Source organism: Idiomarina fontislapidosi (genome assembly GCF_003226255.1).
Taxonomy (GTDB): Bacteria; Pseudomonadota; Gammaproteobacteria; order Enterobacterales; family Alteromonadaceae; genus Idiomarina; species Idiomarina fontislapidosi.
In genome coordinates this window covers 288,358-455,440 of sequence record NZ_QJST01000002.1, presented here as the reverse complement: position 1 = coordinate 455,440, position 167,083 = coordinate 288,358, and the positions used below count along the sequence as shown (strand labels likewise).

160 protein-coding genes and 2 pseudogenes (1 of these 162 cut by a window edge) are annotated in these 167,083 nt (G+C 47.7%); 87 read left to right on the top strand and 75 right to left on the bottom strand.

The genetic code is table 11. The annotated features are described in order from the left end of the window. Window positions 1-366: transposase (locus tag DFP83_RS04710; protein ID WP_126753138.1), on the bottom strand; the 366-nt coding region annotated here is incomplete at its 3' end. Between the two features lie 160 nt (window positions 367-526). Between DFP83_RS04710 and DFP83_RS04705 the strand changes: the two genes are divergently transcribed. The 4 genes from DFP83_RS04705 (at window position 527) to DFP83_RS04690 (ending at window position 3,391) form a co-directional block, all read left to right on the top strand. Next, entirely contained in the window at window positions 527-865 is a 339-nt protein-coding gene (locus DFP83_RS04705) for a tRNA-binding protein (RefSeq protein WP_110573651.1), read from the top strand. Between the two features lie 29 nt (window positions 866-894). Further along, window positions 895-1,260 (top strand): cupin domain-containing protein, encoded by a 366-nt coding sequence (locus DFP83_RS04700; protein WP_110573649.1) that lies wholly within the window; start codon window positions 895-897, stop codon window positions 1,258-1,260. Between the two features lie 50 nt (window positions 1,261-1,310). After that, window positions 1,311-2,450, top strand: coding sequence for a hypothetical protein (locus DFP83_RS04695; protein WP_110573647.1), 1,140 nt, complete (start codon window positions 1,311-1,313; stop codon window positions 2,448-2,450). A gap of 74 nt (window positions 2,451-2,524) precedes the next feature. After that, a complete protein-coding gene (locus tag DFP83_RS04690; RefSeq protein ID WP_110573645.1) occupies window positions 2,525-3,391 on the top strand; it encodes an AraC family transcriptional regulator in 867 nt (288 codons plus the stop codon). Between the two features lie 78 nt (window positions 3,392-3,469). On the opposite strand, the gene DFP83_RS04680 is transcribed toward DFP83_RS04690, so the two are convergent. Further along, window positions 3,470-4,750 carry an NAD(P)/FAD-dependent oxidoreductase gene (locus tag DFP83_RS04680; protein WP_110573642.1) on the bottom strand — a complete coding sequence of 427 codons (1,281 nt, stop codon included), beginning with the start codon at window positions 4,748-4,750 and terminating at the stop codon, window positions 3,470-3,472. A 202-nt stretch (window positions 4,751-4,952) separates the two neighbouring features. Here DFP83_RS04680 and DFP83_RS04675 point away from each other — a divergent pair, with 202 nt between their 5' ends. Then, window positions 4,953-5,972 carry a zinc-dependent alcohol dehydrogenase family protein gene (locus DFP83_RS04675; protein ID WP_110573640.1) on the top strand — a complete coding sequence of 340 codons (1,020 nt, stop codon included), beginning with the start codon at window positions 4,953-4,955 and terminating at the stop codon, window positions 5,970-5,972. A gap of 69 nt (window positions 5,973-6,041) precedes the next feature. On the opposite strand, the gene DFP83_RS04670 is transcribed toward DFP83_RS04675, so the two are convergent. Further along, window positions 6,042-8,171: a TonB-dependent siderophore receptor gene (locus DFP83_RS04670; protein WP_110573638.1), complete on the bottom strand. Its 2,130-nt coding sequence runs from the start codon at window positions 8,169-8,171 to the stop codon at window positions 6,042-6,044. 114 nt (window positions 8,172-8,285) lie between these two features. Continuing rightward, complete coding sequence (locus DFP83_RS04665; RefSeq protein ID WP_110573636.1) at window positions 8,286-8,894, bottom strand: DUF938 domain-containing protein; 609 nt, start codon at window positions 8,892-8,894, stop codon at window positions 8,286-8,288. A gap of 165 nt (window positions 8,895-9,059) precedes the next feature. On the opposite strand from DFP83_RS04665, the gene DFP83_RS04660 reads away from it, so the two are divergent. Beyond that, complete coding sequence (locus tag DFP83_RS04660) at window positions 9,060-11,216, top strand: TonB-dependent siderophore receptor (RefSeq protein ID WP_110573634.1); 2,157 nt, start codon at window positions 9,060-9,062, stop codon at window positions 11,214-11,216. Here DFP83_RS04660 and DFP83_RS04655 read toward each other — a convergent pair whose 3' ends face one another. Further along, window positions 11,217-12,488, bottom strand: a complete 1,272-nt coding sequence (locus DFP83_RS04655) for a DEAD/DEAH box helicase (protein ID WP_110573632.1) — start codon at window positions 12,486-12,488, stop codon at window positions 11,217-11,219. It lies immediately after the preceding gene. A 195-nt stretch (window positions 12,489-12,683) separates the two neighbouring features. Here DFP83_RS04655 and DFP83_RS04650 point away from each other — a divergent pair, with 195 nt between their 5' ends. From DFP83_RS04650 to DFP83_RS04635, 4 genes are all read left to right on the top strand, one after another. Further along, window positions 12,684-14,570: a diguanylate cyclase gene (locus DFP83_RS04650; RefSeq protein WP_241971569.1), complete on the top strand. Its 1,887-nt coding sequence runs from the start codon at window positions 12,684-12,686 to the stop codon at window positions 14,568-14,570. A 60-nt stretch (window positions 14,571-14,630) separates the two neighbouring features. Further along, window positions 14,631-15,041: an alternative ribosome rescue aminoacyl-tRNA hydrolase ArfB gene (arfB, locus tag DFP83_RS04645; protein WP_110573628.1), complete on the top strand. Its 411-nt coding sequence runs from the start codon at window positions 14,631-14,633 to the stop codon at window positions 15,039-15,041. 128 nt (window positions 15,042-15,169) lie between these two features. Then, entirely contained in the window at window positions 15,170-15,973 is an 804-nt protein-coding gene (locus DFP83_RS04640; RefSeq protein ID WP_244912974.1) for an MBL fold metallo-hydrolase, read from the top strand. Window positions 15,974-16,033: 60 nt separating this feature from the next. Continuing rightward, window positions 16,034-16,735, top strand: coding sequence for a GOLPH3/VPS74 family protein (locus tag DFP83_RS04635; RefSeq protein ID WP_110573624.1), 702 nt, complete (start codon window positions 16,034-16,036; stop codon window positions 16,733-16,735). Here DFP83_RS04635 and DFP83_RS04630 read toward each other — a convergent pair. Further along, window positions 16,732-18,051 carry a methyl-accepting chemotaxis protein gene (locus DFP83_RS04630; protein ID WP_110573622.1) on the bottom strand — a complete coding sequence of 440 codons (1,320 nt, stop codon included), beginning with the start codon at window positions 18,049-18,051 and terminating at the stop codon, window positions 16,732-16,734. The genes DFP83_RS04635 and DFP83_RS04630 overlap by 4 nt on opposite strands. Before the next feature lie 355 nt (window positions 18,052-18,406). Between DFP83_RS04630 and DFP83_RS04625 the strand changes: the two genes are divergently transcribed. Further along, a complete protein-coding gene (locus DFP83_RS04625) occupies window positions 18,407-18,616 on the top strand; it encodes a cold-shock protein (protein WP_006955633.1) in 210 nt (69 codons plus the stop codon). A gap of 179 nt (window positions 18,617-18,795) precedes the next feature. On the opposite strand, the gene DFP83_RS04620 is transcribed toward DFP83_RS04625, so the two are convergent. The 6 genes from DFP83_RS04620 to DFP83_RS04595 form a co-directional block, all read right to left on the bottom strand. Beyond that, window positions 18,796-19,713, bottom strand: a complete 918-nt coding sequence (locus DFP83_RS04620; protein WP_110573620.1) for an NAD-dependent epimerase/dehydratase family protein — start codon at window positions 19,711-19,713, stop codon at window positions 18,796-18,798. Between the two features lie 78 nt (window positions 19,714-19,791). Continuing rightward, window positions 19,792-20,781: an EAL domain-containing protein gene (locus tag DFP83_RS04615; RefSeq protein WP_157981516.1), complete on the bottom strand. Its 990-nt coding sequence runs from the start codon at window positions 20,779-20,781 to the stop codon at window positions 19,792-19,794. Between the two features lie 224 nt (window positions 20,782-21,005). Further along, window positions 21,006-21,830 (bottom strand): DUF547 domain-containing protein, encoded by an 825-nt coding sequence (locus DFP83_RS04610; protein WP_241971570.1) that lies wholly within the window; start codon window positions 21,828-21,830, stop codon window positions 21,006-21,008. 101 nt (window positions 21,831-21,931) lie between these two features. Next, window positions 21,932-22,351 (bottom strand): organic hydroperoxide resistance protein, encoded by a 420-nt coding sequence (locus DFP83_RS04605; RefSeq protein WP_110573616.1) that lies wholly within the window; start codon window positions 22,349-22,351, stop codon window positions 21,932-21,934. Between the two features lie 116 nt (window positions 22,352-22,467). Beyond that, window positions 22,468-22,917: a MarR family winged helix-turn-helix transcriptional regulator gene (locus DFP83_RS04600; protein ID WP_110573615.1), complete on the bottom strand. Its 450-nt coding sequence runs from the start codon at window positions 22,915-22,917 to the stop codon at window positions 22,468-22,470. A 60-nt stretch (window positions 22,918-22,977) separates the two neighbouring features. After that, entirely contained in the window at window positions 22,978-23,502 is a 525-nt protein-coding gene (locus DFP83_RS04595) for a helix-turn-helix domain-containing protein (RefSeq protein ID WP_110573613.1), read from the bottom strand. Between the two features lie 107 nt (window positions 23,503-23,609). On the opposite strand from DFP83_RS04595, the gene DFP83_RS04590 reads away from it, so the two are divergent. From DFP83_RS04590 to DFP83_RS04570, 5 genes are all read left to right on the top strand, one after another. Then, window positions 23,610-24,767, top strand: coding sequence for a benzoate/H(+) symporter BenE family transporter (locus DFP83_RS04590; RefSeq protein WP_110573611.1), 1,158 nt, complete (start codon window positions 23,610-23,612; stop codon window positions 24,765-24,767). 73 nt (window positions 24,768-24,840) lie between these two features. Beyond that, window positions 24,841-25,917 (top strand): MBL fold metallo-hydrolase, encoded by a 1,077-nt coding sequence (locus DFP83_RS04585; protein ID WP_110573609.1) that lies wholly within the window; start codon window positions 24,841-24,843, stop codon window positions 25,915-25,917. Window positions 25,918-26,027: 110 nt separating this feature from the next. Continuing rightward, window positions 26,028-26,423 (top strand): hypothetical protein, encoded by a 396-nt coding sequence (locus DFP83_RS04580; RefSeq protein WP_110573607.1) that lies wholly within the window; start codon window positions 26,028-26,030, stop codon window positions 26,421-26,423. Between the two features lie 3 nt (window positions 26,424-26,426). After that, window positions 26,427-26,768, top strand: a complete 342-nt coding sequence (locus DFP83_RS04575; RefSeq protein WP_110573605.1) for a helix-turn-helix transcriptional regulator — start codon at window positions 26,427-26,429, stop codon at window positions 26,766-26,768. A gap of 36 nt (window positions 26,769-26,804) precedes the next feature. Then, complete coding sequence (locus tag DFP83_RS04570) at window positions 26,805-27,656, top strand: TraB/GumN family protein (RefSeq protein WP_110573604.1); 852 nt, start codon at window positions 26,805-26,807, stop codon at window positions 27,654-27,656. A gap of 12 nt (window positions 27,657-27,668) precedes the next feature. On the opposite strand, the gene DFP83_RS04565 is transcribed toward DFP83_RS04570, so the two are convergent. Continuing rightward, window positions 27,669-28,673, bottom strand: a complete 1,005-nt coding sequence (locus DFP83_RS04565) for an AraC family transcriptional regulator ligand-binding domain-containing protein (RefSeq protein WP_110573602.1) — start codon at window positions 28,671-28,673, stop codon at window positions 27,669-27,671. Continuing rightward, the gene (locus DFP83_RS04560) at window positions 28,651-29,562 is read right to left on the bottom strand and encodes a GGDEF domain-containing protein (RefSeq protein WP_181416367.1); all 912 of its coding nucleotides are present in this window, start codon (window positions 29,560-29,562) and stop codon (window positions 28,651-28,653) included. The genes DFP83_RS04565 and DFP83_RS04560 overlap by 23 nt, the downstream gene beginning before the upstream one ends. A gap of 194 nt (window positions 29,563-29,756) precedes the next feature. On the opposite strand from DFP83_RS04560, the gene DFP83_RS04555 reads away from it, so the two are divergent. Both DFP83_RS04555 and DFP83_RS04550 read left to right on the top strand, forming a co-directional pair. Next, on the top strand, window positions 29,757-32,300 hold the full coding sequence (locus DFP83_RS04555) for a TonB-dependent receptor (RefSeq protein WP_110573598.1): 2,544 nt from the start codon (window positions 29,757-29,759) through the stop codon (window positions 32,298-32,300). A gap of 25 nt (window positions 32,301-32,325) precedes the next feature. After that, window positions 32,326-34,119 carry a phytase gene (locus DFP83_RS04550; RefSeq protein ID WP_110573596.1) on the top strand — a complete coding sequence of 598 codons (1,794 nt, stop codon included), beginning with the start codon at window positions 32,326-32,328 and terminating at the stop codon, window positions 34,117-34,119. Here the strand turns inward: DFP83_RS04550 and DFP83_RS04545 are convergent. The 5 genes from DFP83_RS04545 to DFP83_RS04525 all read right to left on the bottom strand — a co-directional run bounded on the left by DFP83_RS04545 (window position 34,116) and on the right by DFP83_RS04525 (window position 37,951). Beyond that, the gene (locus tag DFP83_RS04545; protein WP_181416366.1) at window positions 34,116-35,987 is read right to left on the bottom strand and encodes an EAL domain-containing protein; all 1,872 of its coding nucleotides are present in this window, start codon (window positions 35,985-35,987) and stop codon (window positions 34,116-34,118) included. The two genes, DFP83_RS04550 and DFP83_RS04545, sit on opposite strands and share 4 nt — an antisense overlap. After that, entirely contained in the window at window positions 35,980-36,561 is a 582-nt protein-coding gene (locus DFP83_RS04540; protein WP_110573592.1) for a heme NO-binding domain-containing protein, read from the bottom strand. Before DFP83_RS04540 ends, DFP83_RS04545 begins: the two co-directional genes overlap by 8 nt. An 8-nt stretch (window positions 36,562-36,569) precedes the next feature. Continuing rightward, window positions 36,570-36,926: a YqaA family protein gene (locus tag DFP83_RS04535; protein ID WP_241971571.1), complete on the bottom strand. Its 357-nt coding sequence runs from the start codon at window positions 36,924-36,926 to the stop codon at window positions 36,570-36,572. A gap of 194 nt (window positions 36,927-37,120) precedes the next feature. Further along, a complete protein-coding gene (locus DFP83_RS04530; RefSeq protein WP_110573588.1) occupies window positions 37,121-37,351 on the bottom strand; it encodes a helix-turn-helix domain-containing protein in 231 nt (76 codons plus the stop codon). A gap of 123 nt (window positions 37,352-37,474) precedes the next feature. Further along, the gene (locus DFP83_RS04525) at window positions 37,475-37,951 is read right to left on the bottom strand and encodes a DUF4199 domain-containing protein (protein ID WP_110573586.1); all 477 of its coding nucleotides are present in this window, start codon (window positions 37,949-37,951) and stop codon (window positions 37,475-37,477) included. 119 nt (window positions 37,952-38,070) lie between these two features. Between DFP83_RS04525 and DFP83_RS04520 the strand changes: the two genes are divergently transcribed. Continuing rightward, window positions 38,071-38,613, top strand: coding sequence for a DUF6436 domain-containing protein (locus tag DFP83_RS04520; RefSeq protein WP_126753139.1), 543 nt, complete (start codon window positions 38,071-38,073; stop codon window positions 38,611-38,613). Here DFP83_RS04520 and DFP83_RS04515 read toward each other — a convergent pair. Then, the gene (locus tag DFP83_RS04515) at window positions 38,595-39,536 is read right to left on the bottom strand and encodes a D-2-hydroxyacid dehydrogenase (protein ID WP_110573582.1); all 942 of its coding nucleotides are present in this window, start codon (window positions 39,534-39,536) and stop codon (window positions 38,595-38,597) included. The two genes, DFP83_RS04520 and DFP83_RS04515, sit on opposite strands and share 19 nt — an antisense overlap. Before the next feature lie 172 nt (window positions 39,537-39,708). Here DFP83_RS04515 and DFP83_RS04510 point away from each other — a divergent pair, with 172 nt between their 5' ends. Together DFP83_RS04510 and feoB are read left to right on the top strand one after the other, a co-directional pair. Beyond that, the gene (locus DFP83_RS04510) at window positions 39,709-39,945 is read left to right on the top strand and encodes a FeoA family protein (RefSeq protein ID WP_110573686.1); all 237 of its coding nucleotides are present in this window, start codon (window positions 39,709-39,711) and stop codon (window positions 39,943-39,945) included. 29 nt (window positions 39,946-39,974) lie between these two features. Then, a complete protein-coding gene (gene feoB, locus DFP83_RS04505) occupies window positions 39,975-41,792 on the top strand; it encodes a ferrous iron transporter B (protein WP_110573580.1) in 1,818 nt (605 codons plus the stop codon). Window positions 41,793-41,798: 6 nt separating this feature from the next. Here feoB and DFP83_RS04500 read toward each other — a convergent pair whose 3' ends face one another. Genes DFP83_RS04500 through DFP83_RS04475 form a run of 6 tightly spaced genes read right to left on the bottom strand, consistent with a single transcriptional unit; the run spans window position 41,799 to window position 50,477 of the window. Then, a complete protein-coding gene (locus DFP83_RS04500) occupies window positions 41,799-43,625 on the bottom strand; it encodes a cellulose synthase subunit BcsC-related outer membrane protein (protein WP_110573578.1) in 1,827 nt (608 codons plus the stop codon). Continuing rightward, window positions 43,615-44,775 carry a cellulose synthase complex periplasmic endoglucanase BcsZ gene (gene bcsZ / locus DFP83_RS04495; RefSeq protein WP_110573576.1) on the bottom strand — a complete coding sequence of 387 codons (1,161 nt, stop codon included), beginning with the start codon at window positions 44,773-44,775 and terminating at the stop codon, window positions 43,615-43,617. Before bcsZ ends, DFP83_RS04500 begins: the two co-directional genes overlap by 11 nt. 3 nt (window positions 44,776-44,778) lie before the next feature. Beyond that, complete coding sequence (locus DFP83_RS04490) at window positions 44,779-47,013, bottom strand: cellulose biosynthesis cyclic di-GMP-binding regulatory protein BcsB (protein ID WP_110573574.1); 2,235 nt, start codon at window positions 47,011-47,013, stop codon at window positions 44,779-44,781. Beyond that, on the bottom strand, window positions 47,010-49,526 hold the full coding sequence (gene bcsA / locus DFP83_RS04485; protein WP_110573573.1) for a UDP-forming cellulose synthase catalytic subunit: 2,517 nt from the start codon (window positions 49,524-49,526) through the stop codon (window positions 47,010-47,012). The genes DFP83_RS04490 and bcsA overlap by 4 nt, the downstream gene beginning before the upstream one ends. Next, window positions 49,511-50,260, bottom strand: a complete 750-nt coding sequence (locus tag DFP83_RS04480; RefSeq protein WP_157981518.1) for a cellulose synthase operon protein YhjQ/BcsQ — start codon at window positions 50,258-50,260, stop codon at window positions 49,511-49,513. Before DFP83_RS04480 ends, bcsA begins: the two co-directional genes overlap by 16 nt. 1 nt (window position 50,261) lies before the next feature. Beyond that, entirely contained in the window at window positions 50,262-50,477 is a 216-nt protein-coding gene (locus DFP83_RS04475; protein ID WP_110573569.1) for a hypothetical protein, read from the bottom strand. Between the two features lie 125 nt (window positions 50,478-50,602). Between DFP83_RS04475 and DFP83_RS04470 the strand changes: the two genes are divergently transcribed. Both DFP83_RS04470 and bcsG read left to right on the top strand, forming a co-directional pair. Next, window positions 50,603-52,162: a BcsE family c-di-GMP-binding protein gene (locus DFP83_RS04470; protein WP_110573567.1), complete on the top strand. Its 1,560-nt coding sequence runs from the start codon at window positions 50,603-50,605 to the stop codon at window positions 52,160-52,162. A gap of 179 nt (window positions 52,163-52,341) precedes the next feature. Beyond that, window positions 52,342-53,949, top strand: coding sequence for a cellulose biosynthesis protein BcsG (gene bcsG, locus DFP83_RS04460; RefSeq protein WP_110573563.1), 1,608 nt, complete (start codon window positions 52,342-52,344; stop codon window positions 53,947-53,949). A gap of 106 nt (window positions 53,950-54,055) precedes the next feature. Here bcsG and DFP83_RS13785 read toward each other — a convergent pair. The 5 genes and pseudogenes from DFP83_RS13785 to DFP83_RS04440 all read right to left on the bottom strand — a co-directional run. Further along, window positions 54,056-54,431: pseudogene (locus DFP83_RS13785) on the bottom strand (methyl-accepting chemotaxis protein); the annotation flags it as partial. Between the two features lie 177 nt (window positions 54,432-54,608). Then, a pseudogene (locus DFP83_RS13780) lies at window positions 54,609-55,703 on the bottom strand (PAS domain-containing protein); the annotation flags it as partial. Window positions 55,704-55,808: 105 nt separating this feature from the next. Beyond that, window positions 55,809-56,801: a catalase family peroxidase gene (locus DFP83_RS04450; protein ID WP_110573559.1), complete on the bottom strand. Its 993-nt coding sequence runs from the start codon at window positions 56,799-56,801 to the stop codon at window positions 55,809-55,811. 60 nt (window positions 56,802-56,861) lie between these two features. Next, window positions 56,862-57,845: an LLM class flavin-dependent oxidoreductase gene (locus tag DFP83_RS04445; protein ID WP_110573557.1), complete on the bottom strand. Its 984-nt coding sequence runs from the start codon at window positions 57,843-57,845 to the stop codon at window positions 56,862-56,864. Between the two features lies 1 nt (window position 57,846). After that, a complete protein-coding gene (locus tag DFP83_RS04440) occupies window positions 57,847-58,584 on the bottom strand; it encodes an SDR family oxidoreductase (RefSeq protein WP_110573554.1) in 738 nt (245 codons plus the stop codon). A gap of 167 nt (window positions 58,585-58,751) precedes the next feature. Between DFP83_RS04440 and DFP83_RS04435 the strand changes: the two genes are divergently transcribed. Continuing rightward, the gene (locus tag DFP83_RS04435; protein WP_110573552.1) at window positions 58,752-59,384 is read left to right on the top strand and encodes a YiaD family glycine zipper/OmpA-like lipoprotein; all 633 of its coding nucleotides are present in this window, start codon (window positions 58,752-58,754) and stop codon (window positions 59,382-59,384) included. Window positions 59,385-59,397: 13 nt separating this feature from the next. Here DFP83_RS04435 and DFP83_RS04430 read toward each other — a convergent pair whose 3' ends face one another. Then, window positions 59,398-60,303 (bottom strand): SPFH domain-containing protein, encoded by a 906-nt coding sequence (locus DFP83_RS04430; RefSeq protein ID WP_181416365.1) that lies wholly within the window; start codon window positions 60,301-60,303, stop codon window positions 59,398-59,400. A gap of 207 nt (window positions 60,304-60,510) precedes the next feature. On the opposite strand from DFP83_RS04430, the gene DFP83_RS04425 reads away from it, so the two are divergent. Both DFP83_RS04425 and DFP83_RS04420 read left to right on the top strand, forming a co-directional pair. After that, the gene (locus DFP83_RS04425) at window positions 60,511-62,352 is read left to right on the top strand and encodes a S8 family serine peptidase (protein ID WP_110573550.1); all 1,842 of its coding nucleotides are present in this window, start codon (window positions 60,511-60,513) and stop codon (window positions 62,350-62,352) included. Between the two features lie 371 nt (window positions 62,353-62,723). Continuing rightward, window positions 62,724-63,797, top strand: a complete 1,074-nt coding sequence (locus tag DFP83_RS04420) for a methyl-accepting chemotaxis protein (protein WP_157981519.1) — start codon at window positions 62,724-62,726, stop codon at window positions 63,795-63,797. Here the strand turns inward: DFP83_RS04420 and DFP83_RS04415 are convergent. The 3 genes from DFP83_RS04415 to DFP83_RS04405 all read right to left on the bottom strand — a co-directional run bounded on the left by DFP83_RS04415 (window position 63,794) and on the right by DFP83_RS04405 (window position 66,544). Continuing rightward, window positions 63,794-64,627: an NAD-dependent protein deacetylase gene (locus tag DFP83_RS04415; RefSeq protein ID WP_110573546.1), complete on the bottom strand. Its 834-nt coding sequence runs from the start codon at window positions 64,625-64,627 to the stop codon at window positions 63,794-63,796. The genes DFP83_RS04420 and DFP83_RS04415 overlap by 4 nt on opposite strands. Before the next feature lie 232 nt (window positions 64,628-64,859). Beyond that, on the bottom strand, window positions 64,860-65,456 hold the full coding sequence (locus DFP83_RS04410) for a response regulator transcription factor (protein ID WP_110573544.1): 597 nt from the start codon (window positions 65,454-65,456) through the stop codon (window positions 64,860-64,862). Next, entirely contained in the window at window positions 65,453-66,544 is a 1,092-nt protein-coding gene (locus tag DFP83_RS04405) for a sensor histidine kinase (protein ID WP_110573682.1), read from the bottom strand. Before DFP83_RS04405 ends, DFP83_RS04410 begins: the two co-directional genes overlap by 4 nt. A gap of 122 nt (window positions 66,545-66,666) precedes the next feature. Here DFP83_RS04405 and DFP83_RS04400 point away from each other — a divergent pair, with 122 nt between their 5' ends. The 4 genes from DFP83_RS04400 to DFP83_RS04385 are packed head-to-tail and all read left to right on the top strand — an operon-like array spanning window position 66,667 to window position 70,509. Then, window positions 66,667-67,368, top strand: a complete 702-nt coding sequence (locus DFP83_RS04400) for an ABC transporter ATP-binding protein (protein ID WP_110573542.1) — start codon at window positions 66,667-66,669, stop codon at window positions 67,366-67,368. Continuing rightward, the gene (locus DFP83_RS04395; RefSeq protein WP_110573540.1) at window positions 67,365-68,102 is read left to right on the top strand and encodes an ABC transporter permease; all 738 of its coding nucleotides are present in this window, start codon (window positions 67,365-67,367) and stop codon (window positions 68,100-68,102) included. Before DFP83_RS04400 ends, DFP83_RS04395 begins: the two co-directional genes overlap by 4 nt. After that, window positions 68,099-69,352 carry an amidohydrolase family protein gene (locus DFP83_RS04390; protein WP_110573538.1) on the top strand — a complete coding sequence of 418 codons (1,254 nt, stop codon included), beginning with the start codon at window positions 68,099-68,101 and terminating at the stop codon, window positions 69,350-69,352. Before DFP83_RS04395 ends, DFP83_RS04390 begins: the two co-directional genes overlap by 4 nt. 32 nt (window positions 69,353-69,384) lie before the next feature. After that, complete coding sequence (locus DFP83_RS04385; protein WP_110573536.1) at window positions 69,385-70,509, top strand: methyltransferase; 1,125 nt, start codon at window positions 69,385-69,387, stop codon at window positions 70,507-70,509. Between the two features lie 28 nt (window positions 70,510-70,537). On the opposite strand, the gene DFP83_RS04380 is transcribed toward DFP83_RS04385, so the two are convergent. Continuing rightward, window positions 70,538-70,930 (bottom strand): BON domain-containing protein, encoded by a 393-nt coding sequence (locus DFP83_RS04380; RefSeq protein WP_110573534.1) that lies wholly within the window; start codon window positions 70,928-70,930, stop codon window positions 70,538-70,540. A gap of 133 nt (window positions 70,931-71,063) precedes the next feature. Here DFP83_RS04380 and DFP83_RS04375 point away from each other — a divergent pair, with 133 nt between their 5' ends. Beyond that, window positions 71,064-71,939, top strand: coding sequence for a mechanosensitive ion channel domain-containing protein (locus tag DFP83_RS04375; protein WP_110573532.1), 876 nt, complete (start codon window positions 71,064-71,066; stop codon window positions 71,937-71,939). Here the strand turns inward: DFP83_RS04375 and DFP83_RS04370 are convergent. Together DFP83_RS04370 and DFP83_RS04365 are read right to left on the bottom strand one after the other, a co-directional pair. Further along, window positions 71,936-72,127 carry a DUF3482 domain-containing protein gene (locus tag DFP83_RS04370; protein WP_110573530.1) on the bottom strand — a complete coding sequence of 64 codons (192 nt, stop codon included), beginning with the start codon at window positions 72,125-72,127 and terminating at the stop codon, window positions 71,936-71,938. The genes DFP83_RS04375 and DFP83_RS04370 overlap by 4 nt on opposite strands. Further along, on the bottom strand, window positions 72,111-72,728 hold the full coding sequence (locus DFP83_RS04365) for a DUF2238 domain-containing protein (protein WP_110573528.1): 618 nt from the start codon (window positions 72,726-72,728) through the stop codon (window positions 72,111-72,113). Before DFP83_RS04365 ends, DFP83_RS04370 begins: the two co-directional genes overlap by 17 nt. A 144-nt stretch (window positions 72,729-72,872) precedes the next feature. On the opposite strand from DFP83_RS04365, the gene DFP83_RS04360 reads away from it, so the two are divergent. Next, window positions 72,873-72,998 (top strand): DUF3149 domain-containing protein, encoded by a 126-nt coding sequence (locus tag DFP83_RS04360; protein ID WP_083405003.1) that lies wholly within the window; start codon window positions 72,873-72,875, stop codon window positions 72,996-72,998. Window positions 72,999-73,010: 12 nt separating this feature from the next. On the opposite strand, the gene DFP83_RS04355 is transcribed toward DFP83_RS04360, so the two are convergent. Then, window positions 73,011-73,586, bottom strand: a complete 576-nt coding sequence (locus DFP83_RS04355) for a manganese efflux pump MntP (protein WP_110573527.1) — start codon at window positions 73,584-73,586, stop codon at window positions 73,011-73,013. 5 nt (window positions 73,587-73,591) lie between these two features. Further along, window positions 73,592-74,773 carry an MFS transporter gene (locus tag DFP83_RS04350; protein ID WP_110573525.1) on the bottom strand — a complete coding sequence of 394 codons (1,182 nt, stop codon included), beginning with the start codon at window positions 74,771-74,773 and terminating at the stop codon, window positions 73,592-73,594. A 143-nt stretch (window positions 74,774-74,916) separates the two neighbouring features. Between DFP83_RS04350 and DFP83_RS04345 the strand changes: the two genes are divergently transcribed. The 10 genes from DFP83_RS04345 (at window position 74,917) to DFP83_RS04300 (ending at window position 85,471) form a co-directional block, all read left to right on the top strand. Then, a complete protein-coding gene (locus DFP83_RS04345) occupies window positions 74,917-75,825 on the top strand; it encodes a M14 family metallopeptidase (protein ID WP_110573523.1) in 909 nt (302 codons plus the stop codon). Window positions 75,826-76,069: 244 nt separating this feature from the next. After that, window positions 76,070-76,714 carry a thermostable hemolysin gene (locus DFP83_RS04340; RefSeq protein WP_110573521.1) on the top strand — a complete coding sequence of 215 codons (645 nt, stop codon included), beginning with the start codon at window positions 76,070-76,072 and terminating at the stop codon, window positions 76,712-76,714. After that, window positions 76,707-78,173: an AMP-binding protein gene (locus tag DFP83_RS04335; RefSeq protein ID WP_110573519.1), complete on the top strand. Its 1,467-nt coding sequence runs from the start codon at window positions 76,707-76,709 to the stop codon at window positions 78,171-78,173. Before DFP83_RS04340 ends, DFP83_RS04335 begins: the two co-directional genes overlap by 8 nt. Continuing rightward, window positions 78,170-78,829 (top strand): iron-containing redox enzyme family protein, encoded by a 660-nt coding sequence (locus DFP83_RS04330; RefSeq protein ID WP_110573517.1) that lies wholly within the window; start codon window positions 78,170-78,172, stop codon window positions 78,827-78,829. Before DFP83_RS04335 ends, DFP83_RS04330 begins: the two co-directional genes overlap by 4 nt. A gap of 3 nt (window positions 78,830-78,832) precedes the next feature. Beyond that, a complete protein-coding gene (locus DFP83_RS04325) occupies window positions 78,833-79,621 on the top strand; it encodes an SDR family oxidoreductase (protein WP_110573515.1) in 789 nt (262 codons plus the stop codon). A 5-nt stretch (window positions 79,622-79,626) separates the two neighbouring features. Next, entirely contained in the window at window positions 79,627-80,271 is a 645-nt protein-coding gene (locus DFP83_RS04320; RefSeq protein WP_110573513.1) for a tetratricopeptide repeat protein, read from the top strand. A 9-nt stretch (window positions 80,272-80,280) separates the two neighbouring features. Beyond that, a complete protein-coding gene (locus DFP83_RS04315; RefSeq protein ID WP_110573512.1) occupies window positions 80,281-80,946 on the top strand; it encodes a response regulator transcription factor in 666 nt (221 codons plus the stop codon). Next, a complete protein-coding gene (locus DFP83_RS04310; RefSeq protein ID WP_110573510.1) occupies window positions 80,934-82,298 on the top strand; it encodes an ATP-binding protein in 1,365 nt (454 codons plus the stop codon). The genes DFP83_RS04315 and DFP83_RS04310 overlap by 13 nt, the downstream gene beginning before the upstream one ends. 66 nt (window positions 82,299-82,364) lie before the next feature. After that, complete coding sequence (locus DFP83_RS04305; RefSeq protein WP_110573508.1) at window positions 82,365-83,771, top strand: sensor domain-containing diguanylate cyclase; 1,407 nt, start codon at window positions 82,365-82,367, stop codon at window positions 83,769-83,771. Window positions 83,772-83,881: 110 nt separating this feature from the next. Further along, entirely contained in the window at window positions 83,882-85,471 is a 1,590-nt protein-coding gene (locus DFP83_RS04300; protein WP_110573506.1) for an EAL domain-containing protein, read from the top strand. On the opposite strand, the gene DFP83_RS04295 is transcribed toward DFP83_RS04300, so the two are convergent. Further along, window positions 85,468-86,919 (bottom strand): FAD-binding domain-containing protein, encoded by a 1,452-nt coding sequence (locus DFP83_RS04295; protein ID WP_110573505.1) that lies wholly within the window; start codon window positions 86,917-86,919, stop codon window positions 85,468-85,470. The two genes, DFP83_RS04300 and DFP83_RS04295, sit on opposite strands and share 4 nt — an antisense overlap. Continuing rightward, a complete protein-coding gene (locus DFP83_RS04290; protein WP_110573503.1) occupies window positions 86,919-88,244 on the bottom strand; it encodes a DASH family cryptochrome in 1,326 nt (441 codons plus the stop codon). The genes DFP83_RS04295 and DFP83_RS04290 overlap by 1 nt, the downstream gene beginning before the upstream one ends. Window positions 88,245-88,312: 68 nt before the next feature. Between DFP83_RS04290 and DFP83_RS04285 the strand changes: the two genes are divergently transcribed. Next, complete coding sequence (locus DFP83_RS04285; RefSeq protein ID WP_110573500.1) at window positions 88,313-88,768, top strand: DUF3429 domain-containing protein; 456 nt, start codon at window positions 88,313-88,315, stop codon at window positions 88,766-88,768. 49 nt (window positions 88,769-88,817) lie between these two features. Here the strand turns inward: DFP83_RS04285 and DFP83_RS04280 are convergent, their stop codons facing one another. After that, a complete protein-coding gene (locus DFP83_RS04280; RefSeq protein ID WP_110573499.1) occupies window positions 88,818-91,595 on the bottom strand; it encodes a M16 family metallopeptidase in 2,778 nt (925 codons plus the stop codon). Between the two features lie 189 nt (window positions 91,596-91,784). Here DFP83_RS04280 and udk point away from each other — a divergent pair, with 189 nt between their 5' ends. Together udk and DFP83_RS04270 are read left to right on the top strand one after the other, a co-directional pair. Next, window positions 91,785-92,417 (top strand): uridine kinase, encoded by a 633-nt coding sequence (udk, locus tag DFP83_RS04275; protein ID WP_110573497.1) that lies wholly within the window; start codon window positions 91,785-91,787, stop codon window positions 92,415-92,417. A 13-nt stretch (window positions 92,418-92,430) separates the two neighbouring features. Beyond that, a complete protein-coding gene (locus tag DFP83_RS04270) occupies window positions 92,431-93,639 on the top strand; it encodes a NupC/NupG family nucleoside CNT transporter (protein ID WP_110573495.1) in 1,209 nt (402 codons plus the stop codon). A gap of 71 nt (window positions 93,640-93,710) precedes the next feature. On the opposite strand, the gene tesB is transcribed toward DFP83_RS04270, so the two are convergent. After that, entirely contained in the window at window positions 93,711-94,571 is an 861-nt protein-coding gene (gene tesB, locus DFP83_RS04265) for an acyl-CoA thioesterase II (protein WP_110573493.1), read from the bottom strand. A gap of 261 nt (window positions 94,572-94,832) precedes the next feature. Between tesB and acnA the strand changes: the two genes are divergently transcribed. Continuing rightward, a complete protein-coding gene (acnA, locus tag DFP83_RS04260; RefSeq protein WP_110573492.1) occupies window positions 94,833-97,508 on the top strand; it encodes an aconitate hydratase AcnA in 2,676 nt (891 codons plus the stop codon). A 69-nt stretch (window positions 97,509-97,577) separates the two neighbouring features. On the opposite strand, the gene DFP83_RS04255 is transcribed toward acnA, so the two are convergent. Together DFP83_RS04255 and folK are read right to left on the bottom strand one after the other, a co-directional pair. Then, the gene (locus DFP83_RS04255) at window positions 97,578-98,285 is read right to left on the bottom strand and encodes an SDR family NAD(P)-dependent oxidoreductase (RefSeq protein ID WP_110573490.1); all 708 of its coding nucleotides are present in this window, start codon (window positions 98,283-98,285) and stop codon (window positions 97,578-97,580) included. A gap of 3 nt (window positions 98,286-98,288) precedes the next feature. Further along, on the bottom strand, window positions 98,289-98,654 hold the full coding sequence (gene folK / locus DFP83_RS04250) for a 2-amino-4-hydroxy-6-hydroxymethyldihydropteridine diphosphokinase (protein ID WP_110573488.1): 366 nt from the start codon (window positions 98,652-98,654) through the stop codon (window positions 98,289-98,291). A gap of 203 nt (window positions 98,655-98,857) precedes the next feature. Here folK and DFP83_RS04245 point away from each other — a divergent pair, with 203 nt between their 5' ends. From DFP83_RS04245 to asnB, 5 genes are read left to right on the top strand one after another with little or no spacing between them, the layout of a single operon-like run. Then, on the top strand, window positions 98,858-99,328 hold the full coding sequence (locus DFP83_RS04245) for a hypothetical protein (protein ID WP_110573486.1): 471 nt from the start codon (window positions 98,858-98,860) through the stop codon (window positions 99,326-99,328). Further along, on the top strand, window positions 99,321-100,742 hold the full coding sequence (locus tag DFP83_RS04240) for a sodium:solute symporter family protein (RefSeq protein WP_110573484.1): 1,422 nt from the start codon (window positions 99,321-99,323) through the stop codon (window positions 100,740-100,742). Before DFP83_RS04245 ends, DFP83_RS04240 begins: the two co-directional genes overlap by 8 nt. After that, window positions 100,739-100,861, top strand: a complete 123-nt coding sequence (locus DFP83_RS13720) for a hypothetical protein (RefSeq protein ID WP_275540948.1) — start codon at window positions 100,739-100,741, stop codon at window positions 100,859-100,861. Before DFP83_RS04240 ends, DFP83_RS13720 begins: the two co-directional genes overlap by 4 nt. Before the next feature lie 4 nt (window positions 100,862-100,865). Then, window positions 100,866-101,933, top strand: a complete 1,068-nt coding sequence (locus tag DFP83_RS04235) for an aspartate/ornithine carbamoyltransferase family protein (RefSeq protein WP_110573482.1) — start codon at window positions 100,866-100,868, stop codon at window positions 101,931-101,933. A gap of 17 nt (window positions 101,934-101,950) precedes the next feature. Continuing rightward, complete coding sequence (gene asnB, locus DFP83_RS04230) at window positions 101,951-103,966, top strand: asparagine synthase (glutamine-hydrolyzing) (protein ID WP_110573480.1); 2,016 nt, start codon at window positions 101,951-101,953, stop codon at window positions 103,964-103,966. A gap of 4 nt (window positions 103,967-103,970) precedes the next feature. Here asnB and msrB read toward each other — a convergent pair whose 3' ends face one another. Then, entirely contained in the window at window positions 103,971-105,104 is a 1,134-nt protein-coding gene (msrB, locus tag DFP83_RS04225; RefSeq protein WP_110573478.1) for a peptide-methionine (R)-S-oxide reductase MsrB, read from the bottom strand. A 47-nt stretch (window positions 105,105-105,151) separates the two neighbouring features. On the opposite strand from msrB, the gene DFP83_RS04220 reads away from it, so the two are divergent. Further along, entirely contained in the window at window positions 105,152-106,144 is a 993-nt protein-coding gene (locus DFP83_RS04220; RefSeq protein ID WP_110573476.1) for a hypothetical protein, read from the top strand. Here the strand turns inward: DFP83_RS04220 and DFP83_RS04215 are convergent. From DFP83_RS04215 to DFP83_RS04195, 5 genes are all read right to left on the bottom strand, one after another. Continuing rightward, window positions 106,141-107,874, bottom strand: a complete 1,734-nt coding sequence (locus DFP83_RS04215) for an ExeM/NucH family extracellular endonuclease (protein WP_110573474.1) — start codon at window positions 107,872-107,874, stop codon at window positions 106,141-106,143. The two genes, DFP83_RS04220 and DFP83_RS04215, sit on opposite strands and share 4 nt — an antisense overlap. Further along, window positions 107,871-108,356 (bottom strand): MarR family winged helix-turn-helix transcriptional regulator, encoded by a 486-nt coding sequence (locus DFP83_RS04210; protein WP_110573472.1) that lies wholly within the window; start codon window positions 108,354-108,356, stop codon window positions 107,871-107,873. Before DFP83_RS04210 ends, DFP83_RS04215 begins: the two co-directional genes overlap by 4 nt. A gap of 27 nt (window positions 108,357-108,383) precedes the next feature. Next, window positions 108,384-109,490 (bottom strand): CsiV family protein, encoded by a 1,107-nt coding sequence (locus DFP83_RS04205; RefSeq protein WP_157981520.1) that lies wholly within the window; start codon window positions 109,488-109,490, stop codon window positions 108,384-108,386. Window positions 109,491-109,506: 16 nt separating this feature from the next. Beyond that, window positions 109,507-112,986: a transcription-repair coupling factor gene (gene mfd / locus DFP83_RS04200; RefSeq protein ID WP_110573467.1), complete on the bottom strand. Its 3,480-nt coding sequence runs from the start codon at window positions 112,984-112,986 to the stop codon at window positions 109,507-109,509. Between the two features lie 66 nt (window positions 112,987-113,052). Then, window positions 113,053-113,667 carry a PilZ domain-containing protein gene (locus DFP83_RS04195; protein WP_110573466.1) on the bottom strand — a complete coding sequence of 205 codons (615 nt, stop codon included), beginning with the start codon at window positions 113,665-113,667 and terminating at the stop codon, window positions 113,053-113,055. A gap of 85 nt (window positions 113,668-113,752) precedes the next feature. On the opposite strand from DFP83_RS04195, the gene DFP83_RS04190 reads away from it, so the two are divergent. The 3 genes from DFP83_RS04190 to DFP83_RS04180 are packed head-to-tail and all read left to right on the top strand — an operon-like array spanning window position 113,753 to window position 116,883. Continuing rightward, the gene (locus DFP83_RS04190; protein WP_110573680.1) at window positions 113,753-114,976 is read left to right on the top strand and encodes a lipoprotein-releasing ABC transporter permease subunit; all 1,224 of its coding nucleotides are present in this window, start codon (window positions 113,753-113,755) and stop codon (window positions 114,974-114,976) included. Further along, window positions 114,969-115,670, top strand: coding sequence for a lipoprotein-releasing ABC transporter ATP-binding protein LolD (lolD, locus tag DFP83_RS04185; RefSeq protein ID WP_110573464.1), 702 nt, complete (start codon window positions 114,969-114,971; stop codon window positions 115,668-115,670). Before DFP83_RS04190 ends, lolD begins: the two co-directional genes overlap by 8 nt. After that, window positions 115,657-116,883 (top strand): lipoprotein-releasing ABC transporter permease subunit, encoded by a 1,227-nt coding sequence (locus tag DFP83_RS04180; protein ID WP_110573463.1) that lies wholly within the window; start codon window positions 115,657-115,659, stop codon window positions 116,881-116,883. Before lolD ends, DFP83_RS04180 begins: the two co-directional genes overlap by 14 nt. Here DFP83_RS04180 and DFP83_RS04175 read toward each other — a convergent pair. Then, a complete protein-coding gene (locus DFP83_RS04175; protein ID WP_110573678.1) occupies window positions 116,880-117,404 on the bottom strand; it encodes a DUF2062 domain-containing protein in 525 nt (174 codons plus the stop codon). The genes DFP83_RS04180 and DFP83_RS04175 overlap by 4 nt on opposite strands. 48 nt (window positions 117,405-117,452) lie before the next feature. Here DFP83_RS04175 and DFP83_RS04170 point away from each other — a divergent pair, with 48 nt between their 5' ends. Genes DFP83_RS04170 through kdsB form a run of 5 tightly spaced genes read left to right on the top strand, consistent with a single transcriptional unit; the run spans window position 117,453 to window position 123,506 of the window. Then, window positions 117,453-119,765, top strand: coding sequence for a DNA internalization-related competence protein ComEC/Rec2 (locus tag DFP83_RS04170; RefSeq protein ID WP_157981521.1), 2,313 nt, complete (start codon window positions 117,453-117,455; stop codon window positions 119,763-119,765). Window positions 119,766-119,813: 48 nt separating this feature from the next. After that, entirely contained in the window at window positions 119,814-121,562 is a 1,749-nt protein-coding gene (gene msbA, locus DFP83_RS04165) for a lipid A export permease/ATP-binding protein MsbA (protein ID WP_110573459.1), read from the top strand. 1 nt (window position 121,563) lies between these two features. Next, window positions 121,564-122,544, top strand: coding sequence for a tetraacyldisaccharide 4'-kinase (lpxK, locus tag DFP83_RS04160; RefSeq protein WP_110573457.1), 981 nt, complete (start codon window positions 121,564-121,566; stop codon window positions 122,542-122,544). 9 nt (window positions 122,545-122,553) lie between these two features. Next, window positions 122,554-122,751, top strand: a complete 198-nt coding sequence (locus DFP83_RS04155; protein ID WP_110573455.1) for a Trm112 family protein — start codon at window positions 122,554-122,556, stop codon at window positions 122,749-122,751. Then, window positions 122,748-123,506 carry a 3-deoxy-manno-octulosonate cytidylyltransferase gene (gene kdsB / locus DFP83_RS04150; RefSeq protein WP_110573453.1) on the top strand — a complete coding sequence of 253 codons (759 nt, stop codon included), beginning with the start codon at window positions 122,748-122,750 and terminating at the stop codon, window positions 123,504-123,506. Before DFP83_RS04155 ends, kdsB begins: the two co-directional genes overlap by 4 nt. 18 nt (window positions 123,507-123,524) lie before the next feature. Here the strand turns inward: kdsB and DFP83_RS04145 are convergent, their stop codons facing one another. Beyond that, window positions 123,525-124,871: a KamA family radical SAM protein gene (locus DFP83_RS04145; protein ID WP_110573451.1), complete on the bottom strand. Its 1,347-nt coding sequence runs from the start codon at window positions 124,869-124,871 to the stop codon at window positions 123,525-123,527. 257 nt (window positions 124,872-125,128) lie between these two features. Beyond that, the gene (gene gltA, locus DFP83_RS04140) at window positions 125,129-126,409 is read right to left on the bottom strand and encodes a citrate synthase (RefSeq protein ID WP_110573449.1); all 1,281 of its coding nucleotides are present in this window, start codon (window positions 126,407-126,409) and stop codon (window positions 125,129-125,131) included. Window positions 126,410-126,724: 315 nt separating this feature from the next. On the opposite strand from gltA, the gene sdhC reads away from it, so the two are divergent. The 8 genes from sdhC (at window position 126,725) to sucD (ending at window position 136,584) form a co-directional block, all read left to right on the top strand. Next, window positions 126,725-127,099 carry a succinate dehydrogenase, cytochrome b556 subunit gene (gene sdhC, locus DFP83_RS04135; RefSeq protein WP_110573447.1) on the top strand — a complete coding sequence of 125 codons (375 nt, stop codon included), beginning with the start codon at window positions 126,725-126,727 and terminating at the stop codon, window positions 127,097-127,099. Further along, on the top strand, window positions 127,093-127,440 hold the full coding sequence (sdhD, locus tag DFP83_RS04130) for a succinate dehydrogenase, hydrophobic membrane anchor protein (RefSeq protein WP_006955522.1): 348 nt from the start codon (window positions 127,093-127,095) through the stop codon (window positions 127,438-127,440). Before sdhC ends, sdhD begins: the two co-directional genes overlap by 7 nt. Continuing rightward, entirely contained in the window at window positions 127,441-129,207 is a 1,767-nt protein-coding gene (sdhA, locus tag DFP83_RS04125; protein ID WP_110573445.1) for a succinate dehydrogenase flavoprotein subunit, read from the top strand. A gap of 15 nt (window positions 129,208-129,222) precedes the next feature. After that, window positions 129,223-129,936, top strand: a complete 714-nt coding sequence (locus tag DFP83_RS04120; RefSeq protein WP_110573443.1) for a succinate dehydrogenase iron-sulfur subunit — start codon at window positions 129,223-129,225, stop codon at window positions 129,934-129,936. A 108-nt stretch (window positions 129,937-130,044) separates the two neighbouring features. Then, window positions 130,045-132,849, top strand: coding sequence for a 2-oxoglutarate dehydrogenase E1 component (gene sucA, locus DFP83_RS04115; RefSeq protein ID WP_110573441.1), 2,805 nt, complete (start codon window positions 130,045-130,047; stop codon window positions 132,847-132,849). Window positions 132,850-132,862: 13 nt separating this feature from the next. Continuing rightward, window positions 132,863-134,407, top strand: coding sequence for a 2-oxoglutarate dehydrogenase complex dihydrolipoyllysine-residue succinyltransferase (odhB, locus tag DFP83_RS04110; RefSeq protein ID WP_110573439.1), 1,545 nt, complete (start codon window positions 132,863-132,865; stop codon window positions 134,405-134,407). A 138-nt stretch (window positions 134,408-134,545) separates the two neighbouring features. Continuing rightward, on the top strand, window positions 134,546-135,712 hold the full coding sequence (gene sucC / locus DFP83_RS04105; protein ID WP_110573437.1) for an ADP-forming succinate--CoA ligase subunit beta: 1,167 nt from the start codon (window positions 134,546-134,548) through the stop codon (window positions 135,710-135,712). Next, window positions 135,712-136,584, top strand: coding sequence for a succinate--CoA ligase subunit alpha (gene sucD, locus DFP83_RS04100; protein ID WP_006955516.1), 873 nt, complete (start codon window positions 135,712-135,714; stop codon window positions 136,582-136,584). Before sucC ends, sucD begins: the two co-directional genes overlap by 1 nt. A gap of 60 nt (window positions 136,585-136,644) precedes the next feature. Here sucD and DFP83_RS04095 read toward each other — a convergent pair whose 3' ends face one another. Continuing rightward, window positions 136,645-137,655: an alpha/beta hydrolase gene (locus DFP83_RS04095; RefSeq protein WP_110573435.1), complete on the bottom strand. Its 1,011-nt coding sequence runs from the start codon at window positions 137,653-137,655 to the stop codon at window positions 136,645-136,647. Between the two features lie 139 nt (window positions 137,656-137,794). Here DFP83_RS04095 and DFP83_RS04090 point away from each other — a divergent pair, with 139 nt between their 5' ends. From DFP83_RS04090 to DFP83_RS04080, 3 genes are read left to right on the top strand one after another with little or no spacing between them, the layout of a single operon-like run. Continuing rightward, entirely contained in the window at window positions 137,795-139,033 is a 1,239-nt protein-coding gene (locus DFP83_RS04090) for an acyl-CoA dehydrogenase family protein (protein ID WP_110573434.1), read from the top strand. Then, window positions 139,023-140,105 (top strand): phosphotransferase family protein, encoded by a 1,083-nt coding sequence (locus DFP83_RS04085; protein WP_110573432.1) that lies wholly within the window; start codon window positions 139,023-139,025, stop codon window positions 140,103-140,105. Before DFP83_RS04090 ends, DFP83_RS04085 begins: the two co-directional genes overlap by 11 nt. 13 nt (window positions 140,106-140,118) lie before the next feature. Further along, window positions 140,119-140,886 (top strand): SDR family oxidoreductase, encoded by a 768-nt coding sequence (locus DFP83_RS04080; RefSeq protein ID WP_110573430.1) that lies wholly within the window; start codon window positions 140,119-140,121, stop codon window positions 140,884-140,886. A 4-nt stretch (window positions 140,887-140,890) separates the two neighbouring features. Here the strand turns inward: DFP83_RS04080 and DFP83_RS04075 are convergent, their stop codons facing one another. After that, entirely contained in the window at window positions 140,891-141,343 is a 453-nt protein-coding gene (locus DFP83_RS04075; protein ID WP_110573428.1) for a hypothetical protein, read from the bottom strand. A gap of 115 nt (window positions 141,344-141,458) precedes the next feature. Here DFP83_RS04075 and DFP83_RS04070 point away from each other — a divergent pair, with 115 nt between their 5' ends. The 6 genes from DFP83_RS04070 to glnS are packed head-to-tail and all read left to right on the top strand — an operon-like array spanning window position 141,459 to window position 146,320. Further along, window positions 141,459-141,719: a hypothetical protein gene (locus DFP83_RS04070; RefSeq protein ID WP_110573426.1), complete on the top strand. Its 261-nt coding sequence runs from the start codon at window positions 141,459-141,461 to the stop codon at window positions 141,717-141,719. An 11-nt stretch (window positions 141,720-141,730) separates the two neighbouring features. Next, on the top strand, window positions 141,731-142,135 hold the full coding sequence (locus DFP83_RS04065; protein ID WP_110573424.1) for a hypothetical protein: 405 nt from the start codon (window positions 141,731-141,733) through the stop codon (window positions 142,133-142,135). Window positions 142,136-142,148: 13 nt separating this feature from the next. Then, complete coding sequence (locus DFP83_RS04060) at window positions 142,149-142,925, top strand: 5-oxoprolinase subunit PxpA (protein WP_110573422.1); 777 nt, start codon at window positions 142,149-142,151, stop codon at window positions 142,923-142,925. 20 nt (window positions 142,926-142,945) lie between these two features. Next, window positions 142,946-143,647 (top strand): 5-oxoprolinase subunit PxpB, encoded by a 702-nt coding sequence (gene pxpB / locus DFP83_RS04055; protein ID WP_110573420.1) that lies wholly within the window; start codon window positions 142,946-142,948, stop codon window positions 143,645-143,647. Continuing rightward, window positions 143,644-144,585 (top strand): 5-oxoprolinase subunit C family protein, encoded by a 942-nt coding sequence (locus DFP83_RS04050; protein WP_110573418.1) that lies wholly within the window; start codon window positions 143,644-143,646, stop codon window positions 144,583-144,585. The genes pxpB and DFP83_RS04050 overlap by 4 nt, the downstream gene beginning before the upstream one ends. Window positions 144,586-144,643: 58 nt before the next feature. Further along, window positions 144,644-146,320: a glutamine--tRNA ligase gene (gene glnS, locus DFP83_RS04045; RefSeq protein WP_110573416.1), complete on the top strand. Its 1,677-nt coding sequence runs from the start codon at window positions 144,644-144,646 to the stop codon at window positions 146,318-146,320. A 45-nt stretch (window positions 146,321-146,365) separates the two neighbouring features. On the opposite strand, the gene DFP83_RS04040 is transcribed toward glnS, so the two are convergent. The 6 genes from DFP83_RS04040 to DFP83_RS04015 all read right to left on the bottom strand — a co-directional run bounded on the left by DFP83_RS04040 (window position 146,366) and on the right by DFP83_RS04015 (window position 149,851). After that, window positions 146,366-147,409 (bottom strand): saccharopine dehydrogenase family protein, encoded by a 1,044-nt coding sequence (locus tag DFP83_RS04040; RefSeq protein WP_110573414.1) that lies wholly within the window; start codon window positions 147,407-147,409, stop codon window positions 146,366-146,368. Between the two features lie 2 nt (window positions 147,410-147,411). Further along, window positions 147,412-147,855, bottom strand: a complete 444-nt coding sequence (gene fur, locus DFP83_RS04035) for a ferric iron uptake transcriptional regulator (RefSeq protein ID WP_110573676.1) — start codon at window positions 147,853-147,855, stop codon at window positions 147,412-147,414. Window positions 147,856-147,917: 62 nt separating this feature from the next. Beyond that, window positions 147,918-148,445 carry a flavodoxin FldA gene (gene fldA / locus DFP83_RS04030; protein WP_110573412.1) on the bottom strand — a complete coding sequence of 176 codons (528 nt, stop codon included), beginning with the start codon at window positions 148,443-148,445 and terminating at the stop codon, window positions 147,918-147,920. A 3-nt stretch (window positions 148,446-148,448) separates the two neighbouring features. Then, window positions 148,449-148,772 (bottom strand): LexA regulated protein, encoded by a 324-nt coding sequence (gene ybfE, locus DFP83_RS04025; protein WP_110573410.1) that lies wholly within the window; start codon window positions 148,770-148,772, stop codon window positions 148,449-148,451. A gap of 15 nt (window positions 148,773-148,787) precedes the next feature. Then, the gene (locus DFP83_RS04020; RefSeq protein WP_110573408.1) at window positions 148,788-149,003 is read right to left on the bottom strand and encodes a DUF2788 domain-containing protein; all 216 of its coding nucleotides are present in this window, start codon (window positions 149,001-149,003) and stop codon (window positions 148,788-148,790) included. Between the two features lie 59 nt (window positions 149,004-149,062). Beyond that, complete coding sequence (locus tag DFP83_RS04015; protein WP_110573406.1) at window positions 149,063-149,851, bottom strand: alpha/beta fold hydrolase; 789 nt, start codon at window positions 149,849-149,851, stop codon at window positions 149,063-149,065. A 101-nt stretch (window positions 149,852-149,952) separates the two neighbouring features. Here DFP83_RS04015 and DFP83_RS04010 point away from each other — a divergent pair, with 101 nt between their 5' ends. Next, entirely contained in the window at window positions 149,953-150,441 is a 489-nt protein-coding gene (locus DFP83_RS04010) for a replication initiation regulator SeqA (protein WP_110573404.1), read from the top strand. Continuing rightward, on the top strand, window positions 150,441-152,072 hold the full coding sequence (gene pgm / locus DFP83_RS04005; protein ID WP_110573402.1) for a phosphoglucomutase (alpha-D-glucose-1,6-bisphosphate-dependent): 1,632 nt from the start codon (window positions 150,441-150,443) through the stop codon (window positions 152,070-152,072). Before DFP83_RS04010 ends, pgm begins: the two co-directional genes overlap by 1 nt. Before the next feature lie 21 nt (window positions 152,073-152,093). On the opposite strand, the gene DFP83_RS04000 is transcribed toward pgm, so the two are convergent. Beyond that, window positions 152,094-153,383, bottom strand: coding sequence for an MFS transporter (locus DFP83_RS04000; RefSeq protein ID WP_110573399.1), 1,290 nt, complete (start codon window positions 153,381-153,383; stop codon window positions 152,094-152,096). A 187-nt stretch (window positions 153,384-153,570) separates the two neighbouring features. Here DFP83_RS04000 and DFP83_RS03995 point away from each other — a divergent pair, with 187 nt between their 5' ends. Next, a complete protein-coding gene (locus DFP83_RS03995; protein ID WP_110573397.1) occupies window positions 153,571-154,671 on the top strand; it encodes a DUF2066 domain-containing protein in 1,101 nt (366 codons plus the stop codon). Continuing rightward, complete coding sequence (hda, locus tag DFP83_RS03990; protein ID WP_110573395.1) at window positions 154,671-155,399, top strand: DnaA regulatory inactivator Hda; 729 nt, start codon at window positions 154,671-154,673, stop codon at window positions 155,397-155,399. Before DFP83_RS03995 ends, hda begins: the two co-directional genes overlap by 1 nt. On the opposite strand, the gene DFP83_RS03985 is transcribed toward hda, so the two are convergent. From DFP83_RS03985 to arsC, 3 genes are read right to left on the bottom strand one after another with little or no spacing between them, the layout of a single operon-like run. Then, window positions 155,392-155,796, bottom strand: a complete 405-nt coding sequence (locus DFP83_RS03985; protein ID WP_110573393.1) for a DUF2069 domain-containing protein — start codon at window positions 155,794-155,796, stop codon at window positions 155,392-155,394. The two genes, hda and DFP83_RS03985, sit on opposite strands and share 8 nt — an antisense overlap. A 1-nt stretch (window position 155,797) precedes the next feature. After that, entirely contained in the window at window positions 155,798-156,379 is a 582-nt protein-coding gene (locus DFP83_RS03980) for an NAD(P)H-dependent oxidoreductase (protein WP_110573391.1), read from the bottom strand. After that, window positions 156,376-156,726: an arsenate reductase (glutaredoxin) gene (gene arsC, locus DFP83_RS03975; protein ID WP_110573389.1), complete on the bottom strand. Its 351-nt coding sequence runs from the start codon at window positions 156,724-156,726 to the stop codon at window positions 156,376-156,378. The genes DFP83_RS03980 and arsC overlap by 4 nt, the downstream gene beginning before the upstream one ends. A 57-nt stretch (window positions 156,727-156,783) precedes the next feature. Here arsC and DFP83_RS03970 point away from each other — a divergent pair, with 57 nt between their 5' ends. Then, entirely contained in the window at window positions 156,784-157,251 is a 468-nt protein-coding gene (locus DFP83_RS03970; protein WP_110573387.1) for a TlpA family protein disulfide reductase, read from the top strand. Here the strand turns inward: DFP83_RS03970 and bepA are convergent. Continuing rightward, a complete protein-coding gene (bepA, locus tag DFP83_RS03965; RefSeq protein WP_110573385.1) occupies window positions 157,243-158,715 on the bottom strand; it encodes a beta-barrel assembly-enhancing protease in 1,473 nt (490 codons plus the stop codon). The genes DFP83_RS03970 and bepA overlap by 9 nt on opposite strands. 136 nt (window positions 158,716-158,851) lie before the next feature. On the opposite strand from bepA, the gene DFP83_RS03960 reads away from it, so the two are divergent. Then, window positions 158,852-159,928 carry an AI-2E family transporter gene (locus DFP83_RS03960; protein WP_110573383.1) on the top strand — a complete coding sequence of 359 codons (1,077 nt, stop codon included), beginning with the start codon at window positions 158,852-158,854 and terminating at the stop codon, window positions 159,926-159,928. 50 nt (window positions 159,929-159,978) lie between these two features. Here the strand turns inward: DFP83_RS03960 and bcp are convergent, their stop codons facing one another. Continuing rightward, a complete protein-coding gene (gene bcp / locus DFP83_RS03955; protein WP_110573381.1) occupies window positions 159,979-160,449 on the bottom strand; it encodes a thioredoxin-dependent thiol peroxidase in 471 nt (156 codons plus the stop codon). A 159-nt stretch (window positions 160,450-160,608) separates the two neighbouring features. On the opposite strand from bcp, the gene dapA reads away from it, so the two are divergent. Genes dapA through purC form a run of 3 tightly spaced genes read left to right on the top strand, consistent with a single transcriptional unit; the run spans window position 160,609 to window position 163,324 of the window. Then, window positions 160,609-161,487, top strand: coding sequence for a 4-hydroxy-tetrahydrodipicolinate synthase (gene dapA / locus DFP83_RS03950; protein ID WP_110573380.1), 879 nt, complete (start codon window positions 160,609-160,611; stop codon window positions 161,485-161,487). Window positions 161,488-161,498: 11 nt separating this feature from the next. Continuing rightward, window positions 161,499-162,596, top strand: a complete 1,098-nt coding sequence (bamC, locus tag DFP83_RS03945; protein WP_110573378.1) for an outer membrane protein assembly factor BamC — start codon at window positions 161,499-161,501, stop codon at window positions 162,594-162,596. A 14-nt stretch (window positions 162,597-162,610) separates the two neighbouring features. Beyond that, window positions 162,611-163,324, top strand: a complete 714-nt coding sequence (gene purC, locus DFP83_RS03940; RefSeq protein ID WP_110573376.1) for a phosphoribosylaminoimidazolesuccinocarboxamide synthase — start codon at window positions 162,611-162,613, stop codon at window positions 163,322-163,324. A 20-nt stretch (window positions 163,325-163,344) separates the two neighbouring features. Here purC and DFP83_RS03935 read toward each other — a convergent pair whose 3' ends face one another. The 5 genes from DFP83_RS03935 to DFP83_RS03915 are packed head-to-tail and all read right to left on the bottom strand — an operon-like array spanning window position 163,345 to window position 166,136. Then, window positions 163,345-163,500, bottom strand: coding sequence for a DUF2897 family protein (locus tag DFP83_RS03935; protein ID WP_241971572.1), 156 nt, complete (start codon window positions 163,498-163,500; stop codon window positions 163,345-163,347). After that, a complete protein-coding gene (locus DFP83_RS03930; RefSeq protein WP_110573372.1) occupies window positions 163,497-164,189 on the bottom strand; it encodes a M15 family metallopeptidase in 693 nt (230 codons plus the stop codon). The genes DFP83_RS03935 and DFP83_RS03930 overlap by 4 nt, the downstream gene beginning before the upstream one ends. After that, window positions 164,186-165,325, bottom strand: a complete 1,140-nt coding sequence (dapE, locus tag DFP83_RS03925; RefSeq protein WP_110573371.1) for a succinyl-diaminopimelate desuccinylase — start codon at window positions 165,323-165,325, stop codon at window positions 164,186-164,188. Before dapE ends, DFP83_RS03930 begins: the two co-directional genes overlap by 4 nt. After that, entirely contained in the window at window positions 165,325-165,669 is a 345-nt protein-coding gene (locus DFP83_RS03920) for a Spx/MgsR family RNA polymerase-binding regulatory protein (RefSeq protein WP_110573369.1), read from the bottom strand. The genes dapE and DFP83_RS03920 overlap by 1 nt, the downstream gene beginning before the upstream one ends. Further along, the gene (locus tag DFP83_RS03915; RefSeq protein ID WP_110573367.1) at window positions 165,666-166,136 is read right to left on the bottom strand and encodes a PTS glucose transporter subunit IIA; all 471 of its coding nucleotides are present in this window, start codon (window positions 166,134-166,136) and stop codon (window positions 165,666-165,668) included. Before DFP83_RS03915 ends, DFP83_RS03920 begins: the two co-directional genes overlap by 4 nt. Before the next feature lie 213 nt (window positions 166,137-166,349). Between DFP83_RS03915 and yfbV the strand changes: the two genes are divergently transcribed. Beyond that, a complete protein-coding gene (gene yfbV / locus DFP83_RS03910) occupies window positions 166,350-166,781 on the top strand; it encodes a terminus macrodomain insulation protein YfbV (RefSeq protein ID WP_110573365.1) in 432 nt (143 codons plus the stop codon). Here yfbV and DFP83_RS03905 read toward each other — a convergent pair. Further along, window positions 166,778-167,083 carry the 3' end of an energy-coupling factor ABC transporter permease gene (locus DFP83_RS03905; protein ID WP_110573363.1) on the bottom strand. The gene runs 330 nt beyond the window's last position, so the window shows 306 of its 636 coding nt (coding positions 331-636); its start codon lies off the right edge, out of view — the gene reads right to left on this strand; the stop codon is at window positions 166,778-166,780. The genes yfbV and DFP83_RS03905 overlap by 4 nt on opposite strands.

Here is a 167,083-nt window from a genome sequence, read left to right as displayed (position 1 = left end):
TCTTGTGTGAATGTACGTTTTGCTCGTTTCATCAGAAGTACTCATGCAAATCAGTAGTATAGTAAAACTGTTGCATTGACCACTTGAATCTACAGTAGCCTTTTTTAGAATCGATTTTTCCCGCTCTAACCGATTCACGCGAGCTTCAAGCTCCTGTATTCGTTGCTGCTCCGCAGTCATCGCCCTGGACTTAGGCGTTTGACCGCTTTGTTCACTTTCTAGCTGTTGAACCCAATTTCTAATCGTATTTTCATGTACATCAACAGCCCGGCTTGCTTCCGCATAGCTGTAGCCTTGTTCTGCTACTAAATTAGCGGCCTCATACCTGAACTCAGGACTGAATGATCGACGTTGTCTTCTTGCCATTGAACACCTCTTCGTTAAGGGTAATACTACCACTTAAAAGAGTGTTCGGGTTTAGTCTGCCACTACAGGTGGTTTAAAGCTACATTTGGTAAATGCAGACAATGAGGCGTAATTAGCCATACACATTAATGCGTTTTGGAAAAATCACTGAGGGCGAGTTATGGAATCTATTAATTGGGCTGATTTTGAAAAAGTCGATATTCGTGTCGGCACGATTGTCGATGTTCAAGCTTTTCCGGAGGCGCGTAGACCTGCTTATAAGTTACAGGTCGACCTCGGTGACAAAATTGGTATTAAAAAGTCGAGCGCACAGATCACTGATTTATACACACCGGATGAGCTACTCGGTAAGCAGGTGTTAGTGGTCGTCAACTTTCCACCAAAGCAAATCGGTCCGTTTATGTCGGAGTGCTTAGTGACTGGACTGCATCGAGCTGATGGCTCTGTCGTTCTGTCGACCGTGGATAGGGATGTACCCAATGGGACTCGGCTGGCATAGCCAATGAAGCACACTAATAAGGAAATCAAATGCCACACAACGCTATCAACTTTAAAGAAAAACTAGGTCTGTTTAATGAGCAGTGGTCGCCTAAGGTCATTGCAGAGATGAACGACTATCAATTTAAAGTGGTCAAGCTGCAGGGCGACTTTGTTTGGCATGTTCATAAAGATACTGATGAGACTTTTATTGTACTCGCGGGTAAGCTGCGTATTGACTTTAGAGATGGTCATGTTGAGTTATCCGAGGGTGAAATGTACGTCGTACCCAAAGGCGTCGAGCACAAACCCTATGCTGAGCATGAAGCCCAAGTGTTATTAATTGAACCTCGTGGTGTGGTAAATACTGGCGACGAAGAGGATAGTAAAACGGCGGCGAATGATGTTTGGGTTTAGTTGATACGTGATACGTTTATAGTGATTAGAACAAAAAACTAGGCTTTACCATGAATAAATTAGCGCTACTTCTGGCTCTCATACCTTTTTTATTGACGGCATCAATAAACGCCAAAGATGTGTCGCTCGACCAATTTCCTGAGCAGTTAAGAAAGGGGGAGGTGAACAACATCTTGTCTCAGTTTTCTGAGCAACCGCAAATGTTGGCGCAGGTCTACTCGATTATGGGACGTGCTGATAAAGCCTATGACTTGATACAGCGTTTGTCTAACGCGCCATTTTGTAATGACGTTGGCGGTTATGAAAAAATCTCCGGCGAAGCGAGGGTAAAGTCGATGCTCGCTGACGAATCGATTTTTATGATCAACGAGAACCACTTTAATCCAGCATCACGAACGCTTACGATGACATGGTTACCGTGGCTCAAAGCACAAGGTTTCACTCATATTGGTTTTGAGGCGTTAGAGCCTAACGAGAGGAGTAAAGACGGCTTTTATTCTCAAGAGCCGATGATGTCTAACTTGATTAAAACTGCCGAGGAATTGGGTTTTGAGGTGTTTGGTTATGAGGCAGAGAAGTTAGCGCCTGAAGATGCCGGCTTTGTAGAGCGCTTTGAGTTTAGGGATAAGCAACAAGCCAAGCATGTTGTCGCTGAAATTAAGAAAGCGCCCAAGGATGCTAAGTTTGTGCTGTTTGCTGGCTGGGGGCATGTCGGGGAAGCGCCGCTGCGCGGACCAAACTCGTTAACTTATCGTGTGCTGGGCGATTTTTTGAATAACACCTATGGTTATGAAACCTTTAGCATTGATACCACCGCTTGTGCTTTTGAGCCGGTTGATGAAAGCCCAACCACAACCTACGCGTATTCAAATGATGGTAACGTACTGAATGTTGGTAGCGTGCAACCGGTCGATAGCCAAATCCGCGTGCCCATGGCACCCGCTGATAACCCGAGTTACTTTCGGCGATTGCTAGGCGAGGCATTTCTCCCAAATACGGATAGCTGGCCGCCGAGTACGGCCGTCATTTTACAAGCCTATTATGCGGGTACTGATGTAGTGGCTGATCGAGTCTTATCGGAAGCCAACGAAAAACGGCCACTGTTCCTTGATGAAGGCGAATACCGTGTCACGCTGCACGATTTAGATGGCAACCTGCTATGGCAACAGCGTGTTAACCGAACGTTGTGAATTGAGCAATTTTAATCAAGCCTGACAACCTCAGTTGGGTTTTAATGATGACCTGCTGAGGGGGAATGTGCGGTATGACGAACTATCAACGTCGGTTTTTGGAAGTGATCAACTACATAGAAACACACCTTGATACCGATCTTGACGTTAATGCGTTATGTCAGCACGCTTATTTGTCTAAATACCATTTTCATCGCCAGTGCTCGGCATTCTTTGGGATGTCTGTGATTAAGCTCGTGCGGCTACTGCGACTTAAACGGGCGGCTTATCAGCTCGCTTATAGAGAAAATGGCAGTATTTTGGATATCGCACTGGCGAACGGCTACGAGAGTCACGAGGCATTTTCGCGGGCGTTTAAAAAGTATTTTGACAAAAGCCCATCCGATTTTCGGGACACACCGAACTGGGCTCCTTGGCACGCTCAATACGACCCCATATTAACGCTAAGGAACAACATAATGAGTAACACCGATAACTTTAATGTCGAGGTGGTTGACGTTGATGAAATTGCAATTGCTGTGATGCCACATCGTGGCGCCCCAAATCGGTTGGGGCAAACGATTCAAAAGTTTATTGAGTGGCGTAAGCTGAATCGACTTCCACCGAGTAAAAGTCGAACGTTCAACTTGGTGTATGATGACCCTAATACGACGGCGCCGGAAGACTACCGCTTTGATCTGTGTTGCTCCACAGAGCAGTCCGCTGAACCCAATGACTATGGTGTTGTCGATAGTGCTATTCCTGCAGGCAAATGTGCGCGAGTGAGACATACGGGTAGCGATGACGCGATAGGTATTGTGGTGAATTTTTTGTACACGCAATGGCTAGCGGATTCAGGTTATGACATCAGAGACTTTCCGATTTACTTTGAACGGATAAGCTTTTTCCCTGACGTCCCAGAGAGTGAAATGATCACCGACGTGTATTTGCCCATTAAATGAGGTGCTCGGACGTTCTTCAACTGCTGAGGAGTTGGCATTTCTTCAGCAGCCGGGTTCGAGCTTTTAGCCACGCCTAAACTAACCTTTTGGCTTTAACCGGCTAACGCCGAGCATGCGCATGCCAACGCGTTCGTATACTGGCTCGCTGGTGCCATGTTTCACTTTGTGGAAGAAGTATTTTTCAAAGCCTATTTTTGCCCAGTGCACCCAACGCCCGGAACCTGTCCAGTTTTGGTTGCGTGGTGGGTTCTGTGGTACCGCTAAAAATGCCATACCCGTATTACCCATATCCGCCAGGCATAATGCACTGAGCGTGGGCTCTGTGGTTGCAGGTTGCTCTGCTAAGGTCGATTGGATATTCGCCACGATAGCGGAGGTCATAGATTCGATCATGAGTCCGGTTTTGGGAGCACCGACCGGCACCGGGGTTTCTTCAATAGGCGCGATGGCGACACAAACACCGGCGGCATAAATTTCAGGATAGGCGAGGGCGCGTTGATATTTGTCGATTTTAACGAAGCCTTTGGGATTACACAAATCGGGGACCTCGGCGATGGCTGGTGAACCTTTAAAGGCGGGTAAAAACATCGCTAAGTGATACGGTAGCTGTTGCTGGGACTTGATGCTGCCGTCGTCGTTGATGACCTCAAAGGATGCTTTGTCTTGCGTGAACTCTGTCACTTTCGCGTTACAGATCCATTTTATTCCGTGCTCTCGAAACTGATGTTCCATCAGACCTTTTGAGTCGCCAACACCACCCAGCCCCATGTGACCGATATACGGCTCTGGGGTAACAAAGGTAATGGGCACCCGGTCACGGATTTTACGTTTACGTAGCTCATACTCTAATGAAAGCACGTACTCATAGGCGGGACCAAAGCAGCTCGCGCCGGGTAGTGCCCCGACCAATACGGGACCTGGATCTTCTATGAGTCGTTGAAAGGCTTGATGAGCTTTTACTGCATGGTCAACGGTACAAATCGATTGCGTATAGCCGTGCTCTGGACCGGCACCTGGGACTTGTTCAAAGGCGAGCTTGGGTCCCGAACAAATAACTAAAAAATCATAGTCTTTTTGGCTGCCATCACCGAGGGTGAGTTGCTTGTGAACCGTATCTATTCGTTTCACGCCCGAGCTGTTAAATCCGATGTGATGTTTATCGAATATCGGCGTAATGGGGAGGACGACTTGCTCGCGTGTTCTGGAACCTAACGCGACCCATGGGTTCGACGGCACGAAGTTGAACTCATTGCCCTCATGGATCACTTCGATATCAACGGTTGCTGATAGCTTCTCGCGTAGCTCAAAAGCGACTGAAACGCCGCCCAATCCGGCACCAACGACAATAACTTTGCTCATTAAGCGTCCCTGTTGTATTCAGGAGTATTATTTGAATATGGTGGGCGGTTAAAAATTAGTCAATACATACATCATAAACAATTAATAAATAAGCAGATTAAATTGATTGATATCAGGATTGAGCTAAAGAGCGCACAGGCTGATCCATTCTTCGCTATCAAAACTACAATTCAGTACTCACCTTTATTAAAGGATCACGAACATGACAGACAAGATTAAGGCGCTAAAACTCAAAGACCCTTTTGGTTTAGATAACATCGAGGTTACTGAATTGGACGACCCAGGTCAGCCCGCGGCGGGAGAAATCCGCGTGCGGGTTAAAGCCAGTTCGTTGAATTTTCATGACTATGGTGTTGCCGCTGGTTTTATTCCAACCGAAGATGGGCGCATTCCGATGTCAGACGGTGCGGGCGTTGTCGAGGCCGTGGGCGAGGGTGTTGAAGAGTTTGCTGTGGGCGACCCTGTGGTTTCAACGTTCTTTCCCTACTGGCAAAGTGGTCCAGCGCCCGTGGGTGACTTTAAGCAGACGCCCGGGGATGGCATTGATGGGTATGCCCGTGAAGTGGTCGTGCGCCCTGCGCACTTCTTTACTCACCAACCTAAAGGCTATAGCCATGCTGAATCGGCAACACTGACAACGGCGGGTCTCACGGCTTGGCGCGCATTGGTCGTCGACGGCGGCATCAAACCCGGCAACTCGGTGTTGGTACTGGGTAGTGGCGGTGTTTCGGTATTTGCGTGCCAGCTCGCGAAGAGCCTGGGTGCGACAGTGTTCGCTATGTCATCGTCGAATGATAAGCTCGAGAAGTACAAAGCGCTTGGTGCGGATCATACGATTAACTACAAAGAAGACCCGGAGTGGGGTAAAACCGTTCGCAAGCTGACGGATGGACGCGGTGTTGACCACGTTATTGAGGTGGGCGGCCCCGGTACGTTACCGCAGTCTATCAATGCTGTCGCGATCGCCGGCCATATCGCGTTGATTGGCGTGTTAACCGGCAGTGCGGGTGAAGTACCAACGGCTAAGTTGATGGCAAAGCAAGCGCGTTTACAAGGACTTATCGTGGGCAGTTGCGATGATCAAAAAGACTTTGTGCGCGCGCTCGAAGCCAATGGCGTGAAACCTGTTATCGACAAAACTTTTGGTCTTGAAGAACTGGCTGACGCATTCCGTTACGAAGAGTCGGGCAAGCACTTTGGCAAGATTTGTTTAGCGTTTTAATTGTTTACTCACTCGTTGAAAGCCGTGCAGTGTGAATTCGCACTGCACGGTTTTAACTAAAACGATAACTTACCAAGCGTACTTCACCGACAGCTCAAAATTACGTTCCGCACCGAAGAAGCCTTGATTATAAAAATCGATGCTTGAGTAATATTTTTCGTCAAAGAGGTTATTGACGTTGAGGCTTAAGTCCCACTGAGGTGTCAGTTGGTAGCTTGCCATTGCATTAACCACGGTATAGCTGTCCTGAGTAAATGTCTCCCCATTAGGACCAATGCCGGGGTTTGAGATATCACTTTGCCAATTCGCGTTAACACCCACTTTTAATGCATCAGACGCTTGGAATAGTACGCTCGTTTTGACCATGTTTTCGGGCAAGAACGGTGCATAATCCGAGCCGTCACGATCAGTTGACTCATTGTGCGTATAGCTTACAAAGATGTTTAGCGCGTCGTTGGGTTTACCGTTTAGTTCAAGCTCATAACCTTCACTTTCCGCTCCGGCGACACCTATTGACGGATAAATGTTGGTGCCCGGCAATGGCTCTGCGGCATCAGGGTCAGTAATGGCTAAGTTATCCTCTTTAACTTTGTAAACGGCAAAACTAGCGGTGAGTGCTTCGTTAAAGAAGTCGCCTTTTATACCGATTTCGCTGTTGGAGCCCTCGACGGGACCGACCAACTCAAAGTTTGCATCAATCGCGCTTTGAGGTTTGAAGATCTCTGTGTAACTCGCGTAAGTCGAGATAATATCCGATATATCGTAAACAATGCCGAAGTACGGGGTGTTCACACCCGAGTTCTTGAAGTCGCTTGGTGAGAAGGGGGACTCCACGGTTGTTTCGTAAGTTGTTAAGCGATTACCAATGATGGTGGTGAGTTCGTCAGTCAGGCTGAGCTGTGCAGCCGCGTAGACACCTTGCTGCTTATATGACTCGAAGGTGCTGTAATTCGGTGTTTGGTTAAAATCGACGGATTCAACACCGTTGCCCCAGTCAAAGATGCTCGGAACCACAATAGGATCATTCGTGCCGTACGATACCGAATCGACGGTTTGCTTTGAATGCAGGGCACCTGCGGTCAGTTGGTGCTCACGTCCAAACAGCTCAAATGGCCCCGATGCTAAGAATCGCACGGATGTTTGTTCACGGTCGGCGACATAGTGGTTAGGCGAGGTGCCAAGGCCTGTGCCGGTTTCTTTGTCAGGAAAACCCGAGAAGTAGAGCAGGTAGCCATCCATTTTGCCTTCTCGACGCTCAACATCAAACTGAACATCCCAGCCGTTATCAAAGGCGTGTTCGACTTGTACGAACGCGTTTGTGCTTTCACGATCCCAACGGTTCCAAGGAGATGCTGTGGTGGTGCTTACTGGCAGATCGTCTGCTTGGGTGCCATCCGAATAAAATAAAGGTAGTGCGCCCCACATGCTGCCTTTCGGGTTGCGTTCACTGTAATCTGCACCGGCGGTTAAGCGTGTCTGAGTGGTTAGATCAGCGGTTACTACTGCATAAATTTGTGCGTTTTCTTTTTCTGATAGGTCAACATAGCTGTCGCCTTCCTCGTAAGCCATTGCGACACGTGCTTTGACATTACCCGTCTCTGACAAGGTCTGCGAGTGATCGGCTTCAAAGCGGTAATTGCTCCATGAACCAATACCTAAGCTGGCGTAGCCGCCATCTTCGGCTTTTGGACGCTTACGAATCAGGTTGATGGCCGCGGAGGGTTCGCCTGCACCGGTCAGTAGACCGGTTGCTCCACGAACGATTTCAACGCGTTCGAAAATAACCGAGTCCGCGAGCGCTTCACTAAAGAAACTGTTATAGGCGATAGGTACACCATCAAACTGGAAGTTAGTCACATCACGGCCACGCGAGCGAAAGAAAAAGCGGTCAGTCTCGGCCTGTTGTGCTTGTATGCCCGGTGCAAATTGCATGACATCGGCTACGGTGTCTAACGCAAAACCGTCGATAAAGGTGCGATCGATAATTGAGATTGACTGAGGCGTTTGTCGCAATGTGAGTGGTAAACCGGTTGCAGTGGTTGCGCGATCAAGCGGGCTGCCCGTGATTTCAATGCGCTCAGACACATCGTTTGATGAATCTGATTGTTGGGTTTCAGTGTCTTGTTGCGCGAACGCGGTAGAGGAGAGTGTGATGCTCGCAACGGCTAATGCGATGCTGCTTTTAGTAAACATGTTCATTAGATATTTTGCCCTACTCGTTAAATAAGCAGTAAATAAGAATGATTATGTTTTTCATTTTAGTTGATAATCATTCTTATTTTCAATAGGCAAAGTGAAATATTTAATGGTTAATCAGCTTAGGTTACCTCTGTGAAATTCCAAAAGTTGATTATTAGCAGGCAGGGTGTGGCTTTGCGCATGGGTAAAGCCCGCCTGCCTCGCTAGGTCTTGAATCCATTCTTTGTCACGGATGCCCATCTCGGGGTCGCGCGTCCTTAGCTTTTCATCAAATGCGCGATTGCTCTGTGAAGTAAACTCGCTACCTTCGTTGAATGGGCCGTAAATACAGACGGTTTGAATACTGCTTAACTCAGCTCGAAGCAACGCAAATAAGCGCTCTACGCCCTGGGCAGGCATGATATGGCAGGTGTTGGCAGTAAACAGGGCGTCAAACTCACCGGTTGGCAGATCCTCGAATACGTTAAACACTTGCGCAGGCAAAATATTAGAAGGGGCCTGTTTATCGAGCCGTTGATTCAATCCTTCTAAATAATGCGCCTGATCCGTTGGCTGCCAAGTGCAATGAGGCAGGTGCTCGGCAAAATACACCGCGTGTTGACCCGTGCCGCTGCCGACTTCAAGAACGCGCTGGCTGTTGGCTAAAGCACTGGTTAATATCTCGAGAATAGGCTGTTTGTTGTTTTCACATGCTTGTGAGTAAGGCAAGTCATCGATTGTCATAGAGCAGGCGTCATTCAGGTATGAGTTTGGTTTAACGATAGCATTTTGAGGCGGAATCTGGCTATTCGAAGCGTTACAGCATAAAACGTAAATTAAAACTTTAAACGCGAATCGTTTTCATTTATCATGCGTCACACTTAAACGAGACTGATTTTGAGGAACTCCATGAAAATGCAAAAATCTTTGTTAGCTGTGTGCGTGATGAGTGCATTAACAAGCACCTATGCTTTAGCCGAAGAACCGCAACAGACTGAACAGGTTATTGAACGGCTTAAAATCACCGGTGAAAAGCAGGAGGGCTATAAGTCTTCTTCAGCTGAAGGTGCGACGAAGCTCGGCTTGACGATTAAAGAAACACCTCAGACGATTACGGTTATCAACCAACAGCAAATCAAAGATTTTGGTCTGAATGACATCAACTCCGTATTGAACAGTGCCTCAGCGGTTAACGTTGAGAATGTTGAAACTGATCGTATTTACTACACCTCGCGTGGTTTTGAACTGAATAACTTTCAGATTGATGGCCTCGGCTTGCCGCTTGTCAACAGTAACACTCATGGACGAATTGATACCGCTTTGTACGAGCGCGTTGAAGTGATCCATGGCGCGAACGGGATTATGACCGGTGTCGGTAGCCCCGCAGCCACCGTCAACATGGTGCGCAAGCGCCCAACCTCGGAAACACAAATCAGTGTCGAGGGTAGCCTGGGTTCTTGGAGTAACAAACGTTTAGAAATCGACGCGTCTGGCAAGTTGTCGGATCGTGTGCGTGGTCGTGTGGTTGCGGCGGCGGACAATGGCGAGTCGTATCTTGACCGTTACGAAAATGATACCAAAGTGTTTTACGGTGTTTTTGACTTTGCCTTAACCGACGACACCATGTTGACCGTGGGCCACAGCGAGCATAAGAGCCATACCGATGGCAACATGTGGGGCGCATTGACGCTTTACTATGGTGATGGCACGCCGACGAATTATGATGAATCTACTAACGTTGCGGCGGATTGGTCGCAGTGGGAAGTGAGCGAGAGCCGCAGCTTTATTGATGTTGAAACGGCATTATCCGATAACTGGAACTTGCGTGCGGTTTATAACCGCGTTCGTACCGATGAAGATAGCCTTTTATTTTACACCTATCTCGGCGATGCTGAGCTCGGGTTGGATCCTGAAACGGGGCTTGGTCTCGTCGGTTATGGCAGTGAGTATGACTTAGACGACAAGCAAGATACCTTTGATGTTTACGCTAATGGTACTTTTGAGGCTTGGGGCCAATTGCATGAGGTCGTTGTTGGCGCTAACTACTCGCGCTTAGATTATGTTGATGTTTCTTTGTACGACTTCCACACCGGTAATGGCTTCCCTGCGATGCCTTCGCTCGCCGATTGGGATGGTAATACGCCGTTCCCAGAGTTTACTGATGGACGCGATGGCAGTGTTATCGATAACACACAAAAAGCCGTTTACGCGCAAGCACGATTGGCGTTGACGAGCGACTTTAAACTATTGCTCGGTGGTCGTTACAACGACTTTCAGACCGATGGTGTTGGCTACGGCGTTGATCAGTCACGTGATGACGCGCAGTTTATTCCGTATGTCGGTGTGACGTATGCAGTAAATGACGACATTACAACCTATGCCTCTTACACCGAAACGTTCCTCGCACAGTCTGAAGTGAATCGTAACTTCGAGCGTTTGGAACCACTGACCGGTAAAAACTCAGAAATTGGTATTAAAGCCGACCTGTTTGGTGATAAAGCACTGCTGAGTGCCGCTTACTTCCATATAAAACAGGAAAATCTAGCGGTGGGTGATGGTGATGCTGAAAACCCTTCAACGGGCGTGCTTGAGCCGGTCTATCGTGCAGCTGAGGGGATTACCAGCGAGGGTGTGGAACTTGAGCTCGCCGGCGAACTATTTACGGGTCTGCAAGGTCAAGTGTCGGCAACCGTATTTGATGTTGATGGCGATCAATTGGTTGAGGATTACACGGCTGAAAAGATGTTCAGAACGTCGCTGACCTATCAGTTCCAAAGCTTGCCAGACGTACGTGTTGGCGCGACTTATCAGTGGAAAGATGCGACCTCACGTGTGCAAGGCACTGTCGGTCCTGCCTATGACAATGCAGGTGAGACTATCGTGACGCACCAGCCGTCTTATGGCTTACTTGGGTTGATGGCGAGCTGGCAGGTGACGGATAACCTGTCTGTACGTGTTAACGGTTATAACGTGACCGACGAGAAGTATTTAAACAGCTTGTACTGGGCGCAAGGTTTTTACGGCGCGCCGGCTAACTACTCTGCATCGGTCAGTTATGCGTTCTAATTAACGTTGACCCGACTTACTTGGGCCCTGGCGTCGGTGCTTAGCACGGCCAGGGCTTTTTGGTTTGTCGCTTGGCGCACCGCGTGATTTACGTGGTGGGCGCTGTTCGCGTTTCGGCGGTGGTGTTCTGCCGGTCAGTTCGACTTCATCAAAGCCCTCAAGCGTGCGACGTTCAATGGGCTGACCGATCAGCTTTTCAATGGCTTTGAGTGTTCTAAATTCTTCGTCCATCACCAAGGAAATGGCGTGACCGACTTGTCCCGCGCGGCCTGTTCGACCGATACGATGAACGTAATCCTCTGCAACTTGAGGCAAGTCGTAGTTAATGACATAGGGTAGCTTTTCGATATCTAAACCACGCGCGGCGATATCGGTTGCCACCAATATTTGCACCGCACCTGATTTAAAATCGCTTAATGCCTTGGTACGCGCGCCTTGGCTCTTGTTGCCGTGTATCGCGGCAGCTAAAAAGCCGTCTTTATCGAGTTGTTTAACCAGCCGGTTCGCACCATGTTTAGTGCGCGAGAATACAATCACTTGTGGCAAGTTGAGATTGCGTAAGATCTGCATCAGCATACGCGGTTTATGCGTTTTTTCGGCAGCATATAAGGTTTGTTCAATCCGTTCAGCGGTGGCATTCGGCGCTGCGACCGAAATTTCCACTGGGTTGTTCACTAAGCTTTTGGCGAGTTTGCGAATATCATCCGAAAACGTTGCAGAGAACATCAAGTTTTGGCGCTTCGCGGGTAGCAACTTGATGATTTTCTTGATGTCATGAATAAAACCCATATCGAGCATGCGATCGGCTTCATCAAGCACTAATGTCTCGAGATTAGGAAAGCGGATCGCATTTTGCTGGTAAAGGTCGAGCAAACGCCCAGGCGTTGCGACGAGAATATCCACACCTTTACGTAGCTTCATCATTTGCGGGTTGATTTTTACCCCCCCAAAGACAACGGCGTAACTTAACGGTAAGTCTTTACCGTAGTTGGCAACGCTTTCACCCACTTGCGCGGCTAATTCGCGGGTGGGCGTTAGGATCAACACGCGCGCGGTGTTGGCTTTTGCACGCTCATTGCCTTTGAGCATTTCTAAAATCGGTAAGGTAAACCCTGCAGTTTTGCCGGTGCCCGTTTGAGCCGCTGCCATCACATCATTACCGGCCATGACGGCTGGGATTGCTTGTGCTTGTATAGGAGTGGGTTCAGTATAACCTTGGCGTGTAAGGGCGTTAAGAATTTCAGGGCAAAGTCCGAGATCAGAAAAAGTCATGTATAAATTGGCAACCAAAATAGGTGATAAGAAAGGGCATTCTACATCACTGAGACCAACAACGCATCGTATTTGATGGTTGAATGGTGAACGGATGAACAAATAAGAGGGGGTGCGCTAGAGTGATAAACTGTCTTTTTAAAAAGATGGTCAATTGACTAGGTGCTTGCTAAATTACAATAAAAAATCATGATAATGGAACGCAGAACTCAACACCGCCGCATGCAAAAACGTGAAAAACTAACCACTGCCTTGCTGCTTAAAATCAGTATTTGGGCAATATCCATTGTAGTGCTTGCCTCGACGGCTACTTTTATCGTGACCTATGATGACGCGCGGCAGCGCGTTATTGGTTTGCTAGAACAGGATCTGGCACCCGCGCTTGAACGCAACGAAGCTTTTTTTGAGCGTGTCGAGCAAAACGGCGATATTCTCGCGGAACAGTTTTTGGCGCATTATAAAATCATGCGCAACAACCCACGTTACATTGACCAGTTCGACCGCTGGTACGAGCAAACCTCACCCGGCGTAATGCGACTAAAGCCCGCATTTGATCGCGGCATCACAACAGATGATGAATATTTTAAGCACCTCAGCGCGTTTTTGGGTAAACGCGAAACGCCGCTCACTGATGAGTTCAAATCACGAGTAATGGCGGCTCAATATACGCTGAATGAGTTAGGACCCGCTTGGCAGCACGAGGTATCGAATTCACACTTTTCGATGCCAGAAAATAGCCTGTTAATGTATTCAACAGAATCACCTTGGGGTTTACTGGCCGATAAAGATCTCGTGATGACCGACTATTCGGTGGTGCGATCGACGCTGCAATCTCATAATCCGGAACGCACGCCCAATTGGACAGGGCTTTATTTTGATATTTCGGCGGGCGTATTGACCATCACTTACCAACGGCCTATCGATCTTGATGGTAAACACCTTGCTAACGCCAGCTTTGATGTTGTGCTGAGCCGTTTAGTGAGTGACTTAACGAAGAAGAAGCGCGCTAATGCTGAGCACGTTGTGTTGAATAGTGAGGGGGATTTGATTGCCGCATCGAACGTTGAACAAGAGGCGATTATTAAACGTTCGACGCTCACCTCAGAAACCTATAATGAACCGCTTTATCAGCAGCTCAGCCAACTGGTGTTGGATTATAAATTCGCCGAAACACCGACCATCTTGCAGAATAAGGTGGACGGTCAGCTACTTTTCATTAACCAATTACCCGGACCTGGATGGTGGCACATCACCGCGTATCCCCTTGCGGAAGTACGAAATCAAGCGATTGTATTACCACTGCAGTTGGTCGGAGCGGGTGTCTCGTTGGTCATTTTGATTTTACTTATCGGGTATTGGTTAATTCAGCGCGAGGTGAGTCAGCCGTTACAAGAGGTGGCAAGAGTTGCCTCACTCATGGGGCAACGCAATTATCATGAGGCGAGATCCTACAGTTCGGCCAAGATAAAAGCGCGCGGAGAGGTCAGGCAGGCACTAAAGGCATTTCAGACCATGGCGTCGCGGTTTATTAAGGCGCAAGACGAACTCGAACGTGAGGTGGCGTTGCGTACCTCAGAGCTGGCAGATGCCAATAAGAAGCTAGAAGCGTTGGCGCATATGGATAGCTTAACGGGCTTATTTAATCGCCGTGCTTTTGATCGTGATTTACAAGAGGCGATTGACTCGGGTAAACCTTATCATTTAGTTATTGCAGATATTGATGAGTTCAAGGCGTACAACGACAACTATGGGCACGAAGCCGGGGACAGCGCAATCAACGCCATCTCAGAGTGTTTACGCAGTAAAACGCCTTTTAAAGTCTATCGCTATGGCGGTGAAGAGCTCGCGATGATTATGCCATCCACCTACGATGTGGAGGTAAAGCTGAATGAACTGCGAGGGAAAATTATGGCGCTAAATATACCGCATGATTATACCGAGCTCGAATGGTCGTGCTTAACGATAAGCATGGGGGCCGCCGAGGTTCATCGTGATGATGATATTCCGAGTGCGATCCGTCGCGCTGATAAACAATTATATGCAGCAAAAAATTCAGGTAAAAACTGCGTTGTTATCGGCTAGCTTGCGCTTGGTGCGCAAGACACTTAACCTTGTAACCATGCCAATAGATAGAAGAAGTCAATGATCACGATCTCCCAACGGGTTGAAATCCCTGAGCACGAAATCGAGTGGCAATTTATTCGCTCAAGTGGGGCGGGTGGACAAAACGTCAATAAAGTCGCAACGGCGGCGCAGCTGATTTTTGATATTCAGGCGTCTTCGCTGCCTGAATTTTATAAGCATCGATTACTTAAGTTGTCCGATCATCGGATTACGCAAAGCGGCAAAGTGATTATCAAAGCACAAGAGACGCGTAGCCAAGCGCGTAATCGTGAGCTGGCGCTTGAGCAATTGATCGGACTAATCCGCAGTGTGTCTTATGTGCCGAAAAAGCGTATTGCGACTAAACCGAGTCGCTCAGCAAAAGAAAAACGGCTGAAAAGTAAAAAACAACAAGGGCAAAAAAAGGCGCTGCGCAAGAAAGAGTTTTAGGCAAAATAAGAGGACAAAGTGATCCGCATGAGCGCGAAGGGGCTTACTTAGTTATGAGTCCGTAAAGCGCTGGAGCTAACATGAAACGTCTAATCCCCTTATTTCTTATGCTTTTTAGCGGGGCGAGTATGGCCCAGCAATCCTATTCGATTGAACCAATCAAAGATAACGTGTACCGATTCTCAGTCGGTCACTACCATTCAGTATTTATGGTCACGGACGATGCTATTGTTGTTACTGATCCAATTAACCCTGAGGCCGCTCAGTATTTAAAAGACACATTGACGCAACGTTATGAGCAACCGATTAAATACCTAATTTATAGCCATAACCATATTGATCATACGCGCGGAGGCGATGTGCTTGCCAATGAGCAGGTCGAAGTTATCTCGCATCAGTACGCATATGAAGATTTATCTTGGACCCAAGCTCCCACGGCGCTACCAACGTTAACCTTTAACGACACTCTACGCGTCAATCTCGGTGACAGTCACGTGCAACTGCGTTACTACGGACCTAATAATGGTCGTGGCTCAATAAGTATGCGCTTCATGCCAGCCAATGTCTTATTTGTAGCCGACTGGATTGTGCTAGGGCGGATGCCTTATAAGTCATTACCTGGCTATGATATCCACGGTATGATCCGTTCAACTGAGGCGGTACTCAATGAACCTGCCTTTGACGTATTAGTGGGCGCGCATGCAGAAACGGGTGTTCGCGAGAATGTCGTTAATTACCTAAATTACCTTAAAGCGCTTTATAACGGTGTGCGTGATGGCATGCTCGCAGGCCAGTCGTTAGAAGCTATTCAGGCGAGTTTAACGCTGAATGAGTACGCGCACTTAGCTATGTTTGATGACTGGCGAGTCCAAAATATTGAGGGCGTTTATAACACACTTATCGAACAGTCATATTTTAATCTCCGCGAGTGATATTTGATTATTTTTAATTAGTGTGGCTATTATCAATATTAAAAATCATTAAGGTCACATATGCCAAACACAATTCGTCTGTACCAAGCCGTTATGTTACTCGCGTTAAGTGAAGAGCGCGGCACCATGAACGGTGCTTATGTCGAATATGCAACCGCAGCCGCACTTTTGTCAGAGCTTTTGATGCACGAGCGTATTGCGATTGAAACGGATAATAAAAATAAAGTATTGGTTATGGATGATTCCAGTACCGATGATGCGCTATTAGATGAAGCGCTGGACCAAATTAAAGCAGCTAAGCGACAACGCAAGCTACAGGATTGGGTACAAAAGCTAGGCCAACTTAAAGATTTAAAACACAAAGTTGCCCAGAGTTTGGCGGACGCTCATATCGTTGCAGCAGAAAAGGAAAAGGTTTTATGGCTGTTTGAGCGACGCGTTTATCCCGAGCTTAATCCAGAACCCGAACAGCAAATACGTGAAGGCATGCGCAGTGCTGTGATGAGTGATGATGATGCGATTGAACCGCGTGTGGCGATTTTAGTCGCTTTAGCCAATAGCGCTAAGCTGTTGCCGCAAGTGTTCACTAAGCAAGAACTGAAACAGCGCAAAAAGCGCATTGAGCAGCTAGAAAAGGGTGAAATGGTGTCGACCGCGGCAAAACAAGCGGTGGCCGCTATTGAGGCTGCGGTCATGGTGGCTGCTATTATGCCAGCCATCACCGCCGCGAGCACCGCTTCGTGTTCATCAACCTCGTGCTAAGTGACTTTGCTCTTAAATTGACTGACGGCATCGAGTACGTGTTTGGCACCTGATTGAATATCTTCCATCACTTTACTCGCTTGAGTCGATAGATTCAGCGAGTTTTCAACTTCATCCAGACTGTGTTGTATTTGCTGGACGGCCGTTTCAGTTAGGTTTTTATTTTTACCCACCACATCAATAATTTTTTCACTGGTGGTGCTAGTGCGTGATGCCAATGAACGTACTTCGTCGGCTACTACAGCGAAACCGCGTCCTTGCTCTCCGGCGCGTGCTGCTTCAATCGCTGCGTTGAGTGCTAAGAGGTTGGTTTGGGCGGCAATGCCTTGGATACTGTCGACTAACTCAGTGACTTTCGTTGATTGAGTGTTAAGTTCAGCGATGTGGTGACTGGTTTGCTCAATTTTTTGTGCTAACACGCGCATAGCATCAATGGTTTCTCGAATCACAGCCATGCCTTGTTTGGCATGCTCATCTGTTTGAGTCGAAACGTTATGCGCAATATCGGATGTCTCGACGATGGCTTGTTCTCGTTTAACTTGATCGGTGATCACCGACGCGAACTTAACCACCTTGTAGAGTTGACCTGCTTCATTATGAACAGGGTTGTAGGTTGCCTCTAACCAAACGGGGTTGCCAAAGCTATCAATACGCTGGAAGCGTCCAGAGAAAAACTCACCAGCGGCTAGCTTTTGCCAGAAGCGACTGTAACCCTTAGATTGAACTTCTTCTTTACTGCAAAAGACACGGTGGTGCTGATCAACGATATCGTCTAGCCGATAATTCAAAGCATCGAGAAAGTTTTCATTTGCGGTGATGACGTGACCATCAAGCGTAAACTCGATGACAGCCGATGAGCGGTTGAGGGCTTTGAGTAAATCCTCTGTCTCGCGCGACTTAGTAATAGTATGCGTGAGCTCACAACCGTAAGCCGCAAATGCTATTTGCGAGTCGTTTCCTAGTTTTTCGGGTTCTAGAATCACGCGTATCCAGATCTCGTGGCCTTGATCATGAATAAACTGAATAGCACCGTGCCAATGTGACTGCGTTTTAATGGCACGCGTCATTTGCTGAATGTGGGGCTTATTTTTCGCCGTTGGTGCAATAAAAGCTGATAACGGTTGATTCAATAATTTAGAACTATCGAGCCCTAAACATGCTTTGAATGACTCATCAGTCTCTACAATGCGACCTTGAGCATCGAGCGCAAAATAGACCATGGCATCCTTCATTGTTTGCCGCATCGCTTTATATGCACTGATTTCATTGGCTTGTTGTTGATTCAAGTGCTCTAGCTTGTTGTTGAATCCTAGCATGGTGTTCCCCCTAAAGAACGAAGTGCTTAGAGAGAAAGTAACACATAATTCGAAAAGTTGAATGAAGTTTCAACATCAATTTGTAGTAGGGGGTTTAGATTTTATTAGCGTTTTAGACTCCTTGTTTTAAGTATGCGTGGGTATCTACAATAAATTGAAAATAATCGTTGACTAATATTTAAACTCGCGTATTGTGGGCGGCGTTGGATAAGAAAGTTAGTTAAACCTCCTCTACGTCGCATTACTTGTAGTCAATCTTCGTCCTGTAGTTTTAAATTTCCGTTTTTACCCGCACCATCCGCTCATGGCATTGGTCGTGGCGGCTTAATATATTATTTTTATCAGGATTACGATTATGTCTAATACAGTAAACGGCACAGTTAAATGGTTTAACGAAGCAAAAGGTTTTGGTTTCATCGAGCAGCAAGGCGGCGCTGACGTATTTGCTCATTTCAGTGCAATCACTGGCGATGGCTTCAAAACGCTTAACGAAGGTCAACGTGTATCGTTCGCGATCACTCAAGGCCCTAAAGGTCCTCAAGCAGAAAACATCGTTGCACTGTAACGACTGCTGAGTAGTACCTATTATCCAAAAGGGAGCTTTCGAGCTCCTTTTTTTGTGCCTAAATTAAATTTGCAAATAACAATCATTTGCATTAGTGTATCGACATTAGCCTAAACTCTCTCCCTGGCTGATGTTTTCCCCAGCTTCGCGCTGGGGAACTTTTCAATAAATGACCCGCCCTAGGCTAGGCACGCGTTAAGGCCATCCCGATACGATGTGACTGCAAACTCGGGAAATCGTGTCTTAAATTTGTCTGATACAAATACGTTATCGACTTGATAGCGTGGCAATAACTCGCGTGCATCACGCAGGGTTTTATTAAAAACACCGCCTAGTTTTAATTGCCAAGGCTTAACAATTGAGTAGCGACAGGTTTGTTGCGTTATGGTTTCAATCGTTTCGATCATGTCGCGAAAGGTCAGTCGGTTATCATCACAAGGTAGATGCCACGTTTGGTCAAACGCATCGGGGGTATTACCCAGCAGTGCCAAGGCGCGGCTTGCATCTGGCGTATAGATGAGGGTGCGTAACGTATCATCACGCAAAAATACCCGTGCTTTTTTGCCGCGTTTAATTGGCTCGATAATCGTCGATTGGGTAATACTTTGGGTTTTCTCTGGACCGTAGAATTCGGGTGCGCGGGCGATCAACGCAACAATGTCGCCCTCGGTTTGCGCGCAGATTAAATCCTGTGCAATATCGGCACGGACTTGACCTTTTCTGCCGTGCGGCTCAAACAAGATATCTTCTGTTTGTGGTTCGGCAGTTTGCGGATACATGTAGGTATTATCAAAAAATACCAACTTCGCTTGGTGCACTCTACAGGCATCGATGACGTTGCGCATGATCACCGGCCACTGCTGCTCCCAACGCTCGGTGTCCATTGGCAAACCGGCTGTGAGATAGACAATATCTGAGCCCTCAATGGCACGAGAAGCTTGCTCTGCATCTAACAGGTCGGCGCTAAAAGTGCTATCTGTTGAGTTAATTTTTGCTGGATTACGACTGACTACACGAATGTCGGTCGTGTAATCACGGTGAAGTGCCCGTGCCAATTCGATACCGATTTGACCGCTGGCGCCTAAGATGGTCTGCATAAGTAAATACCGCTAACAACATACAAATAAACAGTAACCTTATCAGATGGTGGCGGTTGGGTCTCGTTGCTTAATGCGTTAAGTGAGCCGAATATCGGTTTCCATCAGTTGTTCAAAGCTCTGTGGTTTATGAAGCAAGAAGCCTTGAACTTGATCGATACCTAACTCACGAATGCAGTCGAGTGTACGTTGATCTTCAACACCTTCAGCAACCGTTTTCATGTGCAAAGTACGGGCTATTTCAGCGGTCGACTTGGCAAATGAATGCTCGCTGATATCGTGAATATTCTGAATGAACGACTTATCGAGTTTTACCTCGTCAAACGGCGCAGTCGTTAGGCGTGCGGCATTCGACAGCCCAGTACCGTAGTCATCAATAGACAGTCGCGCACCTTTTCCCTTGATCAAGAGTAAGTTGCGAGCAACGCTCGAACGCGTTGAATAAAGTTCATTTTCAGTAAGCTCAAACATCAGACGGGGATAGGCGATGGGCGCCTCACTCATGAAGTCTTTGAAGCGTCGTGAAAAGCTGTCTTCGCTGAGTTCCTTAGCCGATAAGTTGATCGCAAGATTGGCTTCAGGGTAGCGCTCAAACAGCTGATGGTGAGTTTTTAGCGCGTTATTGAGCGTCGATTGGGTGAGTTCTGCCCAGAGCCCACGCTCATGGATAACATCAAACACTTCGTTCAGTGGGATGAGCTTTCCGTTATGCATTAATCGCGCTAGTGCTTCAAAGGCGACCAGTTCAAGCGAATCGCTTTGAAACTGGGCTTGATAATAAACGGTCATTTTGCCTGAAGTTACGAGCTCTTCTATCAACTCCTTATCATAACAGGTGTCTGGCTTAGCCGATCGCTGGCGCGAGTCGGTGCTATGCCGGCACACCCAGTTAAGCGCTTGTGCGGTACTTTCGCGTCCGTTAACGATGTAAGCGTCAAGACCGTACGAAGTCAGCACTTTGTGTATTAGCGTATCCTGACGTTTGTCGAACGCCTCTGACAGTACATAGACGAGCCCCTGAAATTTCTGTGCTTTAAGATGCTCGCAGATATCGAGTAACAGAGTCATGCAGCTTTTTAGTTCAAGAACAATACATGCGTTGGGCTGACTCTCTACGGAGTCTAGTTGGAGTGGTTTGACGGCGAGATTTAAGGCTTGGTTGCAAAGACGCTCAAACCGGTCGGAGTCCGAATCTGAAAAAATAAAATACATAGTACCCGCATAAACCATAGTGACCATTCTATAACTGTATGTTTTATCATAGATTAGAATGGTATACCACGTTTGTGACGTCAGTTGACATCGGCAATGTTCAGATCCCAGTTGTAGTCCGTGTATCGAATCGGCAGCTTGGACGTCCGCATCGCTTCAAGGTGCGAGCTTGAGTCTGTCAGTGCGTCCGCGTAATCGCCTAAAAAGCGATGAAGCTCGTTGAAATCGTCACCGTACCATTTAAATATTTTCGATATATAAATGCCTTGTTCATCGACACCATTTCTATCACGATCGCTCAAGAAGGTGTGTGTTTGGTCCTCAAGCTGAGCGGTTAGTCGCTCCGCTTTATAAGCCTCACTGCGCAATTTCGGACAACTCACTGCTGCGCAGACAAGCGCAAAATGAATCCGTGGTTCTTGAAAGTCGACGCGGATCTTTTCATGTTCGAGCCAATCCAAGGTGCGCTGTTCGCCGAGTAATTGAAAAAACGGCTGCTCCCACGGACTCGAAAAAAAGTGACCCAAGTCACGAATCGATTGTGCATCACCCCGATTAAACGCCTGCATATTGTCGATAATTAATTTAATGGTAAAGGCGTTGTAGGCATTAATTAAAAACGCCAATTGTTGGTCGGAACTCCAAGATGCGTACTGCGTTGGCGTGACCGCCGATAACTGGGTTAAATAGTCATTAAGGCGTTTCGGTTGTTTAGCAATGGCTTGGTAATCAACCGCCGATTTACGTTGATTATCGAATACGACAACGTGGCGATTTAACACTTGATTGAGTAGCGCGTGGCTATGGTCAAAGGTTGATGAGATAGCCTTGCTACTCATAGATAGCGTGATTAAGAGTAGTCCGATGATACAGCGCAGATAACCACTAAATAGTTGAGTTTTCATGATGCTCGCACGCAGAAAAGAGTCTTGTACTCTACCTTACGTGTTTTTGGCGGGAAAGTTTAAACAGCTCAGGTCATTGAGTATGACCTGAGCTGTGTATTTTAGACTGTTACATTTAAATCAACGCTGATATTGCCGCGTGTTGCATTAGAGTACGGACAGACTTGATGCGCTTTTTCTACGATGCGCTCAGCTTGCGCGAGCTCAAGTCCCGGTAAGTTGACATTAAGGGTCACCGCGATACCAAACCCCCCCTCGATTTGACCAATACCGACTTCGGCATCCACTTGTGTGTCCTCGGGGAGTTTGACCTTTTCTTGGCCACTCACAAATTTTAATGCACCGATAAAGCAAGCAGAGTAACCTGCTGCAAACAGTTGCTCTGGATTAGTGCCTTCGCCACCTGCGCCGCCTAGCGCTCTAGGTGTAGAAAGCTTAACGGCTAAGCGTCCATCATCTGATTTTGATTGGCCGTCGCGGCCACCTGTCGATGAAGCACGTGCTGTGTAAAGAATATCCATAATGAAACCCTCTTATTGTTGGCTTAACTGTGACTGCATGATTATGTTATCGCAGTAATAGTTATTGCGATAACATAATAATTAGAACGTAGTAATCTAACTTATCGATTGCATGACTAAGTAAGCTTATGAAGTTGCTTGCGCAATGATTCGAGGGTTTGTTTGAGTGTTAGGGCGTCATCAGCATCTAAACGCGATGCGCAAAAAACTTGTTCAGGAATCCCCTGAACTTTATCTTTCAGTTGTTTACCCTCTGTCGTGAGGTAGAGGTGTTTTTGACGTTCATCGGAGTCACTCGCTTGTCGAGTTAATAACCCACGCTGTTCAAGGCGTTTGACGACTGGACTCAGAGCACCTTTTTCTTGAAACAGCTTGTGGCTCACTTGGGTCACGGTGATGCCATCTTGCTCCCACAACAGCAGCATAATGAGATACTGGACGTACGTCAGATCGACTTTATCGAGCAGCGGCTTATACAGCTTATTCATGGCTAGGGACGTGGAGTAAAGCGCAAAGCACAATTGGTTATCTAATTTTAACGATGCATCATCCGGTGCCTTGGGCATAAATCACTCCTTGTTCTTTCTCTGGTTATCATACGGCATGCCAGGGTTGAGGCAAGCCGACTATCTATAATTTATGACCGCTACAAACTCAGTTTTACCTGAATAACGATTGATGTAACTATGTGGTTGGGCGGCGTCAAAGCGATACGCGTCACCTGCTTTGATGGTGACCTGTGTTTCGCCTACCACAATATCGAGTCTGCCTGACTGCACATACAACATTTCGAAGGTACCATGGCGGTGAGCGTCGGAATGGCTCTTTGCCCCCTCAGCCATACACAATTTGTACACCTCTTGTTGGGTCTGAGGATCAAATGCCAGCAGACGCTCGACTTGAATACGCTCATGCGCAAAATCAAATGTCATGGGCTGTTGCTCATCGTTGAGTAACCATGACAGCGATACATTTAAGCCGGTGGCTAACTTCCAAAGTGTCGCGAGTGTGGGAGAGGATTCTTGCCGCTCGATTTGTCCGAGCATGGCTTTGCTGACACCGGTGTGTTCGGCGCAGGCTGTTAAACTCCAACCCTTATCTTTGCGCAGTTGCTTTAATCGGCGCGCCACAGTGTGATGATTATTTTGCATAGTCGATTTACGGTTCAGGCTGAATTAATTTGTGCGTTATAACGCACGGTGTTATCTTGATAAAATCTACGTACGTTATAACGCACTAAGAGGCATTAAGAAACCTAATGATCCGTTTATTGAGCCAAGTATCGGCTGGGGCAACGGCTGTATTTGTCGGCTATAGCAGCGCTGTGGTGCTGATTTTAGAGGCCGCCGCACAGGTGGATTCTTCGCCCGAGCTGCAAAGTGCTTGGTTGCTAGCGGTCGGGTTAGCGATGGGGGTGAGTACGATCGCTCTCTCACTCTACTACAAAGCGCCCATACTCACTGCGTGGTCAACCCCAGGTGTTGCGCTGTTAATTAGTTCGTTGGCGGGACTCACGGCTGCCGAGGCGGTGGGGGTGTTTGTATTTTCGTCAGGCTTGATTGTGCTGTTTGGTGTGAGTGGTCTTGCCGACCGCATGATGAAATGGGTACCGGGTCATGTGGCAGCGGCTATTCTCGCAGGTATTTTACTTAAGTTTGTAAGCGCTATTTTACCCGCACTGAATACTTTCCCTGTTATCGCCGGAGGGCTCATTGCGACTTATTTTATCGCTCGTGCGTTCACGCCTCGTTGGGTATTTATGTGGTTGTTATTAGCGGCGATTGGGTTACCGCTGTTAACCGGACAACTTAATAACCAGACACTGAGCGTTGCAGCACCCCATTGGGTTTGGATTTGGCCTGAGTTTAACTGGACCGCATTGATAGGCGTAGGGATTCCCTTATTTGTGGTGACCATGGTGTCACAAAATGTGCCCGGTATGATGATGTTACGAGCAAATGGTTACGCACCGCCGACATCGCCACTTATCACAACCACCGGTTTAGCGGGGTTGCTACTGGCGCCGCTGGGCGCTTTTGCGATAAACCTCGCGGCAATTACCGCGGCGATTTGCCAAACAGAGGATGCAGACCCCGATCCGGCGCAGCGCTATAAAGCGGCGGTGGCGGCTGGCGGTTTCTATATTTTGATGGGGCTGGCGGGCTCGATGATCGTGAGCCTATTTATGATGATGCCACAAGCCGCTACTGCAACGTTAGCGGGTTTGGCGTTGCTGCCTGTTATTACTCAGAATTTGCAACGGGCGTTCGTGAACAAGGAGGGCGCTTATTCAGCGGCTATCGCGTTTGTAGTGACGGTTGCAGATATCGCATTTTTAGGAGTCAGCAGTGCGTTCTGGGGCTTGTTGATTGGTTGTATTGTGGCATTTTTGTCTGAGCGTAATCATCGTATTTAGTTACATTTTAACAATGACTCAACATTAACAGTTATGCGATGATAGAGGTAAAATAACACAAAGATAGTCAGCCATGATTCGTACCGCGTTTACGTTTTCGTTTTTAATTTTATTGGTTTCGGGTTGTTCCACTAATACGATTCAGGTGATCAATACAGAGCAGCAAACTGAACACACCGATGATCAGCGCTTTGAAAATCGGTACCCTGGGCAAAAACAGTATCCAGCCACCTGTGAAACCGACTGTTACCGTAAGCGCGCGGATATTCAATGCACCGAAGATGCATGCCGTTATACAGGACCATACTTACAATCGCACTACCAACAGGCGTTTAATGTGACATGGTATGGTCACGCCTTGTTTAAAATTAAAACGCCGACCGAAGACGTGATCATCACTGACCCGGTATTCGATGAATTTGATTGGCCCATTAATTGGCTACACGCATGGTTTAATGGCGAATATCGTTCTCATATTCCGGCGCTATCGATTGAGCAGGTGAGCCAAGCCGATGCAATCCTTTATTCACACCTGCATTATGACCACTTTAATAAATCCGACATTGAAGCGCTCGGTGAGCAACCGCACTATCGTGTGCCGCTTCGTATGGGGGAAAAATTTCCCGCAGTAGGCGCTCGGATTACTGAGATGGGCTGGTTCTCCAGTGATACGTTGGCGGATGGGCGTGGTACCACCGAAATTACCGCGTTACCAGCACACCATTTTAGTAGCCGTACCTATGTCCCATTTATTTATGAAGATAATGAACGTGTCTCTTGGAATGGCTGGTTGCTTGAGAGTCAGGGCAAGACTTTGCTTTACGCGGGCGATACCGGCTATTCAAAGCACTTTCGTGATATTCACGAACGCTATGGTGCGATCGATGTGTGTCTCTTACCTATTGCCTCCTATTACTCAGCGAACAGTCCTGACTGGTATCGATATGTACACATGACACCTGAAGATGCGATTACCGCCGCCAATGAACTGGAATGCCGTGTGCTGATCCCATGGGGTTACGGTAATGCAAGCTGGGGAATGGGCGATCATTCATCACACTCGGCTCTAACGCGCTTTTTAAATATGCTGGAAGTAATGCCTCTGAAAGGCAAGCTGGTGGTGCTTGATGAGCATGTGTCAGCAAGGTGACAGTGCGCTGTCGTATGCCTGACATATGACTGCCACGCGCCTGGCGTAGGTGCTTACGCATTCGACTGCTAATGTGCTTCTTGCAATTAGGCGATTGAAGGAAATTTCACATGAAAGGTTCATTACTAAAAAAACTGCACTTAAATTTTGAATTTAAGTTTGAGTACGAAGGGCATGTAATAGAAGCGCGTGCAAGTGGGATTTCAGCGAAGGAAGAAGTATTTGTTGACGGTGAGTGCGTGAGTAGTAAACGCAGTTTCGGTTTATCAAGCACTCACGAGTTCCTCATTGAAGGTGAAGTATTTAAAGTTCACTTTGATGTAGGGGGCTTTTTGTTATCCAACATTCGCTGTGATTTGTTGTTAGGTGATGACGTCGTCCGAAGTGAGTCATTATCCTCACTAAAAGGGCAAAAGGGCTCTTGGAAAATGATTCTGTCATTTTTTGTCATTGGTCTGGTGGCTGGATTTCTTAGTGCAAAATTCGCGCTTTGGTTGCTGGGGTAAGCTATGCGTATCAATCAAGACAAAGTAGTCGCTTGCCGCACCCAGTGGGATTGGACACAACAACAGCTTGCCGATGCCTGCGGCGTGAGTCTACGCACGATTCAGCGAGTGGAACGTGATGGTATTGGCTCTAAAGATACGGTGCAGGCACTTTGCGCGGTATGCCAGTTAGCACGTGAAGAATTAGTCCAAGATGAGAACGACCATAATACAGCGCCACAAGTCACTGTGCAGCGTGAACGCACACAACGGCCAACATGGCTTGATGCGTTACCTTTATTGGTCACACTTATTGTTGGCATGTTTATCGGTGTGGCGCTGACGTTGTTTATCACTCAGCGCTAAAACAAAAGAATCAGATTATAAAGAAGGGTATTTGTTATGAAACTTAAACTCGTCATCGTTACAGTGCTGGCACTGTTGTGGAGCAGTCTGAGTTCAGCAGAGGTGTTTTATAAGGCCGTTCAGGGTGATAAAACACTTTGGATCATGGGTACCGTGCATGCCGCTAAAGGAGATGGCTTTGCATTATCTGAGCATGCGCAAGATGCGCTCGCTCAAAGTGACGTGATCTGGATGGAAGTCGCGCCGGAGAAATTAAAGAATGCGCAAGCGGCGTTTATGGCTCATGCGATGCGCTCAGAGGGTACGTTAGAAGAAAATGTTGATCGTGAGACGTGGCAAGCGTTCACTCAGGTCGCGCAGCAATATGGTATTCCCGAGCAAAACTTAAATCCGCTGAACGCTTGGTTTGCACAAATTGTGTTGGTTGCCACGGCGATTAATCAAGCCGGATATGTGCAGGAAGCGGGCGTCGAAAGCAAAATTGAGCAGTTTGCAGAAGCTAATAACCTACCCATTAAAGGGTTAGAAACGGTTGAACGTCAGATTGATGCATTAGTACAGGCGCAAAGTGATGTGGGTGAGCAGGAAATTATTGAGCAAACATTGACCGAAATCGATAAAGTAAATGAGGTCCTTGATGAGATCATCGCCAGCTGGCAGCAAGGTGACTTAGCCGTATTAGGTAAATACCTTAATGACTCCATGCCTGATCAAATGGCTGAAGAACTGCTCTATAAACGTAACCGCGAATGGATCGCTAAACTCGCCACGGATAACCAAAGCGATATCGCATTTATCGCCGTCGGTGCCGGCCACTTGGTGGGTGATGAGGGCGTACTAACCTTGCTTGAGCAAAAGGGTTATGACGTTAACCCCGTTAACCCCTAAGCGAACTGCCAATTAAAAACTGGCGAGCCAGCGTCGGCGGGCTCGCCTGAGGTTGTTTGGGTGGCTGTAACCGAGTTTAGCAGCCAGTTCGGCTTGAGTGTGTGGTTTAGCTTCTGAATGGTAGAGAAAGTATTTTAGCCGCGCATAGTCTGCCAGTAGTTTAAAATTTATGCCCTGCGAGGCGAGCAATCGCTTGCACGTTGAAGCGCTCATGTTAAGCGCGTTGGACAGTTCTGCCAGCGATGTTTCCTCCCCTTGCTTTGCTTTCTTTAACATCCAGGAGAGTGCTTCAGTGAGGGGGGCTTGTGGGTTTAGGGTTTCATGTTGCAGTTCGGCAAATGATCGCGCCTGTTGAAAGTCATTGGCAGAGGCTGTTGGATTGTTTGTCGGTAGATGATGCATGGGAAACGAAAGACATGGAATGGGGCGCGAGTCGATAGTGCCTATCCACGTTTGCCAACTGACGGGAAGGCTATCGGGGTCGTGCACGCCGATTCGCCAATCGGATAAATTGACTTGGCAAACCCGGGCTGCGTGTACTACCAACGCTAACATCAATTTGTCGCATGCCTCGCGGAACGCCTTATTGTGTTTATCGGGCAAGCCCGAGACGGGCAGCCAGTCAATGTGAAGACGTTGTTGTAAACGCTTGGGGCGTATCAGTATAAACGGGTGTAATAACGCTTGGTAGCGCAGTGACGATAGCAGTGCAGCGTTAAATGTGCTGGCATAGCGAATGCAGTCGAGTGCGGGACACAGTCTTTGCTGGTGTAGCGATTGAATCACTAACGGCCAGAGTTGAGCATCGCCGACTAACTGCTCTGCCGCAGCAATAATACGCGCGAGATCCTGCTCACTACTGCGTCCTGCTGAAGGCTTGAGTTCATCATCAAACACGTGCGTGCCTTTAAGCAGTTGATGAGGACTCACACCGCGCCGCTCGGCGATAGGCAGAAGTGCTTTAAGCAGCGGTCGAGCAATAAGCTCGCGTGATTTAATGATGGACTCGCGACGCATCAGGGATAATCGCTTCTGGTTGCTGCAGTAATTGTCTCATCGCTTGTTTAGGCGAAGCCTCATTGACGCGCCTCACGCGTGTTTTTATTGCCATATAATTGGGTAGCGCAAGTTGTTCGCGTAGCATTTCTGCCAAAAGACGGATGAGACTCAGCGCTTCTGGGAAGTCGGTTGCGGGCAACAGAATGAGAAATTGATCGCTGTGGTAGCGACATAAGCAATCGCCCGGGCGCAAATATAAGGCGGTCAGCTCGCTAACTTTATTTAGCAACAGATCACCCTCGTGCATTCCCTTTTCATCGTTGTAACGAGCAAATGCCTGTAAATTGATGCTCGCCATCACCACGTGTTGGCGATTGTGTTTATGCAGCGCAAGCTCACGCTCGAGCACTTTTTCAAAATATGGGAGCGTGTACAGTGTCGTAAGCGGGTCGACCCATTCATGGGCACGTAAGTGTTTTTCTCGAACACCGAGTTGGCGGCGTATTTGATGCTGTTCCTTTATCCATTCAGCGGCACCGAACCCTAGAATAATTAAACCAAAAGGTTGCGGTAGGGATTCGAGCCAACTCATCAGACGGACAGCCTCTGGATAGCTGAAAAATTCGTCCAGCAGGTCGAGCGCTAATGAAAAGGTGAGCAAACAACTGCTCCAGAAAAAGAGTCGGGTCACCGCGCCATCGAGTCGTTGGGTTACAATCAAAAACAGACCGACCAAGACAATCAATAAGGTTGATAATTCACCGATAATGTCGAGTGGGTCGATAGCGGAGCGCGGTTTAAGGGAGCCGACTTGGCTCGCGAGTAGCAATGACACCGCGAGTATGCACATCATAAACGGCAGGCGCCAGTCGTAAATTATGCGAGATAAAAACGTATTGCGCGACATACCCAGGCTCCATGCAGTGCTCATACAAGCGCTCACGGTACAGGAGCGGCATGACATTTACATGACAGAAACTCAGCCTGATTGAGCTGTTCGGAGTGCAATCCGAACAGCTCATGAGAACCTCTTCGCACTACATAAAATGACATTTTAGCCACATAGAGTATGTGCCTGACATTCACCACCAGGGCACTAACATGATGAAAAAAACTTACCTCGTTTATTGTGTTGCAGCCGCCTTAAGTAGCGCGCATGCGGTTGCTCAAAGCGAACCAACACAGTCAACGGAAACAAAACCCTCGGCAGAACAGGCACCTATCGAAGAGGTCTTGACCATTGGCTACCGCGAGTCTGTTCAAAAGGCCGTTCAGCAACAACGCGACGCCGGCGGCATTATTAACGTTCTTAAAAAAGATGACATGGGTAAGCTTCAAGACGACAGCATCAGTGATGCGTTGCAGCGTATGCCGGGGCTATCGGTTGAGCGTGACCAAGGCGAGGGGCGGTTTATCCGCATTCGTGGTTTGGCGCCCGACTTGAACTCAGTGTCATACAATGGCACTTCGTTAGCGGCGCCAGAAGCGGGTCGCCGCGCAGTCGCGCTTGATGTGATCCCATCGGACTTACTTGAATCGGTGGTTGTGAGCAAAACGCTTACCCCCGATATTCCTGCGGGTAGCTTAGGTGGCAATATCGAGCTAAAGAGTATGACGGCATTTGACCGCGATGGCGCATTCTATTCGCTGTCGTCGGAGCTTGGATATAACGCACAGGCGAGCGAGACCAATCCGAAGTTCTCGGCGGTCGCCAGCAACACGTTTGATATTGGCGATAACAAAGACAGTTTTGGCGTAGCGGTCGCGGGTAGTCATCAGGATCGCTCGTTTACAACCGACAACGTTGAAACCGGTGGCAACTGGGACTTTGATGAGCCGGGTTTAGAGGAATTTGAGCAGCGTGCTTACCAAGTGACCCGTGAGCGTACAGGCCTTGCACTGAACTTGGATTATCGTCCGAGTGAGACCTCTCAATATTACTTACGCTCACTGTACAGTGAGTTTGCGGATACTGAGATTCGTCAAGGCATTATCACTGAATTTGAAGACCCGATTGCCGAAAATACCGCAAGCGCCGGTGAAATTACGCGTGAACTCAAAGATCGTAAAGAGACACAAAAAATTCAAGCGTACATGATAGGTACCGAACAAACTTGGCAAGATTGGCAACTCACACTTGAGTTGGGCACCAGTGAAGCGAGTGAATCGCAACCGTTTGCCATTGGCGGTGCACAGTTTGTGCAATCATTTGATGACGGACTGGGTTATCAAGGCGTTGAGCAATTACAGCTCATCGCGCCTGATAGTGCTTATCAAGGCGAGGGGTATAGCATTGACGAAGTTGAAGTCAGTGATGCTTATACCGAGGAAAACGCAGACAGCCTAAAAGTCGATTTAGCGTACGATTGGTTGCAACCGAGTTACCAAGTGACCTTTAAAGGCGGTATTCGTATCAGTCAGCGCGAGAAGACCGCACGAGAAGATATCTTTATCGTTGAAGACTTTGCTGATTTAGGCGTTTCAGCACTTACGCTTGCTGACTATGCAACCGGCGACGTTGAGTATGGCTTTGATCGATTTGGGCCGGGTATTTCAGCGGATGCATTATGGGGTGTGTTGGACACGCTCACACTGGCAGACTTCCGTGATGATGTTGAATCGAGCATTGCACAGTATCAGATCGATGAAGACATCAATGCTGGATATTTTATGGCTGACCTCAACTCAGGGGCTTGGCAGGTGATCGCCGGCGCACGCTACGAGCATGAACAACGCGATGCGCGCGGAACTCGTTATAATGATGAGTTGAATGAGTTCTCGCCAGAGTATGCCGAATTCAGCGATGCTCAGTGGCTACCGAGTTTAATTGGCCGTTATGAGCTGAGCAACTCGACAATTGTGCGCATGGCTTATAGCACGGGTTTGGTGCGTCCTAGCTTTGAACAAATCCGTCCGAGCTATTTTGTTGAAAATGACGACGGTGATATTAAAGCTGAATTTGGCAACCCAGCATTAGAGCCGTTGACCTCACGCAATCTTGATCTAGGCATTGAGCACTATGATGAAACCTTAGGGGTTATGTCTGCCACGGCGTTTTATAAATCGATTAAAAACTTTGTTTATGAAGCGGATATTGCTGGACGTCCAGGCTATGAGTCATTTGACGAAGCGGTCACTTATATCAATGGCGATGACGCCTATGTTGCTGGTTTAGAGTTTAACTTGGTGCATCAGCTTAGTGGATTTAATAGCTGGTTAGATAACTTTCTGATTAATACCAACCTGACATTCACCGATTCTGAAGCAACGGTTGATTGGCTGGATGACGGTACACGTATGGAGCGTGATATCCCACTTCCGAGTCAGTCTGATACAACGGCGAACATTGCGCTTGGCTACGAAACGCAAGATTTAAGTATGCGCTTGGCCGCTAATTATAAGTCTAAGTACCTTGCTGAATTGGGCGACGTAGAGGACAGCCGCTATGACATCTACGAAGACGACAACCTCACCTTAGATTTCTCCACTAAATGGCTGCTCAGTGAGCAATTGAGCGTTAACTTTGCCGTCAACAATATCACTGATGAAGAGTATTTTGTGTACACCGGTGATAAACGCTACAACGCTCAGTATGAAGCCTATGGGCGCAGCTATAGCTTGGGCATTCAGTGGGTCAATTGGTAAGTAAAGCGAGATTAGAGAGATTACAATGAGTTTATTTAAAGTAACTGTATTGAGCGCGTCATTATTAATGGCATTGCACACTGATAATAGCCATGCAAATGAACGCCACCGGGAAGTACTCCCAGACGCGTCGGTTATCTCGGTATCGAGTGAGGGCATTACTCGCGGTGAGCAACAGTTGGTTGCAGGTGATTTCTATCATCTTAAACAATATGCGCTCGGCGAACGTGAATCGATTCTTGCAGCGATGGAAGGCGATACTCAAGAGTTGTTCGTTTGGCGATATCACCAAGGTCGTTTATTGCCTTTGTATAAAGGTGAGATCGAAACGCGCGTAGTCGAAGATCTGTGCTTTTATGACAGTGCAGAAAACAGCCAGCTGTCGTTATTTTTGATAGGTGGTCGCGGAGGCGCAGAACAACGCTTGCTCAGACAAGATGAAACTTGGTTGCAAGAGCCTATCACGATTCGTGATTTAAATGTGCCATACGACGCGACGGCGTGTGCAGTTGATCAGCATCAAGGTGCGCTTTATGTCGCCGAGTCTGATCAAGCGATTTGGGCTTATAACGCAGAGCCAGAAGCCGAGGAAAAGCGTTTTTTGAAATCGGTGCGTGCACCCTTTGGACACATCAAAGGCGAAATCAAAGCATTATCACTGCTTAATGATGGGCGACTATTAGCTTTGGAAGAAATGCCTGCGCGCTTACTCAAGATATCGACACACGATGATACCGTGGGTGAAACTGAGGCTCAGCTCGTTTCTACGACACACGAGTACCATGATATTTCGGTGTTGTCAGATGACCGAGTGTTGGTCACTCGTGAATCAGGCAGCAACGCGATCGAAGTTGAGGTAACGCAAGGTGAAGCGGAGCGGCATGCCCCGGTTAAACCGATTGCGCAAGTCGCAGCAACGCTTGAAACCGATCCTTCACCTCGTCGTGGCGATGCGATAGATGATCCTGCAATTTGGGTATCACCGACCGCGCCCGAGGATAGCTTGATCTTAGGAACGGACAAGCGCACGGGTCTCTATGTATATTCAATGAACGGTGACATTCAACAGCACCTGAATGTGGGTCGTCTGAATAACGTCGACGTACGTGATAACTTGGCGGTTGCCTCGCTACGTGACAATAATAGTCTCCAGTTTTTTGATATTCGTCAGTCGGGTGAGCTGAGTATTGCTCAGCAGGTCAGTACCGATCTGGACGAAATATATGGGCTTTGTATGGGCTATGAAGCCAACAGTGACCGCTTGTCGGTTTACGTGAATGGTAAATCCGGGCGTATCTTGCACTTCTGGGTGAAGTCTGCGGAGGATGTTGAGTTGGTTCGCGAGATGTCGGTTCCATCACAGCCAGAGGGATGTGTTGTCGATGACAAAACACAACGTTTGTTTGTGGGCGAGGAAGACGCAGGTATCTGGTTATTTGATGCTGCTGTCAATGGATCTGAGCAAGGTGAGCAAATTATCACAGCGGATGACGTCGCGGAAATCGTTCCGGATATTGAAGGTTTAGCTTTAGCGCAATACGATAACGAGACGCTGCTGTTTGTTTCGAGCCAAGGCAGTGATAGTTATGTCGTATTTGATGCTGCCGCCCCTTACGCGCTGCGTAAGCACTTCCGTATTCGTACGAACATCGATAAAGGTATCGACGGTGCTTCTGAAACCGACGGTATTGAAGTAACTACTCGATCGCTCGGAGAAGGCTTTAAGCAGGGCGCATTGGTTGTGCAAGACGGTCGTAACCGTATGCCTGAAGCGGGACAAAATTTGAAGTTAGTCCCACTGCAGACAATTATCGATTAATAAGTACCGCGAGGTAGTTGATCGATGGCTTCATCGGCGGGCAGTGGGCGCGCTAGTAAAAACCCTTGAATCGCCATGTCCCCGATACTATTGAGGAAGTCGAGCTCTTCGGCTTCCTCAACACCTTCCGCAACGACAGACAAGTCCAGCTCGGTAGCCAACTCATAAACAGTTTTAATAATGGCTGATTTTTGTTTATTTTCGTGCAAGTTAGCAACAAAGCTGCGATCTATTTTCAAGGTGTCGATTGCTAAGCTTCGCAAATAGCTGAGCGATGAGTAACCGGTCCCAAAATCGTCTAGCGCAATTCGAACACCTTGCTGGCGCAGCTTATCAATCTGTTCAGCGGCGTGTTTAAAACTCTCGACGAGGGTTGATTCAGTGACCTCGAGTTTGAGTCGCGAAGGCGATACATTGGCTCCCTCGAGTTTAGCTAATACATTATCGGCAAAGTAGGGGTCTTGCAGTTGAATCGCTGAAACATTAACCGCAATATAAAACGGGTGGTCACGTAAAACACCGGACTGCCACTGTTTAATGGTCGCGATCGTGCTGTCGAGTATTGAGTACCCAAGTTCACGCATTAATCCAGCATCTTCGGCGATGGGAATAAATTCTCCTGGGGACACGGTACCAAGTTCCGCATGGCGGAAGCGGGCGAGTGCCTCAAACCCTTCGAGTGTTTTCGTCTTACCCTGATATATCGCTTGATAATCGGGCGCGAGGGCATTCTTCATCAAGCTGCGCCGTAACTCCTTCTCAACGCGCATGCGGCGACTATCTTGGCTGATATGTGCCTCGGTAAATATACATGTTTGACCTAGTTGGCGTGCGCGTCGCAAAGCTGACCACGCGTAGTTTATCAGCTGTTGTGATTGCTCAATGCGCAGCATCGATGACACCACTGCGCCGACCGCCACTTCAAAACGGATTTCATCATCAAATGTACGCTGTGTATTAGCGCAGTTATCCCGAAGTTGCTGACAGACATCTTCGATAGTGAGGTTGGTCGCAGCGAGTTCAGATTCAAACCCCATCACGGCAAAGGTGATAGCACTGAGTTTACTCGCGACAAGATGTAAGTTACTGACTTTACTCAAGCGTTCTTGAATAATCGGATAAAGCATCGCGTTACTCGGGTGTTCAGAGGACGTTAATATCGCGTCTATATTTTCAACCGTGACATAGACCAGAAACAGAGATTGCTCCTCGGTGATGGCATCCTCGACACGTTCTCGTAAGTAGCGCTCATTAGTCATCCCTGACTCTTGGTCAAAGATTCGCATGGCAGAAATATCGGTCTGCGTTCCTGCGACAATTGAGCATTGCTGGTTGTTGTCTTTTTGACATACACCGCGACAAAGCATCCATCGGTAGCCTTGATGAGCGGTTTTTACACGATACTCTACGTTTAAGTGTTCAGATTCGCCCTTACGTAAGCGTTTAATGGCATCGCGAAAACGACCCCGATCAGCTGGGTGAATTTGCTGAAGCCAAAACTCGGGCGATTGGGTATTCGCATCGTGGGGAAGTTCAAGCATCGAATACCAACGTCCTGATAATGTCAGCTCATCATTGGCAATATCCCAGATCCAAACGCCATCATTAGAGCCTGCTAAAATGAGGTCGAGTAACGATGTACGCTCTTTAACTTTGTCCTCGAGCTGCATATTCAGTGACTGCATATCGTCGAGCGAACGGCGCACGTTCTCTAGTAGAAAATTAACCAACAGCGCAAGTTTTTGACCTTCGGTATCTGGTGTATCAACAGCCACATGAATATCAAAATTATTATCGATGGTATCGCACAACTGATCGGCAATTTGGGTAATCACTGAACGTAGTGATAGGTTTTGGTTGTCAGTCACAGGCGACCTCCTGACGTTTATTGGGCCAAGAGATGAGGAACTCACAATGCACCGCACCTTGATGCATGCAACAGGGCTCCTCGAATTCAATTTCATCGTCATACAATGCGGCGACTTCAAACGCGAGTGCTTGATAGAGTCGGCAAAGTCCATTGGCTGAACGATAAATAACGCGCACCTTGCCAGGCTCAATCGATGTTGCTGTGAACTTGTCGTTTACGTGCTGGCGCTCATCCTGCCTTTTTAGTCCTGATGCCATAACAGCGTGAATGCGTGCTTGGCGCAGAAGAAACCCTTCGGAATCATCTGCGATTTCGAAAAATCGGGGGAAAAGTGCCTGCGCCTTTTTTAAAAACGCGGTGGCATAATGTTGGTAAACAGTTGTTTCGGATAAGCCTGTTTCTATTACCGCAGCATTAATTAATCGAAGACACTCGTCATCACTGTAGTTTTTATCAATACGATAGTTGATCGAAGGATCTACATTGGCTGCTTTGAGAACACGCTGTTTAAGTTCATTGCCGCCGTGTTGATCGAGTAACTCCAATAATACTTGCTGAATGATGCCTATCATTATTATCCTTAAACACTGGTGGCTATCACTGCATAACGAGCCACTTTTCCAATCGATACTAAAAGCAAAAATAAACCAAAATTAACCCTAGATAAACCAGCAAACAGTGTTAATGGATCACCAATAATCGGTAGCCATGCAAAAAGTAGCGTCCAACGACCAAATTTATTAAATAGCTCCTCAGCCCTTATTAAATTTGCTTTATAGTGATTTAAGCGACTCTTCATAAAGCCTTTATGAAGTAAGTAACCGATTCCGAAATTAATAACTGAACCAAGCACATTGCCCACCGACGCAACAGCAACTGTTTCAACAATAGGCCAACCATTTTTTATTAAACCAATAAGCACCAATTCGGAACCCATGGGAAATAACGTTGAGGCAATGAGCGAAGAAAAAAACAGCGACAGGTAACCAGTAAGCATTAAGCGAATTTTGGAAATGAAAAATAATATGAATGATTTTACGGGTAAAGCGAACTAAAAGATATTACATAATATCGATTAATCCGGTGCTGTTATTTTTATTATTAGTTGGCTAGAGCCGCTTGCTAGCGTGCTCAATAACCACCTTCAATCAGCCATTTTTCGGAGGTGCGAAGCTCTATCGAAATTTGTGTGAGTAGTTTGCGCGAAGGCGGTCGATCACCCGACTCAATTTGGTTGTATTCTGGCTCACTGACGCCGAGTTTTTTTGCGAGTTGAGTCATCGGAAGCATCAGTGTTTTCCGACGTTGCTTCACACGCCGTGCAAAGTCTTTAGCGACAAATGATGATTTAATAGATGACATCTTAACCTCTACTGCATTACAACTGAGCTATGGTTACGCGCCTGAGCCCTAAAGGATCAACAGACCCGTAACGATGGCAGATTTATTTGTCAGAGATAAGACGCTTTTTTGACGATTTAGTTTCTAGCTTTGAGTCGTTTTTGAGCGTAGAAAGAACGCTACGACCGCACTGGTAATCAGACCTAATCCGATAGCCCCTACAATCGACTGAAAGATGTAAGCGGTCAGCGTAAAATACTCCTCAGCTCTCATATCACTCATCATGCCTGAGGCGACTGCGTGATGACGCATGTTGTCAAAAAACTCGGGTGATATCGTGGTATGAAAGATTAACTGCACTAAGGGTGCCAGTATGGCAATCACAAGGGTGAGTTTAACGCCGCTAATAAAGCCCGTGAGCCAGCTCATTTGTTGATCGGGTAAGTTGCGTTTCTTATCGCGTAGCGCTAACACATAAATTGCAATGGCGATAATGGCAAAAATATTAGTCAGAAAAAAATGATACTCGATATTTTGGTGATGCAGGCCTGCAATACGCTCAACAGTGAGCCATAGCAGCATTGCAATACTAAAAATGATACCCCACTTGAGTGCGTTCATAACTGAGTTCCTTGTTAAATTTTTGTGATAAGCACTACAACTATAATACATGTAAGCGCTTCGCGATAAGTCCAAGTTATGCCAAACTATGCACTCATTTTACGTGTAGGCACATGAGTGTGGATAAACGACTCCGGAAACTTGTTGCTATCGCCCTATGTGCGCTTCTCGTTGTGGTCGCGCTGAGTACGTATTTACTTTACCAGCCACTGACTTGGTTTGATAAATCAGGCGCGTTGCAAGCACAGCTGACAGAAGGGCAGGTAGGCAAACGCTTAGGGCAATGGTTAAATAAGCAAGGCTACCCAACTGAATCGCGCGTTTTTCATGTGATGGATGCAACGTGTGCATGTAACTGGCGTACTCAGGCGCACAAGCAGGTCGTGATGCGCAGAGTAACAGCCAACGAGGGTGCCAATGTAACGCTTTCGCTCGCCGAGTTACCCGGCTTAAAAGATTGGCTGCCGGCAACACCGGCAGTTATTCTATTTGATGCTGATGGTGAGCTCATATATCTGGGGCCCTACGCTGACGGTGCCTTTTGCAATACTGAGAGCAGCTTCATTGAACCGCTCATTGATCACGTCAGTACACGCGTCAGCGACATGGATGCCGGCTGGGTCAATACGGTTGCTCGAGGCTGTTACTGTCCCACGTCGTGAATAAATGTGCGCAGGTTGGTTGCGCTGATATCAATGATGGCTTGTCTTGCCTCGGGTGCTAACCACGCACTATGTGGAGTAACGACTAAATTGAGTGGCTCGTCGATGGCATCCAGTATCGGGTTGCCATTGCGCGGTGGTTCCTCGGATAACACATCGACAGCGAGTCCTCCAATATCGCCACGTCGCAACGCTGCAACAGCGTCACTTTCATTAACGATACCGCCACGCGCCGCGTTCACGATTAACGCACTGGGTTTGCAGTATTTCAGGTTATCAACACTGAGTAAGTCGCGTGTGTCCTCAGTCAATGGACAGTGGAATGAAATAACGTCGGCGCTAGGCAGTAAGGCGTTGAGACTCGGTCGTGGGTCATCCGCTTTACCGGGACGAGCGGCGATGGTCACTCGCATACCGAAAGCCTTAGCGAGCGATTCGACGGCTTGCCCGAGTTCACCGTGACCAACAATCACTAAATGTTTACCTGCGAGTTGCACGACAGGGAAGTCGTCTAAACAAAATCGAGCGGCGGTTTGCCATGCACCACTTGCTACACGCTGCTGGTAACGAACTGCTTGAGTTGCAAGATTTAACATCAGGGAGAGTGTGTGTTGTGCAACGCTGGCTGTGCCATAGGCCTCGACATTGGCGACTTTAATGTTGTGCGACTGCGCTGCAACATGGTCAACGTTATTCGTACCTGTCGCTAAAATGCCTATCCACTTGAGCCGTGTAGCTGATTGTAGCGCTTTGCTATCGAGTACAACTTTATTACTAAAGACAATATCGACATCTTTTATTCGTTCAGCACATTGTTCCGGCGATGTTTCGTTAAACACCTGCCAGTCGCTGAGTTGTTCTGCAATAGGTTGCCAATCCACATCTTGGCCCAGACTGGCTGCATCAAGCACTACACCTTTCATGTGACACTCCAATTAGTTAGCGTGCTAAGTTGTACGTTTGGCTTTACGACTGAGCTTATAAGCCCTACGTAGACTGAGTTTGCCCACATTAGGCAGGAACTTGCTTTGGATCAAGCAATCTATTGAAGATAATCTTAATATTTATGATAATAGTTCTCATTCGGGAGGACGCATGAAAACACTTTGGGATTTAGCAGCGAATCAGTCCGCAGTGGTGGATACCATCGATACACAACTGACGACTTCGGTTATTAGCCGTTTAGAAGAAATGGGATTTAGTGAGGGGCAGTGCGTCCTTTGTATTCGCCGTTCACCCTTTAAAGGTCCGCTTGTCGTGCAGATAGGCGACTGCGTGTACTCATTAGAACAGTCGGTTGCCGATAAAATTAACCTCGCCCTCGCGTCTTAAGCCTTTTCTTTTAACAATTTGGGTTGTATATGGAACGCATTGTCTTAGTGGGGAAACCCAACTGTGGTAAGAGCTTGTTGTTCAATCAATTAACTGGGTTACGACAAAAAGTCGCTAATTTTCCTGGCGTCACCGTTGAACTTAAAACGGGCCAATTTAACCAGTTTGAAGTTGTTGATTTCCCGGGGACGTACTCGCTCCATAGTCTTTCCAAAGATGAAGAAATTGCTGTCGAAAAGCTCAACTTAGCGGTTGATGATCATGAAACTAAACTTGTTGTCTGCGTACTTGATGCGGCACGGTTGGAGCGTAGTTTAGTATTCGCACTCCAGGTTCAGGCGCTGGCGCGGAGAAATAATAAAGCCGTGGTGTTTGTGCTCAATATGATCGACGAGGTTGAGCGCTACGGTTTGCAAATTGATGCCGATGCACTGCAGGCGGAACTTGGCGCGCCTGTGTACGCGCTCTCGGCTAAAACCTTACAGGGCGTATCCGAGTTTAAAAACGCATTGCCTGAGTTAGTGGCGCAAACGACGGTTCCCGATGCATTAACTATCCAACTGGGTGAACAAACAAAATTTATTGAGCGTGCGCGACAACTGAATGCTGCGTACGGAATTCGCTCCGATGTGGTGCTAAAAAATCAGAATCGTATTGACCGCTTTTTGCTCAACAATGTGCTCGGCGGTGTCGCCTTTTTGGGGATCATGTTTTTTCTATTTCAGAGCATATTTACTTGGGCACAGCCACTGATGGATGGCACCGAAGCTGCGATAGGATGGATCGCCAGTACCGTTACTGGTTGGCTAGGCGCCGGTATGGCAGCGGATTTTCTTAATGATGCGATTTTTGGTGGGGTCGGCGCATTTTTGGTGTTCGTGCCTCAGATCATGGTACTCACGTTGATTATTGGTATTTTAGAAGACAGTGGTTACTTGGCAAGAGCCGCTCTGATTTGTCATAAGCCATTGAGCTTATTCGGCTTGTCGGGGCGCAGTTTTATTCCTTATTTATCCGGTCACGCCTGTGCTATACCCGCAATTATGGCAGCCCGCACTATCGAGTCACCGCGCAAACGCTTGATCACCATGTTGACCATTCCATTGATGTCTTGCTCAGCACGATTACCTGTTTACGCGTTATTGGTTGCGGTATTGATTCCCAGCGATGCGACGTTTTTGGGCGTATTCGATCTGCAAGGGGCGGCGTTTTTTGGGCTTTATTTCTTTGGTATTGTGATGGCACTGGTGGTGAGTACGTTAATGAATCTGTTTACGCGAAAGCGCCACGAGCTTAACGATATGCCGTTCATACTTGAACTTCCATCATACCGTTTGCCGCATTGGAAACCGTTGTTGCAACGGGTGTTGAACAGCGGTGTTCAGTTTATTAAACGCGCTGCGCCAGTGATCTTCATCGTGTCATTATGTTTGTGGACGTTAGGTTACTTCCCACAAGGTGCCGGCTTAGAGCACTCGCTTCTGGGCAAGATCGGTCACTTTATTGAGCCGATATTTGAACCCTTGGGGCTCGATTGGCGTTATGGTGTTGCGATTATGATGTCTTTTTTGGCGCGCGAGGTGTTTGTCGGCGCCTTAGGCACCATGTTTGGAATGTCGGGTGCCGAGGAGAACATTGCTGGTCTTGCTGCGCAAATTCAGGCAGATGGTCTTAGCTTGGGGGCAGGTATCGGTTTGCTCCTGTTTTACGTGGTTGCTTTACAATGTGTTGCCACCGTTGCCATGCTGCGAGCGGAAACCGGCAAAAGTCGTATCGCGTGGGGGTTGTATGTGGGCTACGGGGTACTGGCTTATTGTATCGCTGCGCTTGCAGCCCACATCATTTAACTGTGACTAAAAGTCGACATAACGCGAGGGCGGATTCGGTGGGCGGAATGCATTGCCATCCCCGTCGAAGTGATAGCGAAAATACAGTTGATAGTTATTGGGGGTATAGAACTCAGAACGTTCAATCTGGGTGTTTAAACCGATGCTCCAGTGGGGGCTGATACGATACTCAAATGCCGCGCGAAAGCTACGCCCAAATCCACCCCCATCGGGGTTACCTATATGTATTGGGTTGCCTGCCAGCTGCTGTAATTCAGCGGAGGTTGGATAGAACGCTGCATCATCCAAACGACTTGTCGATTCGCCAAATGATGCTCTCAGAATATACGAAAAGCGATCGATGCGACCAAAAAATTCTAAGGGTAGACTCAACGAAGCATAGTGCGCAGGACTGTAATAGCCACCATGACCAAAGGTCGTTTCGCCCCGGTTTTTATCGAACCCCCAGCTTAATGCGGTGAGCCCTGAGGTAAACGCAAAAGCTTCAGTATCAATGATGCGAAAGTAGACGCCGGTATAGGCATACCATTGTTTATTATCATCAACATTCCGACCCGAGTAGTGGTTCACTCCAAAATTAGACCACCAGCCCATCAGCCCGCCTTGGTCCCAGTTGAGACTACCGCCGATGCCTTGTCGCACGACCGGTCCCCAACGGCGTGATGAAAATGGGTCTTTCTGACCGGAGAAAGTTAATATCGAGGTGGTTTCGATGCGCCGCTCGATGCCCAATCCCCAGCCAAACTCACCCAAATCACCACTGTACTCGAGACCGCCGAGTAACTCCTTTTTATCAAAACCGATAGGACTTACGCCCAAATCAACGTGCCAAATATCGTTATCAAAGGCAACGCCCAACGAGGCGCCACCCTCAGTTAAGTTGTCTAAAAGACCTTGGTTACAAGCGTCCGTCTGGCACAGCAACCCGGTGCCAAATCGGTCTTTCTGAAAGGTATTGCTTAAATCAAACTCGCCAGCCTCAGTCGTGAAACCATCGAGTTTAACTGTCCAAATTCCGTATTCCGTTGGGTTTCGGTATTCAAGTAACAAGGTATCGCTAGCGAAGGAGGTATTGCCGGCTACCGAGTCTCTATCATTGCGCAAGAAGCCGATAGTTAAGTAGGGACCTTGGTTTTCCAGCGACGATGGTGTGGCGCTTGTGTCTACGTTGCTCGGCGTCGAAGTAGGCGTCACTGCACTTTTTGCACTCGCGGAGTCACCGTTAATGATGGGGCTGTATGTCACCGTACGCGTAAGGCGCGCTTTGGGAATTGTTGGCGGCTCTTTAGCTGTTACTTCGGGTGAGCGATTTGATGGATAGATACTGTCGGTGGCAGCAGACGCTTGTTGCGAGAGAGACGTTAGTTTTAGCCAGTCAGTTCGATAAGGCTCAAGCAGTGGTTCCGCATCGTATACTTGTTTATAGAGCTCACGTGCGCGCTCGGTCTTTCCCGTCAACATTGCTAATCGAGCTTGTGCGATGAGCGATTGGTAAGGCGGTTGACTGATTTGCATACGTTCTTTATTGCGTGCAGTAATGATACTGTTTGGCACCGAGGTTTGAAGGGCTTCAAACAGCGTTTTTGCCAGTGTCATGTTATTATTCGCTAGTGCTTCTACCAATTCGAACTCAATGGCGCGAGGATGATTGGGAGCAGTGCGTTGTAGCTGCTCGATCAGCCTATCCCTGTGATATATTCGACCTGCTGCTTCGGCTTGCTCTATCCGTTTTATGAGTACGTCAATAGCGTCGGACGGTTGCGCTGATAAGGGCATTGCGAACGACTGACAACTGGTTATTAGCAGAAGGTTAAATAATACATTAGTTCGCATAGCATGCCTTATTATCTTGCCCCGAAACCCAGAAGAGATTCAAAGTGCCATCGGCGTTGACCGCAAAACATTGTTGGTGGGCTAAGCCGAATAAAATGAGTACCTGATCGTAGTAGTTTTCCTGGTAATCTGACGCGGGGGTTTCTTTGATCCGCTGTAATGCTCGACTGTAGGCAACCGGTGCGGTTTTTTTAAAGTAGGGTATCAGCGCCGCGGAAAACCCGATATTGGCTTCTCCCGTTGGCGTGCCCGTAAACCAGTCTAACGTTTCAGGTGGGTACGAGCTTGATTGGCTTTCATGCGCCATCGTTAGATAGTGTTCTAATAAACGCTGGCTAGGATCCAGTGCGAACCAATAATAACTGCGGATGGCATCATAACTCCCTTGAGCTGCTTGCGCGTTAAGCACCTCACCGCTTAAGGACAAGGTCAGCCAATCGGCAACGACACCGCTTGGGTTATGCTTAAGCATCAAGCGCTGCTGCGATTGACCAAGTGCAAGCCATCGTGCATCACCGCTTAGCTGGTACAAACCGTCGAGGACAAATAACGGCGCGTAACTGGGATTAATTGTGACGCGATCTTGCTTAGCAAAGCCAATCGGTGCAGGAAGCAATAGTAGTTCGCCATTTTGATAGGTCACGACCTGTTGCATCAGTTGTTGCGATAAAGCGCTCGCTAGGACCTGGTAATCGGGTTCTTGCCACACCTCGGCGGCGTGATAAAGCGCGTAAATAAGCAGTATATCCACATCACTCGCCGAGTTGCTATCTAATACGGTCCAGCTCTCTGTGGTTGAATTATACCCCCATTGCCAGGCAGGCAATTGTTTAGTGAGATCACCGTCGGCAAGATTGTTCTCTAACCAAGTCAAAAGCTTAGAAAAGTGCTCGGGCTGGTTAGCGAAAAGACTAAACAACATGCCGTAGACTTGACCCTCCGACGTGGTTATCAGGGCATCCGTGCTGCGATCAATTACACGAAACTGATCATCAACTAGATGTTGATTAAAGCGTTGCCAATGATATCCATATTGTAACTGTTGATCTGTCGGCTGCCATTGTTCGGGTGCCGCGCGATCGGGTCTGTCGCACCCTGTCAGGGTTGCAACAATTATCAGGCTTATCGACACTAACCGGCCTACGCGCATTACTTACTCCCCTTGCTTGCGTTTAGCGTTGCTGCGCAACCAACGGTACAAACCAAGTGCAACCACTAAGATAGCGAATAACACGACTAGCACCAATATAATCGGGTGCTGCGCGGTATGATATTTGACTTGGTTCCAGAAGCTTAAATCGCCTATAAAATACTGTTGTGTCGCCGCGTAGTGCGCAATCCCGGCGACCGAGACCAGACTCAAGAAACCATGAAATTGATTGCTATCGCTGGGAGAAAGCAGGCGCTCTCGTAACATTTTAAGGTGTTCATCGGAGGTGGCTGTTTGCATAATTACCGATGCCGAAGAATTCAATGGCGATTGAAATGCAACGAGCGCTGCCAGCGGACCGCTATTATTCAATACCGCGTTAGGGTTGGAAAATAGCTGTGCTTGTCTCGCAAGTTTGTGACCCAGTAATTGCGCGGTTAGATTTTTGTCGCCAAACCGTTTAAGAAACTGTTGCGTAGCACTTTGCCCAAGAACTAAGATGTCTTGGCTGGCAGTGGTTTCGATGTCACTTACGTGGGTAACGTTGAGATTGAAAACAGGGAATCCTGTCGAAGCGCTCATTTTCACCATATTAGCTAAAAAGAGCGAGAGCAGCTCGTGACTGGGCTGTTCATCTAACACGACTAAAGTATTTGATAGGTCATCGTAGCGCGAGAATGGGTAGCCGGCTTTTGCGAACAGTTGCAAATCCGGAAGTTGTGCATAATGGTCAAAACCTACAAGATCGATGCTACTTGAGCCATCGATCGCACCAACAGATGAGTTGGCAGGCTGCAGGTTACAAGCAGAACCCACCTGACTAAACTCAAAGTCGAATTGGATCTGGTTAATAACTCCCAGCTTGAAAGCGGGCAGTTCTAGGTTATTACCCCGCAATAATGGGGTATCAATTATGGGGACACGAAGCTCACCATCACCACTAGCCGCACCTGATTTATCAAGCTTAAATGATTTTACAAACTCATTGTTTATTGAAACAAGCAGTCGACTGTCATCGGTCATTATTGGCGGAGTATAGCGATATTCTAAATCTAAAGGGACCCCCGATTTTTGCCAAATAAATAAATCAGGTGGTAATCTAAGAGCAAGTGAAATCGGTGCTGATTTAAAGCCTTTTCGTTGTAACTCGCTGGCATCATTGACTAGCTCTGAGAATTTCACCTCACGCTGCGTAGAGACCCAGTTGGGGGCAAGGTACGGTTCGCGTGGTTTGGCATCAAACTGATTAAACGTTGCGTAGGATCCGCTCAGTGAACCCGCCGCAGCCGCTAACGCTTGTGCTGCATCAACTAGACCGGCGTCATCGGGCGCCATAATAGCCAGTACTTTAAGCTCTGAGTAAACTGGGTGCTCGAGCATTTCTACTCGTGGCTGTGTGATGGTGGGCAGTTGTGTAAACGCCGCTGGACGTTGGTCATTAGTCATAAAGACTACGGCATGTTGTTTACCCCAAGGCGTGAGCAGCCGCTCGCTGGCCGAACGTTTTTGTTGATAACGCTTTGGTGTGATGTCGAGCACTCGCCACTGTGTTTCACTCGCAAAATAACTGGCTAAGATCCCCGCACTGGTTAGTAACTCTGTGCTCTGTTGTTCGGGCAGAAAAAAGGGGATGTCAATATTAGAAAAATCTGACTGATAGAAAAAGGGTTCTGGGAAATAGGCGAGCTCGCTCGTGACTGGAAGCTGGAGATAACTCACGTTAATTTGGCTACCGGATAAAATTTCGAACCACGTGCTGCCGCTTGGCGCGCGGCATTGTTCACTGGTACTTTGTGCGATGAGTTCAAATGTAATTCTGTTGTAATCGGTAAATAAAGGCGCCGGTAAGTCGATTTCTGCGCTTTGTACCGAGTCTGCGTTGCGATTTTCTAAAGTGATCGTTTTTACCGTTTCGGAGTTCAGTAGTATGTTGACTTGGCTGACGTCTCCCAGAATGGCGGGTGAAAAACGGTAATTGAGGGTCAAGGTGGCACTATCAACTAAGCGATCGGCACGGCTGCCTAAACCAAGCTCAAGAAAGGGGTTAAAACCGTCTAGGCGCAGTTGTTGCAGCGAGGTCAGTGAATTGACAGGATACTGTGAACGGTGGGTCAACCCCGTAGATTCACTGGTTGGTTCTTCGGTTAATAACGCTTCTTGTGCCTTAACAGGCGTCAATAAAAGCGCGCTTACGATGACACCGGCAACCGTGGACAACACTAACTGACGCATATTCATGATTTTTTCGCCTTTCCTGGGTAAATAGGCAAAAACGTTGCTAGTCTTTGCCAGATCCAATTTAAATGTTTGAAAAAAGGGAGTAAGTACGGCGCTATTTGCGCTGCAATTCGTTGATAACCGGTCAGACCGTAACCAATCACTTCACGCAAACTCGCGAGCGGTTGCTCTTCTTGATGTGGTCGCCACCCGAGCCAAGCATCAAGTCTGCCGAACGTTGCCATAACAAAGGCTTGTTCTTCTTCTGCATTGGCAAATTTTAGTTCGACCCCGGCTACTTGTTCGCGGCATGAAATCACTTCGGCACGCAAGGCGCGTCGAGACGTCGCTTGTCGAATATTGATGTGAATCGACTGCCCGGGGTGTAGCAGTTGATTACTCGGCAGAAGAAGGCCGACGCCTTGTGCTGAAAAGTCGACCATTCGTGCACTAAAACTATGTTCACTGTTGGTCACGATATGTATTGGGATATCAACGGCAACACGGTGAGCTGTACGTTGCTGTCTCGCTTCTTCAGCGACGGCTACAGCGCCCCCCAGAATGATGAGATTATAGGTCAGCCAAACCATGTTAATAATCACGGTCAATTGTTGGTCGTCCTCGATGGTGAAGAACTTGTAGACGCCAAAAATAAAACCCAGTAGAGACACCAAAACCAACACGATGTAGGGCGTTGAGATCTGCCAGTTAAAATAATTCTTATCGACACGTTGCCCTTTGGATGTGACATTGAATTTGCCTTTATGCGGTGCAAAAAGAGCGACTGTAGTCGGCTTAAGAATGTACCAAGCAAGAACCGTTTCGTACATTTCCGCCCAAAACGAATGGCGATACTTACCTTGTTTACGTGAGTTAGTTAAATTGGCATGAATGATATGGGGGAGTGCATACACGGCTATCATTACGGCTGGCGCATAAACGATATAGCTTCCGAGTAGCAGGAAAGCCAGTGGCGCGGTTAAAAAGATAAGTCGTGGTCCGCCATTTAAAAAATAGAGCATCGCGTTGCTGTAGCAGAGCCTCTGAGCCCAATTTAAACCCTTTCCTAGTAATGGATTATCGAGTCTAAAAATCTGCGCCATTCCGCGTGCCCAGCGCATCCGCTGCCCGATATGATCGGCTAAACTCTCGGTTGCCAGACCTGCGGCCAATGGAATATTGAGGTATGCGGTTTGATAGCCTTGGCGGTGCAGTTTTAGGGCGGTGTGAGCGTCTTCTGTTACGGTTTCAACCGCGATGCCGCCGACTTCTTCGAGTGGCACGCGTTTTAGTACAGCGCATGATCCACAGAAGAATGAGGCATTCCACATATCATTGCCATCTTGGATGAGTCCGTAAAACAGCTCGCCTTCGTTCGGCCGGTTACGGAAGATGGATAGGTTACGCTCAAAGGGGTCGGGCGAAAAAAAGTGATGCGGTGTTTGTACCAACGCCAATTTATCATCTTTAAAAAACCAACCCATGGTCATTTGTAAAAAGCCCCGAGTGGGCACATGGTCACAGTCAAAAATTGCGATGTATTCGCCGTTGGTTTGGGTTAACGCATGATTCAGGTTGCCCGCCTTAGCATGAACGCTATTAGGACGAACGATGTAACCTATGCCTAACTGTTCACAAAACTGTTTGTAATCATTGCGTTTGCCATCATCAAGCAAATAAACGTTTAGCTTTTCCGCGGGCCATTCTATCGCCTGTGCTGCCATGATGGTTGGTTTTACCACAGCAAGGGGCTCGTTGTAGGTCGGTATATATATATCGACGCTCGGCCATTTATCGAGATCCGAAGGCAGTTGCGCGATCTTCCGTTTGAGCGGCCAAACCGTTTGCATGTAGCCGAACAACAGGATAATCCACGCGTATATTTCAGCGCTCAATAGAATAAATCCGAGTGTACCGTCGAGCGGGTGACTCCAGTTAATCGTTTCGGTGATGCGCCAGTAGATGTAGCGCGTACTGACGAAAAAAGAGAGTAGCATCATCACGATCATTGGAAACTGCCCCGCTTGTTTACGCACCCACAGAGCGATCCCCCAGAATATCAACAAAAGTAGTCCTTGTTGCGCGGCATCCATCGGTAGAGTCAGGACAAAGGCCAGGGTCGCCAGCCCCAGTGCTAACAAGCTTAGATTGGCACGTCGTTCACTACGCACAAAAGGTCTGAGAGGCGTTGTTGCTAGCGTGAGCATGCGGCTAATGAAGCCTGTAATCGAGCGCAGCCAGTCGATACGTTTGGGAGTGGTCGATGTTGAGGAGGTAACCGACGAACGAGGGGGTTGATAAATGAAGGCAAGCCATACTATTTGGATCAGCCAACGAACCGGGTCAAGTGGGCGCATTTGACGTTGTTCGAGTTGTGGTAACCAATAGGCTGCGCCCTGATCGTTTAGATGCAGTGTGTGTGGGCGATTAATAAAGACTAAATCTAAAATTAAGGCGCCGAACAGCCGAATGCTCGCCAATCGACTCCGCGACTGACGGGCTTCGCGCCATTGCTCGACTAAGCGTTTGAACATCGTTTCATAATCCAGCTTGCCAACTCGGTAAAATCGGCATTGGCGCTTGCTGCGATACTGTACTCGTAACAACTTTGCTGGGTCGCAAGGGCCTCAGCAATGTGTTGGTCGCGCATAATGCTGATGTCCGTGGTGACGTCGTCGGCTAATTCGTGATGAATAATGTTGCTAATATCGCGGTTGAGTTCTAACTGTGGTGCTACACCGTTTTCGATAAACAAGAACGCTTCAGGAACGCCGTCATTGAGTTGCTGGCGTTTTATAAACTGCTGTAAGCGTGGGTAGACACGGGGCTCCGCCTGCCAAACACATAAGTGTAAGTCAACGTGCTGTATTAACGCCTTATATAGACGTTCACAATGGCTGGGGAGATTAATAATTAGCATGCCCTCTGGCTCATGCTTTAACCACTCAAGCCAGGCAACAGGGTCGCTTTCAATACGATTGAGCAAGGCTTGATAGCCCTCATTGACCTCACCTAAAGGCAGAAATGTGGCGCCAAAGTCGCTTTGAAAAGCAAAATCTAGACTGTCTTGGGCATTGTCCATGAAGCCTTGCGCCCAGCCTCCTGTTTGTTGCAAAGGCATGCCGTACCACAGACGCAAGTCGTTGTGGCTACAGACATCGATCGATCTCACCTTGGTGCCTTGTCTTAGCATGGCATTGCTCACGTTGGCGACGATGGCCGTTGCCCCCGCTCCTGAAAATAAGCTTTGTACCGTGATGATAGCCAATTTATTCGGTACCCCGTGCAGCGTTGTTATTATCTTCTTGGCAAAGCGCCTTTAAATCGGTTGCAAATAAACGCCAATAGGCTCGCGAGCGTTGGACCCTTACTGGAGTGTTAATTTCTAGAAACTGATCTTGCTGCCACCCTGACACATGTTTCTGAAAATTCTCAGCTTCTTGAGTGACTTGAGACAAGCTGTTACGCCAAAGTTTATTTATCATAATGTTTAGTTAAAAAAATTTTAACGCAATTTATATTGTAATAATTATGATATAAAATTAGTATTCATACAACATCATTATAGGTGCGCATTAACTAAACAATTTTTTTAAGGACGTTATGACTCGTGAGTACTGAACTGGGTCGATTGATTGGCGATAAACATCTTTTGCCAGCCCTACAGCAAGGGGAAGTACACGCCTGTTTGAGTGATAGTCGAAACTGGTTATTGAGTTTGGTTAAAGAATTAAGTAACGATAATGCGACTCAAGTATTGTTATCTCGCGACACCCATCGATTACTTAAACAGGTTGATGTTAATGCACCGTTAACATCTTATGCAGGTGTGGCGGAGTGGAAGTATCGCTCAAAAATGCGTCAGTCCGATTTATTTAACCTCCTCGATAAACTTGGCGAGCATGCAGATTGCATTGTCTTCATTTCACAGTTCTCTGATCCCTTAATCGCTCACCTTTTAAATGACCGCGAAACGCTGCTGCTATTGGCGCGCTGGGCGCTTAACCGAAATAAGCTGGTTTGGGTCGCATACTTGGGCGACGAAGCGACGCCGTTAGGACGTAGTTGGCTGAGAGCGCACCGAATGAGTTTTACATCAATGCATTTAATGGAGGAGGGACGCCCATTCTCCGTCTGGACTATTATGCATTGGTTTGTCGGCGATGATTTGTTGCAAGAGGAAATTACGCTTCAGCGTCTATCCGATCAACAAGGGGGAGGTTACTTAAAAGTAACGCCGTTTGATAAAGAAGGTTCAACGACGTTTAAGCGTTTGGCAGGCTCAATGGTATATACGGTAAAAGAGGCCGTAAAGCCGACTGAAATCGCCCCAAATCATTGGCAGACTGTCCCTCAGAAGGGACGTTTAGAGGTGTTTTTTAAACAGGGTAGTAACGATGTATTAATTATCAATGATTCGTTTACTGCGACGCGTAAACAACTTATTGAGCAAGTCTACCGTATACGAAGTGTTGTAGGTCCTTTTCTTAAAATTATTATCCGTGAAGTTGACTTCAGGATTCGTCACCATGACGAACGCATTTTAATTAATGCGGGTGCCACCTACGTTGCGCCAAAGTCACTGTCGCTTGATGATATCGATAGTATTATCGACTGTTTATCGCAATGGCAATTTGAGGGAAGTCTTCCGGAACTTGCCACCTTACAACAGTTATTTGTACCTTCTGAGGTCGAAGGTTATTTGGCGCCTCCCGTTTTTAACCAGCAAGTGCGACAAATGACGGAGTTGGCAAATTATCAGAAAGTAGATATTCAGCTCATCGTGGGTGTGGTGGCGACCGGCATAAAACCTGAGGCGATATTGTCGCGTTTTGCCGTTAGACGCCAAGGTGACGTTTGCACCGCTGTTGGTAATACGGTTTATATATTTTTGTTTGCCTGCGAAAAGGCGGAAGTGGATCGTACCTTGTTGCAATTACTCGGTTTTTCCTCTCGTAACCTGTTTAGCCGCGAAGCCCGGTTTGAGTCAACTTTTGCCGTAAAAGAGGCGCTCGATGAATTAAGCGTGCTGGCTGATATTCAAGGCTGGATAGAGCCTGAACTTATTACTCCTGTGATTGATAAAAACGTCAGTGATAATCAATTCGAGTACTTCCACCCGTTACCCGCCCGCGTTAATCGTATGAGAGGGGACCCGGACGATGCCTGAGCATGTTGCAGAACTTTATATTATCCTCAGTTTTATACTGGGCGTGCTGGCGGGCTGGTTGACACTCGCAAGTTGGCGCTGGATCGCTAGCCGTCTTGCGAGCTTAACGGTTAGGTTTGGCTTTGTTCGTATCATTAGTAAGCCGCGGCGAAATAAGCCATTAAAGGGATCCGAAAAACATGGATAATCGTCAATATCAGTTATTCCGTGAACAGTGGCTAAGCAGTGCGCTGTTTAGCTTGCGGAGCCCTGGTAAGTGGTCGTTTGTATTTTTATTAAAAGCGGTACTGTGTTGGCTGTCGTTGATGTCTTTTTCGACCGTATATAATTTGGCTGTGTTTGCTTTAATTATTGTTCCAATCAACCGCCAGTGGGTTTCTCGTATTAGAGATATTTTGATTTGGCCACTGATGATTGCCTTGTTTTATTACGATAGCTATTTACCGCCCGTCGACTCATTGCTTAATAACCTGACTCAGCTCGCGCAGTTTAGTTTCGGTTACTGGTTAGAGCTTGCCGAACGCTATATTTCGATGGCGATGATTGCTTGGTTAGTGGTGGCTTGGATCGTATTCCTGTATTTTCAGAATATATTTAGAATGGGTAGCGTAGCATTCTTGGCTATTGTGGTAACGGGCATTTATTTTCAAACTACAGACGATCAAGGTCCGCTGGTTGATATACAACCCGTTGTTACGGAGCAAGTAGGTGATGTGAGTGCAGAAACGCCTGCGAGCTTTATTGATGAGTTTTATCAAGCGCAAAACCAATGGTATAAGGAGCTACCTGCTCTCAGTTTGACTGATACTAACCCGTTTGACATCTTATTGGTTAATATGTGCTCAATCTCGTGGGCAGATATAAAGGCAGTTGGACTCGAGAATCACAGATTGTTTTCTGAGTTTGATATTATTCTGGATAATTATAATTCTGTTTCTTCTTATTCTGGCCCCTCGGCGCTGCGTATCCTTCAGGCGAGTTGTGGTCAAAAGCCACACCAACAAATTTATCAACCGAATCGACAGTGCCTACTCGCTGAAAACCTTGCAGCGCTGGGATTTAGTGCAGAACTATTTATGAATCATGATGGTGAGTTTGATAACTTTAAGTCATCGTTAATGAGTAGCGGTGGGCTAAACACCTTCAGAAATATTCAACAACAGCTTTTACCGACAATGGTTGCTTTTGATGGCGCAGCTGTTTTTGACGATAAACAAGTCATTGAGGGGTGGATGAGCGAGAATGAGGCAGGACAAGCGCGATTTGGCTTCTATAATTCACTCACCTTGCACGATGGCAACCGCCGTTTAAACTCGACACAAAATAGCTTACAGAGCTACAAAGAACGTGCCGTACTGATGTTTGAACAGTTGATAAGTATCATTGACCAAGCGGAACAGCAAAACCGTAAATTGTTGCTTATCGTCGTGCCAGAACACGGTGCAGGGCTGACGGGCGACGGCGTTCAGTTAGCAGGGTTACGCGAGGTCCCCACCTATTCATTGACACATGTGCCCGTGCTATTCAAATTGATTGGTGCGGATAGCGCAAACTCAAAGCCTATCCGTGTGACAAAACAAACGAATCAAAATGCGATTTCCTCGCTGATTATCAATACTTTGGCACAACAGCCTTTTTCGGGCGGCCGTTATCAGCCACAAGCACTAGCGGACGCGATTCCCGCGACCGAGTGGGTCAGTGAGAACAAAGACATCCGCTTCATGTTGTGGCAGGACAAACAGGTATTAAAACTTAAAGGCCAAAATTGGGTTGAAATCCGCGATTAACCCTCACGTCGATTAAGTTTTTCTAATGTGCTAGACAGCTCAACAAGCAGGTGGTGATTGTTTGAGACAACGCTGTCAATCTCGTTTGCGGACTGACTGGCCTTGCCAGCAAGTCCACGAACTTCATCCGCAACGACTGAAAATCCTCGACCCGCTTCGCCAGCACGTGCGGCTTCAATGGCTGCATTCAGTGCAAGTAGGTTGGTTTGATCAGCAATTTGATTGATGCTCGATACCATCGCGTTGATATTTTCGCCAGACTGTTGTAACTGCTTCATGACTTTCTCGCTGGTTCTAACGACAAGCAAGCGCTCAGAAATGTCAGCACCAAACAGCACTATTTTGGTGAGTTTGCCCGTTACGTCGAAAATACCCGCAAATGTCGCAGCGATGCCAATTTCCTTTTGTTTTAGCGGAATAACGACTTCTTTCTGTACACTGGTACCCTGTTTGAGCGTTTCATATTGGGTTGAGCTCAGCATTGTTTTCCAATGGCCTAACGCTTGCCCGAATTGCTTAGCGTCTACTTTATAATGTTTGGTGGCAAATTCGTTCACACTACTGAGTTCACCATTTTCAAGCCACTCGACCATAAGCGTTGATTGACTGATTGCCTTGAACCGAGCCTCGTACTCCATCGCTTTTGATTTAACGGCCGTAATATCGGCAAGAATAATAATGAAATGCGTATGCTGACCTCGGTTATCAAAAACAGGGTTACTTGTGACTGAGACCCAGAGTGATGAACCGTCTTGGCGGTGGACTTCGATTTCGTCATAAAATGCGTTGGGCGCTTCGAACTCTCTGACGATACGTTTGCGAGTTTCTTCATCGGTACGTTCGCCAATAATAAGCTCCCTGAGCGCATGACCTTGTGCCTCCTGGAGTGAGTAGCCTATCATGCGTTCAAAGCCGGCATTAACGTAGGACACTTTGCGCTGTGTGTCGGTAATAATGACCGCATTATCGGTTTCATTCGCCACCATGGAGAGCATTTTGATTTCGTCTTTCTTGCGTATGTCATCGGTAATGTCGGTGGCGAACTTAATGACTTTATAAACCTCGCCCCGCTGGTTTTTAATCGGGTTGTAGGTCGCGTGAATCCAGACGCGGTGGCCATTGCGCGTGACACGTTGATAATCCGCGGTTTGGTAGTTGCCTTGTCGTAGTTTTTTCCAGAAAGCCTGGTAATCCGATGATTGAGCCTCTTCGCTGGGAACAAATATGCGATGATGCTTACCGATGATTTCACTGGCTTTGTAGCCCATCAATGAGAGAAAGTTTTCGTTAGCCGTCAGGATCGTGCCATCGAGTGAAAATTCAATGACTGCCTGAGCTTTGTTTATGGCATCAATTTGCGCTTGGTACTCTGAGCGTTGTCTAACTTTTTCAGTAATATCAGACGCAAACTTAATGATCTTTCTGACTTTGCCCTGCTTTTTAACCGGTGTGTAAGAGGCGTGAATCCAGACTTCTTCACCGGATTTAGTGATACGGCGAAACTCGCGTGTCTGTGCTTGACCGTTGCGTAGCTGTTGCCAAAAACTTTGATACTGTTCACTGTTTGCTTCGCTCTTATCAACGAAGATCCGATGATGTCTGCCTTGCACCTCATTAAGCTCGTAACCCATGAGTACAAGAAAATTTTTGTTGGCGGTTTGAATAGTACCGTCCAAGTCAAATTGAATAACCGCTTGTGATTGGTGAATCGCTTCCACTACATCGCTAGCATCACCGTTAAACAAAGTAAACATAACTCCTCCATGAGGCAAACGTGCCTATGATGTATTATCGATTACTTTGTTAAAAAGTTAAGAGATTAAACACTCAATATTTAGAACGTTTAACCTCTAAAAAGTTTACTGCTTCTGCAAACGTTTGCCGAATGAGATGGCATAAGCGGGCGAACGTATTTGCAGTACGGGGTCCTGACTGGCTGAAATGCCGTCCGTAACCTGGTTAGGATCGAAGTTGATCGGTGTACACGCTTCGCCACCTGCTTCTGCTAGCGTCAGGGTGCCGACATTGACGGTTTCGCGGTCTTTTGGCCATACCTGTGACGGATCATTTAGCGGGTCGCCTGATTCGGCGAGATGCCAGTGCCACTCATAAGTCACTGCACCCTGCGAAATGCGATCCGACAAACGTTTGGCAAGAAACGAATGAGGCAATTTTTGCTGCTCTTGCTCAGTGAGTAACACTTCGCCTGCTTGAGGCACCAATGTCCAGCGAAACGCTTGCAGTTCACCGTTGGTTAATGTGGTATAAAATGTGTGAATACCAAAGTAGTTAGCCGATGTGTATTCAGCGGCTGGTTGATGGTTCTGCAACCATTCACCTTGGTGGGCTGCTTCGGGATTGTTTTTAAAGTAGGTTTCTCTATCAGCGGCTGTGGCCTCACCTTGAGCAATTGCATAGTTGATGCGCAACAAACCTAGAAACTGCTCTGGGTTTTTACCGGCAAACATCGGCGTTGTGAGCCCAGCAATTTTGTGTTGATTGCTATTAGGCAGGTCAAATAGCACTGCCATTCCCCGAGGGGCATTTGCCGCCTCATTGGCATTGGGGTTGCCGCCCCCCATCGAGAAGCGCACTGTAATCGCTGTATCTTCACTAAATAGAGGCGTGTCAAAACGCGCCTGAGCAGTAGCAGATGGTTGGAACGTACCGGCAGCGCAGACTCCTTTGGCATGTCCTTTGCGGATGCCAGGATGCTCACCACTGAGTTGCTGAAACACTTCGATAAAGTCATTGGCTGTTGCCGAAGTAGGGGCTTGCGTTATGGCTTGTTGCGCGACCGCAGTGGGTGCTGCCAGCGACAGTAGAGCGATAAAAATTGTTTTTGTTTGCATGGTTCACTCCTCGTAAAGTTCGAGCTTAATACGCGGAGTGAACACAAATAGATTGAGTATCTAATTAAATAGTATATCGGCGCCAATCTCAAAAGAACGTAAACGGTCATCAGTGTCATACGCGTTGCACGTTAATATCACTTCGTCGACTTGTGTTTGCTCGATAAACTGATTGAGGTGGCGAGCCACGGTGTCTTTAGTACCTACCGCGGTAAAATTAAGTGCGTGATTTGCAGCGGCGAGCTCATAGGGATCGGCGATCGCCTGAATATCGTCGACAGGCGGTTGCATACGCCCAGGCATACCGCGACGTAGACTAATAAATTGCTGTTGCATAGAAGTCATCATACGACGCGCATGTGTATCGCTGTCTGCGGCAAACAGATTGAGTGCTGCGGCGGCGTAAGGCTTATCAAGGTACCTCGACGGTTTAAACTGCTTTCGATAGAGCGTTAATGCATGACTTAAATGATCGGGCGCAAAATGAGAGGCAAACGCGTAGGGCAAGCCTAATCGAGCCGCTAATTGCGCGCCGAAGGTGCTCGAGCCTAACAGCCAAACAGGAATGTTTTGCTGAAAGCCCGGTACGGCTTTTATGGCGTCGGCGTCGTCTGCTTCGGCAAGGTATCCGAGCAACTCTTGCACATCATTAGGAAATTGCTCTGCGTCATTGGGTGAGCGTCTTAAAGCACGTAAGGTTTTTCCATCAGTGCCAGGAGCACGGCCTAAACCTAAATCAATACGGTTGGGATACAACGCATCAAGGGTACCGAACTGCTCGGCGACGATATAGGGTGGGTGATTGGGTAACATAATACCTGCAGACCCAACGCGTATGGTACGTGTTTGGCTCGCAATATGTCCCAACACAACCGCCGTGGCGGCACTGGCGATGCCCGTCATATTGTGGTGTTCGGCCATCCAGTAACGGTGATAGCCCCATTTTTCGGCGTGTTGCGCGATACGAACAGCGCTTTGCAGGGAATCAGCAACCGTGCCATTTTCTGGCACGGGCGCTAAATCCAAGATACTCACTTGCGGCAAACTACAACTCCTGCTTTGTAGGACGGATAATCATTTCATTGACGTCAACGTCGCCCGGTTGCTCGATTGCAAAGGTGATAGCACGTGCAATAGAGTCAGAGCTAATCGCGTCTTGGTATAAACCTTCCGCCATCTCTTTAGAATCCTTGTGACTGATATGGTCAGTCAATTCAGTACTTACGGCGCCCGGTGAAATGTTAGTCGCTCGTATTTCACCGTTTGATTCTTGGCGAATGCCTTCGCTGATTGCTTTAACGGCAAACTTCGTTGCGCAGTACACCGCTGCCCCCGGGAATACCACGTGACCTGCCACTGATGAGAGGTTGATGACGTGACCGGTTTTTTGTTTGCGCATGGTCGGTAACACCGCTGCAACACCGTACATTACACCTTTGATGTTAACGTCTATCATTTGGTCCCACTCGTCGATTTTCAACTCATCAAGTGGAGCCAATGGCATTAAGCCGGCATTATTAACTAACACATCAATGCGACCAAAGCGTTCTAGCGCTGCATCAGAAAGCGCTTGCACTTGCGCTTTATCGGTTACATCGACGGTTTTATAGATGGCTTCGCCGCCTTCGCTATTAATGGTATCCGTGAGCGCTTTTAGTCTATCTTCGCGACGTGCGCCGAGTACCAGTTTTGCGCCTTTGTGGGCGAGCATTTTAGCAGTTTCTTCGCCTAAACCGCTACTTGCACCGGTGATGATAACCACTTTGTTTGCTACTTCTGACATCTTTTACTCCGATTTACTCAATAGGTGTGACATGTTCTACGTGCCACAGCTATTTTGGATTGATCGCTTTGTTTCAAATAACGCGTAAAGATAATGAAAAGCGCTAATGATTTTTTGTAAAGACATGCTAGTTTTAACTGAAAATAATCATTCATCGAGGAATAGGTATGAATAAACGACTCGTCATTTTAGGTGTCGCAGGTGCGTTAGCATTGAGCGGTTGCTCGAATACCATGAACAACACACAAAAGGGGGCTGCGATTGGTGCAGTGGCAGGCGCGGTGATTGGTAAAGGTACCGGCGATCACGATAAGAGCCGTTATTTATGGGGGGCTGCTGTCGGTGCTCTGGCAGGCAGTGCTATTGGCAATTACATGGATAAGCAAGAAGAGGCGTTTCGTGAAGAGCTCTCGGGTTCTGGTGTACAGGTGATTCGAGACGGCGATAATATTCGCTTGCAGCTGCCTGGCAACATTACCTTTGCATCTGACAGTGCGAATATCTCACAGAACTTTTATCCTGTGCTAGAGGATGTAGCCGCGGTGCTTAATAAATACAACAAGACCACGATGATGATAGAAGGCCATACCGACAGCACAGGGTCAGCCGATCACAACCAACAGCTTTCGCTAAATCGTGCTAACGCGGTGCGTAATTACTTAGTCGGTTACGGCGTTGATTCACGCCGCGTCACGACGCAGGGCTTTGGTGAGAGTATGCCCGTTGCCAGTAATGATACTGAACAAGGGCGCCAACAAAACCGCCGCGTCGAATTACGTATTATTCCTAATCAGCAATAAATCCCACAAGAGGCTAGTCTTTAGCGCTAGCCTCATTGCCACGAATGACCGCTTGATTAAACTGTTCAAACTGAGTTGTTGGCATGGGCACCATGATGACCTTACTGTTCGCCGTATCCAATGCCGCTAGTGTGTCGACATAGTTAGTGAACTTGAGGAGATCAATCACATCGTGGGCGCTGATGTCACTATCTTCTTTACGTACGAGCGCAATACTTTCACTGAGACCTTCTGCAATTGCCTTACGTTGCCCTGCAATACCTTCACCTTGTAAGATTTTTGACTCTTTATCCGCTTCAGCTTTTTTGACTGCGAGGATTTTCTCAGCTTCTGCTTGGTGCTCCGCTGCACGGCGTTCACGTTCAGCTGCATTGATCTTGTTCATTGACTGTTTAACTTCTTCATCCGGATCAATATCTGTGACCAACGAAGCAATGATGTTAAAGCCGTAGCCTTCAATAACGCTTTCCAGCTCTGCTTGCACCGCATCACTAATGGCATCTTTGTTGTCAAAGACTTCATCGAGCGGTTGCTTTGGAATCTGCGCACGCACTGAGTTGAAAATGTAACTTTCCATTTGGCGTTCAGGATCTTCGAGTTGGTAGAAGGCATTATAAACCGCATCTTTATTTTCGACTCGGTACTGAACACTGACTCGAATAGTGACAAAGACATTGTCTTGTGTCTTGGTTTCGACGCTGACTTGCAACTCTCGCGTTCGCATCGACTGTTTGTGAGCGACCCTTTCAATAATAGGAATAATAAAATTTAAACCCGGTGTTAGCATGCGGCGATACTTGCCAAACAGCTCTATAACATAGACTTGCTGCTGCGGGACAATACGCACCGAGAGTATCAGCAAAATGATGATCGCTAAGATAATCAGTATGGTGGGCATAGGTGGTTGAAGTAGTGGCATTTTTATTCCTCAAAATAGATTGATGTTAAGCCATTGTGACATCGGCTTTAAGACAAATACAGACCTTGCTTATGCATTTTTGTGATGTCATTATGTGTAAATGTAATGTAAAATTGACGTCAACTTTGTTTACATAAAATATACATGTGTTAATGATATGTGTCTGGCTTTTGCCAGGTATCTTCAAATAACAAGAATAGGTTAACCATGTATAAACAAATAAATTCAAAGAAAAATCAAAGACTTGCCGTGTGGGTGAGTGCTGCATTATCGACCGCAGTGGTCCCCTCAGCTGTCGCGGTTAACCAATCATTTCAACCTCCAAAAGCGTCGGTCGGGCTTCCTAACCAGACGGTTCAACCGCAACAAGCACTGACGACCGGTTTTATTGTTACCTTCAAGGAACGTTCTCAAGTCCTGAATGAAGTCGCTAACCAAGCGGCCCAACGTGGTCTGAGTCGTGCTGCGGCAGTAGCCAATGCGGCGAGCCGAGTCGCACGAGACTTTTCTGCACAAACCGGTGGTTCGATTAAGTTTGAGCGTGAGATGGGTCTTGCAAACCACTTTGTGTTTGATCTGGACAAGAAAATTCCGCCTGGACAAGCCAAGAAAATGATGGCGCAAATTGCTAAACATCCAGAAGTGGCAACTGTCGAAGAAAACAAATTATTGCGCCACTTTGCCACACCAAATGATCCCGATTATAACGATCAGTGGCACTACTATGAGTCGACTGGCGGATTAAATGTAGAAAATGCTTGGAATAGTGTCACAGGTGTAGGCACTGTTGTTGCGGTATTGGATACCGGTTATCGTCCGCATGGTGATCTGGTCGGTAATATCTTACCTGGTTACGATATGATCTCGAACAGTTTCATTGGTAATGACGGTAATGGTCGTGACTCCGATGCCCGCGATCCGGGAGATTGGGTCAGCGCGGGTGCGTGTGGTAATGGCTATCCAGCGCAAGATCAAGACTCAAGCTGGCATGGAACGCACGTTGCTGGCACCATTGCTGCTGTGACAAATAATGGTCAGGGCGTTGCAGGCGTAGCTTACGGTGCGAAAGTCGTGCCTGTGCGTGTGTTAGGTCGTTGCGGTGGTACAACGGCTGATATCGCGGATGGTATTATTTGGGCATCGGGCGGTTCTGTTTCTGGTGTGCCAAGCAACGCCAACCCGGCCGACGTAATTAATATGAGCTTGGGTGGCCAGGGCTCATGCTCGAGCACAACACAGCAGGCGATTAATATTGCCCGCAATAATGGCTCTACCATTGTTGTAGCATCAGGCAATAGTAACGACAACTCGGCCAACTATAACCCTGGTAACTGTAGTGGTGTGGTCAACGTAGCAGCAACTAACCGCAATGGCAGTCGCTCATACTACTCAAACTATGGGTCTAATGTCGACGTAGCTGCACCAGGTGGTGCCATGTCTTACGCTAACGATCCAAATGGTGTGTTGTCGACTTATAACTCGGGAAGCAGCACGCCTGGAAGCGACAGCTATGGCTACAGCCAAGGTACCTCAATGGCGACCCCGCATGTCGCCGGTGTTGCCGCATTGATCAAAGAAGCCAACCCAAGCGCAAGCCCTGATGATGTTGAGAATATCTTAAAGCAAACGGCGCGGAGCTTCCCTGGCAGCTGTAGCGGCTGTGGCACGGGTATTGTTGATGCCAGTGGCGCAGTAACCAGTGCATCAGGCGGTGGCTCTGGTGATCCGGGTGACGGTGGTGCAACAGGTGGCGGCGGCAGCGTCAGCGACTTGTCTGCCTCAACGGGCAACTGGGTACGTTATACGATTGAAGTGCCTGCGGGTATGAGCAGCTTAGATATTGATATCTCAGGTGGCTCAGGTGATGCCGACTTATATGTCCAATACGGTAGCCAACCGGGTACGAATAGCTACGATTGCCGTCCTTACCTTAGCGGTAACACTGAAAGCTGTAGTTTCTCGAATCCGCAGTCGGGCACTTGGCATATTGGTATTCGTGCCTACCAGAGTTTTAGCGGTGTAACACTGGATGCTTACTATAACCCATAAGCTGTTATGGCTTTTATACAAGTTAAAGCAGGCGCATGAAGCCTGCTTTCTTGACTGTTAAACAACCTATGTGATTAATTAACCATCACTTGGCATTCAGAGCTACATTTTGGGTAGTATTCTGGCAACTTTTCAATTATTTTAATGCTTCAAGACCTTTTTTAGTGATTATTCATTTAAAATATAGAATGATGATGCCTTTTATAATAAAAGGCATATAGTAGTCGCTCATTAATGAGTCATGATAGCTGTTAATTAAATTTCAATGAGCCGTATCGATGAAGTTCAGAAAGTTGCCTGTAAAATCCCTCAACGCATTAAACCTTCTTTTAATCGTGTTAGTAACCATTAGTTTTGTTACAAGCCAATTCGTGAGTTCTTCACTATTTTTTGATGTTGCTATTTTTATTTTGCTTTTCATGGCGTTGTTGGTGGTGGTATTAACCCACAAAAGCCTCGGCTACGGACTGACTCAGCTTGATAAAATGGCAGAGGCGATTGGTGATGGTAATTTAGATGCGCGCGTGTCGCTTGATAAAGATAATGAATTTGGCCGCATCGCTCGTAACTTGAGCAGGGCGCTTAAACGCTTTCAACGTATTCTGCGCGAGGTCGATGTCTCGGCGGAGCAACTTAATAAACTCGCCGAAGAAACGTCCAAGAGCTCAGATCGTTCACGCTTGACCTCGGATAAACTTAGTGAACAATCAAGTCAATTAGCCACCAGTACCGAGGAAATGTCGATGAGCATGTCTGAGGTAGCCCAATCTATTGAAAGGGTGAACGACAGTGCAGAGCAGGTCGGTGAACTCAGTCAGAGTTCGAATGACCAGTTTCAGGCTTTGCTCGACCGTTTAAAAGCGCTCACTGCGGCTGTTTCACGATTCGATGTTAGTTTTGATCGAGTCGAAAAAAGTGCGAGCAAGATTCATGATTTTGTGGTCATCATCGAGAACATTGCTGAACAAACTAATTTGCTGGCGTTAAATGCCGCGATTGAGGCGGCGCGAGCGGGTGAGCAAGGACGTGGTTTTGCTGTGGTTGCCGATGAGGTAAGAGCACTAGCGCATAAGACCCAGCAGTCGACGAAAGATATTACTGCGATGACGGAGGAGTTACGCGCGCTGATTGCTGAGTCCGCAAAAACCTCTGATGAAGCGCTGACATCCTCTAAACATGCTGAGAGCATCGCTGATACAAGTATTAGCCAAGCGCAAACCATGTTGCAAATGATCGGTTCGATTAGCAATGAAATCGCCGCTGTACGTGATGCGACTCAGGAACAGAACCGAGCGACTGATTCAATCAGTGCTAACATTCAGACCCTCAGCGAGTTATGTGACGATGCATCCGATCAAGCGGATGGGTTGCACGATAACACCATGTCGTTGTCTGAGTTAAGTGAACGCATTGTTAAGGCGATGGATAAACTGGACGACGATTAGTCGTTCAGTAATTCATTTATTTGCCCCAACGTGTCGGCGATCGTTGCGTCTAACTTCACCGTCGCCAAGTCATCTGCACGGGTAATGCCCTGAGTCAGAATGATAACAGGCTTATTTTGTTGATGAGCGTAGCGCGCAAATCGAAAGCCGGAGAATACCTTTAACGAAGATCCCACTACCAGCAACCCTTGGCTGTCATCGATGGCCTTATAACAGGCTTCGACACGGGCTTTGGGTACGTTGTCACCAAAATAAACGACATCCGGTTTTAGAATGCCACCGCAGTGATCACAATCAATCAGTTTAAAATCATCGGTAGGCGCTGTGAGCACGGCGTCCCCATCGGGCTTAAGCGTGTTTGATGGTTGGTTGAACTGCGGATTGAGTTGCGCATAGCGGTGATGCAAATCAAAACGCGCCGATTTGCCGCCGCATGCCATGCATATGATATCATTAGCATAACCATGCAGGTTGATGACTGCTGTGCTGCCTGCCTTTTGATGCAGTCCGTCAACGTTTTGGGTAATGACAGTATCTACGTAACCGCGCTGTTGAAGTTGTGTGATAATGTGGTGCGCATGGTTGGGTTGCGCATGATACAGATTAAGCCAACCTGCTAGACTGCGCGCCCAATAACGTTTACGTGCTGAGTCATCCGCCATGAAGTCATGATGCTGCATGGGCGGCGCGTGTACCCATTGTCCTTGCGCATTACGATAAGCAGGTATACCTGAGTCGGTACTGATACCCGCACCGGACAGCACAGTAAAAGGGGCATTGTCACGCAAAAGTTGGGTCGCGCTGGCTATTTCAGACACTGGATCATACATAAAAATTGAACTTCTTCTGAATAGTAGGGTCTAGTGGATTGCGTTGTAAATCCTAGCACGACGCGCAAAGCATTGACATGAGAGAAATCTTTTTCTATAACAATACGTTAACAAAAATAACAACACGTTGGGGGCGTTATGAAGAAGCATTCTACCGCATTATTTGTACCGATCATTACACTCACCTTATTGCTGATGGGGAGTTTATGGTTAACGGTACCCAGCTAAACAGTTACAACCACCCCTTTAATTGAGCTATACGCGCCGCCTCGACGCGATTCTTAGCGCCGACTTTCGCAATCGCCTCAGATAGATAATTACGCGCCGTACCTTCTGCAATAAATAACTGCTTGGCTATCGCCGCAGTTGAGAGTCCATCAGCGGCTAGCCGCAGCGCCTTGCGCTCTTTCTCGGAGAGCGGATCTAGCTGATTTAGGCTACTGAGTAGCAATTCAGAATCAATGACACGTTTTCCTGCACGTATGGCTTTAAGTGAATCTATCAGTTGCTCAACAGGTGTATCTTTGAGCAGAAAACCATCGACACCCTGTTGCACGGCTCGACTAACGTAGCCGCACCGATTAAAGGTGGTCACTATGACTGTTTGGGTAGCTGGAGCATTGATTTTCACCCATTCAATCAACTCAATACCCGTCATATGCGGCATTTCAATATCAGTCAGCAGCATGTCGTATGAGGACTGTTGAAGCAACTGCTGCGCCTCATTACCGTCAGCGGCCTCGTCAACCTCGTAGGCTCCGTCTAAACGCAACAGCGTTGCGAGTGCTGTACGCACCATGGTTTGGTCTTCGGCGAGGAGTAATTTCATTGCGACGGCTCCAAATTGGCTGCAGGTATAAAGAGGCGGACACTACAGCCGTGTTGTGTTTCGACTTCGATGCGTCCACCTAGCCGTTCGATGCGCTCATGAACGCCCAGTAAACCGTTACCCCACTCAAGCTTCGTCACCTGACCGTTATCATGAACTTCAACAAATATGTTTTGCGCGTTCTCAGAGAAGGTAATGTCAACATCATCACCTTGACTGTGACGAATGATATTAGTCACTAGTTCTGTGAGTGCTAACACCAGAGGGGTTTCGTAAGCACGGTTAACTTGTGTCAGATGGCCCTGAACATTCACTTTAAAGCCGGCTTCTTTGAGCCGTAATGCAAGTTGTTGCATGACGAAATCGAAACCGCCATGTTTATAACCGGTGACACTCTCACGCACTTGCTTCAAACAGGTGCGCGCGATATCCGTAAGTTCTGTTAGGTGCTGGTGCGCGGCGTCGTTTTGATTTGCATGGATATAACGTTGTGCCAACTCTGCTTTCAACAATACACTGGTCAGTGTATGGCCTAAGGTGTCGTGCAAATCACGCGCGATGCGCTCGCGTTCCAGTGTTGTGGCTAACTGCTCGATTTCTAAATCAGTGCGCTGTTGGCTGAGCAGGTGTTGTTGGCGAGCACGCTCAACACGACCAATGACAAAGATAGCTAAGCTGAGTGCAGCGCCATAGTAAGCGAACCAAGTCCAGGTATTGACGACGAAATAATGCAGTAACGCCAGCGTCGAGAGGATGCCCACTAGACCTAGCAGAGCAATTCTCATTCGGTATGCGAAACCTAGGAAAAAGGCAACAAATCCAAACATGGTAATCGAAGCGGGATTCGTCGTTGTAATTGCACAGGCAATTAAATACATGGTTAGAATGGGGCGTTTCATGTGCGTCGATGCGACGCTAAAAGCCCAGTAATAACTCGCGATAAAGCCCGATAGTGCCAGCAGCATGGCAAGGTGTTCTAATACCGTGAACGGGTATAGAAACATGGGCACAATAAAGAAGCCCAGGTTCATTAAATAAACCCACGCATATTTACGTTCGAGTGACAGTGAAGGGTGCGCTAATTTCATAATTGCATTATGGAACGAACCCGCTACACACGCCAGTGACAATTGTCATCCTTATCATGTGACAAAGGTGACTGATGTTTCGCCCGAAGACTCACTAACCTGATTAAAAAAGGAGGTGAGTAATGACCATACTATCAATAACCAACCTATCAAAATCCTATGCAAACACTGCGGTGTTTAATGACTTTTCTTTACATGTTAAAGCCGGCGAAGTGGTTGCCGTACTGGGCGAAAATGGCGTAGGTAAAACAACGCTTATGCGCTGCATCCTTGGACTCACTGCGGCTGATGGTGGTGCAATTAAGCTGTTTGGTGAGCAACAGACAAACCGATATCGAAGCGCCGCGCTAAAAGAGCGTTGGGGTGTGGTGATGCAAGTGGGGGCTGTGAATGGACAATTGACTGTGCATGAGCAGATTCAGCTTCATCAAAGCTACTATACCCATCCAGTCAGTGTCGACGCATTAACGCAACAAGTGCCTATCGAGCCATTGTTACACAAACGTTTTGCGGTGCTTTCAGGCGGTGAGCAGCAGCGAGTGCTGTTTGCTTTGGCGCTCATCGGGCAACCGCAACTACTGTTTCTGGATGAACCTAGCGTGGGCATGGATCTGAATACGCGGCAACACATGTGGCAATGCATTGAGTCGCTCAAAACTCAGGGTGTAGCGATAATTTTAACCACCCATTATATCGAGGAGGCCTATCAACTAGCTGACTCAGTGGTGCTTTTGCGCAAACAGGCGCCGGCGGAACAGTTACCGATAAAAACCATGTCACTAGAACAATTGATGTCTACGCTAACAGGAGCGCACGTGTCATGAGTCAATGGATAGTCGAAGCTCAAATGGATATGCGAGCCTTGCTTCGCTCGCCTAGTTTTTACTTACCGGCATTTGCATTTCCCGTGGTGTTTTATTTCTTTTTTGGGATTATGTTGGACTTTTCTAATGGCCATAGTGATTACCTACTTATCTCATACGCCTGCTTTGGCATTATGGGGCCGCCGTTTTTTCACCTTGCGGTCAGTCTCGCAAGTGAGCGAACCCAAGGCTGGTTAACCTTAAAGCTACTGTCGCCGATGCAGTTCAATAGTTTTATTGCGGCAAAATTATTCAACAGTGCGCTGTTTTCTGTGGTGATTTTGTTACTGCTTTATATTGAAGCCGCGTGGTTAGCGGACGTTCGGTTATGGTTTTGGCAGTGGGGGTTGTTAACACTCATTTTTACCCTAGGTACGTTGCCTTTTGCCGCATTAGGTATGCTCATTGGGGCTTTGGCACCGGATCGCGCGGCTGCCGGTGTGGTTAATCTGATCTACCTGCCCATGGCGTTACTCTCGGGCTTGTGGTTCCCGTTATTTTTGATGCCTGACTGGGTGCAATGGGTGGCTTATGGGCTGCCAAGTTATCACTTAGTGCAATTGGGCTATGGGGTTATTGGACAAGGCGATGAGGTCAGCTGGTATTGGCACATCACTTATTTGTGCCTATTCAGCGTGGGCATGATGTTAATACTGAGGGGCTTATCTGGACGTTTTAGCGGGAGCAACCCATGAAAAAGCGTATCTGGATTATAGGTAGTGGGGTTGTTGCGTTACTGCTGTGGTTGTTACCAGAGCCCACGACTACTGATGATAATAGTTTTACCCTTGGCCCAGTTAATATATTCAATGGCGAGAACGTGTTGATGGCGCAATATGTCTCGGTCGAGGAGGGGATTATTACGCACATTGATTCGCAGCCACCGAGAGCGCATCAGCGAGTTTATTCCACCAAGCTAGATCAGTGGCTTATTCCCGGGCTGATTGATAGCCATGTTCATGCGTGGGGGAAGGCGCGAGGACATGCGCTTGATTTTGGTGTGACAACGGTGATTGATCTATTTGGGCACCCAAGCCAGTTAGGTAAAGCCCGACATCAGCGCAGGTCAGTTAGTTTTCAACAGGAAGCCGATATGTGGGGCGCTGGTCGATTGGTTACAGCACCCAAAGGACATGGGACGCAGTTTGGGTTTAGTCCCCATCCACTTGCTAGCGATGGTAGTGTCGAAGATGCTGTATCGGAACGAATTGCTGAAGGTTCCGACTTTATTAAGATTGTGTATACCGCCGAGGGCGCTGATTACCCTCATCGACCATCGATAAGTTATCAGCAACTGCAACATGTTATTCACGTCGCGCATGCCCAACAGATGTTAGCAGTCGTTCATGTCGCCGATCACCTTTCCGCAGAGCATGCGGTTGCTGCTGGAGCTGATGGTTTGGTGCATGGCTTTTTTGACAAACCCATGAGCGAAGAACTGATTGATACAATGGAGCAATTAAAGGTATTTATCGTACCAACCAACATTATTTACGAGCACCTAGTGCACGGTGAATTTAATAAACAGGTTGTGTTGCCCGCCTGCGGAGACTGTTTTAATAAGACGAATGCAAATAATTTGAGCGGTGGTGGTGCGAGTATGGTATCAACAACATTTTATAATAATTTGAAAACGAACACTCGCTTACTCGCTGAAAGTGATGTTGATGTATTAGTGGGAAGTGATGCGCCCAATCCAGGTACCGCGCACGGCATTAGTCTGATCGCAGAATTGATGTGGCTCGAAGCGCAAGGTATTAATTGGCAGTCCGCGATTAATTCAGCCACTGCACTTCCAGCTAAACGCTGGCGAATCGAAAATCGCGGACTTTTGTTGGTCGGGCAACGCGCTGATATGGTGCTGATCGACTCATCACCTGAGCGAGGTATGGAGGTCTTATTGAACCCTACGGCTGTATGGAAGAATGGCTATCAAGTAAGGTAAACTAGCCACGAGTTTTTGATTAGGTTGATGCTGTGAATTTAGAAGAACTGCTCGGGCAATACAGTAAGGCGCTCTCAAATAGTCGGGCCTTTTGGGATCTTGTTGCGTTTGAGCATGCGACTTTGCCTTGGACGGACGAACAAAGCCTCTCTCAGGCACTTGCAGAGTTGCGCTCATTATCCGATCCAGTGTCACGATATCAACCGACTCACCCTTTAGAGGGTGACTTGCCTTTTTGGCTAACGCAAGGGATTAAAGGGCGCAAATTAGCGCAAGTGCAGGCATTTATCGAGCACATACCGAAGCAGGCTGGTACAACCGTGGAGTGGTGCGCTGGCAAGGGGCATTTGGGTCGACTCTTGAGCTTTACCCAGAATTGTTCCGTGGTCAGTATCGAGTGGCAATCAGTATTGTGTGAAGCGGGGCAACGACTTGCTCAACAGCACCAGTTACCGCAGGTGTTTATTCAACAAGATGTCTTAGCGACCAGCGGTGATGAAAGAGTTCATCACACGCTACGTACCAGTCAGACTGCAGTGGCGCTGCATGCCTGCGGTGACTTACATACCCGTTTATTAACGACAGCAACTGAGGCCGGTATACGGGATGTTTATGTGGCGCCTTGTTGTTATCACCTGACCCAGCAAGCGTTCTATCAACCTTTGTCACAGACCGCACAGCAGTCTTCTCTAAAACTTAATAAAAATGCGCTGCGACTCGCCGCTCAAGGGCTTGTTACAGCCGGCAAGCGAGAGCGTGAGCTGCGTGAAACCGAACTCGTGTGGCGGTTGGGATATGAATGCTGGCGCCAAGTTCAGCTGAACGACCCGCACTATCGACCGCTTAATTCGGTATCCAAGGCAATCTTTACTGGTCAGTTCGAAGATTTTTGTCGCTGGGCTGCAACACAACACGGGGTTGATTTGGGCACACACTTTGATGCCGACTATTGGTTGGCGCAAGGCCGCCATCGATTCTCAGTGACTGAAGCGATCGAACAGGTGAGACTGAAGTTTCAGCCATATATTGAGCGTTGGTTGTTATTGGATAGAGCGGTATTTATGCAGGAGCAGGGTTACGAAGTATCTTTAATGGCATTTTGCGACGCTAAGTTGACGCCACGTAATACGTTATTAAAAGCACGAGCCCGCGTTTAAGCGGGCTTGTAACTCACGTAATAAGCACTTAGTTGCCAACTACGATATCGTTTTCAACGTCTTCAACACCTTCAACGCCTTCAGCGAGTTGACCCGCAGTTTCAGCATCGTTCTCGGTTGCAACGGTACCGCTCAAATAAACGGTTTTATTGCGCGTTTCAACAGTGATCTTCGAGCTGTCTAGACCACCATTATCGAACAGTGCGGTTTTAACCTTTGCGGTGATAGCCGAATCAGAGAGGTATTCACCTGCCTCTTCCATTTTTTGTTCTGCAGCGTCGCCCATTTTATCTGCTGTATCTTTTGCAGACTCCATTGCTTGCTCAGTTTTGTCTTCTGCTGAATCTTGCGAACACGCAGCGAGACTTAAGCTTGCTAATGCCATCAAACTTACGAGTGATAAAGTTTTTACTGATGCCATGAAACACCTCCTGTTTAATTAGAACGATTTCTAATATAGTAGAAAACTATAGCTGTCACAGTGTATTTACACGAGTTTTGCAATAAACGATCATAATAGTTGAACGTTATTTTCTATTTTTTGAGGTGAGGCAATGCCAGACGTCCTGCAATCAGCGTTTAACGCGCTATTAGAAGAGTTACAAAACTCTGAGTCGTTGATTCGCTTGATGATAAGCACATTACTCCTGATTTTAGTCATCGCGACTAGTCGATTTGTGCTGCGCAGGTTTATTCGTCGGAATATTCAGTCGAGTGAAATGCGTCGGCGTTGGCTTATTCAACTGCGCAATATTTTACTAATTGTATTAGTGCTTGGCCTAGTGGTGATATGGGGGCATGAGCTGAGAACCTTTGCTCTCTCGATGGTCGCCATCGCGGTCGCCTTGGTGATTGCGACAAAAGAACTTATTTTGTGCGTGTCGGGGGCGCTGATTAAGGGTGGCGCACGATCATTTAATATTGGCGATAGAATTCAGGTTAAAGAATTTCGTGGTGATGTGATTGATCAGAACTTACTCACGACGACCATTCTAGAAGTCGGCCCTGGTAAGTCTATGCAACAACGCAGTGGCCGTTTGATCGTTTTGCCGAACTCGTTATTTGCTAGTGAAGCGGTGATTAATGAGAGCTACTCACAAGAGTTTGTGTTACACACCTTTAGTGTGCCATTTTTGCGCGAGCATGATTGGCGTGTAGCGCAACAGAAGCTATTACAACTTGCCCAGAAATACAGCGAGCCCTACTTGGATCAAGCCAAACGCCATTTTGCGCGGCTAAGCTACAGAACGGGCCTCGAGCAGCCTGTTGTCGATCCTCGCGTTACCATACAATTGCACTGCGCCGAAGAGCTTCACCTCATCGTTCGCCTGCCCACCAAGGAGCATGATAGAAACCAAACGGAGCAAGCGATATTGGTTGAGCTTTTTGCCGAGCAAGACTTTATTGGGGACTCGGTGCTGAAGCGTTAGTCGTGCTCGTCCTTTGAGTTGGATTTTTTCTGTGTAGCATAACCGTATGCGGCGCCAAACGCGGCGCCTAATGCAACCCCCAGTGCGAGTTGGTCCATCGCAACGCCCATGGCGCTACCGATTGCCACACCAATAGCTACAGTGACGCCTAAACTCTGTTCGTTGTCTTTTTTATTGTGTTCTGCCATAAAGCGAGCGCTTTTGTTCTATTTGTTGGTTGTGTATACCTGAGAGTAGCAATAATGCTGACATCGCGCCAATTAGCGCAAATGCCATGTCCGATTGAGTGTCCCACGCGTAACCTTGAGTGCCTAAAAAGGCGTCCGCACTCGCGCCTGTTGCAACCGCGACCCACCATTCAATGAGTTCGTAAAAGGCGCTAAACGCGAGACAAAATGAGGTAATAAAGACAAACTGCCATAAACCACCAAAAATGAGATGGTTTCTCACAACGATCTCGCGGACTACCATGGCGGGCACAAACCCTTGCGCAAAGTGACCGAGTTTATCGTAATTGTTGCGTTCCCAGCCGAAGTAATCGCCCAATGTATCAAACAGTGGTACTTCGGCATACGTGTAATGCCCACCCACCATGAGAATCACGCAGTGCACTAGGGCTAAACCGTAAACAAGCCGCGTAAAGGTAAAGTGGCGATAAGTGACTGCAAGTAAAATTGCGCCAAGTAGGGCGGGTAAAACTTCCAGCCACCAAGTCAGCTGATCCTTTGGGTGATAGGCGGACCAAATTAAGCAGCCAGTGTAGATAAGCACCCACAACAGTTTGTGCATGACATCGTCTCCGTTGCCGAATCATCGCATCATAGTTAACGCATTAAGTCTGTCTTGCAAGTTAAAGTTTTAATGACCTAAGTCAAGAGGTTACTTGTGCGGAGTTATTAAACTCATCGGTAGAAAGTTTACTAGGAGACGACTATGAGTATTTGGCAGCAGTTTTTTAAAGACCCCGTCATATTCTTTTCATTTACAGGGCTGGCTATCGTGATTGGCTTGTGTGTTTTTTATGCGATTTATTTTTATGTAAAAACTAAAAACGCGTAATTGACCGTCGGGTTATCCAAGTAACCCGACGTGCTCCGCTGCGATACCCATTCCCACACCGATAAGTACAAAACCGCCGACGATCTCGGCGTAACGACCAATGATGTGACCCGCATAACGACCTATCATGACACCAACCGTCACAGCGACAAAAGTAGAACAGCCAATAATCATGGCCACAACATAAATATTGACGTCGAGAAATGCCATGCCAACGCCTACCGCCATCGCATCGATAGATGTCGCGATACTGGTCAGAAATAGCTTTATAAAGGGTTGCTGAGTCGGGTCCACTTCGTCATCTTCATCGTCGTTTGATGACAAGCCCTCTTTTATCATATGAATACCTAATAGGCTGAGCAAGATGAGCGCAATCCAATGGTCGTATTCAGAGATGATTTGGGCAGCGGCTTTACCTAAAAGCCAACCTAGCATGGGTGTTATGGCTTCAACAACGCCAAATAGCACGCCGATTTTTAAAGCTTGCTTGAGTGTTGGTTTGCGCATAGCGATGCCTTTGCCTATTGCCGCTGCAAAGGCGTCCGTCGACATCGCGATACCAATTAAAAACAACGATAAAATATTCATATCAATTACAAGCTCAAATGCACTGCGCTCTTGCGACTATGGTGCTTGGTAATGGTAAATACCATTAGACCTGCCAGCGCTAGTAAACAGCCGACCCAGCCGGTTGCCTGCCAACTCAGCGCGGTATTGAGCGATAATCCACCTAAAAAAGCACCTAGGCCGTTTGCGATATTAAACGCCGCGTGATTTAATGAAGCTGCCAATGTTTGCGATTCGCCAGCGACATCCATCAAACGGACTTGCAGTGCAGGTACCAACATCGCCGTGGTGCCTAAACAGAACGCCATCGGTAAAATGGTATACAGAGAATAAATACTCAGCGGGAATACGGCTAACACCAGAATCGCCCACATTAGCGCGCCAGCGATTGCCCATTTCATGTTTAAATCGGTGAGCTTGCCGCCGACAATACTGCCAGTAAACGAACCTAAACCATAAATTAACAAGGCGATGGGAATCCAATATTCGTGTACTTGGGTGGCTTCGAGCAGTGTCGGTGACAGGTAGCTAAGTACCGCGAACATACCGCCAAAGCCTACACTACCTATCGCTAAGGTGAGCAACACTTGGCTATTCTTTAGCGCACGTAGCTCGGTGCGCACACGGGTCGTTGTGGTTTGTTTAGGTTGTGGGACACAAGCCACCACTAACATGGCGGCGCTCAATGCGACCATACCCACGCCGACATAAACTGTACGCCAATCAAGCAGTTGACCAAACCAAGTCGCTAAAGGGTTACCGACTAAGATCGCTACGGTGAGGCCCATCATGACCATGGTAACTGCCATACCTCGTTGCGATTTATCAACCAAGCCCGCGGCCATTAAGCAGACAATACCGCCATAGGCACCGTGCGGCAGGCCGCTGATAAACCGAAAGAGCTGCAGTTCTAGGAAACTATCTGCTTGGGCACTGAGTAAATTACTAGCAGCATAAACCAGCATAAGGACGATGATCAGTGGTTTACGGGGAATGTGCGCACCAAGGAGGGTAATCAGTGGCGCACCAATGACGACACCAAGTGCATATAAACTAATCAGATGACCGGTTTGTTGTGCGGTGGTATCAAAGTCGGCACCCACATTAGGCAATAAGCCCATCATGACAAATTCGCCAATACCGATCGAAAACGTACCGATCGCCATAGCGAATATGGCGAGCGCTATTTGCAGTCGTGAATAACTCATGGAATTTATACAGCGAGAAAAAATTGCCGCCTATGGTAAAGCTTTTCATCGTAGGTTGCTATTGTTATGGCGTAATAATCGAACTGAGTTAGGGCGATGTGTTAGCATAAGCGTTTCAACAATAACCGTTGGGAGTCAAGACTTTGCAACAACAGCAATATCCAATTGGTACGCCCGGTAAGCCTTGGGGCGAGCCAGAGAAAAAAGAGTGGCTGCAAAAGCAGCGTATTCAGCGTTCTTATAACGATGACGTGGTTACTCACATTGAGCGGTTTAAAGCGCGCTTTGATGTCCGGGAATACGGTCAGCTAGACTATGCCGATAAGCACTACCCATTGTATGTCGTTCTTTCGCCAGAGTGGGATGATGAAAAACCAACGGTGCTGGTGACGGGCGGAGTTCATGGCTATGAGACGAGCGGTGTGCACGGTGCTTTAAAGTTTATTGATGAACAGATGCAAGCTTACCAAGATGTGTTTAACTTTATTGTGACACCGTGCATCAGCCCATGGGGTTATGAAACGATTAATCGCTGGAATCCCGATGCAGTTGATCCAAACCGGTCATTTTATCAATCCAGTCCTGCAAAAGAGTCGGGTTGCGTACTGCGGTTGATTGACGACTTGGGCGTTGATTTACTCGCTCATATTGATTTACACGAGACAACCGATACTGATAACTCGGAGTTTCGTCCTGCAAAAGCGGCGCGCGACGGTGAAGTGAATACCAATTGGAACATCCCTGATGGGTTTTACTTGGTCACCAACTCGGAAAATAAACAGCTCGAATTTCAACAGGCGGTGCTTGCTGAGGTCGCAAAAGTTACTCATATCGCGCCAGCAGACGAAGATAACCGACTGATTGGCACTGATATTGATATTCCCGGTGTCATTAGCTACCCAACGCATGACTTAGGGCTGTGCATTGGATTGAGTCAAGCAATGTATGCCACGACAACAGAAGTGTACCCCGACAGTGAAAACGCAACGCCGGAGCAGTGCATTGATGCGCAAGTTGCTGCAGTGGTCGGCGCACTGAACTATCTTCGTTAGTTTGGCTTAACCCTGTGTTTGCTGCACTCAAGCACCCGTTGCTTGAGACAGGATTGGCTGGCAGCATCACATGCTTTTAGGTCGCAAGCCACTCAGGCTTGCGACTGCTTCTTAAAGTTTTTGTGAACTCTCACCAAACAAAGAAATCATCCCCTTAAAATTTATTTTAAGAAATATTTAAGAAAACAGTTCTAGAGTTATCTCTAAATTCGGCCGTTCTGCCAAATACGTTGGAGATAGCGACATGCCATCGAATCGCACTTTTATCATCAAGACGGATGAGCACGCACCGGTTACTGCATGCTGGGTTAAACCATCGGATGTCAATCGGCTCGCGGCTGAACACTTTATTTGCGAGCGTTATTGGCTCAGCTTCAACGCCTGTATCACTCAGCTTCCCGAACATATTCTTGCGGTCTACCAAAATGACCGCATGGTCGCTGCGTGTGGCATACAGCTTGCCGAGACACGTGCCTTATTCTCTGAGCAGTACATGAGTCAGTCACTTGGGACTTGCCGTGTGCTTGGTCAATTAGCACCTGCACGCGAGCAAATCGCTGAGGTGGGCTCTATGGCTACATTGGGTCGGCGATACTTGCCTTTTCTCGTCGACGCGATTGTACTCGCGCTCCGAGATATCCACCGTGCATTAGTTTTATTCACCGCGACGCGCGGCTTGGCACACTTTTTAGAACGTCGCGGTATTGAACTGGAAAAACTCGCCACAGCCGCGCGCGAAAAGCTGAAATCAGACAATCGTGCGGATTGGGGCTCTTACTATGCGCATCAACCCAGTGTTTTTGCAGGTTGGACAGATAGTTATAGTCGCTCGACAGGTGAATTAGCTCACCTTAGCCATACCGCTTTTTGGGAGCAAGCACATGCATAACTTACTTACGCGACTTCAACAACACGCTAAAAGCGATGCAATTGCCTTACGCTCACCCCATAGCACACTAAGCTATCGGCACATGTGGAATCGCGTCGATGCGACAGTGCAATGGCTTAGCAAACGATCAGAAACGCGGTTGGCGCTTGCCTTAGATAACGTGTTTGATTGGGTTATTTGGGATCTTGCGTGTTTACGTTTGGCAAAAGTACTCATTCCTATACCGCCGTTTTTTAGTGCGGAACAGCAGCGCAATGTATTAAAAGATAGCGGTGCTCAACTGTTGGTGGGGGATTTTCTTGATAAGCGCGTGCACGCTCAGCACGTGATTGCTTGCGTATCAGCGCCAACGGGATTTGTGCCGATCTGTGTGCTTAACACCACTGGTGAACTCGCACCATTACCGCCTACCACTCAAAAAATTACGTACACCTCGGGCAGCACGGGACAGCCGAAAGGCGTGTGCTTGTCTGCTGAGGGAATTGGCACTGTCGTGACGAGCTTAATTGAACGCTTACCTAGTCAGCTTAACTCGACGCACTTGGTGGTGATGCCGTTGGCGGTACTGCTAGAGAATATTGCAGGTATCTATGTCACGCTTGCTCTGGGAGCTGAAGTCGTGTTGCTCACTGGCGCGGAACTTGGATTGGCAGGTACCGCGGGGCTGAATGCTGCGCGCTTTATTCAATGCTTAATTGATTATCGAATTTCTACTTTAGTTATCCCGCCTGCATTGCTTGATGCCGTGTGTGCGAGCGTCGCCAATTTCGGTGTACCCGCAACCCAGTTCGAGTTCATTGCCGTCGGTGGTGCCAAACTCGCTGAGGCACAAGAACAGCGTGCGATGGAGTTAAACCTGCCTGTGGTCGTAGGTTACGGACTATCAGAGTGTGCGTCGGTGGTTGCTTTAAATGACGTGCGAAAAGCCAGCCCCATAGGATCAGTAGGTCAGTTGCTTCCACATATAACAGCGCAGATTCGAGCCGGTGAGCTATTTATACGTGAACCGCTGATGTTGGGTTATTTAGGCGATAACTCGGCAGCTCCAGCGTGGTTTGCTACGGGCGACTTAGCGCACTTTGATGAGTCGGGCGACGTGTATATCGATGGTCGCAAGAAACACATTATCGTGACGTCCTACGCGCGTAATGTCGACCCAGAATGGGTCGAAGCCGCGCTGTTAACTATTCCAACCGTGAAGCAAGTCTGCGTGAGTGGGAGCGAATCGCATCCGCTGCGTGCGCTGATTGTCAGTGACGTTGCGCAAGCAGAGATTGAACGGGCGGTTAAACAGGTAAACGCCGCATTACCCGATTATGCGCGAATACAGACGATTGAGGTGATGACCTCTCCTTTTACCTTGGCAAACCAGCTTCTTACCGGGACAGGGCGGCTTAGACGTCAAGCTATCTTACAACAGTATCCACTCAGCATGTCATCAATGGAGTACGAATCATGACATTTTTCACCACACTATGTGAGCAAACACAAACTGAGCAGAACTTCTTATTTAATGCGCCGGTTATCAAAGATACGTTTGCTGGAGCGATCACTCGCGCCCGATACCAAGCGTTTCTGGGCCAAGCTTACCATCATGTTAAACATACGGTCCCCTTGTTGATGCGAGCCGGTAGCTTGTTACCCGGATCGTTAGAGTGGCTGCGTAAAGCTGTCGTTGAGTATATCGACGAGGAGTATGGTCACGAACGTTGGATTTTGAACGATTTAAAAGCAACGGGTGTTGATCCGGAGCAGGTGAAGAACAGTGAACCCCATTGGACAACCGATGCCATGGTGTCTGTTGTCTATGACCACATGCAACGCTATCACCCCGCTGCGTTTTTTGGTATGGCTCATGTACTAGAAGGGACCAGCGTAAAGTTAGCCACACAAGCTGCGCATCGGGTTAAGGCGCAACTTGAACTTCCGAATAGTGCATTCAGTTACTTACTTTCACACGGTGACCTCGACCAAGATCACGTTAAGTTCTTTGAAGACTTGATGAATCAGTTGACCGACGAGGATGCCCAGCGCGCGATTATTAGAACGGCTCGGAGCGTCTATCACCTGTATGGCGAAATGTTCCGCGCGATACCCTCATTGGCAGGAGAATAAACGATGTCTATCAATTGGACGCAACAACACATTGTGTTGACGGGCGCGACCGGTGGGTTGGGGAGTGCGTTGGCAAAAGCGCTCACTGCGCGTGGTGCGAGCCTTACCTTGGTCGGGCGCAATCAGACGGCGCTGGCAAACTTAGCTGATGCATTGCAACAGGATTATGTGGTCGCTGATATTACTGATGCAGCTGATCGCGAACGCTTGTTACAGCATCTCAACGTTGACTCGGGCATAGCGACTGTGACGGGGTTAATTAACAACGCGGGCATGGCTGCAGAGGGCACATTCGAGCACCAGTGTAGCCAAGCCGAAGCGATGTTAAACACCAATTTATTAGCCCCGATTTTGTTGATCAACGCAGTGCTACCGGAGTTCAAGCGTCGCAGTAGCTTTATTCTTAATGTCGGTTCGGTGTTTGGCAGTATCGGGTTTCCAGGGCAAACCCTCTATTGCGCGACCAAGTCGGGTTTAAAAGGCTTTACCGAGTCGTTGCGCCGTGAGTTATCCGATACGTCTGTCCGTGTCATGTATACCGCGCCGCGAGCAATAAAAACCAGTTTCAACGGACCGCTCATGCGCGCACTCAACGAACGCACCAACACCACTGAAGATGACCCTCATGTGGTGGCACAGTGCATCGTTCGACAAATTGAGACCGGCCAGTTGAGTCAAACGATTGGTTTTCCCGAACGACTTTTTGCGGTTCTGAACATGATTAGACCGCAATGGCTTGATGGCGCTTTATTCAAAGTTAACCGTACGTTTCAATCACTAATTAAGGAGTGATTATCATGAAATCAATAATCTCAGTGGCGATGAGCAGTGTATTATTACTCAGCAGTGCGCAAGCCGTCGCACAAAGTAAATTGGCAGATATTCAGCAGCGTTGGGCCGAAGTTAATTACACCTTGCAAGATGATGCGCAAAGCAAAGGATTTCAGTCATTAGCCGAGGAGGCGCAAGCCTGGGTTAACAGCGAGCCGAATAATGCCGCTGCGCATATTTGGCTGGGTATCATTAAAAGTACTGAGGCGGGTGCAGTAGGTGGACTGGGCGCATTGGGTCTTGCCAAAGAGGCTAAAGCGAGCCTCGAAAAAGCGCTGGAAATTGAACCAGATGCGTTATCTGGCTCTGCTTACGCCAGCTTAGGAACACTCTATTATAAAGTCCCGGGTTGGCCGTTTGGGTTTGGTGACGACGATGAAGCTGAAAAGCTCCTTAAAAAAGCACTGGAAATAAATCCAAATGGCATTGATAGTAACTATTTCTACGCCGACTTTCTGTATGAGCAAGGCAATTACAAACAGGCATTGAGTTTTGCCCAGCACGCATTAGCGGCGCCGGCACGTCCGGAACGTCCGTTAGCGGATGCTGAGCGCAGAGAAGAAATTCACGCACTGATCAAGAAGGTCAATAAACGGCTAAGTAAGCGATAAGGGATTAGCATGCAATTGTTGTTGGTTGAGGATAATCAAACCTTAGGCCAAGCCGTTGAGATAGGATTGTCTCAACGGCAGTTTATGGTGTCATGGGTACGTACCGGTGCAGCGGCTATTTCGAATTTAAACCGGCATGAGTTTGATATAGCCATTTTAGATTTAGGCTTGCCCGACATCGAGGGTGAAAGAGTGCTGCAGAGCATTCGGAGAAAGGGAATTGATATCCCTATCTTGGTGTTGACGGCTCGTGACCAAACCCGTGATGTCATCAACTTGCTTGATGCAGGTGCTGACGACTTCATGACTAAACCTTTTGATGTTAATGAATTGGCGGCGCGCTTACGCGCTTTGTTGCGCCGTCGAAGCGGGTATACCTCAGCTAAGATAGCCTGTGGTCCTATTGTTATGGATACATCCAGCCGCGAAGCATTCATCAACGGGCGAGAAATGATGCTGTCGCGCAAAGAGTACGAACTGCTACAAATGTTTGTCATGCAGCCAATGAAAGTCCATCCGCGCGATAAGCTCGAAGCGTTGTTAAGTTCCGATAGCCATCTCGTTGAGAGTAATGCGCTCGAAGTCCATGTGCATAATCTGCGCAAAAAGTTAGGCCAACGAGAACTCATTGAGACCATCAGAGGCGTGGGTTACCGATTAAAATGCAAAGACTAACGGGCTTTTTTAGTAAGTTAAAATCAATACGCCGAAGAATCCTTTTAACGGTTTCAGTGGTTTATTTGTTCGGTAGTAGTGTATCGGCGTTGTGGATTTATTTTGAGGTCAGCCATGAGGTCGATGAGCTTTTTGATGCCGAGCTGATTCAACAAGCACATACCATGAACGCGCTGATTAGCCAGTTTGAGCTTGGCACGGTTAATCAACGACTTGATAGCGCCGAATCAAGAGCGTCGCTTATTTATCAAACTCCAGCATGGCTGCAAGATTATGAGCGCAAGCTCGCCATTCGCTTGGAAACCGCTGATGGTGAAGTTATTTATGCCAGTCGTGATTGGCTTCGATCGGAGTCGATACAGTACCGCGAAGGGATCTCTGAATTGCGACAAGGTGACTCCTACTGGTACGTGTTTGGCGCAACTAACGCAAAAAGTGGATTACGGATGCTGGTGTTGCAGGAGGATGACTTTAGAGCTGAATTACGTAGCGACCTAACCATCGATACCTTGATTCCGATTCTGTTGATGCTTCCAGTCATTATCTGGTTTGGATGGTGGAGTATTAACTTCAACTTTGCCAACTTCCGTCAGTTAGCAACCACCATACGCGAAAAGCCCAGTGATAATTATGAACAGTTAGTGGGCTTTGATGATACTGAAGAGGTGGCTGTAATCAGCCAATCGTTAAACCATTATTTATCTCGCGTCGAGCAATTATTCTCGCGTGAAAAGCGATTTTCTTCGGATGCGGCCCATGAATTGCGAACCCCCGTTGCCAACCTAAAGTTACGTATTCAAAACCTGATTGACACCTCTGACGAGGCGCAAAAACTTACACTCGACTCGCTTATGGTATCGGTCAATCAACTGACACGATTGATTGATAACTTGTTGCTGTTATCTCGAACCGAACGGCCGCTTAATAGAAAAATCTCATTAAAACTTGCCCGTCATGTGCGCGAAGTGGTCGCATCGTGGTATGAAAAAGCGGAGCAAAGAGGACAAACGTTTGATCTGGTTCTTGATGAGCGGGCGACCATCAACAGTGACCCAGATTTGTTGCAGGTTTTGCTCTCTAATCTAATTGATAACGCAATTAAATACGGGGCTGTCGATAGCCTGATCACCTTGAAACAGAGTGAACATGAGCTGGTCATCACGAATACGATGAGCGATTTGGCTCATGTGGATATTGAGCGTGTTGGGGAACGTTTTTATCGCGGAGGTCACCTTGATATTGATGGAACAGGGTTGGGCTTATCCATCGTAGAAAATATTGCCAAGCAACTCGGTATAACGGTTCAGTTCAGTCAAGGCGATGACACCTTTATTTGTACACTTTCATTCTAAAACAGTTTGATAATGCATAAATATTAATTAATCTAAGGCATCAGATAATAAAAATAATGGTGGCGTATGTATCGAGTAATGCGTTACATCGGCCTCACAGTGTCTTGGCTCGTATTGTGGCGAGTTGCTGTGGTACTGGAGTTCGCTCCTCATGCAAGTATTTGGTTTCCACCCGCGGGTTTATCGTTTGCCGCATTGCTTGTATTGGGGTGGCGGGCGGTCGGCCCTATCGCGGTTGCTGGCTTTGTCAGCACCGCATGGATTACCGACATTTATAGTGAACCACTGACGTGGATGACCTGGCTCACCAGCAGTGTGCTATTTGTAGGCGCACACACCTTGCCACTGGGTGTCGGTGCCTATTTTGTAAAATGCGCGCACATTAATAACGGTGTGATTGGTTTTCCTCGCACTGTACTGACTTTCCTCGTTGTATCAGCGATAAGTTCTCTGCTTACCTCGCTCTTGGGTATTATAGCGTTGACTGAAGGCGGGCTGATGTCCGAGCCGGAACAGTGGTTATCCTGGCTACCGTGGTGGATAGGTGATATGGCCGGGGTGATGGTATTAGCCCCCGTATTTATCGCCGTTTTATCATGGCGCTACCCGAGCATTAATGAGCATTTGGGTGAGCTCAACTTTAGCCTAAAATCGGTTAAATGGCGGGTGTTTTTTGGGCGGCTGTGCTTGGTTGTTGTGTTGCTGGGCTTATCAGTGTTCTTGGTCTACCAAACACAACGTCTAGAAGCTTCATTTACAGTATTTTTTATTGTCTTACCGTTTCTTTGGATCGCTACTACGGCAAGTCCGCTCACCAGTGTTTTTATTCTGGCGTTATTTAGCGGCGTGATGGCGCTGCTGGTGGCGCAGTTGCAGCTGCAAGACTTTGCACTGGTGTATCAGTTTGCTATGACAATAACTGCTGCCTGCGTCTGGTTTGCGCTATCGATACCGACGTTAATCGCGCAAAATGCAAACTTAGCGGCACGTGTAGCACGTGATGGATTGACTCATGCGGCTTCACGCGGTTACTTTTTACAACGGTTGGAAAAGCGGTTGCGTTCGAACGAAGCAAACTCTCCGTGTTGCTTGATTATTTTCGACTTTGACCACTTTAAACAGATTAACGATGTGTATGGCCATATTATTGGTGATCATGTTTTGGTTAGTGTCACCAATTACATCAACCAACAGCTACGGGAAAATGATATGATGGGGCGCTTTGGTGGTGACGAGTTCATGATTATGTTACCCGATACCGATTTTTCGGACGCGCAAGCTATCGCTAAGCGTCTGTGCGCAGGTATTGAACGGCTCCGAATTGATGGTTTGAGTGATTCGGTTTCCTGTAGTTTTGGTGTGGTGTATTGCCAACCGAAAGAACAAGCCATGTCGGCTATCGGTAGAGCGGATAGGGCATTGTTGAATGCTAAAAAGCAAGGGCGTTGTCAGGTTGTCGCATGTGTTGCATGAAAAAACATGATCAGTGATGACTTCTGATGATTTGCAGATTAACAGCTAGCCATAACAATGCTATGGTCTTTAAATATTAGTTAATAAAAGTAGTCTGAGGAAACGCCAAGGTGAGAGACTGTAAGTTACTCGAACAATTGATGCTCGCTATGGAGAGCTCATCGTTGTGTGTTCGAGTAAATGCACAAGGACAAATTGTCTGGATAAGCGAAATGCTAAAGCAATTGGACACTCAGCAAGCGTTCTCAACAGGCATGCCATTGAGCAAATTGTTGCATGCCGATATGCGGGGACAATTGCTTGACCAATTTGACTACAGTGTTGCCCAACAGAGTCATTGGCAAGGCACCATTAAGCTGAGTTTGGGGAATCGCCGTCCTGATTGGTTCAAAGCAATTTATGTTCCGCTTTACGATGATGAGCAATGTCTGCAAGAACAGATTTTGATGTTGCAGGATATATCCCGCGAAGTCTTTCTTGACGAACTCCTGAATGAAACACGGTTTGATCACACCACAGGGTTGCCGACGCGGGTTGATTTGATTGCTGATATTAAGCGCGTCAATACACAAACGGTTGCCATTATTGATATTCGTAAGTTTCGCAGTTATGCCGACTTTTACGGGCTTGAGTTTGGTGATCGTCTATTATTAAATTTCAGCGAATCCTGTAAGGCGTTCTTTTACCCCCGACATATTAATATGTACCGACTGTACGGTGATAAGTTTGCATTGTTGCCATCATTCAGAATGGTGCCTGCATTGTTTGAGCAACAGTTACAGCGGTTTTATGCTCACATTATTGATCATCACATTGAAGTTAACGGTGCTAATGTGGCACTGGACATAGCAATAGGGATGGGCGTTGGTAAAGCCAAGCTGCTGCAGTTAGCAGAGAGTGCGCTAGCTCGAGCTAAAACGGTGTTTTCAGGTCAGCGTATACATGTTGTAAATGAGCGCGAGTTTTCTGCGAGTAATTCGATTAACTGGTTACCAAAAATCCAATCTGCGATTAAAAATAACCGTTTTATTAATTATTACCAACCGATCCGCAGTAGCAATGGGCAACGTCCTGATTACTTCGAAGCGCTTGTTCGCATGCGAGATGGTGACAAAGACATTCCACCAGGCTTTTTTCTCGATAAGGCAAAGACTACTCGATACTATCCAGAGATTACACGGCGCGTGGTGGAACAGGCCGTCGTGCATTCGGCCGAGTATGATGTGCAAATATCAGTTAATGTATCGATTGAAGATATTTTGAATTCTGAGACCGTTGCTTTTATCTCTGACCAGCTCGAAGCTTACCCACAATCGCGATTAATTTTCGAAATAACCGAGACAGAATCGACTGAAGATTTTTCAATGGTCGATGAGTTTACTCGGCGCGTGCGGTCGCTTGGAGCAGAAATTGCGATCGATGATTTTGGTGTGGGATACTCTAATTTTTCACGGCTGATTCAGTTGCGACCCGATTACCTCAAAATTGACGGCAGTATTATTAAAAATATCCTTGAGGATGCCAGTAGCGCCAGTATCTTAAACGGTATGATTAGTATTTGTCGCGAGCTTAAAATACCCATGGTGGCGGAATTTGTCGAAACCGAACAAGTAAACGGGTATTTGACTGAGCAGCAAATTGAATTCTTACAGGGCTACTACATTGGTCGCCCATCCCCTGATATTATCAAGTTGAATTAGCGCGACACTACATGCCGCGCTAATATGCGTTTAGCTTCTTTTTGTGCAGTACTACTTTTTTTGATTCGATGTAATGTATCTCTTGCTACAGGGCGGTATTCATCGATATCGACTATCGGTAATGGATAATCTTCGCCAAGCTGAAAGTCGTACATCTGTGCTTCCATAGCCGTCATCAGATAGGGAGCCTGTTTAAGCGCTAACGGTAACGCGGCAAGTTCAGGTACCCAGCGATCAATAAACTGGCCCGTCGGATCTTTTTCGATAGCCTGCTTCTCCGGATTGTACATCCGAATCGTATTAGTCCCGATAACCCCTGCCTGCATTTGAATCTGTGGGTAATGAATGCCCGGTTCAAAATCCAGGAAGAGCGCCGCTAAGTGAGTCGTTGCATGCTGCCAATGAATATGAAGGTAGTGACATAAAAAACTGACCAACAGCGCCCGCATCCGAAAGTTGATATAACCTGTCTGGGTGAGGCAACGCATCGCGGCATCCACCATAGGGTAGCCTGTTTGTCCTTTCTTCCAGGCGTTAAGATGCAGTTCAACCTGAGCATCAGAACGATAGGGGTAATCTATGTATGCCCGATTCAATGGCACCTGTTGCATCGCCGTCTCTGATTCAAACTTTTGGATAAAATGGCAGTGCCAGTGTAGGCGCGATAAAAACGCATTCATTGGACGTTTCCAGCCACTTTCTTGACGCTTTTTAACGGCGGCTTGATAACACTCTCTTAGGCTAAGATTGCCCCAAGCTAAATAAGCAGATAGCCGGCTGCAGTGTTGTTCGGCTCGCAAGGGTTGAGATATGCTGTAATGATATGCCTGTCCGCGGTCAGCTAAAAAGCTCGCTAAGGTTACTTGTGCAGCACTGGGGCCACCGTACTGAAACGCAGAGTGGCGTTCAAACCAGGGTTTGGGCAGTGTGCGATAGTCTACGCTGGCGGCAGCAACCGGTTGAATACGGCTTAAGTCCGACGTGCTTAGCGGCGCTTTCATCACTTTATACCAATGTGCTTGCCATTGTTTACGGTGAGTCAAACCGCGCCGCACTGCGCCGGTCGGGTATTCGTGCCATGGGATATTGTTTGATGCACACCATTGGGCGACCTGTTTGTCACGCGCAAAGGTGTTGAGCAACCCAACCTCTTGATGGCTAAAAATTTCGGCGATGGTAAATTGCTGATGCCACGCCTGCAACTGCTCAACCGCGTCACCGTAAGTCACATAGATTTGCGTATTGTAGGGCTTGAGTGAGCGATTTATGTCTCGAATTGACTCAACGATGAAACGCCAATGACGCTCATCGTAATGCGGATCGGTGACTAACCAAGGCTCAAAGTTAAACCACAACAGTGTCGGGCGCCCTGACGCGATGGCATCCGCGAGCGGTTGGTGATCACTGAGCCGCAGGTCGCGTTTAAACCAAACGAGGTTAATCGTCATCAGCTTAACGGCCAGTCTGCGGCATCGGTAAAGTCAATTTGCGAAACGGCTTGGTCGCCATGCCAACGCTTAATAAACTCGCCATTTGGATCGTAGATCTGGGTTTGCTTTTCGAGATTAAAACGGCGCGAGCCGCGCGGATCAGCGCCAACGCCAGCGAGGTATTGCCAGTTTCCCCAATTCGACGCCACGTCATAGTCGAGCAATTGCTGTTCGAAGTACGCTGCACCGTATCGCCAATCCAGTTGTAGCTCGTGTATTAAGCAACTGGCAACAAGTTGCCTGCCACGATTCGACATATAGCCGGTTTGATTCAGCTGGTGCATACATGCATTGACAATGGGGTAGGGGGTTTTGCCTTTACACCAGGCAGCGAAGCGCTGTGGATAGAAGCTGGTCACGGGTTTTTTGTTCTGAATGCCGCTGAACTTAAATACGCGCTCTTGGTAGCATCGCAAATACCAGTAAAAATACTCTCGCCACATTAGCTCAAATACAATCCAATAGGTCGACTCATTGGCGCCATGGATCTGCTCGTAATCGCGAAGTGCATCGATGACTTGACGAGGGGAGAGATTGCCGATTGCCAACGCAGCGGAAAACTTGGTGGAGTCGGTAAAACTATCGAGTGCATTGCGTGTTTCTTTGTAGCTGCCAGCCGCGATCGACGCAAAGTAATCCGAAAGGTGTTGATGCGCAGCAAGTTCGCCACCTTTTAGATAGCCGCTCGGTTCGATAAATGGCGTCGCTTCTGTCGCAATGCTGCGTTTGGGCATTGGCGGCAGCGCTTTTAAATGCTTTTGAGCTTGCCCGTTCGGCAATGTCTCGGCGAGCGGTTCGAAGCATTTTCGAAACTGTGAGTAGGTGCTGGGCAAATTATCCAATGAGAAAGATAAATGCTGTTCGTTCAGCAATGTGTGATTGCTGACGCGCTCAAAATGGATGAAGGGAAAGCGCTTTGTTAAGGTTTGCCAGCGCCGCCGTTCATAGACTCCCGCATCATCGCTACTGTAAACCGCATCGACACCCAGCGTGCTGATGAGTGTGGAAATTTCGGTAGTCGGCTGCCCTTTGCGAATGATGAGTTGCTGGCCATATTGTTGCAACGACGCTGCTAAATCAGCGATCGACTGTTGTATAAAGCGCCACCGTTGCTGACTGATACCCTGGATACCATAGCGATTGCCTTTGAACCAACTCTCGTCGATGACAAAGCAACACACTAATTGTTGGCATTCTTGTGCTGCTTTAATCAGCGTTAAGTTGTCGGTGATCCGTAAATCGAGGTTAAACCAGATTAATCCTGTTGCGTGTTTTGCGGTCATGAATTGAACTTTACTTATGATATGACGTACTTTGGATATACGAAAAAAACAACAAATTGGACGTAGTCATGACTTCAGTAAAGACAAAATGGATATACTTGCTTGGGTTTGGTGGTTTAATCCCGTTTTTAGGTTTGTCACTTTCGAGTTTGATGGCAATTGAGTTACCCATGATCGGTGACCCTTTACCTGCTTTAGTCTCCTACGGGGCAGTGATTCTGAGTTTCTTATCGGGCATCTTATGGGGACGCGCGCTGCATCGCGCTGATACTGAGTCAACCCAAGGGTTAATCATAGCAAGTAATGTGTTTGCGTTATTAGCGTGGTTAACTTTATTGCTCAACACATTGTTTTGGTCACTGTTGCTGCAAATCGCTGGGTTTGCACTTGTGTTATTTTTCGAGCGTAAATTGGCGCGAGGGACCACCATGACGAACCAGTCTAGGTATTATCCGATGCGTTTAATGCTGACCGTCGGTGTTATTGTTTGTCAGATTCTGGTGCTTGGTAACCATATTATCTAACAAACAAAAAAGGGCTGCGTTTGCAGCCCTTTTCGTTATTGCCATGAAATTACTTGGTTTCGTTTAAAATAGTCACTTCACCTAAGTTCATCGCACGTACTTTCTCTTCGATAACATCAAGGTCACCAACGATAACCCATGTCAGCGCTTCGGTGCGCAACAAGTCCTTCGCTTCACCCTGAACTTGGTCAAGAGAAATAGACGAGACACGGCTCGGATACGCTTCTAAGTACTCAACTGTCTTACCTTTATTCAAGGTGTCAGTGAGGGCACTCATTAACGCGCTCTTGGTTTCGTATGCACCTGGCAACTTCGCCGTTTTATTGGCAATCACTTTCTTGAGCTCATCTGCAGTCGCTGGCTTATCGCCTTCGTACTGCGTGTACTCTTTTAGGATTTCCTCAATCGACTCAGTGGTCTTATCGATTTGTACAGGCGCTAACGCGATTAACAAGCCTGGTCCTTCAGAATCCAACCAGATTGAACGCGCACCGTATGACCAGCCTTTGTCCTCACGCAGGTTCATATTGAGACGGCTGGTAAATGAACCGCCCAAGATGGTGTTAGTCACATCGATCAAGTCGGCTTTTTCAGTGGTTCCCGAAGGAGCCAACTGACCAGCGATGATTAGTGATTGCGGTGTTCCCGGCTGATCGATTAAGAATACGCGCGACTCAGAACGTGGCGCTGGCGCATCCAGTTGTTTAGTCGGAACGGCAGTTGTTGGTGCTTGCCATTCGCTGAACGCCTTTTCTAGCATCGGTTTAATTTCAGCTTCGGTGGTGTCACCCACAATCACCAATTTTGCATTATCAGGACGTAACCAAGTGTCTACGTAGGCGACCAAGTCATCACGCGTGAGCGCTTTGATTGAGTCAATGGTGCCTGAACCCGTCAGCGGCTGACTGTAAGCGTGATTTTCGTCAAACATTAAGCCCGGTAATACGCGGAGTGCTTGAGACTGCGGGCGTGCTTGTTCCTTGCGGATATCTTCTATCCAATTCGCGCGCTTGCGTTCAATCTCTTCGTCGGCAAACGTTGGGCGCTGTAATACTTCTTCCATTAAGTTAAGACTTTCACCCAAGTTCACTGTCAGTGTGTCTAACGAAATTGTCGAGGTATCCAGACCTGCGCGAGTTGACAGTTGAGTACCTAAACTTTCTAAACGTGCTGCAAGTTCCATCGAAGAATAGTTCTCAGTGCCTTCATTGAGCATATCCATAGCAAAACTTGCTGTGCCAGATTTGTTGCCCGCATCGGCGGCGTAACCGGCATCAAAGGTCAATGACAACTCAACAGTCGGTGTATCATGACGCTCTGCTAAATAGACTTCGAGGCCATTTGATAAGGTGAACTGCTGAAGCTCAGGAAGTTCAAGCTGTGGTAAGTCGCCTACATCCGGTAATTGACTGCGGTCACTCATACTTTCGCCAGCGGCGTAGTCAGGTTGTGGCTCGACGAATAAGGTAAAGTCGCCATCGCTCAACCACTCATTGGCGGTGGTTTTAATATCTGCAGTCGAGGCGCCTTCAATCCAGTCCATCTCTTGTGCGTAGAACCCTGGGTTACCATGGTAAACGGCACCCGAAGCAAGAATGTCAGATTTGCCACCAAATCCGCCTACTTTTTCAGCCTGACGCACAAATGCCGCCATGGTAGAAAAACGGGTACGGTTGAGTTCTTCTTGCGTAGGTCCCTCAGTTAATAGTTTATTAAGCTCTTCATTGATGATCGACTCAATACGCTCTAGCTCAACGCCTTGTTTGGCATCTGCCATGACCATGAACTGTCCAGCGACATCACGGGCATACTGGAAGCTGGTTACGCTAGTCGCGATTTGCTCATCGTAAACGAGACGTTGGTATAAACGCGAGTTTTTGCCGCCAGCAAGAATATCGGACAATAATGACAGATACTCGGAGGCCTCGGTTCCCATCGGTGGGGTGTTCCAGACTTTATAGATGCGTGATGACGGTACGTTATCTTCCATCACCGCACGTTTGCTTTCGCTACGCTTTGCGATCCACTGCTCGGTTTTCTTAATGGGTTTGCCAGGCGCGATGTCACCAAAATACTTTTGCATCTTTTGTTTGGCGGTTTCGACATCAATATCACCAGCGAGCACAACCACAGCGTTGGCGGCACCATAGTAATCTTTAAACCATTGGTGTACGTCGTCCAAGCTCGCCGCGTTGAGATCTTCCATTGAACCAATTACTGACCATGAATACGGGTGACCTTCAGGGAACGTTTGTTCGGCAAGGTAGCCCCATACACGACCGTAGGGTTGTGCTTCACCTTGACGCTTTTCGTTCTGCACGACGCCACGTTGTTCATCGAGCTTGTCTTGTGTAACTGCGCCAAGCAGATGACCCATGCGGTCGGATTCCATCCACAACGCCATATCAAGCGCCGGGGTGGGTACATTCTCAAAGTAGTTGGTGCGGTCGTTGTTGGTTGTACCGTTCATTTCGGTTGCGCCGGCACGTTCGAACGGCCCGAAATATTCGTCATCGTAGTTTTCGGTACCGTTAAACATTAAGTGCTCGAATAAATGCGCGAAGCCTGTCTTGCCTTCTTTCTCATCTTTTGAACCGACGGAGTACCACACGTTTACCGCCACGATAGGGGCTTTACGGTCCTCGTGGACAACAACAGTCAGCCCGTTATCGAGGGTGAATGTTTCGTAATTGATATCAACTTGAGGTAGGTTTTTTTGTTGTACAGCAACTGTTTGCGTGTTCTCACGTTCGGCTGAGGTTGCCTGACAACCGCCTAACAGGACAGATGCCACTGCCACCGCTGTGAGTGTTTTTACCATTTTCATGTTGTGTAATCCTAATTGTTGTAAGTTACGCTGCTATATTAAACAGCCGTGCAGTAAGTATGTAGCCTTTAATGTTTAAAAATTGTAACTAAATTAGACAGAATCGATTTTCATGCAAGGGTTTTAATTAGCCGTGGAATCAAGGATAATTGCGCGCGGTCAAAGAGGTTACAAGGAAATGACAGGGTTGTGAGTAAAACGACAGTTATTGCTATAGCAGGGGCTTCAGCCTCGGGTAAAAGTCTTTTTGCATCGACAGTTTATCAAGAACTGGTTGCAGAGTTAGGAAGTGACGGCATCGCTATTTTAGCCGAGGACGCCTATTACAGAGACCAAAGCCATATGACGATGGAGCAGCGCGTGTTGACGAACTATGATCAACCGTCTGCATTTGAACATGATTTGCTCAAGCAGCATATTCGCGATCTGCGCGATGGTAAAGCCGTCGAAATGCCGCAATACAGTCATACCACTCATACGCGATTGCCTGAGAGTATTCCTGTAGCCCCCGCGAAAGTCATTATGGTTGAAGGTATCTTATTGCTGACTGACCCGTCGCTGCGGGAACAGTTTGATATCTCTGTATTTATGGATACACCACTTGATGTGTGTTTACTGCGACGGATCAAGCGCGATATTGAAGAGCGTGGTCGCAACTTGCAGTCAGTCACAGAACAGTATGAGAAATATGTTCGTCCGGCCTTCTTCGACCATATATTCCCTTCCAAGCAGTATGCTGATCTCGTAGTAACCCGAGGCGGGCGAAATGAAATTGCGATTGATATAATAAAAACAAAAATACGCCAGCTACTCGCTGAATAACCTACGGTCCTTTATGAATAGTTTACTTGGCATTGCCGTCATTTTTTTCGTTGCGTTTTTACTGTCTACTAACCGCAAAGCCATTCGATGGCGAACAGTGATTGGCGCGTTCTCTATCCAGCTATTACTGGCGTGTTTCGTTCTTTATGTGCCCGTGGGTAGGGAAATGCTGTTTGGTTTCGCGCAGGGTGTATCGACTGTTATTGGCTACACGAATGCGGGCATTGACTTCTTGTTTGGCTCGCTCGCCAGCGAGGACTTTGGTTTTGTGTTTGCCATACAAGTATTGAGCGTTATTGTCTTCTTCTCGTCTTTAATCTCTGTGTTGTATTACCTCGGTATTATGAAATGGGTGATAAAGATCCTCGGCGGTGGTTTGCAGCGCTTGTTAAAGACCAGTCGACCTGAATCGATGTCGGCGGCAGCAAACATCTTTGTTGGCCAGACCGAGGCACCGATGATGGTGCGCCCATTTATTGGCACGATGACGCGCTCTGAGTTATTTGCCGTCATGGTAGGGGGCATGTCCTCAGTATCGGGTTCGGTCCTTGCAGGTTACGCGGGTGTAGGTGTAGAACTCAAATATCTGATTGCGGCAAGTTTTATGGCGGCTCCGGCAGGCTTTTTAATGGCCAAGATGATGATCCCGGAAACCGAAAAGCCGCGCAACGATTTAACCGAAGTTGAGGTCGATGATCAATCAGCTAATGTGATTGATGCAGCAGCGACGGGGGCTTCGAGTGGTTTACAGCTCGCGATGAATGTCGGTGCTATGTTATTGGCGTTTGTTGCGTTAATTGCGCTTGTTAACGGCCTATTTGGTTGGGTTGGTGGTTGGTTTGGTTATCCTGAGCTGACGCTACAAGAAATTTTTGGTTACGTGTTTCAGCCCGTTGCGTACGTACTTGGCGTAAGCTGGGACGAGGCGCAAATGGCGGGTAGCTTTATCGGACAAAAGCTGGTTATCAATGAGTTTGTCGCTTACCTTGATTTTGTAAACTACAAAGATCAGCTGAGCGAACACTCGCAAGTGATTATTACTTTTGTACTGTGCGGGTTTGCGAACTTCTCGTCAATCGCGATTTTGCTTGGCGGACTAGGGGGCATGGCTCCGAGCCGACGTCACGATATCGCACGTTTAGGTATGCGAGCGCTGCTTGCTGCGACGTTAGCGAATATGATGAGTGCTGCGATTGCAGGCTTCTTTGTGGGGTTGAGTTAAATAAACTGCAGACAGCTTATTAAAAAGCCGGCTTTAATGCCGGCTTTTTTGTTTCGCGCGTGGGGCATCTGTTAACTACGGTCGCGTATCATGCCTTCTTGAATCGTTGACGCAACTAAAGTGCCTTCTCGATTAAATAATTGTCCTCGTACTAGCCCTCGTGCGCCGCTGGCTGATGGGCTGTCGATAGCGTATAACAACCAGTCATCCATACGGAAGTCGCGATGGAACCACATGGCATGGTCGATGGTCGCCACTTGCATTTTAGGTTGTGCAAAGCTCTTGCCGTGCGGCTGTAATGCGGTGGGAAGAAAATTAAAGTCTGATGCATAGGCCAGTAGATACTTGTGTACGCGTGGGTCATCCGGCATTGCACCATTCGCGCGCAGCCACACGTAACGCTTGGGCTCGTCTTTTTCTGGCTTAAATGGGTTGTACGAGGTGACAAAGCGCATCTCGATCGGTTTCTCGCTGATGAATTTATTGCGCAATGGTGCTGGAATCAGTTGCTCGTGCTCACGGTAAATATCGATATCCGACACCAGCCCCTCAGGACCAGGTACATCCGGCATGGTATCTTGGTGCTCAAAGCCTTCTTCATGCTGTTGGAACGATGCCGTCATATAGAAAATGGCTTTACCGTGCTGAATCGCCTTGACTCGACGAGTCGAGACACTGTTACCGTCTCGGATAACCTCAACATCATAAACGATAGGTTTTTTAGCATCGCCTGGACGCAAAAAGTAACTGTGAAACGAGTGACAAAGACGCTCTGGCGGCAGTGTTTCTTTTGCCGCGGATAGGGCTTGACCGATGACCTGTCCACCAAATACAGCACCAAAACCGAGATCTTGGCTGTTACCACGGTATAAACCTTGCTCAATTGTTTCTAAACGAAGTAAATCAAGGAGGTTATCCAATACTTGGCTCATTGCCTATTTCCTTTGTTTATGATTAATATCAATGCAGTTAGTTTAACGAAATGATCTGATTTAGTCTTTAATCACTAGTTATATAGACACAATTATTCGTAAAAATAGATGGTTATGGACAAAATTTAAGCGCATGTTGGTAGCCCTTTACAGCGCAATATGTTTGCATAAAACAAAAGGCTATGGTCGAACATAGCTACTTTGACTATATTAATAAAAACCTATCAGCTTAACTAACGCAAGAGCGAACGGGAGAGTACTATGTCAGGCAAAGACAGTCTGAATACGTTAAGTACATTGGATGTTAATGGTAACTCGTATGAATATTACAGCTTACCTAAAGCAGCCAAGGAGCTGGGCAATATCGATAAATTGCCCGCATCGATGAAAGTACTGCTAGAAAACTTACTTCGTAACGAAGACGGCGACACCGTCACTCGTGACGACTTATCTGCAATGGCAGACTGGTTAAAAGAACGCAAAATTGATCGTGAGATTCAGTACCGTCCTGCGCGTGTATTGATGCAGGATTTCACCGGTGTGCCCGGTATTGTGGATTTAGCAGCGATGCGCGATGCCGTGAGCAACGCGGGTCAAAACCCTGACCTTATTAATCCGTTATCACCTGTCGATTTGGTGATTGACCACTCGGTGATGGTTGATAAATATGCGTCACCGCAAGCGTTTAAAGAAAACGTGCGGATTGAAATGGAACGCAACAAAGAGCGTTACGAGTTCCTCCGTTGGGGTCAAAAAGCATTTGAAAACTTCCGCGTAGTGCCACCAGGGACAGGTATCTGTCACCAGGTTAACCTCGAGTACTTAGGCAAAAGCGTTTGGACCAAAGAAGAAAATGGTAAGACGTTCGCCTATCCAGATACCCTAGTGGGGACCGATTCACACACCACCATGATTAACGCACTTGGCGTCTTAGGCTGGGGTGTTGGCGGTATCGAAGCTGAAGCCGCGATGCTCGGACAGCCGGTCTCAATGCTGATTCCTGAGGTGGTTGGTTTCCGTATGACGGGCAAACTGAACGAGGGTGTAACGGCAACAGACTTAGTGTTGACCGTGACACAAATGCTGCGCGAGAAAGGCGTTGTTGGTAAATTCGTTGAGTTTTATGGTCCAGGTTTGGATAACTTGCCGCTGGCGGATCGTGCAACCATTTCGAACATGTCGCCAGAATACGGTGCGACTTGTGGCTTCTTCCCAGTGGATGAAGAAACTATCAACTACATGCGTTTGTCAGGACGTGATGAAGAGACCTTGGCGCTGGTTGAAGCGTATTGTAAAGAGCAAGGTCTGTGGCGTACAAACGATAACGAACCAGAATTTACGGATACCCTTGAGCTCGATTTAAGTGAAGTACGTGCATCACTTGCTGGACCTAAGCGTCCTCAAGATCGAGTAAACATGGAGCAATTGGGTAGTAATTTCGACCTCATCTTGGAGACCAATGGTAAAGCCAACGAGAAAGACAAATCTGTACCTGTAAAAGGACAAGATTTCGAGCTTTCTCACGGTGATGTGGTGATTGCTGCGATTACATCCTGTACCAACACCTCAAACCCAAGTGTGTTGATGGCGGCTGGTCTGCTTGCCAAGAAAGCCGTTGAAAAAGGCTTGATTCGTCAGCCTTGGGTCAAATCTTCATTTGCGCCTGGCTCTAAGGTAGTCACCGATTACTTAGCGAAAGCAGGCCTAACACCTTATCTTGACGAACTCGGCTTCCACCTTGTTGGTTATGGTTGTACCACCTGTATCGGTAACTCGGGTCCACTAGATGATGAGATCAGCGATGCGATTAACGAAGGTGATTTGACAGTATCGTCAGTGCTATCGGGTAACCGTAACTTTGAAGGCCGCGTGCACCCTGATGTGAAAGCCAACTGGCTTGCGTCGCCACCCTTAGTTGTCGCTTACGCACTCGCGGGTACAACGCGTACGGACTTAAGCAAAGACCCACTGGGTAAAGATAAAGACGGCAATGATGTCATGTTAAAAGACATTTGGCCAAGCAGCTCTGAAATCGCTGAAGCCGTTAAAACCGTCGACAACGAAATGTTCCGCAAGGAATATGGCGAAGTCTTTAAAGGTGATGAAGAGTGGCGTTCGATTAAAGTGGCTGAGGGTAAAACCTACGATTGGCAGGATGATTCAACTTATGTGAAGAATCCACCGTTCTTTGATGACATTAATGAGCCGTTGGCTGATCCAAGTGACATCGAAGATGCCAATGTGCTTGCGGTGTTTGCTGACTCGATCACCACTGACCATATTTCGCCAGCAGGCTCGATCAAGCCTGACTCACCTGCGGGTCATTACTTGCAAGAGAACGGTGTTGAGGTAAAAGACTTTAACTCGTTTGGTTCGCGTCGTGGTAACCATGAAGTGATGATGCGCGGTACCTTTGGTAACATCCGAATCAAGAACCAAATGTTGGATGATGTAGAGGGTGGATTCACCAAGTACATCCCAACCGGTGAGCAAATGTCGATTTATGATGCCGCGATGAAGTACATCGAAAACGACACGCCATTGGTTGTCTTGGCAGGTAAAGAGTACGGTACCGGGTCAAGCCGTGACTGGGCTGCTAAAGGTACACGTCTACTTGGCGTCAAAGCGGTTATTGCTGAAAGCTACGAGCGTATTCACCGTTCGAACTTGATTGGTATGGGTGTATTACCTTTACAATTTGAGGACGGCCAAGGCGTTGAAGCTCATGGTTTGACAGGTGATGAGACTATCTCTGTTAAAGGTCTCAATAAAGACCTCAAGCCTGGGCAAATGCTTGATGTCGTGGCTAAAGGCAAAGATGGCAAGGAAGTTAAATTCCAAGCTAAGTGCCGCATTGATACTTCAAACGAAATGAAGTACTACAAAAGTGGCGGTATCTTGCACTACGTATTACGTCAAATGCTCGAAAGTAAATAAGCTATTAGAGCGATTAAAAAAAGCCGCCCGCATCAACATGCGGGCGGCTTTTTTATTAGACCGAATCAGTTAGATATTCAGTGCTCGACCCCCATCGACCTTAATCGATTCGCCTGTAAGAAATGGGTTATCGCGCAGAAATTTCACCGTCTCAATCATGGGCTGTAGCCCACCTTCAACATTAAGTGGCGTTTCTGACATCACTTTCTTGCGGTGCTCATCATCGTGATCGGGTAAAAATAAAATAGGGCCCGGTTGAATCGCATTAACACGTATCTTAGGTGCCAGCGTTTTAGCGAAGCCTTGCGTCATATTGGCGAGTGCTGCTTTAGCACCACAGTAAGCGATATAGTGGGGGGAGGGGCTATCGGTGTAGATATCGGTAATGTTAACTATCAGCGGGTTATCACTGTGTTCGAGTAACGGTGCGAGCCCGGTAATCAGCAGATAGGGTGCGACCGCGTGAACATTGTAAACTGCCGTGAGTGCATCCTTATCATTGTCAACGCGATGGTTGTCGAAAAAGCAGGAAGCGTTGTTAACTAACATATCGAGCACTTCAGTCTTTTGTTTAATGTGCTCAACCAACGTTTGAACGGCTGACGGGTCATTGAAGTCAGCCTGCAACGGAATTGCACCACGCTGCTCAAGTGCTTCGACACCTTGTTTGGAACTATTGTAGTGGGCGAATACTTGATAACCCTCGTCGATCAAATGGTTGGCGAGTTCATAGCCAAAGCGGCGACCCGCGCCTGTAATAAGAACACTCTTTGCCATGGTTTATCCTTGTGTTAGTTCGCTCGCGATATCTTGTAAATAAGTAGGTACTTCGGGATGCTCATCGACAGGACCGAGGATATCGATATCAATCGTGCGGTCTTTGATACTTCGGTTTGGATCGTTACGGTCACGACCTAATTGCTCCTCAATCGCGTTAAAACGCTGTTTTAACTGTGTTGCCGTGAGTGATGTTTCGATGGTGAATAACGCATTAAGAAAGGGATGCGGTGTATCAATATCGACAGGGCGAGTGAGGATGTCGCGTGTAAAGGTTAATTCATCAGAGACTTGATGAAGGTAATGCTTAGCGCGAGAAAAGTGGAGCTCTGGTTCGATGTTTGACCCCAAACTACATAAATACTTCATAGATTAACTTTGTCGTTGATTACATTGAATTAGTATACGCAATTCAAAACTAATTGGTTTGTACAACCGTATCGGATTTTATTGTTTTTCGCGAATTGTTAAAAAATTATAGACCGATTCTCCTCGTTCAACGAGTTAAGTTGAAAACCCCGAGAACCGCTGATAGGCTGAATTTTGTGTCAAAGATAATAAGAACTCATCATATGACGAGCTTTCAGGTGTGGCTGAAAGGCTATAACAAAACGCTGTTTGCGTTGTTATGTATATTGACGTCCTGTTCGATAGCAGCGCAGGAGCAAACCACTGTGCGCTTGTCTGGACCACAAACCGAAGTGCGCGCGGGTTACTTTGTCATTGAGTTTGAGCACGTACCTGCGGCGTTGCGTCCTCTATATCTCCAAGTCAGTACCTCTAATTCGTTCGATACCATTGTACAAACGGTGCCCGTGATGGGCGATTTTGAACAGGTTACACTGACGGGGTTCGAGTCGGGTCACTATTTTATTCGCGCTACACATGAAGATACGGTTGTCAGCGAAACGGCTATCAACGTCACCGTCTCACACTATCCCGTTTGGCAAGCGCTGACGTTGTTCTGTATAGGCGCCTTGCTGTTTTTGCTGTTGCTTATCACGCTCATTAGCGGACACAAGAAGGCGGTGAATAATGACTGAATTTGCATTGGATACGCATACGGCGTTGTTCATTATTATCGGCTTTGCATTGGCATGGATCGCGTTTGGTGTCTGGCTGGGGCGTAAGAATAAATCCCATGAAGATTTTGCGTTAGCAGGTCGCAATGTGGGTTATGCGTTTGCAGCGGCAACAGCCATGGCGACCTGGGTCACCAGTAATACCACATTGGTCGCCCCTCAGTTAACTTACCAACTGGGCGTTTGGGGCATGGTGGGTTACTCATTTGCTGCGCTCGGTCTTTTGCTGTTTGCGCCGATGGCAAAACGTATCAAACAGTTGCTACCGCAAGGATACACATCAGGTGACTTTATCCGCTTACGCTACGGACGATTTGCATGGGGCGTATTCATAGTGATCTCCGTGGTGTACGCATTTGGTTGGTTAGTCAGCCTCGGTATGGCCGGTGGGATTTTACTCGAAGCACTGAGTGGTTTGGATTACTACATTGGCATGACAATTATTTTGGCCATGTGTGTTGGCTATACGCTGTTTGGCGGACTGCGTGCAGTTATTGCAACCGATTTTCTGCAAGCGCTGATTATCATTATTGGCGTAGCCGTTATCGCGTACTGGTTGATCGATAACGTTGGATTAACCAGTATACATACGGAACTGAGCCAAGCGCACCCGCAGTTACTGGATTTACTGTTTCCTGCGGCGGTGATGTTCTTGTTCAATAATATATTTTTTGGTTTGGGTGAGATATTTCACTCGAATGTATGGTGGTCGCGTGCGCTGTCTTTTCGAAAAGACGTCGCTTACAAGGCTTATATCACCGGTGGTCTGCTATGGTTACCTATTCCGATTGTAACGGGCTTCATTGCACTCGCCGCGCCACAGCTCGGAATATTCCCAGCGTCTGCCGACATGATAGGACCGGCTGTCGCCTCTTCTGTATTGGGTAAAGCGGGTGCCATCGTCGTATTTATTGTCGTATTTTCTGCCTTAGCATCGAGTCTCGACTCGTTATTGGCGGCGTCTTCTGATCTGGTGACACAGGATATTTATCATAAATTAATCAAGAAAAAGGCGACTGATCAGCAACTCATGCGCTTTAATCGGTATTGCTTGTTGGGCTTAGGCTTTATGACGTGGTTGTTGTGTCTTCCCCGTATAGCGACATTAGGCGCATTACTGAATTTTGCCGGAGCATTTGTCGCCAGCACCATATGGCCAATTGTCATAGGGCTTTATTGGCGGCGCTTGCAAGGCACGTTTGCAGGGCTAGCCATGGCCGCCGGTACGATAGCAGGACTGATTGCTTACTTTTGGATTGGATTTTACGTTGCAGCACTGGTGTCCTGTGCTGTGTCCGGACTGATTTGCGCAGCGGGCGTTGTATTTAACAAACGCCAATTCTCGTGGCATGAATTGCAGGAGAGCCGACAATGATGATTTCAGAAACCGCACTTTATCTGTTGGTGACAGGTGCTTTGCTACTCACTGTGCTGGCGCCTATTGTGCTTATCGGTCTGTTTTTAAAAGATTATTTTTCTAAATCAATATGGTAACTGTATGAATATAAAGGATGTTTCCTTTGAACGGGACAGACCTGATGTGTGCGGTGATGCGCACCCTAAAGCGTTGTTGAGAGCGATTCAAGAGGATGGTGATTATCTACTGAAACTCGCTAATCAGCACATCGTTTCGTCGGATCAGTTTACACAAAATGGCATGTTGCAGTTGTTTCGACTGGCCGCAAAATATGAAGCAAACCCACGACGATTCAGTACCTCGTTGCAGGGCAAAATTCTTATCTCGGCTTTTTACGAGCCCAGTACACGGACCAGACTCTCTTTTGAGAGTGCTTGGCACCGCTTAGGTGGCGACATCATGTCGATAACCGATCGCTCCACTACGGGAATTGCGAAAGGCGAGTGTCTTGCTGATGTCGCTGAAATGTTTAATAACTACGGCGACTGTGTGGTGCTTAGGGACAACAATGAATCCTCGTTAGAGGAGATGATTGACTCGCTCCGGATACCCATTATTAATGCGGGTAACGGGTGTGATGAGCACCCGACGCAGGCATTAGCGGATCTTTACGCGCTATTTAAGTGGAAGCCAGAACTGACGACTGCGGACGCCAAGCAACATGCGGTGAGTGTAGGCATTATCGGTGTCCCCAATAAAATGCGTACCGTCAGAAGTTTAATCAAAAGCTTGCTGAAGTTTCCAGATGCCGTCAAAGAGTTGGTTATCATTCATGACGAATCCGTCGCCGATCAGCTTTTTGCCGAACAGCAACGGGAGCAAATTGAGCAAGCGGGTATCCGCGTGCGTACCTCAACAGACCTCAATGCAACGCTACCCGATATCGATGTGGTGTATATCAATGCGATATCTTGGGAAGGCGAAACGTTTAATACCTATGGGAAATCATTCAGTCTCGATGCGCAATCTCCATTGAAGAAAGATGCGATCATATTGCATCCTTTGGCGAGAGGACCCGAACTGGCAACGGATCTCGATCACACGCCGCATAATTGGTATTTCAGCCAAGCCCGCGGGGCGGTGTTTTTAAGAATGGCGTTACTCACGTGTATGGTTCAACGCGCTGAGCGCGTTATCGATGTCGTATAACACAAGGAAAAACGAAGATGTGCGGAATTGCTGGAGTATTCAATCACCGCGTCAATAATCCTATCGACGCTCAGACCTTGGTCAATATGGCTGCGATAATGCATCACCGGGGTCCCGATGGTTATGGGTATCATATACAGCCCGAGCAAGGCGTAGGGTTTAGCCATGCTCGGCTGTCGATTATTGATTTGAATGAAGAGCGTGCTAAGCAACCTTTTCTTTCGCAAGATGAACGGCTGATGTTAACTCACAATGGTGAGTTTTATGACTTTAAACGTATTCGCGCAGACTTAACGGCGCGCGGCGCTCGGTTTCGCACAAAAAGTGATTCGGAGATCGTGTTGCACTTATTCGAGCGTTACGGCCTTGAGGATACGTTAAAGGAGTTGCGTGGCGAATTTGCGTTTGGTTTATACGATAAACACGAGGACACACTGTATTTAGTGCGTGACCGTTTTGGTATTAAACCGTTGTATTGGACGGAAACTGATGAAGGGGTGGTATTTGGTTCAGAGCTGAAAGTGTTATTTGCTCACCCTCAGGTTAAACGGTCATTTTCAGCCGAAGGGTTATACCACCAATTAATTCAAGTGATGGTCCCAGGTTCCACAGCGTTCGAAGGTGTGCATCAAGTACAGCCGGGACAAGTGGTTAAAATCAAACGTAATGATGGCAAGCTCAATATTGATACGTTGAAGTATTGGGATGTCGACTTCCCTGATGAACATGATTATCCGGGTGATGAAGTGGATGAGACTGAGTATGTTGAAGGCGTGCGTGAGAAGCTCTTAGAAGCGGTTCAGCACCGTATGACGGCTGACGTACCTGTTGGCTGTTATCTCTCGGGAGGTATCGACTCATGCTCGATTTTAGGCCTTGCGTCGGCATCGACACAGACCTCCGTTAAAGCATTTACCATTGGCTTTGATTCTGATGACTACGATGAAACGCCAATTGCACGTGAAATGGCCGAGGCGACTGATGCCGATCACCACATCATGGCGCTGAAAGCGAATGATCTCTATGACCATTTTGTGAAAACTCTTTGGCATACTGAACGTACGATTTATAACACGCTTGGTGTTGCTAAGTACCTGATGAGTCAGCAGGTTCATGAGGCGGGTTATAAAGTAGTCATGACAGGCGAGGGTTCAGACGAGTTATTTGCGGGTTATCCGGCTTTTCGTAAAGATATGTTCCTGCATGGATTAGATCATTTACCCGAAATTGAACGTTTAGAATGGCAAAAGCTACTAGAAAAGAACAACCAGTTATTTAAAGGGGCGATGCTGGCGCGTGAAGAATTCAGTAGTGATGCGTTAAATAAGAAAGTTGGATTTACCCCAAGCTGTGTTCAACCCTGGTTGTCGTGTAGCAGTGTGGCAAAGCCATTAATTAATAAAGCGCTACGTACGCAGCTGGAAGATTACGATCCGGGTAAAGCGATTGCAGATACTTTGGATGAAACCTACTTGGCTGGTCGCCATCCGCTGGATAGAGCGCAATATGTTTGGATTAAAACCATGTTAGAGGGGCAAATTCTGACCTGGGGTGGCGACCGCGTAGACATGGCGAACTCAATGGAAGCTCGACCCGCGTTTCTTGACCACCACCTAGCCGAGTATGCTTTCACGGTGCCGCCGCATTTACGTATTAAGGGTAATAAAGAGAAATACGTACTGCGTGAGGCGATGAAAGGCCTGCTGCCAGAAACGCTGTATAAGCGCGAAAAATTTGCCTTCATGGCGCCTCCTGCTCATACCGACCCGGAGAAATGGAAAGCAGTGGAACATTTAGCGGACGAGTTTTTGAGTGAGCAAGCGGTGAAAGACGCGGGTCTGTTGGACTTTGAAGAGGTAGAAGCGGTCTTCACACGCCATAATTCAAGTGATGTTACGCCTGAAGAGCAAGTCCAACTGGATGCGGTTATCAACCACATGCTAGGTGTACAAGTGTTACATCACCACTTTGTCGCAACCAATGTTCCTGAGCAAGCACAGCAGCGCGCTCAGGAACTGGGTTGGATTGCTTAGTCGTTTATTGGATGGCGGATACATACGAAATGTATTCGCCATAGCCGCGCTCTTGCATTTCCTCGAGTGGGATAAATTCAAGCGCTGCTGAGTTCATGCAGTAACGCAGGCCCGTTGGCTCGGGGCCGTCGGTGAATACGTGGCCGATATGGTTATTACCATAACGGCTGCGAATCTCAGTACGGGTGTAGAACCAACTATTATCCTCTTTCTCTACCACTGCATCCGATTGGATGGGCTGAGTGAAACTCGGCCAACCTGTGCCCGATTTATACTTATCGGTCGATGAAAATAAGGGTTCACCACTGAGTATGTCGACATAAATGCCTGCGCGTTTATTATCCCAATATGGATTATTAAAAGGCTCTTCAGTCCCGTCCTCTTGCGTGACTTCATACTGGATGTCAGTGAGTTGACGTCTTAACACATCGTCACTGGGTTTACTGTAATTCTTCCAGCTTGCTTGAGCGGCATCCGATTGACTCACGCCGTTGGGGTTTTGGTTAGTGTACTGTTGATAATCGATACCCGAGGTATCACCCCAAAACTTCTCAATAAAGTCGTAGCGACCTGAGTTAAAGGTGTACACCTTGTAACGGATAGGGTTCTTGTCGTAATAGTCTTGGTGATAATCCTCGGCGGGATAAAACGATTCAAACCGGGTGATGGGCACGACTATGGACTTATCGAACGGTCCGTTTTTGGCTAACCATTGTTTAGTCTGTTGAGCTATCTGGCGTTGCTGCTCATTGTGATAGAAAATTTCCGGACGGTATTGCTGTCCACGATCGACAAACTGACCACGATTGTCTGTTGGATTAATGATACGCCAAAACTTCTGTACCAATGCAGCATAAGAGACAATGTTAGGATCATAGTAGACTTGCACGCTCTCGGTATGACCTGTTTGCCCAGCAGAGACTTGCTCATAGGTTGGGTTCTCTTCACTACCACCGCTGTAACCCGATATTACTTCGCGTACGCCATTCATTTGCTCGAACGCTTCTTCTACGCACCAAAAGCAACCACCTGCAAAAGTTGCTATTTGCTCATGAGATTGCTTTTCGTTGATTTCATTTTGTGCCATGCTCAAGTGAGTGAAAAGTAGAGCAAGCACGGTAAAAATATATTTGGACATAAAGCCTCCTAGATTACCGCATCTAATAACAATATAGGTCAGTCGGGATGAAAAAGATTTATGTAAATCGAATTTTTATATGCGTGCTATGGCTCATGTCGCCGGCAGTGTGTGCGCAGGCGTCAGACGAGGCGGCACAAGCGAACACACAAGAAGGCGCTTCTGACGGTTGGCTAGAAGGCTTTCGTAAGGGCTTGGAAACCACTGTTGAGTCAAGTGCACGCTGGATAGATGGTTTTTTTGCAGACCGAGGAATGAATAGCGAAGACCACGAGACGTACGGCCGCTTAACATTAGCTCCGCAATGGTCGGGGTACCATAAGTTTGAGGTCGATTCGCGATTTCGTGCACAATTCAAGCTGCCGCATGCGAAAGAGGACTTTTCCGCCTTTTTGGGCCAAGTCGATGAAGGGGAGTTTCTAGACCAACAAGATGTGGGCAGGCCATCGGTGATTAACTCGCCGACCACTGACGATGAATGGTTGGTTGGTTTAGGTTTTAGTCGGCAAGTAAATGAAGCACATCGACTGACCTACAGCATTGGTGTGCGTGGTGGCATACGCTTTGATACTTATGCGCGGGCGCGATACCGTGTGGATAGTATCCTTTCAGATAAGAGCCTGATGCGTTGGGAATCTTCTGTTTTTTGGCGGGATAGTGACGGTTATGGCATCGCGCAGCGCATTGATACCGAAACCCAACTTACCACCGATCTTGTTGCGAAATGGTCGGCACTGGGTACTTTTGCACAAGAAACACAGGGTGTGCGTTGGAGCTCGTCTGCCATCATGTATCTACTAACCGATAAGGATCATGCATACGCGGCCGAGATCTGGTCAGAGGGCGAAAATGAAGCGCCTGTCACCGTGGTGGATTATGGCGTTCGGGTGCTGGATAGACGCAAAATTTATAAGTCGTGGTTATTGATGGAAACATGGGTAGGGCATCATTGGCCTCGCGAAGAACGTTATGAAACGCGGCGAGGCCATTGGATGGTTGGTGTGGAGTTTGAACTCAGATTTGGTAACGAGCGTGGTTAAAACGCCACGTCGATAATGACGGGGTCATGATCGGATGAACGATAGGGACCCGGTTCAAAATGGTCGGTGTCTTGGTAACTGAATACAGTCGGCTCATCACTATTGTAATGAATGTGCTGCACATTTTTAATTCGGTCGTTTAAGGCATTATCAACCAAGATATGGTCAAGTGCACCGGCTTGGCTATCAAATACGTACGAATAATCCTCGGCACCAGACACGTTGGTATAGCCTTGTGACTCGATATAGCGTAACGGGTCTTCTTTGAAGTAAGCATTAAAGTCACCGAGTAGCACGGGGGTTGGGAAGTCATTCTTGGCAACCCATTCGGTTAACGCTTTTGCTGAGTCGACACGTTGTTGGTTCCAACAGTATTGACCATCACGTTGGTTTGCGTTGGGTCCTTGTTCTGGGCAACCGCCTTTCGACTTGAAGTGGTTGACCACCGCAGTGAACTGTTCGCCGGTGCGCTTATCTTCAAATACTTGCGCGAGCGGCGGGCGGCTACCTGAGCGGAATGGACCTTGCGTGAAGGTGAGAGCATGACCAACGGGTTTAACACGATCACGGTTATAAATTAACCCAACAGCAATTTGGTCGTCACCGAGTCGTTGAGCGCGGGGTTCAGCGATAACATACTGGTTGTCTTGGGCGCTATTGAGTTCATTCACCAGTTGCACAATCGCACTATCTGCACCGTAGCCATCGTTTTCGACTTCCATTAAACCAAACACATCGGCATCGATTTCGACTAACGCAGAGACAATTTTAGTTTGCTGGCGCTGGTAAGCAGCAAATGTATCGGCACCACGCTCAGTGGGAAAGCCGTTTTGCTCGCCATCGCCATTAAACAGGTTAAGCACATTGAAGCTGGAGATCCTTAAGTTGTCTGCTTTGCCAGTCGGGCTTGTCGGCTCATTTATTTGTTCGGCGCTTAACGCTTCGGTTGGTTGAATACGGGCTCGACCGCGGAACTCAGTAAGAATGCCCACGATAGGTGCCAAGGTGGTGCCACTGCGCAGTGAGTTTTGTGCTGTACTGTTCAATTGGCTGAATGGCAAGGTTGTCGGCTCAATGTCACTATTATCATCGACTTGTACACGGTTGAGCTGGTTGCGTTGCATATGCTCGCGTGCCGCTTTACCTGGCTCTGCGACTTGCGATGGAGTCAACAAGCGACCGCTTGAGACATCAAAATAGCCATGGCGAGCCAGTTGGTAATGCCCTGAAATCGTCAGTTGTTGGCTTTTTGCAGCTGTTAACGTCACCAACATGTGTTCGTACTGTTCGCGTTGCTCATGGTTTGAAAATGGCAAACTCACCGTGACGGGTGCGGGAACTGGTCGTGCTTGAGGGCAGGATACAAGGGCGGTCACGTCGGTCAATCGAGTTTGCTCGTTGACTTCGCTCACTTCTCCAGTAACGACGACGAGATCACCAACAGCAAACTGTTGTGCGATTTTAGTCGTGACGAAAAGCGCTTCAGAGCTGCGTGAGTCATCATCAGGTTCGTTACTTTGGATGACAAAGCCATTGAGCTCGTTATCGTTGGACCAATTTGCAGTGACTGTGCCCGAAGTCGTAACTTCTTGCCCAACCAATGGCGACTGCCACGAGGTGCCTTGAATTGCTGAAATAGCCGTGAGCGGCTTGGTATCTTCACCGCATTGTTGTGCAGAAACATTGCCCGCACTGAGTAAAATGACAGCGGCAATAACCAGTTTATTCATGAGTGCTTGTCCATTTTGTGGTAACTGCCAACCTCCAACACCGGTGCCGCATCAAGCCTTTCAGCGTCCATCATGGTGGCAATCCGCTGCATCGATGAAAGCAGCAAGGATTGTTCCCACTCATCAAGCGCTTGAAACTTCTCGATGAAATCTTCCTGCAAGGGCTGCGGAGCCTGTGCTAACAGTGACTGACCTTGCTCGGTGATATACATCAGAACGCGACGCTTGTCGGTATTGCTTCGACGGCGATAAATGAGACCGCGATGCTCCATACGCTCGATGACATTCGAGACTGTCGCCGGGCTTAATGTAATGTTTTGCGCAACTTCACTGGCGGTAATACCGTCGCGTGCAACAATTTCACGCAGTATGAGCAGTTGTGGGGCAGTTAATCCTGAGTATTTATTAAGCTGTTTGGAGTGCAGATCAATGGCGCGAATGACTTTACGTAATGCGAGTAAAAGTTCTTCATACTTTTCCATTGTCACTCCTAGTAGCTGATTAGAGTTTTAGTAGCGCCGTGCAGATAAATCAGTACGACGAATTTGCACAATCATACCTAATTTTGGGTGATCAAAGTAGTGCGTCTCATGACTAATTACGCGTCGTAGCTGATCAAACCGGTAGCTTCTTAAAAAGCGTTGTCCCTCAATTTGTGTCAATGAGGACGCCAGCATATCGGATGCCTGTGCCGATAGTTCGCCTCGAGGCGGCGCGACGAGCGCTTCTTCACGCAGGTTAAAATCGCCTTTGATATGCAAGTAGTTACCCACTAAGAAAATATGTAATGTGCCATCGAGTTCCCATACGGGTGTATCCGAGGCATCAGGCTGCATTGGAGCCAGCGGTTGACCACCCTCGTTTGTACCAAAGCGATAGTCGCCTTTGTTCAAGATTGCGAACAGCTCATCAATATTTTGCATACGTCGCGTCAGCGGATCGGCTTCGAGTTGCTGTTCACGGGGCGCTAAATGGAGACCCTCTTGAGGCTTCATAAAGCCATTAAATTGATAGCGCTCGGCAAAGTTGCGGCCACCGTAAAGGCGAAATTTATAGTCATCGTCACGGCCAAACACTGGTTGACGCCAAGCGAGGTGCAACAGTGGTTCAGCTAAACCTCGCTGCTCCAATGCTTGCTCGGTCTCATCTAACACCCAATGATCATTGGGCACTAAAAAGGGGTGACGCGCTGTTTCGATATCTTTTGCATCGTCTGCAAAATGCACGGGTAATTGTTCTAACTGAGCCAATTTGCTCGGTCGATTAAAAGGACTCCCGTTAATACCAACTGTTAAATGCTCATCTTCGTAGCGACATGGCAAATCACCCCATTGCCAGTCATTCTCGCTGAGTTCGCACAGCGGTAAGTTATCACGCAAACTGTGGAAATCTTGGTTGACTATCGGTGCGATGAGATCAGTGGCGTTGGCGGTGTTTATCGCCTCTACTTTGAGCGGAAAGCGTTCACTAATATCTTGGCTCACGGTGTGTTTAAATAACAACACCTCAACTTCAAACCAGCGCCAATATTCGGGATCCTGTTGAGCTTGCGCGTTGGGTAATACCATAACGCAACAAGCTGTCAACAAACCAACAACTAATCCCTTGATCTTCATGTTGTTTTCCCCAAATCTATGCATCACTGGCGAGCTCTTCTAATAGTGACTGTATCAGTTTTAAGCGACTTTGAGTATCCTCGACCGATTGACTTATCTTGAGCTTAGTCGGCCCCTCAAGGCGGTAATTTTGAGGACGCTTTTGAATCAGCCCAATAATTGTTTCAGGCTTCACCTTGGGCGTCTCACTGAACTCTATCGTACCACCTTGGTTACCCATATCGATTTTACGGATTCCTAACGCTTCAGCATGGTTACGAATGCGGGTCTGCGCAACGAGGTTTTTGCTCGCATCAGGTAATAAACCAAAGCGGTCGATTAATTCAACTTGGATGTCTTCAAGTTGCTCATCGTTATTGCAGCTCGCGATGCGCTTATAGAGGTTCAAGCGGGTATTGACGTCTGCAATATAATCGTCCGGCAGAAGTGCCGGGATCCGTAAATCAATTTCAGCGCGACTGCGTGTTAAGCCCTCAAGTGTTGGTTCTTTGCCGCTTTTAAGTGACTCGACAGCCTGTTCAAGCATATCGGTGTAGAGAGTGAAACCGATAGTCTCAATTTGACCACTTTGATCATCGCCCAGTAATTCGCCCGCGCCTCGAATTTCAAGATCGTGGGTCGCGAGCATAAAGCCTGCACCCAGATCCTCTAATTGCGAAATGGCTTCAAGACGTTTCAGGGCATCTTTGGTCATGCGCTTAGGGTGCGGGGTTAAAAGATAGGCGTAGGCTTGATGATGAGAGCGACCGACGCGTCCCCGGAGTTGATGCAACTGAGCTAAGCCCAAGTGGTCAGCACGATCAATAATAATGGTGTTGGCACTCGGCACATCAATACCGGTTTCGATGATGGTCGTACACACCAATACATTAAAGCGCTGGTGATAGAAATCACTCATGATCCGCTCAAGGTCACGTTCCCGCATTTGCCCATGCGCGACGGTAACACTCGCTTCGGGCACAAGCGCTTCAATATCGCGTGCGGTCTTTTCGATGGTATCGACATTATTGTGCAGGAAATAGACCTGACCACCACGCAAAGTTTCCCGCAAAATAGCCTCACGGATGGTGGCACTATCATGTTCTCTGACAAAGGTCTTTACAGCAAGCCGCCGCGCCGGAGGTGTTGCAATAATCGAAAGGTCGCGAATACTGTTCATTGCCATGTTGAGTGTTCGCGGTATCGGTGTTGCAGTCAGCGTTAAGATATCCACATTCGCACGCAGTCGCTTGATCGCTTCTTTTTGGCGCACACCGAAGCGGTGCTCTTCATCAACAATCAGTAAACCGAGTGCTTTTGGCTTAATATCACCTTGCAACAGTTTGTGTGTACCAATCAGGATATCCACTTTACCGTCTTCGGTATCGGCAATAATTTGTTTTGACTGTTTCGGTGTTTTAAAGCGTGAAAGCACTTCAATACGGACCGGCCAATCGGCGAATCGGTCCTTAAAGTTTTCGTAGTGCTGCTGCGCCAATAGCGTGGTAGGCACCAATACCATGACCTGACGGTTATCGTTAACTGCGATAAAGGCCGCGCGCATCGCCACTTCAGTTTTACCAAATCCAACATCACCGCAAACTAGGCGATCCATCGGCTGTGGTGCGCCCATATCCTGCACGACGGCATTGATCGCATTGAGCTGGTCAGTGGTTTCTTCAAATGGGAAACCATCTGCAAATCGCTGATAATCATCGTGGTCGATGTTGAAGCCGTAGCCCTCGTTTGACGCTCGTTTGGCGTACACATCAAGTAACTCAGCTGCCACGTCACGAATTTTTTCTGCGGCGCGTTTTTTGGCTTTCTCCCAGCTGTCGTTGCCTAACTTGTGTAGTGGGGCGTGATTTTCTTCACCACCGCTATAACGACTTAACACGTCGAGGCTGGCGACGGGCACATAGAGTTTTGATTGCTGTGCATATTCGATGGTAACGAATTCGGTCGTCACGTTACCTGCATCGAGGGTTGTTAAACCTTGGTAGCGACCTACACCATGGTCGATATGCACCACAGGTTGTCCGATCTTTAGCTCGGCTAAATTACGAATCAGCGCATCTGAGCTTTGTGTCGGCTTTTGCTCTCGACGGCGGCGCTGTGAGACGCGGTTGCCCATAAGCTCGGTTTCGGTAATCAGATAAATATTTTCTGAGCCCAGAAGTACAGAGTTAATGATAGGGCCGACCGTAATGGCTAACGGTTCATCCGACTGTTCGAAATCGCGAAAGTGCGTGACACTTGGGGCTGGGTAGCCGATGCGGCCAAGAATGTCGTGCAGAGCCTCTTTGCGACCCGCTGATTCAGTCATAAATAACAGACGTTGTTGGCGGTTAATCGCGCCTTCGATGAGCTGCTTGAGCTTAGCAAACGGTTGCTTATTTTGATGTTCTGCTGCGATATCGGTGACTGCTGCTGTATCAAATGTTACCGCACCTGGGGTGGGCTTTCCGGCCGGCACTGCAGCGCGGATACGACGCATTTGTTTAAATCGGCTATGGACTTGCTCGGCGAGCATAAAAACGTCGTTCGGATGTAATAACGGTTTTTGCTGGTCGTGACGGCGTTGCTCATAACGATGGTTGATATCGGTCCAGAGCTTTTCGAGTGTCCCTTGAATATCGCCAAAGGTCACCAAAAGTGCATCGTCGGGCAAGTAGTCAAAAAGTGTTGCTGTCTGCTCAAAAAACAGCGGTAAATAATACTCGATGCCGCCTGGCGCTTTACCCTTGCTGACTTGTTGATACAGCGACTCGCGCTCGTGGCTTATTTCAAATCGCTCTCGGAACGCTGACCGAAAGTGTTCTATGCCTGCTTTTGTCAGTGGAAATTCATGTGCAGGCAATAATTTTACCGAGTCGACAGGCTCGAGTGAACGCTGTGTTTCTGGGTCGAACGGTCGAATACTGTCGATTTCATCATCAAAAAAATCAACTCGGAAAGGCGACTCGCTGCCCATTGGGAACAAATCCAGAATTGAACCGCGACTGCTAAATTCGCCGTGTTCCATGACTTGCTCCACAGCGCGATAGCCATTGCGTTCAAGCTGTTCACGGAGTGCCAGAGCATCCAGTTTTTGACCCACGTTAAGATCAAGTGATTGGCTCTGCACAAATTCAACTGGCGCGATACGCTGTAGCAACGTGTTTAAGCTTACAATCAGCGCACCACGTCGAGCTTGAGGTAGCCGTGCGAGTACACTCAAGCGTTCAGAAATAATGTCTTGATGCGGCGAAAAAGTGTCGTAGGGCAAGGTTTCCCAATCGGGAAACACCGTTATATCGTCATGATACTCGGTATTTTCGCCAGCAAAGTAGCGTACTTCCTGTTCCAAGCGGTGCGCTTGATTCGCATCTGCGGTGACTACAAGTACGCGCCCCGGCGTACGGTCGATGACTTTTGCGAGCGCCAGTGCGGGAGAACTCCCATTTAACTCAGTCCAGGTAATGTCCTTCTGGGCTGAATCTGAAAAGGGTGGATTAAAAACCGAAACTTTAGTCATGACTACCTAACGTTAACTGCAATTCTGTGCTGCATTATACTGAAAACATCCGTGATTTGGATGTTATCACTCGGAGTTTTCTGGCTTATCTGATTGTTTGCGCTGCTCCGCTCGCGCCTTAAGGTGACGCGTTTGGCTATGCAAACTGTGGCGTATCACATGTTCGTGATCTTGTTCACGTATCTGGATAAATTGGAATGTTGCTTCGAAGCGATTTTCATCGGCGGGTTCGCACTCAGTGCATTCGGCATAGCAATAAACCGCTAACGACTCTTCGCGAAAGATTAAGTTGGCTTGGAATTTATCACCTACATTAAATGCAGTACCGGTTTTAACGCGAAAGCCACCACCACCAAACTCGTGTGCAGTCAAAGCATAATCGTCATCATGGGTTTGACTCAGTACATAGCCTAGCATCATGCCCATGCGCTTGTTGATAAGCGCGAGTGCATCGACTAACGCGGGTGAATTGGGGTTTTCTGAACGCACTCGCTGGAGTGCGGATTGGTCGCTGCCTGCAAGTTCTGAACAGAGTTTAAACAGCTCGGGTATCTCCGCTTGTAATGCATCTTCTGAGGGCACGTGGTCAGCGGATACAGGGTTAAGCTGTGCAGGTATGTTATCTGCTACGGTAAAATACTCACCAATAGGACGCAGATTAATGGACTGATTCGGCTGCATTTTTCTCTCGCAAAGTTGTCAGGCTGCTAACAACTCATTATCCTTGAGCTTTTCTAATAAGCAACCATCATTTCAAGGGCATCGTTTGCGGTCAATTACATTATCTATTGCGTTGAGATACAGCAGAACAAAAGCGTACTCTGCGTTTACTCGTTTTATCCAACGCTTTGCATTAGGCGGAATCGCTGTCGGTGTAATGGCGCTCATTGTGGTGATGTCGGTTATGAACGGGTTCGAGGGTGAACTGAAACAACGCATTCTAGGTGGTGTGCCTCATATTCAAGTGCAAGGGACGCAGGTGCAAACTCAGTTGCCCGAGCTATTGGCTCAGCGCCCCGCGGAGCAGGTTCAGTCGATATCACCGTATGTATCAACCGAAGCCTTGGTTCAAGTGCCTGGTCACCTCGCCGTGGTCAACCTGCAAGGTTTTGATACGTCTCGACCTGGCAAACAAGCGATTCCACCTGCGCTCAAACAGGCGTTAATCGCTGGCCAATGGTCGTCGTTACGGGAGGGTGAATACAACATTATCCTCGGTCAAACATTGGCAAATCAGTTACAGCTTGGTATCGGTGATCGTGTCCGCATTGTTTCTTCAAAAGGTGCGGTTTATAGCCCGCTGGGAATGTTGCCATCACAACGCACATTTCGCTTAGTTGGTGTGTTTGCGATGCAATCCGACTTAGATAAGCACCTTGCCGTGGCTCATATTAATGATGTGGCACGTCTTATTCGAAACCCAACCGCTGCACAAAATCATCTGCAGGTACAACTCACAGATGCTTTTAACGCACCACAAATAGCATCATTTATCCGTTCAAATAGTGAGTTTGAAGTGACCGACTGGCGTCAACGCTACGGCCAGCTATTTGATGCGGTGGGGATGGAAAAGCGCATGATGTGGCTGATGCTTGCACTGATTATTGCGGTAGCGGCGTTTAATACGCTATCGGCGCTCGCCATGGTCATCGACGATAAGCGACACGATATCGCCATTCTACAAACTATCGGACTGACTCAAGCACAAGTACGGTGGATTTTTCTTATCCAAGGTTGCTACATCGGCGTAGTAGGGACATTGATAGGTACGGTACTTGGTGTATTAACAGCGACATTTATCAACCCGATTTTAGGCGCGCTAGGCACTCACTTTGTGGCTGGCTTAGGGCAACGACTGCCCGTGCAGTTTGAGTGGACACAAGTGTTTTTCATTGCTGTTATTGCACTTGTCCTCACTCTGGTTGCCGCTTTCTACCCTGCGGCCAAAGCAGCCCAAACAGAACCCTCTGAGGCGTTACGATATGACTAACGAATTAATTCAAGCACACGATGTAAGTAAAACTTTTCGTGACGGTGATAATCAGGTGACAGTGCTTAATAACGTTAACCTGACCGTTACAAAAGGACAGCTAATGGCTATTGTCGGCAGCTCAGGTTCGGGTAAAAGTACGTTATTGCACATATTAGCTGGTCTTGATACGCCGTCTGCGGGCGAGGTGCTATTTGAGGATGTTGCGTTGACTCGGCTTAACGGTTCTCAGAAGGCACAGTTACGTAACCAAAATATTGGTTTTGTCTACCAGTTCCATCATTTGTTGCCCGAGTTTGATGCGGTCGAAAATGTTGCAATGCCGCTGCGGATCGCGGGTGCATCTGAGCATGAAGCCACGCAACGTGCTAGCGCTTTGCTAGAACGTGTTGGTTTGACGGAGCGGATGCATCACCGACCCGCGCAACTATCAGGCGGCGAACGCCAGCGCGTGGCGATTGCACGTGCGTTTGCTAATAAACCCAAGTTAGTGGTCGCCGATGAGCCTACCGGGAACTTGGATGGTAAAACCGCCGAGTCGGTATTTGAGCTTATTCTGGAAATGAACAAGGAGTTTGGCACCGCGTTTATTATTGTCACTCACGATATGGCGCTCGCTAAACGCATTGGTGCTGTATACCGATTGCACAACGGCACGTTAGCTGCTGCGGGTGAAGCCGATGCTGACCTTTAAATTAGCTCAGCGCTTTTCAGAGCGCCGCAGCCGCTCAGGCCTGTTCGCCTTTATCGCATCGTCTTCCACGGTCGGTATTGTACTCGGATGTGCTGTGTTGATCGCAAGCTTATCGATGATGAACGGTTTTCAAAATGTGTTAGAGCAAAAGTTGCTCAAAGCAGTGCCTCATGTTTCGTTCACTAAAGTTGAAGGGACTTTTGATAACTGGCAAAGCATGGTTGATATAGCCAAGAGGGACAGTCGTGTTATTGAGGCGTATCCGGTGATCAAACAGACGGCGATGCTGCGCTCCGGCGACCAGTTTAAAGGAATTGTGCTGGAGGGGATTGCTGCTGCAGGTCCACACCCGAGTGTCACCGAGTTTTTTAGTAGCGGCGCGCTGAGTGCACTGGAAACACCGAATACCATCGTACTGGGGCAGGGCATCGCAAATAGCTACGGTGTTGAAGTGGGTGATACGCTTGAATTATTAGTTGCTGATCAAAGTAGTCAACAGTTTCGATCGCCGCAACGTCATGGGCTCAAGGTTGTTGGCTTATTTGAATTTGGCGGCGAGCTTGACCATCAAATGGGCTATGTCAGCCTGGATACAGCACGTTTGATAGGTGAGATAGAGCAGGGTGTTTCAGCCATTGAGCTAAAAGTCAGCGATGTATTTCAGGCGCCGCGAATCGCTAATTCGGTTGGTAATCAATTACCCGAGTTGGTTTATGTTGATCACTGGATGCGCACGCAAGGTCATCTGTATCGTGATATTGAGCTCGTTCGTACAGTCATTTACTTGGTGCTCGTACTGGTGATGGCGGTTGCCTGTTTTAATATTGTATCGACGTTAGTGATGACGGTGACAAAAAAGCGGCCGCAGATTGCGATGCTTAAAACCATGGGGCTGGATAATCGTAGAGTGGTCGCAACATTTTGTTGGCAAGGTACATTAAGTGGCTTAAAAGGAGCGGTTTGGGGCAGTATTTTGGGAATCGCGCTCGCGTCGGCGTTGCCCGATATTATTTTACTGTTCGAACGCCTATTACATTTTCAGGTGTTATCGGATGACGTTTACTTCGTCAGCGAAGTGCCTTCGCAATGGCGTTGGTTTGACGTTGTACTGGTGTCTTCGGTCGCGGTTGTAATGAGTGCAGTCGCTACCCTGTATCCGGCATGGCGTGCTACACAAATCGAGCCAGCACAAGCACTACACGAGCACCATTAGTTTTTACGGTTATCTCGGTGCTGGCGCGCTTCCCATGCGCGTACAACCGAGATACGCCACATCACTCGAATCGCAATATAGCTCACCAAACTTGCTAATGTTCCCATAATAAAACAGCCCAACAAAAACGCGGGCCCTATGGTCTCGATGCTGTAAATCAACCAGTCCCAACTTAATTCAAAATTAAACGGGTATGCGGGCGCAGAAAGAACGGCGCGACCCACCTCATAGCAAAAATAAAACAGTGGCGGCATCGTAATGGGATTAGAAACCCAGACCAGACCAACCGAGAGTGGCAAGTTGACGCGGAAGAGAATCGCGGCGGCGGCCGCAAGTAGCATTTGAAACGGAACGGGAATAAACGCACAGAAGAGACCGATAGCAAATGCACCAGACGCCGAACGGCGGTTGAGATGCCATAAATTGGCATCATGCAACAACGAACCAAATACTTTTAGCGCGCGTGTCTGGCGAATTTTTTCATGATTCGGCATCCATTTTTTGATCATGCGTCTTGCCATTGCAATTCCCGTTTACATCTAATTGTGCGACTGAACTGGAAACACCGAATGCGATACAGCTCGTTTACATTGCTCGCCGGAACAGTTATGGCGCTGTATTCTACTCACTTAATCGAAAAGTGGCTAGTCGCTTTAATCATCGTTTGTGCGCTTTTCTGTATACCGCTTTGTCGCCAAACCCGCAAATATCTCATCCAGTTTATTTTGGTACTTATAGGGATACTTATTGGTAGCCATTTTGTATCAAGTTTTGCCGAACATCATCGCCATTTACCCGAGCGCGTCTGGGTCTCTGCTTATTTAACCGTGGAGCAGGTCGACTATCACAGCGCCGAACGAAGCCGTTTTGTGGCGCGCGTGACTCATTTGAGGCACAGCAATCAGCAGTTGGTGGCGCAGTGCCATTGCCGTGTGCAGTTATTTTGGTATGACGCCGCGCAGCGCCGGGGGTTAGCGCCAGGGCAACAGTATCAAGCCGAGATAAAACTAAAAACGCCAACGACCTATTGGAATCAAGGCGGTGCAAGACCGTCGAATTTTCTATGGGCAAAACAGCTGATTAAACAAGGACAGGTACGCAATATGCGGTTAGTCAAGACCACGCCGTCAGTGAGATGGCGGGTCTATCGTGCGTTGCAAGCCAGTGACTTAGACTTTAAGGGCATTTTGCTCGCATTAGCAATTGGCTACCGAGGGGATATTCCGTTCGAGCAGCGTGACGTATGGCAAAAAAATGGCCTTCAGCACGTGATGGCGATCTCGGGTTTACACATCGGTTTAGTTGCTGGGTTGGTCTTTCTGATAGTTCGGCGCTTTATTGCTGGCATTCCTCAACGTGGGATACTGTTACGTAACCGTGAACGACTCGTGTTAACTCCCACAGTGGCTGTTGTGGCGTTGTGTGTGGCCTTTCTTTATACCGGGTTAGCCGGGTTTGCAATTTCGTCGCAACGCGCCTGGCTGATGTTACTGTTATTTTGGGGACAGCGTTGGCTTGGGTTGTCGACGAGCAATTGGAAGCGCCTTGGGTATGCCGCGGTTATACTGATTCTTATAGATCCAGGCAGTTGGTACGATATCGGCTTTTGGTTCTCGGTGGTTGCCGTTGCTGTGATTTTGTTATGCCAATGGGCATGGCAGCTTGGCTCAAACGCTAGCGGGTGGCAACGCGTGTTGCAGACGATTTACCTGCAACTGCTGTTTCTAACACTTATGGGACCGCTGTCGCTCGCGCTATTTGATGGTGTTTCGTTGATCGCGCCCATTAGTAATTTATTAGTTGTACCGGTGATAGCACTGTGGGTTTTACCGTTGACGCTGATGGGCGCAGTGGCGGCTATGATGTGGGCGGATGTGTTTGCCGCTCAACTTTGGTGGTTAGCTGAGTTGCCATTAATTGGATTGCAGCCAGTGCTAAACACCTTTGCTGAGATCGCTTGGACGTGGCTGACAGCCTCTTCAATCAGTGCTATATCGGCTGTCCTATGGCTGTGTGCACTAGCGCTTTTAACACCGATGTGGTTGATGCGTTATTACCGATGGATTTTGGCTGGGGTGTTGGCCATGCAGGCGAGTTACGCGCTTTGGAAAGGGTGGCGAACGCCTGATGTGATAGTGCATGTACTCGATGTGGGCCAAGCGCAAGCGATTGTGATCGAAAGAGAGCGTGCGGCGTGGTTGGTTGATTTGGGACGTCGTTTTTATATCGGTCGCAGTCAGTTCGAATCTGTGATTGAGCCTTTTATTGCACAGCGTGGGTTGCGGGTCGAACGAGTCTCACTGACCCACCAAGATGCTGATCATAGCGGTGATTGGCGGTTAGCCAAGCAGCGGTTGCCGAAGGCAGAATGGTTTGGCGCCTTAACCGACCAACCCTGTCGCGCCGGGCAACAAGGGGTGTGGCGCGAGATTCGATGGCGTGTACTATGGCCGGACCAGGCAGGTATGCATACGAGTAATGCGGCGTCGTGCGTCTATCAGTTTAGCTATGGTGAGATAGATTGGTTAGTGACGGGGGATATTGGCTTTCCTGAGGAACGGATTCTAGCAGAGCAACGGCGTCTCAAAGAGGTCGAAATACTGGTCGCTCCTCATCACGGCAGTGCTTTTTCTTTGGGCTCGTTACTCCTGCAAGCAACTCAACCCGAGGTGACGCTGGTCAGTGTCGGGGCTATCAATCATTACGGTATGCCGGATAAATATACGCGGCAACGTGCACTTGAATACGGCAGTGAATGGGCAACCACCGCTGATTTTGGTCAGCTATCAATAGAGACAGATGGCGCGTCTTGGAGACTGAAAACACCGGCGCTATTCGATAAAACGAATGCAAAGTCCTACAGTTCGACTAGCCAACGGTGATATAAAGCAGATAAAATAGACTGGATTTTCAGAAACTAATGGCATTGCATGGATTCTAACAAGGAAAAACCGAGTACGTTAAAGCGGCTCATATCATACATAAAGCCTTACAGATCTGCTTTTATCGTCGCTGTTATTGGTATGCTAGGTTACGCTGGCGTCGATACACTCTTCTTTTCGCAAATCGAGACCCTAATTGACGAGGGCTTAACCAAACAAGATTCGAGCGTATTGCTCTGGGGCGCTGTTTTTGTCCCCGTATTCTTCATCGTGCGCGGTTTATTTAATTTTATCTCGACTTATTTCTTAAGTTGGGTGGGTTTTAAAGTTGTAACGAAACTGCGTCAGCAACTTTTTGAACATCTCATGAAGCTACCCGTGTCATTTCATGACAATCACTCCACTGGGGACTTAATCTCAAAAATCACCTATGACACGCAACAGGTGGCAGAAGCGTCGAGTCGTGCTTTATTGGTCCTTATTCGCGATGGCGGCTTTGTGGTGGGTCTGCTGTGCTTAATGTTTTATCAAAGCTGGCAACTGAGCTTGGTGTTTTTGGTGATTGGTCCTGTTATTGCTAAATTCGTTGCCTTTGTTTCAAAACGCTTCCGTTTAGTCAGTGGACGTATTCAAACGGCGATGGGTAACGTCACGACGACCGCAGAACAGATGATCAATGGTCATAAAGTGGTGGTAATGCATGAGGGCCAAAAGCTCGAGTCTAAGCGTTTTGGTGAAATCAATAACATTACTCGCAACCAAAATATGAAATTGGTGAGTACGCGCGCCATTAGTACCTCGGTTATTCAATTTATTGCCTCGTTGAGTTTGGCGATGGTGCTGGTGATTGCGAGCTTTCCTGAGATGTTGCAAAACCTATCGGCGGGTGCATTTACCACCTTGCTGACATCAATGATTATGTTGTTACGTCCGTTAAAACAACTCAGCAATGTGAACAGTGATTTTCAACGTGGCTTGGCTGCGGCAACCAGTGTATTCGAGATCCTTGATGAGCCGATTGAAATTGATAAGGGCACACATGTTGTTGACCGCGTTAAAGGGGATATTCAGTTCAATCATGTGACGTTCCGTTACAATGAGCATGATGATCCGGCGCTTGAAGACATTAGCTTCTCGGTTGGCGAGGGTAAGACCTTGGCTTTGGTGGGGCGCTCAGGGAGTGGTAAATCGACAATATCGAATTTGATGACACGCTTTTATGATGTCAGCGAAGGCGAGGTCACGATCGATGGGCGAAATATTCAAGATTATCGCCTTAAGTGTTTACGTCGCCAAATTGCCTTGGTTTCTCAACACGTCACTTTATTTAACGACACTATCGCTAATAACATCGCCTATGGCACGTCTAAAAATGTCTCTCGTGAAGATATTATTAAGGCTGCTGAGCAAGCTTACGTGACCGAATTTACGGACAATATGAGCCATGGTTTAGACACCATGGTGGGTGAAAATGGTGTCATGCTATCGGGTGGGCAACGTCAACGCATTGCGATAGCCCGAGCATTACTGCAAGACGCGCCGATTCTTATTCTGGATGAAGCGACTTCGGCGCTCGATACTGAATCAGAGCGACATATTCAAAAGGCGCTGGGTGTACTGAGAACGAATCGTACATCGATTGTCATTGCACACCGCTTGTCGACCATTGAGAATGCCGATGAGATCCTAGTAATGGATAACGGGCATATTGTTGAGCGCGGTGATCACCAGTCATTACTGGATAATGAAGGTCCTTACTATCAATTGCATAATATGCAGTTTAGCGGGGTCAATTAGTATGTGGTTAGAGAGGCAGTGGTATCGTAAACATCTTCACCCGCTGCTGTATGTGCTGACCCCGTTGTCATTGGTGTTTTGGTTGCTGACTAATTTACGGCGCTCGCTGTATCGGTTCGGTATTTTAAAAATATACAAAGCGCCTGTGCCTGTCCTAGTGGTGGGTAATATCAGTGTTGGCGGAACGGGTAAAACGCCAACCGTGCTCGCACTGATTGAGATACTCAAGGCAGAAGGCTATATACCCGGTGTGGTTAGCCGAGGTTATGGCGCCAAAGTACAAGGTTCACATACTGTGCGCAGTGACGACAACCCAGAAACAGCGGGTGATGAGCCGTTAATGTTACGGCAAATCGCGCAGGTGCCTGTGGTGATTAATCCAAACCGAGCCGAGGCGGTGCAGCATCTGATAACTGAGCACCCGGAGGTCGATTTCGTCATCAGCGATGATGGTATGCAGCACTACGCGTTGGGGCGCGATATTGAGGTGATTTTAGTCGATGCTGAGCGCGGCTTAGGTAACGGTTGGCTGTTACCCACGGGGCCTTTACGTGAGGGGCCTTGGCGCCTGCGAGGTACACGCTGGGTGGTGTCGCTTTACGCACAGCATCCGTTTGCGCATTATGTCGGAGAAGTGAAAGCACAAGGTTGGCGTCGTGTCGTCGACGATGAGCCATGCGAACTGCCCACGCACTCTGATATTCACGCGATTGCCGGTATCGGCAACCCTGAACGCTTTTTTACCAGCTTGCGGCAGCAACACATTAAGCTTGAGAGTACTCAGGCGTTTCCAGACCATTATCGATTCTCTGACAACGATTTGCAGACTTATCAAAATAAAACACTGTTAATGACACAGAAAGATGCCGCCAAGTGCCGTGGCATTGCTGCGAGTACTTGGTATTATCAACCGATATCTGCACACTTTCCTGAGAAATTTACCGCCGACCTGCTTGAAGCAATTCGGCATATCCATAAATGAGGTTTAACTGTGAGTTTTGATACAGGTTTACTGAACATTATTGCCTGCCCCAGTTGCAAGGGCAAACTCGTATGGCATGAAGCAAAACAATGGCTTGTATGCCGTGGTGAGCAATTAGCTTATGAGCTAGAAGAGGGCATTCCCGTTTTAATGAGCGAAAAGGCTAAATCATTAAATTCTGAAGAAATGGACCAGGTACCCTTATGAGTTTTACCGTTATCATTCCTGCGCGTTATCCGTCGAGTCGTTTGCCAGGTAAGCCGTTAGCCGATATTGGCGGTAAGCCGATGATTCAACACGTTTATGAGCGCGCTATACAGAGCGGTGCGGCAGAAGTTATCGTCGCGACAGATGATCAACGTATTGCTGATGTTGTTGAAGGCTTTGGCGGTCGTAGCATGTTGACTGCGAGTGACCATCAATCGGGAACTGAACGACTGGCAGAAGTGGTCGAGCAGCTGGCGCTTTCGGAAGACCAAGTTGTGGTCAATGTACAGGGTGATGAGCCTTTTATCCCGCCTGAAATCATCCGCCAAGTCGCTGATAACTTAGCTAACCAACGGGTTGCGCCAATGGCTACACTTGCGGTGCCAATGACAAGCTCAGATGAGGTGTTTAACCCTAATGCTGTAAAAGTGGTGTGTGACTCGGCAGGTTATGCGATCTATTTTAGTCGCGCGCCAATCCCTTACAACCGTGAACAGTTTAAACAACTGAAGGATGAGCAACCTGAAGAGGTACGTGGATACATGCGTCATGTTGGTATCTACGCGTATCGCGCAGACTTTATTAAGCGCTATGTTGCTTGGAGTGAGAGCCCACTTGAGCGTATTGAGTCGTTAGAGCAATTGCGTGTGCTTTGGCACGGTGAGAAAATTCATGTCGCCGAAGCCATTATGCCGCCTGCGGCAGGTATTGATACGCCAGAGGACTTAGAGCAAGCCCGCCAGCGTATACAGTAAGTCATTGAGCAGCGATGGTTAATCCATCGCTGCCATCTGCGCATACTCGTCTTCGAAAAAGAACTTTTCCTCACCAAAGGCGGGTTTCAACTGATGTAACCAAGTCGCGTTTGGATCATATTTTGCGAAAAACGGACGTTGTACCCAATCCGGATTACGCCCCTGAATGAAGCGTAACGCGAATACTTTCTCGCCCGCCACCTCAGTCACACCCTGTACCTCTACTTTACCCGGACCCGCACTCATAGAAGGGCCGCGAACTGTGCGGGCAATTCCCGATACTTGCTGATAGGCTTGCTGGAATACTTCCCATGTGCGTTCAAGGGGTACTTCGAAGTAACGTTTAGCACCGGTATCACGTTCAACGAACATGTAGTATGGGATGATACCGAGCTGTACTTCGCGCTCCCACATATCCGCCCAAACTTTAGGATCATCATTGATGTGTCGCAGCAATGGCGCCTGACAACGGATTTGAGCACCAGTAGCGCGTAAACGTCGGATGGCTTCTTCGCATACTTCTGTGCGTAACTCGTTATGGTGATTCAAATGCGCCATAATAGAGACGTGCTTACCACCCCGAACAAGCTTCTCGAGTAAACGCATCAATTCATCAGCATCGGGGTCGGTAATAAAGCGGTAAGGCCAAAAGGTCAGCGCTTTAGTACCGATACGAATGGTTTTGATATGGTCAAACTCGGGCTTTAGTAGGCCCTCTAGGTAATGCTGCAGTTTACGGGTACGCATGACCATCGGGTCACCGCCGGTTACCAGTAAGTCAGTTACCTCTTTATGCTGGGCGAGGTAACGGTGCAGTTGATCCGCATCGTTGGAGTTAAAGCGTGTTGCTTTACCGACAAATTGCGCCCACCGGAAGCAAAACGTGCAATAGCTGTGGCAGTATTGACCTTGCGCAGGAAAGAACAACACAGTCTCACGATATTTGTGCTGCATGCCAGGCAAAGGTTCGCCATCAACATGGGGCACATTCATCTGCATTTGACCCGCTGGGTGGGGATTCATTTCTTGGCGCAATTGCGTAGCGAGGTCAAAAACCTCGTTGGTGGTATGTTTGCCCGACATAAGGTCAGCCATACGCTGAAAAGCGCTCGGATCGAGCATATCTTTTTGCGGAAACGTAAGCTGAAACAGCGGGTCGTTAGGCACGTTTTCCCAGTCGATGAGTTCATTAAAAACATACTCGTTTACCCGGAACGGTAATACGTTCGCGACCACTTTCATTTCAAATCGAATATCATCGGGTACTCGTTTAAGTGCTTCGATTTTATCCAACTGACGATGTTGGTAGACCTTGAAGCGACGCGGAGTAATTACGGGTTGTTGTACGTTAACTACTTGCTGCATAAGCCTCTCTGTATGTTGTGAATGCCACGTGGGGCGCGATAGACAAAATTGCGCTGTATTATAATGAAATTAGCCTTTAGTTGCACGTAAACCGTGGGATTTAATCGTATGTACTCTTAATAATATCGATGAGAGCAATCGATCAGAGTGATTAGCCTAGGCAGGTTCAGCGGTCTGGGGAGCAGAAAAAACGCATAAAAAAAGCGCCCCTAGAGGCGCTTTCGTAGCAATGATCAGTGCCGTTATGGCAGCAATCGTTACTTCTTGATAGGTGAGAAGTCGCGTTGCGTATGACCGGTATACAACTGACGAGGACGACCAATTTTTTGGCTCTCTTCGCTCATCATTTCGTGCCAGTGTGATACCCAGCCAACCGTACGTGATAGTGCGAAAATCACGGTGAACATGTTGGTTGGAATACCGATCGCTTTAAGCACGATACCTGAGTAGAAATCGACGTTAGGGAACAATTTCTTCTCAACGAAGTATTCGTCCTCAAGGGCGATACGCTCAAGCTCCATAGCTACGTCTAATAACGGGTCGTCGCGGTTCAACTCTTTTAATACTTCGTGGCACGATTCACGCATTACGGTTGCACGTGGGTCCATGTTTTTGTAAACACGGTGACCAAAGCCCATCAGACGGAACGGATCGTTCTTATCTTTTGCTTTCTCGATGTATTTAGGAATGTTTTCGACTGAGCCGATCTCGGCCAACATACGCAAACATGCTTCGTTTGCACCGCCGTGTGCAGGACCCCATAGTGATGCGACACCTGATGCAATACATGCATATGGGTTGGCACCTGAAGAGCCCGCTAAACGCACGGTAGAGGTTGAAGCGTTCTGCTCGTGGTCGGCGTGAAGAATAAAGATACGGTCCATTGCTTTCGCAACTGCTGGACTGATTTCGTAATCTTCCGCTGGTACAGAGAACATCATGTTCAGGAAGTTTTCGGCATAGCCTAAATCGTTACGTGGATAAACGAATGGTTGACCGATACTGAACTTGTACGCCATTGCCGCAATCGTTGGAATCTTAGCGATCAAACGGTATGCACTGCGTAGACGTTGGTCTGCGTCGTGAATATCCAAATCATCGTGATAAAACGACGAAAGGGCACCAGTGACGGCACACAGCATCGCCATTGGATGCGCGTCGCGACGGAAACCGTTAAAGAAATTGTGTAAGCCCTGATGAACCATCGTGTGCTTAGTGATGGTTTTACGGAAATCTTGGTATTGCTTTTCGTCAGGTGCTTCACCATGAAGCAACATGTAGCAGACTTCTAGATAATCCGCTTGTGTGGCGAGGTCGCCAATTGGGTAACCGCGGTGCAATAACACACCGTTTTCACCGTCAATGTACGTGATTTTAGACTCACATGAGCCCGTTGCTAAAAATCCTGGGTCAAACGTGAAATATCCGTGTTTGCCTAAGCTGCGAACGTCGATGACATCCTTACCAGCAGAAGGGGATAAAACGGGTAACTCAATTGACTGTCCATCGATCTGTAAAGTGGCTTTACGATCAGCCATAAGGACTTCTCCTTGCATCTACTTTTTAAAAAGTGCGCTAATTTAACTCGAAATACGTGCCAAATGTCAATTTTTGTAAAGGACATGGCAACGAATACCCGATCATTATACGTGCATAAAGTGAATACAGGATTACATTTTTATGCGAGATACAACTTTAGTCTTAATCCAAATTGTTTTGGTTTGCGTTATAGGCATTGGACATTGTAATTCAATGCCATGGTCGATATACTCACATACGTCGAGGTGGCATTAATAAACAGTGCTCCGGGCATTCTTTACATTTCTTGGTGCTTTATTGAAAGGCAATCTATCGTGAAAAAAGAAAGACCTGTAAACTTAGACTTATCTACCATTCAGTTTCCTGCCGCTGCCAAAGCATCTATCCTGCATCGGATTTCCGGTGTCGTTATGCTTGTGTCACTGGCCTTCTTGATTTGGGCGTTCGCAACGTCTCTCAGTGGTCCTGAGGGTTTTGCTCAAGTAGAAAGCATAATGACTAGCTTTATCGCGAAGTTCATTGGCTGGGGTATTTTGACAGCGTTAGGATTCCACTTAATCATTGGTATTCGTCACTTAATCATGGACATGGGCTTCTGGGAAGAGCTTGATTCAGGCCGCACCAGCGCCACGGCATCCATCGTGATTTCGATTATCGTGTCAGTTTTAGTAGGGGTGTGGTTATGGTAAGAGAAGCTGGAACCTTTGGACGTAGCGGCCCGCATGACTTCATTTTGTTGCGTGCTTCAGCAGTCGTTATGTTGCTCTATGTCTTGTTTATGGTTGGCTTCTTTGCGTCCACAGCGGACGTAACCTACGCCAACTGGACAGGCTTATTTTCGAATTTGTGGATGAAAGTGTTCACGTTGTTAGCGCTTACCGGCGTTTTGGTACACGGCTGGATTGGTATCTGGCAAGTACTTACGGACTATGTTAAAGCCTCGGGTGTACGTGCTTTTATTCAGTTCGTATTCAGCGTTGGGCTCATCATCGTTTGGCTCACTGGCTTGTTTGTACTGTGGGGTGTTTAAGTGAACGTTAAAACTTTAGAATTTGATGCTGTTGTCATCGGCGCTGGCGGCGCTGGCATGCGTGCTGCGTTGCAAATCTCCCAAGAAGGTATGAGCTGTGCGTTGATGTCCAAAGTGTTTCCAACGCGCTCTCACACCGTTTCTGCGCAGGGTGGTATCACCGTTGCGTTAGGTAACGCGCACGAAGATGATTGGCAATGGCATATGTTTGACACGGTTAAAGGGTCAGACTATATCGGCGACCAAGACGCAATCGAATACATGTGTAAAAGTGGTCCAGAAGCTATTTTAGAGCTTGAAAACATGGGCTTGCCGTTCTCTCGTTTTGAGAACGGAAAAGTGTATCAGCGTCCTTTTGGTGGCCAATCAAAAGAATTTGGCGGTGAGCAAGCGGCTCGTACTGCGGCTGCAGCTGACCGTACAGGTCACGCTTTGTTGCACTTGCTCTATCAGCAAAACGTGAAAAACAAAACCACCGTGTTTTCTGAGTGGTATGCACTCGACATCGTTAAAAACCAAGATGGCGCCGTATGCGGTGTCACAACGATGAATATCGAAACCGGTGAAGTGTACTACGTTAAAGCCAAAGCGGTTGTGTTAGCAACCGGTGGTGCGGGTCGTATTTATGCATCGACTACTAACGCACACATCAACACGGGCGACGGTGTTGGCATGGCTTTACGTGCAGGTGTGCCTGTACAAGATATGGAAATGTGGCAGTTCCACCCAACTGGCATCGCAGGCGCGGGCTGTTTGGTAACCGAAGGTTGCCGTGGTGAAGGTGGTTACTTGCTGAATAAAGATGGCGAGCGCTTTATGGAGCGTTATGCGCCGAATGCTAAAGACTTGGCTTCGCGTGACGTTGTTGCCCGTTCAATGATGACTGAGATCCGTGAAGGTCGCGGTTGTGATGGTCCTTGGGGCACGCACTTGAAATTGAAGCTCGATCACTTGGGTAAAGAGACGCTTGAAAGCCGTCTACCAGGTGTATGTGACTTGTCACGTACGTTTGCTCACGTAGACCCAGTGAAAGAACCTATTCCAGTGATTCCAACCTGTCACTACATGATGGGTGGTATTCCTACTGACGTGAACGGTCAAGTATTGGACATTGATAGCGAAGGCCAATCAAAACCAGTACAAGGTCTGTTTGCTTGTGGTGAGATCGCCTGTGTGTCTGTACACGGTGCGAACCGCTTAGGTGGTAACTCATTGCTTGACTTGGTCGTATTCGGTCGTGCAACAGGTATGCACTTAGGTGAACACTTGGCAGCGAATGCTGAGGCACGCGAAGCGTCAAAAGACGACGTTGATGCAGCACTAAGCCGCTTCAACCGTTGGGAAAACACGCAGAAAGGTGAAGACCCAGCGCAAATTAAGAAAGACCTACAGCAGTGCATGCAAATGAACTTCTCGGTATTCCGTGAAGGCCAAGCAATGGCTGATGGTTTGAAAGAGTTAGCCGAGATTCGCGAGCGTCTGAAAAATGCGCGCTTGGACGATACCTCTAAAGAATTCAACACCCAGCGCGTTGAATGTTTAGAGCTCGATAACTTGATGGAAACAGCGTATTCCACTGCTGTCGCAGCGAACTTCCGTACGGAGAGTCGCGGTGCGCACAGCCGTGCTGACTATCCTGATCGTGATGATGATAACTGGTTGGTACACAGCGTTTACCGTCCAGCGGACGAGCAGATGGTCAAGCGTGAAGTGAATATGGCACCTAAGTTACGTGAAGCTTTCCCTCCGAAAGCACGTACTTATTAATAAGGGGTTAAAACGATGAAAACAGTTAATATTTCGATTTATCGTTACAACCCGGATGTTGATGACGCGCCTTACATGAAAGATTATTCTTTGGAAATCGAAGATAATCAGGATTTGATGGTGCTGGATCTTTTGATTAAATTGAAAGAGAAAGATCCGTCGTTAGCGTTCCGGCGCTCATGTCGTGAGGGCGTATGTGGCTCTGACGGTTTAAATATGAACGGTAAAAACGGCTTGGCTTGCATCACGCCAATGTCATCATTGAAGGGTGGCAAGATCGTGATTCGTCCGTTACCAGGCTTACCGGTTGTTCGTGACTTGATTGTAGATATGAGTCAGTTCTACAAGCAATACGAGAAGATTAAGCCGTACCTCATCAATGATGAGAAAACGCCACCGGCGCGTGAACGTCTTCAGTCTCCAGAAGAGCGTGCGAAGTTAGATGGTTTATACGAGTGCATTCTGTGTGCTTGTTGCTCAACTTCATGTCCTTCTTTCTGGTGGAACCCAGATAAGTTTATCGGTCCTGCGGGTTTGCTACACGCATACCGTTTCTTGATCGATAGTCGTGACACGGCGACTGAACAACGTCTTGATGATCTTGACGATGCGTTCAGCGTATTCCGTTGCCACGGCATCATGAACTGTGTGAACGTTTGTCCGAAAGGGTTGAACCCGACCAAGGCAATCGGTCATATTAAATCGATGTTGCTGAGCCGTGCAGTTTAATTGCAGCGCTTCAGTAAAAAATCGTTATAATTGATGCTGATAATGGCCATCCGGCTTACGGATGGCTATTTCTTATAGTTTGAACAAATTGAGTGTGAAGGATACGCAATGCAAGAGGGTGTAATGCGTGAATGGCTAGAATCATCGCATCTAGCCGGGGGCAATATCGCTTATATCGAACAAATGTTCGAAGCTTACCTCGATGATCCTACTGCGGTGAGTGATGAGTGGCGACAGATGTTCGACTCATTGCCTGCAAACGAGCAAGCAGTAGATGCTAAATTAAGTGACGTACGTGAACAGTTTCGTACGCTCGCTAAAAATAAACTTAAGCAAGCTGGCGGTCAGTCGTCAGTAGCGGATCAGAAACAAGTACGCGTTTTACAGCTCATTAATGCTTACCGTTTTCGTGGTCATCAACACGCTAACCTCGATCCTCTCGGCTTGTGGAAACAAGACGAGGTGCCCGACCTTTCACTTGCTTTTCATGATTTAACTAAAGACGACTTAGACCGCGAGTTTAACGTAGGTTCGCTTGCCGTGGGCAGCGAAACCATGAAGCTCAAGGATATCCATAAGGCGTTAGACGATATTTATTGTGGCCCGATTGGTGCAGAATATATGCACATCGTGTCGACAGAAGAAAAACGTTGGATTCAGCAACGCTTAGAGGGTGTTCGTGGTAAGCCAAGCTTTGACAAAGAGCAGCAAACCGGCATCTTACGTGAGCTGACAGCTGCCGACGGCCTAGAAAAATACCTAGGTTCTAAGTTCCCAGGCGCAAAGCGTTTCTCACTTGAAGGTGGTGATAGCTTAGTACCGCTGTTGAAGTCATTGATTCGCCGCTCAGGCGAGCAGGGCACTCAAGAAGTTGTTATTGGTATGGCCCACCGTGGTCGTCTCAATGTCTTGGTCAACGTGCTTGGTAAGAAACCACAAGATTTGTTTGATGAATTTGCTGGTAAGCATGCGGCGAATAAGGGCTCGGGTGATGTTAAGTATCACATGGGCTTCTCGTCAGACTTTGCTACGCCAGGCGGTGATGTCCACTTAGCATTGGCATTTAACCCGTCTCACTTAGAAATCGTTAACCCAGTGGTTATGGGGTCAGTACGCGCGCGCATGGATCGTCTCAAGGATCCTAAAGGCGATAAAGTGCTGCCGATTACCATTCATGGTGATGCAGCAATTGCTGGTCAAGGTATCGTACAAGAGACATTCAATATGTCTAAGACGCGTGCTTATCAGGTCGGCGGCTCTGTACGTATCGTAGTGAATAACCAGGTCGGCTTTACCACGTCTAAGCAAGAAGACGCACGTTCAACTCAGTACTGTACCGACATTGCGAAAATGGTGCAGGCACCTATTTTCCATGTTAACGCAGATGACCCTGAAGCCGTCGTTTTCGTTACTCAGTTGGCGTTAGACTTCCGTAACACCTTTAAACGTGACGTTGTAATTGATTTGGTGTGTTACCGCCGTCATGGTCACAACGAAGCTGACGAACCTAGTGCGACACAGCCACTGATGTATGCCAAGGTTAAAAAGCATCCGGTACCACGCGAAATCTATGCTGAACGTTTGGCTAAAGCCAACGTGGTGAGCGAAGACGATGCTAAGCAGTGGGTTCAAGATTACCGCGATGCGTTGGATAAAGGTGAAGTCGTTGTTGATGAACACCGTCCAATGCGTAAACACTCAGTCGATTGGAGCCCATATGTTGGCAACGACTGGGATGTCGACTACGACTACAAAGTCTCTAAAGAAACCTTACAGACGCTGGGTGAGAAAATCGCTCAGTATCCAGAAGCGCATAAGCTAAATTCGCGCGTTGGCAAGGTTTACCAAGAGCGCATGAAAATGGCGAAAGGCGAAAAGCCGATGGACTGGGGCTTCGCCGAGACACTCGCTTATGCAACCTTGTTAGACAAAGGCATTCATATTCGTTTGACAGGTCAGGACTCGGGTCGTGGTACATTCTTCCACCGCCACGCAGTGCTGCACAATCAAAAAGATGCTTCGGTCTACATGCCGCTTAACAACCTTAAAGACGACCAAGGTGTCGTTGAGATTTACGACTCAGTGCTTTCTGAAGCCGCGGTTGTTGCTTTCGAATATGGTTATGCGACCGCTGAACCTAAGTCGTTAGTCATGTGGGAAGCCCAGTTTGGTGATTTTGCGAACGGTGCACAAGTTGTTGTTGACCAGTTCTTAAGTTCTGGTGAGCAGAAATGGGGCCGTTTGTGTGGATTGACCTTACTTCTGCCTCACGGCTATGAAGGTCAAGGGCCTGAGCACTCATCGGCGCGTCTAGAACGCTTCTTGCAGTTGTCAGCGGACCATAACTGGTCAGTCTGTGTACCGACAACACCAGCGCAAGTCTTCCACATGATTCGTCGTCAACAACTGCGTCCGGTTCGCCGTCCGCTGGTGGTGATGACACCTAAATCATTGCTCCGTCACCCATTAGCGATTTCTGAAATGAGTGACTTAGAGAATACCGGTTTCCAAAATGCTATCGCAGAAATCGATGACTTGGATCCGAAGAAAGTAAAACGCGTAGTCTTGTGTTCAGGTAAAGTTTACTATGATCTATTACAAGAACGCCGTAAACGCGAACAAGACGATGTTGCTATTATCCGTATCGAACAGCTTTACCCGTTCCCTGCGGACGAAGTGGCAGACATCATGAAAGATTATCAGCACGTCAAAGATTTTGTTTGGTGTCAGGAAGAGCCCCAGAACCAAGGTGCTTGGTACAGTAGCCAACATAACTTCTGGGCGGCTATTCCATCAGGTGCTCAGCTAACCTACAGAGGCCGTGCCGCATCTGCTGCTCCGGCGGTAGGTTATTTATCTGAGCATAATAAACAGCAACAAAAACTCGTTGACGAAGCGCTAACCATTAAATAGGTGAAGATGAACCATGGCGATTGATATTAAAGTTCCTCAATTACCCGAATCTGTTGCCGATGCCACCATCGCAACTTGGCACGTAAAACCAGGTGACAAAGTGTCGCGTGACCAGAATCTGGTTGACATCGAAACCGATAAGGTAGTGCTAGAAGTTGTCGCTGAGGCAGATGGCGTTATTGGCGAAATCATTGCGGACGAAGGCACCACAGTGACGGCTGAAGAAGTTATTGGCAAGATCGAAGAAGGTGCTGGCGACGACAGCAGCGATGCTAGCCAAGATTCTGCGGCAGAGGACAAGAAAGAAGAGAAAGCATCAAAAGAAGACAGTGCTTCTGAGCAATCGGGTTCTGGCGAGAAAATGGAAGTTAAAGTTCCTCAATTACCAGAATCTGTATCTGATGCAACCATTGCAACTTGGCATGTTAAAGCGGGTGATGCAGTTAAACGTGACCAAAACTTAGTTGACATTGAAACAGACAAAGTTGTGCTTGAAGTTGTTGCACCAGCAGACGGTGTATTGGCTGAAATTACTCAAGACGAAGGCGCGACAGTGGGTGCTGACGACGTGATTGGTATCGTCGAAGCGGGCGCTGCTGCATCGGGTTCTGCTGATAAGTCAGCGGCCAAGTCTGAAGATAATTCAGCGGAGCAGAAAGACGAAGGCGATAGCGAAGTTGCAGGTCCAGCTGTGCGTCGTCTATTAGGCGAGCATGGTTTGAAGCCGAGTGATGTAAAAGGCACAGGTAAAGGCGGTCGCGTGACCAAAGAAGACGTTGAGAAACACGTTAAAGGTCAACAGTCTAAATCAAGTTCAAGTAGCCAAAGCGCATCACAACAGCCGCAAGCAGCGGGCGATCGCGATCAAAAACGTGTTCCTATGACACGTCTTCGCAAACGTATCGCAGAGCGTCTGTTACAGGCTAAAAACGACACAGCCATGTTGACGACGTTTAACGAGATCAACATGAAGCCGATCATGGACTTGCGTAAGAAGTACAAAGATGTGTTTGAAGAAACACATGGTACGCGTTTAGGCTTCATGGGCTTTTATGTAAAAGCTGTCACAGAAGCACTTAAGCGCTTCCCAGACGTGAATGCGTCGATCGACGGCGATGATATCGTGTATCACAACTACTTTGATGTCAGCATCGCGGTTTCAACACCACGTGGTTTGGTAACGCCGGTATTGCGTGATACGGATAAAATGTCTATCGCAGACATGGAAAACGGCATCCGTGACCTCGCGATCAAAGGACGTGACGGTAAATTAACATTGGAAGAAATGCAGGGCGGTAACTTCACTATCACTAACGGTGGTGTATTCGGTTCATTGCTTTCGACACCAATTTTGAATCCACCTCAAAGCGCTATCTTGGGTATGCACAAGATCCAGGAACGCCCCATGGTAGTGGATGGTAAGATTGAGATTCTGCCGATGATGTATCTGGCTTTATCTTATGACCACCGTATTATTGACGGCAAACAATCGGTTGGCTTCTTAGTCACGGTTAAAGAGCTGTTAGAAGATCCTCAACGTCTTATCCTGGATATCTAAAGACGCTGAGCACTCAGCCGTAAGTTGGATTCCAGCTTACGGCTGTTATTTTTGCGCCGTACGCGTTAGAATTCGGCGCGGTATTCGGGTAGGCAGCATTTCGCTGCTTTTGTTGTTTCAACGAATCGGAAGAGCATCATGAATTTGCATGAGTATCAGGGTAAGCAACTCTTTAAAGAGTTTGGTTTGCCAGTATCTGAAGGTTTTGCGTGCGACACTGCGGATGAAGCAGTTGAAGCGGCAAAGCGTATTGGTGGAGACACTTGGGTTGTCAAATGTCAGGTTCACGCTGGTGGCCGCGGTAAAGCGGGCGGTGTGAAGTTGGTTAAGAGCACTGACGAAGTTCGCGCTTTTGCTGAGCAGTGGTTAGGTAAAAACTTAGTAACTTTCCAAACCGACGAAAATGGTCAGCCGGTTGCTAAGATTTTAGTTGAAAGCTGCACTGACATTGCAGACGAGCTTTACTTAGGTGCAGTTGTAGACCGTGGTTCACGCAAAGTCGTGTTCATGGCATCAACGGAAGGCGGCGTTGAGATCGAAAAAGTCGCTGAAGAGACACCTGAGAAAATCTTGAAAGTTGAAATCGATCCGACGGTAGGCGCACAGCCTTTCCAAGGTCGTGAATTAGGTTTCAAATTGGGCCTTTCTGCGGATCAAGTGAAGCAGTTCACTAAAATCTTCTTGGGCTTAGCAAAAATGTTCGAGCAGTACGACTTAGCATTGCTTGAAATTAACCCGTTAGTTATCACTGACGAAGGTAACTTGCACTGCTTGGATGCTAAAGTAGGCATCGATAGCAACGCATTGTACCGTCAGCCAAAAATCCGTGAAATGCACGATCCGTCTCAAGACGACGCGCGTGAAGCAGAAGCGGCTAAGTGGGAACTGAACTATGTTGCACTCGACGGCAACATCGGTTGTATGGTTAACGGTGCTGGTTTGGCGATGGGTACTATGGACATCGTTAAATTGAGCGGTGGCGAACCTGCAAACTTCCTTGACGTTGGTGGCGGTGCAACTAAAGAACGCGTTTCTGAAGCATTCAAAATCATCTTGTCTGACAGCTCAGTTAAAGCTGTATTGGTAAACATCTTTGGTGGTATCGTCCGTTGTGACATGATCGCCGAGGGTATCATCGGTGCAGTTGAAGAAGTGGGCGTTAAAGTACCGGTTGTTGTTCGCCTTGAAGGTAACAACGCTGAGCTAGGTACGCAGAAATTGAATGAAAGTGGCCTAAACATTATCGCAGCAGAAAGCCTTTCTGACGCTGCTGATAAAGTGGTTGCTGCGGCAGGAGGTCAATAATGAGCGTTTTGATCGATAAAAACACCAAAGTTATCTGCCAGGGTTTCACTGGTGGTCAAGGTACGTTCCACTCTGAGCAAGCAATTGCGTATGGTACGCAAATGGTTGGCGGTGTAACACCAGGAAAAGGTGGCCAAGAGCACTTAGGTCTGCCTGTCTTCAATACTGTTAAAGAAGCGGTAGAAGCGACTGGCGCAACTGCATCAGTTATTTATGTACCAGCACCTTTCTGTAAAGATTCAATCATCGAAGCTGCTGATGCGGGTATCGAGCTGATTGTTTGTATTACTGAAGGTATCCCAACATTGGACATGTTGTACGTTAAGGAATACTTGACGCACAAAGGTGTTCGTATGATTGGTCCAAACTGCCCAGGCGTTATCACTCCTGATGAATGTAAGATCGGTATCATGCCAGGTCACATTCACAAGAAAGGTAAAGTCGGCATCGTATCGCGTTCAGGTACTTTGACTTATGAAGCCGTTAAGCAGACTACTGACGAAGGTTTCGGTCAGTCTACTTGTGTTGGTATCGGTGGTGACCCGATCCCAGGCTCAAACTTCATCGATATCTTAGAACTGTTCGAGAAAGATCCAGAGACAGAAGCTATCGTAATGATCGGTGAAATCGGTGGTACTGCAGAGGAAGAAGCTGCAGAATACATCAAGAACCACGTGACTAAACCTGTTGTTTCTTACATTGCAGGTGTTACAGCGCCTCCAGGTAAGCGCATGGGTCACGCAGGTGCGATCATTGCAGGCGGTAAAGGTACAGCTGACGAGAAGTTTGCTGCACTTGAAGCGGCAGGCGTTAAAACTGTACGTAGCTTGGCTGATATCGGCAAAGCAGTACGTGAGAAAACAGGTTGGTAATCAACTTTGTTTAAGCTCATGAAAAACCCGGCCTCGCGCCGGGTTTTTTGTACCTTACGTTTAACGTAATTTTCCCTCCTCAAACATCATGAGCCACTCAGATAGCTGTTTATCGATGATGTTGTCGTACACCATCATCGCCATATGTGGGCGCTCGGGTAGGGTGATGATTTTGGTTTTTGAAATCGCATCAAAAGGTTTAAAGGTTTCTTGTTTACTGAGTTTATCAAGCTCGCCAACAAAAATGAGTGAGGGCGGCCAGCTATCTGTTTGCAAGTGATGACGCAAAATACGTGAAGTATTTGCCTGTTCGACATTCGCACCAACCGATGAGGCAGCGCGTTCGATACCTGCGATTATATACTCATCGCTAATAAACTGGGTTAGCCAAGGCGAACTGCGTTTTGTCTCGATAAGCGCAGCTTCGGTGAAGTTATTCATTGGAGCAATGCCGATGAAACCATCGATGTTGCCATGCTTCGCGATATATTGGGCAGCCACGCTTGCGCCATAGGACTTTCCGTACAATAAGAGCGGCAAGTCTGAATCGTCACGGATCAATGTGACTAATTGATGTAAACGTTCAACATCTGCCGGACCAAAGCTCACTGGCTTATCGCTTGCTTTGCCATGCCCATTCAGATCCAACAGCAACACGTCGTATCCTTGCGCTCGGAGTGCAAGGCTATCAATATACAGAGAACGGCTATCGGTGCTGTAACTATGTAGCATGATAACCTGACCGCGCGCCTCACTGTGCTGTGAAAGTTTACGAGCATGGCTATCGTCATAGTGATATGGGGTGGTCGTTGTGGTGCCTGTTTTGCTGTTTGTCAGAGTCACATTAATGGTGCTTTTAAAAGAGGCTTCTTGTTGAGCCAATCCAGCGGCAGGTGCATAAAAATAGTCGAGGCTACCGACCTTACGGGGCTGCAGATTAAAGATTTCTTGGGCTGATTGCTCATCGGTAAAGGTTAGGTTCATGGCATTGGGATGAGCGATTTGGTCTGCAACGAGTGATGTGCAGCCAGTTAAATGTAAAAGAAAGGCGGTGACTATTATTAAGCGCATAGACGAAGTTATCCATTTTGTTTTAAACCGTAATAAAAATTTGACTCCATTACAAGTGGAGTAATCGGCTTAAACTGGTTGTACCAGAAAATCATTCATGCCTACAATGCGGTTATTCGGTATTTAAAGGAAACGTAGAATGGACTTTTCGCTTTCGGATAACAGTCGTGACTACTTGTCACGTGTACAAGACTTTATTGATCAGCATATCGCACCCTATGAGTCTAACTACCGTAAAGAAAATCAACGCTTTAATGCAGGCCCCAATTGGCGCGAATGGCAGGTGCCACCCCATGTCGCTGAATTAAAAGCCATGGCTAAGAAGGCAGGGCTATGGAACTTGTTTTTGCCCGACGCAGAGTTAGGTCAGGGGTTATCAACGCTAGAGTATGCACCTATCGCCGAGTGTATGGGTCACAGTCTATTGGCGCCGGAAATCTTTAATTGTAATGCGCCGGATACTGGCAATATGGAGGTGCTGTATCACTTTGGCAGTGCTGCGCAGAAGGCTCGGTGGCTTGAGCCTTTACTCGAAGGAGATATTCGTTCGGTATTTTGTATGACGGAGCCCGATGTCGCTTCATCAGACGCAACTAACATGCAAACCACCATTACTGCTCAAGGCGATGAGTGGGTGATTAACGGGCGCAAATGGTGGAGCACAGGGCTGGGTCACCCAGACGCTAAATTTGCTATCGTGATGGGTCTAACAGATGAAGATGCTGACAAGCACCGGCGCCACTCGATGGTAATTGTGCCGTTAGATACAGCAGGTGTGCATATCGAACGCATGCTTCCTGCGTTGGGTGAATATGATGCACCTTATGGTCATGGTGAAGTGGTATTTGATGATGTGCGTGTACCTAAGGATCATATTATCGTAGGACCCGGCGCTGGCTTTAAAATTGCCCAAGGGCGCTTAGGTCCAGGCCGTATTCATCATTGCATGCGAGCCATCGGTGCCGCTGAACGGGCACTCGATATGTTTATTGAACGGGGCACATCACGTATCGCCTTTGGACAGCCGTTGTTGAAGTTAGGCGGCAACACAGAGCGTTTGGCTGATTTACGGGTTGCGATAGATCAAGCGCGTCTACTGACACTGCATGCCGCTTGGCAAATCGATAAGGTGGGTGCTATGCAGGCGATCAAAGCGATTTCCTCAATTAAATTAGTTGCGCCCCAAGTGTTGCAACGGGTGGTGGATGAAACCATGCAACTGTATGGTGGTGCCGCAATGTGTCATGATACGCCTTTACCTGATTTACTAGCCGTTGCTAAATCACTGCGTATTGCCGATGGCCCTGACGCTGTGCATCGTGCAACGATTGCTAAAACTGAAGTAAGAGCATGGCAGGAGCGAATGAATGAGCGTTGACACTAACAGCGTACTTGACCAGTCTTCTCCGGTTAGAACCGAAGAGTCATTACCGATTGAATCACTCGATGCGTGGCTAAAAGCCGAACTACCTGAGGTGGTCAGCGAGTCTTCGGGCGATTTAGCCATTACTCAGTACACTGGCGGGGCATCAAATTGGACTTATCGACTTGATTATCAGAATGTCGCGCTGGTATTGCGGCGCCCACCTGATGGCACCAAAGCTAAATCTGCACACGATATGGGACGTGAGTATCGCTTTCAAAAAGCGCTCAAGCCTTATTTTCCCGAAGTGCCAGAGGTGCTTGCTCACTGCAAGGATGAGTCAGTGATCGGTGCAGAGTTTTATGTCATGCGTCACGTTGAGGGGATTATTCCTCGTCGCCACTTTCCGCGGCAACTGAGTTTGAGTGAAGCTCAGGCGAAGCAATTGTGCATCAAAGCGATCGACCGTCTTGTTGCTCTGCACCAAGTTGATATCCATGCTTCAGGCTTAAAACGGCTAGCAAAGGGCAAAGGTTATACCCAGCGCCAAGTGGAAGGCTGGTGCAATCGATTCGAACGGGCTAAAACGTGGAATGTATTTGGCGCCAAGGGCATTATGCGTTGGATTCGCGAAAACCAGCCAAGCGAAGAGACTATCTGCATGACCCATAACGATTTTCGTTTGGATAACCTGGTGTTGGATGCTGATGACCCGACTCATATTATTGGTATTTTGGATTGGGAGTTAGCGACATTGGGTAATCCCTTAATGGACTTAGGTAACGCATTAGCCTATTGGATTGAAGCAGGTGACGACAAAATTGCGCGTGCCACCAAACGACAGCCCAGTGATTACCCAGGTATGCTCACACGTAATGAGATCATTGAATACTACTGCAGTAAAACCGGTGTAGCGGTCGCTGACTTTAAATTTTACGAGGTTTTTGGCCTATTTCGTCTCGCCGTTATTGCTCAGCAGATTTATTACCGTTACCACCATAAACAGACAAATAACCCAGCGTTTAAAAACTTCTGGTTTTTGGTCAATTACTTGTTATGGCGTTGCCGTCGCAAAATAAAACAATAAATGGACGTGTATTATGCAAAAACAACAGACTGTACTAATAACAGGCGCCAGTTCTGGACTGGGCGAGGGCATGGCAAGGGAGTTTGCCAGTAAAGGGTATCATTTGTGCCTGTGCGCACGGCGCATTGAGCGTTTAGAGACGTTAAAAAATGAAATCGAGCACGCTTATCCAAAGGTGAACGTGCGCATTGCTGTACTGGATGTGAATCAACACGACGATGTATTTGAAGTTTTTGAGCGTTTTAAATCCGAGGCAGGCTCGATTGATAAAATTGTGGTGAATGCCGGAATGGGTAAGGGTGCCTCGATAGGCACCGGTTACTTTGCCGCTAACCGCGCCACTGCTGAAACCAATTTTGTGGCAGCCCTGGCTCAATGTGAAGCGGCGATGAATATCTTTCGTGCGCAAGCGCACGGGCATTTGGTCACCATCGCATCGATGAGTGCGCTACGTGGTATGCCTCGTGCGATGACTGTGTATGCTGCGACCAAAGCTGGATTAGCATCGATGTCTGAGGGCATCCGCGCCGACTTGCTCAAGACTTATGGCAAGAACAGTCCTATTAAAGTTACCACATTATTCCCGGGTTATATTCGTTCGGAAATTAACGAAAAGGTTAAAAATACGCCCTTTATGATCGGTACTGAAGAGGGCTGTCGCAAATTGGTTAAGGCGATCGAAAAAGCCCCTGTTAAAGCCTACGTCCCGGGCTGGCCTTGGTGCGTTATCGGCTTTTTAATGAAACGCTTACCCTTGGCTTGGGTGCTTAAACTCACCTAATGACTCACCCTTTGCACGTCGTAGCTTGGTTATCGATTTCCACCGCTAGGCTACGACTGGTGCCTTCTTTTTCTTTATAAATAAAAACAGGCTCGGCGAGATTAAAATCGAGTTTATTGCCAGAGTGCAAAACGGTTAAACGTCGTTCATTAAGGCGAAGACGCACGCAGGGTTCGCCTTTAACGGTCAGCATCCGTTGCCAGTCCTCGGTCAATGGCTCATAAAGCCATACTTCGGTGCCTTGCCAAGTGGTTTCAGAACCTCGGGTGCATTCATAGCGGTGCACTTCGGCAGCTCGGTCTTGGGTTTGTTCGAGCTGTTTAAGCTGACAGTCGCCCGCATGAGGGGTCTCAGGCTCCATCACAGTGTACTGATAAACGACAATGCTTATCACGATAAGACCAAAAGTGACGCCAGCGGCCGCCAAAATAAGCGCCATTCGTTTAAATATCTGCATGTGAGAATCTTCTACCCTTATCGATGTAGCCACTAAAATAACATATTCTTTTTTGTCTGTTAAAAAAGCGTTATGGTGGTATTCGACCAAAGCATAATAATAACGAGGTGTGTAAATGTGGCAACGTGTTACTGCAATTGTACTGCTGATAGTAGGTTTACTTTTGGCTGTACTCGGTGTCGTGAGCGAATTTGATACGGTTATTCGCCTGGTGGGCGCGGCCTTAATGCTTATTGCTCTTATTTGGTTGTATCGGTTACCTACTTTGAGCACGCTCAATCAACAAAGTAAACAACCGCTCAAGTGGTACCAGTCGCCGATTGTTTGGGTGCCTGTCATTGGCATTATTATTTACTGTGTGAGCTTAGCGCTGTAAGGAAAGCAGGCATGAATCTTTTTAAACGAATCGTAATTTTGGCCGGTGCTGTCGGGATTTTCTTTTATACCGCGTCACACGATCAGTTAGTGGCTGCGATAGCGGATTATCAGTTGAGTTGGTATCAACTCGGTGTGCCTATCGCATGGGGCGTTATCGTAGGTGGATTGTTTGCCTTGTTACGCATTCAAAAGTTACTTAATTGGCTGCCACCAATTACATTAATCGCGAGCGGGTTAACAACAATGGGGCTGGTTGGCGCTGTTGCCATCTTTGCCCAGCATCAATTGGTGGTACTGAGTCTACCTGCATTACAAATCGCCAGTATCGGCATTGGTTTATATTTATTTGCAGTCAGTTACGCGCGTCTCGTAGGTGACCTCAAGGCACGCAAACAAGAAAAAACCAAATCATGATATACTTTGTCGTATGAACACACATACGATTAGAAAAATTACCCTCAATTGCGATATTGGTGAGAGCTTCGGCGCCTATAAAATGGGCGAGGATGAACTCATCATGCCGCATATTGATTGCGCGAACATCGCCTGTGGTTTCCACGCCTCGGATCCGCTGACGATGAGCCAAACGGTCGCGTTAGCGACTGAGCATCAAGTTAAGATTGGTGCTCACCCAAGTTACCCTGACTTGGTTGGATTTGGTCGTCGTCATATGGACTGCTCTGAACAAGAAATCATCGCTTTAGTGATGTATCAGGTTGGGGCGCTCAATGGCGTTGCGGCACGCTATGGCGAGTCTGTGGCGTACGTGAAACCTCACGGAGCGCTGTATAACGATATGCTGCGGAATAGCGAAATTTTTAAAGCGGTGTGTAAGGCAGTCAGTTATCTGCAAACCCAGCAGCGGCAACCACTGCCGTTGATGGTAATGGCAACACCGCAGAATTCGGAATGGCAAGCATTGGCGTCAAACTACGATGTCCACCTTTGGTTTGAAGGCTTCGCAGACCGACGTTATAACCACAAAGGTCGGTTAGTGTCGCGTAAACAAAGTGGTTCGGTACTGACTGACGAAGCAGACGTGTTAGCGCAAGCGCAGCGCTTTGCAAGGCGTGAACCTATTATTGATAAAGATGGTCATGAGCGATTGATAAGTATCGACTCACTGTGTGTACACGGCGATAACCCATCAGCGGTTGAAACTGTGACTAAAATACGTGAGCTGCTTCACTCACTCCCCGAATAACAACAAGAGGTACACTGAGCGTGAAACCATCCATTGTAAATGCTGGTGCAGATGCGGTTATTGTGTATTTTTCAGACGCAATCAGTCTCGAGGCGAATCAATGCGTTTTACAGCTTGATACGGCATTAGCCGAGAGTGATTTAGCGATACTCGAAACCGTACCTGCGTATTCGTCACTCATGGTTTATTACGATATTACGCGTCACTCAGATACAGAACTACGTGCCGCGATTAAAACGATTATTGAATCACTACCCGAGGCATCGACTGCGATGGGCGAACAGGGTAAAACGCATGTTATTCCTGTCTATTATGATACGACCGTGGGTCCTGATCTTGCGCGCATCGCCGAGCTACATCACTGCAGCGTCGAGCAAGTAATCGAGCGCCATTGCCGTGATAGTTATCGTGTTTACGCACTGGGTTTCGCACCAGGCTTTGCTTACATGGGAGAGGTTGCGGAAGACTTACAAACACCGCGATTAGATTCGCCACGTACACAGATTCCTGCTGGAAGTGTCGCGATTGCCGAACGACAGACGGCTATTTATCCGCTCGCTTCCCCTGGTGGATGGAACATTATTGGGCGTACTACGTTTCCTTTATATGAGCCGCAGAAGGGCATTTTGAACCAATTAAACTCGGGCGATACGGTGCAATTTAAAGCCATTTCAAAAGATGAGTTTATTGCAGCCGGTGGATCTGTGGAGGCGTTCGAATGATTGAAGTGATTGAACCCGGCATGTATGCCACGATTCAGGATTTTGGTCGATTAGGTTATCTAAAAAAAGGGCTGACACGCGGTGGCCCGATTGATGAAAACGCCTTTTTATGGGGCAACTACTTATTAAAAAATAACCCGATGGCCGCCCAAATTGAAATCGTATTAGGCGGTTCTAAGTTTAAGTTTACTTCGCCTGCGGCAGTGGCTGTCTGCGGTGCCGATGTGAGTTTGAAGTTAGACAATAACGAAAAAAGTATATGGGAAACTTTCCAAGTTGAAGCCGGTCAAGTGCTGACGATTGGTCCTGCGCGCAATGGTTTACGGGCTTATCTAGCAGTCGCTGGCGGCATTCAAGTTGACGCTCAATGGGGCAGTTGCGCGACCGTCAAACGTGAACACTTAGGCGGACATAAAGGCGATGGAAGTGCGTTGCAGAAAGGTGATACGCTTGCGATCGCGTCTTCGCAGTGCGAGCTTACTCAACGTATTCCGTGGCGTTACCGCCCAGATTACAGCAAGCCACCGGTGCTCGGCTTGATTCCGGGATTTCAGTACGATCAGTTTGCCATGGCAGAACGAGAAAAACTCTGTTTCCATGAGTATACAATCAGTCAGCAAAGTGACCGTATGGGTATTCGGCTAGAGGGGCCAGCGATCGAGTACGCCGGTCAGGGGTTAGTGTCCGAGGGGATCAATATTGGCTCGGTGCAAGTTCCCCCTAACGGTCAACCCATCATAATGATGAACGATCGTCAGACGCTCGGGGGCTATCCCAAGCTTGGCAATATTAGCCCGCTTGATTTGTCGCGTTTAGCGCAATGTCGACCGGGGCAAACGGTTCAATTTACCCGTGTCGAGGTTGCTCAAGTGCAGCAACAATTAACGAAATATTATGACTTTTTTGGTATTACACCTGCTTGCCAGACTGATCATTAATTGCGATCATAGGTAATATCCTTTTTTGAGCTCAAAAGTTGTTGGAGAACATACACGCATGTCAGAAACTGAGCATCGTCCGAGTAATTTTATTCGTCAAATCATCGATAAAGATTTGGCGGAAGGAAAGCATACATCCGTACATACTCGGTTCCCACCGGAGCCGAATGGTTTTTTGCATATTGGTCATGCTAAATCCATCGTGTTGAACTTTGGTATTGCGGAAGATTATAAAGGCACCTGTAATTTACGTTTTGATGATACGAACCCATTAAAAGAGAAAGTGGATTACGTTGAATCAATTAAACGTGACGTCGCTTGGTTGGGCTATCAATGGGAAGGTACCCCTAAATACTCGTCGGGCTACTTTGAAGAGTTACACGGCTTTGCTGTCGAGCTCATCGAAAAAGGTCTTGCGTATGTAGACTTCTCTGATCAAGACACCATGCGTGAAATGCGCGGTACCTTGAAAGAGCCAGGTACAAATAGTCCTTACCGCGACACCTCTGTTGAGGAAAACTTGGACTTGTTCAAGCGCATGACGGCAGGTGAGTTCAAGGACGGCGAGTGTTGCTTGCGCGCCAAAATTGATATGTCATCGCCATTTATGTGTATGCGCGACCCGGTTATCTATCGCGTGCGCCACGTGCATCATCACCAAACTGGTGACAAATGGTGTGTGTATCCAATGTATGACTTTACTCACTGTATTTCGGATGCGCTTGAGGGCATTACGCATTCACTGTGTACGTTGGAGTTCCAAGATAACCGTCGCTTGTACGACTGGGTGTTGGATAATATCAGTATTGACTGCCACCCTCAGCAAATCGAGTTTTCACGCTTAAACTTGCAATATACCGTGATGAGTAAGCGTATTATCAATAACTTGGTTGAAGAGGGTAAGGTTTCCGGTTGGGATGATCCTCGCGTATCGAGCATTGCAGGTTTGCGTCGTCGCGGCTACACACCTGCGTCGATCCGTGAATTCTGTCGTCGTATCGGTGTTACGAAAATGGATAACCAAGTCGAAATGGGCATGCTCGAAGCCTGTATCCGTGACGACCTAAACGAGAATGCGCCGCGTGCGATGGCGGTGATGGATCCCATTAAACTGGTTATCGAAAATTACCCAGAGGGTCAGCAAGAGTTACTCGATGCGCCTAATCATCCTAATAATCCGGATATGGGTAGCCGCCAAGTGACGTTCTCGCGCGAAGTTTACATCGAACGTGAAGACTTCCGCGAATCTGCGAATAAGAAATTTAAACGCTTGGTGTTAGATAAAGAAGTCCGCCTGCGTAATGGCTATGTGGTTAAAGCAGAGCGTTGCGATGTTGATAGCGACGGTCAAGTGACGACCGTATATTGCACTTATGATCCGGATACCTTGGGCAAAGATCCTGCTGATGGACGTAAGGTTAAAGGTGTTATTCATTGGGTGTCTGCTGATACCGCAAAAGAAGCTGAATTCCGTATTTATGACCGTTTGTTTAGAGTTGCAAACCCTGCTGCCGAAGATGATTTATTTGCGGCGTTGAACCCTGAGTCTCTGGTCATAAAACAGGGTTTTGTTGAGGCGAACTTAGCCGCAGCTGAGGTTGAAAAGCCATACCAGTTCGAGCGCTTAGGCTATTACGTGTTAGATAGCGACGCTGAAAAAGAAGGTCGTTTAATCTTTAACCAAACGGTCGGCTTACGTGATAGTTGGGCTAAAATTGAACAACAGGGCGATTGAGCATAAGCTTAAATCGACTAAAAAGCCGGCTTTTAAGCCGGCTTTTTAATGTTCGATAAACTGGTCGAGTAGTTTAGCGCCGCAGAGCCGCGAGGGCGTATAGTAGCCGCCCGGTAGCGCTTCGTGTTGCAGAATATAAAGTGCAACCTCAACGGCACCCTCGGCCGTGACGGTATAACCGTTCTTGATTTTAAATCGCATCGATTTCGTATCGCCGCGTTTGTTTTTAACCTCTCCCCAAATATAGGTCGGGTTTGCTTTACGCGCATCTTCGTCGGGTCCTGCACTGCTACGCTGATCGACTTTCGCCTTCAGTTGTTTTTGCACCCAGCGTGATTTAAAAAGCCAGCGTAACCAATTTACTCTCCGGAGCCGTTTAATGAGCTTAGGCGGCGCTGGGATGTAAACCTCGATATTGGGAATTGAGGTGGTGTAAAAAGCCGTGGCAACATCACCCCAAGGGATTGTCATTGCCGACTTTACGCCATGACCAAAGTCTATGCGACGCTCTTTCCAGGCTAATGGGACGTTACTCACCATACCATCGATACGCGCCGCGCCACCATGGCCGAGGCGCTCAATGCTTGTTTTGGCGGTGCCACGGCTCATTCTAGAGGCGGAATCAAAACCCAGCGCTAAGTGTGTCGCATCGGGCATTTGTGCATAGAGACGAGCCGCTAAACAATCGGTCGGAATCACATCAAAGCCCACGCCTGGACAAAGTACAATGCCTGCTTTTTGCGCTGCCTCTGACTGCGAATGGGCATATTCGAACACGTCAATTTCACCCGTGATATCGAGATAATGCGTGCTCGTGCTGATACAGGCTTGGATAAGTGGGGCTGCGGTTTGGCTGAACGGGCCTGCACAATTAATGACGAGGTCGACATCGTGCAGTTGTGCTTTTACTACGGAAGGGTCTGTTAGGCCAAACACACGATGCTGGAGCGCTAAGGCTCCAGCAATATGTTCGATCTCAGTTGCATTTCGTCCGGCAAGAACAGGGTGGTAACCTCGTGCGACTGCTTTACGGGCAATCAGTTTACCTGAGTAACCGTTTGCACCATAAATCAGCCAACGGAGTGCCATGGTTAGGCTTCCTCAGCGGCTTTATATTCGCAACCCTCGCCGCGCTGACATTCACCATATAGATACAAGCTGTGATTCGTCAGTTTGATTTTATTTTGTTCAGCAATACGCACTTGACGCTCTTCGATAACGTCATCTTCAAACTCAAAGACATGCCCACAGGTTAAACAGACAAGATGGTCATGGTGCTCTTTGGCACTGAGTTCGAAGACTGAACGACCGCCTTCAAAGTGATGTCGGGTAATAATACCCGCATCATCGAACTGGTTTAACACGCGGTAAACCGTGGCGAGACCGATTTCATCTTTTTGCTCAAGCAAAATTTTGTAGACATCCTCGGCACTAATATGCTGATTCTCAGGTTGCTTAAGAATCTCCAAAATTTTAACGCGAGGAGATGTGACCTTAAGGCCTGCTTTCTTCAATTGTTCATCATTTGTCGCCATGGTGCTATTCGCTTTCTCGTTTGGTTGTTCAGTCACTTTGCTCAAAATAGCGCAAAACTATCCTAGTTGGCTAGCTCTGCAAGACACATCTCTTCATAAACCTGCTTACACCACTGGGTAACTCGGTCTTTTGTGAGTTCCGGCTGACGGTCTTCGTCGATACCTAAACCAACGAAATGCTGCTCATCAACAAGCCCTTTGGAAGCTTCAAAATGATAGCCTTCGGTTGGCCAATGACCGACGATCATGGCGCCGCGCGCTTCAACGATGTCACGTACCATACCCATCGCGTCCAAGAAGTATTCAGCGTAATCTTCTTGGTCACCGCAACCGAAAATGGCGACAAGTTTATCGGTAAAGTCGATCTCTTCTAGCTCTGGGAAAAAGTCATCCCAGTCGCATTGCGCTTCGCCATAATACCAAGTGGGAATTCCGAATAAGAGAAGGTCGTAGCTCGCGATGTCTTCTTTACTCGATTTTGCGATATCTTTGACCTCAACAAGCTTTTTGCCCAGCTCTTTCTCGATCATGTGGGCGACCGCTTCGGTATTACCCGTATCACTTCCAAAGAAAATTCCAACAGTTGCCATAAATCAACTTTCACCTGATTTTACTAAATTAACGACAGCTGGCAGCACTTGCTCGGGGTTTGCCAGCGAGATTTTAATCATCGCTTCGACTAAATCGCTACGGTTACAGCCGGAGGATGATGCGACCTCATTCAGATGCTCGTGCACCGATTGGTCGACTTTCAGTTCAATCCGTTTTCTACCTTGGCGTCGATCACGTTGTAATTGACGACGTTTATTAATCTTTAACTGCTCACTGCGAGGTAGAGGGTTTGTTCGAGGTCGTCCTTTACGAGGCTGATCAACGAACAAATCGATTGTTACTTTATCCGTATTTTCTTTTGCCATGTGTATTCGGTCGATTTAGACACCGACCTCCCAAACTACTTGGATGATACCTTTGGCTATGAAGCCAAAACAGCCTAAAAATAACACCATCCATACAATAATGCGTCCAAATTTGGGCACCGATGAACGATTAAGTACATCGCGAATGGCTAAGCCTATTAGTAAGAAAAGTATACCTAGCGTAATATTAGTAACGAGTACTTCTATTTGCTCATAATATTCAGCCAACATCCTTAAGATACCACCTTATAGGCCGACAGAAACGCCGCTTATATTAGCACAGTCGACCGTTAAAGACGACCTTGGCTGGCCAGAAAATCCTTTACCAGACGGTTGAAAATGCGTGGTTTTTCGGCGTGTAGCCAGTGACCTGTATTTTCAACCACTTTTACTTGAGCATCACTAAAGCGCTGGGTGACCTGTGCTTTGTGTTGTTGTGTCAGGTAATCGGAGTTACCCCCTTTAATAAACAAACATGGGCCCGCGTATGAACCTTGGCTCACGCTAGCAGCAATGTGGTCGTATTGATCGGTGATAACTGATAAGTTGAGTCGCCAAGCAAAGTGATCGCCGTCTTTGCGTAAGTTTTTAAGCAAAAATTGGCGAACACCTTTTTCTGCTATGGCTGAACTGAGTTGTTTGTCGGCGTCACTGCGGCTCTTGATCTGTTTCAAATCGAGTGCTGCTAATGCATCGAGTATCGTGTTGTGATGCGCTGGGTAGGCAACGGGCGCGATATCAGCAAAGACCGCGGCTGTAACTCTGTCCGCATATTGCATGGCAACTTCCATGGCAATTTTGCCGCCCATTGAATGCCCGACTATGGCAAAGGCGTCTAATGCCAGCGAGTCGGCGAGGGCGATAATATCGCTCGCCATTTCATCATAGCGCATACTGTTATAATGAGGTGATTCGCCATGATTGCGTGCATCAGGCAATACGCAGAAGTAGTCATCCTCTAAGTCTCGCGCCAAACTTTTTAGATTGTCACCATCACCAAATAGGCCGTGAATGATAATAACGGCGGGATTCTTTTCGTCACCCATGGTTTCATAATGCAGTAATTCTGACTCTGCCATCGTTGTGCCTTTAGTGTTAAACTTTGCTAATATTTTCCGAGCTTTAGTGGTTGGTTGCAAGTCAACCCCGCGAATTGATAACAATGAGGAAGCAAAAACCGATGAAACGCATCGAAGTTGAAGACGATTTATACGCGTATATCGCTAGCCACACGCAGCAGATCGGTGAGAGCGCATCAGATATTTTACGCCGTTTATTAGGCTTTGACAGTGTTGAACAAGCAGAACCTATGCAAGTAGAGGAGCGTTCTACCGATTCTGTGTTTAACCGCTTAAACCAACAAGATGTGAACGTACAGAAAAGTGTCGTGGCACGTTTTCTCTACATCCTTAGCATGCTGTACAAGACACACCCTGAACAATTTGAAACGGTACTCACTATTCGTGGTCGTGATCGCCAATATTTCGCGCGTTCAGAGGAAGCACTGTTGACCAGCGGTAACAGCACCAATCCTAAGGCGATACCTTCGTCGCCGTTTTGGGTGGTGACCAATAACAATACGACTAAAAAGAAATCAATGTTGACTCAGGTCGCGCAAAAGCTTGGTTACAGCAAATCTGAAGTCGAGCAAATTAGGGACTTTTTATAATGACGGTGCATGAACGAGCAGGACAACCTGCGACCGCGGCAGATAGCGTAAATATTGCGCAACTGGTCAGTGCTTACTATGTGTATGAGCCCGATCCGCGTAAAGCGCAGCAGAAAGTCAGCTTCGGTACGTCCGGTCATCGCGGTTCAGCGTTGGCTCGAAGCTTTAATGAAGCGCATATATTAGCGATATCGCAAGCCATTTGTGCCTACCGCGAAGAGCAGGGCATTACTGGCCCATTATTGTTGGGTAAGGACACTCACGCCTTGTCGGAGTCCGCCTATATTTCAGCGCTTGATGTGTTCTTAGGCAATGGCTTAGAAGTGCATGTGCAGACCGATCACGGTTATACACCTACGCCTGCCTTAAGCCATGCTATTTTGGCTTACAACAGCAAGCAGCAAAAGCAATGTGATGGAGTGGTGATTACGCCTTCACACAACCCTCCGCAAGATGGCGGCTTCAAATATAACCCGCCACACGGGGGGCCTGCTGACGCGGATGCGACGCGTGTTATCGAAAAATACGCTAACGCGTTGTTATCCTCAGGGTTACAAGGGGTGAACACCTGTGAACGTGAGGATGTTTTATCGCATCCTAAACTCGTGTTTGTCGACTGGCGTAAACATTATATTGATGATCTGCCGCGTTGTATCGACATGGAACGGATCAAATCAGCTAATCTCCGACTGGCTATTGACGCAATGGGCGGTGCAGGCGCTGACTATTGGCACCAAATAGCCGAGACCTATGGTCTCAGTATCGATATTTTCAACGACCATGTCGATCCAGGCTTTCAGTTTATGAGCTTGGATAAAGACGGCAAAATACGTATGGACTGTTCTTCGCCTTATGCGATGGCTGGTCTACTTGCCTATAAAGACCGTTATGACTTAGCAGGTGGTAATGACCCAGATTATGATCGTCACGGTATTGTTACCCCCGATGGCTTAATGAACCCTAACCACTACTTGGCTGTAGCAATTGATTACTTGTGTAAATCGCGCCAATGGGGCAGCGACGTGGCGATTGGTAAAACCTTAGTGTCGAGCCAAATGATCGATCGTGTTGTAAATGATAACCAACGTCGTGTGTACGAAGTGCCTGTTGGCTTTAAATGGTTTGCTCAGCAGTTGCGCGATGGTGATATCGGCTTTGCCGGCGAAGAAAGTGCGGGCGCCACTTTACTTGACCGTGAAGGAAAAGTTTGGACAACAGATAAAGACGGTATCGTGATGGTACTTTTGGCCGCCGAGCTGCAAGCGGCTACAGGCGAGTCACCCAGCGCGTACTACAAGCGGTTATGTGCTCAGCATGGCGAAGCCTTCTACCAGCGTGTCGACACCGCTTCGTCGTTAGAGCAGAACGCGCGCTTTAAAGACATTCGTGCTTATAAACTGAAGCTAGCCACGTTAGCAGATAGCAACGTTGTTGATATTTATACCAAGGCGCCGGGTAATGACGCGCAATTTGGTGGCGTTAAAGTTGTGCTTGAAGACGGATGGTTTGCTGCACGCCCTTCGGGCACCGAGCCCGTCTATAAGATCTATGCAGAGAGCTTTAAATCAGCCGCGCACCTCGAGCAAATGATTGCCGAAGCCCGCGACTGGGTCGCTGAACTTATCCAGTAATACCTCGGCAGCTGAAGCGCATTAGCGCTTCAGCACCGCTGAGCCATCGACTTCCTCTTCCGTGTCATCTTCTTCATCAGGCGCTTCTTCCGCCATTGATGTTAATAGCTCATCAGATGTTTGCGACGGCGCCAAAATGGCAAAGTTACTGTGTAGCTGCTCTTCAGCCTTGGCACGGCGGGTAATACGATACAGCGCGTAACAGCCAACAAACGCGGTGAGTCCACCTAACAGTAAAAAGAAGTAATTAATCGCACCAAACTGCATTAACGCCGCAACGGCTGGCGCACCGATGATGCTGCCAGCGCCACCGATTTTAATAATGGCACCGGTTGCACCGACCATTTGGTCTTTCTCCAAGTAGTCGTTTGTATGTGCCATGCCGAGCGAGTAGAGCGGCAAAATAAAGGCGCCTAATATCGCCACCACAAGATAAATAAGTAGTGCGTTACCCGCACCTAATTGCGCCAACATGATTGCTGATGCGGTTCCTCCGGCGGCACAGATGGCAATGACAATACGGCGGTCAATGCGATCAGATAATAACCCAAACGGCGTTTGAGATATTAAGCCGCCGACAATAAATGCCGACATAAAGAAGGTAATTTGTACAACCGACAGCCCGATGTAGGACGCGTACATTGGACCAATACCATAAAACATCGCGTAGCAGGCTTGCATTATAAATGCGTTAATGACACCTAAAGGGACCGTGTTAAGAAGCATTCTAACGGGGACTTTGCGATTTTCGTGAGTGGTCGGCTCGACCGTTACACTGACCAAAATAGGGATCAGCGCTAAGTTGATAAGCAATACGACGATGGCAAATGCAATAAAGCCACCTGGATCGGCAACACCGAGTATCAGCTGTCCGGCGATAAGCCCACTGTAGATAATGACGAGGTAGATGGACAACAAAGTGCCGCGGCTTTTATTATCAGCCATGGTATTTAACCAGCTTTCGACAATCACAAAGATGCCTGAGATCGCAAAACCCGTGACAAATCGCATCACAAACCAGACCACAGGGTCAATCCAAATGGCTTGCACCAATACACTGGCGGCAGCGAGCGCGGCGAGACCGCCAAAGGAGCGAATATACCCTACACGGCGAATATCCTTGGGCGCGCGAGTCGAACCAAATAGGTAGCCGATGAAGTAGGCGGACATGATAAAGCCGGTGACCAGGGTGCCAAAATCTTCAATCGTGGCGCGTAAACTGAGCAACGTACTGGTCATGCCGACACAGACGCCTATCAAACTGATACTCGATAATAACGAGCTAATGCCACGTAATTGTTTTTTAAGCATAATGTTCCTGATCACGAAATTTGCTTTATTCTAGCGATATGACCTGATTTTGACTAGTTTATCGATAAATTACTTCAATCTGTGTTGTCGAATGCATTCCCACAAGGTTATCCACAAGTTGTCACTTGCCGTGTTGCGTTTGGGTGTTTAACATGCATTTTATGAACGAAATTTTTAAGGCTAGCTTATGACGCGCGCAATCGTCCGACACCTGATCTGTGTGATGAGTTTATTACTCTGCTTTTCGGCACAGGGTCGGCTTATTGATGACCTATTTTCCGCAGAGATAGAGGTGGCCTCGCAGGTGTCGAGCCAGCGCGAGGAGGCCTTACGAGCAGCTTTCGAACAAGTGGTCATCAAGATATCAGGCACCGAAGCAACGCTGGATAACAGCGCTGTAAAAAATGCCAAGCGTCAGTTAGAGGATTACCTATTACAATACGGCTACCGCCGTGATGGCAATACACTGTATTTGACCGCGAACTTCGACGGACGAAAGCTTGCAGAGCTTTTTAAAGTGAATCAACTGCCTTACTGGGGGAGCCGACGTCCTGAGCTGTTGATGTGGGTTGCCAGCAGTGACGAACGGGGCAACCGCAATATTTTGGCGGCCAATGACGAATCCATTTTTATTCAGCAGATACGCCATCTCGCGAAACAGCGCGGCTTGCCGCTGCAGTTTCCGCTGATGGATTTGACGGATGCGACCTCAGTGGGTGTTTCCGATATCTGGGGACGGTTCCTCACACCGATTGCAGACGCTTCGCAGCGTTATCGGGCTGATGGCTATTTGGTTGCCAAGGTGGTTGATTTAGGTGTTCCAACCGATGCATCTGAAGACTACAAAGGTCGCTGGCGACTCGATTGGGTTGCACGTGTGGGCGACATGCGGCAAACCGGAGAAGTGTTTGCTAACTCTAAGGACTTCTTGGCGACGCCTTTTATCGAGCAGCTTCATGAAACATTGGCGGGCGAATTTGCGTTAATCGCTTCGGGTGAGAGTCAATCGGTCGAGTTTCCTATTCGCATCGAGGGCATAAAAGGGTGGCAAAGTATTTTGGATGTACAGCGGTTTATTGCCAGCGTTACGTCTGTTCAACAAGTTAAGTTAACCGATTACGCGCCCACATTCAGTCGCTTTGTGGTTACATTGACGGATACGCCGGACCATCTATTGCAAGCGATTGAATTGGATGGCCGTTTGCAGCAGAAGCGTCAAGACCCCTTTGCCTTTGTCAGTGAAGACAATGAGGATGCAACCACTTATCGGTGGGTGGCATCAGACTAATGGCAGCAGGAAAGCAGCAACCACAGCAGCTAACACTCGCCGTGCAACTGCCTGACGATGAAAACTTTACAACCTACTTGGAGCAGCAGAACGATAGTGTTGTTCGCTGGTTAAAACGCATTGCGGATAAGTCTGTGACTGAAACGCAAGGGGAGCGGCTCACGCTGTTGTCGGGCGCGTCGGGGTCGGGTAAAAGTCATCTGCTGCATTCTGTTGTTTCACTCGGTAGTCAGACCACGCATGTCATGTATCTGCCGCTTGCTGAACTGAAGCATAGCGATGCCGAGCAGGTGCTCGCAGGGTTGGATGCTTTTGATATTATTTGCTTAGACGACATTGATGCGGTACTCACCGATCCAGACTGGTGTTATGAGTTGTTTAAGCTGATTAACCGAGTGACCGATGCGGGTCATAGCCGCCTGATTATGACGGCGTCGGCAAGTGCCAGTCAGCTCGATGTTGAACTGCCTGATTTACGCTCGCGTATTCAATGGGCAACAGCGTTTCAATTGAGCCCACTGGACGATGACGGTAAAGCTAAGGCGTTAACACTCAGAGCACAATGGCGAGGCTTGCAATTGCCTCATGATGTGGCGATGTTTATGTTGCATCGCTTGGGGCGCGATATGGCGGGGCTGTTGGCGCACTTAGATCAACTCGATAAGGCGTCTATCGCGCACCAACGTAAGCTAACGATTCCATTTATTAAGCAAGTACTGGCTATTTAGCGTCTTTTTGCTTTTTAAGACCGAGTCCTAGTTCTCGACCTCGATTGCGGGCAAACCCCGTAGCACCTACAAACGCGATGGTAGTCAATACGATTTCTAAAATGGACCATAAACGTTCATCTGGATGCGTATACACCGTTGTCAGTCCATGCAGGAAATAAAACATCAGGATAAAGTTAAACCAAGCATGAGTGTATGGTTTTCCCTTGACCAGCCCCAGCAACGGAAACAGCATAGGAAGTACCCACAGGATCAATGATAGATAGCGAGGCAGGGCGCTTTCATCGGTTTCCGGCATAATGCCATGCCACACGATCAGTAGTGCCAACAGTAGCCAGTAACCGAGTTGTGTTGCGATGCGAAAAAAACGTGTTCTAGGTGCCATTTCGGCTGCCATATTAGGTATCCTTGGTTTGTTTAAGCTGTCGCGCAATCGTAGCGACTCGTTGTCCTAATGCAATCGCACTGGCTCGCTCATTTGCTGTCAGTTTAGCATTAGGGTTTTGATTAAGTGCACCCGCGCCATAGGGGGAGCCGCCGGCATCGGCGTGATGCAAACTGGGCTGATCATAAGGGATCCCGGTCAGCAGCATGCCATGGTGCAATAATGGTAATGCAATGTTGAGCAAAGTACTCTCTTGCCCGCCGTGGAGCGAGCTGGATGTGGTGAACACCGCAGCAGGTTTGTCGATGAGCTCGCCATTGAGCCATTCGCGACTGGTCGACTCCCAAAACTTTTGCAAACTTGCACTCATATGTCCAAAGCGTGTTGGGCTGCCCATGATGAGTCCATCGCAGCTTACCAGTTCGTCTTTACTGAGTGGTAAATCACGCATACTCGCGGCGTCACTGTCTGTTTCAACGGTCCGCAGCAGCGCTTCGGCACCCGTAGCGTGGACGCCTTCTGCTATCGCATCGGCGAGCGCACGCGTGTGACCGCCCCGACTGAAATAAAAAATAATAACGTTACAGCGACTCACTTAATGAGCTCCAATGCATTTTCTGGCGGTCGACCGAGCACAGCGGCGTCGCCTTTTACCACAATCGGACGTTCGATAAGCTTCGGGTTATTAACCATCGCCGTTATCAACACATCGTCGCTTGATTCATCCGCGAGGTTCAGCTCTTTGTATACAGCTTCCTTAGTCCGCATCAACTCGCGAGGGCTTAAACCGAGTTTCTGCAACAATTGGTTCAGTTCTGTTTGGCTCGGGGGCGTTTCTAAATATTTGATAATCGTTGGCTCAACGCCGTTTTGTTGCAGCAGCTCCAATGTTTGGCGCGACTTTGAACAACGGGGATTATGGTATATGGTAACTGCAGTCATATCGGGTCACTCTATTAGTCAAACGTTTAAACTTATAATAACGAATACGGGGCAAATATGAAATTGTCATTGCTGATTGCGAGTCTTGTTACCTTGGGTGTTACGGCATGTTCGAAAGCACCCGATATTCAATTAAATAATGGAAGTGATATTGATTGGCAGGCTGCACAAGGTACGACCGTGGTGGTCAATTACTTTGCTGAGTGGTGCGCACCCTGTTTGCGAGAGTTACCCGAGCTCAATGAGTTTCATCACGATGTGGTGATGAATGACAGTGAACTGACGTTGATCGGCATTAGTTTCGATCCGATGAATAATGAGCAAATACAAGCATTAGCCGATAAACACGACATTGAGTTTCCGTTGGCGTTGAGTCAACCTGCGCCTAAACTGCCGTTTGATCGACCGAAGATGCTGCCAGCCACGTATATTGTCGGTCCAGACGGAGAGGTAACAGGTCCTTTACTTGGCGAACAGACTCAGGCGACACTAAATAAAGCAGTCGCCGAAGCGCGTTCAGAGTAAGCGTTTTAAGCGTTCCTTCTCGGCTCGTAGCTGGTCAATACGGGCATTTAAGCGTTTTTCCGTAAGCTTATTTTGGGTGTGATTCTGTGCGGTTTGTAATTGGTCAATCGCGAGATCAAAACGACCGCGCAACGCCAACGCTTCGGCACGAGTCTCGTACATCGCCGCGCGATCTGCCGTCCGTTCATAAGCATCTGTCAAAAGATCCATCGCCGTGACTGAATCTGGCTCACTGAGTAAGTAATTGCGCAGCAATTTAACACCAAGTTCCGCGTTGTTAGATTGAATCGCGGCGTTGGCGTAGTTTAATAGAATAACCGGGTCATCCGGGCTGCGTATATACTCTTGCTGAAGCATATTGAGTGCTTTCTCGCCCTCATCTTGGGCAAGATAGATATCGGTTTGCACATCAATATAAAAGCGATTTCTCGGATTTCGCGCGATAAGTGGGTTGAGCCATTTTTGTGCGGTGGTTGGGTCATTCGCATCGAGCGCGCGGATTGCCAACGCATAGCCACCAGCTTGCTGGTCGATGACGCTCGCACTTTGGGTGAGCTTAACAAAATCACTGTTGGGCGAACTACGGGTATAACGCGCATCAATACGCGCCTTAGCTAACTCGAACTCTAAGCTTTGTGGTACATCACGACGACCAATGGCCTCGGCGCGCGTACGCGTGTCTGAAATACGCGCTTCGGGAACCGGGTGGGTGAGCAGCATCTCAGGCGGTTTCGAAACATAGCGATACTGATCGGCTAAGCGACCGAAAAAATTAGGTGCACCCATCGGATCAAAGCCCGCATTAGCGAGTGTGGTAATCCCAATACGGTCGGCTTCTTGCTCAAATAGACGTGTGTAATTAATCTGTGCCTGCCCCGTCGCTCCTAAGGTGGTGTAAAGGCCCGCAGCACCCGCCTCTGGGTTCGCTATGCCGAGTAATATTGAACCGATCACACCGGCTATTGTCAGCGGCATGTTTCGTTGTTGCTCTTGCATACTACGTACGATATGGCGTTGCGTAACGTGAGCGATTTCGTGCCCTAGCACTGCGGCGAGTTCAGATTCATTGCGTGCCTGTTGAATGAGTCCTGTATGCACACCCACGTAGCCACCCATAAATGCGAACGCATTTATTTCGTTGATATTAAGCCAGAAGAAATTGAACGGGTAACGCACATTATCGGCATTACGGACTAAGCGTTGCCCAACATCCTTTAAATAACTATTTAAAACGGGGTCTTGTATAATCGGTGCAGACGCACGCAATTGGCGCATATAATAGTCGCCAACCACCTGTTCACGCTCGATACTCATGAATCCGGCACCGGTCGTACCAATTTCGGGTAGGTCGCGACTTTGTTGAGCATGGGCTTTGGGGACTTCGAACGCGGTTGGGAGCGCTAGCATGAGCGCAAGCGCCACGCTACTTGTCACCGAGCGCTTAAATTTTTTTATGTACAACATTCACAATAACCGCTGTTATGACGCAATATTTAAAATAGAGTCATTAATTTACAATAAGTTCCTTTTCTACTTTATGGTGTTACCGTAAGATTGCAAGCACCGTGAACTATTAATCGCACCGAACAGGAAGCTCGGCATGTTCCAATATATTCAGCAGTGGTATCGGAATAAGTTTTCAGACCCGAATGCAGTGACGCTATTTTTATTATTGATAGTGTCGGTTTTACTGATCGTATTTTTCGGTGGGATTTTGGCGCCCATCTTGGCCGCTATCGCATTGGCGTATTTGCTCGATTGGCCGGTTAATCGGTTGATTGATGCGGGTGTAGGGCGGTTAACTGCCACTATTATTGTAATGAGCCTCACCGTTTGTATAGCGACACTCTGCTTACTGACCTTGGTGCCTGTCGTTTGGCAACAAAGCACGACATTGATTCGCGAAATGCCCGATATGCTGGCAAATTTGCAGGTGTGGCTACATAAGTTACCTGAATTGTTCCCATCGGTCATTGATGAGGCGCAAATTACCGAGTTGATGCAGAGTTTGAAACGCCGTGCGGTGGGACTTGGCGAGCAGATATTAACGAGTTCGCTTACGTCCTTAGTTAATGTCATGGCGATGTTAGTGTACTTAATTGTGGTGCCATTGTTAGTGTTTTTTATGCTGAAGGATAGAGACACTTTGCTGGCACATTTTAGTCGGGTGTTACCCACTAACCGCCGCTTGATCACACAAGTGGGCCAAGAAATGAACCTGCAAATCATGAATTATATTCGAGGCAAGGCGCTTGAGGTTATTGTCGTGACGGTGACCTCATTCGCGGTATTCTTTGCCTTTGACTTACGTTACACCACGCTGCTTTCAATTTTAGTCGGATTGTCGGTATTGATCCCATATATTGGCGCCGTGGTAGTGACAATACCGGTGGCATTGGTTGCGCTGTTCCAGTTTGGTGCGACCGCACCGTTCGCTTACGTGATGGCGGCTTATCTCATTATTCAAGCTCTGGACGGCAATGTACTCGTGCCTTTATTGTTTTCTGAAGCTGTGAGCTTAAACCCTGTTTACATCATCGCCGCTGTCTTGGTATTTGGTGGTATATGGGGATTCTGGGGAGTGTTCTTTGCTATTCCGTTAGCCAGTCTAGTGAAAGCGTTGATTACTGCATGGTCGAGCCGGGAAGCGCAGCAGGAACCTAACGAAGTGATGTAAATTGCATGAATTAACTGGCGCGGCAGACGCGCCCCGCCAGTTTAATTCGCTTAGTTTTGCGCTAAATGATTAAGAACGACCTCATGGTGATCTTTTGTCTTAAACTTATCAAAAACGTGGCTAATCGTTCCATCTTGCTCGACTAAAAAGCTAATGCGATGAATACCATCGTACTCTTTACCCATAAACTTTTTAGGTCCCCAGACGCCAAACTGATCGGCGACCGCATGATCTTCATCACTCAGTAGCGTAAAATTGAGTTCATCGCGATCGGTGAATTTGGCTAAGCGTTTGGGTGCATCAGGGCTAATACCGATTGAAATCACATTGTGCTCTAAGAGGCGTTCCTTCTCATCGCGCAAGTTCTGCGCTTGTACGGTACATCCTGGTGTCATCGCTTTTGGATAAAAATAGACCAGTACGCGATGTTCTTTGAGTAATGCTTCTAGTGATACTTTTTCTTCATTTTTGTCTAACAGTTCAAACTTAGGCGCTTTATCGCCTGCTTGTAATCGTTCCATTTTTGACTCCTACCAGTGAATACTCAGTGTATATATGATAGCGAAGCTCGCTTTGGATTAAAATGAAGGGAACAAATTGGCTGCGATGTGTTCCTAGTCTTGTGTTTATTTGGGGCTACCAGTAACATTAGGCCCCATGATTAGGAATTTGGAGCCTATATGTTAACAGGTAGTATTGTTGCCTTAGTGACGCCGCTTACTAAACATGGAAATATTGATTACAACGAACTCGAAGAACTTGTCAATTTCCATGTAGAGTCAGGAACGGATGCCATTGTCGCGGTTGGTACAACAGGTGAATCAACCACACTGAGCCACGAAGAACACATTGATGTGGTTGCCGCCATCGTAGAACTCGCCGATGGTCGCATTAAGGTGATCGGCGGGAATGGTTCAAACTCAACTTCCGAAGCCGTTCAGCTGACAGAAAAAATGACGCACTTCGGCGTCGATGGCTTTCTTAATGTTACTCCATATTACAATAAACCTTCAGTTGAGGGCTTAATTGCGCACTTCGCAGCATGTGCTGAGGCGTCTGACAAACCTCAAATCTTATACAATGTGCCAGGTCGTACCGCGCTGGATATGCCACCTGAAGTGGTTGAAAGATTGGCTGAAATTGATAACGTCATTGGAATCAAAGAAGCAACAGGCGATGTAACTCGTGTAGAGGAACTCAAACGTCGTTGTGGTAACCAATTTATTTTATTGAGTGGGGATGACCCGACGGCATGTGAGTTTATGCTCCGCGGCGGACATGGTGTTATCAGTGTGTCAGCGAACGTTGTACCCACGCAAATGAAGGCTTTAGTCGATGCAGCAACACGTGGAGAACGCGAGAAAGCAGAGAAAATTGATGCTGAGCTGCGTGAACTCAATGATGCGTTGTTTATTGAGTCAAACCCCATTCCAGTGAAGTGGGCTTTGGCTTTGATGGGAAAATGCAGCGCCAACTACCGTCTGCCATTGACCCCTCCAAGCGAAGACAGCCAGCTTGTCATAGAACGCGCACTCGAAAAATTACACCTACTTAAGTAGCAGGAGTGGAAATGAATTTTCGCCGTACAGCCATCGTAACCTCGTTGGCTACGATGACCCTCGCATCGTGTAGCTCAATTGAAAAAGAGCAACCGAATGGTAACTTCGAATACGTAGAGCTCGATCAAAGGCAAACGTTGACAGTGCCATCGAACTTAGAGACTCCAGCATATAGCAGCACTTACAGAATACCGTCTGTAGAAACTGCTGGACCGATTGGTGAGGATGTACGTGTCGTATCACCTCGCCAAGTTCATCCTGTGGCACTCGGTAGTCGAGTTTTAGAGAATGAGGATGAGCCACGTGTTTATTTCGACTTAGTTGAAGGAATGCCTGATACGGTCACCAATACAGTGTGGCAAGCGGCCGAGCAAGTATTAGAACGTAAAGGCTTGAGCTACACGAAAACGGGTGAAAATCAGTGGACAACGGAATCGCTCACCATTCAAGAGGAATATGAAGTTGAAGGTGAAGAAAGTAGTTGGTTCTTTGGTGATGATGAATCAACGGTATCGTTAGAACAGCGCTTCCGTTATGTATTAACTCAAAAGCCTGAAACTCATGGTAGAACAACTGTATTTGAAGTCTCGTTAGATGACGTGTCGCAGACAATTAATGGCGAGCAACGGGAGATGCCTGAACTGACCCAGCATAACCTCGCTGTCGACTTGGTCAACAAAGTTGTATCTCAAGTAAACCGGGTGCATCAGCAGTCGATTCAACAAATTCGTGAAGCAGGCGTTCCGATATCTGTAGGCAGCAATGCGAAACAAGAACCTGCTTACATTGTCGGACTCGATTTTGATGAAGCTTGGGTTCTGACAGGACAAGCGCTTGAACAAATCGGACTCACCATCGAAGATTTAAATCGCGAAGCGGGCACTTATTTTGTCGAATATGCAGAACCTGATTCTGGCTTCTTGTTTATCGGCGGCGATGACTATGATTCGTTGAACATTCCAGAAGGTGAATATGAAATCCGCTTGGTAGAATTCGGCGATGATACCGCTATCACCGTGTGGTCAAATGATGAAGTAGTCGATCAAGCATGGCTCGAATCGGTCAAGCCAGCCCTTGAGCAAGCATTAAAAGTAGCAAGTCAACAGTAAAGGCGACACAACCTATGGAAAAACGTAACGAGCTGTATCGTGGTAAGGCAAAAACCGTTTATACAACGGATGACCCATCACGGTTAGTGTTGGAGTTCCGCAATGACACCTCCGCATTTGATGGAGAAAAAGTGGAACAACTTGAAGATAAGGGAATGGTCAATAACCGTTTTAACCATTTCATTATGACTCAGTTGGAAAATGCGGGCATTCCGACGCAACTGGATGAGTTGCTGAGCGATACGGAATCACTGGTTAAGAAACTTGATATGATCCCCGTAGAGTGTGTTGTTCGCAATGTCGCTGCTGGCTCGTTAGTGCGTCGCTTAGGTGTAGAAGAGGGTAAAACCTTGAATCCACCTACGTTCGAGTTCTTTTTAAAGAACGATGCGTTGCACGATCCGATGGTTAACGAATATCACATCGAAGCATTTGGTTGGGCGACAAAAGATCAAATCGCACAAATGAAAGAACTGACTTTTAAAGTGAACTCAGTGCTTAAGTCTTTATTTGAGCAGGCAGGGTTATTGCTGGTCGACTATAAACTTGAATTTGGTGTATTTGACGGCCAACTCGTACTCGGTGATGAGTTTACCCCAGACGGTTGTCGTTTATGGGATGCAGACACGCGTGAAAAACTTGATAAAGATCGCTTCCGCCAAGGGCTTGGCGGCGTCGTTGAGGCTTACAAAGAAGTCGGTCAACGCTTAGGTGTCAAGTTCTCATAAACCCAAACGCTGACTGCTAATTACTGTTTAGAAGAGTCGTCCTCAGTATTTTCTTTGGACGACTCTTTTTTTGTCGGCCATTTAAACTTATTGCTGTATTTGAGCACCATGAGGTTACTTAGTACAACGCCAATAACCAACAAAATAATTAACCAAACCCAGTGTTCTTGCATCATTCATCTCCAGTATTCTCGCCGCAAATCGTGTCGAAATAGCGTTGTTTGATCGCACCAAGGTGTTCCAAAATAGTGACCTTACCCTCAACGTCAGCAGTTTTTATCGCTTGAGTGAGTTCTTCTAATGTCAGTGCGTGTTGTATGGAGTGGGCGATAGGGCGGTAGCTTAAATGCCATGGCTCGCGCGCCACGCCTCCCTGATATACCTCGTACGGAAAGAAAAAGCCGTATTCCTTTGCATGCGCTTTTAACCAACACCACAGGGTATAGCAGGGCGCACCGGGCTGTTCGTATTCATCAGGAATAAGCTGTAATTGATGATGGTTGCCGAACCCTGACGGATCCCAGATATCAATATCAGTTCCCCAATGATGACGGCTGGCGCCTGGGAGCGCAGACCAATGCAAAATCGCGTGTAACTTCTGCTCGTCGCTCAAGCACGCAGGATCTAACGGACGACCTTGCTTATCATTAATAACACGTTCACCGCACCATTTGCGGTTCCAAATGATGCGCTGGCGCTCAAAACTACGGAACCCTGATGCGATAGCGAGATTAATCCCCTCAGCTGAAGCGGTGGCCTGCATCTCTGTAAAAGCTTGTGCCGCGGCGGGGTGTAATAAGTCACCCTCAGGTGTGGCGACGAGATGGTCATCGACCAAGCCCAAGCGCTGCTCTGCTCGCATCATAGTGACTTATCCATGCCCTTAAGTACTGCTTCGTAGACATCAGTTAGTTTGTCTAAATCAGCGATTCTGACGCATTCATTAACTTTGTGGATAGTCGCGTTGACCGGTCCTAACTCAACAAGCTCCGCACCCGTGGGGGCAATAAAGCGCCCGTCTGATGTTCCGCCGGCAGTCGACAGCTGGGTTGGGTATCCACAGGTTTGTGCGATGGCTTGCTGTACGGTATCGATTAAATGACCACTTTCAGTTAAAAACGCCGGACCATTGAGTTTCCAATTAAGTCGATAGTTGAGCTGGTGGTTATCTAAAATCGTCTCGACTCGACGTTGCAGTTGTGTTGCGGTCGACTCTGTCGAAAAGCGGAAATTAAACTCGATATCTAAGCGACCAGGTATCACGTTACCTGCACCGGTGCCGGCATTGATGTTTGATACTTGAAACGTGGTTGGCGGAAAATAGTCATTACCGTCGTCCCAATGTGTTTGAGTCAGTTCTGCCAGCGCACTAGCAGCTTTGTGAACGGGGTTTTCAGCCAAGTGAGGGTAAGCCACATGACCTTGTACTCCGATTACGCTGAGTGAGCCAGAGAGACTCCCACGGCGCCCATTCTTAACCACGTCGCCCAATTGTTCGGTGCTAGAAGGCTCGCCAACGATACACCAAGTAATTTTCTCATTACGTGCCTCAAGTGTTTCCATGACACGTTTGGTACCATTAATGAAAGGGCCTTCCTCGTCGCTGGTAATTAGAAACGCGATATCAAAAGGTGGCTCCTCGACATCGGCAAGATAACGCTCGACCGCGACGATCATGGCGGCTAAGCTGCCTTTCATATCGGCCGCGCCGCGACCATATAAGTAACCTTCGTGTTCAGTTGGCTGGAACGGCGGGAACTGCCAATCATTCGGATCGCCTGGCGGCACGACATCGGTATGGCCCGCGAAACATAACACCGGTTTGCCAGTGCCCAAGCGAGCCCATAGATTAGTGGTGTCTTCAAACACCATGGTTTCGAGCTCAAACTCTAGCGCCTTTAAACGGCTACCGATAAGCTCTTGGCAGCCTTCGTCGGCGGGTGTGATCGATGGGCGCTCAAGCAGTGATTTAGCGAGTTGCAAGGTTTTACTGGTAGACATTAGGCTAACCAAGCCTCCCATTGTTGCGCATTAAAGCCGACTCTTATTTCGTTGGATGCTTCAACGAGAGGTCGCTTGAACAATGTCGGCTGCTCAGCGATGAGCTTGCTAACGGTTGCTTTATCGGTCAGATCGCGCTGAGACTCATCAAGTTGACGCCAACTGGTACTGCGTTTATTGACCAAGTTATCAGCGGGAACCTCGTCTAACCACTGCAATACCTCAGCTTCTGTCAGCGGGGTTGCGCGGACATCGCGAAATTCATAGGCGACTTGATTCTGCTCAAGCCACTTTAATGCCTTTTTAACTGTGTCGCAGTTTTTAATCCCATGCACTTTAATCATGCTACATCCTTTTGAATAACTAATTCAGATTCTAATGCGGTAACAGCGCCGCTGGTACGTAAAGTCAGTTTATCGAATTCCGCGTTTGGCTGCAGTATTACGGCCATTAAATTATAGGCGTTTGCTTGCTGGCGCAGCTGTGTTTGATTGACTGATAGCAAGGCGGTGCCTTGCTCAACAGTATCGCCTGCTCTCACATGAGGCTGCAGAGCCGGTAACTTAATCGCCAGCTCATGTGCTCCCAATAACAACATTATTCGTCCCTGTTGAGGACTGACAAGGTGAATAAAGTTGCCGGCGGGCGAAATGTAATCGACTTTTGCCGTACTGGGGGCTAACACCTGGTTACCTGATATATCGATACAGGTGGTGTAACCTAACCACTGACTACGAACCAGATGACTTGGGTGATGGCTTGACTCCAGCATGCGACCCGAGCATGGTGCTAGGAAAGAGAAAGCGGGCATGTATTCTCCAATGAACTATCTTACGAGTAGCTTATCTGAATTAGCCCGATAGGTGCAAAGTAAACCTGTAGTTGATTATAATACGTCCAGTAAGCAAAAGCGTATATAGCTAGGGCGGTGTGAGTTAATGAGTACACCCTATCAACAAAGTTATCCACAGAAAACGTTGATAACTTGAATAACTAAAGTGAAGTGGCTGATGAGGAATGACCTGTGAAAGTAAGTGTATTCCGGCTATTTAAAGACGGACATCAATACGCTAAGCGCTGGCCGCGCCATGCGGTTGTTGCCGCATTCCGTGAGACGCGATTGGTTCCTTTACTGCGTTTAATGGAGCGGTGGGTGCCCGCGATAGCGGTGATTAATGCGGTACTGCACTGGCAGTTTCTGCACGCCTATTGGCAGCAAGGGTTAATGACTTCTGCGGTAATTCTGAGTATGCCACTGCAGTTGATGGCGTGGCTGGGTTGGCGCGCTAACCAACCGTTACCCGGAAGGCTAAAAGGGTGGTATTGGGAGCTGCGTGATAAGCTAAAACACAGTCGTGCCGTGTTAAAGCGGCCTGCCGAAGGGGGACCCACTTACATGGATTTGGCATGTGTGCTTGAGCAGGCACTGGCTGTGTTGCCGCCCGACGAGCACTAATTAGGATCGATATACTCTTTGTCGTTAAAGGTAATGAGCCAATTAGGGCGGTACACCACCATCAGCGTTACCGCCATACCATTCAACAGCGCCTCAGGGAACATCACTAAGGGCGTGATGACTAAGTAGTTTTCCCAAATTTGTTTGGCGGAGAGTGTATCTGTTGCTAATGCCCATCCTGCGTGTGCCAAGTGAGCTGCCGCAATAGCAAAAGCGGCTGCTACAAACGCGTTCAAAAAGATGTAAATAAACGGATGGCGTGGAAGGCGGTGATAGAGTACAGCATAAGCGACATAGGTCAC

Bases quoted from the DNA above. Each gene is read 5' to 3' on its own strand.
- DFP83_RS04705 (WP_110573651.1), top strand. From the start codon at position 527: ATGGAATCTATTAATTGGGCTGATTTTGAAAAAGTCGATATTCGTGTC.
- DFP83_RS04700 (WP_110573649.1), top strand. From the start codon at position 895: ATGCCACACAACGCTATCAACTTTAAAGAAAAACTAGGTCTGTTTAAT.
- DFP83_RS04695 (WP_110573647.1), top strand. From the start codon at position 1,311: ATGAATAAATTAGCGCTACTTCTGGCTCTCATACCTTTTTTATTGACG.
- DFP83_RS04690 (WP_110573645.1), top strand. From the start codon at position 2,525: ATGACGAACTATCAACGTCGGTTTTTGGAAGTGATCAACTACATAGAA.
- DFP83_RS04680 (WP_110573642.1), bottom strand. From the start codon at position 4,750: ATGAGCAAAGTTATTGTCGTTGGTGCCGGATTGGGCGGCGTTTCAGTC.
- DFP83_RS04675 (WP_110573640.1), top strand. From the start codon at position 4,953: ATGACAGACAAGATTAAGGCGCTAAAACTCAAAGACCCTTTTGGTTTA.
- DFP83_RS04670 (WP_110573638.1), bottom strand. From the start codon at position 8,171: ATGAACATGTTTACTAAAAGCAGCATCGCATTAGCCGTTGCGAGCATC.
- DFP83_RS04665 (WP_110573636.1), bottom strand. From the start codon at position 8,894: ATGACAATCGATGACTTGCCTTACTCACAAGCATGTGAAAACAACAAA.
- DFP83_RS04660 (WP_110573634.1), top strand. From the start codon at position 9,060: ATGAAAATGCAAAAATCTTTGTTAGCTGTGTGCGTGATGAGTGCATTA.
- DFP83_RS04655 (WP_110573632.1), bottom strand. From the start codon at position 12,488: ATGACTTTTTCTGATCTCGGACTTTGCCCTGAAATTCTTAACGCCCTT.
- DFP83_RS04650 (WP_241971569.1), top strand. From the start codon at position 12,684: ATGGAACGCAGAACTCAACACCGCCGCATGCAAAAACGTGAAAAACTA.
- arfB (WP_110573628.1), top strand. From the start codon at position 14,631: ATGATCACGATCTCCCAACGGGTTGAAATCCCTGAGCACGAAATCGAG.
- DFP83_RS04640 (WP_244912974.1), top strand. From the start codon at position 15,170: ATGGCCCAGCAATCCTATTCGATTGAACCAATCAAAGATAACGTGTAC.
- DFP83_RS04635 (WP_110573624.1), top strand. From the start codon at position 16,034: ATGCCAAACACAATTCGTCTGTACCAAGCCGTTATGTTACTCGCGTTA.
- DFP83_RS04630 (WP_110573622.1), bottom strand. From the start codon at position 18,051: ATGCTAGGATTCAACAACAAGCTAGAGCACTTGAATCAACAACAAGCC.
- DFP83_RS04625 (WP_006955633.1), top strand. From the start codon at position 18,407: ATGTCTAATACAGTAAACGGCACAGTTAAATGGTTTAACGAAGCAAAA.
- DFP83_RS04620 (WP_110573620.1), bottom strand. From the start codon at position 19,713: ATGCAGACCATCTTAGGCGCCAGCGGTCAAATCGGTATCGAATTGGCA.
- DFP83_RS04615 (WP_157981516.1), bottom strand. From the start codon at position 20,781: ATGACTCTGTTACTCGATATCTGCGAGCATCTTAAAGCACAGAAATTT.
- DFP83_RS04610 (WP_241971570.1), bottom strand. From the start codon at position 21,830: ATGAAAACTCAACTATTTAGTGGTTATCTGCGCTGTATCATCGGACTA.
- DFP83_RS04605 (WP_110573616.1), bottom strand. From the start codon at position 22,351: ATGGATATTCTTTACACAGCACGTGCTTCATCGACAGGTGGCCGCGAC.
- DFP83_RS04600 (WP_110573615.1), bottom strand. From the start codon at position 22,917: ATGCCCAAGGCACCGGATGATGCATCGTTAAAATTAGATAACCAATTG.
- DFP83_RS04595 (WP_110573613.1), bottom strand. From the start codon at position 23,502: ATGCAAAATAATCATCACACTGTGGCGCGCCGATTAAAGCAACTGCGC.
- DFP83_RS04590 (WP_110573611.1), top strand. From the start codon at position 23,610: ATGATCCGTTTATTGAGCCAAGTATCGGCTGGGGCAACGGCTGTATTT.
- DFP83_RS04585 (WP_110573609.1), top strand. From the start codon at position 24,841: ATGATTCGTACCGCGTTTACGTTTTCGTTTTTAATTTTATTGGTTTCG.
- DFP83_RS04580 (WP_110573607.1), top strand. From the start codon at position 26,028: ATGAAAGGTTCATTACTAAAAAAACTGCACTTAAATTTTGAATTTAAG.
- DFP83_RS04575 (WP_110573605.1), top strand. From the start codon at position 26,427: ATGCGTATCAATCAAGACAAAGTAGTCGCTTGCCGCACCCAGTGGGAT.
- DFP83_RS04570 (WP_110573604.1), top strand. From the start codon at position 26,805: ATGAAACTTAAACTCGTCATCGTTACAGTGCTGGCACTGTTGTGGAGC.
- DFP83_RS04565 (WP_110573602.1), bottom strand. From the start codon at position 28,673: ATGCGTCGCGAGTCCATCATTAAATCACGCGAGCTTATTGCTCGACCG.
- DFP83_RS04560 (WP_181416367.1), bottom strand. From the start codon at position 29,562: ATGTCGCGCAATACGTTTTTATCTCGCATAATTTACGACTGGCGCCTG.
- DFP83_RS04555 (WP_110573598.1), top strand. From the start codon at position 29,757: ATGATGAAAAAAACTTACCTCGTTTATTGTGTTGCAGCCGCCTTAAGT.
- DFP83_RS04550 (WP_110573596.1), top strand. From the start codon at position 32,326: ATGAGTTTATTTAAAGTAACTGTATTGAGCGCGTCATTATTAATGGCA.
- DFP83_RS04540 (WP_110573592.1), bottom strand. From the start codon at position 36,561: ATGATAGGCATCATTCAGCAAGTATTATTGGAGTTACTCGATCAACAC.
- DFP83_RS04535 (WP_241971571.1), bottom strand. From the start codon at position 36,926: ATGGGTTCCGAATTGGTGCTTATTGGTTTAATAAAAAATGGTTGGCCT.
- DFP83_RS04530 (WP_110573588.1), bottom strand. From the start codon at position 37,351: ATGTCATCTATTAAATCATCATTTGTCGCTAAAGACTTTGCACGGCGT.
- DFP83_RS04525 (WP_110573586.1), bottom strand. From the start codon at position 37,951: ATGAACGCACTCAAGTGGGGTATCATTTTTAGTATTGCAATGCTGCTA.
- DFP83_RS04515 (WP_110573582.1), bottom strand. From the start codon at position 39,536: ATGAAAGGTGTAGTGCTTGATGCAGCCAGTCTGGGCCAAGATGTGGAT.
- DFP83_RS04510 (WP_110573686.1), top strand. From the start codon at position 39,709: ATGAAAACACTTTGGGATTTAGCAGCGAATCAGTCCGCAGTGGTGGAT.
- feoB (WP_110573580.1), top strand. From the start codon at position 39,975: ATGGAACGCATTGTCTTAGTGGGGAAACCCAACTGTGGTAAGAGCTTG.
- DFP83_RS04500 (WP_110573578.1), bottom strand. From the start codon at position 43,625: ATGCGAACTAATGTATTATTTAACCTTCTGCTAATAACCAGTTGTCAG.
- bcsZ (WP_110573576.1), bottom strand. From the start codon at position 44,775: ATGCGCGTAGGCCGGTTAGTGTCGATAAGCCTGATAATTGTTGCAACC.
- DFP83_RS04490 (WP_110573574.1), bottom strand. From the start codon at position 47,013: ATGAATATGCGTCAGTTAGTGTTGTCCACGGTTGCCGGTGTCATCGTA.
- bcsA (WP_110573573.1), bottom strand. From the start codon at position 49,526: ATGTTCAAACGCTTAGTCGAGCAATGGCGCGAAGCCCGTCAGTCGCGG.
- DFP83_RS04475 (WP_110573569.1), bottom strand. From the start codon at position 50,477: ATGATAAATAAACTTTGGCGTAACAGCTTGTCTCAAGTCACTCAAGAA.
- bcsG (WP_110573563.1), top strand. From the start codon at position 52,342: ATGGATAATCGTCAATATCAGTTATTCCGTGAACAGTGGCTAAGCAGT.
- DFP83_RS04450 (WP_110573559.1), bottom strand. From the start codon at position 56,801: ATGCAAACAAAAACAATTTTTATCGCTCTACTGTCGCTGGCAGCACCC.
- DFP83_RS04440 (WP_110573554.1), bottom strand. From the start codon at position 58,584: ATGTCAGAAGTAGCAAACAAAGTGGTTATCATCACCGGTGCAAGTAGC.
- DFP83_RS04435 (WP_110573552.1), top strand. From the start codon at position 58,752: ATGAATAAACGACTCGTCATTTTAGGTGTCGCAGGTGCGTTAGCATTG.
- DFP83_RS04430 (WP_181416365.1), bottom strand. From the start codon at position 60,303: ATGCCACTACTTCAACCACCTATGCCCACCATACTGATTATCTTAGCG.
- DFP83_RS04425 (WP_110573550.1), top strand. From the start codon at position 60,511: ATGTATAAACAAATAAATTCAAAGAAAAATCAAAGACTTGCCGTGTGG.
- DFP83_RS04415 (WP_110573546.1), bottom strand. From the start codon at position 64,627: ATGTATGATCCAGTGTCTGAAATAGCCAGCGCGACCCAACTTTTGCGT.
- DFP83_RS04410 (WP_110573544.1), bottom strand. From the start codon at position 65,456: ATGAAATTACTCCTCGCCGAAGACCAAACCATGGTGCGTACAGCACTC.
- DFP83_RS04405 (WP_110573682.1), bottom strand. From the start codon at position 66,544: ATGAAATTAGCGCACCCTTCACTGTCACTCGAACGTAAATATGCGTGG.
- DFP83_RS04400 (WP_110573542.1), top strand. From the start codon at position 66,667: ATGACCATACTATCAATAACCAACCTATCAAAATCCTATGCAAACACT.
- DFP83_RS04395 (WP_110573540.1), top strand. From the start codon at position 67,365: ATGAGTCAATGGATAGTCGAAGCTCAAATGGATATGCGAGCCTTGCTT.
- DFP83_RS04390 (WP_110573538.1), top strand. From the start codon at position 68,099: ATGAAAAAGCGTATCTGGATTATAGGTAGTGGGGTTGTTGCGTTACTG.
- DFP83_RS04380 (WP_110573534.1), bottom strand. From the start codon at position 70,930: ATGGCATCAGTAAAAACTTTATCACTCGTAAGTTTGATGGCATTAGCA.
- DFP83_RS04375 (WP_110573532.1), top strand. From the start codon at position 71,064: ATGCCAGACGTCCTGCAATCAGCGTTTAACGCGCTATTAGAAGAGTTA.
- DFP83_RS04370 (WP_110573530.1), bottom strand. From the start codon at position 72,127: ATGGCAGAACACAATAAAAAAGACAACGAACAGAGTTTAGGCGTCACT.
- DFP83_RS04365 (WP_110573528.1), bottom strand. From the start codon at position 72,728: ATGCACAAACTGTTGTGGGTGCTTATCTACACTGGCTGCTTAATTTGG.
- DFP83_RS04360 (WP_083405003.1), top strand. From the start codon at position 72,873: ATGAGTATTTGGCAGCAGTTTTTTAAAGACCCCGTCATATTCTTTTCA.
- DFP83_RS04355 (WP_110573527.1), bottom strand. From the start codon at position 73,586: ATGAATATTTTATCGTTGTTTTTAATTGGTATCGCGATGTCGACGGAC.
- DFP83_RS04350 (WP_110573525.1), bottom strand. From the start codon at position 74,773: ATGAGTTATTCACGACTGCAAATAGCGCTCGCCATATTCGCTATGGCG.
- DFP83_RS04340 (WP_110573521.1), top strand. From the start codon at position 76,070: ATGCCATCGAATCGCACTTTTATCATCAAGACGGATGAGCACGCACCG.
- DFP83_RS04335 (WP_110573519.1), top strand. From the start codon at position 76,707: ATGCATAACTTACTTACGCGACTTCAACAACACGCTAAAAGCGATGCA.
- DFP83_RS04330 (WP_110573517.1), top strand. From the start codon at position 78,170: ATGACATTTTTCACCACACTATGTGAGCAAACACAAACTGAGCAGAAC.
- DFP83_RS04325 (WP_110573515.1), top strand. From the start codon at position 78,833: ATGTCTATCAATTGGACGCAACAACACATTGTGTTGACGGGCGCGACC.
- DFP83_RS04320 (WP_110573513.1), top strand. From the start codon at position 79,627: ATGAAATCAATAATCTCAGTGGCGATGAGCAGTGTATTATTACTCAGC.
- DFP83_RS04315 (WP_110573512.1), top strand. From the start codon at position 80,281: ATGCAATTGTTGTTGGTTGAGGATAATCAAACCTTAGGCCAAGCCGTT.
- DFP83_RS04310 (WP_110573510.1), top strand. From the start codon at position 80,934: ATGCAAAGACTAACGGGCTTTTTTAGTAAGTTAAAATCAATACGCCGA.
- DFP83_RS04305 (WP_110573508.1), top strand. From the start codon at position 82,365: ATGTATCGAGTAATGCGTTACATCGGCCTCACAGTGTCTTGGCTCGTA.
- DFP83_RS04295 (WP_110573505.1), bottom strand. From the start codon at position 86,919: ATGACGATTAACCTCGTTTGGTTTAAACGCGACCTGCGGCTCAGTGAT.
- DFP83_RS04290 (WP_110573503.1), bottom strand. From the start codon at position 88,244: ATGACCGCAAAACACGCAACAGGATTAATCTGGTTTAACCTCGATTTA.
- DFP83_RS04285 (WP_110573500.1), top strand. From the start codon at position 88,313: ATGACTTCAGTAAAGACAAAATGGATATACTTGCTTGGGTTTGGTGGT.
- DFP83_RS04280 (WP_110573499.1), bottom strand. From the start codon at position 91,595: ATGAAAATGGTAAAAACACTCACAGCGGTGGCAGTGGCATCTGTCCTG.
- DFP83_RS04270 (WP_110573495.1), top strand. From the start codon at position 92,431: ATGAATAGTTTACTTGGCATTGCCGTCATTTTTTTCGTTGCGTTTTTA.
- tesB (WP_110573493.1), bottom strand. From the start codon at position 94,571: ATGAGCCAAGTATTGGATAACCTCCTTGATTTACTTCGTTTAGAAACA.
- acnA (WP_110573492.1), top strand. From the start codon at position 94,833: ATGTCAGGCAAAGACAGTCTGAATACGTTAAGTACATTGGATGTTAAT.
- DFP83_RS04255 (WP_110573490.1), bottom strand. From the start codon at position 98,285: ATGGCAAAGAGTGTTCTTATTACAGGCGCGGGTCGCCGCTTTGGCTAT.
- folK (WP_110573488.1), bottom strand. From the start codon at position 98,654: ATGAAGTATTTATGTAGTTTGGGGTCAAACATCGAACCAGAGCTCCAC.
- DFP83_RS04245 (WP_110573486.1), top strand. From the start codon at position 98,858: ATGACGAGCTTTCAGGTGTGGCTGAAAGGCTATAACAAAACGCTGTTT.
- DFP83_RS04240 (WP_110573484.1), top strand. From the start codon at position 99,321: ATGACTGAATTTGCATTGGATACGCATACGGCGTTGTTCATTATTATC.
- DFP83_RS13720 (WP_275540948.1), top strand. From the start codon at position 100,739: ATGATGATTTCAGAAACCGCACTTTATCTGTTGGTGACAGGTGCTTTG.
- DFP83_RS04235 (WP_110573482.1), top strand. From the start codon at position 100,866: ATGAATATAAAGGATGTTTCCTTTGAACGGGACAGACCTGATGTGTGC.
- asnB (WP_110573480.1), top strand. From the start codon at position 101,951: ATGTGCGGAATTGCTGGAGTATTCAATCACCGCGTCAATAATCCTATC.
- msrB (WP_110573478.1), bottom strand. From the start codon at position 105,104: ATGTCCAAATATATTTTTACCGTGCTTGCTCTACTTTTCACTCACTTG.
- DFP83_RS04220 (WP_110573476.1), top strand. From the start codon at position 105,152: ATGAAAAAGATTTATGTAAATCGAATTTTTATATGCGTGCTATGGCTC.
- DFP83_RS04215 (WP_110573474.1), bottom strand. From the start codon at position 107,874: ATGAATAAACTGGTTATTGCCGCTGTCATTTTACTCAGTGCGGGCAAT.
- DFP83_RS04210 (WP_110573472.1), bottom strand. From the start codon at position 108,356: ATGGAAAAGTATGAAGAACTTTTACTCGCATTACGTAAAGTCATTCGC.
- DFP83_RS04205 (WP_157981520.1), bottom strand. From the start codon at position 109,490: ATGAAGATCAAGGGATTAGTTGTTGGTTTGTTGACAGCTTGTTGCGTT.
- mfd (WP_110573467.1), bottom strand. From the start codon at position 112,986: ATGACTAAAGTTTCGGTTTTTAATCCACCCTTTTCAGATTCAGCCCAG.
- DFP83_RS04195 (WP_110573466.1), bottom strand. From the start codon at position 113,667: ATGCAGCCGAATCAGTCCATTAATCTGCGTCCTATTGGTGAGTATTTT.
- lolD (WP_110573464.1), top strand. From the start codon at position 114,969: ATGACTAACGAATTAATTCAAGCACACGATGTAAGTAAAACTTTTCGT.
- DFP83_RS04180 (WP_110573463.1), top strand. From the start codon at position 115,657: ATGCTGACCTTTAAATTAGCTCAGCGCTTTTCAGAGCGCCGCAGCCGC.
- DFP83_RS04175 (WP_110573678.1), bottom strand. From the start codon at position 117,404: ATGGCAAGACGCATGATCAAAAAATGGATGCCGAATCATGAAAAAATT.
- DFP83_RS04170 (WP_157981521.1), top strand. From the start codon at position 117,453: ATGCGATACAGCTCGTTTACATTGCTCGCCGGAACAGTTATGGCGCTG.
- msbA (WP_110573459.1), top strand. From the start codon at position 119,814: ATGGATTCTAACAAGGAAAAACCGAGTACGTTAAAGCGGCTCATATCA.
- lpxK (WP_110573457.1), top strand. From the start codon at position 121,564: ATGTGGTTAGAGAGGCAGTGGTATCGTAAACATCTTCACCCGCTGCTG.
- kdsB (WP_110573453.1), top strand. From the start codon at position 122,748: ATGAGTTTTACCGTTATCATTCCTGCGCGTTATCCGTCGAGTCGTTTG.
- DFP83_RS04145 (WP_110573451.1), bottom strand. From the start codon at position 124,871: ATGCAGCAAGTAGTTAACGTACAACAACCCGTAATTACTCCGCGTCGC.
- gltA (WP_110573449.1), bottom strand. From the start codon at position 126,409: ATGGCTGATCGTAAAGCCACTTTACAGATCGATGGACAGTCAATTGAG.
- sdhD (WP_006955522.1), top strand. From the start codon at position 127,093: ATGGTAAGAGAAGCTGGAACCTTTGGACGTAGCGGCCCGCATGACTTC.
- DFP83_RS04120 (WP_110573443.1), top strand. From the start codon at position 129,223: ATGAAAACAGTTAATATTTCGATTTATCGTTACAACCCGGATGTTGAT.
- sucA (WP_110573441.1), top strand. From the start codon at position 130,045: ATGCAAGAGGGTGTAATGCGTGAATGGCTAGAATCATCGCATCTAGCC.
- odhB (WP_110573439.1), top strand. From the start codon at position 132,863: ATGGCGATTGATATTAAAGTTCCTCAATTACCCGAATCTGTTGCCGAT.
- sucC (WP_110573437.1), top strand. From the start codon at position 134,546: ATGAATTTGCATGAGTATCAGGGTAAGCAACTCTTTAAAGAGTTTGGT.
- sucD (WP_006955516.1), top strand. From the start codon at position 135,712: ATGAGCGTTTTGATCGATAAAAACACCAAAGTTATCTGCCAGGGTTTC.
- DFP83_RS04095 (WP_110573435.1), bottom strand. From the start codon at position 137,655: ATGCGCTTAATAATAGTCACCGCCTTTCTTTTACATTTAACTGGCTGC.
- DFP83_RS04090 (WP_110573434.1), top strand. From the start codon at position 137,795: ATGGACTTTTCGCTTTCGGATAACAGTCGTGACTACTTGTCACGTGTA.
- DFP83_RS04085 (WP_110573432.1), top strand. From the start codon at position 139,023: ATGAGCGTTGACACTAACAGCGTACTTGACCAGTCTTCTCCGGTTAGA.
- DFP83_RS04080 (WP_110573430.1), top strand. From the start codon at position 140,119: ATGCAAAAACAACAGACTGTACTAATAACAGGCGCCAGTTCTGGACTG.
- DFP83_RS04075 (WP_110573428.1), bottom strand. From the start codon at position 141,343: ATGCAGATATTTAAACGAATGGCGCTTATTTTGGCGGCCGCTGGCGTC.
- DFP83_RS04070 (WP_110573426.1), top strand. From the start codon at position 141,459: ATGTGGCAACGTGTTACTGCAATTGTACTGCTGATAGTAGGTTTACTT.
- DFP83_RS04065 (WP_110573424.1), top strand. From the start codon at position 141,731: ATGAATCTTTTTAAACGAATCGTAATTTTGGCCGGTGCTGTCGGGATT.
- DFP83_RS04060 (WP_110573422.1), top strand. From the start codon at position 142,149: ATGAACACACATACGATTAGAAAAATTACCCTCAATTGCGATATTGGT.
- DFP83_RS04050 (WP_110573418.1), top strand. From the start codon at position 143,644: ATGATTGAAGTGATTGAACCCGGCATGTATGCCACGATTCAGGATTTT.
- glnS (WP_110573416.1), top strand. From the start codon at position 144,644: ATGTCAGAAACTGAGCATCGTCCGAGTAATTTTATTCGTCAAATCATC.
- DFP83_RS04040 (WP_110573414.1), bottom strand. From the start codon at position 147,409: ATGGCACTCCGTTGGCTGATTTATGGTGCAAACGGTTACTCAGGTAAA.
- fur (WP_110573676.1), bottom strand. From the start codon at position 147,855: ATGGCGACAAATGATGAACAATTGAAGAAAGCAGGCCTTAAGGTCACA.
- fldA (WP_110573412.1), bottom strand. From the start codon at position 148,445: ATGGCAACTGTTGGAATTTTCTTTGGAAGTGATACGGGTAATACCGAA.
- ybfE (WP_110573410.1), bottom strand. From the start codon at position 148,772: ATGGCAAAAGAAAATACGGATAAAGTAACAATCGATTTGTTCGTTGAT.
- DFP83_RS04020 (WP_110573408.1), bottom strand. From the start codon at position 149,003: ATGTTGGCTGAATATTATGAGCAAATAGAAGTACTCGTTACTAATATT.
- DFP83_RS04015 (WP_110573406.1), bottom strand. From the start codon at position 149,851: ATGGCAGAGTCAGAATTACTGCATTATGAAACCATGGGTGACGAAAAG.
- DFP83_RS04010 (WP_110573404.1), top strand. From the start codon at position 149,953: ATGAAACGCATCGAAGTTGAAGACGATTTATACGCGTATATCGCTAGC.
- pgm (WP_110573402.1), top strand. From the start codon at position 150,441: ATGACGGTGCATGAACGAGCAGGACAACCTGCGACCGCGGCAGATAGC.
- DFP83_RS04000 (WP_110573399.1), bottom strand. From the start codon at position 153,383: ATGCTTAAAAAACAATTACGTGGCATTAGCTCGTTATTATCGAGTATC.
- DFP83_RS03995 (WP_110573397.1), top strand. From the start codon at position 153,571: ATGACGCGCGCAATCGTCCGACACCTGATCTGTGTGATGAGTTTATTA.
- hda (WP_110573395.1), top strand. From the start codon at position 154,671: ATGGCAGCAGGAAAGCAGCAACCACAGCAGCTAACACTCGCCGTGCAA.
- DFP83_RS03985 (WP_110573393.1), bottom strand. From the start codon at position 155,796: ATGGCAGCCGAAATGGCACCTAGAACACGTTTTTTTCGCATCGCAACA.
- arsC (WP_110573389.1), bottom strand. From the start codon at position 156,726: ATGACTGCAGTTACCATATACCATAATCCCCGTTGTTCAAAGTCGCGC.
- DFP83_RS03970 (WP_110573387.1), top strand. From the start codon at position 156,784: ATGAAATTGTCATTGCTGATTGCGAGTCTTGTTACCTTGGGTGTTACG.
- bepA (WP_110573385.1), bottom strand. From the start codon at position 158,715: ATGTTGTACATAAAAAAATTTAAGCGCTCGGTGACAAGTAGCGTGGCG.
- DFP83_RS03960 (WP_110573383.1), top strand. From the start codon at position 158,852: ATGTTCCAATATATTCAGCAGTGGTATCGGAATAAGTTTTCAGACCCG.
- bcp (WP_110573381.1), bottom strand. From the start codon at position 160,449: ATGGAACGATTACAAGCAGGCGATAAAGCGCCTAAGTTTGAACTGTTA.
- dapA (WP_110573380.1), top strand. From the start codon at position 160,609: ATGTTAACAGGTAGTATTGTTGCCTTAGTGACGCCGCTTACTAAACAT.
- bamC (WP_110573378.1), top strand. From the start codon at position 161,499: ATGAATTTTCGCCGTACAGCCATCGTAACCTCGTTGGCTACGATGACC.
- purC (WP_110573376.1), top strand. From the start codon at position 162,611: ATGGAAAAACGTAACGAGCTGTATCGTGGTAAGGCAAAAACCGTTTAT.
- DFP83_RS03935 (WP_241971572.1), bottom strand. From the start codon at position 163,500: ATGATGCAAGAACACTGGGTTTGGTTAATTATTTTGTTGGTTATTGGC.
- DFP83_RS03930 (WP_110573372.1), bottom strand. From the start codon at position 164,189: ATGATGCGAGCAGAGCAGCGCTTGGGCTTGGTCGATGACCATCTCGTC.
- dapE (WP_110573371.1), bottom strand. From the start codon at position 165,325: ATGTCTACCAGTAAAACCTTGCAACTCGCTAAATCACTGCTTGAGCGC.
- DFP83_RS03920 (WP_110573369.1), bottom strand. From the start codon at position 165,669: ATGATTAAAGTGCATGGGATTAAAAACTGCGACACAGTTAAAAAGGCA.
- DFP83_RS03915 (WP_110573367.1), bottom strand. From the start codon at position 166,136: ATGCCCGCTTTCTCTTTCCTAGCACCATGCTCGGGTCGCATGCTGGAG.